The organism is Pseudescherichia sp. L3 (assembly GCF_024656065.1).
Taxonomy (GTDB): Bacteria; Pseudomonadota; Gammaproteobacteria; order Enterobacterales; family Enterobacteriaceae; genus Pseudescherichia.
In genome coordinates this window covers 1952475-2183160 of record NZ_JANKYC010000001.1, presented here as the reverse complement: position 1 = coordinate 2183160, position 230686 = coordinate 1952475, and the positions used below count along the sequence as shown (strand labels likewise).

Annotated in this window: 204 protein-coding genes, 1 tRNA gene and 1 riboswitch (2 of these 206 only partly in view); of the genes, 125 read left to right on the top strand and 80 right to left on the bottom strand. The window is 57.4% G+C overall.

All coding sequences use genetic code 11. The features are described 5' to 3' along the window. A protein-coding gene (mnmC, locus tag NR795_RS10600; RefSeq protein ID WP_257758177.1) for a bifunctional tRNA (5-methylaminomethyl-2-thiouridine)(34)-methyltransferase MnmD/FAD-dependent 5-carboxymethylaminomethyl-2-thiouridine(34) oxidoreductase MnmC crosses the window boundary here: on the bottom strand, nucleotides 1-960 show its 5' portion. It extends 1053 nt beyond the left edge of the window; 960 of the gene's 2013 nt are visible here — the first part of the coding sequence; its start codon is at nucleotides 958-960; the stop codon falls past the left edge of the window. Nucleotides 961-1118: 158 nt separating this feature from the next. On the opposite strand from mnmC, the gene fabB reads away from it, so the two are divergent. Then, on the top strand, nucleotides 1119-2336 hold the full coding sequence (fabB, locus tag NR795_RS10595; protein ID WP_144816900.1) for a beta-ketoacyl-ACP synthase I: 1218 nt from the start codon (nucleotides 1119-1121) through the stop codon (nucleotides 2334-2336). 151 nt (nucleotides 2337-2487) lie between these two features. Beyond that, on the top strand, nucleotides 2488-3918 hold the full coding sequence (locus NR795_RS10590; protein WP_257758176.1) for a 6-phospho-beta-glucosidase: 1431 nt from the start codon (nucleotides 2488-2490) through the stop codon (nucleotides 3916-3918). Between the two features lie 52 nt (nucleotides 3919-3970). Here NR795_RS10590 and NR795_RS10585 read toward each other — a convergent pair whose 3' ends face one another. Together NR795_RS10585 and flk are read right to left on the bottom strand one after the other, a co-directional pair. After that, a complete protein-coding gene (locus tag NR795_RS10585; protein ID WP_257758175.1) occupies nucleotides 3971-5035 on the bottom strand; it encodes an SDR family oxidoreductase in 1065 nt (354 codons plus the stop codon). A gap of 82 nt (nucleotides 5036-5117) precedes the next feature. Then, entirely contained in the window at nucleotides 5118-6125 is a 1008-nt protein-coding gene (flk, locus tag NR795_RS10580; RefSeq protein ID WP_144817399.1) for a flagella biosynthesis regulator Flk, read from the bottom strand. A gap of 125 nt (nucleotides 6126-6250) precedes the next feature. Between flk and pdxB the strand changes: the two genes are divergently transcribed. From pdxB to hisP, 15 genes are all read left to right on the top strand, one after another. Then, a complete protein-coding gene (gene pdxB / locus NR795_RS10575) occupies nucleotides 6251-7387 on the top strand; it encodes a 4-phosphoerythronate dehydrogenase PdxB (protein ID WP_144816906.1) in 1137 nt (378 codons plus the stop codon). Nucleotides 7388-7453: 66 nt separating this feature from the next. Next, nucleotides 7454-8467, top strand: coding sequence for an aspartate-semialdehyde dehydrogenase (locus NR795_RS10570; RefSeq protein WP_144816908.1), 1014 nt, complete (start codon nucleotides 7454-7456; stop codon nucleotides 8465-8467). Then, nucleotides 8467-9279, top strand: coding sequence for a tRNA pseudouridine(38-40) synthase TruA (truA, locus tag NR795_RS10565; protein ID WP_144816911.1), 813 nt, complete (start codon nucleotides 8467-8469; stop codon nucleotides 9277-9279). Before NR795_RS10570 ends, truA begins: the two co-directional genes overlap by 1 nt. Nucleotides 9280-9304: 25 nt before the next feature. Next, on the top strand, nucleotides 9305-9964 hold the full coding sequence (locus NR795_RS10560) for a DedA family protein (protein WP_144816913.1): 660 nt from the start codon (nucleotides 9305-9307) through the stop codon (nucleotides 9962-9964). 103 nt (nucleotides 9965-10067) lie between these two features. Continuing rightward, complete coding sequence (gene accD / locus NR795_RS10555) at nucleotides 10068-10982, top strand: acetyl-CoA carboxylase, carboxyltransferase subunit beta (RefSeq protein WP_144816916.1); 915 nt, start codon at nucleotides 10068-10070, stop codon at nucleotides 10980-10982. Nucleotides 10983-11051: 69 nt separating this feature from the next. After that, nucleotides 11052-12320 (top strand): bifunctional tetrahydrofolate synthase/dihydrofolate synthase, encoded by a 1269-nt coding sequence (gene folC / locus NR795_RS10550; RefSeq protein ID WP_257758174.1) that lies wholly within the window; start codon nucleotides 11052-11054, stop codon nucleotides 12318-12320. Next, complete coding sequence (gene dedD / locus NR795_RS10545) at nucleotides 12310-13014, top strand: cell division protein DedD (protein ID WP_144816920.1); 705 nt, start codon at nucleotides 12310-12312, stop codon at nucleotides 13012-13014. Before folC ends, dedD begins: the two co-directional genes overlap by 11 nt. A gap of 185 nt (nucleotides 13015-13199) precedes the next feature. Next, complete coding sequence (cvpA, locus tag NR795_RS10540) at nucleotides 13200-13688, top strand: colicin V production protein (RefSeq protein ID WP_144816923.1); 489 nt, start codon at nucleotides 13200-13202, stop codon at nucleotides 13686-13688. A 33-nt stretch (nucleotides 13689-13721) separates the two neighbouring features. Continuing rightward, on the top strand, nucleotides 13722-15239 hold the full coding sequence (gene purF, locus NR795_RS10535) for an amidophosphoribosyltransferase (RefSeq protein WP_042389531.1): 1518 nt from the start codon (nucleotides 13722-13724) through the stop codon (nucleotides 15237-15239). Nucleotides 15240-15332: 93 nt separating this feature from the next. Further along, nucleotides 15333-15914: a UbiX family flavin prenyltransferase gene (locus NR795_RS10530; RefSeq protein WP_144816925.1), complete on the top strand. Its 582-nt coding sequence runs from the start codon at nucleotides 15333-15335 to the stop codon at nucleotides 15912-15914. A 285-nt stretch (nucleotides 15915-16199) separates the two neighbouring features. Further along, nucleotides 16200-16982 carry a lysine/arginine/ornithine ABC transporter substrate-binding protein ArgT gene (gene argT / locus NR795_RS10525; protein WP_144816928.1) on the top strand — a complete coding sequence of 261 codons (783 nt, stop codon included), beginning with the start codon at nucleotides 16200-16202 and terminating at the stop codon, nucleotides 16980-16982. A 251-nt stretch (nucleotides 16983-17233) separates the two neighbouring features. Continuing rightward, the gene (gene hisJ / locus NR795_RS10520; RefSeq protein ID WP_144816930.1) at nucleotides 17234-18016 is read left to right on the top strand and encodes a histidine ABC transporter substrate-binding protein HisJ; all 783 of its coding nucleotides are present in this window, start codon (nucleotides 17234-17236) and stop codon (nucleotides 18014-18016) included. 85 nt (nucleotides 18017-18101) lie between these two features. Next, nucleotides 18102-18788 carry a histidine ABC transporter permease HisQ gene (locus tag NR795_RS10515; protein ID WP_144816932.1) on the top strand — a complete coding sequence of 229 codons (687 nt, stop codon included), beginning with the start codon at nucleotides 18102-18104 and terminating at the stop codon, nucleotides 18786-18788. Beyond that, the gene (locus NR795_RS10510) at nucleotides 18785-19501 is read left to right on the top strand and encodes an ABC transporter permease (RefSeq protein WP_144816934.1); all 717 of its coding nucleotides are present in this window, start codon (nucleotides 18785-18787) and stop codon (nucleotides 19499-19501) included. The genes NR795_RS10515 and NR795_RS10510 overlap by 4 nt, the downstream gene beginning before the upstream one ends. 7 nt (nucleotides 19502-19508) lie before the next feature. Further along, nucleotides 19509-20282: a histidine ABC transporter ATP-binding protein HisP gene (gene hisP / locus NR795_RS10505; protein WP_144816936.1), complete on the top strand. Its 774-nt coding sequence runs from the start codon at nucleotides 19509-19511 to the stop codon at nucleotides 20280-20282. A gap of 16 nt (nucleotides 20283-20298) precedes the next feature. On the opposite strand, the gene NR795_RS10500 is transcribed toward hisP, so the two are convergent. The 4 genes from NR795_RS10500 to yfcG form a co-directional block, all read right to left on the bottom strand. Beyond that, complete coding sequence (locus NR795_RS10500) at nucleotides 20299-20826, bottom strand: GNAT family N-acetyltransferase (RefSeq protein WP_257758173.1); 528 nt, start codon at nucleotides 20824-20826, stop codon at nucleotides 20299-20301. A 76-nt stretch (nucleotides 20827-20902) separates the two neighbouring features. Then, entirely contained in the window at nucleotides 20903-21796 is an 894-nt protein-coding gene (locus NR795_RS10495; protein WP_257758172.1) for a TIGR01777 family oxidoreductase, read from the bottom strand. Nucleotides 21797-21815: 19 nt separating this feature from the next. After that, nucleotides 21816-22178: a dihydroneopterin triphosphate 2'-epimerase gene (gene folX, locus NR795_RS10490; RefSeq protein ID WP_042389544.1), complete on the bottom strand. Its 363-nt coding sequence runs from the start codon at nucleotides 22176-22178 to the stop codon at nucleotides 21816-21818. Nucleotides 22179-22252: 74 nt separating this feature from the next. Further along, nucleotides 22253-22882: a GSH-dependent disulfide bond oxidoreductase gene (gene yfcG / locus NR795_RS10485; RefSeq protein ID WP_144816943.1), complete on the bottom strand. Its 630-nt coding sequence runs from the start codon at nucleotides 22880-22882 to the stop codon at nucleotides 22253-22255. A 134-nt stretch (nucleotides 22883-23016) separates the two neighbouring features. Between yfcG and yfcF the strand changes: the two genes are divergently transcribed. The 3 genes from yfcF to yfcD all read left to right on the top strand — a co-directional run bounded on the left by yfcF (nucleotide 23017) and on the right by yfcD (nucleotide 24873). Next, the gene (yfcF, locus tag NR795_RS10480) at nucleotides 23017-23655 is read left to right on the top strand and encodes a glutathione transferase (RefSeq protein ID WP_222888405.1); all 639 of its coding nucleotides are present in this window, start codon (nucleotides 23017-23019) and stop codon (nucleotides 23653-23655) included. Nucleotides 23656-23719: 64 nt separating this feature from the next. Then, nucleotides 23720-24271: a phosphodiesterase gene (gene yfcE / locus NR795_RS10475; RefSeq protein ID WP_144816946.1), complete on the top strand. Its 552-nt coding sequence runs from the start codon at nucleotides 23720-23722 to the stop codon at nucleotides 24269-24271. A 56-nt stretch (nucleotides 24272-24327) separates the two neighbouring features. Beyond that, entirely contained in the window at nucleotides 24328-24873 is a 546-nt protein-coding gene (yfcD, locus tag NR795_RS10470; RefSeq protein WP_042389552.1) for an NUDIX hydrolase YfcD, read from the top strand. Between the two features lie 62 nt (nucleotides 24874-24935). On the opposite strand, the gene NR795_RS10465 is transcribed toward yfcD, so the two are convergent. From NR795_RS10465 to ackA, 3 genes are all read right to left on the bottom strand, one after another. After that, nucleotides 24936-27335 carry a phosphoketolase gene (locus NR795_RS10465; protein ID WP_257758171.1) on the bottom strand — a complete coding sequence of 800 codons (2400 nt, stop codon included), beginning with the start codon at nucleotides 27333-27335 and terminating at the stop codon, nucleotides 24936-24938. Nucleotides 27336-27460: 125 nt separating this feature from the next. After that, nucleotides 27461-29602: a phosphate acetyltransferase gene (gene pta, locus NR795_RS10460; protein ID WP_144816951.1), complete on the bottom strand. Its 2142-nt coding sequence runs from the start codon at nucleotides 29600-29602 to the stop codon at nucleotides 27461-27463. Nucleotides 29603-29682: 80 nt separating this feature from the next. Then, nucleotides 29683-30885, bottom strand: a complete 1203-nt coding sequence (gene ackA / locus NR795_RS10455) for an acetate kinase (RefSeq protein ID WP_042389557.1) — start codon at nucleotides 30883-30885, stop codon at nucleotides 29683-29685. Nucleotides 30886-31224: 339 nt separating this feature from the next. On the opposite strand from ackA, the gene yfbV reads away from it, so the two are divergent. From yfbV to NR795_RS10440, 3 genes are all read left to right on the top strand, one after another. Further along, nucleotides 31225-31680 (top strand): terminus macrodomain insulation protein YfbV, encoded by a 456-nt coding sequence (yfbV, locus tag NR795_RS10450; protein ID WP_144816953.1) that lies wholly within the window; start codon nucleotides 31225-31227, stop codon nucleotides 31678-31680. Nucleotides 31681-31760: 80 nt separating this feature from the next. Further along, nucleotides 31761-32255, top strand: a complete 495-nt coding sequence (locus NR795_RS10445) for a YfbU family protein (RefSeq protein WP_144816956.1) — start codon at nucleotides 31761-31763, stop codon at nucleotides 32253-32255. A 120-nt stretch (nucleotides 32256-32375) separates the two neighbouring features. Beyond that, on the top strand, nucleotides 32376-34208 hold the full coding sequence (locus NR795_RS10440) for an SLC13 family permease (RefSeq protein WP_257758294.1): 1833 nt from the start codon (nucleotides 32376-32378) through the stop codon (nucleotides 34206-34208). A gap of 41 nt (nucleotides 34209-34249) precedes the next feature. On the opposite strand, the gene yfbR is transcribed toward NR795_RS10440, so the two are convergent. Together yfbR and alaA are read right to left on the bottom strand one after the other, a co-directional pair. After that, nucleotides 34250-34855, bottom strand: a complete 606-nt coding sequence (gene yfbR / locus NR795_RS10435) for a 5'-deoxynucleotidase (RefSeq protein WP_144816958.1) — start codon at nucleotides 34853-34855, stop codon at nucleotides 34250-34252. A gap of 81 nt (nucleotides 34856-34936) precedes the next feature. Continuing rightward, the gene (gene alaA / locus NR795_RS10430; RefSeq protein ID WP_257758170.1) at nucleotides 34937-36151 is read right to left on the bottom strand and encodes an alanine transaminase AlaA; all 1215 of its coding nucleotides are present in this window, start codon (nucleotides 36149-36151) and stop codon (nucleotides 34937-34939) included. Between the two features lie 858 nt (nucleotides 36152-37009). On the opposite strand from alaA, the gene lrhA reads away from it, so the two are divergent. The 14 genes from lrhA (at nucleotide 37010) to nuoN (ending at nucleotide 53527) form a co-directional block, all read left to right on the top strand. Further along, entirely contained in the window at nucleotides 37010-37948 is a 939-nt protein-coding gene (lrhA, locus tag NR795_RS10425; protein ID WP_257758169.1) for a transcriptional regulator LrhA, read from the top strand. A 664-nt stretch (nucleotides 37949-38612) separates the two neighbouring features. Further along, nucleotides 38613-39056 carry an NADH-quinone oxidoreductase subunit NuoA gene (gene nuoA / locus NR795_RS10420; RefSeq protein ID WP_042389569.1) on the top strand — a complete coding sequence of 148 codons (444 nt, stop codon included), beginning with the start codon at nucleotides 38613-38615 and terminating at the stop codon, nucleotides 39054-39056. A 15-nt stretch (nucleotides 39057-39071) separates the two neighbouring features. After that, on the top strand, nucleotides 39072-39746 hold the full coding sequence (gene nuoB / locus NR795_RS10415) for an NADH-quinone oxidoreductase subunit NuoB (RefSeq protein WP_042389571.1): 675 nt from the start codon (nucleotides 39072-39074) through the stop codon (nucleotides 39744-39746). Between the two features lie 87 nt (nucleotides 39747-39833). Beyond that, complete coding sequence (gene nuoC / locus NR795_RS10410; RefSeq protein ID WP_257758168.1) at nucleotides 39834-41636, top strand: NADH-quinone oxidoreductase subunit C/D; 1803 nt, start codon at nucleotides 39834-39836, stop codon at nucleotides 41634-41636. 2 nt (nucleotides 41637-41638) lie between these two features. Further along, entirely contained in the window at nucleotides 41639-42139 is a 501-nt protein-coding gene (gene nuoE / locus NR795_RS10405) for an NADH-quinone oxidoreductase subunit NuoE (RefSeq protein ID WP_144816963.1), read from the top strand. Further along, nucleotides 42139-43476, top strand: coding sequence for an NADH-quinone oxidoreductase subunit NuoF (nuoF, locus tag NR795_RS10400; RefSeq protein ID WP_103819005.1), 1338 nt, complete (start codon nucleotides 42139-42141; stop codon nucleotides 43474-43476). Before nuoE ends, nuoF begins: the two co-directional genes overlap by 1 nt. A 32-nt stretch (nucleotides 43477-43508) precedes the next feature. Continuing rightward, the gene (gene nuoG, locus NR795_RS10395) at nucleotides 43509-46235 is read left to right on the top strand and encodes an NADH-quinone oxidoreductase subunit NuoG (RefSeq protein ID WP_257758167.1); all 2727 of its coding nucleotides are present in this window, start codon (nucleotides 43509-43511) and stop codon (nucleotides 46233-46235) included. After that, on the top strand, nucleotides 46232-47209 hold the full coding sequence (nuoH, locus tag NR795_RS10390) for an NADH-quinone oxidoreductase subunit NuoH (protein WP_042389577.1): 978 nt from the start codon (nucleotides 46232-46234) through the stop codon (nucleotides 47207-47209). The genes nuoG and nuoH overlap by 4 nt, the downstream gene beginning before the upstream one ends. Nucleotides 47210-47223: 14 nt before the next feature. Next, a complete protein-coding gene (gene nuoI / locus NR795_RS10385; RefSeq protein WP_042389578.1) occupies nucleotides 47224-47766 on the top strand; it encodes an NADH-quinone oxidoreductase subunit NuoI in 543 nt (180 codons plus the stop codon). 11 nt (nucleotides 47767-47777) lie between these two features. Next, on the top strand, nucleotides 47778-48329 hold the full coding sequence (nuoJ, locus tag NR795_RS10380) for an NADH-quinone oxidoreductase subunit J (RefSeq protein WP_042389580.1): 552 nt from the start codon (nucleotides 47778-47780) through the stop codon (nucleotides 48327-48329). Beyond that, entirely contained in the window at nucleotides 48326-48628 is a 303-nt protein-coding gene (gene nuoK, locus NR795_RS10375) for an NADH-quinone oxidoreductase subunit NuoK (RefSeq protein ID WP_042389582.1), read from the top strand. Before nuoJ ends, nuoK begins: the two co-directional genes overlap by 4 nt. Continuing rightward, nucleotides 48625-50466 (top strand): NADH-quinone oxidoreductase subunit L, encoded by a 1842-nt coding sequence (gene nuoL / locus NR795_RS10370; protein WP_222888394.1) that lies wholly within the window; start codon nucleotides 48625-48627, stop codon nucleotides 50464-50466. The genes nuoK and nuoL overlap by 4 nt, the downstream gene beginning before the upstream one ends. A 66-nt stretch (nucleotides 50467-50532) precedes the next feature. Beyond that, nucleotides 50533-52062: an NADH-quinone oxidoreductase subunit M gene (nuoM, locus tag NR795_RS10365; RefSeq protein ID WP_144816973.1), complete on the top strand. Its 1530-nt coding sequence runs from the start codon at nucleotides 50533-50535 to the stop codon at nucleotides 52060-52062. 7 nt (nucleotides 52063-52069) lie between these two features. Then, complete coding sequence (gene nuoN, locus NR795_RS10360) at nucleotides 52070-53527, top strand: NADH-quinone oxidoreductase subunit NuoN (protein ID WP_257758166.1); 1458 nt, start codon at nucleotides 52070-52072, stop codon at nucleotides 53525-53527. A gap of 93 nt (nucleotides 53528-53620) precedes the next feature. Here the strand turns inward: nuoN and NR795_RS10355 are convergent, their stop codons facing one another. Both NR795_RS10355 and rnz read right to left on the bottom strand, forming a co-directional pair. After that, nucleotides 53621-54625, bottom strand: a complete 1005-nt coding sequence (locus tag NR795_RS10355) for a chemotaxis protein (protein WP_144816977.1) — start codon at nucleotides 54623-54625, stop codon at nucleotides 53621-53623. A 75-nt stretch (nucleotides 54626-54700) separates the two neighbouring features. Beyond that, nucleotides 54701-55618, bottom strand: a complete 918-nt coding sequence (gene rnz / locus NR795_RS10350) for a ribonuclease Z (protein WP_257758165.1) — start codon at nucleotides 55616-55618, stop codon at nucleotides 54701-54703. A gap of 60 nt (nucleotides 55619-55678) precedes the next feature. Between rnz and NR795_RS10345 the strand changes: the two genes are divergently transcribed. The 9 genes from NR795_RS10345 (at nucleotide 55679) to NR795_RS10305 (ending at nucleotide 64253) form a co-directional block, all read left to right on the top strand. Next, a complete protein-coding gene (locus NR795_RS10345; RefSeq protein WP_257758164.1) occupies nucleotides 55679-56152 on the top strand; it encodes a GNAT family N-acetyltransferase in 474 nt (157 codons plus the stop codon). A 53-nt stretch (nucleotides 56153-56205) separates the two neighbouring features. Further along, nucleotides 56206-56508: a stress response protein ElaB gene (gene elaB, locus NR795_RS10340; protein ID WP_042389595.1), complete on the top strand. Its 303-nt coding sequence runs from the start codon at nucleotides 56206-56208 to the stop codon at nucleotides 56506-56508. A gap of 148 nt (nucleotides 56509-56656) precedes the next feature. Next, nucleotides 56657-58327, top strand: a complete 1671-nt coding sequence (gene menD / locus NR795_RS10335; RefSeq protein WP_257758163.1) for a 2-succinyl-5-enolpyruvyl-6-hydroxy-3-cyclohexene-1-carboxylic-acid synthase — start codon at nucleotides 56657-56659, stop codon at nucleotides 58325-58327. Continuing rightward, a complete protein-coding gene (gene menH / locus NR795_RS10330) occupies nucleotides 58324-59082 on the top strand; it encodes a 2-succinyl-6-hydroxy-2,4-cyclohexadiene-1-carboxylate synthase (protein ID WP_257758162.1) in 759 nt (252 codons plus the stop codon). Before menD ends, menH begins: the two co-directional genes overlap by 4 nt. A gap of 13 nt (nucleotides 59083-59095) precedes the next feature. After that, nucleotides 59096-59953, top strand: a complete 858-nt coding sequence (gene menB / locus NR795_RS10325) for a 1,4-dihydroxy-2-naphthoyl-CoA synthase (protein ID WP_144816989.1) — start codon at nucleotides 59096-59098, stop codon at nucleotides 59951-59953. Then, on the top strand, nucleotides 59953-60915 hold the full coding sequence (gene menC / locus NR795_RS10320) for an o-succinylbenzoate synthase (protein WP_257758161.1): 963 nt from the start codon (nucleotides 59953-59955) through the stop codon (nucleotides 60913-60915). Before menB ends, menC begins: the two co-directional genes overlap by 1 nt. Further along, nucleotides 60912-62282 (top strand): o-succinylbenzoate--CoA ligase, encoded by a 1371-nt coding sequence (gene menE / locus NR795_RS10315; protein WP_257758160.1) that lies wholly within the window; start codon nucleotides 60912-60914, stop codon nucleotides 62280-62282. The genes menC and menE overlap by 4 nt, the downstream gene beginning before the upstream one ends. 115 nt (nucleotides 62283-62397) lie before the next feature. Continuing rightward, complete coding sequence (locus NR795_RS10310; protein ID WP_144816996.1) at nucleotides 62398-62940, top strand: YfaZ family outer membrane protein; 543 nt, start codon at nucleotides 62398-62400, stop codon at nucleotides 62938-62940. 113 nt (nucleotides 62941-63053) lie between these two features. Then, complete coding sequence (locus tag NR795_RS10305; RefSeq protein ID WP_257758159.1) at nucleotides 63054-64253, top strand: nicotinamide mononucleotide deamidase-related protein YfaY; 1200 nt, start codon at nucleotides 63054-63056, stop codon at nucleotides 64251-64253. A 12-nt stretch (nucleotides 64254-64265) separates the two neighbouring features. Here the strand turns inward: NR795_RS10305 and glpC are convergent, their stop codons facing one another. Genes glpC through glpA form a run of 3 tightly spaced genes read right to left on the bottom strand, consistent with a single transcriptional unit; the run spans nucleotide 64266 to nucleotide 68324 of the window. Further along, nucleotides 64266-65459, bottom strand: coding sequence for an anaerobic glycerol-3-phosphate dehydrogenase subunit GlpC (gene glpC, locus NR795_RS10300; RefSeq protein ID WP_257758158.1), 1194 nt, complete (start codon nucleotides 65457-65459; stop codon nucleotides 64266-64268). Then, nucleotides 65456-66709: a glycerol-3-phosphate dehydrogenase subunit GlpB gene (gene glpB, locus NR795_RS10295; protein ID WP_257758157.1), complete on the bottom strand. Its 1254-nt coding sequence runs from the start codon at nucleotides 66707-66709 to the stop codon at nucleotides 65456-65458. The genes glpC and glpB overlap by 4 nt, the downstream gene beginning before the upstream one ends. Beyond that, nucleotides 66699-68324 carry an anaerobic glycerol-3-phosphate dehydrogenase subunit A gene (gene glpA / locus NR795_RS10290; RefSeq protein ID WP_257758156.1) on the bottom strand — a complete coding sequence of 542 codons (1626 nt, stop codon included), beginning with the start codon at nucleotides 68322-68324 and terminating at the stop codon, nucleotides 66699-66701. Before glpA ends, glpB begins: the two co-directional genes overlap by 11 nt. Nucleotides 68325-68578: 254 nt before the next feature. Between glpA and glpT the strand changes: the two genes are divergently transcribed. After that, complete coding sequence (gene glpT / locus NR795_RS10285) at nucleotides 68579-69928, top strand: glycerol-3-phosphate transporter (RefSeq protein ID WP_144817007.1); 1350 nt, start codon at nucleotides 68579-68581, stop codon at nucleotides 69926-69928. A 1045-nt stretch (nucleotides 69929-70973) separates the two neighbouring features. After that, nucleotides 70974-71411 (top strand): helix-turn-helix domain-containing protein, encoded by a 438-nt coding sequence (locus NR795_RS10280; protein ID WP_308219175.1) that lies wholly within the window; start codon nucleotides 70974-70976, stop codon nucleotides 71409-71411. 86 nt (nucleotides 71412-71497) lie between these two features. Here NR795_RS10280 and yfaE read toward each other — a convergent pair whose 3' ends face one another. The 4 genes from yfaE to ubiG form a co-directional block, all read right to left on the bottom strand. After that, nucleotides 71498-71752 carry a class I ribonucleotide reductase maintenance protein YfaE gene (gene yfaE / locus NR795_RS10275; protein WP_144817009.1) on the bottom strand — a complete coding sequence of 85 codons (255 nt, stop codon included), beginning with the start codon at nucleotides 71750-71752 and terminating at the stop codon, nucleotides 71498-71500. Then, nucleotides 71752-72882 carry a class Ia ribonucleoside-diphosphate reductase subunit beta gene (nrdB, locus tag NR795_RS10270; protein WP_144817011.1) on the bottom strand — a complete coding sequence of 377 codons (1131 nt, stop codon included), beginning with the start codon at nucleotides 72880-72882 and terminating at the stop codon, nucleotides 71752-71754. Before nrdB ends, yfaE begins: the two co-directional genes overlap by 1 nt. 106 nt (nucleotides 72883-72988) lie before the next feature. Next, nucleotides 72989-75274: a class 1a ribonucleoside-diphosphate reductase subunit alpha gene (gene nrdA, locus NR795_RS10265; RefSeq protein WP_257758155.1), complete on the bottom strand. Its 2286-nt coding sequence runs from the start codon at nucleotides 75272-75274 to the stop codon at nucleotides 72989-72991. A gap of 348 nt (nucleotides 75275-75622) precedes the next feature. Next, nucleotides 75623-76351: a bifunctional 2-polyprenyl-6-hydroxyphenol methylase/3-demethylubiquinol 3-O-methyltransferase UbiG gene (gene ubiG, locus NR795_RS10260; protein ID WP_257758154.1), complete on the bottom strand. Its 729-nt coding sequence runs from the start codon at nucleotides 76349-76351 to the stop codon at nucleotides 75623-75625. Between the two features lie 157 nt (nucleotides 76352-76508). On the opposite strand from ubiG, the gene gyrA reads away from it, so the two are divergent. Next, the gene (gyrA, locus tag NR795_RS10255) at nucleotides 76509-79145 is read left to right on the top strand and encodes a DNA topoisomerase (ATP-hydrolyzing) subunit A (protein ID WP_144817019.1); all 2637 of its coding nucleotides are present in this window, start codon (nucleotides 76509-76511) and stop codon (nucleotides 79143-79145) included. A 127-nt stretch (nucleotides 79146-79272) separates the two neighbouring features. Next, nucleotides 79273-82116, top strand: coding sequence for a two-component system sensor histidine kinase RcsC (rcsC, locus tag NR795_RS10250; RefSeq protein WP_144817021.1), 2844 nt, complete (start codon nucleotides 79273-79275; stop codon nucleotides 82114-82116). 60 nt (nucleotides 82117-82176) lie between these two features. On the opposite strand, the gene rcsB is transcribed toward rcsC, so the two are convergent. Together rcsB and rcsD are read right to left on the bottom strand one after the other, a co-directional pair. Then, nucleotides 82177-82827 (bottom strand): response regulator transcription factor RcsB, encoded by a 651-nt coding sequence (gene rcsB / locus NR795_RS10245; RefSeq protein ID WP_103819029.1) that lies wholly within the window; start codon nucleotides 82825-82827, stop codon nucleotides 82177-82179. 16 nt (nucleotides 82828-82843) lie between these two features. Continuing rightward, a complete protein-coding gene (gene rcsD / locus NR795_RS10240; protein ID WP_257758153.1) occupies nucleotides 82844-85510 on the bottom strand; it encodes a phosphotransferase RcsD in 2667 nt (888 codons plus the stop codon). 755 nt (nucleotides 85511-86265) lie between these two features. On the opposite strand from rcsD, the gene NR795_RS10235 reads away from it, so the two are divergent. The 6 genes from NR795_RS10235 to mgtE all read left to right on the top strand — a co-directional run bounded on the left by NR795_RS10235 (nucleotide 86266) and on the right by mgtE (nucleotide 93524). Further along, the gene (locus NR795_RS10235; protein ID WP_257758152.1) at nucleotides 86266-87384 is read left to right on the top strand and encodes a porin OmpC; all 1119 of its coding nucleotides are present in this window, start codon (nucleotides 86266-86268) and stop codon (nucleotides 87382-87384) included. Between the two features lie 118 nt (nucleotides 87385-87502). Further along, nucleotides 87503-88555 (top strand): FAD:protein FMN transferase ApbE, encoded by a 1053-nt coding sequence (apbE, locus tag NR795_RS10230; protein WP_257758151.1) that lies wholly within the window; start codon nucleotides 87503-87505, stop codon nucleotides 88553-88555. Between the two features lie 72 nt (nucleotides 88556-88627). Next, entirely contained in the window at nucleotides 88628-89692 is a 1065-nt protein-coding gene (gene ada, locus NR795_RS10225) for a bifunctional DNA-binding transcriptional regulator/O6-methylguanine-DNA methyltransferase Ada (protein WP_257758150.1), read from the top strand. Next, complete coding sequence (gene alkB, locus NR795_RS10220; RefSeq protein ID WP_257758149.1) at nucleotides 89692-90336, top strand: DNA oxidative demethylase AlkB; 645 nt, start codon at nucleotides 89692-89694, stop codon at nucleotides 90334-90336. Before ada ends, alkB begins: the two co-directional genes overlap by 1 nt. A gap of 80 nt (nucleotides 90337-90416) precedes the next feature. After that, nucleotides 90417-92060, top strand: coding sequence for a multidrug ABC transporter permease/ATP-binding protein (locus tag NR795_RS10215; protein WP_257758148.1), 1644 nt, complete (start codon nucleotides 90417-90419; stop codon nucleotides 92058-92060). 27 nt (nucleotides 92061-92087) lie between these two features. Then, entirely contained in the window at nucleotides 92088-93524 is a 1437-nt protein-coding gene (mgtE, locus tag NR795_RS10210; RefSeq protein ID WP_257758147.1) for a magnesium transporter, read from the top strand. On the opposite strand, the gene NR795_RS10205 is transcribed toward mgtE, so the two are convergent. Next, nucleotides 93487-94734 carry a SulP family inorganic anion transporter gene (locus NR795_RS10205; protein WP_257758143.1) on the bottom strand — a complete coding sequence of 416 codons (1248 nt, stop codon included), beginning with the start codon at nucleotides 94732-94734 and terminating at the stop codon, nucleotides 93487-93489. The genes mgtE and NR795_RS10205 overlap by 38 nt on opposite strands. 257 nt (nucleotides 94735-94991) lie before the next feature. Here NR795_RS10205 and mqo point away from each other — a divergent pair, with 257 nt between their 5' ends. Further along, on the top strand, nucleotides 94992-96647 hold the full coding sequence (gene mqo / locus NR795_RS10200; RefSeq protein ID WP_257758142.1) for a malate dehydrogenase (quinone): 1656 nt from the start codon (nucleotides 94992-94994) through the stop codon (nucleotides 96645-96647). Nucleotides 96648-96706: 59 nt separating this feature from the next. Here mqo and NR795_RS10195 read toward each other — a convergent pair whose 3' ends face one another. The 5 genes from NR795_RS10195 to NR795_RS10175 all read right to left on the bottom strand — a co-directional run bounded on the left by NR795_RS10195 (nucleotide 96707) and on the right by NR795_RS10175 (nucleotide 101204). After that, nucleotides 96707-97777, bottom strand: coding sequence for a hypothetical protein (locus NR795_RS10195; protein WP_257758139.1), 1071 nt, complete (start codon nucleotides 97775-97777; stop codon nucleotides 96707-96709). 30 nt (nucleotides 97778-97807) lie between these two features. Then, nucleotides 97808-98860, bottom strand: coding sequence for a hypothetical protein (locus NR795_RS10190; RefSeq protein ID WP_257758138.1), 1053 nt, complete (start codon nucleotides 98858-98860; stop codon nucleotides 97808-97810). A gap of 188 nt (nucleotides 98861-99048) precedes the next feature. Beyond that, a tRNA-Pro gene (locus NR795_RS10185) sits at nucleotides 99049-99125 on the bottom strand. A gap of 75 nt (nucleotides 99126-99200) precedes the next feature. Then, nucleotides 99201-100958, bottom strand: coding sequence for an LPS biosynthesis-modulating metalloenzyme YejM (gene yejM / locus NR795_RS10180; RefSeq protein ID WP_257758137.1), 1758 nt, complete (start codon nucleotides 100956-100958; stop codon nucleotides 99201-99203). A gap of 18 nt (nucleotides 100959-100976) precedes the next feature. Continuing rightward, nucleotides 100977-101204 carry a YejL family protein gene (locus tag NR795_RS10175; RefSeq protein WP_042389941.1) on the bottom strand — a complete coding sequence of 76 codons (228 nt, stop codon included), beginning with the start codon at nucleotides 101202-101204 and terminating at the stop codon, nucleotides 100977-100979. 146 nt (nucleotides 101205-101350) lie between these two features. Between NR795_RS10175 and yejK the strand changes: the two genes are divergently transcribed. Next, nucleotides 101351-102355 (top strand): nucleoid-associated protein YejK, encoded by a 1005-nt coding sequence (gene yejK, locus NR795_RS10170; protein WP_257758133.1) that lies wholly within the window; start codon nucleotides 101351-101353, stop codon nucleotides 102353-102355. Nucleotides 102356-102402: 47 nt separating this feature from the next. Here the strand turns inward: yejK and rplY are convergent, their stop codons facing one another. Together rplY and NR795_RS10160 are read right to left on the bottom strand one after the other, a co-directional pair. After that, nucleotides 102403-102687: a 50S ribosomal protein L25 gene (gene rplY / locus NR795_RS10165; RefSeq protein WP_144817050.1), complete on the bottom strand. Its 285-nt coding sequence runs from the start codon at nucleotides 102685-102687 to the stop codon at nucleotides 102403-102405. Nucleotides 102688-102809: 122 nt separating this feature from the next. Beyond that, a complete protein-coding gene (locus NR795_RS10160) occupies nucleotides 102810-104570 on the bottom strand; it encodes a DEAD/DEAH box helicase (protein WP_257758293.1) in 1761 nt (586 codons plus the stop codon). Between the two features lie 152 nt (nucleotides 104571-104722). Between NR795_RS10160 and rsuA the strand changes: the two genes are divergently transcribed. The 3 genes from rsuA (at nucleotide 104723) to NR795_RS10145 (ending at nucleotide 107317) form a co-directional block, all read left to right on the top strand. Then, nucleotides 104723-105430 carry a 16S rRNA pseudouridine(516) synthase RsuA gene (rsuA, locus tag NR795_RS10155; RefSeq protein ID WP_257758131.1) on the top strand — a complete coding sequence of 236 codons (708 nt, stop codon included), beginning with the start codon at nucleotides 104723-104725 and terminating at the stop codon, nucleotides 105428-105430. 16 nt (nucleotides 105431-105446) lie between these two features. Further along, nucleotides 105447-106637, top strand: coding sequence for a Bcr/CflA family multidrug efflux MFS transporter (locus tag NR795_RS10150; protein WP_257758130.1), 1191 nt, complete (start codon nucleotides 105447-105449; stop codon nucleotides 106635-106637). 329 nt (nucleotides 106638-106966) lie between these two features. After that, nucleotides 106967-107317, top strand: a complete 351-nt coding sequence (locus NR795_RS10145) for a YejG family protein (protein ID WP_042389664.1) — start codon at nucleotides 106967-106969, stop codon at nucleotides 107315-107317. A gap of 3 nt (nucleotides 107318-107320) precedes the next feature. Here the strand turns inward: NR795_RS10145 and yejF are convergent, their stop codons facing one another. From yejF to NR795_RS10105, 8 genes are all read right to left on the bottom strand, one after another. Further along, the gene (gene yejF, locus NR795_RS10140; protein ID WP_257758128.1) at nucleotides 107321-108907 is read right to left on the bottom strand and encodes a microcin C ABC transporter ATP-binding protein YejF; all 1587 of its coding nucleotides are present in this window, start codon (nucleotides 108905-108907) and stop codon (nucleotides 107321-107323) included. Between the two features lies 1 nt (nucleotide 108908). Further along, complete coding sequence (locus NR795_RS10135) at nucleotides 108909-109934, bottom strand: microcin C ABC transporter permease (RefSeq protein ID WP_257758124.1); 1026 nt, start codon at nucleotides 109932-109934, stop codon at nucleotides 108909-108911. After that, nucleotides 109934-111028 carry a microcin C ABC transporter permease YejB gene (locus NR795_RS10130; RefSeq protein WP_257758122.1) on the bottom strand — a complete coding sequence of 365 codons (1095 nt, stop codon included), beginning with the start codon at nucleotides 111026-111028 and terminating at the stop codon, nucleotides 109934-109936. Before NR795_RS10130 ends, NR795_RS10135 begins: the two co-directional genes overlap by 1 nt. Before the next feature lie 15 nt (nucleotides 111029-111043). Further along, nucleotides 111044-112852, bottom strand: coding sequence for an extracellular solute-binding protein (locus NR795_RS10125; protein WP_257758120.1), 1809 nt, complete (start codon nucleotides 112850-112852; stop codon nucleotides 111044-111046). A gap of 211 nt (nucleotides 112853-113063) precedes the next feature. After that, entirely contained in the window at nucleotides 113064-113630 is a 567-nt protein-coding gene (gene mepS, locus NR795_RS10120) for a bifunctional murein DD-endopeptidase/murein LD-carboxypeptidase (RefSeq protein ID WP_042389677.1), read from the bottom strand. Between the two features lie 415 nt (nucleotides 113631-114045). Next, nucleotides 114046-114759: a phosphatase PAP2 family protein gene (locus NR795_RS10115; RefSeq protein ID WP_257758119.1), complete on the bottom strand. Its 714-nt coding sequence runs from the start codon at nucleotides 114757-114759 to the stop codon at nucleotides 114046-114048. Nucleotides 114760-114792: 33 nt separating this feature from the next. Continuing rightward, nucleotides 114793-115779: a GTP-binding protein gene (locus NR795_RS10110; protein ID WP_257758113.1), complete on the bottom strand. Its 987-nt coding sequence runs from the start codon at nucleotides 115777-115779 to the stop codon at nucleotides 114793-114795. A 131-nt stretch (nucleotides 115780-115910) separates the two neighbouring features. Further along, nucleotides 115911-117377, bottom strand: coding sequence for a mannitol dehydrogenase family protein (locus NR795_RS10105; RefSeq protein ID WP_257758110.1), 1467 nt, complete (start codon nucleotides 117375-117377; stop codon nucleotides 115911-115913). A gap of 209 nt (nucleotides 117378-117586) precedes the next feature. On the opposite strand from NR795_RS10105, the gene uxuA reads away from it, so the two are divergent. Beyond that, nucleotides 117587-118777, top strand: coding sequence for a mannonate dehydratase (gene uxuA, locus NR795_RS10100; protein WP_257758108.1), 1191 nt, complete (start codon nucleotides 117587-117589; stop codon nucleotides 118775-118777). A gap of 58 nt (nucleotides 118778-118835) precedes the next feature. Here uxuA and yeiP read toward each other — a convergent pair whose 3' ends face one another. Continuing rightward, complete coding sequence (gene yeiP, locus NR795_RS10095) at nucleotides 118836-119408, bottom strand: elongation factor P-like protein YeiP (protein ID WP_042389687.1); 573 nt, start codon at nucleotides 119406-119408, stop codon at nucleotides 118836-118838. Nucleotides 119409-119576: 168 nt separating this feature from the next. Between yeiP and NR795_RS10090 the strand changes: the two genes are divergently transcribed. After that, complete coding sequence (locus NR795_RS10090; protein ID WP_257758103.1) at nucleotides 119577-119831, top strand: YkgJ family cysteine cluster protein; 255 nt, start codon at nucleotides 119577-119579, stop codon at nucleotides 119829-119831. On the opposite strand, the gene setB is transcribed toward NR795_RS10090, so the two are convergent. Then, nucleotides 119828-121009: a sugar efflux transporter SetB gene (setB, locus tag NR795_RS10085; RefSeq protein WP_144817076.1), complete on the bottom strand. Its 1182-nt coding sequence runs from the start codon at nucleotides 121007-121009 to the stop codon at nucleotides 119828-119830. The two genes, NR795_RS10090 and setB, sit on opposite strands and share 4 nt — an antisense overlap. A 369-nt stretch (nucleotides 121010-121378) precedes the next feature. Between setB and fruB the strand changes: the two genes are divergently transcribed. From fruB to fruA, 3 genes are read left to right on the top strand one after another with little or no spacing between them, the layout of a single operon-like run. Continuing rightward, nucleotides 121379-122509, top strand: a complete 1131-nt coding sequence (fruB, locus tag NR795_RS10080; protein ID WP_238085213.1) for a fused PTS fructose transporter subunit IIA/HPr protein — start codon at nucleotides 121379-121381, stop codon at nucleotides 122507-122509. Then, nucleotides 122509-123447 (top strand): 1-phosphofructokinase, encoded by a 939-nt coding sequence (gene fruK, locus NR795_RS10075; protein ID WP_144817081.1) that lies wholly within the window; start codon nucleotides 122509-122511, stop codon nucleotides 123445-123447. The genes fruB and fruK overlap by 1 nt, the downstream gene beginning before the upstream one ends. Before the next feature lie 15 nt (nucleotides 123448-123462). After that, a complete protein-coding gene (fruA, locus tag NR795_RS10070) occupies nucleotides 123463-125160 on the top strand; it encodes a PTS fructose transporter subunit IIBC (RefSeq protein ID WP_257758099.1) in 1698 nt (565 codons plus the stop codon). 72 nt (nucleotides 125161-125232) lie between these two features. On the opposite strand, the gene nfo is transcribed toward fruA, so the two are convergent. After that, the gene (gene nfo / locus NR795_RS10065; RefSeq protein WP_222888350.1) at nucleotides 125233-126093 is read right to left on the bottom strand and encodes a deoxyribonuclease IV; all 861 of its coding nucleotides are present in this window, start codon (nucleotides 126091-126093) and stop codon (nucleotides 125233-125235) included. 76 nt (nucleotides 126094-126169) lie between these two features. Continuing rightward, a complete protein-coding gene (locus NR795_RS10060; protein WP_257758093.1) occupies nucleotides 126170-127216 on the bottom strand; it encodes a YeiH family putative sulfate export transporter in 1047 nt (348 codons plus the stop codon). Nucleotides 127217-127336: 120 nt separating this feature from the next. Here NR795_RS10060 and yieE point away from each other — a divergent pair, with 120 nt between their 5' ends. The 3 genes from yieE to cirA all read left to right on the top strand — a co-directional run bounded on the left by yieE (nucleotide 127337) and on the right by cirA (nucleotide 132001). Continuing rightward, nucleotides 127337-128203, top strand: a complete 867-nt coding sequence (yieE, locus tag NR795_RS10055; protein WP_257758092.1) for a DNA-binding transcriptional regulator YeiE — start codon at nucleotides 127337-127339, stop codon at nucleotides 128201-128203. 130 nt (nucleotides 128204-128333) lie between these two features. Continuing rightward, nucleotides 128334-129803: an amino acid permease gene (locus tag NR795_RS10050; protein ID WP_144817094.1), complete on the top strand. Its 1470-nt coding sequence runs from the start codon at nucleotides 128334-128336 to the stop codon at nucleotides 129801-129803. Between the two features lie 215 nt (nucleotides 129804-130018). Beyond that, nucleotides 130019-132001, top strand: a complete 1983-nt coding sequence (gene cirA, locus NR795_RS10045; protein ID WP_144817095.1) for a catecholate siderophore receptor CirA — start codon at nucleotides 130019-130021, stop codon at nucleotides 131999-132001. 341 nt (nucleotides 132002-132342) lie between these two features. On the opposite strand, the gene NR795_RS10040 is transcribed toward cirA, so the two are convergent. Further along, nucleotides 132343-133227, bottom strand: a complete 885-nt coding sequence (locus NR795_RS10040; protein ID WP_144817100.1) for a LysR family transcriptional regulator — start codon at nucleotides 133225-133227, stop codon at nucleotides 132343-132345. Between the two features lie 437 nt (nucleotides 133228-133664). Further along, the gene (fghA, locus tag NR795_RS10035; protein ID WP_257758085.1) at nucleotides 133665-134504 is read right to left on the bottom strand and encodes an S-formylglutathione hydrolase; all 840 of its coding nucleotides are present in this window, start codon (nucleotides 134502-134504) and stop codon (nucleotides 133665-133667) included. Nucleotides 134505-134646: 142 nt separating this feature from the next. Between fghA and NR795_RS10030 the strand changes: the two genes are divergently transcribed. The 9 genes from NR795_RS10030 (at nucleotide 134647) to NR795_RS09990 (ending at nucleotide 143970) form a co-directional block, all read left to right on the top strand. Next, entirely contained in the window at nucleotides 134647-135780 is a 1134-nt protein-coding gene (locus NR795_RS10030; RefSeq protein ID WP_257758084.1) for an MFS transporter, read from the top strand. A 120-nt stretch (nucleotides 135781-135900) separates the two neighbouring features. After that, nucleotides 135901-136566, top strand: a complete 666-nt coding sequence (folE, locus tag NR795_RS10025) for a GTP cyclohydrolase I FolE (RefSeq protein WP_144817105.1) — start codon at nucleotides 135901-135903, stop codon at nucleotides 136564-136566. Nucleotides 136567-136595: 29 nt separating this feature from the next. After that, nucleotides 136596-137753, top strand: coding sequence for a DUF418 domain-containing protein YeiB (gene yeiB, locus NR795_RS10020; RefSeq protein ID WP_257758083.1), 1158 nt, complete (start codon nucleotides 136596-136598; stop codon nucleotides 137751-137753). A gap of 141 nt (nucleotides 137754-137894) precedes the next feature. After that, entirely contained in the window at nucleotides 137895-138935 is a 1041-nt protein-coding gene (gene galS / locus NR795_RS10015; protein WP_257758292.1) for an HTH-type transcriptional regulator GalS, read from the top strand. A 282-nt stretch (nucleotides 138936-139217) separates the two neighbouring features. After that, nucleotides 139218-140216: a galactose/glucose ABC transporter substrate-binding protein MglB gene (gene mglB, locus NR795_RS10010; RefSeq protein WP_042389726.1), complete on the top strand. Its 999-nt coding sequence runs from the start codon at nucleotides 139218-139220 to the stop codon at nucleotides 140214-140216. 78 nt (nucleotides 140217-140294) lie between these two features. Continuing rightward, complete coding sequence (gene mglA, locus NR795_RS10005) at nucleotides 140295-141815, top strand: galactose/methyl galactoside ABC transporter ATP-binding protein MglA (RefSeq protein ID WP_144817112.1); 1521 nt, start codon at nucleotides 140295-140297, stop codon at nucleotides 141813-141815. Between the two features lie 15 nt (nucleotides 141816-141830). Beyond that, nucleotides 141831-142841 (top strand): galactose/methyl galactoside ABC transporter permease MglC, encoded by a 1011-nt coding sequence (mglC, locus tag NR795_RS10000; RefSeq protein ID WP_144817114.1) that lies wholly within the window; start codon nucleotides 141831-141833, stop codon nucleotides 142839-142841. 324 nt (nucleotides 142842-143165) lie between these two features. Further along, entirely contained in the window at nucleotides 143166-143345 is a 180-nt protein-coding gene (locus NR795_RS09995; protein WP_042389732.1) for a general stress protein, read from the top strand. Nucleotides 143346-143490: 145 nt separating this feature from the next. After that, nucleotides 143491-143970: a ferritin-like domain-containing protein gene (locus NR795_RS09990; RefSeq protein ID WP_042389734.1), complete on the top strand. Its 480-nt coding sequence runs from the start codon at nucleotides 143491-143493 to the stop codon at nucleotides 143968-143970. A gap of 139 nt (nucleotides 143971-144109) precedes the next feature. Here NR795_RS09990 and NR795_RS09980 read toward each other — a convergent pair whose 3' ends face one another. The 4 genes from NR795_RS09980 to NR795_RS09965 are packed head-to-tail and all read right to left on the bottom strand — an operon-like array spanning nucleotide 144110 to nucleotide 146063. Continuing rightward, a complete protein-coding gene (locus NR795_RS09980; RefSeq protein WP_257758082.1) occupies nucleotides 144110-144556 on the bottom strand; it encodes a DUF421 domain-containing protein in 447 nt (148 codons plus the stop codon). A gap of 9 nt (nucleotides 144557-144565) precedes the next feature. Next, complete coding sequence (locus NR795_RS09975) at nucleotides 144566-145078, bottom strand: hypothetical protein (RefSeq protein WP_257758081.1); 513 nt, start codon at nucleotides 145076-145078, stop codon at nucleotides 144566-144568. Nucleotides 145079-145096: 18 nt separating this feature from the next. After that, nucleotides 145097-145864: a hypothetical protein gene (locus NR795_RS09970; protein ID WP_144817121.1), complete on the bottom strand. Its 768-nt coding sequence runs from the start codon at nucleotides 145862-145864 to the stop codon at nucleotides 145097-145099. Nucleotide 145865: 1 nt separating this feature from the next. After that, nucleotides 145866-146063 (bottom strand): hypothetical protein, encoded by a 198-nt coding sequence (locus NR795_RS09965; protein ID WP_042389943.1) that lies wholly within the window; start codon nucleotides 146061-146063, stop codon nucleotides 145866-145868. 113 nt (nucleotides 146064-146176) lie between these two features. Between NR795_RS09965 and NR795_RS09960 the strand changes: the two genes are divergently transcribed. Together NR795_RS09960 and NR795_RS09955 are read left to right on the top strand one after the other, a co-directional pair. Next, entirely contained in the window at nucleotides 146177-146509 is a 333-nt protein-coding gene (locus NR795_RS09960) for an EmrE family multidrug efflux SMR transporter (protein WP_144817123.1), read from the top strand. Nucleotides 146510-146600: 91 nt separating this feature from the next. Then, nucleotides 146601-147827, top strand: coding sequence for an EAL and HDOD domain-containing protein (locus NR795_RS09955; protein WP_257758080.1), 1227 nt, complete (start codon nucleotides 146601-146603; stop codon nucleotides 147825-147827). 3 nt (nucleotides 147828-147830) lie between these two features. Here the strand turns inward: NR795_RS09955 and sanA are convergent, their stop codons facing one another. From sanA to NR795_RS09935, 4 genes are all read right to left on the bottom strand, one after another. Continuing rightward, nucleotides 147831-148550, bottom strand: coding sequence for an outer membrane permeability protein SanA (sanA, locus tag NR795_RS09950; protein ID WP_144817127.1), 720 nt, complete (start codon nucleotides 148548-148550; stop codon nucleotides 147831-147833). 125 nt (nucleotides 148551-148675) lie between these two features. Next, nucleotides 148676-149563, bottom strand: a complete 888-nt coding sequence (cdd, locus tag NR795_RS09945; RefSeq protein WP_144817129.1) for a cytidine deaminase — start codon at nucleotides 149561-149563, stop codon at nucleotides 148676-148678. A gap of 129 nt (nucleotides 149564-149692) precedes the next feature. Beyond that, complete coding sequence (locus NR795_RS09940; protein ID WP_144817131.1) at nucleotides 149693-150388, bottom strand: CidB/LrgB family autolysis modulator; 696 nt, start codon at nucleotides 150386-150388, stop codon at nucleotides 149693-149695. Further along, nucleotides 150385-150780 (bottom strand): CidA/LrgA family protein, encoded by a 396-nt coding sequence (locus NR795_RS09935; protein WP_144817134.1) that lies wholly within the window; start codon nucleotides 150778-150780, stop codon nucleotides 150385-150387. Before NR795_RS09935 ends, NR795_RS09940 begins: the two co-directional genes overlap by 4 nt. Before the next feature lie 208 nt (nucleotides 150781-150988). Between NR795_RS09935 and dusC the strand changes: the two genes are divergently transcribed. Both dusC and mdtQ read left to right on the top strand, forming a co-directional pair. Continuing rightward, nucleotides 150989-151942, top strand: coding sequence for a tRNA dihydrouridine(16) synthase DusC (gene dusC / locus NR795_RS09930; RefSeq protein WP_257758077.1), 954 nt, complete (start codon nucleotides 150989-150991; stop codon nucleotides 151940-151942). A gap of 138 nt (nucleotides 151943-152080) precedes the next feature. After that, nucleotides 152081-153520 carry a multidrug resistance outer membrane protein MdtQ gene (gene mdtQ / locus NR795_RS09925; RefSeq protein ID WP_257758076.1) on the top strand — a complete coding sequence of 480 codons (1440 nt, stop codon included), beginning with the start codon at nucleotides 152081-152083 and terminating at the stop codon, nucleotides 153518-153520. A gap of 72 nt (nucleotides 153521-153592) precedes the next feature. Here the strand turns inward: mdtQ and yohP are convergent, their stop codons facing one another. Continuing rightward, nucleotides 153593-153676 (bottom strand): small membrane protein YohP, encoded by an 84-nt coding sequence (yohP, locus tag NR795_RS09920; protein ID WP_000698460.1) that lies wholly within the window; start codon nucleotides 153674-153676, stop codon nucleotides 153593-153595. A gap of 180 nt (nucleotides 153677-153856) precedes the next feature. On the opposite strand from yohP, the gene NR795_RS09915 reads away from it, so the two are divergent. Then, complete coding sequence (locus tag NR795_RS09915; RefSeq protein ID WP_144817142.1) at nucleotides 153857-154627, top strand: SDR family oxidoreductase; 771 nt, start codon at nucleotides 153857-153859, stop codon at nucleotides 154625-154627. A 17-nt stretch (nucleotides 154628-154644) separates the two neighbouring features. On the opposite strand, the gene NR795_RS09910 is transcribed toward NR795_RS09915, so the two are convergent. Continuing rightward, nucleotides 154645-155223, bottom strand: coding sequence for a DedA family protein (locus tag NR795_RS09910; protein ID WP_257758075.1), 579 nt, complete (start codon nucleotides 155221-155223; stop codon nucleotides 154645-154647). A gap of 163 nt (nucleotides 155224-155386) precedes the next feature. Here NR795_RS09910 and NR795_RS09905 point away from each other — a divergent pair, with 163 nt between their 5' ends. Then, complete coding sequence (locus NR795_RS09905) at nucleotides 155387-155974, top strand: Yip1 family protein (RefSeq protein WP_238085191.1); 588 nt, start codon at nucleotides 155387-155389, stop codon at nucleotides 155972-155974. Between the two features lie 154 nt (nucleotides 155975-156128). Continuing rightward, complete coding sequence (gene pbpG / locus NR795_RS09900) at nucleotides 156129-157088, top strand: D-alanyl-D-alanine endopeptidase (RefSeq protein ID WP_257758073.1); 960 nt, start codon at nucleotides 156129-156131, stop codon at nucleotides 157086-157088. A 16-nt stretch (nucleotides 157089-157104) separates the two neighbouring features. Here pbpG and NR795_RS09895 read toward each other — a convergent pair whose 3' ends face one another. Both NR795_RS09895 and dld read right to left on the bottom strand, forming a co-directional pair. Further along, entirely contained in the window at nucleotides 157105-157659 is a 555-nt protein-coding gene (locus tag NR795_RS09895; protein WP_144817151.1) for a GNAT family N-acetyltransferase, read from the bottom strand. Nucleotides 157660-157673: 14 nt separating this feature from the next. Beyond that, nucleotides 157674-159404, bottom strand: coding sequence for a D-lactate dehydrogenase (dld, locus tag NR795_RS09890; RefSeq protein WP_144817153.1), 1731 nt, complete (start codon nucleotides 159402-159404; stop codon nucleotides 157674-157676). Between the two features lie 185 nt (nucleotides 159405-159589). Between dld and bglX the strand changes: the two genes are divergently transcribed. From bglX to NR795_RS09865, 5 genes are all read left to right on the top strand, one after another. Further along, nucleotides 159590-161887: a beta-glucosidase BglX gene (gene bglX / locus NR795_RS09885; RefSeq protein WP_144817155.1), complete on the top strand. Its 2298-nt coding sequence runs from the start codon at nucleotides 159590-159592 to the stop codon at nucleotides 161885-161887. A gap of 82 nt (nucleotides 161888-161969) precedes the next feature. Beyond that, nucleotides 161970-162887, top strand: a complete 918-nt coding sequence (locus NR795_RS09880; RefSeq protein WP_374544116.1) for an ABC transporter substrate-binding protein — start codon at nucleotides 161970-161972, stop codon at nucleotides 162885-162887. A gap of 21 nt (nucleotides 162888-162908) precedes the next feature. Further along, nucleotides 162909-164063 carry an ABC transporter permease gene (locus tag NR795_RS09875; RefSeq protein ID WP_257758072.1) on the top strand — a complete coding sequence of 385 codons (1155 nt, stop codon included), beginning with the start codon at nucleotides 162909-162911 and terminating at the stop codon, nucleotides 164061-164063. Next, nucleotides 164060-165007, top strand: coding sequence for an ABC transporter ATP-binding protein (locus NR795_RS09870; protein ID WP_257758070.1), 948 nt, complete (start codon nucleotides 164060-164062; stop codon nucleotides 165005-165007). Before NR795_RS09875 ends, NR795_RS09870 begins: the two co-directional genes overlap by 4 nt. Beyond that, a complete protein-coding gene (locus NR795_RS09865) occupies nucleotides 164991-165722 on the top strand; it encodes an ABC transporter permease (protein WP_144817159.1) in 732 nt (243 codons plus the stop codon). The genes NR795_RS09870 and NR795_RS09865 overlap by 17 nt, the downstream gene beginning before the upstream one ends. On the opposite strand, the gene NR795_RS09860 is transcribed toward NR795_RS09865, so the two are convergent. Next, nucleotides 165703-165810, bottom strand: a complete 108-nt coding sequence (locus NR795_RS09860) for a protein YohO (RefSeq protein WP_144817161.1) — start codon at nucleotides 165808-165810, stop codon at nucleotides 165703-165705. The genes NR795_RS09865 and NR795_RS09860 overlap by 20 nt on opposite strands. Before the next feature lie 58 nt (nucleotides 165811-165868). Next, complete coding sequence (gene mlrA, locus NR795_RS09855) at nucleotides 165869-166600, bottom strand: HTH-type transcriptional regulator MlrA (protein WP_144817163.1); 732 nt, start codon at nucleotides 166598-166600, stop codon at nucleotides 165869-165871. A gap of 217 nt (nucleotides 166601-166817) precedes the next feature. On the opposite strand from mlrA, the gene NR795_RS09850 reads away from it, so the two are divergent. The 3 genes from NR795_RS09850 to NR795_RS09840 are packed head-to-tail and all read left to right on the top strand — an operon-like array spanning nucleotide 166818 to nucleotide 169735. After that, nucleotides 166818-168506: a sensor histidine kinase gene (locus NR795_RS09850; RefSeq protein ID WP_144817165.1), complete on the top strand. Its 1689-nt coding sequence runs from the start codon at nucleotides 166818-166820 to the stop codon at nucleotides 168504-168506. After that, on the top strand, nucleotides 168500-169219 hold the full coding sequence (btsR, locus tag NR795_RS09845; RefSeq protein ID WP_144817167.1) for a two-component system response regulator BtsR: 720 nt from the start codon (nucleotides 168500-168502) through the stop codon (nucleotides 169217-169219). The genes NR795_RS09850 and btsR overlap by 7 nt, the downstream gene beginning before the upstream one ends. A 48-nt stretch (nucleotides 169220-169267) precedes the next feature. Continuing rightward, nucleotides 169268-169735: a DUF1456 family protein gene (locus NR795_RS09840; RefSeq protein ID WP_144817169.1), complete on the top strand. Its 468-nt coding sequence runs from the start codon at nucleotides 169268-169270 to the stop codon at nucleotides 169733-169735. A 43-nt stretch (nucleotides 169736-169778) separates the two neighbouring features. Here the strand turns inward: NR795_RS09840 and NR795_RS09835 are convergent, their stop codons facing one another. Further along, on the bottom strand, nucleotides 169779-170237 hold the full coding sequence (locus tag NR795_RS09835) for a YehR family lipoprotein (protein ID WP_144817172.1): 459 nt from the start codon (nucleotides 170235-170237) through the stop codon (nucleotides 169779-169781). A gap of 85 nt (nucleotides 170238-170322) precedes the next feature. Beyond that, a complete protein-coding gene (metG, locus tag NR795_RS09830; RefSeq protein WP_257758291.1) occupies nucleotides 170323-172356 on the bottom strand; it encodes a methionine--tRNA ligase in 2034 nt (677 codons plus the stop codon). A gap of 134 nt (nucleotides 172357-172490) precedes the next feature. Between metG and apbC the strand changes: the two genes are divergently transcribed. Next, nucleotides 172491-173600 (top strand): iron-sulfur cluster carrier protein ApbC, encoded by a 1110-nt coding sequence (apbC, locus tag NR795_RS09825; protein ID WP_144817174.1) that lies wholly within the window; start codon nucleotides 172491-172493, stop codon nucleotides 173598-173600. 119 nt (nucleotides 173601-173719) lie between these two features. Here the strand turns inward: apbC and NR795_RS09820 are convergent, their stop codons facing one another. The 5 genes from NR795_RS09820 to NR795_RS09800 form a co-directional block, all read right to left on the bottom strand. Continuing rightward, nucleotides 173720-174145: a GNAT family N-acetyltransferase gene (locus NR795_RS09820; RefSeq protein ID WP_257758069.1), complete on the bottom strand. Its 426-nt coding sequence runs from the start codon at nucleotides 174143-174145 to the stop codon at nucleotides 173720-173722. Next, nucleotides 174142-174471 (bottom strand): RcnB family protein, encoded by a 330-nt coding sequence (locus NR795_RS09815; protein ID WP_257758068.1) that lies wholly within the window; start codon nucleotides 174469-174471, stop codon nucleotides 174142-174144. The genes NR795_RS09820 and NR795_RS09815 overlap by 4 nt, the downstream gene beginning before the upstream one ends. A 225-nt stretch (nucleotides 174472-174696) precedes the next feature. Further along, the gene (locus NR795_RS09810) at nucleotides 174697-175704 is read right to left on the bottom strand and encodes a zinc-binding alcohol dehydrogenase family protein (protein ID WP_257758067.1); all 1008 of its coding nucleotides are present in this window, start codon (nucleotides 175702-175704) and stop codon (nucleotides 174697-174699) included. A 521-nt stretch (nucleotides 175705-176225) separates the two neighbouring features. Then, the gene (locus NR795_RS09805; RefSeq protein WP_257758066.1) at nucleotides 176226-176750 is read right to left on the bottom strand and encodes an Ail/Lom family outer membrane beta-barrel protein; all 525 of its coding nucleotides are present in this window, start codon (nucleotides 176748-176750) and stop codon (nucleotides 176226-176228) included. Between the two features lie 90 nt (nucleotides 176751-176840). After that, the gene (locus NR795_RS09800; RefSeq protein WP_257758064.1) at nucleotides 176841-178184 is read right to left on the bottom strand and encodes a hypothetical protein; all 1344 of its coding nucleotides are present in this window, start codon (nucleotides 178182-178184) and stop codon (nucleotides 176841-176843) included. Between the two features lie 711 nt (nucleotides 178185-178895). Between NR795_RS09800 and NR795_RS09795 the strand changes: the two genes are divergently transcribed. From NR795_RS09795 to NR795_RS09730, 14 genes are all read left to right on the top strand, one after another. Further along, nucleotides 178896-179387 carry a type VI secretion system tube protein TssD gene (locus NR795_RS09795; protein ID WP_257758062.1) on the top strand — a complete coding sequence of 164 codons (492 nt, stop codon included), beginning with the start codon at nucleotides 178896-178898 and terminating at the stop codon, nucleotides 179385-179387. Further along, the gene (locus NR795_RS09790) at nucleotides 179387-179755 is read left to right on the top strand and encodes a DUF2778 domain-containing protein (protein WP_257758061.1); all 369 of its coding nucleotides are present in this window, start codon (nucleotides 179387-179389) and stop codon (nucleotides 179753-179755) included. The genes NR795_RS09795 and NR795_RS09790 overlap by 1 nt, the downstream gene beginning before the upstream one ends. Nucleotide 179756: 1 nt before the next feature. Continuing rightward, nucleotides 179757-180323, top strand: a complete 567-nt coding sequence (locus tag NR795_RS09785) for a hypothetical protein (protein WP_257758060.1) — start codon at nucleotides 179757-179759, stop codon at nucleotides 180321-180323. Between the two features lie 475 nt (nucleotides 180324-180798). Then, entirely contained in the window at nucleotides 180799-181116 is a 318-nt protein-coding gene (locus tag NR795_RS09780; protein WP_257758059.1) for a DUF1493 family protein, read from the top strand. A 119-nt stretch (nucleotides 181117-181235) separates the two neighbouring features. Further along, nucleotides 181236-181332: riboswitch (TPP riboswitch) on the top strand. A 32-nt stretch (nucleotides 181333-181364) separates the two neighbouring features. Then, nucleotides 181365-182153 (top strand): hydroxyethylthiazole kinase, encoded by a 789-nt coding sequence (gene thiM, locus NR795_RS09775; protein ID WP_257758058.1) that lies wholly within the window; start codon nucleotides 181365-181367, stop codon nucleotides 182151-182153. Next, nucleotides 182150-182950, top strand: coding sequence for a bifunctional hydroxymethylpyrimidine kinase/phosphomethylpyrimidine kinase (gene thiD, locus NR795_RS09770; RefSeq protein ID WP_257758057.1), 801 nt, complete (start codon nucleotides 182150-182152; stop codon nucleotides 182948-182950). The genes thiM and thiD overlap by 4 nt, the downstream gene beginning before the upstream one ends. A 123-nt stretch (nucleotides 182951-183073) precedes the next feature. After that, on the top strand, nucleotides 183074-183439 hold the full coding sequence (locus NR795_RS09765; protein WP_144817206.1) for a hypothetical protein: 366 nt from the start codon (nucleotides 183074-183076) through the stop codon (nucleotides 183437-183439). A 174-nt stretch (nucleotides 183440-183613) separates the two neighbouring features. Further along, entirely contained in the window at nucleotides 183614-184666 is a 1053-nt protein-coding gene (fbaB, locus tag NR795_RS09760) for a class I fructose-bisphosphate aldolase (protein ID WP_238085162.1), read from the top strand. 328 nt (nucleotides 184667-184994) lie between these two features. Beyond that, nucleotides 184995-186149 (top strand): mandelate racemase family protein, encoded by a 1155-nt coding sequence (locus NR795_RS09755; protein ID WP_144817211.1) that lies wholly within the window; start codon nucleotides 184995-184997, stop codon nucleotides 186147-186149. 71 nt (nucleotides 186150-186220) lie between these two features. Beyond that, complete coding sequence (locus NR795_RS09750; RefSeq protein ID WP_257758053.1) at nucleotides 186221-187849, top strand: ABC transporter substrate-binding protein; 1629 nt, start codon at nucleotides 186221-186223, stop codon at nucleotides 187847-187849. Next, nucleotides 187846-188883 carry an ABC transporter permease gene (locus tag NR795_RS09745; RefSeq protein ID WP_144817216.1) on the top strand — a complete coding sequence of 346 codons (1038 nt, stop codon included), beginning with the start codon at nucleotides 187846-187848 and terminating at the stop codon, nucleotides 188881-188883. The genes NR795_RS09750 and NR795_RS09745 overlap by 4 nt, the downstream gene beginning before the upstream one ends. Further along, complete coding sequence (locus NR795_RS09740; protein WP_144817218.1) at nucleotides 188880-189785, top strand: ABC transporter permease; 906 nt, start codon at nucleotides 188880-188882, stop codon at nucleotides 189783-189785. Before NR795_RS09745 ends, NR795_RS09740 begins: the two co-directional genes overlap by 4 nt. Next, nucleotides 189757-190620: an ABC transporter ATP-binding protein gene (locus NR795_RS09735; RefSeq protein WP_144817409.1), complete on the top strand. Its 864-nt coding sequence runs from the start codon at nucleotides 189757-189759 to the stop codon at nucleotides 190618-190620. The genes NR795_RS09740 and NR795_RS09735 overlap by 29 nt, the downstream gene beginning before the upstream one ends. 10 nt (nucleotides 190621-190630) lie before the next feature. Next, complete coding sequence (locus NR795_RS09730; protein ID WP_222888305.1) at nucleotides 190631-191404, top strand: ABC transporter ATP-binding protein; 774 nt, start codon at nucleotides 190631-190633, stop codon at nucleotides 191402-191404. 58 nt (nucleotides 191405-191462) lie between these two features. Here NR795_RS09730 and yegS read toward each other — a convergent pair whose 3' ends face one another. The 12 genes from yegS to yegD form a co-directional block, all read right to left on the bottom strand. Next, nucleotides 191463-192362 carry a lipid kinase YegS gene (gene yegS / locus NR795_RS09725; RefSeq protein WP_144817222.1) on the bottom strand — a complete coding sequence of 300 codons (900 nt, stop codon included), beginning with the start codon at nucleotides 192360-192362 and terminating at the stop codon, nucleotides 191463-191465. Nucleotides 192363-192459: 97 nt separating this feature from the next. Beyond that, nucleotides 192460-192702, bottom strand: a complete 243-nt coding sequence (locus NR795_RS09720; RefSeq protein WP_257758052.1) for a hypothetical protein — start codon at nucleotides 192700-192702, stop codon at nucleotides 192460-192462. A 159-nt stretch (nucleotides 192703-192861) separates the two neighbouring features. Then, nucleotides 192862-193089 (bottom strand): hypothetical protein, encoded by a 228-nt coding sequence (locus NR795_RS09715; RefSeq protein ID WP_144817224.1) that lies wholly within the window; start codon nucleotides 193087-193089, stop codon nucleotides 192862-192864. After that, nucleotides 193086-193601 carry a type VI secretion system amidase effector protein Tae4 gene (locus NR795_RS09710; protein ID WP_257758051.1) on the bottom strand — a complete coding sequence of 172 codons (516 nt, stop codon included), beginning with the start codon at nucleotides 193599-193601 and terminating at the stop codon, nucleotides 193086-193088. Before NR795_RS09710 ends, NR795_RS09715 begins: the two co-directional genes overlap by 4 nt. Before the next feature lie 351 nt (nucleotides 193602-193952). Continuing rightward, nucleotides 193953-195314, bottom strand: a complete 1362-nt coding sequence (gene yegQ / locus NR795_RS09705) for a tRNA 5-hydroxyuridine modification protein YegQ (RefSeq protein WP_257758050.1) — start codon at nucleotides 195312-195314, stop codon at nucleotides 193953-193955. 160 nt (nucleotides 195315-195474) lie between these two features. Beyond that, entirely contained in the window at nucleotides 195475-196197 is a 723-nt protein-coding gene (baeR, locus tag NR795_RS09700) for a two-component system response regulator BaeR (RefSeq protein WP_144817226.1), read from the bottom strand. After that, nucleotides 196194-197597: a two-component system sensor histidine kinase BaeS gene (baeS, locus tag NR795_RS09695; RefSeq protein WP_257758049.1), complete on the bottom strand. Its 1404-nt coding sequence runs from the start codon at nucleotides 197595-197597 to the stop codon at nucleotides 196194-196196. The genes baeR and baeS overlap by 4 nt, the downstream gene beginning before the upstream one ends. After that, nucleotides 197594-199009: an MFS transporter gene (locus NR795_RS09690; protein WP_257758047.1), complete on the bottom strand. Its 1416-nt coding sequence runs from the start codon at nucleotides 199007-199009 to the stop codon at nucleotides 197594-197596. The genes baeS and NR795_RS09690 overlap by 4 nt, the downstream gene beginning before the upstream one ends. 32 nt (nucleotides 199010-199041) lie before the next feature. Next, nucleotides 199042-202119, bottom strand: a complete 3078-nt coding sequence (gene mdtC / locus NR795_RS09685; protein WP_257758046.1) for a multidrug efflux RND transporter permease subunit MdtC — start codon at nucleotides 202117-202119, stop codon at nucleotides 199042-199044. Continuing rightward, nucleotides 202120-205254: an MdtB/MuxB family multidrug efflux RND transporter permease subunit gene (locus tag NR795_RS09680; protein ID WP_257758045.1), complete on the bottom strand. Its 3135-nt coding sequence runs from the start codon at nucleotides 205252-205254 to the stop codon at nucleotides 202120-202122. After that, complete coding sequence (locus NR795_RS09675) at nucleotides 205254-206498, bottom strand: MdtA/MuxA family multidrug efflux RND transporter periplasmic adaptor subunit (protein ID WP_257758044.1); 1245 nt, start codon at nucleotides 206496-206498, stop codon at nucleotides 205254-205256. Before NR795_RS09675 ends, NR795_RS09680 begins: the two co-directional genes overlap by 1 nt. A gap of 198 nt (nucleotides 206499-206696) precedes the next feature. Continuing rightward, on the bottom strand, nucleotides 206697-208046 hold the full coding sequence (gene yegD / locus NR795_RS09670; RefSeq protein WP_257758043.1) for a molecular chaperone: 1350 nt from the start codon (nucleotides 208044-208046) through the stop codon (nucleotides 206697-206699). Nucleotides 208047-208159: 113 nt separating this feature from the next. Between yegD and alkA the strand changes: the two genes are divergently transcribed. Beyond that, nucleotides 208160-209029, top strand: a complete 870-nt coding sequence (gene alkA, locus NR795_RS09665) for a DNA-3-methyladenine glycosylase 2 (RefSeq protein WP_257758042.1) — start codon at nucleotides 208160-208162, stop codon at nucleotides 209027-209029. Here the strand turns inward: alkA and NR795_RS09660 are convergent. Then, entirely contained in the window at nucleotides 209011-212340 is a 3330-nt protein-coding gene (locus NR795_RS09660; protein ID WP_257758041.1) for a diguanylate cyclase, read from the bottom strand. The genes alkA and NR795_RS09660 overlap by 19 nt on opposite strands. 344 nt (nucleotides 212341-212684) lie before the next feature. On the opposite strand from NR795_RS09660, the gene udk reads away from it, so the two are divergent. From udk to asmA, 3 genes are all read left to right on the top strand, one after another. Further along, the gene (udk, locus tag NR795_RS09655; protein WP_144817235.1) at nucleotides 212685-213326 is read left to right on the top strand and encodes a uridine kinase; all 642 of its coding nucleotides are present in this window, start codon (nucleotides 212685-212687) and stop codon (nucleotides 213324-213326) included. A 118-nt stretch (nucleotides 213327-213444) separates the two neighbouring features. Then, a complete protein-coding gene (dcd, locus tag NR795_RS09650; RefSeq protein WP_042389830.1) occupies nucleotides 213445-214026 on the top strand; it encodes a dCTP deaminase in 582 nt (193 codons plus the stop codon). A gap of 41 nt (nucleotides 214027-214067) precedes the next feature. Then, a complete protein-coding gene (gene asmA / locus NR795_RS09645; RefSeq protein ID WP_257758039.1) occupies nucleotides 214068-215918 on the top strand; it encodes an outer membrane assembly protein AsmA in 1851 nt (616 codons plus the stop codon). A 77-nt stretch (nucleotides 215919-215995) separates the two neighbouring features. Here the strand turns inward: asmA and NR795_RS09640 are convergent, their stop codons facing one another. Next, nucleotides 215996-217576: a TerC family protein gene (locus NR795_RS09640; protein ID WP_144817237.1), complete on the bottom strand. Its 1581-nt coding sequence runs from the start codon at nucleotides 217574-217576 to the stop codon at nucleotides 215996-215998. A 477-nt stretch (nucleotides 217577-218053) separates the two neighbouring features. Between NR795_RS09640 and NR795_RS09635 the strand changes: the two genes are divergently transcribed. The 13 genes in view from NR795_RS09635 to wcaI are tightly spaced (at most 28 nt apart) and all read left to right on the top strand, a layout consistent with a single transcriptional unit that may run on beyond the window. Then, nucleotides 218054-219193, top strand: a complete 1140-nt coding sequence (locus NR795_RS09635) for a polysaccharide export protein (RefSeq protein ID WP_222888285.1) — start codon at nucleotides 218054-218056, stop codon at nucleotides 219191-219193. 5 nt (nucleotides 219194-219198) lie between these two features. Further along, on the top strand, nucleotides 219199-219642 hold the full coding sequence (gene wzb, locus NR795_RS09630) for a low molecular weight protein-tyrosine-phosphatase Wzb (RefSeq protein WP_144817239.1): 444 nt from the start codon (nucleotides 219199-219201) through the stop codon (nucleotides 219640-219642). A gap of 2 nt (nucleotides 219643-219644) precedes the next feature. Then, nucleotides 219645-221807, top strand: a complete 2163-nt coding sequence (wzc, locus tag NR795_RS09625; RefSeq protein WP_144817240.1) for a tyrosine-protein kinase Wzc — start codon at nucleotides 219645-219647, stop codon at nucleotides 221805-221807. 28 nt (nucleotides 221808-221835) lie between these two features. Next, entirely contained in the window at nucleotides 221836-222681 is an 846-nt protein-coding gene (gene wcaA, locus NR795_RS09620) for a colanic acid biosynthesis glycosyltransferase WcaA (RefSeq protein ID WP_144817241.1), read from the top strand. Then, nucleotides 222681-223172 (top strand): colanic acid biosynthesis acetyltransferase WcaB, encoded by a 492-nt coding sequence (gene wcaB, locus NR795_RS09615; RefSeq protein ID WP_144817242.1) that lies wholly within the window; start codon nucleotides 222681-222683, stop codon nucleotides 223170-223172. The genes wcaA and wcaB overlap by 1 nt, the downstream gene beginning before the upstream one ends. Beyond that, on the top strand, nucleotides 223169-224386 hold the full coding sequence (gene wcaC, locus NR795_RS09610) for a colanic acid biosynthesis glycosyltransferase WcaC (protein ID WP_257758037.1): 1218 nt from the start codon (nucleotides 223169-223171) through the stop codon (nucleotides 224384-224386). The genes wcaB and wcaC overlap by 4 nt, the downstream gene beginning before the upstream one ends. Further along, entirely contained in the window at nucleotides 224361-225581 is a 1221-nt protein-coding gene (gene wcaD, locus NR795_RS09605; protein WP_144817244.1) for a colanic acid polymerase WcaD, read from the top strand. The genes wcaC and wcaD overlap by 26 nt, the downstream gene beginning before the upstream one ends. 12 nt (nucleotides 225582-225593) lie before the next feature. Beyond that, entirely contained in the window at nucleotides 225594-226340 is a 747-nt protein-coding gene (gene wcaE, locus NR795_RS09600) for a colanic acid biosynthesis glycosyltransferase WcaE (RefSeq protein WP_144817245.1), read from the top strand. 15 nt (nucleotides 226341-226355) lie between these two features. Then, nucleotides 226356-226904, top strand: coding sequence for a colanic acid biosynthesis acetyltransferase WcaF (gene wcaF, locus NR795_RS09595; RefSeq protein WP_144817246.1), 549 nt, complete (start codon nucleotides 226356-226358; stop codon nucleotides 226902-226904). Nucleotides 226905-226931: 27 nt separating this feature from the next. Next, nucleotides 226932-228053: a GDP-mannose 4,6-dehydratase gene (gmd, locus tag NR795_RS09590; protein WP_144817247.1), complete on the top strand. Its 1122-nt coding sequence runs from the start codon at nucleotides 226932-226934 to the stop codon at nucleotides 228051-228053. Between the two features lie 2 nt (nucleotides 228054-228055). After that, complete coding sequence (locus tag NR795_RS09585) at nucleotides 228056-229021, top strand: GDP-L-fucose synthase (RefSeq protein WP_144817248.1); 966 nt, start codon at nucleotides 228056-228058, stop codon at nucleotides 229019-229021. Nucleotides 229022-229023: 2 nt separating this feature from the next. Then, nucleotides 229024-229497 carry a GDP-mannose mannosyl hydrolase gene (locus NR795_RS09580; protein ID WP_144817249.1) on the top strand — a complete coding sequence of 158 codons (474 nt, stop codon included), beginning with the start codon at nucleotides 229024-229026 and terminating at the stop codon, nucleotides 229495-229497. Continuing rightward, on the top strand, nucleotides 229494-230686 hold the 5' portion of the coding sequence (gene wcaI / locus NR795_RS09575) for a colanic acid biosynthesis fucosyltransferase WcaI (RefSeq protein ID WP_144817250.1). It continues 31 nt past the right edge of the window; the window shows 1193 of its 1224 coding nt (coding positions 1-1193); its start codon is at nucleotides 229494-229496; the stop codon falls past the right edge of the window. The genes NR795_RS09580 and wcaI overlap by 4 nt, the downstream gene beginning before the upstream one ends.

Sequence of the window (230686 nt, the reverse complement as noted above, 5' to 3'; positions counted from 1 at the left end):
CGGATCGTGGGCGCTCAGCAGGGGATAGAGCGCTCCCTGGCGATTGCCGGACGCTCCCTGAGCGGGCGTCTCGTCGGCGCAGTAGAGCGTCACCTGCCAGCCCCGGCGCAGCAGAGAGAGTGAGAGCAGAGCGCTGGCAATGCCGCCGCCGACAATCGCTGCCTCCTGACCCGCTGCCGGCGTGCGGGCAAACCATGGCGTGCGCGATACGGGGTTCAGCGTTTGCTGCATCTCACCGGTTAGCATCTCGCGCTTGCGGCCAAATCCTTTTCTTTTTTGCATGGTGAAGCCCGCCTCCTGTAATCCCCGGCGGACAAAACCGGCGGAGGTAAAGGTTGCGAGCGTGCCACCGGGACGCGCCAGACGGGCCATGGCACTAAACAGCGACGGCGTCCACATCTCCGGGTTTTTCGCCGGGGCAAAGCCGTCAAGAAACCAGGCATCAACCTTCTGGTTGAGGGAATCATCCAGCGCATCGGTTAGTGTATTAATATCGCCAAACCAGAGATCGAGCGTAACGCGTCCGCCTGCCAGCAGCAGACGATGGCAGCCCGGCAGGGCGGCAGGCCACTGCGCCTGAAGCTGCTCCGCCCAGGGGGCCAGCTCGGGCCAGTGTCGGTGCGCCTGGGCTAAATCCGTGGCCTTTAGCGGAAATTTTTCAAAACTGATGAAGTGTAATCTTTGCAGCGTAGCCTGCGGGTGTGCGAGCAGAAACGCATCAAACGCCTGCCACAGCGTAAGAAAGTTTAGCCCGGTGCCGAAGCCGCTTTCGGCAACGATAAACAGCGGGCGCGGATGCACGGGAAAACGGGTGGCGAGCTGGTTGCCATCGAGGAAAACATGGCGTGTCTCCTCAAGTCCATTATCATTAGAGAAATAGACGTCGTCGAAATCTCGGGAAACAGGTGTACCCTCAGCGTTGAATTCGAGGTTGGCAGATTGTATAGCGGTTTGTTTCACGTAAGTTACTCGCGTGGCAGGCAGTGGCACGATCTTAACGATGTCGGCCCGCTGGCGCAAATTTCTCCAGAAATTGGCTGATCGGACTTGTTCGGCGTACAACTGTACGCTATCTTGCGAATCGAATCTTATAATAGTGCGAATGACAGAGGTATTGAATGAAACGTGCAGTGATTACTGGCTTGGGCATCGTTTCCAGCATCGGTAATAACCAGCAGGAAGTCCTCGCATCTCTGCGTGAAGGGCGCTCAGGGATCACTTTCTCCCAGGAATTTCACGATTCTGGTATGCGCAGCCACGTATGGGGTAATGTAAAACTGGACACCACGGGCATGATTGACCGCAAAGTGGTCCGTTTCATGAACGATGCCGCCATCTACGCCTTCCTCTCTATGCAGGAGGCCATCGCTGATGCTGGCCTGAGCGAAGAGGTTTACCAGAATAATCCACGCGTTGGCCTGATCGCTGGCTCGGGCGGCTCGTCCAAAGCACAGGTCTTTGGTGCGGACGCCATGCGCAGCCCGCGCGGCCTGAAAGCGGTTGGCCCCTATGTCGTGACCAAAGCGATGGGTTCAGCGGTTTCCGCCTGTCTCGCCACGCCGTTCAAAATCCACGGCGTCAACTACTCTATCAGCTCCGCCTGTGCGACCTCCGCACACTGCATCGGTAACGCGGTTGAGCAGATCCAGCTGGGCAAACAGGACATCGTTTTTGCTGGCGGCGGCGAAGAGCTGGGCTGGGAAATGGCCTGTGAGTTCGACGCGATGGGCGCGCTCTCTACTAAGTACAACGACGATCCGGCGAAAGCCTCCCGTACCTACGACGCTAACCGTGACGGTTTCGTTATTGCAGGCGGCGGCGGTATGGTGGTGGTGGAAGAGCTGGAGCACGCTCTGGCACGCGGCGCGCACATCTATGCGGAGATCGTGGGCTACGGCGCCACCTCCGACGGTGCTGACATGGTTGCTCCATCCGGTGAAGGCGCGGTGCGCTGCATGCAGATGGCGATGCACGGCCTGGACACGCCGATCGACTACCTGAACTCCCACGGCACCTCTACTCCGGTAGGCGACGTGAAAGAGCTGGGTGCGATCCGTGAAGTCTTCGGCAACAACAGCCCGGCTATCTCTGCTACCAAAGCCATGACCGGCCATTCGCTGGGCGCGGCGGGCGTGCAGGAAGCCATCTACTCTCTGCTGATGCTGGAACACGGCTTTATCGCCCCAAGCATCAATATCGATGAGATGGACGAGAAAGCAGAAGGCCTGAATATCGTCACCGAGACGACCGAGCGTGAGCTGAACACCGTAATGTCCAACAGCTTCGGCTTTGGCGGCACCAACGCCACGCTGGTGATGCGCAAGCTGAACAAATAATTGCCTTCCGGCAACATAAAAGGGAGCCTTCTGGCTCCTTTTTTTATGCTCAAGCGATGGCCAAAGCCAGGGGCAATTATGTGACATGCGTCCGGCAATCTGCCGCATCGGTTGCTATCCTCCAGTAGATTCCAACGAAGAGGGGGTACAGATGCCTGGATTTAAAGCAGATTTTCTTTGGGGCGGGGCGGTGGCCGCGCATCAGCTGGAGGGCGGCTGGCAGGAGGGAGGCAAAGGCGTTAGCGTTGCCGACGTGATGACCGCCGGGCGGCATGGCGTGCCGCGAGAAATTACCGAAGGCGTCATCGAGGGGAAATACTATCCCAACCATGAAGGCATCGACTTTTACCATCGCTACCCGCAGGACATTAAGCTGTTTGCGGAGATGGGCTTTAAATGCTTCCGTACCTCTATCGCCTGGACACGCATCTTCCCTCGCGGCGATGAGCTGGAGCCGAACGAAGCCGGGCTGCAGTTCTATGACGATCTCTTCGACGAGTGCCTGAAGTACAACATCGAGCCGGTGATCACCCTTTCACACTTTGAGATGCCCTATTACCTGGTCACCGAATATGGCGGCTGGCGCAACCGGCAGACAATTGAGTTCTTCGTTCGCTTTGCCAAAGCCGTCTTTACCCGTTACCAGAAGAAAGTGAAGTACTGGATGACCTTTAACGAGATCAACAACCAGGCCAACTTCAACGAGGATTTCGCGCCGTTCACCAACTCCGGGCTGCACTATAAGCCGGGTGAGGATCGCGAGCGGATTATGTATCAGGCCGCGCACTACGAGCTGGTGGCCAGCGCGCTGGCGGTGGAGGCCGGGCACGCGATTAACCCGGAGTTCCAGATTGGCTGCATGATCGCCATGTGTCCGGTCTATCCGCTCACCTGCGATCCCAACGACATGATGATGTCGGTCAACGCCATGCATCGCCGCTACTGGTTTGCCGACGTGCACGTTCGGGGCTACTACCCGAAACACACTCTGAACTACTTTGCGCGGAAAGCGTTCAACCTCGATATGACCGATGAGGATCTGCGCATCCTGCAGCGCGGCTGCGTCGACTACATTGGCTTTAGCTACTACATGTCGTTTGCCACCAAAGCCACCGAGGATAATCCTCGCCTTGACTATGACGAAACCAAAAGCCTGGTCACTAACCCGTGGGTAAAAGCCTCCGACTGGGGGTGGCAGATCGATCCGGTGGGGTTACGCTACTCGTTGAACTACTTCTACGATCTCTATCAGCTGCCGCTGTTTATTGTCGAAAACGGCTTTGGCGCTATCGACAAGCTGGAGGCGGACGGCACGGTGGACGACAGCTACCGCATCGCCTACCTGGGCGACCATATTCGCGAAATGAAGAAGGCGGTAGAGGAAGACGGTGTCGATCTGATGGGCTACACCCCATGGGGCTGCATCGACCTGGTCTCGGCGGGAACCGGCGAGATGAAAAAACGCTACGGCTTTATCTATGTCGACAAGGACAATGAAGGTAAAGGCACGCTGGCGCGCAGCAAGAAAAAATCGTTCGACTGGTATAAAGAGGTGATCAGAAGCAACGGCGAGAACCTGTAGCGGGAAAAGCCAGTCAGCGGCGGCGCTGACTGGCTGGCTGGCTGGCACGGCATCAGGGGATAATTCGCTCGCTCTTCAGCCGATCGAACAGCCCGGTAAAAGAGTCCAGCGTGCTGCGATAGCCGATAAACCCGGCCTTGCGGCTTTTACTCATATCGGTAAAGGCCTCCATCGGACGGCCCAGGTCGGCATCGGTATGCCACCATGAGACCAGCTTGTTGATGTCCGCCTCACGCAGCTGATGGTGCGCGGCAATCGTCCGCCAGGCGGCCTCGGCCTCCAGCATTCGACCCTCCAGGGGCATCATCTTCTCAGGGTAGGGCGCGGCCTCAATACCAAAATACGCAGCGAGGCGCGGCCACAGCCACTTCCAGCGGAATACGTCCCCGTTAACGGCGTTGAAGTCCTGGTTGGCTGCCGTCGGGCTGGTGGCTGCCCATTCCAGCTGCTCGGCCAGCAGGCCAGCATCGGTCACGTCCGACACGCCGTTCCACTGCTCAGGGGAGCCTGGGAAGATAAAGGGCCAGCCTTTTTCCCGGCACAGGGTGGCGTACACCGCCAGCGTCTGGCCCATATTCATGGCATTGCCCAGCGCATAGCCGACAATGGTATGCGGACGATGCACGCTCCAGCGATAGCCATACTTCTCGGCTCCCGCGAAAAGCGCATCCTCCTGGGCATAGTAGAAGTTCTCCACCGGCTGTCGACCCTGCTCTTCACGGAAAGGGGTCACCGGTACGGCACCTTTGCCGTAGGCTTCAAAAGGACCAAGATAGTGCTTAAGCCCGGTGACCAGCGCCACGTGCGCGCCGTGCAGACGGTTACCCAGCGCCTCAATGACGTTTTTCACCATCGCGCCGTTCACACGGATATTCTCTTTCTCACTCTCCTGACGCGCCCAGACGCTAAAGAAGAGCGCATCCGGTTTGACCGACTTCAGCGCCTCGTTGACCGCCGCCGCATCGGTCAGATCCGCCGTCAGGCTGGTACAGCCAGCGAGCACGTCGCCGCGTCCGCGTGACAGGCCGGTAACCTCCCAGCCCTCTTCCAACAGCTTCTCTGCCAGGGCGCGTCCAATCACGCCGCTGATACCCACTATCAATGCTTTTTTGCGCATCGCGCTCTCCTCATAACCAGGTCAGATAAAAAGCCTAATAGAGAATTGCGTTCTTATCCCGGTTATCTGCGTCAGGTGCGCGTTAAATCACCAGCCAGATCACTGCCATCACCACCAGCAGCGCGAGGGCAATCAGGCCCGGACGGGCAGAGAGCGACTTGACCGACTCCATCACCGGTGCGAACAGCGGATTGTAGATCGGCTGAATATTACGCGGCTCCAGCAGGGCCTCGTTGCGCTCGGCGCGGCGCAGGAAGATGTGGTTGAGCAGATCCTGCACCTGGGCGGTGGTCAGCACCGTCTGCGGCGTGACCTGATACGTCTGCTGGGCATAATCCTGCATGCTCTGCCATTCGCGCGCGTCCAGCGGCTGCTTCAGGGCCGACTGCACCGTATGCAGGGTCGGCGCCGTCTGGGTGCTCAACGTCTGGCGCGCCTGCAGCCATGTCAGGAGGTGGGCAAACTGCCTGGCCGGGATCGGCTCCCCGGTTTTCGCGCCGGAAAGCTCAATCATCGACTGCCAGATAAGCTTGCTGGACTCACCCGTGGCGGCAGCCAGCTTGGTGACCGCCTGGTTCAGCGTATTGTGCTCGGCAGGCAGCATCGGGCGATCGGTGGCCGGGCGCTGCTGCGGCTGGGGGATCGCCAGCTCGCCTTTCTGCAGCATCACCAGCACGGTCTTAAGCTGCTCGGGAGAGAGTTGGCTAAGCGCCGTCTGGCCAAACTGATGGCGGATAAACGTGCTCACCGCCTGGCGATTGTTGCCCTGGCCCAGCAGCTCCGTCAGCTGTGAGAGCACCTGACGGTTAGCACTATTCTGGACGGCACCCTCCAGGCGCTGGGTCAGACTCTGCTCGGCGGCAGGGAAGTGCCTGGAGAGCAGGGGAGCGTCGTTTTTTAAACCCAGATCGTGCTTCACCCCGGCCCAGACTTCGGCGCTCTGCTGCTGCGTCAGGGCCACCAGACGGGTAATCAGCCTCTCCAGCACCGTGCGCTGCTGGGTGGAGAGGGGCTGGTCGCCTGCGGCTGTGGTGGGGGTGGTCGGCTCTTGCCCGGGAGGGCGCGCCGGCGCACCCTGAATGGGTTGCATCATCTCTGTCCTTCTCTCTTACGTATGCGGCTCGCGTAACGGTCTGCGGCATTGTCGGTATGCCTGGCGGCGAGATTATGGCACACTTGCGCCGTTATCTCCCGTTCTCATACAGGTACCGTAACGTGAAAATCCTCGTTGATGAAAATATGCCTTATGCCCGCGAACTCTTTAGCCGTCTGGGCGAGGTAAAACCCGTTGCAGGCCGCCCGATCCCCGTGGACGAGTTGGCTGACGCGCAGGCATTAATGGTGCGCTCCGTCACCAGGGTCAATGCATCACTGCTCAGCGGGACCGCCGTTAAATTTGTCGGTACGGCTACCGCCGGAACCGATCATGTCGATCAGGCATGGCTGGACGAGGCGGGGATTGGCTTCTCTGCTGCACCGGGCTGCAACGCGATTGCGGTTGTGGAGTATGTCTTCTCCGCCCTGTTGATGCTGGCCGAACGCGACGGCTTTACGCTGAAAGATCGCACCGTGGGCATTGTCGGCGTCGGCAACGTCGGGTCGCGTTTACAAGCGCGGCTGGAGGCGTGGGGCGTGCGCACCCTGCTATGCGATCCACCGCGTGCCGAACGCGGCGATGCGGGGGATTTCCGCCCGCTGGAGGCGCTGGTGCGCGAGGCTGATATTCTCACCTTCCACACGCCGCTGTTCAAAGAGGGGCCGTATAAAACGCTGCACCTTGCTGACGACGCGCTGATTAGCGCCCTGAAGCCGGGCGCGATCCTGATCAATGCCTGCCGGGGCGCGGTGGTGGACAACGCCGCACTGCTCACGCGTCTGGAGGCCGGGCAGGATCTCAGCGTGGTGCTGGACGTGTGGGAGCCGGAGCCGGATCTCAACGTCGAGCTGCTCAAGCGTGTCGATATCGGGACGCCGCACATCGCTGGCTACACCCTGGAGGGCAAGGCGCGCGGCACCACTCAGGTCTTTGAAGCCTTTAGCGCCTTTATCGGCCATCGCCAGCAGGTTGCCCTCGACACCCTGCTGCCCGCGCCGGAATTTGGCCGCATCACTCTGCATGGCCCCCTCGATCAGCCAACGCTGAAAAGAGTGGCCCATTTAGTGTATGATGTGCGCCGCGATGATGCACCCCTGCGTAAAGTGGCGGGCATCCCGGGTGAGTTTGATAAGCTGCGCAAAAACTACCTTGAGCGCCGCGAGTGGTCATCGCTCTATATTCAGTGTGATGACGCCGAGGCCGCAAGCCTGCTGCATAAGCTCGGTTTTACCGCCGTCTATCACCCGACGCACTAAACTTATTCTCTTTCGCTCTCCGCCCTGCTGCGGGGAGCGTACTGCTATTGTCTGGAGTAAACCACCATGTCAGAAGGCTGGAACATTGCCATCCTGGGCGCGACCGGCGCTGTCGGCGAAGCCCTGCTCGAAACGCTTGCTGAGCGTCAGTTCCCGGTGGGCGATCTGTATGCGCTGGCCCGTCACGAGAGCGCTGGTAAAGATCTGCGCTACGTGGGTAAAACAATCTATGTCCAGGACGCCGCCGAGTTTGACTGGACGCAGGCGCAGCTGGCCTTTTTCGTGGCTGGCGCGGAGGCTTCAGCTACCTATATTGAAGAGGCGACCAACGCCGGCTGCCTGGTGATCGACGCCAGCGGCCTGTTTGCGCTGGAGCCGGACGTGCCGCTGGTTGTGCCGGACGTTAACCCGTTTGTGCTGGCCGACTACCGCAACCGCAACGTGATCGCCGTCGCCGACAGCCTCACCAGCCAGCTGCTGACCGCGCTGAAGCCGCTGATTGAGGCGGGTGGCCTGTCACGCATCGCTGTGACCAACCTGCTGTCGGTCTCGGGTCAGGGCAAGGCGGCGGTGGATGCGCTGGCCGGGCAGAGCGCCAAGCTGCTCAACGGCATTCCCGTGGATGAAGAGGACTACTTTGGTCGCCAGCTGGCGTTCAACATGCTGCCGCTGCGCGTTGATGGCGAAGGCAGCGTCCCTGACGAGCGCCGCGTCGTCGACCAGGTGCGCAAGGTGCTGCAGGATGAGGGGCTGATGATCTCCGTCAGCAGCGTCCAGTCGCCGGTCTTCTACGGCCACGCGCAGATGGTTACCTTTGAAGCCCTGCGTCCTCTGGCGGCGGAAGAGGCTCGCGACGCCTTTGCCCATGGCGAAGATATCGTCCTCTCCGAAGCGGGTGAGTTTCCTACCCAGGTGGGAGATGCCTCCGGTAATACTCAGCTCTCCGTCGGCTGCGTGCGTAACGACTACGGCATGCCGGAGCAGATCCAGTTCTGGTCAGTCGCCGACAACGTGCGCTTCGGCGGCGCGCTGATGGCGGTGAAGATCGCTGAGAAGCTGGTCCAGGAGTATCTCTACTGATGTCAGAAGTGCAGGAGAAGCCGGTCTATCGGATCGCGCTGGGCATTGAGTACGACGGCAGCAAATATTATGGCTGGCAGCGGCAGAACGAAGTTCGCAGCGTGCAGGAGAAGCTGGAGAAGGCGCTCTCGCAGGTCGCGAACGAGCCGATCTCGGTCTTCTGCGCGGGCCGCACCGATGCAGGCGTGCACGGCACGGGGCAGGTGGTGCACTTCGAGACCACCGCCCTGCGTAAAGACGCTGCCTGGACGCTGGGCGTAAATGCGAATTTACCTGGTGACATTGCGGTGCGCTGGGTGAAAGATGTGCCCGATGATTTTCATGCCCGATTTAGCGCCACGGCTCGCCGTTACCGCTACGTCATCTACAACCATCGCCTGCGTCCGGCGGTGCTTGGCCAGGGCGTGACGCACTACCATCAGCCGCTGGACGCAGAGCGGATGCACCGCGCGGCCCAGTGTCTGATTGGCGAGAATGACTTTACCTCGTTCCGGGCGGTACAGTGCCAGTCGCGCACGCCGTGGCGTAACGTGATGCACATTAACGTAACCCGTTACGGTGCATATGTGGTGGTCGATATCAAAGCCAATGCCTTTGTACATCATATGGTCAGGAACATTGTCGGCAGCCTGATGGAAGTAGGTAGCCACAACCAGCCGGAGAGCTGGATAGCAGAGCTGCTGGCGGCCAGGGATCGTCGGCTAGCAGCGGCAACGGCAAAAGCGGAAGGGCTGTACCTGGTGGCGGTGGACTATCCCGCCAGGTTCGCGCTGCCGGTATTGCCTATGGGCCCGCTGTTTTTAGCGGACTAGATGCAGACAGACAAAGGCTAATGACATGGATTTTATCTACTTTCTGATCGACTTTATCCTGCACATTGATGTGCACCTGGCGGAGCTGGTGGCCGAATACGGCATCTGGATCTACGCCATCCTGTTCCTGATTTTATTCTGTGAAACCGGGCTGGTGGTCACGCCGTTTCTGCCGGGCGACTCGTTGCTGTTCGTGGCCGGGGCGCTCTCTGCGCTGCCGAGCAACGATCTCAACGTGCATATGATGGTGATGCTGATGATTGTCGCGGCGATCCTCGGCGATGCGGTGAACTACACCATTGGCCGTCTGTTTGGCGATCGGCTCTTCAGTAATCCCAACTCCAAAATCTTCCGTCGCAGCTACCTCGATAAGACCCATGCCTTCTACGACAAGCACGGCGGCAAGACGATCGTTCTGGCGCGATTTGTGCCGATCGTCAGAACCTTCGCGCCTTTTGTGGCGGGAATGGGGCATATGTCCTATCGTCATTTTGCGGCTTATAACGTCATCGGCGCGCTGCTGTGGGTGCTGCTGTTTACCTATGCAGGCTATCTGTTTGGCGATCTGCCGGTTGTGCAGGAGAATTTGAAGCTGATGATCGTCGCGATTATCGTGCTCTCTATCCTGCCAGGCGTAGTCGAAATTATTCGTCATCGACGGGCGGCATCACGACAGGCAAAATAGGAACCCGGCAACGGTTCGACCACTTTTTTGTCCCAAGTTGCCGACTGTTATGTTTTAATGTGCACCATTTATGGGCTACCAGGTTCATGCAGAAAGGTTATCAATGAGCTGGATTGAACGAATTAAGAGCAATATTACTCCCACCCGCAAGGCAAGCATCCCTGAGGGCGTGTGGACCAAATGTGACAGCTGCGGTCAGGTGCTTTACCGTGCCGAACTGGAGCGTAACCTGGAGGTCTGCCCGAAGTGTGACCACCACATGCGTATGTCAGCGCGTAATCGCCTGCATAGCCTGCTGGATGAAGGGTCCATGGTGGAGCTGGGTAGCGAGCTTGAGCCGAAAGATGTGCTGAAGTTCCGCGACTCTAAGAAGTACAAAGATCGTCTGGCCACGGCTCAGAAAGAGACCGGTGAGACAGACGCGCTGGTGGTGATGAAAGGCACCCTGCACGAGATGCCGGTTGTGGCGGCAGCCTTTGAGTTTGCCTTTATGGGCGGCTCCATGGGCTCGGTTGTGGGCGCACGTTTTGTTCGTGCCGTTGAGCAGGCGCTGGAAGACAACTGCCCGCTGATCTGCTTCTCCGCCTCCGGCGGGGCGCGTATGCAGGAAGCGCTGATGTCCCTGATGCAGATGGCGAAAACCTCTGCCGCGCTGGCAAAAATGCAGGAGCGCGGCCTGCCGTATATCTCCGTGCTGACCGACCCGACCATGGGCGGCGTCTCTGCAAGCTTTGCGATGCTGGGCGATCTCAATATCGCTGAGCCGAAGGCGCTTATCGGCTTTGCCGGTCCGCGCGTTATCGAGCAGACCGTGCGTGAGAAACTGCCGCCGGGCTTCCAGCGCAGCGAGTTTCTGATTGAGAAAGGCGCGATCGATATGATCGTGCGTCGTCCAGAGCTGCGCCTGAAGCTGGCGAGCATTCTGGCGAAGCTGATGAACCAGCCTGCACCCAACCCGGATGCCCCGCGTGAAAGCGTAGTGGTACCGCCGGTACCGGATCAGGAAGGCGGAGTCTGATAAATCAGGAGGCAGGGCCAGCCGGCTCTGCCTTTTTTCTTTTCACACTGGCAGCAATCCCCGGGCACTATGGAAATGAAAAGCACTCCTCAAGCCACGTCGCCCCTGGCCACGTGGCTTTCTTATCTGGAAAACCTGCACGGTAAAACCATCGATATGGGTCTTGAGCGCGTCAGCCGGGTGGCCGCGGCGCTGGATGTCTTAAAGCCCGCACCTTTCGTCTTTACCGTGGCAGGCACCAACGGCAAAGGCACCACCTGCCGCACGCTGGAGTCGATTTTGCTGGCGGCAGGCTACCGGGTTGGCGTCTACAGCTCGCCCCATCTGGTGCGCTATACCGAGCGTGTGCGCGTGCAGGGCGGGGAGCTTCCCGAGCTGGAGCATACCCGTTCGTTTGCCGCCATTGAGGCCGCCCGCGGCGAAACCTCGCTCACCTACTTTGAGTACGGCACGCTCTCGGCGCTGTGGCTGTTTAAGCAGGCCGCGCTGGACGTGGTCATTCTTGAAGTCGGGCTGGGCGGACGTCTGGACGCCACCAACATGGTGGATGCCGACGTGGCAGTGGTCACCAGCATCGCCCTCGATCATACCGACTGGCTGGGGCCGGATCGCGAAAGTATTGGCCGGGAAAAAGCCGGGATCTTCCGCGGCGGCAAACCGGCGGTGGTGGGTGAACCCGATATGCCGTATACCATTGCCGAGGTGGCGAGCGAGAAGGGGGCCAGCCTGCTGCGTCGCGGGGTCGACTGGCACTACGCGGTAGCGGATAATAGCTGGACATTTCAGGATACGGCGGGCGAGCTGAGCGCGCTGCCGCTGCCCCACGTTCCACAGCCGAATGCGGCGACCGCCCTGGCGGCGCTGCGCGCCAGTGGGCTAAAGGTGAGCGAGCAGGCAATCCGCGAGGGCATTGCCAGCGCGATCCTGCCGGGGCGTTTTCAGACGGTGAGCGAGTCGCCAAGGGTGATCCTCGACGTGGCGCATAACCCGCACGCGGCGGCTTACCTTGCTGGACGGCTTGCAGCTCTGCCATCTCACGGGCGGGTACTGGCGGTGGTCGGGATGCTGCACGATAAAGACATCGGCGGTACGCTGGCCTGTCTGGAGCAGTGCGTCGATAGCTGGTATTGTGCCCCTCTGGAGGGGCCACGCGGTGCAACAGCAGAGCAGCTGCTGGCCCATCTGAAAGGCGGGGCGGCATTTGCTGACGTCGAGCAGGCGTGGCGCGCGGCAATGGCGGATGCCAGACCTGAAGATACCGTGCTGGTGTGTGGTTCATTCCACACGGTGGCACATGTCATGGAAGCGATGGACGCGGGGAGAGCAGGTGGCAAGTAAGTTTCAGAACCGTTTAATGGGAACCATTGTGCTGGTGGCGCTGGGAGTAATTATCCTGCCAGGGCTGCTGGACGGGCAGAAAAAACACTATCAGGACGAGTTTGCGGCGATCCCGCTGGTGCCGAAACCGGGCGATCGCGACGAGCCGGACATGATGCCAGCGGCAACGCAGGCGCTACCGGCCCAGCCGCCGGAGGGCGCGGCGGAAGAGGTGCGGGCGGGGGATGCCGCCGCGCCGTCGCTGGAAACGTCTCGCCAGGCGCTAGAAGGCAGCGCGCTGGAGGCAGAGCAGTATCCGGTAGAGACGCCGAAAGCGAAGCCGGTGGAAAAGGCGCAGCCTAAGCCACAGCCACAGCCGCAGCGTGACCGAGCCAGCGAGCAGTTAGCCGCCGCGAACGACGCGCCGGTGGCCCCGCCTAAACCGGCAGCGGAGGAGAAACCTGCGCCAACCGGCAAAGCCTGGGTCGTCCAGCTTGGGGCGCTAAAAAATGCCGATAAAGTCACCGAGATCGTCGGCAAGCTGCGCGGAGCAGGGTATCGCGTTTACACTATTCCAAATACGCCGGTACAGGGTAAAATAACCCGCATTCTGGTCGGCCCGGACGCCTCCAGAGACAAGCTAAAAGGATCGCTCGGGGAGTTAAAACAGCTCTCAGGCTTAAGCGGCGTGGTGATGAACTACAGCGCAAACTGATCCTTTGGCGGGTTAAAAAAAGCGCGGCCGGCAGGCCCATAGAGGCAAAAGGTCTGATGGCGTTGAATATTTTTTCAGCGCCATTTTTATTTTCGCGCGGCACGGAAATCGCTACGCAAACGTTTTCTTTTTCTGTTAGAATGCGCCCCGAACTGGACGACAGGGCGTAAAATCATGGGACACATATGGTCTGGATTGATTACGCCATCATCGCGGTAATAGGTTTTTCCTGTCTGGTTAGCCTGATCCGTGGCTTTGTACGTGAAGCGTTATCGCTGGTGACATGGGGTTGTGCTTTCTTTGTTGCCAGTCATTACTACACTTACCTGTCTGTTTGGTTCACGGGCTTTGAAGACGAACTGGTGCGGAACGGGATTGCTATCGCAGTACTGTTTATCGCAACGCTGATTGTCGGCGCTATTGTTAACTACATTTTCGGCGCGCTGGTCGATAAAACCGGTCTGTCGGGAACCGACAGGGTGTTGGGGATTTGCTTCGGTGCGCTACGTGGGGCGCTGATTGTTGCCGCAATCCTGTTCTTTCTCGATACCTTTACCGGGTTCTCGAAAAGCGATGACTGGCAGCGTTCGCAGCTGATCCCACAGTTCAGTGTTATCATCAGGTGGTTCTTTGACTATCTGCAAAGCTCGTCTAGTTTTTTGCCCAGGGCGTAAGCCCTGCGATGTGGCCTAGCGAGGAAAAGACGTATGTGCGGTATTGTCGGTATCGCCGGTGTTATGCCGGTAAACCAGTCGATTTATGACGCGTTAACGGTGCTTCAGCACCGTGGTCAAGATGCCGCAGGCATCATCACTATCGATGAAAACAACTGCTTCCGTTTACGTAAAGCGAACGGGATGGTTAGCGATGTATTTGAAGCCCGCCACATGCAGCGCCTCCAGGGGAATATGGGTATCGGCCATGTGCGTTACCCCACCGCTGGTAGCTCCAGCGCGTCTGAAGCGCAGCCCTTCTACGTTAACTCGCCGTATGGCATCACGCTTGCCCACAACGGCAACCTGACCAACGCCCACGAGCTGCGTAAGAAGCTGTTCCAGGAGAAGCGTCGCCACATCAACACCACCTCCGACTCTGAAATCCTGCTCAATATTTTCGCCAGCGAGCTGGATAACTTCCGCCACTACCCGTTAGAGGCGGATAACATTTTTGCCGCGATCGCCGCGACCAACCGCCAGATCCGCGGCGCGTACGCCTGCATCGCGATGATTATCGGCCACGGCATGGTCGGCTTCCGCGATCCCAACGGCATCCGTCCCCTGGTGCTGGGCAAGCGTGACATCGGCGACGGCCGCACCGAGTATATGATGGCCTCCGAGAGCGTGGCGCTGGATACGCTGGGCTTTGAGTTCCTGCGTGACGTTGCCCCTGGCGAAGCGGTCTACATCACCGAGAAGGGCCAGCTCTCTACCCGCCAGTGCGCCGACAACCCGGTCAGCAACCCGTGCCTGTTTGAGTATGTCTACTTCGCCCGTCCGGACTCCTTTATCGACAAGATCTCCGTCTACAGCGCCCGCGTTAATATGGGTAAAAAACTGGGGGCGAAGATTGCCCGCGAGTGGGAAGATCTCGACATTGACGTGGTGATCCCGATCCCGGAGACCTCCTGCGATATCGCGCTGGAGATTGCCCACATTCTGGATAAACCCTACCGTCAGGGCTTTGTGAAGAACCGCTACGTTGGCCGCACCTTTATCATGCCGGGCCAGCAGCTGCGTCGTAAATCTGTACGCCGTAAGCTGAACGCTAACCGCGCCGAGTTCCGCGACAAGAACGTGCTGCTGGTGGATGACTCCATCGTGCGCGGCACCACCTCGGAGCAGATCATTGAGATGGCACGCGAAGCCGGGGCGAAGAAAGTTTACCTCGCCTCAGCAGCACCGGAGATCCGCTTCCCGAACGTCTACGGCATCGATATGCCAACCGCGAACGAGCTGATCGCCCACGGGCGTGAAGTGGACGAGATCCGCCAGATCATCGGCGCTGACGGCCTGATCTTCCAGGACCTCAACGATCTCATCGACGCGGTACGCGCCGAGAACCCGGATATCCAGCAGTTTGAGTGCTCAGTGTTCAACGGGATCTACGTGACCAAAGACGTGAACCAGCAGTACCTCGACTATCTCGACTCTCTGCGCAATGACGATGTCAAAGCCGTGCAGATGCAAAACGATCTCGAAAGCTTAGAGATGCATAACGAGGGTTAACTCTCGCGCGCCCTGCGTTCGCAGGGCGCTTCAACGTTGCAACGCCCGCTATAATCCGGCAAAGTCCTCTCACGAAAGTAAAAGGACGGGAATATGAAACGACTGATTATTGGCATCTCGGGTGCCAGCGGGGCCATCTATGGCGTGCGTCTGCTGCAGGTGCTGCGCGACGTGGCTGAAGTGGAAACCCATCTGGTCATGAGCAACGCCGCCCGCCAGACGCTGGCGCTGGAGACCGACCTCTCCCTGCGTGACGTACAGGCGCTCGCCGACGTGGTGCATGACTCGCGTGATATCGCCGCCAGCATCTCCTCCGGCTCGTTTAAAACCGCTGGTATGGTGATCCTTCCCTGTTCCATCAAAACCCTCTCCGGCATCGTTCACAGCTATACCGACAGCCTGCTAACGCGTGCGGCGGACGTGGTACTGAAAGAGCGCCGCCCGCTGGTGCTCTGCGTACGGGAAACGCCGCTGCATCTCGGCCATCTGCGGCTGATGACGCAGGCAGCGGAGCTGGGCGCGGCGATCATGCCCCCGGTCCCTGCCTTCTATCATCGCCCACAGACCCTCGATGACATCATCAACCAGACGGTGAATCGCGTTATCGATCAGTTCGACATTGACCTGCCGGAAGATCTCTTTACCCGCTGGCAAGGACCCGCTGCGTCAAAATAGTGCATCTCACCTGGATTGCCCTGTTTCAGGGCAAATCTGCAAGCGCGATCATATCCTCAACATTTAACCGCTGTTTTCAGTTTGTAACGCTGCGGTTCATTTGGCAGACCTGCTATCTTTCACCCTAACGGTAATGCTGCAACCTTTTATTAACATTTCTGACGGCGATTATTATTCGTCATGAGAAAGTGGCATAAGACGTGCAAGCATCAGCGGGTAACACAACACAATGTATACAACAACAACACGCAATAGATAATAAAATCAGAAACTCGAGGGTAATGTATGAAGAAGACGGCTGTAGCTCTCTCTTTACTGCTGGGACTCTCCAGCGCCGCCAGCGTTTACGCTGCGCTTCCTCAGACCGTGCGCATTGGTACGGACGCGACCTATGCGCCATTCTCGTCTAAAGACGCGAAGGGTGAGTTTGTCGGCTTTGATATCGACCTCGGCAACGAGATGTGCAAGCGTATTCAGGTTAAGTGCACCTGGGTGGGCAGCGATTTTGACGCGCTGATCCCCTCCCTGAAAGCCAAGAAAATTGATGCCATCATCTCTTCTCTCTCTATTACTGAAAAGCGCCAGCAGGAGATCGCCTTCTCCGATAAGCTCTACGCCGCCGATTCACGTCTGATTGCCGCCAAAGGCTCGCCGATCCAGCCGACCATTGAGTCGCTGAAGGGCAAGCACGTTGGCGTGTTACAGGGTTCAACTCAGGAAGCCTTTGGCAACGCCAACTGGCGCAGCAAAGGCATTGATGTGGTTGCCTACCAGAACCAGGATCTGATCTACTCTGACCTTGCCGCCGGTCGTCTGGACGCCGCCCTGCAGGATGAGGTTGCCGCCAGCGAAGGCTTCCTTAAACAGCCTGCCGGGAAAGAGTTCGCCTTCGCCGGTCCGTCGGTAAAAGATAAAAACTTCTTCGGTGACGGTACCGGGGTTGGCCTGCGCAAAGACGATACCGAGCTGAAGGCCGCGTTCGACAAAGCGCTGGGGGAAATCCGCAAAGACGGTACCTATGACAAAATGGCGAAAAAATACTTCGACTTTAACGTTTACGGTGACTAAGTGACGGTACGCCTTTGCACCAGGGTGGTGATCCAGCATGGTGCATTGATGCGGTTGATGCCTTACGGCGGTGCGGTAAACGTACTTAAGTCAGGCAACGGGACCTAAAACAGCATAGTTAAGCAGTGGCGCTGCAAAAAAAAGCGCCCGGCAGGGCAGAATATTTTGCCTTGCCGGGCCGAATAATGGCACGATAGCCGTACCGTATTCTGTGCAAAATCCCGTTAAAAGACCGTCAGTTGAGGATGTTTATGAATAAGTTGGTATTATCGCTTTCTCTGGTACTTGCTCTTTCCAGCGCGTCCAGCGCTTTCGCTGCTGTTCCGCAAAAACTGCGTATTGGCACCGATCCTACCTATGCGCCGTTCGAATCGAAGAATGCGCAGGGTGAATTAGTGGGTTTTGATATCGATCTGGCTAAAGAGCTGTGTAAACGCATTAATACCCAGTGTACCTTCATTGAGAACCCGCTGGATGCGCTAATCCCCTCGCTGAAAGCGAAGAAAATCGATGCCATCATGTCGTCGCTCTCGATTACCGAGAAGCGCCAGCAGGAGATCGCGTTTACTGACAAGCTTTATGCAGCAGATTCACGTCTGGTAGTGGCGAAAGCCTCTAATATTCAGCCGGACCTGTCGACCCTGAAAGGCAAACGCGTCGGCGTTCTGCAGGGCACCACCCAGGAGACCTACGGCAACGAACACTGGGCGGCGAAAGGCGTTGAGATCGTCTCCTATCAGGGCCAGGACTCTATCTATGCCGACCTGACCGCAGGCCGTATCGACGCCGCATTCCAGGATGAAGTGGCCGCCAGCGAAGGTTTCCTGAAAACCCAGGCAGGCAAAGAGTACAAATTTGGTGGCCCGTCGATCAAAGATGAGAAGCTGTTTGGCGTGGGTACCGGCATGGGCATTCGCAAAGAGGATAACGAGCTGCGCGAAGCGCTGAACAAAGCCTTTGCCGATATGCGTGCCGACGGCACCTACGAAAAGCTGGCGAAAAAGTATTTCGATTTTGATGTTTACGGTGGCTAATCCCCACCTGTGACAAACGTGCGGCCCCTCCCATCGCGGGAGGGGAAAAGACACGGCAGACACTACACACCACGGGGCAGGCTGCATGCTGTACGGGTTTTCTCAAGTTATATTCCAGGGCGCTGTTGTCACGCTGGAGCTGGCGCTCAGCTCCGTTGTGCTGGCCGTGCTGATCGGCCTGGCGGGGGCAGGGGCCAAGCTCTCTCATAGCCGCCTGCTGGCCGCTATTTTTGAAGGCTACACCACGCTTATCCGTGGCGTGCCCGATCTGGTGCTGATGCTGCTCATCTTCTACGGGCTGCAAATCGCGCTGAACAGCGTCACCGATGCCGTCGGCATGGCACAGATTGATATCGATCCGATGATCGCCGGTATCATCACCCTCGGCTTTATCTACGGAGCCTACTTTACGGAAACCTTTCGCGGAGCGTTTATGGCCGTGCCGAAAGGGCATATCGAGGCGGCGACCGCCTTTGGCTTTACCAGCGGACAGACCTTTCGCCGCATCCTCTTTCCGGCCATGATGCGCTACGCCCTGCCGGGAATTGGTAACAACTGGCAGGTGATCCTCAAGGCCACCGCGCTGGTGTCGCTGCTGGGCCTGGAAGACGTGGTCAAAGCCACCCAGCTTGCCGGGAAAAGCACCTGGGAGCCGTTCTACTTCGCCGTGGTCTGCGGACTTATCTACCTGGTATTTACCACCGTCTCTAATGGGGTGCTGCTTCTGCTCGAACGCCGCTACTCCGTGGGCGTGAAGAGGGCTGACCTGTGATTGAAATTATTCAGGAGTACTGGCGCGCCCTGCTGTGGACCGACGGCTACCGCTTTACCGGCGTGGCAATCACTCTCTGGCTGCTGATCCTGTCGGTGGTGATGGGCGGCATCCTCGCGCTGTTTCTCGCCATCGGGCGCGTCTCCAGCAACAAATTTATCTGCTTTCCTATCTGGCTGTTTACCTACATTTTTCGCGGCACGCCGCTCTACGTCCAGCTGCTGGTCTTCTACTCCGGGATGTACACCCTGGAGATTGTAAAGGGCACGGAGCTGCTGAACGCCTTTTTCCGTAGCGGCCTCAACTGTACGGTGCTGGCGTTAACGCTCAATACCTGCGCCTACACCACCGAGATTTTTGCCGGCGCGATCCGCTCGGTGCCGCACGGCGAGATCGAGGCGGCGCGGGCCTACGGCTTCTCGTCGGTGAAGATGTACCGCTGCATTATTCTGCCGTCGGCGCTGCGCATCGCGCTGCCTGCCTACAGCAACGAAGTGATCCTCATGCTGCACTCGACGGCGCTGGCCTTTACCGCCACCGTCCCGGATCTGCTGAAAATCGCTCGTGATATTAACTCGGCCACCTACCAGCCCTTTACCGCGTTTGGTATTGCCGCCGTGTTGTACCTGATCATCTCCTATGCGCTGATTAGCCTGTTCCGCAAAGCGGAAAAACGCTGGCTGAAGCATATGAAACCTTCTTCGACGCACTGAGAATACGATGTCCGAGAATAAATTAAACGTTACAGATCTGCACAAGCGCTACGGCGAACACGAGGTGCTGAAAGGGGTATCGCTGCAGGCTAACGCAGGCGATGTGATCACCATTATCGGCTCGTCGGGATCCGGCAAGAGTACCTTCCTGCGCTGCATTAACTTTCTTGAGAAACCAAGCGAAGGCACGATTGTGGTGAGCGGGCAGAACATCACCCTGGTGCGGGATAAAGACGGCCAGCTGAAGGTGGCTGATAAGCATCAGCTGCGCCTGCTGCGTACCCGCCTGACCATGGTGTTCCAGCACTTTAACCTCTGGAGCCACATGACGGTGCTGGAGAACGTGATGGAAGCGCCGATTCAGGTGCTGGGGTTAAGCAAGCAGGAGGCGCGGGAGCGGGCGGTAAGGTATCTGGCGAAGGTCGGCATCGACGAGCGTGCCCAGGCGAAATACCCGGTGCACCTCTCCGGGGGCCAGCAGCAGCGCGTCTCGATTGCCCGCGCGCTGGCGATGGAGCCTGAGGTGCTGCTGTTTGACGAGCCGACCTCGGCGCTGGATCCTGAGCTGGTGGGCGAAGTGCTGCGCATCATGCAGAAGCTGGCAGAAGAGGGGAAAACCATGGTGGTCGTGACTCATGAGATGGGCTTTGCCCGCCACGTCTCTTCTCACGTGATCTTCCTGCATCAGGGGAAAATTGAGGAGGAGGGCAAGCCGGAGGCGCTGTTTGACAATCCGCAGAGCCCACGCCTGCAGCAGTTCCTTAAAGGCTCGCTGAAGTAATGCTCCGGCCCTCTTCTTAACCGGGGAGGGCTGAGCTGAACGCCTGGTCAGTCAGACGGTAAACCCAGTCATCGTGAAACACGCCGTTCAGGCGATAAACCTTCTGCAGGATCTCCACCCGGCTAAACCCTAGCTTCTCCAGCACGCGTTGCGAGCCGACGTTCCCTGCCAGCACCCACGCATTGAGCGCCGTGACGCCCGCTTCGTTAAACGCGTAGTGACACAGGGCGCGCAGGGCTTCGCTGGCGTAACCCTGACCCTGAGCCCAGGTGGCAATGCTGTAGCCGACGTCTGCCTCCTGCGGGTTCGCTCCCGACCGGCTCAGACCAATATCCCCCAGCGCGGCTCCAGTGTCCTGCTGGCGAATGACAAACGCCCCGGCGTCGATCAAACGCGCATTAAATACCCGACGAATATCCTGCTGCGAGGCGATATCCGCCATAAAACGCATAATGGCCGGATCGCGGCGCAGGCGCAGGAAAAACGGCCAGTCAGACTCCTGAAAGGGAGAGAGGCTCAGGCGGGGAGTGGTCAGCGTCAGCATTGGAATCATCATTCTGGTGAATATGTCGATTACATTATCACCAGAATGATAAGTTGGTACTATTTATTTTAACGATTCAGCGCAGTACGTCTGCAAGGGCTTCATCCAGATCGTACCAGCGAAAACCAAACCCGGAGGCCTCCAGACGCTTGGGCAGCGCACGCTGGCCGCCGAGCACCAGCACCGACGACTCACCCATCAGCAGACGCACGGCGCTGGCTGGCGCGCGCATAAAGGCGGGACGGTGCAGGGCATGGCCGAGGGCATGGGCGAAGCGTTCGTTATGCACCGGGTAGGGGGAGACCATATTAAACGGGCCGCGCAGATCGTTATCCAGCAGCCAGAGAATGCCGTTGACCATATCATCGATATGGATCCAGGCCAGATACTGTCGTCCGCTGCCGATCGGGCCGCCGAGGCCGAGGCGGAACACCGGCAGCATTTTCGCCAGCACGCCGCCTTTCGGGGCAAAGACCACGCCGGTGCGCAGCAGGCAGACGCGGGTCTGGTCGCTCAGCGCGCCGCAGGCAATTTGCTCCCAGCGAGCGCAGAGCTTATGGGTAAACTCATTGTGCGGCGGCTCCTCTTCGGTCACGACTACCTCACCGAGATCGCCGTAGTAGCCCGTTGCCGATCCGGAGATCAGCACCGAGGGCGGCGTAGCGCTAGCCTTGATCAGATCCACCAGCTTCTGGGTGATCTCCCAGCGGCTGTTGCACAGGCGCACTTTTTGCGCCTCGCTCCAGCGTTTGTCGGCAATCGGCTCGCCCGCCAGATTAATTACCGCGTCGATGTCGTTGAGATCGTGGCGATCGTCAAGTCCTTTGCTGAAGGTCACACCATCCCCCAGCGTGCGGCGTGCCCGCTCTGGGCTGCGGGTAATCACCGTTACTGAATGCCCCAGCGCCAGCAGGCGAGGAACAAGATGGCTGCCAATCAGGCCGGTACCGCCGGTAATTAAAATCCTCATGCAACCTCCAGGGCTGCGCTTAACGTCGCCAGCTCATACTCATCGACACCGAGTCGGCATAACGTAGCGCGTAAAGTTTATCGATCTCCACTTCAGCATAGGTAACCCAGTGATGTTCGCGTGCGATATCAAGCACATCCTGAGTTAATTTTTCCAGCAAAAAGAAGCGATTATTTTCAATATGCTGAATGATGTTTTTAGTGATGGTGCGGTAGTTCAGGGCATCGTTGATATCCTCACTAGCCCGCGCTTTGTCCGCGGGGTAGTGGATAACCACGTTGACCACGATATCCTGGCGGTTTGCTATCTCCTCATCTTTGATGCCGATAAAGGTCCGCAGGCGCAAATTTTTTATTCGTATGACAGCGTCTGGTTGCGACATGATAAATTCCCTCTGTGTAGTGATCGGCAATATCATACACGAGGTTAAACGGCCTGCCCACGCGGGCGAGACGGCTAATTCTGCGCAATTTTTTGCATCGCCCGCAGGGTGGCGGGGCGGGTGCGAATGCGCTCGAACCAGTTGTTTACCGCCGGGTAGCTGCTGAGGTTGATCCGCTGGCGCTCGTGGGCATTGATCCACGGCCAGGCGGCGATGTCGGCGATGCTGTAGTGCTCGCCGCCCAGCCAGGGCACGCGCTCAAGACGCTTGTTCATCACGCCGTAGAGACGCTGGGTTTCAACCTGAAAACGCTCGATAGCGTAGGGCACTGGCTTGGGCGCAAAGTAGTTAAAGTGGTGATTTTGCCCGAGCATCGGCCCCAGACCGCCTACCTGCCAGAAGAGCCACTGTAGCGTCAGATGCCGCTCGCGCAGCTCGCCGCTGAGCAGCATGCCGCTCTTCTCTGCCAAATAGAGCAGGATCTCCCCTGATTCAAACAGGCTAAGCGGCGCACCACCGTCGACAGGGGCATGGTCTACGATGGCGGGAATTTTATTATTCGGCGAGATCTCCAGAAAGTCAGGACGAAACTGATCGCCTTTGCTGATATCGACGCGGATCAGACGGTAATCCAGCTCCGCCTCTTCCAGGAATAGCGTAATTTTGTGACCGTTAGGGGTGGGCGCGTAATAGAGATCGATCATCTCAGCTCCTGTCAGGGAATAAAGTCGCAAACAGGAGTATAGGCGCTGGCGGGCGAGGCGGGATTTTAAGGCAGTGACAGCCCGCACAGGACGCTATATTTTAGATGAAATTCGATAATTTAATGAGGATACCCATGGGCGAGCCAGCAATAACGTTGTGGTCTGATGCAGACTTTTTCTCTCCTTACGTCATGTCGGTGTACGTCACGCTACACGAAAAGGCGCTGCCTTTTACGCTGAAGACCGTCGACCTCAACGATGGCGAACATCTGCGCCCGGAGTGGAAGGGATACCATCTCAGCCGCCGCGTGCCGCTGCTGGAGGTTGACGGCTTTGAGCTGACGGAGTCCTCGGCGATTAGCGAATACCTTGAGGAGCGTTTTGCGCCGCCGGAGTGGGAGCGCGTCTATCCTCACGATCTCCAGAAGCGCGCCAGAGCACGGCAGATTCAGGCATGGCTGCGCAGCGATCTGATGCCGATCCGCGAGGAGCGCTCGACGGATGTGATTTTCGCCGGTGTGAAAAAGCCCCCGCTGAGCGAGGCGGGCCAGCGGAGCGCAGAAAAATTGTTCACTATTGCCGGCGCGCTGCTGGCCCATGCCAACCCCAATCTGTTTGGCGAATGGTGCATTGCCGATGCCGATCTGGCGCTGATGCTGAACCGACTGGTGCTTAACGGCGACGAGGTGCCCGAACGCCTCGCAGACTACGCCGCCTTCCAGTGGCAACGCTCCTCGGTGCAGCGCTATATCGCCCTTTCGGCCGCGCGCTGAAGCTGTTTAGCACTGGCAAATCCGTTATCATGAAGCACATTTTTCAACGATAAGGGTGTAAGCGATGAAGCTGATGTTTGCCTCTGATATTCACGGGTCGCTGCCGGCGACGGAGCGTGTGCTGGCGCGGTTTGCCGAGAGCGGCGCACAGTGGCTGGTGATCCTGGGCGACCTGCTTAACCACGGGCCGCGCAACGCGCTGCCGGAGGGGTACGCGCCCGCGCAGGTAGCCGAGCGGCTGAACACGCAGGCGTCGCGGATCATCGCCGTGCGCGGCAACTGTGACAGCGAAGTGGATCAGATGCTGCTTACGTTTCCCATCACTGCCCCCTGGCAGCAGGTATTATTCGGTCATTACCGGCTGTTTTTGACCCACGGTCACCTCTATAATGCAGAAAATTTACCCCCGCTCAACCCTGGCGATGTATTGATCTCCGGTCATACTCATATTCCGGTGGCGGAAAAGCGCGGCGATATTATCCACTTTAATCCCGGTTCGGTAAGCATCCCGAAAGGGGGCTTCGCCGCCAGCTACGGTATGTTTGACGACGGTATTTTTCGCGTAATCGCACTGAACGATCAACGGATTATTGCAGAAGTCGCCATTAATCCGTAAGTTAGCTCTCAACCAGAAACGCGCCACCAGAGCGCTATGCAGAGAAGGTTTTTCCGATGGTGGAACAGAGTCATTTTACAGGCACGGAATGGGTAGATATCGTCAATGAGGACAACGAGGTGATTGCGCAGGCTAGCCGCGAACAGATGCGCGCGCAGTGTCTGCGTCATCGGGCCACCTTCATTGTCGTGCATGACGGCATGGGGAAAATTTTGGTGCAGCGCCGTACCGAGACAAAAGACTACCTGCCTGGCCTGCTGGACGCGACGGCGGGTGGCGTGGTGCAGGCGGACGAGGGGATGCTGGAGTCCGCACGGCGTGAAGCGGAAGAGGAGCTGGGCATTGCTGGCGTGCCGTTTGCCGAGCATGGCCAGTTCTACTACGAAGACGATCACTGTCGCGTCTGGGGTGGGCTTTTCAGCTGCGTCTCCCACGGGCCTTTTGCCCTGCAGGAGGATGAGGTCAGCGAAGCCATCTGGATGACGCCGGAAGAGATCACCGCCCGCTGCGATGAGTTTACCCCGGACTCCCTTAAGGCGCTCGCGCTGTGGATGAGCCGCAATGCCAACAACGATACGCTTAAGCTGGCTGAAACCGAGTAGGCCTGCCTAAAAGCATCAAGCCGGCCAGGGTGCGCCATAGCCGGCTTTTTTATCGCCTCGATTTACTCCGGCACGTCGCCGCTGCCCTGCTGCGAAGGCCACTTCCAGTTGCGTACCTCAGGCAGATCTTCCCCGTGTTCGCGCACGTAGCGGTGGTGCTCAGCGATCTTCTCCTGCAAATCGTCAAGGATCGCATCGGCCTTGCCCGCCAGCTTCTCTACCCGCAAAATCGCCTCCTGCGCCAGATGGAAACGATCCAGCTCGTTCATCACCGTCATGTCAAACGGTGTGGTGGTAGTGCCTTCCTCCATAAAACCACGCACGTGGAAGTTACGATGGTTATTACGATGGTAGGTCAGGCGATGAATCAGGCTTGGGTAACCATGAAAGGCGAAGATCACCGGCTTATCCGCGGTAAAGATAGCCTCAAACGCCTCGTCGCTCAGCCCGTGCGGATGCTGATCCTCGGTCTGGAGCGCCATCAGGTCGACTACGTTTACCACCCGCACGCTAAGATCCGGCAAATAACCCCGGAGCAGATCCACTGCCGCCAGCGCCTCCATGGTAGGGACATCCCCGGCGCAGGCCATCACTACGTCCGGCGCTTTGCCCGGTATTTCGTTGCCTGCCCAGGGCCAGATGCCCATTCCGACTTCACAGTGCTTCGCCGCCTCTTCCTGGGTGAGCCACTGCGGCTCTGGCTGCTTGCCCGCGACGATGACGTTGATCCTATCCCAGGTCTTCAGGCAGTGATCGGCTACCCACAGCAGGGTGTTGGCATCCGGCGGCAGGTAGATGCGCACGATATCGGCTTTCTTGTTGGCGACGTGATCGATAAAGCCAGGATCCTGATGGCTGTAGCCGTTGTGATCCTGTCGCCAGACGTGGGAGGAGAGCAGATAGTTCAGGGAGGCGACGGGTTCGCGCCACGGCAGCTTGCGCGTCACCTTCAGCCATTTAGCGTGCTGGTTGAACATCGAGTCGATAATGTGAATAAAGGCCTCGTAGCAGTTAAACAGGCCGTGGCGTCCGGTGAGCAGGTAGCCCTCCAGCCAGCCCTGACACTGATGCTCGCTGAGGATCTCCATCACCCGGCCATCGGGAGCAAGCTGCTCATCGTAAGGCTCAATCTCCCCTTCCCAGGTACGGTTAGTCACGTCGAAGACATCCCCCAGCCGGTTGGAGGCGGTCTCATCCGGGCCAAAGAGGCGGAAGTTGTCCGGGTTACGGGTGAAGATGCCGCGCAGATAGCGCCCCAGCACCTCCGTGGACTGCGCCTGGGTTTCGCCAGGAGAGGCAATATCAAGCGCGAATTCCTGTAGCTCGGGCGTCACCAGCTCGCGGCGCAGCCGTCCGCCGTTGGCCCAGGGAGTCGCTCCCATCCGCTTGTCTCCCGCTGGTGCCAACGCCTTTAGCTCAGGCCTAAGCCGCCCCTGCTCGTCGAAGAGATCCTCTGGCTGATAGCTGCGCATCCAGCGCTCAAGGATCTGTCGATGCTCGTCGTTTTCCCGGCAGGAAGAGACCGGCACCTGATGGGCGCGCCAGAAGCCTTCAACCTTTTTGCCGTCGACGGTCTGCGGGCCGGTCCACCCCTTCGGGCTGCGCAGAATAATCATCGGCCAGCGCGGGATGGACTCCGCAGTCTCACCCTGACGGGCGCGCTGCTGGAACGCGCGGATCTTATCCAGGGCGTTATCCAGCGCCTCGGCCATCTGCGGATGCATTTTCTCCGGCTCGTGGCCGCTGACAAAGAGCGGATCGTAGCCGTAGCCGCGAAACAGCTGGGTAAGATCCTCATCGCTGGTGCGGGCCAGCAGCGTCGGGTTCGCGATCTTGTAGCCGTTGAGGTGCAGGATCGGGAGCACGGCTCCGTCGCGGGCGGCGTTGAGAAACTTGATCCCGTGCCAGCTGGCCGCGAGCGGACCGGTCTCGGCTTCGCCGTCGCCGATCACGCAGGCGGCAATCAGGTCGGGAGCATCAAACACGGCCCCGAACGCGTGGGAGAGAGAGTAGCCCAGCTCGCCCCCTTCGTTGATCGAGCCGGGTGTTTCCGGCGCGGCGTGGCTGGGAATACCACCGGGAAACGAAAACTGCTTGAACAGCTTCTGCATCCCCGGCGCGTCTTCGCTGATATCGGGGTAGATCTCGCTATAGCTACCCTCAAGCCAGGTATTCGCGACCATGCCAGGACCACCGTGGCCAGGGCCGCAGACGTAGAGCATATCCAAATCGCGCTGGCGAATGGCGCGGTTAAGGTGCGCATAGATAAAGTTCAGCCCTGGTGTGGTGCCCCAGTGGCCCAGCAGGCGGGGTTTGATATGTTCCCGCTTAAGCGGCTCGCGCAGCAGCGGGTTATCCATCAGATAGATCTGGCCGACGGAGAGGTAGTTTGCGGCGCGCCAGTAGCGATCCAGTAACGTGAAGTCGTCGTCGTTAACGTGCCCGGTTGCAGATTGCGTCATGCTTTCTCCCGTTATCAGGTTAAATCGTACCTGTTAACCCTAATAGAAGAAGCGGAGGAGGGCGAATTTGGCCCACAAAAAAAGGGCCATGGCAGCGCCATGACCCTTTAACGCGTGGTATTCGCTTACTGCTGCTGAGAAGACTGGATCGCCGTCAGCGCGATGGTGTAGACGATATCGTCAACCAGTGCGCCACGGGACAGGTCGTTCACAGGCTTACGCATACCCTGCAGCATCGGCCCGATGGAGATCAGGTCGGCAGAGCGCTGAACCGCTTTGTAGGTGGTGTTACCGGTGTTCAGATCCGGGAAGATGAACACGGTAGCGCGACCGGCAACCGGGGAGTTCGGCGCTTTGGATTTCGCTACGTCAGCCATTACCGCAGCATCGTACTGCAGCGGACCGTCGATCATCAGGTCAGGACGTTTCTCCTGCGCCAGACGAGTCGCTTCACGCACTTTCTCTACGTCGCTACCCGCGCCGGAGTTACCGGTGGAGTAGGAGAGCATCGCCACGCGCGGCTCGATACCAAAGGCAATCGCAGAGTCCGCGGACTGAATAGCGATCTCAGCCAGCTGTTCAGCGGTCGGATCCGGGTTAATCGCGCAGTCGCCGTAAACATATACCTGCTCCGGCAGGAGCATGAAGAATACGGAGGAGACCAGCGAGCTGCCCGGTGCCGTTTTGATCAGCTGCAGCGGCGGACGGATGGTGTTCGCGGTGGTGTGAACCGCACCGGAAACCAGGCCGTCAACTTCGTCCTGCTCCAGCATCAGGGTGCCGAGCACTACGTTGTCTTCCAGCTGTTCGCGGGCAACGGCTTCGGTCATGCCTTTGCTCTTACGCAGCTCAACCAGACGGGCTACGTAGCTTTCACGCACCACGTCCGGGTCAACGATTTCAATGCCTGCGCCCAGCTCAACGCCCTGAGCCGCCGCAACGCGGGTGATCTCTTCCGGGTTACCCAGCAGCACGCAGGTCGCGATGCCGCGCTCGGCACAGATGGCCGCCGCTTTAACGGTACGCGGCTCGTCGCCTTCCGGCAGCACAACGCGTTTACCGGCCTGGCGCGCCAGCTCGGTGAGCTGATAGCGGAACGCAGGCGGAGAGAGACGGCGGCTACGCTCGGAGGTCGCGGTCAGGGATTCGATCCAGTCAGCGTTCACGTAGCCAGCCACGTACTCCTGCACTTTCTCGATACGCTGATGGTCGTCAGCCGGCACTTCCAGGTTGAAGCTTTGCAGGCTCAGGGAGGTCTGCCAGGTATTGGTGTTAACCATGAATACCGGCAGGCCAGTGGCGAAGGCACGCTCGCACAGCTTGGCAACGCGGGCGTCCATCTCATAGGCACCGGTCAGCAGGATTGCACCGATCTCAACGCCGTTCATCGCGGCCAGGCAGGCGGCAACCAGCACGTCAGGACGGTCAGCGGAGGTCACCAGCAGAGAGCCTGGGCGGAAGTGTTCCAGCATGTGCGGAATGCTACGCGCACAGAAGGTCACGGACTTCACGCGGCGGGTGTTGATGTCGCCTTCGTTAACGATGGTGGCATTCAGGTGTTTTGCCATGTCGATTGCGCGGGTGGCAATCAGATCGAAGCTCCACGGAATGGCACCCAGCACTGGCAGCGAGCTGGACGCGCTCAGCTGCGCCGGATCGATGCTGATCACTTTCGCTTTGGAGGAGTCATCGAAGATCTCAGAGAGATCCGGGCGGGTACGGCCCTGATCGTCAACCGGCGCGTTCAGCTTGTTAACGATTACGCCGGTGATATTGGTGTTCTTCACGCCGCCGAAGCTGTTGCGGGTCAGTTCGATACGCTCTTTCAGCTGCTCCTGGGTATCGGTACCCTGAGACATGACGAAGACGATCTCGGCATTCAGCGTTTTAGCGATTTCAAAGTTCAGCGACTGGGCAAACTGGTGTTTGCGCGTCGGCACCAGACCTTCAACCAGCACCACTTCCGCGTCTTTTGCGCTTTCGTGGTAGCGGGCGATGATCTCTTCCATCAGCACGTCTTTCTGGTTGCTGGAGAGCAGAGACTCAACGTGGCTCATCTTCAGCGGTTCAGCGGCAGGCAGATTGGAGTTCGCACGCACGATAGTGGTGGTCTGGTCTGGCGCATCGCCCCCGGCACGTGGCTGGGCAATAGGTTTAAAGACGCTCAGACGAACGCCTTTGCGTTCCATAGCACGGATCACGCCAAGGCTGACGCTGGTCAGGCCGACGCTGGTTCCGGTAGGGATCAGCATAATAATACGGGACACGGTATATCCTCTTTTTCGTTACCGCCAGAAAACTGGCGCGATACAAAACAGCACCGCCAGCGTGGGCTGGCGGTGTGGAATCAGGCAGTCAGACGGCAGGCGTCCTGGGCAATCACCAACTCTTCGTTGGTCGGGATGACCATCGCGAGGGTGGTACCCTCTTTGTTGATGTAGCCGGATTTGCCGAAGCGGGCTGCCAGGTTACGCTCGTGGTCAACCTCGAAGCCCAGCACGCCCAGTTTGCCCAGGGAGAGCTCGCGCACCATCGCCGCGTTTTCACCGATACCGCCGGTGAAGACCACTGCGTCCAGACGACCTTCCATCAGCGCGGTGTAGGAGCCGATGTACTTCGCCAGGCGGTGGCAGTAAACGTCCATGGCACGTTTAGCATCTTCTTTGCTGGTGTAGTTGTCTTCAACGTAGCGGCAGTCGCTGGTGACTTCGGTCAGGCCCAGCAGGCCGGACTCTTTGGTCAGCATCTTGTTGATATCTTCTACGCTCATACCCAGGGTATCGTGCAGGTGGAAGATGATCGCCGGGTCGATATCACCAGAGCGCGTACCCATCACCAGACCTTCCAGCGGGGTCAGACCCATAGAGGTATCAACGCATTTGCCGTTACGGATAGCTGAAACGGAACCGCCGTTGCCCAGGTGGCAGGTGATGATGTTCACCTCTTCTACCGGCTTGTTCAGCATTTTTGCTGCTTCTTGCGTAACGTAGAAGTGGCTGGTGCCGTGTGCGCCATAGCGACGAACGCCGTGCTCTTTATACAGTTTGTATGGCAGAGCGTAGAGGTAGGACTCTTCCGGCATGGTCTGATGGAACGCGGTATCAAATACGGCCACGTTCTTGTCTTTCAGCTGCGGGAAGGATTTCAGTGCTTCAGCGATACCGATCAGGTGAGCCGGGTTATGCAGCGGTGCAAAAGAGGCTGAGTCTTTGATGCCCTGGATAACGGAGTCATCGATCACCACGGAGCTGGTGTATTTTTCGCCACCGTGCACGATGCGGTGACCAATTGCGGTCAGCTGTGCAGACAGTTCTGGTTTTTGTGCCAGAATAGTGTTAACGATAAAGTTCAGTGCTTCACTGTGAGCGGCACCTGCACCTAAAGCAGCTTCTTGTTTACCACCGTCCATTTTCCATTTGATACGCGCTTCAGGAAGATGGAAGCATTCGGCTAAACCAGAGAGGTACTCTTCACCGTTCAGTGCATCGATGATTGCAAATTTCAGTGAGGAGCTACCGCAGTTCAGAACCAGTACTAACTTACTCGACATGGAAGTACCTATTTTTGATACGTGGCTAAAAAAACGTCAGTGAGTCTTTCAGCGTAGCGCATGTTGACGCTGACATTTATGATTAACATCATGCCAGAACGATTTTTTTGGCGCGATGAAAGAGAATACGGTTGAGTTTATGCCATTTTGGCCCCATAAGAGGAATTGGCATACTGGGCGTTACATTGACGACATTGCGTTCATCGTCTAAGGCCCACTCAGGCGGGCACAGAATACCCGATACTGGGTAGCGATGACAAAATATTTTGAACGTTGTCATGAGCAGTTGTTGTTTTGCACAAATTTTTTAATTTTTATATGTGAAGTTGAGGTAACGCCATGAACACACCTGAGAATCGCCCCGTGAGCTTTTTCAGTTTGTTTCGCCTGGGACAGCATTATGCGAAGACCTGGCCTATGGAAAAAAGCCTCGCTCCTGTCTTTATCGATAACCGTGTCATTCGCGCCACCCGCTACGCGATCCGCATTATGCCCCCGGTTGCCGTCTTCACCCTCTGCTGGCAGATCGCCCTTGGCGGCCAGCTGGGTCCTGCGGTAGCCACCGCGCTCTTTGCGCTGAGTTTGCCGCTGCAGGGGCTGTGGTGGTTGGGCAAGCGCTCCGTTACGCCGCTGCCGCCGGGCATTTTACACTGGTTCTATGAAGTACGCGGTAAATTACAGGATGCTGGCCAGACGATGGCCCCTGTTACCGGCAAGCCGGACTACCAGGCCCTGGCTGATACGCTTAAGCGCGCATTTGGTCAGCTCGACAAAACTTTCCTCGATGATTTGTAATTCACCCCCCATTGCGCATATAAAAGAAGGCACATAATTTATGTGCCTCTTTTTTTGCCGACGTGATACGGGAGTGTAAGATGGAAATGACCAATGCCCAACGGCTGATTTTATCGAATCAGTACAAAATGATGACGATGCTCGATCCCACCAACGCCGAGCGCTACCGCCGCCTGCAAACCATCGTCGAGCGCGGCTTTGGCCTGCAAATGCGCGAATTGGACCGCGAGTTTGGCGAACTGCCGGAGGAGACCTGCCGCACCGTTATCGACATCATGGAGATGTATCACGCGCTGCATGTATCCTGGACTAACCTGAAAGATACTCAATCTATTGACGAGCGCCGGGTGACCTTCCTGGGCTTTGATGCCGCCACCGAGGCGCGCTACCTCAGCTATGTGCGCTTTATGGTTAACACCGAAGGGCGTTACACCCACTTTGACGCCGGCACCCACGGCTTTAATGCCCAGACGCCGATGTGGGAAAAATATCAGCGTATGCTGGGAGCGTGGCACGCCTGCCCGCGCCAGTACCATTTGAGCGCTAACGAAATTAACCAGATTGTTAACGCCTGATAGCCGCAGGCAAATACCCAAAAATAGTGAACAACAGCCCATGCTATTGATTTAGCCCCGCCTGAGCGGGGCTTTTTTATGGCAAACTGGCTCTATCCCCGCAATGAACAAGGATACGTTGTGAACGGTGAACTGATTTGGGTGTTGTGTTTACTGGCCATTGCCGTCGTACTCTTCGCCACCGGCAAGGTTCGCATGGATGCCGTGGCGCTACTGGTGATTGTGGCCTTTAGCCTGAGCGGCACCCTGACCCTCAGCGAGGCCTTCTCTGGCTTTAGCGATCCCAACGTTATTCTTATTGCCGCCCTGTTTATTATCGGCGATGGCCTGGTGCGTACCGGGGTCGCTACCAGCATGGGGGCCTGGCTGGTGAACGTGGCGGGCAGCAGCGAAATCAAAATGCTGGTTCTGCTGATGCTTACCGTCGCCGGGCTGGGGGCCTTTATGAGCTCCACCGGGGTGGTCGCCATCTTTATTCCGGTGGTGCTCAGCGTCTCAATGCGGATGCAGATCGCCCCGTCGCGCCTGATGATGCCCCTCAGCTTTGCCGGACTGATTAGCGGTATGATGACGCTGGTGGCTACGCCGCCTAACCTGGTGGTGAATAGCGAGCTGCTGCGCGAGGGGCTGCCAGGCTTTGGCTTTTTTAGCGTAACTCCGCTGGGGATCGTTATTCTGCTGCTGGGCATCGTCTATATGCTGGTGATGCGTTTTGCCCTGAAGAGTGACGGGCAGGCGGGGCAGCATGACGGCTGGAAACGGCGCACCTTTCGCGATCTGATTAAAGAGTATCGTCTGACCGGACGCGCCCGGCGACTGGCTATCCGTCCCGGCTCCCCGATGGTCGGTCAGCGCCTCGACGATCTTAAGCTGCGCGAGCGCTACGGGGCAAATGTGATCGGCGTAGAGCGCTGGCGGCGCTTTCGCCGGGTGATCGTTAACGTCAACGGCGTGTCGGAGTTTCGCGCCGGAGACGTACTGCTGATTGATATGTCCGCCGCCGACATCGACCTGCGCGATTTTTGCAGCGAACAGCTGCTGGAGCCAATGATCCTGCGCGGTGAATACTTCTCCGATCAGGCGCTGGACGTCGGCATGGCGGAGGTGTCGCTGATCCCTGACTCAGAGCTGGTTGGCAAAACCGTACGCGAAATAGGTTTTCGCACCCGCTACGGTCTGAACATGGTCGGCATTAAGCGTGACGGGAGCGCGATTAGCGGGCCGGTGGTGGACGAGCCCTTGCAGCTGGGCGACATTTTTCTGGTGGTCGGCAACTGGAAGCTGATCGGCCAGATGGCGCAGAAGGGGCGCGACTTTGTGGTGCTGAATATGCCCATCGAGGCCGGGGACGCCTCGCCCGCCCACAGCCAGGCGCCTCACGCCATCTTCTGCCTGCTGCTAATGGTTGCCCTGATGCTGACCGATGAGATCCCTAATCCCGTTGCGGCGATTATCGCCTGCCTGCTGATGGGTAAGTTTCGCTGCATTGATGCCGCCAGCGCCTATAAAGCGATCCACTGGCCGAGCATTATTCTTATCGTCGGCATGATGCCGTTTGCTCTGGCACTGCAAAAAACCGGCGGCGTCGACCTGGTGGTGAGGGGGCTGATGGAGTTTGGCGGCGGCTATGGGCCGTATATGATGCTGCTCTGTCTGTTTATCATGTGCGCCACCATTGGGCTGTTTATCTCGAATACCGCCACGGCGGTACTGATGGCACCTATTGCATTAGCAACGGCCAAGTCGATGGGCGTCTCGCCGTATCCTTTTGCCATGATGGTGGCCATGGCCGCCTCGGCCGCCTTTATGACCCCGGTCTCTTCTCCGGTTAATACCCTTGTGCTGGGACCCGGAAACTATACCTTCAGCGATTTCGTCAAGATTGGCGTACCGTTCACGCTGATTGTGATGGTGGTGTGCGTGGTGCTGATCCCGATGCTGTTCCCGTTTTAACTCTCCCCGGCGGCGTTGCGCTTACCGGGGCTACAGCAACACTACAACGGCGAATCCTGGCTTATCTCATCTAATGAGAGATGAAAACTGGGCACAAACACGGCCATAAAGTAGTCCATCTCCGGGCTACGGCGGGCGGCAAGGGTCTTCTCCAGCCGTGACTTAGCCAGCGAAAACTCGTTGTTACCGGCGGATAGCTCCTCCAGGCACTTCAGGTAGGCGCAGAGGGCGTCGGCCTGCTTCACCAGCGACGTCTCCTCCTCGCTGTAGCGATGCTCGTCAATCAGCCCGGCAAAAATATCCCGCAGCTCTTCCGGCACCATATCCACCAGCTTCTGCTGGGCGATCTTCTCGATAGCCTTATACTCCTGGGCGATCTGTGAGTTGAAGTACTTTACCGGGGTCGGCAGATCGCCGGTCAGCACTTCCGAGGCGTCGTGATACATCGCCAGCAGGGCGATGCGTTCCGGGTTAGCCTGGCCGCCAAACTTGCGGTTTTTGATCGCCGCCAGGGCGTGGGCAACCATGGCCACCTGCAGGCTATGTTCGGAGACGTTTTCGGTACGCACGTTGCGCATCAGCGGCCAGCGGTTAATCAGTTTCAGGCGGGAGAGGTGGGCGAAAAAGTGGCTTTGACTCGTACTCATGATGGACCCTGTCAGTAACGGCGCTAAGGATCCATTGTGCGCAGAGAGCAGGGGAAGATGCAAATCTTCCCCTTGATACGCTTACTGATGGTAGCCCGAGAGGAAGCGGCTAAAGCGGTTGATAGACATCTCCAGATCGTCCAGGCGCGGCAGGGTCACAATGCGGACGTGATCCGGCCACGGCCAGTTAAAGGCCGTTCCCTGCACCAGCAGCACCTTCTCCTGCAGCAGGAAATCCAGCACCATCTTCTGGTCGTCATGAATGTTAAAACGCTTGATGTCGATTTTCGGGAACATATAGAGCGCGCCCTTCGGCTTAGTGCAGGTCACGCCGGGGATCTCGTTGATCAGCTCCCAGGCGCGGTTACGCTGCTCGTAGAGGCGCCCGCCGGGCACAATAAATTCACTAATGCTCTGATAGCCACCAAGCGCGGTCTGGATAGCATGCTGAGCCGGAACGTTGGCGCAAAGACGCATCGACGCCAGCATCTCCAGGCCTTCGATATAGCCTTTGGCATGCTTTTTGGGCCCGTTAAGCACCATCCATCCCTGACGGAAACCCGCCACGCGATAGGTTTTAGAGAGGCCGTTAAAGGTAATTGTCAGCAGATCCGGGGCCAGCGCGGCGATGGAGTGGTGCTCCGCCTCGTCGTAGAGGATTTTATCGTAGATCTCATCGGCGAAGATAATCAGGTTATGCTGGCGGGCAATTTCCACGATCTCCAGCAGCAGCGCTTTCGAGTAGACTGCGCCGGTAGGGTTGTTCGGGTTAATGATGACGATCCCCCGGGTGCGCGGGGTGATTTTCGCACGGATATCATCAAGATCCGGGAACCAGTCAGACGACTCATCGCAAAGATAGTGTACCGCTTTACCCCCGGAGAGCGACACGGCCGCCGTCCACAGCGGGTAGTCCGGAGCCGGAACCAGCATCTCATCGCCGCTGTTCAGTAGCGCCTGCATCGACTGCACGATCAGCTCAGAGACGCCGTTACCAATGTAGATATCTTCTACGGTCACGTCGCGCATATCGCGCGCCTGATAGTGTTGCATGATCGCTTTGCGGGCGCTGTAGAGCCCTTTGGAGTCGCAATAGCCCTGCGCCGTAGGCAGATGACGGATAACGTCTACCAGGATCTCATCGGGGGCGTCGAAGCCAAAGGGGGCCGGGTTACCGATATTAAGCTTCAGTACTTTGTTACCTTCTTCTTCTAGGCGTTTCGCCTCTTTCAGAACCGGGCCACGGATGTCATAACAGACATTGTCTAATTTGCTGGATTTTTCGATGGGGGACATGAATCGTTGACCTTTTAGCTGTTGGTGCGACTTCCTGCCGTGGAAGTCAGCACGGAACAATGTACTCCCCCGAATGGCAGTTTAGAAGGGTGCACAGAAGAAGATTTTGCCTCTGGCGCTAGAGAGATACCGGTTTTTTACGCTGAGGTTACAAGCATGGAGCTGATAATAATTTCGACAAAAATATTAATTTTGGATTAATGTGTGGGTAGATCGCAAAACTGCCGCTGTTATCACTGTATTGTAGGGCGAAGGCAGGGCGTTTTTTAGCTAATATACGGAACGGGGGAAGAGAGGATAGGGCCGGACATCAGGCAAAGCAGGCAGGGTGTAAAGGTAATGTTAAGGACTATTAAGACGCGTTTCTATTATCAATAGATAATTATTTAATACGATAGCTTGCGATTACTGACAATTGTTAATATTAATAGCACTCACCTCTCCTGTATAACATCAGAAGGCTTAAGGTCATTCGTAAAGGGTCTTATAACCGATGCGGGTATGAGGTAAGATGATCGGCAGAGACTGTGGCTAAAAGCGATAATCGCGTCCGCATAATTCTCTGGTTGAATATACAATTAATTGATATTAAAAATTTTTTTCCGTCAATCTCTCTGAGATGGATTGGTAAATGATTTGCGATTGCATTCAAAGATGCAGTAATAGCATGTGGCCTGGTAAAATAATTTACAGTTATACACTGTAATTATATATAGCGGATCGCAAGCGTACGCGAATTATTAACTACGATCGGTTTGGTCTCTGCCACACAGATCCCTTCTCAATGAGGATTGCTTAAATCTTTGAACACAGCAAAAGCCGGGGCGCTCGTCAGGAGTACCCTGTAAGTGAAAACATATGATTAATGCAAATCGTCCGATACTCAATCTCGATCTCGATCTACTGAGAACGTTTGTTGCCGTCGCCGATCTCAACACCTTTGCGGCTGCCGCTGTTGCGGTATGCCGAACGCAATCTGCGGTAAGCCAGCAGATGCAGCGCCTGGAGCAGCTGGTAGGCAAAGAGCTGTTTGTTCGCCACGGTCGTAATAAGCTATTAACTGAACACGGTATACAGCTGCTGGGCTATGCGCGAAAAATCCTGCGCTTTAATGATGAGGCCTGTAGCTCATTAATGTTCAACAATTTGCAGGGGGTATTAACGGTCGGTGCTTCCGACGACTCTGCGGATACTATTTTACCGTTTCTGTTAAACCGCATTAGTTCGATCTATCCCAGGCTGGCGCTCGATGTCCGTGTAAAGCGTAATCTCTCTATGGTCGACATGCTGGCGGCCCAGGAGGTCGATCTGCTGGTGACCACGCATCGGCCTCACCAGTTTGAACATCTGACGCTGCGTACCTCCCCGACCCACTGGTACTGCGCGGCAGAGTATGTCTTGCAGAAGGGGGAAACGCTGCCGCTGGTCTTCCTTGACGATCCTAATCCGTTCCGCGACGTTGTGCTTAATACGCTTGATGCCGCCGGGATCCCCTGGCGTATGGCCTACGTGGCCTCAACGCTTTCGGCGGTAAAGTCGGCGGTGAAGGCCGGGCTGGGGATTACCGCAAGGCCGGTAGAGATGATGAGCGCGGATCTCCGCGTGCTGGGACCAAGCGATGGGCTGCCTGCGCTGGCAGAGACCGAATATCTTCTGTGCCATAACCCGCAAAGCCAGAACGAACTGGCCCAGGTCGTTTTTCAGGCCATGACGGAGTACCAGACACCCTGGCACTACGGTGCCGCTACGCCGCAGGGCGGCGACAGTTCGCTAGTTGTTGAAGGGGACTTTGAGTAACGCGGACAGTGGATGTCATACAGGGAATTTACGTAACACAGTTGCCTGGCACAGGTAACATTTTGTCAGGAATCGGGCGAGCCGCTGGTAGCAGAAAATTTGCCAGCGGCGTGCTTCGTGCGCTTTTTCAGCACAAATTATCAAAAATCATTATTTATCGCTTTTGCCATCAGGCAGTTAAGCGCTACCGCCCTCAGTAAACCCTGCTTTGTATGCTACTATGCATAGCGAAAGTTCATGTTAAAAAACAAGTCTGATTGTTGCCGTTTTTTTGTGTGAATTAACAAAAGCGTGTCTCAGATCAAGAAAATACTCCCATAGAGGGGGAGGAATCCTGCCGAAATCCTGTCAAAATAAGAGGGTACTTTTTGTATCACCGCACAACGGACACGATTCAACACCGCTAAACACCCTATAAAAAATGGGTGTTGGTGGAAAAAAAGGCATTTTATGTTAATGAATTGATACCGCTGTAAACTAATGTGAAGGAACTTTTGGTCAAAGTTGACAAAAGGTTATAGAAAGGAGTAAAAAACCCCATCATTTAGCTGTCTAAGCCGTTTCTAACAGTGAGTGTAAGGTTTTTTTTGTTCCTCCCTGAAACTGTGTGGCGTCCATCTGCCGAGAAGAGCAGAGGTAACGGTGCCACTTTTTGAGTTAAGCAATGCGTATGTCAACATCCACTGAAGTTATTGCTCATCACTGGGCATTCGCGATCTTTCTTATTGTTGCCATTGGCTTATGCTGCCTGATGCTGGTCGGCGGCTGGTTACTGGGCGGGCGCGCCCGCGCGCGGCACAAGAACACGCCTTTCGAATCGGGTATCGATTCCGTTGGCACCGCTCGTCTGCGCCTCTCTGCCAAGTTTTATCTGGTCGCCATGTTCTTCGTCATCTTCGACGTCGAAGCGCTTTACCTGTTTGCATGGTCAACCTCCATTCGCGAAAGCGGCTGGGTTGGCTTTGTTGAGGCTGCAATTTTTATTTTAGTGCTGCTGGCTGGTCTGGTTTATCTGGTGCGTATTGGCGCGCTGGACTGGACGCCCGCGCGTTCACGCCGCGAGCGCTTCAACCCTGAGTCAGGCAATATCACTAACCGTCAACGCTAACAGCGAGGCAATAAGATGGATTACACGCTCACCCGCATCGATCCCAACGGTGAGAACGACCGTTACCCCCTGCAAAAACAGGAGATCGTAACCGACCCCCTCGAGCAAGAAGTTAACCGCAGCGTGTTCATGGGCAAGCTGGAAGACGTCATGCACGGCATGGTTAACTGGGGCCGTAAAAACTCTATTTGGCCGTACAACTTCGGTCTCTCCTGCTGCTACGTTGAGATGGTGACCTCCTTTACCGCGGTCCATGACGTGGCACGCTTTGGTGCGGAAGTGCTGCGCGCCTCACCACGCCAGGCTGACCTGATGGTGATCGCCGGTACGCCGTTTACCAAAATGGCCCCGGTTATTCAGCGTCTGTACGATCAGATGCTCGAGCCGAAGTGGGTTATCTCCATGGGTGCCTGTGCCAACTCAGGCGGCATGTACGACATCTACTCCGTGGTGCAGGGCGTTGATAAATTCCTCCCGGTTGATGTTTACATCCCGGGCTGTCCGCCGCGTCCGGAAGCCTACATGCAGGCGCTGATGCTGCTTCAGGAGTCGATTGGCAAAGAGCGTCGTCCGCTCTCATGGGTTGTGGGCGACCAGGGCGTCTATCGCGCCAACATGCAGTCAGAGCGCGAGCGCAAACGCGGCGAACGCATTGCTGTTACTAACCTGCGTACGCCGGACGAGATTTAATTTGCGCCTGCGGGCCGTGGAAAACACCTTCGCATAATAAACTTATAGCGCGAAGCCACGCCCGGCAGTCACCACGGACCCTTTGCAATGGTGAACATTATGACCGACTTAACCGCGCAAGACGCGTTCTGGCAAACCCGGGATCACCTGGACGACCCAGTTATTGGCGAACTGCGCAACCGTTTTGGGCCGGATGCCTTTACCGTTCAGGCGACCCGCACCGGCGTCCCTGTTGTTTGGGTAAAGCGTGAACAGTTACTGGAAGTGGGCGATTTCTTAAAGAAACTGCCGAAGCCTTACGTCATGCTGTACGATCTGCACGGCATGGACGAACGTCTCCGCACGCACCGCGACGGGCTTCCCGCCGCGGATTTTTCCGTTTTCTACCATCTGCTCTCCATTGAGCGTAACCGCGACATTATGCTCAAGGTGGCGCTGTCAGAAAACGATCTCAACGTGCCGACCTTTACCAAACTCTTCCCCAACGCCAACTGGTACGAGCGTGAAACCTGGGAGATGTTTGGCATCAATATCGAAGGCCACCCGCACCTGACGCGCATCATGATGCCGCCGACCTGGACCGGCCACCCGCTGCGTAAAGACTACCCGGCGCGCGCCACCGAGTTCGATCCGTTCGAGCTGACCAAAGCCAAGCAGGATCTGGAGATGGAGGCGTTGACCTTCAAGCCGGAAGACTGGGGCATGCAGCGCGGCACCGCTAACGAAGACTTTATGTTCCTCAACCTCGGGCCTAACCACCCGTCGGCGCACGGTGCGTTCCGTATTGTCCTGCAGCTTGATGGCGAAGAGATTGTCGACTGCGTGCCGGATATCGGCTACCACCACCGTGGTGCAGAGAAGATGGGCGAGCGTCAGTCCTGGCACAGCTACATTCCGTACACCGACCGTATCGAGTACCTCGGCGGCTGCGTGAACGAGATGCCGTACGTGCTGGCGGTTGAGAAGCTGGCAGGCATCAAGGTGCCTGAACGCGTTGATGTTATCCGCGTCATGCTCTCCGAGCTGTTCCGTATCAACAGCCACCTGCTCTATATTTCGACCTTTATCCAGGACGTCGGTGCAATGACGCCGGTGTTCTTCGCCTTCACCGATCGACAGAAAATCTACGATCTGGTTGAGGCCATCACCGGTTTCCGTATGCACCCGGCCTGGTTCCGCATTGGCGGCGTAGCGCACGATCTGCCGCGCGGCTGGGATCGCCTGCTGCGTGAGTTCCTGGAGTGGATGCCGAAGCGTCTGGACTCCTACGAGAAAGCCGCGCTGCGCAACACCATTCTGATTGGCCGTTCGAAGGGCGTTGCCGCCTACGGCGCGAAAGAGGCGCTGGAGTGGGGCACCACCGGGGCTGGTCTGCGCGCCACCGGTATCGACTTCGACGTGCGTAAGGCGCGTCCTTACTCTGGCTACGAAAACTTTGACTTTGAGGTCCCGGTCGGCGGCGGCATCAGCGATGCCTACACCCGTGTGATGCTGAAAGTCGAAGAGCTGCGCCAGAGCCTGCGCATTCTTGAGCAGTGCCTCAACAACATGCCGGAAGGCCCGTTCAAGGCGGATCACCCGCTGACGACGCCGCCGCCGAAAGAGCGCACGCTTCAGCATATCGAAACCCTGATTACCCACTTCCTGCAGGTTTCCTGGGGCCCGGTCATGCCGGCCAACGAATCCTTCCAGATGATTGAGGCAACCAAGGGTATCAACAGCTACTACCTGACCAGCGACGGCAGCACCATGAGCTACCGCACCCGCGTGCGTACGCCAAGCTTCCCGCACCTGCAGCAGATCCCTTCGGCGATCCGCGGCAGCCTGGTGTCCGACCTGATTGTCTATCTGGGTAGTATCGATTTTGTTATGTCAGACGTGGACCGCTAATTATGCACGAAAATCAACAACCACAAACCGAGGCTTTTGAGCTGAGTGCGGCAGAGCGTGATGCTATCGAGCACGAGAAGCACCACTACGAAGACCCGCGTGCGGCGTCCATCGAAGCGCTGAAAATTGTTCAGAAGCAGCGTGGCTGGGTGCCGGACGGGGCGATCTACGCCATCGCCGAGGTGCTGGATATTCCAGCCAGCGACGTAGAGGGTGTCGCCACTTTCTACAGCCAGATCTTCCGCCAGCCGGTGGGTCGCCACGTTATCCGCTACTGCGATAGCGTGGTGTGCCACATCACCGGTTACCAGGGCATCCAGGCCGCGATTGAGAAAAAACTCGATATCAAGCCGGGACAGACCACCTTTGATGGCCGTTTCACCCTGCTGCCGACCTGCTGCCTGGGTAACTGCGACAAAGGGCCAACGATGATGATCGACGAAGATACGCACAGCTATCTGACGCCGGAAGCCATCCCCGACCTTCTGGAGCAGTATAAATAATGAAAAACATTATCCTGACTCCTGAAACCCATCCTCTGACCTGGCGTCTGCGTGCTGACAAGCAGCCGGTCTGGCTGGATGAGTACCAGAGCAAAAACGGCTACGCCGGGGCGCGTAAGGCGCTCACCGGCATGGCGCCGGATGAGATCGTTAATGCGGTTAAAGATTCGGGCCTGAAAGGGCGCGGCGGTGCGGGCTTCTCCACCGGTTTGAAGTGGAGCCTGATGCCGAAAGATGAATCCATGAACATCCGTTACCTGCTGTGTAACGCCGATGAGATGGAGCCGGGCACCTATAAAGACCGCCTGCTGATGGAGCAGCTGCCGCACCTGCTGGTAGAGGGGATGCTGATCTCCGCCTTCGCGCTGAAAGCGTACCGGGGCTACATTTTCCTGCGCGGCGAGTACATCGAGGCCGCCGAGCGCCTGCGTCGTGCCATCGCCGAAGCGACCGAAGCGGGGCTGCTGGGTAAAAACATTCTTGGCACCGGCTTTGACTTCGAGCTGTTTGTCCATACCGGGGCAGGGCGCTACATCTGCGGTGAAGAGACGGCGCTGATCAACTCCCTGGAAGGCCGCCGCGCGAACCCGCGCTCTAAGCCACCGTTCCCGGCAAGCTCCGGGGTGTGGGGCAAGCCGACCTGCGTCAATAACGTTGAAACCCTGTGCAACGTCCCGGCGATCCTCGCCAACGGCGTCGAATGGTATCAGGGTATCTCGAAAAGCGAAGACAACGGCACCAAGCTGATGGGCTTCTCTGGCCGCGTGAAAAATCCCGGCGTCTGGGAGCTGCCGTTTGGCACCACCGCACGTGAGATCCTGGAAGAGTACGCGGGCGGCATGCGCGATGGCCTGAAGTTCAAGGCCTGGCAGCCGGGCGGCGCGGGAACCGACTTCCTCACCGATGCGCACCTTGACCTGCCGATGGAGTTTGCCAGCATTGGCAAAGCCGGCAGCCGTCTGGGTACTGCGCTGGCGATGGCGGTGGACCACGAAATCAACATGGTGTCGCTGGTGCGTAACCTGGAAGAGTTTTTTGCCCGCGAATCCTGCGGCTGGTGTACGCCTTGTCGCGACGGCCTGCCGTGGAGCGTGAAGATCCTGCGCGCCCTTGAGCGCGGCGAAGGTCAGCCTGGCGATATCGAGACGCTTGAGCAGCTGTGTCGATTCCTCGGGCCAGGTAAAACCTTCTGTGCCCATGCGCCAGGCGCGGTAGAGCCTCTGCAGAGTGCAATAAAATATTTCCGCGATGAATTCGAAGCCGGCATCAAGCAGCAGTTTAGCAATACCCATCTGATTAACGGTATTCAGCCTAACCTGCTTAAGACGCGCTGGTAATCTAAAGGTTTATTTATTTTGGAAGCATGCTAATGGCTACGATTCATGTAGACGGCAAAGATTACGAGGTCAACGGGGCGGACAACCTGCTACAGGCATGTCTCTCGTTAGGTCTTGATATTCCGTATTTTTGCTGGCATCCGGCGCTGGGCAGCGTTGGCGCTTGCCGCCAGTGTGCGGTGAAGCAGTACCAGAACGCGGAAGATACGCGCGGTCGCCTGGTGATGTCCTGTATGACACCGGCGACGGACAACACCTTTATCTCTATCGATGACGAAGAGGCAAAACAGTTCCGTGAGAGCGTCGTGGAGTGGCTGATGACCAACCACCCGCACGACTGCCCGGTCTGTGAAGAGGGGGGCAACTGCCACCTGCAGGATATGACCGTCATGACCGGTCATAGCTTCCGTCGTTATCGCTTTACAAAACGTACCCACCGCAACCAGGATCTGGGGCCATTCATCTCCCATGAGATGAACCGCTGCATCGCCTGCTACCGCTGCGTGCGCTACTACAAAGACTACGCCGACGGCACCGATCTCGGCGTCTACGGTGCTCATGACAACGTCTACTTCGGTCGTCCGGAAGATGGTGTGCTGGAGAGCGAGTTCTCCGGCAACCTGGTAGAGATCTGCCCGACCGGCGTCTTTACCGACAAAACGCACTCCGAACGCTACAACCGTAAGTGGGACATGCAGTTTGCCCCGAGCATCTGCCAGCAGTGCTCTCTGGGCTGTAACACCAGCCCAGGCGAACGCTACGGCGAACTGCGTCGTATTGAAAACCGCTATAACGGCACCGTGAACCACTACTTCCTCTGCGACCGCGGCCGCTTTGGCTACGGCTACGTGAATCTGAAGGATCGTCCGCGCCAGCCGGTTCAGCGTCGCGGCGACGATCTGATCGCCCTCAACGCCGAGCAGGCGATGCAGGGTGCGGCAGATATTCTGCGCCAGTCGAAGAAAGTGATCGGTATCGGCTCCCCGCGCGCCAGCGTTGAGAGCAACTTTGCCCTGCGTGAGCTGGTGGGTGCCGAGAACTTCTATACCGGCATCGCCAAAGGTGAGCAGGAGCGTCTTGAGCTGGCCCTGAAGGTGCTGCGCGAAGGGGGCATTCATACTCCTGCGCTGCGCGAAATCGAAAGCTACGACGCGGTACTGATCCTCGGTGAAGATCTCACCCAGACCGGTGCGCGTGCCGCGCTGGCGGTGCGTCAGGCGGTGAAAGGCAAAGCGCGCGAGATGGCGGCGGCCCAGAAAGTGGCCGACTGGCAGATTGCCGCAATTCAGAACATCGGCCAGCGTGCCAAGCATCCGCTGTTTATGACCAACGTCGACAGCACTCGTCTGGACGATATCGCGGCATGGACCTACCGTGCCCCGGTTGAGGATCAGGCGCGCTTAGGCTTTGCCATCGCCCATGCGCTGGACGGCACCGCCCCGGCGGTAGACGGTATCAATCGCGATCTGCAAAACAAAATTGATGTGATCGTCCAGGCGCTGGCCGGGGCGAAGAAACCACTGATTATTTCCGGCACCAACGCTGGCAGCGTTGAGATCATTCAAGCGGCAGCGAACGTGGCGAAGGCCCTGAAAGGGCGCGGCGCGGACGTGGGCGTGACCATGATTGCCCGGGCGGTGAACAGCGTTGGCCTGGGTCTGATCGGCGGCGGCTCTCTGGATGACGCCCTGAGCGAACTGGAGACCGGCGCAGCGGATGCCGTGGTGGTGCTGGAGAACGATCTGCATCGCCACGCCTCTGCGGCACGCGTTGACGCGGCCCTCTCTAAAGCGCCGCTGGTGTTGGTGATTGACCACCAGCGCACGGCGATTATGGAGAAAGCGCACCTGGTGCTGTCGGCGGCAAGCTTCGCCGAAAGCGACGGAACGGTGATCAACAATGAAGGCCGCGCCCAGCGCTTCTTCCAGGTTTACGACCCGGCCTACTACGACAGCAGCGCTGTGATGCTGGAGAGCTGGCGCTGGCTGCACTCCCTGCACAGCACCGTGCTGAGTCGCGAAGTAGACTGGACCCAGCTCGATCACGTGATCGACGCCGCGATTGTCCAGCTGCCGCAGCTGGCCGGTATTAAAGATGCCGCGCCGGATGCCAGCTTCCGCATTCGTGGTCAGAAGCTGGCCCGTGAACCGCACCGCTACAGCGGTCGGACGGCAATGCGCGCCAATATCAGCGTGCACGAGCCGCGTCAGCCGCAGGATAAAGACACCATGTTCGCCTTCTCTATGGAAGGGAACAACCAGCCGTCCGCTCCGCGCTCGCAAATTCCGTTTGCCTGGGCTCCGGGCTGGAACTCACCGCAGGCATGGAACAAGTTCCAGGCCGAAGTGGGGGGCAAACTGCGTCATGGCGATCCGGGCGTGCGCCTGATTGAAGCGTCCGCCAACGGTCTGGAATACTTTGACCGCGTACCGGCAGGCTTCCGGGCGGAAGAGGGGAAATGGCGCGTGGCGCCGTACTATCACCTCTTCGGCAGCGATGAGCTGTCCCAGCGCTCTCCGGTGTTCCAGACCCGGATGCCGCAGCCGTACATCAAGCTCAACCCGGCAGATGCCGCGAAGCTTGGCGTCAATGCGGGTGCGCAGGTTGCATTCAGCTACGAGGGCCAGACGGTCACTCTGCCGCTGGTGATTGCAGAAGGTTTGACAGCAGGGCAGGTGGGCTTGCCGATGGGTATGCCGGGCATCGCACCGGTGCTGGCAGGCGCGCGTCTTGAGAACTTGCAGGAGGCACAGCAATGAGTTGGTTAACACCGGAGCTGATTGATATCCTGATCGGCATTCTTAAGGCGTTGGCGATCCTGCTGGTGGTGGTCATCTGCGGGGCGTTTATGAGCTTTGCCGAGCGTCGTCTGCTCGGCCTGTTCCAGAACCGCTATGGACCGAACCGCGTAGGCTGGGGTGGCTCACTCCAGCTGGTGGCGGACATGATCAAGATGTTCTTTAAAGAGGACTGGATCCCGCGCTTCTCGGACCGCATGATCTATACCCTCGCACCGATGATCGCGTTTACCTCGCTGCTGCTGGCCTTTGCTATTGTGCCGGTCAGCCCGACGTGGGTCGTGGCGGATCTCAACATCGGCATCCTGTTCTTCCTGATGATGGCGGGGCTGACGGTTTACGCGGTGCTGTTTGCCGGCTGGTCGAGTAACAACAAATACTCGCTGCTGGGGGCGATGCGCGCCTCGGCCCAGACGCTGAGCTACGAGGTCTTCCTCGGGCTGTCGCTGATGGGCGTTGTGGCGCAGGCCGGTTCATTCAACATGACCGACATCGTGAACAACCAGGCGCACCTGTGGAACATCATTCCCCAGTTCTTTGGTTTCATCACCTTTGCGATTGCAGGCGTTGCGGTCTGTCACCGACATCCTTTTGACCAGCCAGAGGCTGAGCAGGAGCTGGCGGACGGTTACCACATCGAATACTCCGGCATGAAGTTCGGTCTGTTCTTCGTGGGCGAATATGTCGCTATCGTTACCGTGTCCGCGCTGATCGTCACCCTGTTCTTCGGTGGCTGGCACGGTCCGTTCTTACCTCCGTTCGTCTGGTTTGCCCTGAAAACAGCATTCTTCATGATGATGTTCATTTTGATTCGCGCAGCATTACCCCGTCCGCGTTATGACCAGGTGATGTCCTTCGGCTGGAAAGTGTGCCTGCCGCTTACGCTAATCAACCTGCTGGTAACGGCGGCTGTCATTCTGTGGCAGGCGCAATAAGGGATGAAAAGACCATGACCTTAAAAGAGTTAATCGTAGGTTTCGGCACCCAGGTACGCAGTATCTGGATGATCGGCCTGCACGCGTTTGCCAAACGCGAAACCCGTATGTATCCGGAAGAGCCGGTATACCTGCCGCCGCGCTACCGTGGCCGCATTGTATTAACCCGCGATCCGGACGGCGCAGAGCGCTGCGTTGCCTGTAACCTGTGTGCGGTAGCCTGCCCGGTAGGCTGTATTTCGCTGCAAAAAGCGGAAACCGTCGACGGCCGCTGGTATCCAGAGTTTTTCCGTATCAACTTCTCACGCTGCATCTTCTGCGGCATGTGTGAAGAGGCCTGTCCGACTACCGCCATCCAGCTTACGCCAGACTTCGAGCTGGGCGAGTTCAAGCGTCAGGACCTGGTTTACGAAAAAGAGGATCTGCTGATCTCCGGTCCGGGTAAATATCCGGAATATAACTTCTACCGGATGGCAGGTATGGCAATCGACGGCAAGGATAAGGGCGAGGCAGAGAACGAAGCCAAACCTATCGACGTCAAGGGCCTGTTACCGTAAGGAGAGGGGCAATGGAGTTCGCTTTTTATATCTGTGGCCTTGTTGCCATCGTGACCACGCTACGCGTGATCACGCATACCAATCCGGTGCATGCGCTGCTGTACCTGATTGTCTCCCTGCTGGCGATTTCAGGGGTCTTCTTCTCCCTTGGCGCCTACTTTGCCGGTGCGCTGGAGATCATCGTCTACGCCGGGGCCATCATGGTGCTGTTCGTGTTTGTGGTGATGATGCTTAACCTTGGCGGAGCCGAAATCGAGCAGGAGCGCCAGTGGCTGAAGCCGCAGGTGTGGATCGGCCCGGGGCTGGTCTCTGCCGTACTGCTGGCGGTGATGGTTTACGCTATCCTCACCGTTAACGACCAGGGCATTGACGGTACCGCGATTAGCGCGAAAGCGGTCGGTATCACTCTGTTCGGGCCATACGTTCTGGCGGTTGAGCTGGCGTCGATGCTGCTGCTGGCGGGTCTGGTGGTGGCCTTCCACGTTGGCCGTGAAGAGCGTCCGGGCGAAGTGCTGAGCAACCGTCCGGCGGATGCGAAAAGAAAAACGGAGGAGCACGTATGATCCCCTTACAACACGGACTGATCCTCGCCGCCGTTCTGTTTGTGCTCGGGCTGACGGGGCTTATCATCCGCCGCAACCTGCTGTTCATGCTGATTGGCCTGGAAATTATGATTAACGCCGCCGCGCTGGCTTTTGTCGTCGCGGGCAGCTACTGGGGCCAGAGTGACGGCCAGGTGATGTATATCCTCGCGATTAGCCTCGCGGCTGCGGAAGCCAGTATTGGTCTGGCGCTGCTGCTCCAGCTGCATCGCCGTCGCCAGAACCTGAATATCGATTCAGTAAGTGAGTTGCGTGGATGAACATGCTTGCCTTAACCATTATTTTGCCATTGATTGGCTTCCTGCTTCTGTCGTTCTCCCGTGGCCGCTGGTCGGAAAACCTCTCCGCTGCGGTGGGGATGGGCTCCGTCGGGCTGGCGGCGCTGGTAACGGCGATTGCTGGCGTTGACTTCTTTAACAACGGACGCGAGGCTTTCAGCCAGCCGCTGTGGACCTGGATGGCAGTGGGCGATTTCAACATCGGCTTCAACCTGGTGCTGGACGGCCTGTCGCTGACCATGCTCTCGGTGGTAACCGGGGTTGGCTTCCTGATCCATATGTTTGCCTCCTGGTACATGCGTGGGGAAGAGGGCTACTCCCGCTTCTTCGCCTACACCAACCTGTTCATCGCGAGCATGGTAGTGCTGGTGCTGGCGGACAACCTGCTGCTGATGTACCTCGGCTGGGAAGGCGTGGGCCTCTGCTCCTATCTGCTGATCGGCTTCTACTACACCGATCCGAAGAACGGTGCGGCGGCAATGAAAGCGTTTATCGTGACCCGCGTGGGTGACGTCTTCCTCGCGTTTGCGCTGTTCATTCTCTACACCGAGCTGGGCACGCTGAACTTCCGTGAGATGGTCGAGCTGGCACCTGCGCACTTCGAAGCAGGCAACAACATGCTGACGTGGGCGACGCTGATGCTGCTGGGCGGTGCGGTCGGTAAATCGGCACAGCTGCCGTTGCAGACCTGGCTTGCGGACGCGATGGCTGGCCCGACGCCGGTCTCTGCGCTGATCCACGCCGCTACGATGGTTACCGCCGGTGTCTACCTGATCGCCCGTACCCACGGCCTGTTCCTGATGACCCCGGAGATCCTGCATCTGGTGGGGATCGTTGGCGCGGTCACCCTGGTACTGGCCGGTTTTGCGGCGCTGGTGCAGACCGACATCAAACGCGTTCTCGCGTATTCCACCATGAGCCAGATCGGCTACATGTTCCTCGCGCTGGGCGTGCAGGCATGGGATGCGGCGATTTTCCACCTGATGACCCATGCGTTCTTCAAAGCGCTGCTGTTCCTCTCGTCTGGCTCGGTGATCCTTGCCTGCCACCACGAGCAGAACATCTTTAAAATGGGCGGGCTGCGTAAGTCTATCCCGCTGGTCTACGTCTGCTTCCTGGTGGGCGGCGCGGCGCTGGCGGCACTGCCGCTGATTACCGCAGGCTTCTTCAGTAAGGATGAGATCCTCGCCGGGGCGATGGCAAACGGCCATATCAACCTGATGGTAGCGGGCCTGGTCGGGGCGTTCATGACCTCGCTCTACACTTTCCGGATGATCTTTATCGTCTTCCATGGCAAAGAGCAGATCCATGCCCACGCAGGGAAGGGGATCACCCATCACCTGCCGCTGATTGTGCTGCTGGTACTCTCCACCTTCGTTGGGGCGATGATCGTGCCGCCGCTGCAGGGCGTGCTGCCGGATACTACCGAGCTTGAACATGGTCGCGTGCTGACGCTGGAAATCACCTCGGGCGTGGTCGCTATCGCCGGGATCCTGATTGCCGCATGGCTGTGGCTGGGCAAGCGTACGCTGGTCACCTCTATTGCTAACAGCGCACCGGGCCGCCTGCTGGGTACCTGGTGGTACAACGCCTGGGGCTTCGACTGGCTGTACGACAAAATTTTCGTGAAACCTTTCCTCGGCATTGCGTGGTTAATTAAGCGCGATCCGTTGAATGCGGTGATGAACACGCCGGCTATTCTCTCCCGCTTTGCCGGGAAGGGCCTGCTGTTCAGCGAGAACGGACAGCTGCGCTGGTATGTGGCATCCATGAGCGTTGGTGCGGTCGTGGTGCTTGCCCTGCTGGTGGTATTGCGTTAATCGGTAAGCCCGGTAAGCGCTAGCGCCACCGGGCAATTTAGACTTTAACAAGGAACAAATATCGCCATGTTATTACCCTGGCTAATACTGATTCCCTTTATTGGCGGCTTCCTCTGCTGGCAAACTGAACGCTTTGGCGTGAAGATGCCGCGCTGGATCGCGCTGATTACGATGGGATTGACGCTCGCGCTTGGCCTGCAACTGTGGTTACAGGGCGGCTACTCTCTCACGCAGTCTACAGGCCTGCCGCAGTGGCAGTCGGAGTACGTCCGGCAGTGGATCCCACGCTTTGGTATCACTATTCACCTGGCGCTGGATGGCCTGTCGCTGCTGATGGTTGTCCTGACCGGCTTCCTTGGCGTGCTTGCAGTGCTCTGCTCATGGCGTGAGATTGAAAAGTACCAGGGCTTCTTCCACCTCAACCTGATGTGGATCCTGGGCGGCGTGATCGGCGTGTTCCTTGCCATCGACATGTTCCTGTTCTTCTTCTTCTGGGAGATGATGCTGGTGCCGATGTACTTCCTGATCGCGCTCTGGGGCCACAAGGCCTCCGATGGTAAAACGCGTATCACGGCGGCCACCAAGTTCTTCATCTACACCCAGGCGAGCGGGCTGGTGATGCTGATTGCGATCCTCGGACTGGTGTTTGTCCACTACAACGCCACTGGCGTCTGGACCTTCAACTACGAGCAGCTGCTGAAAACCCCGATGTCCCACGGCGTGGAATATCTGCTGATGCTGGGCTTCTTCATCGCCTTTGCGGTGAAAATGCCGGTGGTGCCGCTGCACGGCTGGCTGCCGGACGCGCACTCTCAGGCACCGACCGCCGGTTCCGTTGACCTCGCGGGGATCCTGCTGAAAACCGCTGCCTATGGTCTGCTGCGTTTTGCGCTGCCGCTGTTCCCGAACGCCTCTGCGGAGTTCGCGCCGATTGCCATGTGGCTGGGCGTGATCGGTATCTTCTACGGCGCGTGGATGGCCTTTGCCCAGACCGATATCAAACGTCTGATTGCTTACACCTCCGTGTCCCACATGGGCTTCGTGCTGATCGCCATCTACACCGGTAACCAGCTCGCCTACCAGGGTGCGGTGATCCAGATGATTGCCCACGGCCTCTCTGCGGCCGGTCTGTTCATCATCTGCGGCCAGATCTACGAGCGTCTGCACACCCGTGATATGCGCATGATGGGCGGCCTGTGGAACAAGATTAAGTGGCTGCCAGCGCTGTCGATGTTCTTTGCCGTCGCCACCCTGGGGATGCCGGGCACCGGTAACTTCGTGGGCGAGTTTATGATCCTCTTCGGCAGCTACGGCGTCGTACCGGTCATCACCGTGGTCTCGACCTTTGGTCTGGTTTTCGCCTCGGTTTACTCGCTGGCGATGCTGCACCGTACCTACTTTGGTAAGGCGAAGAGTGAAATTGCCGCTAAAGAACTGCCAGGGATGTCGCTGCGTGAGCTGTTTATCATCCTGCTGCTGGTAGTACTTCTGGTACTGCTTGGCTTCTATCCGCAGCCGATTCTGGATACCTCGCACTCTGCGATGAGCAATATCCAGCAGTGGTTTGTTAATTCCGTTACTACTACAAGGCCGTAAAGCGCATATGACTCTTACTCCACAACACCTGATCGCGCTGCTACCGCTGCTGATCGTCGGATTGACGGTGGTGGTTGTGATGCTCTCCATTGCGTGGCGACGCAACCATTTCCTGAACGCCACGATTGCCGTTATCGGTCTGAACGCCGCTCTGGTCTCGCTCTGGCTGGTTGGCCAGGCGGGAGCAATGGACGTCACGCCGTTGATGCGCGTTGACGGCTTCTCCATGTTCTATACCGGCCTGGTCCTACTGGCGAGCCTTGCGACCTGTACCTTTGCCTACCCGTGGCTGGAAGGGTACAACGATAACCAGGAAGAGTTCTACCTGCTGGTGCTGATTGCCGCCCTCGGTGGCATTCTGCTGGCCAATGCTAATCACCTGGCTGCGCTGTTCCTCGGCATCGAGCTGATCTCGCTGCCGCTGTTCGGCCTGATCGGCTATGCGTTCCGTCAGAAGCGCTCGCTGGAAGCCAGCATCAAGTACACCATTCTCTCTGCCGCAGCCTCGTCGTTCCTGCTGTTTGGTATGGCGCTGGTGTATGCCAACTCCGGCAACCTGTCGTTCCTGGCTATCGGTAAGAGCCTCGGCGACGGCATGCTGCACGAGCCGCTGCTGCTGATTGGTCTCGGCCTGATGATCGTTGGTCTCGGCTTTAAGCTGTCTCTGGTGCCGTTCCATCTCTGGACGCCAGATGTGTATCAGGGTGCGCCTGCGCCGGTCTCTACCTTCCTGGCGACCGCCAGCAAGATTGCGATCTTTGGCGTGGTGATGCGTCTGTTCCTCTACGCGCCGGTAGGTGAGAGCGAAGCGGTACGCGTGGTGCTGGGCATTATTGCCTTCGCCTCGATCATCTTCGGTAACCTGATGGCCCTGAGCCAGACCAACATCAAACGTCTGCTCGGCTACTCCTCTATCTCTCACCTCGGCTATCTGCTGGTGGCGCTGATCGCCCTGCAGAGCGGTGAGATGTCGATGGAGACCGTGGGCGTTTACCTGGCAGGCTATTTGTTTAGCAGCCTCGGCGCGTTCGGCGTGGTGAGCCTGATGTCCAGCCCATACCGTGGCCCGGATGCCGACTCGCTCTACTCCTACCGCGGCCTGTTCTGGCACCGTCCGATCCTTTCGGCGGTAATGACGGTGATGATGCTGTCGCTGGCGGGCATCCCGATGACCCTCGGCTTTATCGGTAAGTTCTACGTGCTGGCGGTGGGTGTGAATGCCCACCTGTGGTGGCTGACGGCGGCGGTAGTGATCGGCTCCGCAATTGGCCTCTACTACTACCTGCGCGTAGCGGTGAGCCTCTACCTCAGCGCGCCGCAGCAGCTTAACCGCGATGCGCCGTCCGACTGGGCCTACAGCGCGGGCGGGATTGTGGTTCTGATCTCTGCACTGCTGGTGCTGCTGCTGGGTGTTTATCCGCAGCCGCTGATCAGCCTGGTACAGATGGCCCAGCCGCTGATGTAAGGCTTTAGAGCAAAATAAAAACCGCCGAAGATTCGGCGGTTTTTTTTCGTCTGGGGTAGGCCTGATAAGCGCAGCGCCATTAGGCGTTATCGATTACACCGCCTGCTTGTGGCTAATCAGCGGGCCGTTAGCCTTGCTTGCCGCACGATCCAGCACCTCTTTGAGCACCGCCGACAGCTCGGTCACTTCAAACTTGGCGACGTAGCCGTCGGCCTGCACCTTGCGAACGTGATCTTCGTTGGCGCTGCCGGAGAGCGAGGAGTGGATCACCACGGGAATATGCTTCAGGCGCGGATCGGTTTTGATTTTACGCGTCAGGGTAAAACCGTCCATCTCCGGCATCTCCAGATCCGTGAGCACCATGGCGATCTTATCGCTCACCGGTACGCCCTCGGCTTCCGCCTGCTCGGCCAGTCGCTGGATTTTCTCCCACGCGTCTTTGCCAGTTACGTGCATCTGGTTGGGGATCTGCATCGCCTCCAGCCCCTTCTCCAGCATTGCCCGCGCGACTTTGGAGTCCTCGGCAACTATCGCCACCGCACCCGGCTTAATATTGAATTTCTGTACTGCGGCATTGTTGGCGTGAACGTCATGATCGGACGGCACAATGTCATAGAGGATCTGCTCAACGTCCAGCACCAGCGCTAAATTGTTGGTGTCTTTATCGTCGTCGAGGCAGGCGATACTGGTAATGTAGCGGCCGTTGATCGCCTTTTCCGCCGTGTGCACCTGCTTCCAGTCCAGACGGGTAATGTTCTCCACCGACTCGACGGCAAAGGCCTGCACGCTGCGGGCATACTCGGTGATCAGCAGGATATTCAGACCGGTGCTGGGTTTGCAGCCTGCCACGGCAGCGAGATCGATAACCGGGATCACCTGGTCGCGAATATTCACCATCCCCAGCAGGGGCGATTTCATCCCGGCAGGGCGAGTAAACGCAGGCATGGGCACAATTTCACGCAGCTTAAATACGTTAATGCCATAGAGTTCTGATTTCTGTTCGTGTTGTGACGTACCAAGGCGAAACAGTAACAGCTCGAAGCGGTTGGACAGGGTGAGATTAGCCCTGTCATCAATATCTTTCTGGAAACTATCCATTATGCCCTCAGAGTGAAGTACCTGCGTTTACACAGTTATCGGCACGCGGAGGAAAAAGTGGAGGCGCGATTTACATCAAATCTCTACAACAGCAAAATCCTCTGCCAGCAAGGTGTCAGGGAAGATAGCCCGGCACTCGGCCAGCAGTCGCTGACCGCCCTCGTCATCGTAGCGTGAGCTGATGTGCGTCATCACCAGCTTGCCGACGCCCGCTTCCTGTGCCAGCTGTGCTGCCTGGCGCGTCGAGCTGTGACCCCGGCTATTGGCTTTCTCCTCCATCTCCGCCTCCAGCGTTGTCTCATGCACCATCACGTCTGCACCACGGGCCAGCGCCAGCGCGCCGGGGCAGGGGGCGGTGTCGCCAAACAGAGCCAGCTTTTTGCCTGGCACAGCAGGGGCGAGAAAATCTTTACCGTCGATGCGCCTGCCATCGTCGAGGGTAACGCTTTCTCCGGCTTTCAAACGCTGAAAGAGCGGGCCGGGTTTAACGCCCTGGGCCATCAGCGCGGCAGCGTCGAGTGCGCCGGGCTTGTCGTGCTCCTCGATGCGGTAGCCGTAGCACTCAACCGGATGGTTAAGCGCAACGGCGGTGACGTGACGCAGGCCGTCATCCATCACCGGGCCTTCCTCAATCTCCACCACCGTCAACGGATAGTCGGTCCAGGAGCCGCTCAGGCGTAGGGCGGTATCAATAAACTCCCGCAGCCCTTTAGGGCCGTAGATAGTCAGCGGCTGGACGTTGCCAGCCATCGAACGGCTGCACAGCAGGCCCGGCAGGCCAAAGAGATGATCCCCGTGCAGATGGGTAATAAAAATCCGATCCAACTTGCCGGGATGCCAGGCGGTGCGCTGCATCTGCTGCTGAGTGCCCTCGCCGCAGTCAATTAGCCACAGGGCGGGCCGCGTTGGGTGGCGTAGATTCAGCAGCGCCGCGCTGACGTTACGCGTGCGCGTGGGGACGCCTGCTGAGGTGCCTAAAAATATCAGTTCCATATGCGCTCTGGGTCGATAAAAGCCTTATTATAGCGAGCAACGCATAAAAAGGAGCGCACCATGATCCGTTGGCAAGACCTGCACCACGCTGAATTAACCGTTTCTGAAATCTACGCGCTGCTGAAGCTACGCTGCGAAGTTTTTGTGGTTGAGCAGAAATGCGTCTATCTCGACGTTGATGGTGATGACCTGATCGGTGAAAACCGACACCTGCTTGGCTGGCGTGATAACGAGCTGGTGGCGTATGCGAGGATTCTGAAAAGCGAGGATGATTTTGCGCCGGTGGTCATTGGTCGCGTCATTGTTAGCGCCGCGGTGCGGGGCGAAAAACTGGGTTACCAGCTGATGGAAAGGGCCGTTGCCAGCTGTAGCAAAAACTGGCCGCAAAGCCCGATATATCTGGGCGCGCAGGCGCATCTCCAGGACTTCTATCGCCACTTTGGCTTTGTGCCGGTGACCGAGGTTTATGACGAGGATGGTATTCCGCATATCGGTATGGCACGTGAAATCATCCCTCACGTTGACCAGGCGTAACCGCAAGTCATTGTCTATAGTTAGCTGACAGGTGCAAAACATGGAGAAACCTAATGTCTAACCAATTTACGAGTACCCGTATCGATGACGACCTGAACCTGCTAAGCGACACGCTGGAAGAAGTGCTACGCTCCTCCGGCGATCCGGCCGACCAGAAATATGTCGAGCTGAAAGCACGCGCCGAGCAGGCTCTGCATGATGTAAAAGACCGCGTTAGCCAGGCATCTGACACGTATTACGTGCGTGCTAAGCAGGTGGCTTACCGTGCGGACGATTACGTGCGTGAAAAACCATGGCAGGGCGTGGGCATCGGTGCCGCCGCTGGCCTGGTATTAGGGCTGCTGCTGCGTCGCTAATGTTGTGACGTGCCTCCCTACGCGGGCGCTGTCTTAAGGGCAGCGCCCGCTGTTTTTTCTCTCTTCTTCACGCCTTACCGATTTACATCAAAAATCCCGTCTCTGCATCTCCGTATACTTGTCCGTATTCTTGATACCGGACAAACTCATGTCAGCAAGCTCATTCAACCGGCGCTGGGCGGAGGTTATCCTCGAAACGCTGGCGCGCCACGGCATCCGACACGTTTGCATCGCGCCCGGCTCCCGCTCGACGCCGCTCACCCTGGCGGCTGCGCAGAATAAAGCGTTTATTCACCATACCCATTTCGACGAGCGCGGGCTGGGACATCTGGCGCTCGGGTTGGCGAAAGCCAGCCAGCAGCCGGTCGCGGTAATTGTCACCTCCGGAACGGCGGTGGCGAACCTCTATCCGGCGCTGATTGAGGCCGGGCTGACCGGTGAAAAGCTGATCCTGCTTACCGCCGATCGTCCTCCGGAGCTTATCGACTGCGGGGCCAATCAGGCGATCCGCCAGCCGGGCATGTTTGCCTCGCATCCGGCACAGACGGTTTCGCTGCCACGTCCTGCCCAGGAGATCCCGGCCCGCTGGCTGGTCTCCACGCTGGATAACGCGCTGGGATCGCTGCACGGTGGGGCGGTACATATCAACTGTCCCTTTGCCGAGCCGCTCTACGGCGAGCTGGATGATTCTGGCCTTGAGTGGCAGAACGCATTGGGCAGCTGGTGGCAGAGCGATCGTCCCTGGCTGCGGGAGGATATTCGTCGCGAGAGCGAGAAGCAGCGCGACTGGTTCTTCTGGCGACAGAAGCGCGGCGTTGTGGTGGCCGGGCGGATGAGCGCCGCCGAGGGCAAGCGGGTGGCAGAGTGGGCGCAGATGCTGGGCTGGCCCCTGATTAGCGACGTGCTCTCCCAGACCGGGCAGCCGCTGCCCTGTGCCGATCTGTGGCTGGGCAACGCCAGCGCGGTGAGCGAGCTGGCTCAGGCGCAGATTGTCATCCAGTTGGGCAGCAGCCTGACCGGAAAACGGCTGTTGCAGTGGCAGGCAACCTGCACACCGGATGAGTATTGGCTGGTGGATAACATTGCAGGACGTCTTGATCCAGCGCACCATCGCGGGCGGCGGCTGATATCCGGCGTAGTCGAGTGGCTGGCGCTGCATCCGGCCGAGAAGCGTCATCCGTGGTATACAGCGATCCCCTCCCTGGCGGATCGGGCGTGGCAGGCCGCTGCGGCCCGGCGTGAAACCTTTGGCGAAGCGCAGCTGGCACACCGTCTGGCGGAGTTTCTGCCGGAGCAGGGGCAGCTGTTTCTGGGCAACAGCCTGGTCGTCCGCCTGGTGGATGCCCTTGCGCAGCTGCCAGCGGGCTATCCGGTGTACAGCAATCGCGGTGCCAGCGGCATTGACGGTTTGCTTTCTACTGCTGCCGGGGTACAGCGGGCTACCGCGAGGCCGACCCTGGCGCTGGTGGGCGATCTCTCTGCACTCTACGATCTCAACGCGCTGGCGCTGCTGCGCCAGGTCTCCGCGCCCTTTGTGCTGATTGTGGTGAACAACAACGGCGGGCAGATCTTCTCCCTGCTGCCGACTCCGCAGGCCGAGCGGGAGCAGTTCTACTTGATGCCGCAGAACGTCCACTTTGACCATGCGGCAGCGATGTTCGACCTGGCTTACGATCGCCCTGAAAGCTGGGCCGAGCTGGAGGCGGCGCTGACGGGAGCCTGGCGTACACCGCAGGCAACCCTTATCGAGCTGGTGGTCGATCCGCAGGCGGGGGCGCAAACCTTACAGCAGCTCCTTGCCGAGGTCAGTCAGCTATGATCCTGCACGCGGTGGCGAAAGCCGGCGAGGCGCAGCGGCCCTGGCTGGTGTTCCTGCACGGTTTCGCCGGCGATAGCCGGGAGTGGATGGAAGTAGGGGAGCGCTTTTCCCGCCACCCTCGACTCTATATCGATCTCCCCGGTCACGGCGGTTCATCGGCTCTCTACGCCCGTAACCTGGATGAGGTTTGCTTACAGCTGCGTGCTACGCTAGTTAGTTACAACATACTAAACTATTGGCTGGTGGGGTACTCCCTCGGCGGCCGCATCGCTATGTACTCCTGTTGTCAAAACCCTGTTGGACTAAAGGGGGTGGTCGTAGAAGGCGGCCATCCCGGGCTTACCGCCGCCGCCGCACGGGAGGCGCGCTGGCTCACCGATGCCCGCTGGGCACAGCGCTTTCGCCATGAACCGCTGACTGACGTTTTTAACCACTGGTATCGACAGCCGGTCTTTGCCGGGCTGAGCGCTGCACAGCGGCGTGAGCTGGTGGCAATAAGATGCGACAACAGCGGCGAGGCGCTGGCCGCCATGCTGGAAGCCACCTCTCTGGCGGGGCAGCCCAATCTTCGTCCGGCGCTGCGCCGGTGCGACATTCCCTTTTACTACCTGTGCGGCGAACACGACCACAAATTCCGCGCCCTTGGTGCAGAGCTTGCGGCACCTTGCCTGTTAATTAACGACGCCGGGCACAATGCCCACCGGGAGAATCCCAACGGGACGGCTGCCTGTCTGGCGCACATTTTGCGCTACTGATTAAGGAACTCTGATGATCTATCCCGATGAATCCATGCTTTACGCGCCGGTTGAGTGGCAGGACTGCTCTGAAGGCTACAGCGACATTCGCTACCAAAAATCTACGGACGGCATCGCCAAAATCACCATCAACCGTCCGCAGGTGCGCAATGCGTTTCGTCCCCTGACGGTAAAAGAGATGCTCCAGGCGCTGGCGGATGCCCGCTACGATGATGCGGTTGGGGTAATTATCCTCACCGGCGAAGGTGAGAAGGCCTTCTGCGCCGGGGGGGACCAGAAGGTGCGCGGCGACTACGGCGGCTATCAGGATGACTCTGGCGTGCATCATCTTAACGTGCTCGACTTCCAGCGGCAGATCCGTACCTGCCCGAAACCGGTGGTGGCGATGGTGGCGGGCTACGCCATTGGCGGCGGCCACGTCCTGCATATGATGTGCGATCTGACCGTTGCGGCAGAGAACGCGGTATTCGGCCAGACTGGTCCTAAGGTCGGCTCTTTCGACGGCGGCTGGGGCGCGGCCTATATGGCCCGCATCGTCGGACAGAAAAAAGCGCGTGAAATCTGGTTCCTTTGCCGTCAGTACGACGCGCAGCAGGCATTGGATATGGGGCTGGTCAACACCGTGGTGCCGATTGCCGAGCTGGAAAAAGAGACCGTGCGCTGGTGTCGCGAGATGCTGCAAAACAGCCCGATGGCATTGCGCTGTCTGAAGGCGGCGCTCAACGCCGACTGTGACGGCCAGGCGGGCCTGCAGGAGCTGGCGGGCAACGCTACGATGCTCTTCTACATGACAGAAGAGGGGCAGGAGGGGCGCAACGCCTTCAACGAGAAGCGTCAGCCGGACTTCAGTAAATTTAAACGGAACCCGTAATGCGTCGGGCACACGTTTACCGCTGGCAGATCCCGATGGACGCGGGGGTTGTGCTGCGCGAGCGGCGGCTGAAAACCCGCGAAGGACTCTATCTCTGCCTGCATGACGGCAGCCGGGAAGGGTGGGGCGAGATTGCTCCGCTGCCGGGCTTCAGCCATGAAACATGCGATGAGGCGCAGGCTGTGCTAATGGCCTGGGTCGACCGCTGGCTACAGGGTGCAGAAACACTCCCGGAGATGCCGTCGGTGGCTTTTGGCATAAGCTGTGCGCAGGCAGAGCTGGCCGGAACCTTACCTGAGGCAGCGGACTATCGCGCCGCGCCGCTCTGCACCGGCGATCCTGACGAACTGATGCTGCAGCTGGCCGCCATGCCCGGCGAGAAAGTCGCAAAGGTGAAAGTGGGCCTCTATGAAGCGGTACGTGACGGCATGGTGGTCAATCTCCTGCTGGAGGCGGTGCCCGATCTCCAGCTGCGGCTGGACGCCAATCGCGCCTGGACTCCGCAGAAGGCGCAGCAGTTTGCGAAGTATGTCCATCCTGACTATCGCTCGCGCATCGCCTTTCTTGAGGAGCCGTGCCGAACCCGTGCCGACTCGCTGGATTTTGCCCGTGATACCGGGATTGCCATCGCATGGGATGAGAGCCTGCGCGACGCTGATTTTACCCTGGCCGCCGAAGCGGGCGTAAAAGCGGTGGTGATCAAACCTACGCTCACCGGCGCGCTGGAGAGGGTTCGTGAGCAGGTGCAGGCTGCTCATGCGCTGGGTATCACGGCGGTGATCAGCTCCTCTATCGAATCCAGCCTTGGTCTGACCCAGCTGGCGCGGATTGCCGCCTGGCTGACGCCACATACCCTGCCGGGCCTCGACACGCTGGGCCTGATGCAGGCGCAGCAGGTTCGCCGCTGGCCGGGCAGCACCCTGCCGTGCATTGATATTACCGCTCTGGAGCCGTTGCGATGACCTTTGCCGACTGGCCCTGGCGTCATTGGCGTGAGCAGCGGGGCGACGACGCCGCCGTGCGTTTGAACAGTGAAACCCTCAGCTGGCGCGTGCTCTGTGCGCGCATTGATGCCCTGGCGGCAGGCTTTTCCCGGCAAAACGTTCGGCAGGGGGATGGCGTGCTGCTCCGCGCCGGCAATTCACCACAAACGCTGCTGGCCTGGCTGGCGCTGCTCCAGTGCGGAGCGCGGGTGCTGCATATTAACCCCCAGCTGCCTGATTCGCTGCTGGCGGTGCTGCTGCCGCCGCTTTCGTTACAACATACAGTGAGCGTTGATAACGGCTGGCGCGGCATCGGGCTTCCGACGCTGGCAATGCGAGAAGCAGAGGGCGATTGTGCTGCCTGCTGGCAGCCGCAGCGGCTGACTTCCATGACGCTTACCTCTGGTTCAACCGGCGTGCCCAAGGCGGCAGTACACACCGCTGCTGCGCACCTGGCCAGCGCACATGGCGTGCTCTCCCTGCTGCCTTATGGCCCGGAAGAGGACTGGCTGCTCTCCCTGCCGCTGTTTCACGTCTCTGGTCAGGGTATTTTATGGCGCTGGCTGCTGGCGGGCGGGCGGCTAACGGTTCGCGATAAACAGCCCCTGGCGCAGGCGCTCGCCGGGTGTACTCACGCCTCGCTGGTGCCGACCCAGCTCTGGCGGCTGCTTAGTGAGGATGCCTGCGTAAGCCTGAAGGCGGTATTACTGGGAGGGGCGGCCATTCCTGTTGAGCTGACCACCCGTGCCAGTGAACGGGGGATCCGTACCTGGTGCGGCTACGGGCTGACAGAGTTTGCTTCCACGGTGTGTGCAAAAAAAGCCGACGGCGAGCCGGACGTCGGTCTGCCGCTGCCGGGGCGTGAGGTACGGATCGTCAACGGCGAAGTGTGGCTGCGCGGCGAGAGTATGGCCGCAGGCTACTGGCGTCACGGTGAGCTTATCCCGCTGGTCAATGATGAAGGCTGGTTTGCTACCCGCGATCGGGGCGTGCTGAACAACGGACGGCTAAGCGTGCTCGGGCGGATGGATAATCTCTTCTTCAGCGGCGGGGAGGGGATCCAGCCAGAAGAGGTGGAGCGGGTGATTGTGGCCCATCCCCGCGTGCAGCAGGCTTTTGTGGTCCCGCTGGACGACCGTGAATTTGGCCAACGTCCGGTTGCCGTGGTGGCGTGCGACAGCGGTTTTGCTATCGACTCGCTGGGGGAGTGGGTCAAGGGCAGGCTGGCCCGTTTTCAGCAGCCGATACATTGGCTGGCCCTGCCCGAGAGCCTCAATCCGGGCGGAATTAAGATCTCCCGCCGGTCGCTGATCGACTGGGTTCAGCAGACCCTGCGCGGCGGATAGCGCTTCCCCTGCGCCGCTAAACCGTGTAAAACACTTTTCGCCCATCGGCCGGCCTGAAAGGCTTGTACACTGTGCCGGTTTTGGGCGTATTACATTTTTTGTATGGAAAAGGGCAATGGATAAAAGAATTTTGTGGGGAGTAGCCAGCCTGATGCTGGTATCGGCATCGGCCAGCGCGCTGAGCCTCAGCGGTCAGGCAGGGGAGCACTATACCAACCTGGCGGCCGGATTTGGCACGGAAACCAGCGGCCTGGCGCTGAGCGGCAACTGGACGCACAGCGATGATGACGGCGACGCCGCCGGTCTGGGGCTGGGCCTTAACCTGCCGCTCGGGCCGCTGCTGGCGACCGTTGGCGGTAAAGGTATCTATACCAATCCGAACGATGGTGACGAGGGCTATGCCGCAGCGGTAGGCGGCGGCCTGCAGTGGCCGATCGGCGACAGCTTCCGCCTGTTTGGCGAGTACTACTACTCTCCGGACTCGCTCTCCAGCGGTATCGACAGCTATCAGGAAGCCAACGCCGGTGCGCGCTGGACCATCATGCGTCCGCTGAGTATTGAAGCGGGCTATCGTTACCTGAACCTGGCGGGTAAAGACGGCAATCGCGACAATGCGCTGGCCGATGGCCCCTACGTTGGGGTGAACGCCAGCTTCTAATCCTCCGGCGCGGCGGTCTGTCGCGCCTTTTCTCCTGCTGGATCCTGCCGCTATTTGCTTCTCCATGCGTTATAGTACTCCCACAACAGGTAAGGGAGAGTACGGAGATACCAATGATAAATGTGGAAATGCTGTCTACCGGGGATGAAGTCCTGCACGGCCAGATTGTGGATACTAACGCTGCATGGCTTGCCGATCTGTTTTTCACCGAAGGGCTGCCGCTGACGCGCCGCAATACCGTGGGCGACAGCCTTAACGATCTGGTTGCTATTCTGCGCGAGCGTAGCGAGCACGCTGATATCTTAATTGTTAACGGTGGCCTGGGCCCGACCAGCGACGATCTCAGTGCGCTGGCGGCGGCTACCGCTGCGGGCGAAGGGCTGGTGCTGCATGAGGCGTGGCTGAGCCACATGGAACGCTTCTTCACCGAGCGCGGACGTGTAATGGCGCCCAGCAACCGCAAGCAGGCGGAGATCCCGGCCAGCGCGGAGCTGATTGATAATCCGGTGGGCACTGCCTGCGGCTTTGCCATCAAGCTCAACCGCTGCCTGATGTTCTTTACGCCGGGTGTCCCCTCTGAGTTCAAGGTGATGGTGCAGCAGGAGATCCTGCCGCGCCTGCGGGAGCGCTTTAGCCTGCCGTCACCGCCAGTCTGCTTACGCCTGACTACCTTTGGCCGCTCTGAGAGCGATCTGGCCCAGAGCCTCGATCATCTCCAGCTGCCGGAGGGGGTGGTGATGGGCTACCGCTCATCCATGCCGATCATCGAACTGAAGCTGACCGGCCCGGCGGAGCAGCGTGAAGCCATGGAGGCGCTGTGGCCAGAGGTGCAACGCGTCGCTGGCGAGAGCCTGATCTTTGAAGGTACCCAGGGGCTACCGGCGCTGCTGGCGGAGAAGATGCGTGAGCAGCAGCTGAGCCTGACCGTTAGCGAGCAGTTTACCAGCGGCCTGCTGGCGCTACAGCTCTCCCGCGCTTCCGCCCCGCTGCTGGCGAGCGAGGTGCTGCCGTTCCAGGCCGACACGCTGGAGCAGACCGCGCGCTGGGCAGCCGAGCTACGTAACCGTCATCTGGCCGGGCTGGCCTTGACCGTCGGTGGGCTGGACGAGGAGCATATTAACTTTGCCCTCGCCACGCCGCAGGGCGCCCACGCGCTGCGAGTGAAGTTTGCTACCGGACGCCACGGTGTGGCGCTGCGCCAGGAAGTCTGTGCGATGATGGCCCTGAACATGCTGCGCCGCTGGCTCAGCGGTAAAGATGTCGCCAGTGAGCACGGCTGGGTCAACGTCGTCGACTCGCTGTTTGTTGAGTAATCTGGCTTTTGGCTACTCTGCCAGCGCCTGCGCCAGCAGAGTAATGGGATGTTCACAGCGTTTGGAGGTGGACGTCTCTATCTGCCATTTGCAGGTTTCGCAGTCGGTCACCACGATGTCTGCGCCGCTCGCTTCAATCTGCTGAAACAGCGGCGCACCAATTGCCTGCGAGGTGGGGTAGTTCTCGGCTTTAAAACCGTAGGTTCCGGCAATGCCGCAGCACTGAGAATCCAGCACGATGACGTTCACCCCCGGGATTTTCCGCAGCAGCTCCAGGCTGTAGAGCGTCCAGCCCATCTTCTCCATATGGCATGGGGTATGGTAGGCCACCGTCAACGGTAGCGTTCGCAGCGGCAGGGTGCGTCCCTCGTCTAGCCTGCGCCACAGCCAGCGCGTAGCAAGGTCGATATGCGACCGCAGTTGGGCGTTGGGCAGATCCAGCAGGTGCGGATACTCATCGCGCAGCGTGAGGGTACAAGTTGATGAGGTCGCTATCGTTGTCAGACCGTTATCGACAATGGCCTGCTCCAGGGCGCGCAGGTTCACCCTCGCCTGCTTTTTAGCTTTATCATAGAAGCCGTTTGCCATCAGCGGGACGCCGCAGCATCGCTCCCTATCCAGCAATTGCACGCCGATCCCCAGCGCGTTAGCCACCTTCACGACATCTTTCCCTAACTGGGGGTGGTTGTAGTTCACATAGCAGCCGTGAAAAAAGGCCACCTGCTCAGGGTAGGCCGCCTGACACTTGGCCTGCCGGCGATACCACTGGCGAAAGGTGCCCCGGGCATATTTGGGCAGCGTCCGGCGGTGATCAATATGAAGTACCTTGTCGAGCAGCTGGCGCACCGGTTTGAGTCCCGTGGTGGCATTCACCAGCGGTGCAATCGGGGAAGAGAGCGTGCCGAGCAGATCGGTGTGGCTGAGCAGGGTATTGCGCAGCCCGTTTTTAGGTTGGGCATACTGCGCGCGGGCGCGCTGAATAATATCGCCAATGTTGACCCCGGAAGGGCAGGCGGTTTCACAGCGTTTGCAGTTAGTACAGTAGCTTAGCGACTCATCAAACAGGGCCGGATCCTTTAGCCGCAGGCGCTCCCCGTCTGGGCCAGCCTGTTTGGGGCCGCTGTAGGCCGGGTTCACCTGGCTTACCGGACAGGCGGTGGTGCAGACAGTGCACTTTATACAGCTCTCAAATTGCGTCATGCTCATTGCAGATCCTCCCTGGCGCAGATCTGCCGCGCCGTGTGTAATGCTGTTACGGCGCAGACACCGCCGCCGCATCCCTGGGTAATGGCATCGAAACCGCCCAGCACCGAACCGGCAACGTAGAGATTTTCAAGCCGTTCGCCGTTTTGCCAGCCGCGCAGCGTATTGTCGGTACGTACGCCAGTATGCTGCCACGGTTGGGCAGCAAACAGATCGTCGCGAGTCCAGTTGCCTCTCTCAGGCTGCTGGACCTCTAACCCCAGCACCGCCTCGCGAATGCCTTGGCGTTCAGCAATCAAGCCGTTGCTGAAGAAGCTGCCGCTGGCCAGCACCACATGACGTGGACGCAGAGGAATATCCTCATGCCTGCGCGTCCACAATGCGTTGACCCGACCCGCGCTAACGGTGGTGTTCAGCACCTCATCGCCCGGCAGCCAGATGCCGCCGTTTTTAATAAACTGCCGCTGGAGCAGCGTCTGCATCCGCATGCCGAATACCGACGGCGGAAGCGTAGGCAGAAGCTGCACCTTGCCGGGTAATGCTTCATTCAGGCGAGTCCAGACGCGGTTATCCGTCAGGCCAAAGCAGGCAGGCAGCCAGAGCACATCATGCTCCTGGCTTAAAGCGTGCAGCGCGTCGCAGAGCGGGGCAAACTGCGCCTCATCGTCGAGCACCCGGGCGATAGTGACGGCACGGAACTCGCTCGGGTTGTCACGCAGAATGTCGAGGGCAGGGAGGCTCATTTCGTGGGCAGTGGCGGTAACGCCCAGCCTGCGCAGCCCGGCAGCGGCAAGTGCTGGCTGAAAGTCGAGGAAGCCTTCAATACCGATGATGCCAACATGCACGCCCGGCGATGGCGCAACCGGTACCTCCTGCGGACTAAGCCACGCGGGGCGCACTCTGCCCAGCGGCGTTACGCGAAAATGGGGCTTTTCTATGTGGCCCTGCATCACCAGGCCACTGTTGGCCAGCAGGCGCTGGGCTTCCCGCGCATACTCGATCACCCGCTCAGGCCCCAGCAGAGCATAGGGGTGCATCGGGGCCAGATCCGCCAGCCTCGCCAGGCCGGTATGGAGATCCGTTACTGCCTCGCCGTTGGGCAGGTGGGAGAGCAGATCCAACGAGCCAGAGGAGAAGCTGAGCGCGCTCCTTCCCCGACTGACGATAGCAACGCGCTGGCCGTGTGCCGTGAGCGTTATGCCGCACAGTAAGCCTGCCAGCCCGCCGCCGATAATTACCGTATCAAAGTTCATCTGGCTCCTCCTTTTCCAGCCCGCATAGTCCCATGTAGACCCAGCGGGTAAATTCGCTCTCCCGCAGCGCATCACCCCAGGCCACGGGATGGATGCCTTTCCAGCGCTCGTTAAGAAACTGCGACAGCTGGCTCAGGGTCTGCATCTCATTGGTAACGCTGAGACGGTTGAGCAGCCCCGCGGCACGGCAGGCGCACAGCTCACCCTGGCAGGTCCCCATTCCGATGCGGGTTCGGCGGCGCAGATCGAGCAGAGAGCGCACGTTAAGATGTTCAACTGCATACTGCACCTCCCCGGCGGTGACGGCCTCGCACTCGCACACCAGGCTGCGGCTGTGGCGCGTCTCCTCAGGCCAGGCGGAAACGCGATCGCCGTGGCGATAGAGGGCCGAGCCGCGCAGCGGAGCGGGGAGTGAGAGAGTCTTCCGTGTCGCGTCGATCGGCTCCCGTGAGCCAGGCAGCGGATCGCGGGCGGTGGTGCAGGGGGCGCTATGGTTAAGCTTGCGGCACACGGCGTCGGTCGCCCACTCGGCCATCAGGCGATAGGTCATCAGCTTCCCGCCGGTAATGGTGATAAACCCCTCCAGCCCGTCGCGTTGGGCATGGTCGAGCAGCACAATGCCGCGGCTGACGCTGCGCCCGGTCGGATCATCATCGCTTGCCACCAGCGGGCGCACCCCGGCATAGGCGCGCAAGATGCGCGTTCTGCCCATTATGGGAGCCAGTTTCTCACCCTCGCGCAGCAGAATATCGACCTCTTCAGGCGTGACCCGGTTGGCGTCGATCTCGCTATAGTCAATGCGGGTTGAGGTGGTGCCAATTAACGAAATGGTATCACCGGGCACCAGAATGTCGGCGTCGGCAGGTTTACGGCAGCGGTTGATCACATGGTGATTAATGCGATGATCGAGGATCAGCAGCGATCCTTTAGCCGGGAACATCCGAATAGCGAGATCGGCATAGTCGGCAATGCGCTGCCCCCAGATACCCGCCGCGTTAACCACGACGCTGGCATACCGTTCGCTGTGCTCACGATAGTGCGTATTAAAGAGCCGCACGCCGCACACGCGATCTCCCTGACGAATCAGGCCGGTGACCTCATGGCCCGTCAAGATACGCGCCCCATGCTCCTGGGCATCCAGCATATTAGCCGCCGTGAGTCGAAAGGGATCGACGGTGCCGTCCGGGACCTTAACCGCGCCAATCAGTGCCGGGTTGACGGCAGGCTCCAGCCGACGAGCGAGAAGAGGATCGATGGCTTCGGCATCAATACCCGCCGAGATGCAGGCGGTAATAAAGGTGTGCTGAAACGCGAGATCGTCTTCGGGAAGGGTAATGAACAGCCCGTCGGTGGGTTCTACACAGTGGCGGGCGATGCGTTTGAGGATCTGGTTTTCGGCAATGCACTCGCGGGCGGATTCATTATCGGTAACCGCATAGCGTGCGCCGCTGTGCAGCAGGCCGTGATTGCGCCCGGTGGCGCCGGTAGCAATGTCATGGCGCTCGACCAGCACAACGTTTAGCCCGCGCAGAGCACAGTCGCGTGCTATGCCCGCCCCGGTCGCGCCGCCGCCAATGACAATCACATCGCTATAGTGAGGATCGTGAACACTCATTCTCTGCCCTCATGTTCGTTTTTTATCATTTAGCCATGAAGAATCAGATTTTTGTTTGATTTCGAGCACTAACGAGCGTGATTCGAAAGCTAATTTGTGGGTTAATGCGCTTTTTTGCGCATCCTGTCATATTTCTGTAACAATCTGTGCGTGAATTCACAGTAACAATGACCGATATTCCTTAACATCGCCGCCTCGCTGGAGTGGTGAGACACTTAAACCCTACAAATTTAATCGTTGGCCACGGAGGCTACATGCTCAGTATCTTTAAACCAGCGCCACATCAGGCGCGCCTGGGAAAAGCAGAAATTGATCCCCTCTACCGCCGTTTGCGCTGGCAAATCTTTATCGGCATCTTCTTTGGCTACGCGGCGTACTATCTGGTGCGTAAAAACTTCGCCCTCGCCATGCCCTATCTGGTGGAGCAGGGGTTCTCACGCGGCGATCTCGGATTCGCGCTGTCGGGCATCTCCATTGCCTACGGTTTCTCCAAGTTCATTATGGGCTCAGTATCGGATCGCTCTAATCCACGCGTTTTCCTCCCTGCCGGTCTGATTCTGGCGGCGGCGGTGATGCTGTTTATGGGCTTCGTGCCCTGGGCGACGTCGAGCATTGCCGTGATGTTTGTCCTGCTTTTCCTCTGCGGTTGGTTCCAGGGAATGGGATGGCCGCCGTGCGGACGTACTATGGTTCACTGGTGGTCGCAGAAAGAGCGTGGCGGCATTGTCTCGGTGTGGAACTGCGCGCATAACGTGGGCGGCGGTATCCCGCCTCTGCTGTTCCTGCTAGGGATGGCCTGGTTCAACGACTGGAAAGCCGCGCTCTATATGCCGGCGTTCGGTGCGATTGTGGTGGCAATCATTGCCTTTGCGCTGATGCGTGATACGCCGCAGTCTCAGGGGCTGCCGCCTATTGAAGAGTACAAAAACGACTATCCTGATGACTACAGCGAACAGCACGAAGAGGAGCTGACCGCTAAACAGATCTTCATGAAGTATGTCCTGCCTAACAAGCTGCTGTGGTACATCGCGATAGCCAACGTCTTTGTCTATCTGCTGCGTTACGGCATCCTCGACTGGTCGCCGACCTACCTGCGTGAGGTGAAGCATTTTGCGCTGGATAAATCCTCCTGGGCCTACTTCCTCTATGAATATGCGGGGATCCCCGGCACCCTGCTGTGTGGCTGGATGTCGGATAAGGTGTTCAAAGGTAACCGTGGTGCAACGGGCGTGTTCTTTATGACGCTGGTAACTATTGCGACCGTGGTGTACTGGCTTAACCCAGCGGGCAACCCAGGCGTGGATATGGCCTGCATGATTGTTATCGGCTTCCTTATCTATGGCCCGGTGATGCTGATTGGTCTGCATGCCCTGGAGCTGGCCCCGAAAAAAGCGGCAGGCACAGCGGCTGGCTTTACCGGCCTGTTTGGTTACCTGGGCGGTTCGGTAGCGGCGAGCGCCATCGTAGGTTATACGGTTGACTTCTTCGGCTGGGATGGTGGCTTTATGGTGATGATCGGCGGAAGCGTGCTGGCAGTATTGCTGCTGATTGTGGTGATGTTCGGTGAAAAACGGCACCATGCGGAGATGCTGGCGCGTCGTTAATAAGTACTAAACAGAGATCATAATGATTATCATGTAATGCATTGTTTATAAATAAATATGTGGCTTTTGCGTATGTGTTCCGCTCACCTCATGTAGGGAAGAACATATAACGAGTGTCACACGTGAACGGGATAAGGGGGCCACCGCGGCCCCCTTATCGATCCCCGCGGCCCCGCGGGGAAACCGGTGCTACGCACTGCGCTCACCTCCCGCCCGGCTGACCGACGGCCGGCTCGACTCGACGTCGTGTCTCGTTTCGCCTCTGGCCGCCCTCCCTGGCGTCCAGTCCTTGTCAACCGGTCTCCGGTTCGCCGGTTTCAGCGGGGGACTCAACACCCGTGCTGTTAGACTGCACTCCACAGCAACAACGAAATCGCTGTAGGCTCTGTATCAAAGCGAGGTATTGGGTCCGGCTGAAAATCGCCGAGGCGTTCACTTCAGGCCGGGGCAGCCCGCATGGATGCGGGCTGAGGGCGTGCTTTACAGGGAAGTTACCTCACGCCCGACCCGAAAGCCGGAAGGGATAAGCCGAGGCACCCGCGCAGCGGCGATTTTCCCTGCCGGGAGCCCGGGTCGCCAGGGTGGTGGCGGCGAGCCACCCTGGCACGTTCACGTGTACGGTATTTTCAGATAAGCAGAGTGTTCAAAGTGAACGGAAACAAGGTTAGATCCACATATTCTATCTACTCTTTTGATAAAAAGAACCAAGCGGGCCGCAAGGCCCTTTTTTTATATCCAGGAAACAGGTAAGGTTGCGGTAGCATTTAGTTCTTATTAATCATGTAAAATCAATAGATTATGTTGATGATCCGCGCGACGATCCTGGATGACCCAGTGCGACTCTCTGTTTACCTTTTTTCACTATTTAACGCTAAATATTGCTGTTAACGTCGAACAATAATTTATTTACATGCATCTCGGCGTGTAAAAATAAGCGCCGGGCTGTATGTTGAAAGTATTCACTATCGCCATATAATCGTTCTTATTATCAGTGCGGCTTATGAAATAAGGATCGAACGGCACTCTACGGACAGTTTTAAGAGATATGAGTAAAGATACGATGGGATATCGGCTATACGGTTACGTAATAGGCAAAGAAATTCACTTCGAGATTGAAAACCGAAGGCTTTATCGCCTGCCGCAGGGAAGCGCCGATAAATCATTTATCTTTGGCTCGGTATTATTTAACCATACGATGCTGCATCTGTTTGTCTATCTTTTACAGCATGGTCGTCATGCGACGGTGCCGCGCGAGGAGCTGCTGCGCGTGGTGTGGGAAGAGAACGATCTGGTGCCATCGAGCCAGCGCCTGTGGCAGGTATTAAGAAACCTCAATCGTCGGCTCAGCCTGCTGGGATTACCTGATGATTTCATCGCCAACGTCAGGGGAAGCGGCTATATCATTAACTATGTTGATATTACGCCAATCTATTACAGAGTCAGTGAACTCCAGCGCTGCCCTGAGAAAATAACGGAGAGTTAGCTATTCCGGCGTGAGTGATGTCAACCCGGAAATTTATCCCTGAACATGTGTGTGCTCAGGGATTTTTTATATTTGCCGGTCGCCACCTACAGGTCGAGTTCAATATCGCCCATGGCGCGACAGCAGCAGGGGAGGATCTCCCCGGCCTGGATAAAGGCCAGCGGCTCGGTGAGCCACTCAACCTGACCAGCAATCAGCCGGGTGCGGCAGGAGCCGCAGTAGCCCTGCCGGCACTGATACTCTACGTTAACCTTGTGGAACTCTAACGCCGCCAGCAGCGACGGATGTTCATCCTGGCACAGCAGCTGTGCGCCAGTGATGCGCAGCGTCACCGCACCCATTAGAGCTGGAAGTCGCTGAGATCGTCGGTGTTAACTTCCGAATCGATCTGCCCGACCAGGTAAGAGCTCACCTCAACCTCCTGCGGTGCCACCTGCACGTTGTCAGAGACCAGCCAGGTGTTGATCCACGGGATCGGGTTGGAGCGGGTTTGGAACGGCAGATCCAAGCCCACCGCCTGCATGCGGATATTGGTGATGTACTCTACGTACTGGCAGAGAATATCCTTGTTCAGGCCGATCATCGAGCCGCCCTGGAAGAGATACTCCGCCCACTCTTTCTCCTGCACTGCCGCCTGCACGAAGAGATCGTACGAGGCCTGCTTGCACTCTTCTGCAATTTCCGCCATCTCCGGATCGTCCACGCCGCTGCGCAGCAGGTTCAGCATATGCTGGGTGCCGGTCAGGTGCAGGGCTTCGTCACGGGCGATCAGGCGAATGATCTTGGCGTTGCCCTCCATCAGCTCGCGCTCGGCGAAGGCGAAGGAGCAGGCGAAGCTGACGTAGAAGCGGATCGCTTCCAGCGCGTTCACGCTCATCAGGCAGAGGTAGAGTTTCTTTTTCAGCTCGCGCAGGTTCACGGTCACGGTCTGGCCGTTGACGGTATGCGTCCCTTCGCCCAGCAGGTGCCAGTAGCTGGTTAGCTGGATCAGATCGTCATAGAAGTGAGAGATACCTTCCGCTCGCTTGAGGATCTGCTCGTTGGTGACGATATCGTCGAAGACGATTGCCGGATCGTTAACGATATTACGAATGATATGGGTGTAGGAGCGAGAGTGGATGGTCTCGGAAAACGCCCAGGTTTCGACCCATGTCTCCAGCTCAGGGATAGAGATCAGCGGCAGCAGGGCCACGTTTGGGCTACGGCCCTGAATGGAGTCCAGCAGCGTCTGATATTTCAGGTTGCTGAGGAAAATGTGCTTTTCATGCTCCGGCAGCGCCTGGAAGTCGATGCGATCCCGCGAGACGTCAACCTCTTCCGGACGCCAGAAGAAGGAGAGCTGTTTCTCAATCAGCTTTTCAAAGATGTCATATTTTTGCTGATCGTAGCGGGCGACGTTGACCGACTGGCCAAAAAACATCGGCTCTTTCAGCTGATCGTTCTTCGTCTGTGAAAAGGTGGTGTATGCCATGCGAATGTTTCCTGTCCTGCCGTTATACGCCGGGTGGCGCTTCGCTTACCCGGCCTACAAAACCTAATCCGTAGGCCCGGCAAGCTTTGCGCCGCCGGGCAATTTATTAAATCTTACATGCGCCGCTTTCGCAGCCGTCGTCCTGAATAGAAGGCACCATATCGTCCTGCGCATCTTCCGCACCGTCGCGGGTGTTCTGATAGTACAGGGTCTTGACGCCAAACTTATAGGCAGTGAGCAGATCCTTCAGCAGCTGCTGCATCGGCACTTTGCCAGACGGGAAGCGGGACGGATCGTAGTTGGTGTTAGCAGAGATCGACTGGTCGATAAACTTCTGCATGATGCCCACCAGCTGGAGGTAACCGTCGTTGTTCGGCATCTCCCACAGCAGCTCATAGTTGTTTTTCAGGTGCTCATAGTCCGGCACCACCTGGCGCAGGATCCCATCTTTCGACGCTTTGATGCTCACGTGGCCGCGCGGCGGCTCAATGCCGTTGGTGGCGTTAGAGATCTGCGACGAGGTCTCAGACGGCATCAGCGCGGAGAGCGTGGAGTTACGCAGGCCGTGGGTCTTAATGGACTGACGCAGCGCTTCCCAGTTGTAGTGCAGCGCCTCATTGGTAATGCTGTCGAGATCCTTTTTATAGGTGTCGATCGGCAGGATACCCTGGGCATAGGTGGTTTCGTTGAACCACGGGCACGCGCCTTGCTCTTTCGCCAGCTCGTTAGACGCTTTCAGCAGGAAGTACTGAATGGCTTCAAAGGTCTGGTGGGTCAGATTGTTGGCGCTGCCGTCGGAGTAGCGCTTGCCGTTTTTCGCCAGCCAGTAGGCGTAGTTGATCACGCCAATACCCAGCGTACGGCGGCCCATTGCCCCGCGTTTTGCGGCCGGGATCGGGTAGTCCTGATAGTCCAGCAGCGCATCCAGAGCACGTACCGCCAGCACCGCCAGCTCTTCCAGCTCGTCCAGGCTGTTGATTGCGCCGAGGTTGAACGCCGACAGCGTGCAGAGCGCGATTTCGCCGTTCTCGTCGTTGACGTCCATCAGCGGTTTGGTCGGCAGGGCGATCTCCAGGCACAGGTTGGACTGGCGCACCGGCGCAACAGCCGGATCGAACGGGCTGTGGGTGTTGCAGTGGTCCACGTTCTGAATGTAGATACGGCCGGTAGAGGCACGCTCCTGCATCATCAGCGAGAAGAGCTCAACGGCCTTCACGCGCTGCTTACGGATGCTCTCATCCTGCTCATACTGCACGTACAGGCGCTCAAACTCGTCCTGATCGGCAAAGAAGGCATCGTACAGCCCTGGCACATCGGACGGGCTGAAGAGGGTGATATCCTGGCCCTTCAGCAGACGGGTGTACATCAGCTTGTTGATCTGTACGCCGTAGTCCATGTGACGAACGCGGTTGCCCTCGACGCCGCGGTTGTTTTTCAGCACCAGCAGGCTCTCAACTTCCAGATGCCACATCGGGTAGAAGAGGGTAGCCGCACCGCCGCGCACGCCGCCCTGGGAGCAGGACTTCACCGCGGTCTGGAAGTGCTTGTAGAACGGAATACAGCCGGTGTGGAACGCTTCACCGCCGCGGATCGGGCTGCCGAGCGCGCGGATGCGGCCAGCATTGATGCCGATACCGGCGCGCTGGGAGACATACTTCACAATCGCGCTGGAGGTGGCGTTGATGGAGTCCAGGCTGTCGCCGCACTCGATCAGCACGCAGGAGCTGAACTGGCGAGTTGGGGTACGCACGCCGGACATGATCGGCGTTGGCAGCGAGATCTTAAAGGTTGAGACCGCGTCATAGAAACGTTTTACGTAGTCCAGACGGGTGTCGCGCGGATAGTTAGAGAACAGGCACGCGGCAACCAGAATGTAGAGGAACTGGGCGCTCTCGTAGATTTCGCCGGTCACGCGGTTCTGAACCAGGTATTTACCTTCCAGCTGCTTCACTGCCGCATAGGAGAAGGTCAGGTCGCGGTCGTGCTGGATGAAACCGTCCATCTGCTGGAACTCTTCTTCCGTGTAGTCTTCCAGCAGATGACTATCGTATTTGCCCAGCTCAATCATTTTGCGTACGTGGTCGATCAGCACCGGCGGCTCAAACTGGCCGTAGGCTTTTTTACGCAGGTGGAAGATGGCAAGGCGGGCAGCCAGATATTGATAATCCGGCGCGTCGCGGGAGATGAGATCCGCAGCGGCTTTGATAATGGTTTCGTGGATGTCGGACGTTTTAATGCCGTCGTAGAACTGAATGTGGGAACGCAGTTCAACCTGAGAGATCGATACGTTATTCAGCCCTTCTGCCGCCCAATCCAGCACCCGGTGGATTTTATCCAGATTGATGCGTTCAGTACGACCATCACGCTTCGTCACCAGCAGACTCTGATTCATGTACCTGTCCTTAAGAAAAAAGTATCCCCCGCTTATCCACATTTTCACACTGTGGTTAAACCTGTGGATAAATACTATATGTAGGGGGTGTTTGATAAAAACGTCACAATATGGTGAGTATTCTAGTCTGGATTCTTTTCAGTACAAGAGTTGATTTTGAGGTTAAATTGCGGTTGCGGAAAGGTAATAAACGCTAAGTCCGCGAACGATAAGGGCTACAGGAAAGTCAACGCATGTGAAAAAAAAAACTCAATGTGATCGAACGCTGAAATCTTCATCGCGGAACTGGCGGAAGTGAATTACGCAGCTTATGAGGCTGCGTAATTGTCATCACATTTTCAGATATCGTTAGCTGTTTTTTGCCTGGGTGTGCAGCATGTAGTTCACGTCAACGCCAGGCGCCAGCTTAAAGCGATCGCTAAGCGGATTGTAGTGCAGGCCAATCATATGCCGCTCCTGCAGCGGAGTAGGATCGATCCAGCTAATCAGTTCGGCGGGTTTAATAAACTTCTTCACGTCATGTGTCCCTTTCGGCACCATGCGCAACACGTACTCTGCGCCAACAATCGCCAGCAGCCAGGCTTTGCCGCTGCGGTTAAGCGTCGAGAAGAAGACGTGGCCGCCTGGCTTAACAAGGCGGGCGCAGGCGTGAACCACCGACTGCGGATCGGGGACGTGCTCCAGCATCTCCATGCAGGTGACGACGTCATACTCTCCTGCATGCTTAGCCGCATGTTCCTCTACCGTCTCCTGAACGTAGTCGACATGAATGCCGGACTCGAGGGCGTGCAGGCGTGCGACCTGCAGCGGCTCAAAGCCCATATCGAGGCCGCTGACGTTAGCGCCTTCCCGGGCCATGCTCTCGGCCAGGATGCCGCCGCCGCAGCCGACGTCCAGCACTTTTTTGCCGAACAGGCCGCCGACGCGCTCGGCGATATAGCCCAGGCGCAGGGGGTTGATACGATGCAGCGGTTTAAACTCGCCTTCGGTATCCCACCAGCGTGACGCCACGGCTTCAAATTTGGCGATCTCTTCATAGTCAACGTTTTGAGCCACCGGCGGTTTTTCAGCATTCATGGGCGCTTTTACTCCTTAATCAATCAGTGCATTGAGTATATCAGGAGAGAAGTATCAATAAAGCATTGGCGGGGGTGTTTACTTTACCGGAATCACGTCGGCTGTGTTATAATTTGCGACCTTTGAATCCGGGATACAGTAGAGGGATAGCGGTTAGATGAGCGACCTTGCGAGAGAAATTACACCGGTTAACATCGAGGAAGAGCTGAAGAGCTCCTATCTGGACTATGCGATGTCGGTCATTGTTGGCCGTGCGCTGCCAGACGTCCGCGATGGCCTGAAACCGGTACACCGTCGCGTACTTTACGCCATGAACGTATTGGGCAATGACTGGAATAAAGCCTACAAAAAATCTGCCCGTGTCGTTGGTGACGTAATCGGTAAATACCATCCCCATGGGGATACGGCGGTGTATGACACCATCGTTCGTATGGCGCAGCCGTTTTCGCTGCGTTATATGCTGGTCGATGGCCAGGGTAACTTCGGCTCAGTAGACGGCGACTCCGCCGCAGCGATGCGTTATACGGAAATCCGTATGTCGAAAATCGCCCACGAGCTGATGGCCGATCTGGAAAAAGAGACGGTCGATTTCGTTGATAACTACGACGGAACCGAACGCATTCCAGACGTTATGCCAACCAAAATCCCGAACCTGCTGGTCAACGGCGCGTCCGGTATCGCAGTAGGGATGGCCACCAACATTCCGCCACACAACCTGACGGAAGTGATCAACGGCTGCCTGGCCTACATCGACGATGAGAACATCAGCGTTGAAGGGCTGATGGAACACATTCCAGGGCCAGACTTCCCGACGGCGGCGATCATCAACGGTCGTCGCGGTATCGAAGAGGCCTATCGCACCGGCCGCGGCAAAATCTACATTCGCGCACGCGCGGAAGTGGAAGCCGACGCGAAAACCGGTCGTGAAACCATTATCGTGCACGAAATTCCGTACCAGGTGAACAAAGCGCGCCTGATCGAGAAGATTGCCGAGCTGGTGAAAGACAAGCGCGTCGAGGGCATCAGCGCCCTGCGCGACGAGTCCGATAAAGACGGCATGCGCATCGTGATTGAGATCAAACGCGACGCGGTGGGCGAGGTGGTGCTAAACAACCTCTACTCCCAGACGCAGCTGCAGGTCTCCTTCGGTATCAACATGGTGGCACTGCACCACGGCCAGCCGAAGATCATGAACCTGAAAGATATTCTTTCCGCGTTTGTGCGTCACCGTCGTGAAGTTGTGACCCGTCGTACCATTTTCGAACTGCGTAAAGCCCGCGATCGCGCACACATCCTCGAAGCGCTGGCCATTGCGCTGGCGAACATCGACCCGATTATCGAGCTGATCCGCCATGCGCCGACCCCGGCTGAAGCAAAAGCAGGCCTGGTAGCCCGTCCATGGGCGCTGGGTAATGTCTCTGCCATGCTCGAACGTGCGGGCGATGACGCTGCGCGTCCGGAGTGGCTGGAGCCGGAATTTGGCGTGCGTGACGGTCAATACTACCTGACGGAACAGCAGGCACAGGCGATTCTGGATCTGCGTTTGCAGAAGCTGACCGGCCTTGAGCATGAAAAACTGCTCGACGAATACAAAGAGCTGCTGGAGCAGATCGCCGAACTGCTGCGCATTCTGGGCAGCGCCGATCGCCTGATGGAAGTGATCCGCGAAGAGCTGGAGCTGGTTCGTGAACAGTTTGGCGATGCGCGTCGCACCGAAATCACTGCGAACAGCGCCGATATCAACATCGAAGATCTGATCAGCCAGGAAGACGTAGTCGTCACCCTGTCGCATCAGGGCTACGTGAAGTATCAGCCGCTGACGGATTACGAAGCGCAACGTCGCGGTGGTAAAGGCAAATCGGCCGCCCGTATTAAAGAAGAGGACTTTATCGATCGTCTGCTGGTGGCCAACACCCACGACACGATCCTCTGCTTCTCCAGCCGGGGTCGTCTCTACTGGATGAAGGTCTATCAGCTGCCGGAAGCGAGCCGTGGGGCGCGCGGTCGTCCGATCGTCAACCTGCTGCCGCTGGAAGCCAACGAACGTATCACCGCCATTCTGCCGGTGCGCGAGTATGAAGAGGGCGTCAACGTCTTCATGGCAACCGCCAGCGGTACGGTGAAGAAAACGGCGCTGACCGAGTTCAGCCGTCCGCGTTCGGCCGGGATCATCGCGGTGAACCTGAACGAAGGCGATGAGCTGATTGGCGTTGACCTGACCTCCGGCGACGACGAAGTGATGCTCTTCTCTGCTGCCGGTAAAGTGGTACGCTTCAAAGATAATGCGGTGCGTGCAATGGGCCGTACGGCCACCGGCGTGCGCGGTATCAAGCTGGCAGGCGTTGATAAGGTTGTCTCTCTGATTGTGCCTCGTGGGGAAGGTGCCATCCTGACCGTGACCCAGAACGGCTACGGTAAACGTACGGCGCAGGAAGAGTACCCTACCAAGTCACGCGGTACCCAGGGCGTTATCTCCATCAAGGTCACCGAGCGCAACGGTTCCGTTGTTGGCGCGGTGCAGGTCGACGATTGCGACCAGATCATGATGATCACCGATGCCGGTACGCTGGTGCGTACCCGCGTCTCGGAGATCAGCGTGGTTGGGCGTAACACCCAGGGCGTGATCCTCATCCGCACGGCGGAAGATGAGAACGTAGTGGGTCTGCAACGCGTGGCCGAGCCGGTAGATGACGAAGAGCTGGACGCAATCGACGGTACGGTAGCCGAGGGCGATGACGATATCGCGCCGGAAACCGAAGCTGACGATGAAGCAGCGGACGATAGCGAAGAGTAATTCTACGCCGTCACTCTGAGCATTGATGAAAGGGCCGGCAATCCGGCCCTTTTTCTTTGCGGTCTGCCCGTTTTACCGCTACCTTATCGACATCCTTTTGTGACCCTGACGGCGGAGCATCGCCACGTTGAAATACCTCGTCTCTTTTCGTACTACACTCAAAGTTTCACGCTATCTGTTTCGGGCGCTGGCGCTGCTGCTTTGGCTGCTGATTATTCTCTGTTCGGTGTTCTACATCGTAAACGCCCTGCACCAGAAAGAGTCTGAAATCCGCAAGGAGTTCAACCTCAGCTCCGATCAGGCCCAGCGCTATATTCAGCGCACCTCAGACGTGATGAAAGAGCTTAAGTACATCGCGGAAAACCGCCTGACGGCAGAGAACGGCATTATGGCCTCTCGCGCCCCGAATTCGCAGAACGACGTTCCCGATTTTCAACCGCTGTTTCCAGACTCTGACTGCGCAGCAATGAGCACCGCATGGCGCGGCTCGCTGGAGTCGCTGGCGTGGTTTATGCGCTACTGGCGGGACAACTTCTCCGCTGCCTACGATCTCAATCGAGTATTTTTAATCGGCAGCGCCAACCTCTGCATGGCCGACTTTGGCCTGCGCGACGTGCCGCTGGAGCGGGAAAGCGCTCTGAAAAACCTGCACGAGCGCATCATGAAGTACCGCAATGCCCCGCAGGAAGAGCGCGGCAACAACATCTTCTGGATAAGCCAGGGCGCGCGTCCGGGCATCGGTTACTTCTACGCCCTGACGCCGGTCTATCTGGCCAACCGCCTGCAGGCGCTGCTGGGCGTTGAGCAGTCTATCCGCATGGATAACTTCTTTACCCCGGGTACGCTGCCGATAAGCGTGACCATTCTTGATGAGAACGGCCATGCGCTGATCTCTCTGACCGGGCCGGACAACCGGCCGGAGATCGACCCGCGTTGGATGCAGGAGCGATCCTGGTTTGGCTACACCTCTGGCTTCCGCGATCTGGTGCTGAAGAAGAGCCTGCAACCCTCATCGCTGAGCGTGGTTTACTCGGTGCCGGTAGATTTGGTGCTGGAGCATATCCGCATGCTGATCCTCAACGCGGTCCTGCTTAACGTGCTGGTGGGGATCGCCCTCTTTACCCTGGCGCGGATGTACGAGCGACGCATCTTTATTCCGGCGGAGGTGGACGCCCAGCGTCTTGAAGAGCATGAGCAGTTCAACCGCAAGATTGTGGCCTCCGCGCCGGTGGGGATCTGTATTTTACGTACCCAGGATGGCACAAACATTCTGAGTAACGAGCTGGCGCACAACTACCTTAATATGCTGACCCACGAGGATCGGCAGCGGCTGACGCAGATCATCTGCGGTCAGCAGGTCAACTTTGTTGACGTGCTCACCAGCAACAACACCAACCTACAGATTAGCTTTGTCCATTCGCGCTACCGCAATGAGAACGTGGCTATTTGCGTGCTGGTGGATGTCTCCTCACGCGTAAAAATGGAGGAGTCGCTGCAGGATATGGCCCAGGCGGCAGAGCAGGCGAGCCAGTCGAAATCGATGTTCCTGGCGACCGTTAGCCATGAGCTGCGCACGCCGCTCTACGGCATTATCGGTAACCTCGATCTGCTGCAAACCAAGGCCCTGCCGAAAGGCGTGGATCGGCTGGTGACGGCGATGAACAACTCCTCCAGCCTGCTGCTGAAGATCATCAGCGATATTCTCGACTTCTCAAAAATCGAGTCGGAGCAGCTGAAGATCGAGCCGCGAGAGTTCTCCCCGCGCGAGGTGATGAACCACATTACCGCGAACTACCTGCCGCTGGTGGTGCGTAAGCAGCTTGGGCTGTACTGCTTTATCGAGCCGGACGTGCCGGTGATGATGGAGGGCGATCCGATGCGCCTGCAGCAGGTGATCTCCAACCTGCTGAGCAACGCCATCAAATTTACCGACGTGGGCTGCATCGTGCTGCACGTGCAGCGCTCAGGGGAGTATCTCTCTATTCAGGTCCGTGATACCGGCGTTGGTATTCCGGCCAAAGAGGTGGTTCGCCTGTTCGATCCCTTCTTCCAGGTGGGAACTGGAGTGCAGCGCAACTTCCAGGGCACCGGGCTGGGGCTGGCTATCTGTGAGAAGCTGATCAGCATGATGGACGGTGATATCTCCGTGGATACCGAGCCGGGAATGGGCAGCCAGTTTACGGTGCGTATCCCGCTCTACTCCGTCCAGTCTCCGCAGGCGATTGACGTTGACGGCCTGGCCAACACCCGCTGCTGGCTGGCGATCCGCAACGCTTTCCTGTGCAGCTTTGTGGAGTCGCTGCTGGCGCGCAACGGCATTCGCACCGAGCGCTACGAGGGCCAGATCCCGGACGCGGATGATACGCTACTGACCGATGACGCCCTCGACCAGCCCTGGCAGGGCAGGGCGGCGGTGATCTTCTGCCGTCGGCATATCGGCATTCCGCAGGAGCGCAAGCCCGGCGAGTGGACGCACAGCGTGGCGTCACCGCACGAGCTGCTGGCTCTGCTGGCGCGTATCTACAGCGTTAAGGTGGACACCAGCGAAACCGCGCCGGTGCTCTCTGCCGAGACGCAGGATGCCTACAATGACGACATGATGATTCTGGTGGTGGACGATCATCCCATTAACCGACGTCTGCTTGCCGACCAGCTGGGTTCCCTGGGCTACCAGTGCAAAACCGCCAATGACGGGGTGGATGCCCTGAACGTGCTGAGCAAAAACCACATCGACATTATTCTCAGCGACGTCAACATGCCAAATATGGATGGCTACCGCCTGACGCAGCGCATTCGCCAGCTGGGGCTGACCCTGCCGGTGGTGGGCGTGACGGCTAACGCGCTGGCGGAAGAGAAGCAGCGTTGTCTGGAGTCGGGCATGGACAGCTGCCTGTCGAAACCGGTGACGCTGGACGTACTGCAGCAGACGCTGGCGATCTATGCGGAGCGGGTGAGAAAAGCAAGAACGTAGGGTAGGAAACGGTAGGCCGGGCAAGCGCAACGCGCCGCCCGGCTTAACGGTCAGACAGAATTAATCTTTGTCCGCCGGGCTCAGGGTCACGGAGGAGAGGTAGTTCAGCAGGGCGATATCGTTATCCACACCCAGCTTCATCATCGCTGATTTCTTTTGGCTGCTGATAGTTTTAATGCTGCGGTTCAGCTTCTTGGCAATCTCAGTGACGAGGAAACCTTCGGCAAACAGACGCAGCACTTCGCTCTCTTTCGGAGACAGGCGCTTGTCGCCATAGCCGCCGGCGCTGATCTTCTCCAGCAGGCGGGAGACGCTCTCCGGGGTAAACTTCTTCCCTTTCTGCAGCGAGGCCAGCGCTTTCGGCAGGTCGGTCGGCGCACCCTGTTTCAGCACAATCCCTTCGATATCCAGCTCCAGCACTGCGCTGAGGATGGCCGGGTTGTTGTTCATGGTCAGCACGATCACCGACAGGTTCGGGAAGTGGCGCTTGATGTATTTAATCAGGGTAATGCCGTCGCCATATTTATCACCGGGCATGGAGAGGTCGGTGATCAGGACGTGAGCATCCAGTTTTGGCAGATTATTGATAAGCTGTGTTGAGTCTTCAAATTCACCGACTACATTCACCCACTCGATCTGTTCAAGTGACTTGCGAATACCGAACAGTACAATCGGATGGTCATCGGCAATAATTACGTTCATATTGTTCATGTATAAGGCTACCTTGCTACAGCAAGCTTTTGACGTAGGCGTCAATGTCGCTGATGTATTTTTCTATGCCTGAAACATCTTTCTCTCGAATTAAATGTTCCAGCGTTTCACATAATTGCTTGCCGGGAACCAAATTTAGCATGGCAAACACCCCTTTGAGGCGGTGCGCTGTCTGTGCCAGCGCCGCGAAATCGCTTACAGCCGCTTCAGTATACAACCTCTTAACATCATCGGGTACTGTATCGACAAACAGGGCATAATATCCGCTGGCATGCAGTTCGGCATTTTCATTTCCGCCCATCGGTGAGGGAGCTACCTCATCCTGCGCCAGCTGCTCTTCGATAAGCTGCAGTATGGCTTCCTGCATGGCAGTACTGATATTAAAGTTCACCCGCAGCTGGCCTGGGCCAATTTTCCGCACGGCGGCCTCATCATCGCTTAAAAGCAAGCCCGAGGCTGTAAGATTAGACGGATTATCTGTCAGGAAGAGATCGTATTCTTGACTTATTAGCCTTTCATCAGGCGTGATGCAGCTTGCCCCCCAGTTTTCCAGCTGGCGAACCACGATATGGCGAATTTCGTTGGAGGTAATGTCGATCATCGCCACCACGTCGTCCAGCAGCTTCTCTTCGGATTCAGCTTCCTGTGCCTGCGCCGCCATCTTCACATGCAGCGTATAGCGGGTGCCCAGGCTTTCGCGTGCTTTAATGTTCAGATGTCCGCCGAGCTTGCGCGCCAGCTGATCGCACAGCCAGAAGGTGAGGGCGTTGGCTTTGCCGTAGCGATCGCTCTGAGTATCGTTGAGGAATGGGAAGTGCAGGTTGTCCACCTCGCTGGCCGTGACCCCCTCGCCGGTATCGAGAATACGGAAGGTCAGACGATCGTTTGCCGACTCGTCGGTATCAACCTCAAGGGTAATTTTGCCGATCTGCGTAGTGGTCACCGCATACTGGATCAGCATCAGCAGGATGCGCCTCAGCGCCTCGCGATCGCCGTGCCGCTCTTCGTTAGCGGGCAGGTTATTGTTGATCAGCAGCTGCAGGCCTTTACGCTTGATGGTCGGCAGCACCTCGGGGACCACTTCATCAATCAGATCCTGAATCGAGAACTGGGTCAGCGTTCCTCTCCAGCTGTCGGTCTCCAGCAGGTTTGCCAGCTGAATATCCTCTACCAGCTGCACCAGCGTCTGGGCATGCTGGGCCAGATGACGGCTCTCTTCGCTGTCGATCGCTGCGGCTTCTCCGGCAAGCGTCTGTACCGGCAGGCGGAGCGCATCGCCGATATGATGCATAAACGCCGAGCGGCCCTGCTGGTTTTTCTCATACAGACGCTGGGCCTGCTTGAGCTTTTTATTCACCAGCACCTCACGGTCCTGATCGCGAATAATAAAGATCTGCGTTCTCGGCACCACCTGGCTGCGGAACTGGCGGATCTCATACAGCTCGTTGTTGACCGTCGCCTGGATCACCCCCTGATGCTGATCCGCCATGCTGGTGATGTTTTGCAGGTTCAGATGCGGCAGCAGATGGTCAGCAATCTTGTTGCTGATGACCGTGCGGTTGGCCTCCTGGTCGTGCACCAGCAGCCCCAGCGGCAGCACGGAGACGATCTCCTCGTTTAGCGCGCGCAGCAGGCGCAGCTCGTTATTGGCCCCCGGCGAGGGCTGACCGTCAAGCTGGCGGCCCGGCTGATGGCGAAAGGTGGTAAAGCCAAACAATGCCAGCGCCAGCAGGCCGACGTTGAGCAGCAGCGGCAGAACGATATTCTGTAGCGTCTCCAGCAGCAGGGTGCCGAAAGGTACCTGCCACACCAGACGCATATCCGTCGAGTTCAGCGCGGAGGAGATCTCAATCTTCGCGCCGCTAAAGTTGATCGAAACGCTGTCTGCCGTCTCCTTGTCTGAGGTACGCAGGGGAGTAGGACCGTTGTCTGCTTCGAGGCGGAAGCTGTCCATCGGCATGCCGGGAGGAATGAGGTCGTTAATCGGCAGATCGAACGCCACCACCGTCGCCAGATGGCCCGGCTGATTAAAGGTGGTGCGCAGGGTAAAGTAGTAACCGTTTTGCCAGCTCAGGCTGCGCAGCGGAGAGAAGCTCTCCCGCTCGTCAAGGGCGTTGGCCTGCTGGAGCATCTCTGCCCGGCGAGAGTCGACAATATTGTCGATGGAGGACTCCTTGAAGCCCGAAGAGAGATCCTTCAGCGGCAGGGTCGACACCAGGATCATGCTGTTATCCTGGCCGTTGAGATAGTACATCGACCAGGGCACGGTCTCCGCGCCCCACAGCGTATCGAGATAGGTGGAGATGCGCTGCGTCATCTCAAGGGTGGAGCTGTCGTGTGAGCCAAAGATCAGCGCTTCGGTTTTACGCCGCGGCTTCTCAAGGTAGTAGACGTCCTGCTTTAAACGCGTCTCCTGAAGACCGTCTGCGGGTGCGGCAGGGGCGGCAGCGATATTGTCGTAAATCTGCCACGTCGCGTAGCGCCAGGTATCGACCCGCTTGTGCAACGCATGGGTGATGTCGACGACTTGATAGCTCTTATCCTTCAGCCATGCATTGACGGCGCTTTGCACCATGACGCCCAGGGTGACCAACAGAACGATAATCAGTAATAGAAAAAAACGGGTAATGTTGCCTGGTATCAGGGAAAACTTGCCAGGGATCATGCTGTCGGATCGACTCATCAGTGTGTCATCAGGCTGGTAAAAGTTAAGCTACTGGGTGGCGTACAGCAGGCAGTATAAAGGGTAATGCATGAATTTCCAGACTCTCTTCACCTCTGAAGAGGAACTAAACGCCAAAAATGCTATTTCAGCATAGCGAAACGGCAAACCTGTACAGGCTTTAAACAATGGTATAAATATTCAGCAAGATGTGTGGGCAAATTGCACGAAATAACAAGATATTGTCCGGGCTCTACCCTTGGCAAATTTTGTTTACTTTCCACTGTCATTAGTTAATAGTCGTTATGATTTCGGGACGGTAGCACATAATTGCATGGGCAACGTAAAGAAAGGTAAAAAAAAGCCGAATGCAGAGCATTCGGCGAGAATTGGGGGTAAACGGACATTCAGAGTCGAATGACGGTAATAAATAAAAGTTAATGATGATAGCGAGAGTTATTTTAGTAGCCCATCCGCGATTTGTTTTGTCTTTCAGTGCTATGCTTGAAAAATCATACAGTCTCATGATTTATAAGTAAAAATATTATTTTTTGATTATTAGTGCGTTATTTTTTAACCATTGATGCTGAAAAAAGTTCCCCAAAATTTACAAAATGAAACACCTATCACCCTCTCTGAAACATATTAAAAGTTTTAGTAGCATTTTCTTGTTGGATTATTCTGTATTTTTTAGGAGAATGGCTGTGCCGACTGATTTGACGCTCAATCAGTAAGCAGTGGCAACTATAAAAAGCATATAAATGAGGGTTAATAACATGAAAGTTAAAGTACTGTCCCTCCTGGTACCGGCTCTGCTGGTAGCAGGCGCAGCGAATGCGGCTGAAATTTACAACAAAGACGGCAACAAATTAGACCTCTACGGTAAAGTTGATGGCCTGCACTATTTCTCTGATGACGACGGTAGCGATGGCGACCAGACCTACATGCGTCTCGGCTTCAAAGGCGAAACCCAGGTTAACGATCAGATCACCGGCTACGGCCAGTGGGAATACCAGGTGCAGGGCAACACTGCTGAAAGCGAAAACCAGTCCTGGACTCGTCTGGCATTTGCTGGTCTGAAATTCGGCGACGCGGGCTCTTTCGACTACGGTCGTAACTACGGCGTAACCTATGACGTTACTGCCTGGACCGACGTTCTGCCTGAGTTCGGCGGCGACACCTACGGTGCCGATAACTTCCTGCAGTCCCGCGCTAACGGCGTGGCGACCTACCGCAGCACCGACTTCTTCGGCCTGGTTGACGGCCTGAACTTTGCTCTGCAGTACCAGGGCAAAAACGGCAGCGCCAGCGGCGAAAACGACACCGGTCGTAGCACCCTGCGCCAGAACGGCGACGGCTACGGCGGCTCTCTGACCTATGACATGGGCGAAGGCTTCAGCGTCGGTGGTGCGATCACTACCTCTAAGCGTACTGCTGACCAGAATGCTCTCGGCGTCTATGGCAGCGGCGACCGTGCTACCGTTTACACCGGCGGTCTGAAATACGACGCGAACAACCTCTACCTGGCAGCACAGTACTCCCAGACCTACAATGCAACCCGTTTCGGTAACTCGCAGAACGACTCCACCGTATACGGTTTTGCTAACAAAGCGCAGAACTTCGAAGTGGTTGCTCAGTACCAGTTCGACTTCGGCCTGCGTCCGTCTATCGCTTACCTGAAGTCTGAAGGCAAAGACGTAGACAACGGTTTCGTTAACTACGGCAACCAGGATCTGCTGGAGTACGTCGACGTTGGCGCGACTTACTACTTCAACAAAAACATGTCTACCTACGTTGACTACAAAATCAACCTGCTGGATGACAACGACTTCACCCGTCAGGCCGGTGTTAGCACCGATGATATCGTAGCCCTGGGTCTGGTTTACCAGTTCTAAGTCGTTACATACATACATGCATGAGGGGGCCGCGCTGGCCCCTTTTTTTATCGATTCTTTTCTGGACAGACACACTTTTGGTGTACGCTTGCGCGCATTGCGTAAGGGAATCATTGCTATGGATACCACTCTTTTTCGCGCTGCCCTGCTGGCGCTTACCCTGATCCTCACCGGCTGCGATCCGACGCCGCCCGCGCCGCAGCCTGCCGCTGCCGTTACCGTGCTGGAAGGCAAAACCATGGGCACCTCCTGGCGCGTCAGCGTTGTGGATAGGGATAAAGCCGAGACCGATGCACTGCGGGAAAAAATTACCGCCCAGCTCGACGCTGATGACATGCTGCTCTCGACCTGGAAGAGCGACTCAGCCCTGAGCCGCTTTAACGCCTCCACCAGCACCACGCCGTGGCCGGTTGACGCCGCGATGGCAGACATTATTACTCTTGCTTTGCGTATCGGCATCAAAACTGACAGTGCAATGGACATCACCATTGGCCCGCTGGTTAACCTGTGGGGCTTTGGCCCGGATCACCAGCCCGCTACGACGCCGACGCCAGCGCAGATTGAGGCGGCAAAAAGGCGCGTTGGCCTGCAACATCTGGCGGTCTCTTACCAGGCCGGGCAGCAGTTTTTGCAGAAGGATATTCCTGATCTCTATGTCGATCTCTCTACGGTCGGCGAGGGCTACGCAGCCGATCACCTGGCACGGCTAATGGAGCAGGAGGGGATCCCCCGCTATCTGGTCTCGGTAGGCGGCGCGCTGGTGAGCCGGGGTATGAACGGCGAAGGTAAACCCTGGCGGGTGGCGATCCAGAAGCCGACCGATCGCGAGAACGCGGTACAGGCGGTGGTGGATATTAACGGACACGGTATCAGCACCTCCGGCAGCTACCGTAACTACTATGAGCTGGACGGCAAACGTCTGTCGCACGTTATCGATCCGCATACCGGGCATCCTGTCGATCATAACCTGGTGTCGGTCACGGTGATCGCCCCGACGGCGCTGGAGGCCGACACATGGGATACCGGTCTGATGGTGCTGGGCCCGCAGAAGGCCCGCGAGGTGGCGATGCGCGAAGGGCTGGCAATCTATATGATCACCAAGGAGGGCGATACCTTTACCCCCTGGATGTCGCCGCAGTTTGCTGCCTTTTTGCAGAGCAAAAAGAATTAAAGCGCAAGATTTCAGGTGAAGGTAGTCTGGCCCCAGGGCATAGTCGGGCTAAGCTAAAGAGAGGAGCCTGATATGAGCGTAACGACCTTTATTGAAGACGAGCAGCGCTGGCAGGCGGTGCTTGAGCGGCGTGCGGACGCGGACGATCTTTTCGTCTTTGCCGTCATGACCACCGGCATCTTTTGCCGCCCCTCGTGCCGGGCGCGCCACGCTCTGCGCGAAAACGTGCGCTTCTTTGCCGATCCACAGACGGCGGCGCAGGCGGGGTTTCGTCCCTGCAAGCGCTGCCAGCCTGACAGACCCGCAGACAAGCGCAGCCTGGCGCAAAAAATTACCGCTGCCTGCCGTCTGCTGGAGCAGGAGACGCCGATAACCCTGGCGGCGCTGGCGCAACGGGTGGGTCTCAGCCCCTACCATCTTCACCGCCAGTTTAAAGCCGTTACCGGCATGACGCCGAAAGCCTGGCAGCAGGCCGCGCGAGCGAAGCGCCTGCGCAATGTGCTTGCTCACAGTACAACCATTACCGATGCGGTGCTGGCCGCTGGCTTCCCGGACAGCGGCAGCTACTACCGCAAGGCGGATGCGTCGCTGGGTATGACGGCTCGCCAGTATCGTCAGGGCGGGGAGGGGGCAGCGATCCGCTACGCGTTAACGCACTCTACGCTAGGCCGCTGTCTGGTGGCCGAGAGCGAGCGCGGTATCTGCGCGATCCTGCTGGCTGACTGTGACTCGCTGCTCACCGCCGAGCTGCACACGATGTTTCCTCAGGCTCAGCTTATGCAGGATGATGCCGACTTCAGCGCCCGGGTTGCCGAGGTAGTAGCGACAATTGAAAGTCCTGGCCGCCCGCTGGCCCTGCCGCTGGATCTACGCGGCACCGCCTTTCAGATGCAGGTCTGGCAGGCACTGCAGGCGATCCCGGCAGGGGAAACCGCCAGCTATCGCGCCGTTGCCAGCGCCATCGGCAAGCCGCAGGCGATCCGCGCCGTAGCCAGCGCCTGTGCGGCCAACCGCCTGGCGATCGTGATCCCTTGCCATCGTGTGGTTCGTGGGGATGGCATGCTCTCGGGCTACCGCTGGGGCCCGGCGCGCAAGGCCCAGCTGCTGGCGCGCGAATCGTTAAAAGAGGAGTCATAATGCTCGATCTGTTTGCCGATGCTGAACCGTGGCAGGAGCCGCTGGCACCGGGGGCCACTATCCTGCGTCGCTTTGCCCTTGCCGATGCCGATGCGCTGCTGGCCGACATCAATGCGGTCGCCAGCCAGTCGCCGTTTCGCCAGATGATCACCCCCGGCGGCTATACCATGTCGGTGGCGATGACCAACTGTGGCCGCCTGGGCTGGACGACCGACGCGCGCGGCTACCGCTATGCCCCTGGCGATCCGCTCACCGGCCAGCCGTGGCCTGCTATGCCGCCCGCCTTTGCCGCGCTATGCCAGCAGGCTTCAACGGCGGCAGGCTACAGCGATTTTCAGCCGGACGCCTGCCTGATCAACCGCTACCTGCCGGGCGCCAAACTCTCTCTGCATCAGGATAAAGACGAGCCGGATCTGCGGGCACCCATCGTTTCGGTCTCGCTGGGCCTGCCTGCTGTTTTCCAGTTTGGTGGCAGCCGACGCAGCGATCCGCTCAAGCGCCTGCTGCTGGAGCATGGCGACGTGGTAGTGTGGGGCGGCCCGTCGCGGCTCTTCTATCACGGCGTGCAGCCGCTTAAGCCAGGCCAGCATCCGGCGACCGGCGAATGCCGCTACAACTTAACCTTTCGCCGGGCAGGTAATTAAGAATATAAATCAGAATTATTCTTGATCCGTTACAGCAGCAGTTTACACTGCGGGCTGATTTTTCTTGCCGGATCGCTCTCATGGAACTTCTTCTTCTTGTCTGGCGGCAGTACCGCTGGCCCTTTATTGCCGTCATCCTCTTGACCCTGCTCAGCGCGGCGCTTGGCATTGGCCTCATTGCCTTTATTAACGCGCGGCTCATCGAGAACGTCGATATCTCCCTGACGGTGCTGCCGGAGTTTCTCGGCCTGCTGCTGCTGCTGATGGCGGTGACCCTTGGCTCGCAGCTGGCGTTGACCGCCCTCGGCCATCACTTTGTCTACCGTCTGCGGGGAGAGTTCATTAAGCGCATCCTCGACACCCAGGTGGAGCGCGTGGAGCAGTTAGGCAACGCCGCGCTGCTGGCCGCGTTGACCAGCGACGTGCGTAACATCACCATCGCCTTTGTGCGCCTGCCGGAGCTGGTGCAGGGGATCATCCTGACCGCCGGATCGGCGGCTTACCTGGGCTGGCTCTCTGGCAAAATGCTGCTGGTCACCGCCCTGTGGATGGCGATCACCATCTGGGGCGGTTTTGTGCTGGTGTCGCGGGTCTATAAGCATTTAGCGAGACTGCGTGAAACCGAAGACAAGCTGCACCATGACTATCAGACGGTGCTGGAGGGGCGTAAAGAGCTGACCCTCAACCGCGAGCGTGCCGAGGCGATCTTTAACAACGCTTACCTGCCGGATGCGCAAGAGTATCGCCACCATATTATTCGCGCCGACACTTTCCACCTCAGCGCGGTTAACTGGTCAAACATCATGATGCTGGGGGCGATTGGCCTGGTATTCTGGATGGCTAACGGCCTTGGCTGGGCGGATACCAACGTCGCGGCGACCTTCTCCCTGACCGTGCTATTCCTGCGCACGCCGCTGCTGTCGGCGGTAGGGGCGCTGCCGACCCTGCTCAGCGCCCAGGTGGCGTTTAACAAACTTAAGCAGTTCTCTCTTGCGCCCTATAACCCTGAGTTCCCGCGCCCGACCGCCTTTACCGGCTGGCAGACGCTGGAGCTGCGTGACGTGACCTTTACCTACCAGGAGGGCGCTTTCTCCGTTGGGCCGATTAACCTGACTCTGAAGCGCGGCGAACTGGTATTTCTGATCGGTGGCAACGGCAGCGGCAAGTCGACTCTGGCGATGCTGCTGACCGGTCTCTATCAGCCGGTGTCGGGCACCATTCTCATCGACGGCCAGCCGCTGGCTGCCGGGCGTGAAGAGGACTATCGCAAGCTCTTCTCGGCGGTATTTACCGACGTCTGGCTGTTTGACCAGCTCATTGGCCCGGAAGGGAAGCAGGCCGATCCGGCTATCGTCGACAGATGGTTAGCGCAGCTGAAGATGACCCACAAGCTGGAGCTGGATAACGGCAAGATCCTGAACCTCAAGCTGTCGAAAGGGCAGAAGAAGCGCGTGGCCCTGCTGCTGGCGCTGGCGGAGGAGCGCGATATCATCCTGCTGGATGAGTGGGCAGCCGATCAGGATCCGCACTTCCGCCGCGAGTTTTACCAGACGATCCTGCCGCTGATGCAGGCCGAAGGGAAAACCATTTTTGCTATTAGTCACGACGACCACTACTTTATACATGCCGATCGCCTGCTGGAGATGCGCAGTGGCGTACTCTCAGAGCTGACAGGAGAAGAACGAACGCTCGCGTCCCGCGACGCCGTTTCACGCACCGCATAGGAATAAATAAAGGATAAGGAGTCGTTAATGTCCGCCACCCCTAAAAATAGCGCCCGCCTTCGCGACGAGGAGCGGGCGCGCCTCATCTGGCTGCTGAATACCAACAGCGCCATTACCTCCCAGATCCTCGGCAAGCTGACCCTGGTCGAGCAGTTCGACGGCAGCGCGCTAAACGATGATATTGCCGAAGTTGGCGTGCTGGTCTCCCATCTCCCGGCCCCGGACCTGGCGGATACGTTGGAGGCGCTGCCCACCGAGGAGCGGCGAGCGCTGTGGCGTCTGGTTGACGATCTCAAACGCGGGGACATCCTGCTTGAGGCCACGGACAGCGTGCGCGAGGATCTGATTGAGGAGATGAGCGATCAGGCGCTGCTGGAGGCGCTGCGCGGGCTGGATATCGACGAGCAGATCTATCTGGTTAAGCGTCTGCCGCGTAACCTCACCGGGCGGCTGGAGGCTTCGCTGCCCCCGGACGATCGCGCCCGCGTGCATCAGGTGATGAGCTACGAGCAGAACAGCGTGGGTGCGCTGATGGAGTTTGAGGTGATCACCGTCCGTCCGGAGGTGACCCTGGAGACGGTGCAGCGCTATCTGCATCGCCTCGGCAGCATGCCGCAGAACACCGATAAGCTTTTTGTGACCGATCGCGAAGGGCTGCTGCTCGGCGAGCTGCCGCTGCAAACGATTTTACTTAATGATACCCAGACGCGGGTCAGCGAAGTGATGCAGGACGATCCTGTGACCTTCTCGCCTCATGACGATGCGGAGAAGACCGCCCGTACCTTCGAGCGTGACAACCTGGTGAGTGCGCCGGTGGTCAACCCCGACGGCAAGCTGCTGGGACGGGTGACCATCGATGAGATTGTTAACGTGGTCTATGAGGAGAGCGATAACGACATGCGGCTGATGGGCGGTCTTAGCCCAGAGGAGGATGTCTTTGCCCCGGTCGGCAAAGCGGTCAAGAACCGCTGGGCGTGGCTGGCGATCAACCTCTGTACCGCCTTTATCGCCTCGCGGGTGATTGATGGCTTCGAGCATACCATCTCCCAGCTGGTGGCCCTGGCCTCGCTGATGCCTATCGTCGCCGGGATCGGCGGCAATACCGGCAACCAGACCATCACCATGATCGTGCGCGCGCTGGCGCTACAGAATATTCAGCCGGGGAACTACCGCTTTCTCATCTTCCGCGAATTGGGCGTGGCGCTGATCAACGGCCTGGTGTGGGGCGGAATTATGGGCGGCGTGACCTGGTGGCTCTATGACGATATGGCCCTCGGCGGGGTGATGACCCTGGCGATGGTGCTAAACCTGCTGCTGGCCGCCACTATGGGGGTGCTGATCCCGATGATTATGGTCCGGCTGGGGCGCGACCCGGCGGTCGGCTCCAGCGTGATGATCACCGCCCTGACGGACACCGGCGGCTTCTTTATTTTTCTCGGTCTGGCGACGATTTTTCTGCTGTAGCGCGTTTTTTACGGCTAAAGACCGGAGGCAGAAGGAACATCAGCGCGACGCCAGCCACTACGCCAATCGCCAGGTTCCCGGTGGTGACGGTGGCAATCACCGTCACCAGCATTACCAGCGTCTCGGCTACCGGGGCGCGTTTTAACTGCGCAGGCTGAATGCTGTGCCAGTTGAAGGTCTTCACCGCCACAATCACCATGATCCCGGCCAGCACCGCCATCGGGATCTTCGCCATCACGTTGCTCAGCGCGGTCACCAACAGCAGCAGGACCAGCCCCGCGGCGATGGTCGAGACGCGGCTGCGCCCTTTACCCATCTCCACGTTGACAATGGTCTGGCCGATCATTGCGCAGCCTGCAATCCCGCCGTAAAAACCCGCCAGAATATTAGCGATGCCAAGACCCGCGCTCTCGCGGCCCTTGTTTGACGGCGTTTCGGTGAGATCGTCCACCAGCTTCGCCGTCAGCAGCGACTCCATCAGGCCGACAAAGGCGATGCTCAGGGCACAGGGCCAGACGATGCTCAGCGTGGTCAGGTTAAACGGCACCAGCCACTGAGTCAGGCCGGGGAGGCCACCCTGCATCGGGCCTTCGTCGCCCACTACCGGCAGGATCTGCCCGGAGAAGACGGTAAACAGAGTCAGCACTACGATAGCGACCAGCGGGGAGGGGACGCTCTTCAGCACCTTCGGTAGCCAGAGCACAATCAGGATCGTCAGGACAAACAGCCCGAGGATCAGCGGATCGCGGGTCCAGAAGTGCGGCACCTGCGCAAAGAAGATCAGGATCCCCAGTGCGTTAACAAAGCCGGTCATCACCGTGTGCGGAATAAAGCGCATCAGGCGCGCCATTCCCGTCAGGCCAAAGACGATCTGAATCAGCCCCGCCAGTAAAACGGCAGGCAGGATGTACTCCACGCCGTGCTGGTGCACCATCGGGCCGATCACCAGCGCCACAGAGCCCGCGGCGGCCGTAACCATGGCCGGGCGGCCGCCAAGGAAGGACATCCCAAGGCAGAGTACCACGGAGGCGATCAGGCTCACGGTGGGATCGACGCCGGCGATCACCGAGAAGGAGATCACTTCCGGGATCAGGGCCAGCGCGGTCATCACCCCCGCCAGGGTTTCACGCATCAGCAGAGACGGCGAGCGCAGCACCGTGGCGACGTTTCCCGCTTGTACAGGAGTTAAAGCTTTTTGAGCATCAGACATAGAGTTTCACAGAGTCAAAGCGGACGGAAAGTGTGCAGTGTAGCAAAGCGAAGAATAGTAGCGGCGCAGCGCAGGAGATACCAGTTTTTTTGTCATAGACGTTATAAAAATCTAACTTTTTGTTAACATCTATCAACTTGCTGTGTACTATCTCAACAATATTTAAATTCTCGGATGAGGGTGGTAGGTTAGTTGTCCGGGTAATTTCACTCCAATAAATTCCAATAAAGCAGTACTAATTGTAGGGCATTATCATTATGAAAAAAATGCGTGCCGTGCTCTCTTCTGTGGCTACGGGTAGTCGCGCTGCCTCACGGACAGGGAAGGCAACTGCGGCGAAGAAGCGAGAAACTGATGTACTCCTCCTGGGTGGTGGCATTATGAGCGCCACGCTGGGAACCTATCTGCAGGCGCTGGAACCAACGTGGTCGATGACCATGATTGAGCGCCTGGATGAAGTCGCAAAGGAGAGCTCCGAGGGCTGGAACAACGCCGGCACCGGGCACGCTGCATTAATGGAACTGAACTACACGCCGCAAAAGGCCGATGGCAGCGTGAGCATCGACAAAGCCATCGAAATCAACGAGGCGTTTCATCTCTCCCGCCAGTTCTGGGCTCACCAGGTGAAAGCGGGCGTGCTGAATAATCCCCGCTCCTTTATTAACACCGTACCGCACATGAGCTTTGTGTGGGGGGAAGAGAACGTCAACTTCCTGCGCGCCCGCTACGCTGCGCTCCAGCAGAGCAATCTCTTCAGCGGCATTCGCTACAGTGAAGACCACGCGCAGATCAAACGCTGGGCACCACTGGTGATGGAGGGGCGCGATGCAAAACAGAAAATTGCCGCCACCCGCACCGAGCTGGGGACGGACGTCAACTTCGGCGAGATCGCCCGCCAGCTGGTGGCCTCTCTGCAAAAGCACGAGAACTTTTCACTAAACCTGAGCACCGAGGTGCGCGCCATCAAGCGCAACGCCGACGGCCGCTGGGCGGTGACCGTTGCCGACGTCAATCATCCTCGCAGCACGCGCACTATCATCGCGAAGTTTGTCTTTATCGGCGCGGGCGGCGCGGCGCTGAAACTATTGCAGGAGTCCGGCATTCCGGAAGCGCGGGACTTTGCCGGTTTCCCGGTGGGCGGACAGTTCCTTGTGTCCGACAATCCGGACGTGGTGAACCGCCATCTGGCGAAGGTTTACGGCCAGGCGTCGGTCGGCGCACCGCCGATGTCGGTCCCGCATATTGATACCCGCATCCTTAACGGCAAGCGCGTACTGCTCTTCGGACCGTTCGCCACCTTCTCGACTAAATTTCTCAAGAACGGCTCCCTGTGGGATCTGCCGCGCTCAACCACCCCGTCTAACCTGATGCCAATGGTGAAGGTGGGGCTGACTAACTTCAGCCTGGTGAAATATCTGGTAGGGCAGGTGCTACAGAACGACGATGCACGCTTTGCCGCCCTGCGCGAATACTATCCGCAGGCGAAAAAAGAGGAGTGGCGTCTGTGGCAGGCGGGGCAGCGGGTGCAGATCATCAAGCGCGATCCGCTGCTGGGTGGCGTTCTGCGCCTCGGAACCGAGGTGGTAAGCGACCAGCAGGGCACCATTGCCGCGCTGCTCGGCGCGTCGCCGGGGGCCTCTACCGCAGCGCCAATCATGCTGGAGCTGATGAAGAAGGTCTTTAAGGCCCAGTTCGCGTCGCCCGCATGGCAGGCGAAGCTGAAGGAGATCATCCCGAGCTTTGGTATGCAGCTTAACGGCAACGTCGAAGCGACCCAGCGGGTCCTGCAGCAGACAAGCCAGGTGCTGGACCTGACCTATGAGCCGCAGCCGGTGGTGGATGTGGTTCCTGTGGTGAAAGCGGCACAGAAGCAGGTACAGGTTGAGGTTGACGCGGTAACGGATCTGGCGTGATGAAAAAAATGCACTGGCCGTAGAGCCAGTGCATTACCTTTATAAAATCGGCAACTCATTCAGCTTACGCTACTCAGTTTTAAATACCCATTACCATCTTTAACTACATCGACAGATGCTGAATTACCAAATTGATCAAAAACGGTAAAGTTAGCTTGCCCGCCCGAGTCGGCGATGGGGCCCACATGCACATTAACATTATCATATTGTATGCCGGTCTGAATACGAACAAACATTATTTGGCCGCATTGTTGATGAACACTAACGCCATATTGTAATAAAAAGTAATTTTGGTTAGTAACAAAGCTACATTTGGCAGTGTAATTAGTGCCGGTGGTGGTTGGATTATTTTCTGAAAGAAGAAAGCTGTGTGCGACGTTAAAGAAATATTGATTTGAACTCGATTGATCATTTATTTGATATTGCAAAAACGCTGTAGGTGATTCAGGGGTGCTCACAGGCTCAAACTGAGTTAGCCTGAAATAGGGATCATCAATTCTCAGTCCATAGACAGTCATTTCCTGAGGATAATAATCTATTACAACCGTGTTTTCACTTAATAATTGAAAGTTTGGCTGATCGTCTACGATATTAAAGATGATTGGCATTGTGTTTCCGTCGGACATACCATAGCGCTTAGGCGGATAAACCGTTACTGCCACAGAGCTTTGCGATTTGTTGCCGCTTGCCGTACTGTACTTTACTTTTGTACCGCTGCTGTCAGTGTAAGACAGTAACAGCGCTACTTTTTCAGAGCCATAGCTAGGGTTAATGGTGCTGTCGCTGGAAAGGTAGTAGTCAAACTCATACTGATAGGCGATATCGCTGCTGGCCGTGACAGCGTTGTTTGCCATCGGCAAGTTGGGCAGGTAAACAGAGCCATAGCTTCCCTTAGAGCCGGTTTTTAGGTACGAGAGGGAGGCACCGGTTTCATAATCAATCAGGCTCAGCGCGGCTTTGACTTCATCTGCGGTTGGCCCCCCCTGTGATATATTGGTAAGGGTCAGACTCAGGCCAACGGTGACTTTAACCTGATGATTACCGTTGGCAAAAAGATACGCTTGACTCAGATTCGGGTTGTCCGTCCAGATTTTAGCGGAGCTCACCCCTTTAACATTATCCCATGACATAATATTACCTCAGGTTTATCTAATTAATATTTAACTAATGCTAAGAGGCAGTGCATCCGCACCGTTTGAGTAAGCTACGATGTAGGTGCTGTTGCCAAACTGATCATACGCCTGGATACGCACACGATTACTCATATCGGTTGCATGGTTCAAACTCTCCACGGAGGTGTGTGCCCCCAGAAACGTTATCTGATTTTGTTGCTGGTGAACTTCAATATGTTCAGTAAGGAGGGTAGTGTGAGAGTCATCCATATCAGAACGGAGGACAATTTGTACACCGTAGTCAAACGCTCCGCATTTTACATTTGGGAAGAAGGCATTATAAACGATATCCCATTTCGGTTTGGATTGCGCTTTGTAGATATAATAGGGATTATGTGCATTGTTTTCATCCGGGTCGCTGCAACCATCAAAGTAAAAAAGCTGAAAGTAGGGATCGTCAATATAAAACCAGATTACTGTAAAACTATCGCCAGAGTGATTAAAATGACCGCTGTAGTCCCAGCAATCTGCCTCGGCAACGGCTTTGCTGCTGTAGGTAATATTGGTGCGGTTTTCCCCTTTCATACCATATAACTTAGCGGGGTAGCAGGTTATATAGACACAGGTTTTCGTATTGTAATTTCCGGTGGCGGACGTCTCCTGTACTACCCTGTTTCCCGACGTATCAGTGTAGTCCAGCTTAAGCGCAACCCCTTCAGCATGGGCCTCCGCGTTCATGCTCGTTGGGCTATACACATAGTAAGTTAACTGATAGTCATAGGTCCCCGACTCTGCACTCGCTGCGTCACTATCAGCGGCTGACAGGGCAAGGGAGGGGTCGTAAATCGCAATAAATTTTCCTTTGTCAGAAAGAGTTAAGTATTTTAAAGGTCCGCTGTCCTGATTGTTAATCAATGACAGCGCACTCGATACCTCTTGTTGGGTTGGGCCTGCCGTAGTACCGCTTTTTAGATTGAAAGAGATCCCGACGTTCAGCAGCAGCTGATGGTTATTGTTGATAAACAGATGCCCCTGCGTCGAGTCAGAATAGTTTGTCCAGATTTTGATATTTTTAATACTTGAAACATTATCCCATGACATAGTGTATGACCTCATGTTGATGACGCTTGTGAGTGATACCAACGATCTTCAACTCAGCTACAGCATGAGGGATATTCAGCGATTAGAAAATGCACTATAAATAGTCGGTGAAGAGAGGTTTTTTATACGTAGGCAAAAAGCAGGCATAAAAAAACCAGCCGTAAGAGGCTGGTTCTTCTGGGATTTTTTGGTCGGCACGAGAGGATTTGAACCTCCGACCCCCGACACCCCATGACGGTGCGCTACCAGGCTGCGCTACGTGCCGATCTGTGGCGCTAATAGTACCCTTTTTACCATCGAATGCAAGAGGCAACCCGCCGACTGATTCATAATTAATCAATCAGTTAGCGATAAAGCGCTTTTCATCCGTCAGCACCTGCAACAGCAGGCTGAGCTGCGGCTTCTGATCGCCGATCTTCTTACCTTTCAGGTCATAGGTCTGATAGGTGCCGTTGTGCTTTAGCACCAGCGTCATCGCCGGCGTGGTGACCGCCAGCGTATCGCTATTGGCGGCGGTGACCCAGTTATGACGACGCGTGGCGTTAAACAGATCCTGCCCCTGAGAGTACTCGTTCGCCGGGGTGCTGACGTGCAGCAGGCGCTGCATCAGGGTGGTCATCACATCTTTATGGTCGGTCAGCTTGCTGATGCGCTGGGCAGGCGTGCCCGGCCAGTGGATCACCAGCGGTACATGCAGATCGCCCCGCGACCAGCCCTCGTCCATGTCACTGCTCTCAGCGGAGACGCCGTGGCCCGCCGTAATGATAACCACCGTTTTATCCAGCTTGCCCGCGTCGCGCAGGGCGGTCAGCACGCGTTCAATCTGTGCATCGACGTTACCTGCGGCCCGCGCATAGCGACGTTCGAAGTCCTGCTGCTCTGCGTCCAGCGACGTGCCGTTCAACGCAATCCATGAGAACCAACGGTTATCTTCCTGCGCATAGCGATCCAGCCAGTTAATCCACTGGTCGGCGGTCTGCTTATCAGACTGCGCCTTCGCTACAGGCAGGGAGAAGTCAGAGAGCAGCGCCTGGCGATAGAGCGAACTGCTAAAGCCGTCCGAAGAGAAGAGGCCCAGCTGGTAACCCTGCTGGTTAAGCGCGGTCACCAGCGCCGCCGGAATACGCGCCGACAGCACACCGTCCATGTAGGAGGGCGAGATACCGTAGAACAGGCCAAACAGGCCGTTGTCAGTATCGTTACCGGCGCTCATGTGCTGGGTAAAGGTGATGTTCTCTGCGGCAAACCCTGCCAGCGACGGCATCTCTTTTTCGTAACGCGCATAGTTCAACGCGTCGACGGTGATCAGCAGCACGTTCTGACCTGGCCCCATATCGCGATAGCGCAGATCGCTCAGCGGATACTGCACCGACACCGCCTCCGGGTTCCCCTGTTCAACCAGCCGACGCTGATACTCCTGGGCATCCAGCAGGCCATGCTTCTCCAGGAAGCGGCGCGCGGTCATCGGGTAGGAGAGCGGCAGGTTGGCGCGCTGCATGGTGATTGGCCGGTAGAAGTTGGCATCAGCCCAGATATAGCTCAGGTGCGAGGCGATAAAGGCGGTAAAGAACAGGGCGGCCACCGGCTTGGCATAGCGGCGACGGCGCGTCAGGCTGCGCAGCTTCTGCCAGCTCCAGTTGGCAAACAGCAGCTCTACCAGCAGGATCACCGGCACGCTGATAAACATCAGCTGCCAATCGCGGGCCATCTCGTTCTGGTCCGGGTTGATCACCAGCTCCCAGACGATAGGGTTAAGGTGCAGGTGGAAGCGGGTAAAGACTTCGCTATCGATCAGCAGCAGCGTCATGCCGATGGTAGCCAGCACGGCGGAGAACCCGCGCATCAGCCGCTGCGACATCACCACAAAGGTGAGCGGAAAGAGGATCAGCAGATAGGTGGCAAACACCAGAAAGCTGAAGTGGCCGATGACGCTCAGCCAGGAGTAGATCCTGCCGCCAAGCGTGGTCGGCCAGTCGGCGACGAACAGGTAACGGCTGCCAAGAACCATGGCCAACAGAATGTTGAACAGGGCAAACCAGTGCCCCCAGCTAACCATCTGGGAGACTTTTTCTCGGTAGCGTTGACGATGAGTCACCATAAAATGCCGTCGTTGTCCTTAATGCGCTTTATCGTCAGCCACGGAGGACTGCAACGCCTGGGCGAAGGATTTCGCAATAGCCTGCCGCTGTGCCGGGGCAACGCTGGTGTTGATCAGGTTGGTGACCATGTTTCCCAGCACCATCAGGGAGAGATCGGTCGGAACCTTGTGTTTTTCCAGCACGTTCGCCAGCTCGCTCAGCAGTTGTTCAACGTGTTCATCACTATAACGGGAAATCTGTGGCATAAAATCAGAATCAGTCTCTTTATGAAAGGGCAACATATTACCGTAGCAACAGCTTTTTTTCTGCTTTTTTATCTCTGGTTTGATCTCTGGTTGCGCTGTTACCTCTGCGGTGGTTGAATACCGCCGGTCTAACAGGAGAGTTTATCATGAGTCTGGATATCAACCAGATTGCCCTGCACCAGCTTATCAAGCGTGATGAGCAAACCCTTGAGCTGGTGCTGCGCGATTCATTACTGGAGCCGACGGCCACCGTTGTAGAGATGATGGCCGAGCTGCACCGGGTCTACAGTGCAAAAAATAAAGCCTACGGTCTGTTTAACGAAGAGAGCGAGCTGGCAGACGCGCTGCGCCAGCAGCGCCAGGGCAACGACGATTTCCTCGCCTTCAGCCGGGCGGCGACCGGACGCCTGCGCGACGAGCTGGCGAAATACCCCTTTGCCGACGGCGGGATTGTGCTGTTCTGTCATTATCGCTACCTGGCGGTGGAGTATCTGCTGGTCGCGGTGCTGAACAATCTCAGCAGCATGCGCGTCAACGAGCAGCTCGATATCAGCTCCACCCACTATCTCGACATTAACCATGCCGATATCGTGGCGCGGATCGATCTCACCGAGTGGGAGACCAACCCGGAGTCCACCCGCTACCTGACTTTCCTGAAGGGAAGGGTAGGGCGCAAGGTCGCCGACTTCTTTATGGATTTCCTCGGCGCCAGCGAAGGGCTGAACGCCAAAGCGCAGAACCGCGGCCTGCTGCAGGCGGTGGATGACTTTACCGCCGAGGCACAGCTGGACAAAGCCGAGCGCCAGAGCGTGCGTCAGCAGGTCTACAGCTACTGCAATGAGCAGCTACAGGCCGGGGAGGAGATCGAGCTGGCGTCGCTGTCGAAAGAGCTGGGGGGCGTCAGCGAGGTAAGCTTCCAGGCGTTTACGGCGGATAAAGGCTATGAGCTGGAAGAGAGCTTCCCGGCGGATCGCAGCACGCTGCGTCAGCTGACCAAGTACGCCGGTAGCGGCGGCGGGTTAACCATCAACTTTGATGCGATGCTGCTCGGCGAGCGTATTTTTTGGGATCCGGCCACCGACACCCTGACCATCAAGGGTACGCCGCCCAACCTGCGCGATCAGCTGCAGCGCAGAACCTCTGGTAAGTAGCAATAAAAAACCCCGCCGAAGCGGGGTTTTTTTCAACACGTCAGCGATTAAGCGCGAACGAAGTCGATGTGAGCCAGTTTAGGTTTGTACGGGTGACGCTGTACAGCCTGAACTTTAACTTTTACTTCGGTACCGTCAACAACCAGGGTCAGAACTTCGCCGTAAAAACCTTCTTTGGCCTGCATGTTCATGACTTTGTCGTGATCCAGTTCGATAGCGATCGGGGCTTCAGTGCCACCGTAAACGATCGCCGGGAACTTGTTCGCGGTACGCAGGCGGCGGCTCGCACCCTTACCCTGCTCTTTACGTGCTTGTGCTTCGATAGTGAACATATCAATTTCTCTTTAATAATTCCTGCTACAGGCGACCCAGCAGCAGGCAGATTTCTGGCTTTACGGATGTAAAGCGGGCGATATAGTAGCCCTGAATCGCTTTTTCTTCAACGAAAAGTACGCTAACCACGTAATTCGTTTGCCCGGCGGAAGCGGCCTTCATAATCAAAGACCTTCTCCCGCACCTGCCAGTACTGGCCCTTCAGGCGCGCCACGACAAAATCGGGGTGACGTAGCAGCGCCTGCTGGGCCACGATATCGGCGGCCACGATCCAGCGCAGCGGCACCCCGGGCGTGCGGGTGTGCGGGCGGATAAAGAGCTGCTCAAAGGCGGTGCGCTGGGCAGGGGTATGCAGACGGAAGCGCTCGCTAACGTCGGCCCCATCCTCGTCGTAATAGGTGATCTTCAGCCACTCGCCCTTGTCGTCCGCGCCGTGCTGCAAGTCCATGCCGCCGCAGCGCAGCACAAGGGCGTCCTTCAGCTTCAGAGCTGCCTTCAGCATATCGTCCGGATCCACCAGAACTGTGTTGCACTCCCGGCAGCGGCGGGCGGCAATATCGTTTTCAGCATTGCACTGGGGGCAATTTTTAAAGCGGAAGCGATAGCTGCACTGCTCCCGGTGGCCCTCGTCATCCTCAAAAAAGCCCTGGCAGCGGCGGCCAAAGTGCTCGATTAACGTACCGTCGGCGGCCATCTTTCCCCAGAAGGTATTAGCAAAACCGCAGTCGGGGCAGAAGACCTGCACCGGCACGTTGTCACTTTTCCCTTTTGGCTCGCCGACTTCCGGGGCATAGAGATCGTGCGGGTTACCGGCGTAGTCGAGGATCAGACAGTCAGTTTTACCCGGCGCAAGACGCAGGCCGCGACCGACGATCTGCTGATAGAGGCTCACAGACTCCGTCGGACGCAGAATGGCGATCAGATCGACGTGCGGCGCATCGAAGCCGGTGGTCAGTACCGAGACGTTCACCAGATAGCGAAAACGCTTACATTTAAACTCCTCAATCAGTGCATCGCGCTCGGGGCCCGGCGTCTCGCCGGTGATCAGCGCCGCCTCGCCAGCGGGCAGCAGGCCGGTGACCTCCCGGGCATGCTCCACGGTGGCGGCAAAAATCATTACTCCCTGGCGCTCGGCGGCAAACTCGACGATCTGGCTGACGATGTGCGGGGTAATACGCTGCTGCTTTTTCAGCTCGCGGTTGAGATCCGCCTCGCTGAACAGGCCGCTGCTCTGGGCGTGCAACCGGCTGAAATCATACTGCACGATGGGCATATCCAGCCGCTCGGGGGGCGTCAGGTAGCCGTGCTTGATCATATAGCGTAGCGGCAGCTCGTAGATGCAGTCACGAAACAGCGCCTTCTCGTTGCCGCGCACCATGCCGTGGTAGTGGAACTGGTAGATCCACCCCTTGCCGAGGCGAAACGGCGTGGCGGTCAGGCCCAGCAGACGCAGGCGGGGATTGACCTGTGAGAGGTGGGTGAGGATCTGCTGATACTGGCTCTCATCGTCATCGCTGATGCGGTGGCACTCATCGACGATCAGCAGGGAGAACTCGCCCTGGAAGTGATCGAGGTTACGGGCTACCGACTGCACGCTGCCAAATACCACCTTGCCGTGGCTCTCTTTACGCTTCAGCCCGGCGGCGTAGATATCCGCCTCCAGCCCCAGCGCCAGATATTTGGCATGGTTCTGCGCCACCAGCTCTTTAACATGGGCGAGGACCAGCACGCGGCCACGGGCCACGCGGGCAAGCTCGGCGATCACCAGACTTTTGCCTGCGCCGGTAGGCAGAACGATGACTGCGGGCTCATGGCGATGGCGAAAGTGGGTGAGGGTGGCGTTTACCGCATCTCGTTGGTAGGGGCGTAGCGTAAAGGTCATTGTCTCTCGGCGTTCATTAGTCTGGTAATAGTATGCCACGATTTTTTCTCTTGAGCGCTGCTGCCAGGCCGTTATACTGAGAGATTCACAATTGCTTCTTTTTTTCGGACTTTTGTCCGACTCCGGCACTCTTTACAGGCAAATAAGACTTCATGCGACTTGATAAGTTTATCGCTCAGCAACTCGGCGTCAGCCGGGCTATTGCCGGGCGTGAAATCCGCGGCAGCCGCGTAACCGTGGATGGCGATATTGTTAGAAACGCCGCCTTCAAACTTCTGCCCGAGCACGAGGTAGAGTATGACGGCAGTACCCTCGTGCAGCAGACCGGCCCGCGCTACTTCATGCTGCATAAGCCGCAGGGGTACGTCTGCTCCACTGACGATCCCGATCATCCGACGGTGCTCTACTTCCTTGACGAGCCGGTCGCACATAAGCTGCACGCCGCCGGACGGCTGGATATCGACACTACCGGTCTGGTGCTGATGACCGACGACGGCCAGTGGTCACACCGCATCACCTCGCCGCGTCACCACTGCGAGAAAACCTATCTGGTGACGCTGGAGTCCCCGGTTAGCGACGATACCGCGGCGCAGTTCGCGAAAGGCGTTCAGCTGCATAACGAACCCGATCTCACCAGGCCCGCCGTGCTGGAGGTGCTCGCCCCCACCGAGGTGCGTCTGACCATCAGCGAGGGGCGCTACCATCAGGTTAAGCGCATGTTTGCTGCGGTAGGTAACCATGTTGTGGGGCTGCACCGCGAGCGCATCGGGGAGATTGTTCTCGACGCTGACCTGGCCCCTGGCGAGTATCGTCCGTTAACCGAAGAAGAGATCGCCAGCGTTAGCTTAACGTCCCGCTAAATCCCAGGAGCCCGTAGTGACCACCAGGCAGCACTCTTCCCTGCGCATTGTCTTTATTCTTGGCCTGCTGGCCATGCTGATGCCGCTCTCGATCGATATGTATCTGCCTGCGCTGCCGGTGATTGCCCAGCAGTTTGGCGTTCCGGCCGGTAGCGCTCAGATGACCCTGAGCACCTATATTCTCGGCTTTGCGCTGGGTCAGCTGCTCTATGGTCCAATGGCGGACAGCCTTGGCCGCAAGCCGGTGATCCTCGGTGGCACGCTGATCTTCGCCGTCGCCGCGGGTGCCTGTGCACTGGCGCAGAGCATCGATCAGCTTATCACCCTGCGTTTCTTCCACGGCCTGGCAGCGGCGGCGGCAAGCGTGGTGATCAATGCCCTGATGCGCGATATCTATCCGAAAGAGGAGTTCTCGCGGATGATGTCGTTTGTCATGCTGGTGACCACCGTTGCGCCGCTGCTGGCCCCGATGATCGGCGGTGCGGTGCTGGTCTGGTTAAGCTGGCACGCCATCTTCTGGATCCTGGCCATCGCTGCGCTGCTGGCCTCGCTGATGATCTTTTTCTTTATCAGCGAGACGCTGCCGGTCGAGCGGCGGCAGCCGTTTCGCATTCGCACCACCCTCGGCAACTTCGCAACGCTGTTTCGCCACAAGCGCGTGCTGAGCTATATGCTTGCAAGCGGTTTCAGCTTCGCGGGCATGTTCTCGTTCTTAAGCGCCGGGCCCTTTGTTTACATTGAGCTGAACCACGTTCTACCGCAAAACTTTGGCTACTACTTCGCGCTGAACATCGTCTTCCTGTTTATGATGACCATCATCAATGGCCGATTTGTGCGGCGGGTGGGGGCGCTAAGGATGTTCCGCGCCGGGCTGTGGATCCAGTTCGTTATGGCGCTGTGGATGGTGGTGAGCGCCGCGTTTGACGTGGGCTTCTGGGCATTGGTCGTGGGCGTCGCCGCCTTTGTTGGCTGCGTCTCGCTGGTGGCATCAAACGCGATGGCGGTGATCCTGGATGAGTTTCCACACATGGCGGGAACCGCTTCGTCGCTGGCAGGAACGTTCCGCTTTGGCATCGGTGCCATCGTTGGCGCGCTGCTCTCGCTGGCGACCTTTAACAGCGCCTGGCCGATGATCTGGTCTATTGCCTTCTGCGCAACCAGCTCCATTCTCTTCTATCTCTACGCCAGCCGTCCTAAGCGCCGCTAGCGCCTCTCTTCAGGGGGCTTAACTGCCCCTTCATTGATACACATCATCACAATCTATTGTGAGATTGCTATCATTTGTTTCTTTTATGTAAAATCCATTTGTGTAAATGTCACACTCTTGTAGTTAAAAAGGTTGAGTTAGATCGCAGAAACGGGTACATATACCCCCAAAAGGTGAGGTAAGCCATCATCCACCCACCCTAATAATGAGGCTGCTAATCTTGTAAATTCAAGGATGTAAGCGGTTACTGCGTCGTGACAGGCAGAAATGTCAATGATGTGTTAATATAGATGTAAATGAATTGTGAAGTGATTGCTTCGGGGAAGAACATGAATAGCTTAAATCTCTCTATTGTGCATCGGTTACCCCAAAGTTACCGCTGGCTGGCAGGCGCTGCCGGCTCGCAAGTTGAACCGATCCCCTCTAACGGCCAGAGCGGTGATAACTGCCTGGTGGCGTTAAAACTGCTGAGCCCGGACGGCGATAAAGCCTGGCCGGTGATGCACAAGCTTAGCCAGGCGCTGAACGATATCGAAGTCGACTGCTCCGTGCTGGAGTGTGAAGGTGAGCCGTGCCTGTTTGTGAATCGGCAGGATGAATTTGCTGCCACCTGTCGCCTGAAAAACTTTGGCGTGGCGATTGCCGAGCCGTTTGCCAGCACTGCCACTGCGCCTTTTTAAATGCTAGCTCAATGCTAGCAGCTGGCGCGTATAGTCGTTCTGCGGATCGGCAAACACGCGCTGGCACTCTCCCTGCTCAACCACCTCACCCTGCCGCAGGATAATCACCTGGTGGCACAGCGACCGCACCACCTGCAAATCGTGACTGATAAATAGATAGGCTAACCCATGCTTCTCCTGCAACGACTTCAGCAGCGCGATTATCTGCGCCTGCACGGTGCGATCCAGCGACGACGTGGGCTCATCCAGCACGATCAGCTCCGGCTGTAAAATGAGCGCCCGGGCGATGGCGATCCGCTGGCGCTGGCCGCCTGAGAACTCTGCCGGGTAGCGGTGGCGGGTTTCAGGATCGAGACCCACCTCCTGCATCACTGCAATCACCTGCGCCTCGCGCGCCTGCGGAGTCAGCGCGGGCTGATGCACGCGCAGCCCCTCCTCAATAATCTGCTGCACGTCGAGGCGGGGGTTAAGCGAGGAGTTGGGATCCTGAAAAACCACCTGCATCCGGTGACGCACCGGCAGCATCTGCTTCCGCGCCCACTGATGCAGCGGCTGACCGGCAAAGTTAATCGTCCCCTGCGAGGCGATCAGGCGCAGCAGCGCCAGCCCGGTGGTGCTTTTGCCCGAGCCGGACTCGCCCACCAGGCCTAAGGTTTCCCCTGCCCGCAGGGTAAAGCTCAGATCCTTGACCACTGGCTTCTGGCCGACGACGCGCTTAAAAATTCCCTTACGCAGCGGGAAGGTGACCCCGAGGCGATCCACCTCCAGCAGCGGCGGGGCATCGGACGGCAGCGGAACCGGTGCGCCCGCGGGCTCACTATTCAGCAGGCGCTGGGTATAGGCGTGCTGTGGGGCGCTAAACAGCGCTGCCGCCCGGTTCTGCTCAACGCAGCGGCCGTTATGCATCACCGCTACGCTGTCCGCCAGCCTGCGTACAATATTGAGGTTATGGGTGATAAACAGCAGGCCCATGTTTAGCTCGTCACGCAGCTCGCGCAGCAGCTGTAAAATTTGTGCCTGTACCGCCACGTCCAGCGCGGTGGTGGGTTCATCGGCGATAAGCAGCTCTGGGCGAGTGAGCAGCGCCATGGCAATCATCACCCGCTGGCGCTCGCCGCCGGAGAGCTGATGGGGGAAATCCCCCAGCCGCGCACGGGCGTTACGAATGCCGACCCGATCGAGACAGGTGAGGATCTCAGCGCGCGCCGCCTCCCGTCGCATACCGCGATGCAGGGAGAGGACTTCATAGAGCTGCTTCTCCAGGCTGTGCAGCGGGTTAAGCGATACCATCGGCTCCTGGAAAATCATGGCGATCTTATTCCCGCGCACGCCGCGCAGGGTCTGCTCGCTGGCGTAGAGCAGCGATTCGCCATGAAAGCGGATATCGCCGCTGGGGTAGACCACCGGCGGGGAGGGGAGCAGGCGCAGGATCGACAGGGCGCTAACGCTTTTGCCGGAGCCGGACTCGCCGACCAGCGCCAGGGTCTCCCCGGCCTCGACCTGCAGCGACAGATCGCTGACCACGGTGCGCAGCTGGTCCTGATGGCGGAAGGCGACAGAAAGCGAATCAATGGTGAGGAGGGGAGTCATATCAGAACGCCTTGTTGGGATCAAACGCGTCGCGCACCGCTTCGCCAATAAAGATCAGCAGCGAGAGCAGCACCGCCACCGACAGGAAGGCAGCAATACCCAGCCACGGGGCCTGCAAATTATTTTTACCCTGTAAGAGCAGCTCGCCGAGCGAAGGCGATCCCAGCGGCAGGCCAAAGCCGAGAAAGTCGAGCGAGGTCAGGGTCGTGATAGAGCCGCAGAGGATAAAAGGCAGGAAGGTGAGGGTAGCGACCATGGCGTTCGGCAGCATATGACGGAAAATAATGCCGCGATCGCCCACCCCTAGCGCCTGCGCCGCGCGGATATAGTCAAAGTTGCGGGTGCGCAGGAATTCCGCCCGCACCACGCCCACCAGGCTCATCCAGCCGAAGATCACCGTGATCGCCAGCAGCCACCAGAAATTTGGCTGGATCACGCTGGAGAGCAGGATGATCAGAAACAGCGTCGGCATCCCCGACCACACTTCAATAAAACGCTGGCCCCAGAGATCGATTTTACCCCCGTAATAGCCCTGTAGCGCCCCGGCCAGCACGCCAACCACGCTGGAGCAGAGGGTCAGCATCAGGCCAAACAGCACCGAGATCCGCGTTCCGTAGAGGATGCGCGCCAGTACGTCGCTGCCGTTGGCATCGGTTCCTAGCCAGTTTTGCGCCGAAGGAGGAGAAGGGAAAGGCGTGTCGGTAGCAAAGTTAATACTGGTGGCCCCAAAGCGGATCGGAGCCCATAGCGCCCAGCCGTGAGTCGCAATCTGCTGTTGCAGCCACGGATCCTGATAATCGGCCGGGGTGGCAAACTCGCCGCCAAACGCGGTCTCGCTGTAATCCCTGAGCACCGGCGCATACCAACGATCCTGATAGTGCACCAGCAGCGGCTTATCGTTAGCGATCAGCTCTGAGCCGAGGCTGAGGATAAAAATCACCGCGAAGATCCACAGCGACCAGTAGCCGCGGCGGTTATGGCGAAAGCGCGCCCAGCGGGCCTGGTTAACGTGGCTTAATCGACGCATCAGCGACCCTCAAAATCGATACGCGGATCGACCAGCGTGTAGCTGATATCGCTCAGGATATTCAGCAGCAGGCCAATCAGCGTGAAAATATAGAGCGTACCAAACATCACCGGATAGTCTCGCGACACGGTGGCCTCATAGCCCAGCAGGCCAAGACCGTTAAGGGAGAACATCACCTCAATCAGCAGCGATCCGGTGAAAAACATGCTGATAAAGGTGGCCGGGAAACCGGCGATCACCAGCAGCATAGCGTTACGGAAGACGTGGTTACGCAGAATAGCCCGCTCGCTCACCCCTTTCGCCCTGGCGGTAACCACATACTGCTTGCGGATCTCATCAAGAAACGAATTTTTAGTCAGCATGGTCAGCGCCGCGAAGCCGCCGATCACCGTCGCCAGCACCGGCAGGGTAATATGCCACAGGTAGTCGGTAATTTTTTGATACCAGGGCAGGGCGTCAAAGTTAGCCGACACCAGCCCGCGCAACGGGAAGATATCGTAGTAGCTGCCGCCGGCGAACAGCACAATCAGCAGGATAGCGAACAGAAAGGCGGGAATGGCGTAGCCGATGATAATAAACGCGCTGCTCCAGATATCGAAGCGGCTACCGTTGTAGACCGCTTTGCGGATCCCCAGCGGGATCGACACCAGATAGATAATCAGCGTTCCCCACAGCCCAAGGGTAATCGAGACCGGCATGCTGTCTTTGATCAGCTGTAGCACGGAGGCGCTGCGAAACAGGCTGTCGCCAAAGTCAAAGCGCACGTAGTTCCACAGCATGGTGAAGTAGCGTTCATACAGCGGCTTATCAAAGCCGTAGCGTTTGGTGATCTCGGCGATCACCTCTGGATCCAGCCCGCGTGCGCCGCGATACTGGCCTTCGCCCACGTTACCGACCCCGGTGCGGGCGTGGGTAGCGCCCATGTTTTCACCGCCGCCGCCCGGCATTCCGCCCTGTTGTCCGAACTCAATGGCGGCAATCGCCTGGTCCACCGGCCCGCCGGGCGCGATCTGGACAATAAAAAAGTTGATGGTGATGATCGCCCACAGGGTAGGGATCACCAGCAGCAGGCGGCGGATAAGATAGGCACCCATCGTCTTATGTACTCCTTAGCGCCTGTCGGCAGGCAGTTTTGCCGCTCTATTTACGTCGTACCACCAGGTATCAAACCCGAAGGAGTAGATAGGGCGCACCTCGGGCATTGAGAACTTATCCCAGTACGCAACGCGATCGGCCGCCATAAACCACATCGGCAGCATGTAGTAGTTCCAGGTCAGGACGCGATCAAGGGCGCGCCCGAGGGGAACAAGCTTCTCCTTATTCCCCTGGTTGGCAACGATCTGCCCCAGCAGGGCGTCGATCGCCGGGCTGCTAACGCCTGGCGTATTATAGGTGGAGTCAAGGTACTGCGACCCCCAGGAGATCTGCAGGTCGGTACCGGGCCACGGCGTTGCGCGCACGGTGCGCGGCATCATATCAAAGTCGCGGCTGCGCAGACGATTATTAAGCTGGGAGTTATCCACCTGGCGAATGTTCATGACAATCCCAAGACGCTGTAAGCTGTGCTGAAACGGCATTACCCACAGATTGTTGGCTCCGGCGGGCAGCAGCAGTTCAAAGCTAAAGGGCTTACCGGTTTTAGCGTTGACTCGCTTCTGATTTTTTAGCACCCAGCCCGCGTCCTCCAGCAGCTTGCTGGCCTTCAGCAAATTAGCGCGGTCGAAGCCATTACCTTTTGATACGGGCGGCTGATAGATCTGAGTAAATACCTCCGGCGGCAGGTCGGCCTTCATTGGGGCGAGCAGGGTAAGCTCTGCCGCATCCGGATAACCGCGCGCGGCGTACTCGGTATTCTGGAAATAGCTGTTGGTGCGGCTGTAGGCGTTATAGAACAGCGCCTTGTTCATCCACTCGAAGTCAAAGGCGAGAGTGAGCGCCTCACGCACGCGGCGGTCGCTAAACAGCGGGCGCTGGTTATTAAACGCCAGCCAGCGCGTATCCTGTGCCGATTCGTTTTTCAGCTCTCGTTTAATAATCTGGTGATTGCTGAAGTTTTTGCCGCTGTAGCGGGTGGCCCAGTTCTTGGCATCGCCCTCGGTACGCATGTCAAATGCGCCCGCCTTAAAGGCTTCAAAGGCGACGTTATCGTCGAGATAGTAGTCGTAGCGGATCGAATCGAAATTCCAGCGACCGCGGTTAACCGGCAGATTAGCGCCCCAGTAATCTTTCACCCGGCTGTAGACGATATACTGGCCCATACGCCACCGGGTGATGCGGTACGGCCCGCTGCCCAGCGGGGGCGTGGCAAGCGGATCGCTGAGCTTGTGATCTTTCCAGAACTTCTCCGGCATGACCGGCAGGGTAAGCAGGCTGAGCATATCCTCTTTGCCCGGTTTCGCAAGCTTGATGCGCACCGTGAGCGGGGCGATGGCTTCCATCGTTGTGCCCTTGTAGATCAGGCGAAACTGCGGCACCCCTTCAGTCATAAATTTATGGAAGGTAAAGACGACGTCGCGGGCGGTGATGGGCGAGCCGTCGTGAAAGGTCGCGCGGGGATTGAGCGCGATCTCCATCCACGAATAGTCATCGGCATAGCGTGCTACCTCGGCAATCAGCGGATAATAGCTGCCGGGTTCATCGTCGGAGGTGGTGTAAAGCGAGTCATAGAGTGACTCGGTACGCACGCCGGCATTGCCGCGCAGGGCAAAACGGTTGAAGTTATCGAACGTGCCAATCACCGATAGCGTAACGCTGCCGCCTTTGGGGGCTGCGGGGTTCACATAGTCAAAATGGGTAAAGTCGATAGCGTATTTCGGTTCGCCAATAACGGCGAAGGCATAGTTCTCTTTAATCGTCTGTGCCTGGCAGGTAAAGCAGATCAGGGCCAACAGCAGAGCAGAGAGGCGCGCAAACGTCATCAGGCAGTGTCCTTTTACCGAGCGCTGAGATTCAGTGAATGATAGGTGACCTTGAGGATATTGTGAATATCATTCGCGCGCTACCACACTGGGTAGAATTTGCCTGGCAACAGACCAAAAAAAAGCGCTGCCGTAGCAACGCTTTCTTTTATTATCTTTTCGCGATACCGGCCAAGGGAAAACCGATCCCGGAAAAAGTGCCGCGGACTCATTAGCTGCGAGCTAAAACGCGGCGCGCTTCATTGTAGCGCTTCTTCCAGTATGGCTCGTCCATATTGGAGATCATCACACCGCTGCTGGTGGACGCATGCACAAACTGGTTGTTACCGATATAGATGCCAACGTGGCGGCCGGTAGAGCCAGCGCGGAAGAGAACCAGGTCGCCGGTACGCAGGCTAGTGCGTGAAACCGATTTACCCATCTCCTGCTGTTCGTAGGTCGAACGCGGCAGCTCTAAGCCAAACTGTTCACGGAAGGTGCGCTGTACGAAACCAGAGCAGTCAATACCACGTTTGGTATCACCGCCAAGACGGTAACGCACGCCTTTCCAGCTGGCGTATTGATCCATAATTCGCGATTTGACGTCGAGATTACGAACCATACTTTCAAATTCATCCTGAGAGGCTTGCAGTGAAGAGGCATCTTCCATGCCCACAACATGCGTCTCAGGGTGCATATTCTTTGCGGTATTTGTCGAACAAGCTGAAAGCAGTGCCGCTACTGCAATCGCGGGGATAGCCCGCCAGAGATATCTCAGGAACGGTTGAGATTTGACCATGTTGCTTATTTTCCCTTGAAGTCCTTAACGATAAATAATCGTTATAAAATGCCAAACGTGACGAGACTAATTACTTGCGCACTGAGAGACAATTCCTCTTGGTCAAATCTGTGGAGAAACGCACAAATTAATTTACAGCGGGAATATTTATCTCTGTAAGGCGAAACGTCATCGAGATTACCCGATCGTATCCCCCATTGCGAGTAGTTTTATAGGATTTTTTATAAGAAATTATGATAGACAAAGTGAAAAAAATGATTTGGGTAAAAAGTGTTCAATTTCCCTTAAAAACCATTCAACTTACTAATTTGTAAACAAAATTAAATGACAGTTTGATGACAAATTGCGGCGAGAAGTAAAAATTTGTGTCAGGGATCCTAATGAATCCCTGATGTCTGGTGTTAATAATATTTTTTTAAATGTTATTAAATTGTATGTTTTTATTAGGCAGATAATGGTTAAAGCGTGAAATGACTTTGTCACTTAACGGTGTAAGCACGATCCACGGCAGGCCAATAAGCGCCGCAGAAAGGGAGCCAACGGCGATATCGCTAAACCAGTGCGCACCAATCATTACCCGTGGAAAGGCAAAAACCACAAAAATAATCAGGGCAACGATGAAGGTTTTGCAGCCAAAATAGCGCCACATAAATGTGGAAAAAATAAGCAGCATCATGCCGTGATCGCCAGGGAAACTGTCTTTAGAGGCATCTTTGGTGGAGAGGTTTGACAGTTCGCTGACGCGCCAGATATCGCTGAAATAGAGGGTAGGGCTGGCGCGTTTAACCGGATAGAGGTGCTGCGCCAGCTGGTTCACGATCAGCGCCGCCAGCAGCATCGTCAGGCCGATAGCCACAATACGTTGACGGCCTACGCTGTCGGCTTTTAGCCAGAACGCGAGCATGACGCAGCCCATGGCCAGCAGCGAGCAGGCGTCAAAGGCCCGGTTGTTGGTGATGGCCACTAGCCACAGAAAGGCGCGGCTCTCCACCAGCAGATGGTTGAAAAAATGAAAAATTGCAGAGTCCAGCGTAAACCACGCGCCATGATTAGCGGGCAGGTACCAGGATAAGAACAGGGCCAGCCCGGCAATGTTAAGCAATACTATAAGTGGCAGTCGATTTTTCATTATTCCATCACGGCAGATTCTAAAGCCGCAACGTTAATCGCTTTCCGCTAAACGAAGCTTCAACAGAGCGGACTGAAGCGCATTCCAGTCCACATCACCTTCTGCAATCAGCTCAATACGGCTGTCCGGCGGCGCAACGCTTTGCGTCTCGATATGAAAATCGTCCCCCTGGCGATTGATACGCACCAGACCTTCGGCAATGCGCATCACGCCTTTAACCCGTCCAACCGGGGCCAGGCGCGCCCACTCCAGAATGCCCACGGTATCAAACTGCGTTTCGGCATCAAAAATCCACCCGCAGGCCTGATGGCCCTGACCACTATTGAGACTGCGACGCCAGCGCTGGTGGGCGGGCAGGTTCAGCGCCGCCAACCCCTTTTTCTCCGCGTGGCTATGGTTGTGCCCGGCGCTGGTGGGCAGCGCGCGACGGTTACGGCGAGGCAGATCCAGCAGCGCCGGGTCGATTTCGCCCTGGGTCGCGTTCAGCAGCTGGCGGTCGCCGCCGAACTGCTGCCACCACTGGGCCAGCGCCGCTTCGCTCTCAGGGGTCGCACGATCGCTTTTATTCGCCACGATGATATCTGCCGCTGCCAGCTGATCGCGGAAGTTCTCATTGCTGACCGCTTTTTCATTCAGCAGCTGGCGCGGGTCAAGCAGGCAGAGGGTGGCGCGCAGGTCGATCCACGGCTCATATACTTCAGCCGTCAGGATATCAAGGATCTGCTTCGGATGGCCGAGGCCGGTGGGCTCAATCAGCAGGCGATCGGGTTTGCCCTGGCGCAGCAGCGTATTCAGCCCCACCTGCATCGGCAGACCGTTGACGCAGCACATGCAGCCGCCAGGGATCTCTTTGAGCAAGGCGCCGCTTTCTGCCATCAGCGCGCCGTCAATGCCGACCTCACCAAATTCATTGACCAGCACGGCCCACTTTTCGCCCTCGGGCTTATTCGCCAGCAGATGCAATATAGAGGTGGTTTTGCCGGTGCCCAGGAAGCCGGTAATTAAATTGGTCTTAGTCACATTCACTCCAGAAATAGTCCCGCCCGATAAGGGGCGTCAAAACGATGCCATCATCCTGGCGAAAAAAGAGTGAAAAGAGAAGGGTGAACGCGGACGGCAGCATTTTCCGTCCGCGGTAAACGCAGGAAAGGTTAACTCTGTAGCGTGGAGATCACCGCCTGATGCGCGCCCTGGGTGGCAATGCGCTGCCAGGCGGCTTCAATGCCGGAGACAAAAGCCGGGTTTTGCGGCAGGTCGTTGCCAAAGATTTCGCTAAGAGAGAGCAGGGCGGCAACGCGCTCGTGCTCGCTGCTCTGAGCGACTTTCTCACGGAAGGTGTCCGCCAGCGGATCGCGCACATCAATCGCATTGCCCGCGTCATCAACGCCGCTGACGTAGCGCATCCAGCCTGCGACGCCCAGGGCCAGCAGCGGCCATGGGGTTCCACGCGTCAGATGGAGGCGAATACTCTCCAGCATGCGCTGGGGGAGCTTTTGGCTACCGTCCATTGCAATCTGCCAGGTGCGGTGCTGCAGCGCCGGGTTGGCAAAGCGCGCCAGCAGGCTCTCGGCATAGTCAGTGAGATCGACGCCGGTAATGCGCAGCGTGGGTGCCTGCTCGTCCAGCATCAGACGTCGGGCGGCGGCACGGAAATGCGCGTCGGCCATACAGTCGTTGATGTGGGCAAAGCCAGCCAGGTAGCCGAGGTAAGCTAAAAAGGAGTGGCTGCCGTTGAGCATCCGCAGCTTCATCTGCTCCCAGGGCAGAACATCCTCTACCATCTGCACCCCTGCGGCTTCCCACTCAGGACGCCCGGCGACGAAGTTATCTTCAATCACCCACTGGATAAACGGCTCACAGCTGATGGCGCAGGGATCTTCTACCCCCAGCACCTCGGCAATCTCGGCCAGCGAGGCGTCGGTGGCCGCCGGCACAATGCGATCGACCATCGTGCCCGGGAAGCTCACCTGCTCGCCAATCCACTCTGCCAGCTCGGCGGATCGCTGCTGCGCCATCCCCAGCACGGCGTTTTTGACTACGTGGCCATTGTCGGGAATGTTGTCGCAGGAGAGAACGCTAAAGGGCGGCAGGCCCCGCTCACGGCGGCGGGAGAGGGCTTCAACCAGAATGCCCGGCGCAGAGTGCGGCGCCTGTGGGTTCTGCAGATCGTGCATGATGCGCTCGTTGCGGGTATCCAGTTTGCCGGTAGCCGGATCGATGCAGTAGCCTTTCTCGGTGATGGTCAGGGAGACAATGGCGACCTGCGGCTCGCAAAATTTCTCAATAATGGCTGCCAGCGAATCGAGTTTAGCGTTAAGGCACTCTTTTACCGCGCCAACAATAATGGCCTGGTTGCCTTCTGCACCTTTCTCCAGCACGGTAAACAAATGATCCTGCTCACGAAGCTGGGTCATTAAGGCGTCACCGCTAAACAGGCTGATCTCACAGATCCCCCAGTCGCCGCCCCGGGCGTTCAGCACCCGATCGGTTAGCAGTGCCTGGTGGGCGCGGTGAAAAGCGCCAAATCCAAAATGGACAATACGCGAGCGCAGCGCCTGACGATCGTACCCTGGCCGTTGAACGCTGTCCGCGAGGGCAACTGAGGCAATATTTTTCATGACCAACACACCTGATTAACTAATAATTAACAAGATGCAGTGTAAAGTTATATGACAGCAAATTAAATTGGTGTGCCTCAAATATCTGCGGAACGTGAGCTGGATCAATCAAAGCAGGGGCACCAATTGACCCTGGTTGGGAAACATGTATGGTAGTCGTCATCTGTATGAGCCATATTGGTATAACAACTTTATTTGAGGGTTAGGCGATGGAACACACCTGGCGTTGGTACGGTCCGAACGATCCGGTTTCTCTTGATGATGTGCGTCAGGCAGGCGCAACGGGCGTAGTCACTGCGCTGCACCATATTCCCAACGGTCAGGTCTGGCCGGTGGAAGAGATCAAACAGCGCCAGGCGCTGCTGGCCGAAAAAGGGTTAACCTGGTCGGTGGTTGAGAGCATCCCGGTGCATGAAGAGATCAAAACCCACAGCGGTCAGGTTGATACCTGGATTGCCAACTATCAGCAGAGCATCCGTAACCTTGCGGCCTGCGGTATCGATACCGTTTGCTACAACTTTATGCCGATCCTCGACTGGACGCGTACCGATCTGGAGTATGAGCTGCCGGACGGCTCCAAAGCCCTGCGTTTCGACCAGATCGCCTTTGCCGCCTTTGAGCTGCACGTGCTGAAGCGCAACGGTGCGGAAGCGGACTACAGCGACGAGGAGCAGCGCCAGGCTAAAGCCTGGTTCGATAACGCCAGCGAGGCGGAGATCGACAAACTGACCCGCAATATCATTGCCGGCCTGCCGGGAGCGGAAGAGGGCTACACCCTCGATCAGTTCCGCGCTCGCCTGGCGGAGTATGACGGCATCAATAAAGCGCAGCTGCGGGAAAACATGGCCGTCTTTCTGCGGGCCATTGTTCCAGTGGCAGAAGAAGCTGGCGTGCGCCTGGCGGTACACCCGGACGATCCGCCGCGCCCGATCCTCGGTCTGCCGCGCATTGTTTCTACCATTGAAGATATGCAGTGGCTGAAAGAGACCGTCGACAGCATTAATAACGGCTTCACCATGTGCACCGGCTCCTATGGCGTCCGCGCCGATAACGATCTGGTGAAGATGGTAGAAACCTTCGGCGATCGCATTCACTTCACCCACCTGCGTTCAACCTGTCGGGAAGAGAACCCAAAAACCTTCCACGAGGCGGCGCATCTGCAGGGCGACGTGGATATGGTGTCGGTAGTGAAAGCAATTTTGACCGAAGAGCAGCGCCGCAAACAGGCGGGCGACCTGCGTCCGATCCCGTTCCGTCCGGATCACGGTCATCAGATGCTTGACGATCTGCGTAAGAAAACCAACCCGGGCTATTCGGCGATTGGTCGCTTGAAGGGAATGGCGGAAGTGCGCGGCGTAGAGCTGGCGCTGAAGCAGGTGATGTTCCGCGATTTATTATAAGTCTGACGTAGGCCGGGTAAGCGTAGCGCTACCCGGCTTTTATAATGCTTATGGAGCTTTAATCTGCACGGCCCATGTAGCGGCTCTCTTCGATATGAATGCGGATCTTCTCGCCGGTGGTCAGGTATTCAGGTACCTGGATCACCAGACCGGTGCTCAGGGTCGCCGGCTTGGTGCGTGAGCTGGCCGATGCGCCTTTGATGCCCGGTGCGGTCTCCACAATCTCCAGATCCACCGTCTGCGGCAGCTCCAGTGCCAGCAGCTGACCATCCCACGTCAGAACCTGCATATCCGGCATACCGCCTTCTGGAATAAACTGCAGCTCTTCTTCAATCTGCTCTTTGGTGAAGATATACGGGGTGTAATCCTCTTTATCCATAAAGACGTACTCATTGCCGTCCACGTAGGAGAAGTCAACGAAGCGACGGGTCAGGGTCACGGTATCCACGATATCATCGCCCTTGAAGCGCTCTTCCACTTTCATCCCGGTACGGACGTCGGCGAAGCGCATTTTATAGAGGGTGGCTGCACCGCGGGCGCTGGGGGATTGAATATCGATATTTTTAACAATCAGCAGCTTGCCGTTGTAATTTAATACCATACCTTTTTTAATTTCGTTCGCTCTTGCCATGATGGATCCTGTGCGGGAAAAGTGGAAAAAATATCGCGACAAAGTACTCGCGAGGGGCGCAGTTGGCAAGCCTCTTCGCCAGGTTTTGCATCTTGACTACAAAAAGTGTTAGCGTGCGGCAAAAGGTCGGCATTTGCTGCGCGATCGTTCGCTAAAAGAGAGCCGTTTATGGAGTGTCGCCCGGACTGCGGAGCCTGCTGTACCGCCCCGTCAATCAGTAGTCCTATTCCTGGGATGCCCAACGGCAAACCGGCCAACACGCGCTGCGTTCAGCTCTCAGCGGATAACCTCTGCAACATCTTTGGCTCGCCCCTGCGCCCGAAGGTCTGCTCCGGCCTGCAGCCGTCCCAGGAGATGTGCCTTACCAGCCGCGACGCGGCGATAACCTGGCTGCTTCAGCTCGAAGCGGCAACCGCGCCCTAAACGTCCTTGATCCGCGCCAGGCAGACGGCGGCGATCAGCACCATGACCAGCGCGAACCAGAATACGGCGTGGTAGTTCCAGAGCTCTGCCACCACCCCTGCCAGCGAACCGGCGATGATCCAGCCTACGCGCGTGGTATTGGTATAGAGCGTGGTGGCTGCCCCCGCCTGGCCCGGCATCAGATCCTGGAAGTAGAGCATGCCAATCCCCGCCAGAATGCCGATATAGATGGCGTTCAGCAGCTGGAAGGCCAGCAGCAGGGCAGGGGTATGCACCGTCAGCATCCCGATATAGAACAGCAGGCCGCCCGCCACCGCAATGCGCATCAGAAAACGTTTACCGAAGCGTTTTGCGTAATAGCCCGCAATCAGCATCGTTGGGATCTCCAACCCGGCGGCGGTGCCCATCATCACCCCAGCAAGCTTCTCCGGCAGGTGCAGCTCATCAATGATAAACAGCGGCATATTGATAATGTACAGGCTGTTGGTGCCCCACATCAGGGTGCAGATAGTAAACAGCAGCAGAGCATCGCGACGGTTGGTTCGCGGCGCTTCTACCACGCCGGTGGCGAGGCGCGGCTCTTTGCGCATGGTAGGCAGAAAGAGCCAGACCATCACGCCGCAGACGATGAAAGCGACCCCTGCACTGAGGTACATGGCGGTAAAGCCAAACCCCATTGCCAGGGCGTAGGCCAGCGGTGGGCCGATGACCCATGCGAGTGACACCTGAGCGCGCAGTATTGAGCTGAACATCACCGCTTCCCGACCGGTTTGGTCAGCGTGCTCGCGGGCGAGGGCGAACATCTGCGGGTTGGCGGTAGAGCCGAAGCTGCTTAGAAAGACCCCGATAAACAGCAGAATAAAGTAGTTGCGGTTCCAGGCAAACAGCACGCAGGCCAGCATGCCGAGCAGGCAGCAAAAGACGATCAGGTTTTTCCGGCTGCCTTTGCGGTCGGATCGCCCGGCCAGGAACTGGCTCACCAGGATGCCGATCACCGCGCTGCCGGTGAAGAAGAAGCCCACCATCGCCGGGCGAGCGTGAACCTCATTAGTTAAAAACAGGCTCAGGGTCGGGGTCTGTAACGCTCCGGCGATACCGGTTAAAAAGGCAACGATCAGGAACGCGGCAGAGGTGAAATCAACGGGTCTGTGGGCAGCGTCAGCAGGGGAAGTTTGCATCTTTTACTATTGTTTAGAGTAGAGAGACGCGGAGTTTACGCCGCTGGAGCAAAAATAGACAGCCATCGAGCTGGGTTTTGCCACAAAAAATCAAAACGCTATTTTGAAATAATTATCATTAAAGCTGACGTTGCTGAAACACAGCGTCGAAAGCAGCTTTGAGTTCAGCAGCGCGTCGGCAGGCGTTAAAGAAATGTGCATTGGTTCTAAATTTTTGCACCTCGATTAAGAGTTTCCTTGATCCCTGAAGCGGTGTGAGCAAGACTTCGTGAAACGTTTCAGCGTCATCGCGGCGATCGTTCTCGCCTCGGTGACGCTCCATTTCACCAGCTAGCTGAAACGATTCAAGTTCAGCAGGAGTGGAGATTCATGTTCCAGTTATCCGTTCAGGACATCCATCCGGGCCAGCAGGCCGGTAATAAAGAAGAGGCGATTCGCCAGATCGCGGGCGCGCTGGTGCAGGCGGGCAACGTGGCTGACGGCTACGTGGCCGGCATGCTCGCCCGTGAGCAGCAGACGTCGACCTTTCTCGGCAACGGCATCGCTATTCCGCACGGTACCACCGACACCCGTGACCAGGTGCTGAAAACCGGCGTGCAGGTCTACCAGTTCCCGCAGGGTGTTCTGTGGGGTGAAGGGCAGGTGGCCTATGTTGCTATCGGCATCGCTGCCAGCTCAGACGAACATTTGGGCCTGCTGCGCCAGCTGACCCACGTTCTGAGCGACGATGACGTCGCAGCCCAGCTGCAATCTGCTACCACCGCTGAAGAGCTGCGCGCCCTGCTGATGGGTGAAAAGCAAAGCGCTGGCATGAAGCTGGACAATGAAACACTGACTCTCGACGTCGCGGCCAGCGATCTGGTGACGCTCCAGGCGCTGAACGCCGGACGTCTGAAAGAGGCCGGGGCGGTTGATGTAAACTTCGTGACCCGCGCCATCAGCGAACAGCCGCTGAACCTCGGCCAGGGGATCTGGCTGAACGACAGCGCCGAAGGCAACCTGCAAAGCGCTATCGCCGTCAGCCGGGCGGCAAACGCCTTTGACGTGAACGGCGAGCGCGCGGCGCTGCTGGTCAGCGTCGCCATGACCGACAGCGGCCCGGAAGCGGTGCTGAAGCGTCTGGCTGACATGCTGCTGGCCAATAAAGCTGACCGTCTGCTGACAGCTGACGCAGCGACGCTGCTGGCGCTGCTGACCAGCGATGACGCGCTGAAGGATGACGTGCTGAACGCCGAGTTTGTGGTACGCAATGAGCATGGCCTGCACGCCCGTCCGGGAACGATGCTGGTCAACACCATTAAACAGTTTAACAGCGACGTCACCGTCACCAACCTGGACGGCAGCGGCAAACCTGCCAACGGTCGCAGCCTGATGAAGGTTGTGGCGCTGGGCGTCAAGAAAGGCCACCGCCTGCGCTTTACCGCTCAGGGGGAAGATGCTGAACAGGCGCTGAAGGCGATTGGCGACGCCATCGCAGCCGGTCTGGGGGAGGGCGCATAATGAGCAGACGTGTAGCCACCATCACCCTTAACCCTGCCTACGACCTGGTTGGGTTTACCCCGGAAATTGAACGCGGTGAAGTCAACCTCGTGCGCACCACCGGCCTGCACGCCGCAGGTAAGGGGATCAACGTCGCCAAAGTGCTTAAAGACTTAGGTATTGATGTTACCGTCGGCGGTTTCCTCGGCAAAGATAACCAGGATGGCTTCCAGCAGCTGTTCAGCGAGCTGGGGATCGCCAACCGTTTCCAGGTGGTGCAGGGCCGTACCCGCATCAACGTTAAGCTGACCGAAAAAGACAGCGAAGTCACCGATTTCAACTTCTCCGGTTTTGAAGTGACCCCGGCTGACTGGGAACGCTTTGTCGCCGACTCCCTGAGCTGGCTGGGCCAGTTCGACATGGTCTGCGTCAGCGGCAGCCTGCCGGCGGGCGTTAGCCCGGAAGCGTTCACCGACTGGATGACGCGTCTGCGCAGCCAGTGTCCGTGCATCATCTTTGACAGCAGCCGCGAGGCGCTGGTCGCCGGGCTGAAGGCCGCGCCGTGGCTGGTAAAACCGAACCGCCGCGAGCTGGAGATCTGGGCCGGGCGTAAGCTGCCCGACCTGAAAGATGTGATTGAAGCCGCTCATGCCCTTCGCGAGCAGGGAATTGCCCACGTGGTGATCTCGCTGGGCGCAGAAGGGGCGCTGTGGGTTAACGCTTCAGGCGAATGGATCGCCAAACCGCCGTCAATGGAGGTGGTAAGCACCGTTGGCGCCGGGGATTCGATGGTTGGGGGGCTGATCTACGGCCTGCTGATGCGTGAGTCCAGCGAGCATACGTTACGCCTTGCGACCGCTGTCGCGGCGCTGGCCGTGAGCCAGAGTAACGTCGGCATTACCGATCGTACCCAGTTAGCCGCGATGATGGCGCGCGTTGACTTAAAACCTTTTAACTAACAGCAGGAGAGCATAATGAAAACGCTGCTGATTATTGACTCCGCTCTTGGACAGGCTCGCGCTTACATGGCGAAAACCCTGCTGGGTGCGGCGGCACAAAAAGCAAATCTGCAATTTATCGATAACCCGAATGAAGCAGAGCTGGCGATCGTGCTCGGCTCCAGCGTGCCAAACGACAGCGCGCTGACCGGCAAGAAAGTGTGGCTCGGCGACGTGAACCGCGCTGTTGCGCACCCGGAGCTGTTCCTCAGCGAGGCGAAAAGCCATGCTGCGGTCTACAGCGCACCGGTTGCCACTGCGGCAGCTGCCGCTCCGGCAGCAAGCGGCGGCGTGAAGCGCATCGTGGCGGTGACCGCCTGCCCGACCGGGGTGGCACACACCTTTATGGCAGCTGAAGCGATCGAAACCGAGGCCAAAAAACGCGGCTGGCAGGTGAAGGTTGAAACCCGCGGCTCCGTGGGGGCTGGCAACGCCATCACTCCGGAAGAGGTGGCCGAGGCGGATCTGGTGATCGTGGCGGCAGATATCGAAGTGGATCTGGCGAAATTTGCCGGTAAGCCGATGTACCGCACCACCACCGGGCTGGCGCTGAAGAAAACCGCGCAGGAGCTGGATAAAGCCCAGGCGGAGGCCAGGCCTTATCAGCCCTCTGGCAAAGCCCAGGCGGCAACGGAAGGGAAGAAAGAGGGTGCGGGCGCATACCGTCACCTGCTGACTGGCGTCTCCTATATGCTGCCGATGGTGGTGGCGGGCGGTCTCTGTATCGCTCTGTCGTTTGCCTTTGGTATCGAAGCGTTTAAAACCCCTGATACCCTGGCCGCTGCGCTGATGCAGATCGGCGGCGGTTCAGCATTCGCCCTGATGGTGCCGGTGCTGGCAGGTTACATTGCGTTCTCGATTGCTGACCGTCCGGGTCTGACCCCGGGCCTGATTGGCGGTATGCTGGCCGTCAGCACCGGCTCTGGCTTTATCGGCGGTATCATTGCGGGCTTCCTCGCAGGCTACGTGGCGAAGGCGATCAGCCAGAAGCTGAAGCTGCCGCCGAGCATGGAAGCGCTGAAGCCTATCCTGATCATTCCGCTCTTCTCCAGCCTGGTGGTTGGCCTGGCGATGATCTACCTGATCGGTAAACCGGTTGCGGGCATCCTGACCGGCCTGACCCACTGGCTGCAAACCATGGGTACGGCCAATGCGGTCCTGCTGGGGGCGATCCTCGGTGGCATGATGTGTACCGACATGGGCGGTCCGGTGAACAAAGCGGCCTATGCCTTTGGCGTTGGCCTGCTGAGTACCCAGACCTACGCCCCGATGGCCGCTATTATGGCTGCGGGCATGGTGCCGCCGCTGGCGATGGGTATCGCAACCCTGGTTGCGCGTAAAAAGTTCGACAAAGGGCAGCAGGAGGGTGGCAAAGCCGCGCTGGTGCTGGGCCTGTGCTTCATCTCTGAAGGGGCGATTCCGTTTGCCGCACGCGATCCTATGCGGGTGATCCCCTGCTGTATCGTGGGTGGTGCGGTGACCGGGGCGATCTCCATGGCGATTGGCGCGAAGCTGATGGCCCCGCACGGCGGCCTGTTTGTCCTGCTGATCCCGGGTGCTATCACGCCGGTGCTGGGCTACCTGGTGGCAATCGTTGCCGGTACGCTACTGGCAGGTCTGGCCTACGCCTTCCTGAAGCGTCCAGAAGCGGAGATGGCGGTGAAAACCGCGTAACGCGAGCTGGATCAAAAAGGGCAGCCCACGGGCTGCCCTTTTTTTTGGCCGGTGGCGCTACGCTTACCGGGCCTACGCGATCGTAGCTGTCTGCACCTGCTGCGCCTTCAGCCACGCAATCTCTTCACCCCAGATATCGGAGTTAATGGTCTCAAGGATCAGCGGAATACCGTCGAAGCGGGCATCCTGCATGATCCAGCTAAAAGCCGCGTGGCCAATATTGCCTTCGCCCAGGCTGTGATGGCGGTCAACGCGGCTGGCGAAGGCGCTTTTGGCGTCGTTGAGGTGCATTCCCCGAAGATACTGGAAACCGACGATGCGCTCAAACTCGGCAAAGGTTTTTTCACAGGCTTCGCTGCCGCGCAGATCGTAGCCTGCCGCAAAGGCGTGACAGGTATCGATGCAGACGCCGACGCGGGATTTATCCTCCACGCCGTCGATAATCGCCGCCAGATGCTCAAACTTAAAGCCGAGGTTGCTGCCCTGGCCAGCGGTGTTTTCAATCACCGCCGTGACGCCCTCGGTTTTATCCAGCGCAATGTTGATCGACTCGGCGATGCGCGCCAGGCACGCATCCTCCGGGATCTGCATCAGGTGGCTACCGGGGTGGAAGTTCAGCAGGGTCAGCCCCAACTGCTCGCAGCGCTGCATCTCATCAATAAAGGCTTCTCGCGACTTCTCCAGCGCCTCGGCTACCGGGTGCCCGAGGTTAATTAAATAGCTATCGTGAGGCAGGATCTGGCCCGGACCAAAGCGGTGTTTCTCACAGGCCGCTTTAAACTCATCGATGGTCGCGCCAGTGAGCGCCGCTGCCCGCCACTGGCGCTGGTTTTTGGTAAACAGGGCAAAGGCGGTGGCCCCGATCTCTGCCGCACGTACGGCGGCATTTGCCACGCCGCCCGCCGCGCTCACGTGCGCGCCAATAAATTTCATGTACCACTCCTGTAAAAACCCGCAGGTAAAAGCCAGGGCATATGATAGCGGGTTAACAGCCGCAGTTTGTATTGATTTATGCCATCAGATGATGAACCGCCAGGTTGATGACGCCGCCGCCGACGATCAGCCAGATAAAGAGCAGCAGCGCCATCAGCAGCGGCCGCGCCCCCGCTTTGCGAATCGCGCTAACGTGGGTCGTGATACCCAGAGCCGCCATCGCCATGGCCAGCAGCAGGGTATCCAGCGTCACCAGCATATCAACAGCGGCCTTCGGCAGCAGGCCAAAGGAGTTAAACACCGCCACCGCAATAAACAGGATCGCAAACCACGGGATCGTAATCTTACTGCGTTGGCCGCCGTTAGCAGGAGCCAGCTGCTTCACGCGGGCAGCAAGCAGGATGAGAAAGGGCGCCAGCATCATCACGCGCAGCATTTTAGCAATCACCGCCGCGCTCTCGGTCTCCGGGCTAACGGCGTGGCCTGCGGCAACCACCTGAGCAACCTCGTGCATCGTCGACCCTATATAGATGCCGTAGCTTTCCGGGGTGAACCAGTGAGCCAGCAGCGGGTAGATTGCTGGGTAGATGAAAATAGCCAGCGTGCCGAAAATCATTACCGTGGCAATCGCCACCGTTACCTTGCTGGCTTCGGCTTTCACAACCGGCTCGGTAGCCAGCACCGCCGCCGCGCCGCAGATGCTGCTGCCCGCGCCAATCAGCCAGCTGGTGTGCTTGTCGAGGCCGAATACCTTCTGGCCCAGCAGGCACGCCAGCAAAAAGGTGCTGGAGAGTGTCAGCAGGTCTATCACGATACCGCTGACGCCAACGTCAGCAATCTGAGAGAACGTCAGGCGAAAGCCGTACAGAATAATCCCCAGCCGCAATAGGTGCTGTTTAGCAAACACAATCCCGCTCTCGCACGGTCGCCCAATCTGCGGATAGAGGGTGTTACCGAGCACCATTCCGATTAAAATAGCCAGCGAAAGGGCGCTAAAACCGGCACCGGCAACGGCCGGGACCGTACCGCTCCACAGCGCCACGCCCGCTACGGCAGCGCTTAGCGCCAGGCCCGGCACAAGATGCCCCACGCTACGATGATGTTTTAATGTCAGTTCAGCCATAACCTTCTCCTCTGTTGGGATAAAGGTTACGTTGGGCTAGCTTAAAAATAAAATTGATTATATATTTATAATTAATCTATATAAGTGGTAAGCGTGACGCTTGCCTCCAGGATCGTGACCATGCATATCACTCTGCGCCAGCTGGCCGTTTTTGCTGAAGTGCTGAAAAGCGGCTCAACCACCCAGGCCTCCCAGATGCTCGCGCTCTCTCAATCGGCGGTCAGCGCGGCCCTGACCGATCTGGAAGGGCAGCTGGGCGTGCAGCTTTTTGACCGGGTTGGTAAGCGGCTGGTGGTGAACGAGCACGGGCGATTGCTCTATCCCCGCGCACTGGCGCTGCTGGAGCAGGCTACGGAAATAGAGCAGCTCTTCCGGGAAGATAACGGGGCGATCCGCGTCTACGCCAGTAGCACCATCGGTAACTATATCCTGCCAGAGGTTATTGCCCGCTACCGGCGCGACTTCCCAGGACTGCCGCTGGAGATAAGCGTGGGCAACAGTCAGGACGTAATTAATGCGGTAGCGGATTTCCGCGTGGATATTGGCCTGATTGAGGGGCCATGCCATACCGCCGAGATCGTCTCTGAGCCCTGGCTGGAGGATGAGCTGGTGGTGTTTGCCTCCCCGGCTTCGCCGCTGTTGCAGGGGGAGGTCACGCTGGAGCGTCTCGCCAGCGCGCCGTGGATCCTGCGCGAGCGCGGTTCCGGTACCCGGGAGCTGGTGGATTATCTGCTGCTTTCCCACCTGCCGCAGTTTCATCTTGGTATGGAGCTGGGCAACTCAGAGGCCATCAAGCATGCGGTACGTCATGGGCTGGGGATCAGCTGTTTGTCGCGGCGGGTGATTGCCGAGCAGCTTGAGACCGGCACGCTCAAGGAGATCGCTCTCCCGCTACCGCGGCTGGTGCGCACCCTGTGGCGCATTCACCACCGGCAGAAGCATCTCTCCAACGCCCTGAAGCGCTTTTTACGCTACTGTGAAATATAGGGATTTGTATGCTTTACTTATAATCCATTAGCGATCATGAAGCTCTCTTATAACCGCATATTTGAGCCAGAAGGATGTGGTGACGTCTGCTACAATCCCGCCTCATTTTTTGGATGGATAGCATTTTCATATGGTTTCCGAAACTAAAACCACACAAGCGCCCACGCTTCGCCGTGAACTCAAGGCGCGTCATCTGACCATGATCGCCATTGGCGGATCGATTGGGACAGGTCTCTTTGTTGCCAGTGGCGCAACTATCTCCCAGGCGGGCCCCGGCGGCGCGCTGCTCTCTTATATCCTGATTGGCCTGATGGTTTACTTCCTGATGACCAGTCTCGGCGAGCTGGCGGCCTATATGCCGGTATCCGGCTCGTTTGCGACCTACGGGCAGAAGTACGTAGAAGAGGGCTTTGGCTTCGCGCTGGGCTGGAACTACTGGTACAACTGGGCGGTGACCATCGCCGTTGACCTCGTGGCCGCGCAGCTGGTCATGAGCTGGTGGTTCCCGGACACGCCGGGCTGGATCTGGAGCGCACTGTTCTTAACCGTCATCGTGCTGCTGAACTGGATCTCCGTGAAGGGCTTTGGCGAGGCGGAGTACTGGTTCTCGTTAATTAAGGTCGCTACCGTCATTATCTTTATCATCGTCGGCGTGATGATGATCCTGGGTATCTTCCACGGCGCAAAACCGGCTGGCTGGAGCAACTGGGGGATCGGCGACGCGCCGTTTGCTGGCGGTTTTGCCGCCATGATTGGCGTGGCGATGATCGTGGGCTTCTCTTTCCAGGGCACTGAGCTTATCGGCATTGCCGCAGGTGAGTCGGAAGAGCCAGAGAAAAATATTCCGCGCGCGGTGCGTCAGGTGTTCTGGCGTATCCTGCTGTTCTATGTCTTCGCGATTCTGATTATCAGCCTGATCATTCCGTATACCGATCCGAGCCTGCTGCGTAACGATGTAAAAGACATCAGCGTCAGCCCGTTCACCCTGGTGTTCCAACACGCGGGCCTGCTCTCTGCGGCGGCGATTATGAATGCGGTGATCCTGACGGCGGTGCTCTCAGCGGGTAACTCCGGCATGTACGCCTCTACGCGTATGCTCTATACCCTGGCCTGTGACGGCAAAGCGCCGCGCGTCTTCTCCCGTCTCTCAAAGGGCGGCGTACCGCGCAACGCTCTGTATGCGACCACGGTCATTGCCGGGCTCTGCTTCCTGACTTCGATGTTTGGCAATCAGACGGTTTACCTGTGGCTGCTGAACACCTCGGGCATGACCGGCTTCATCGCATGGCTGGGAATTGCCATCAGCCACTACCGTTTCCGTCGCGGCTACGTTATGCAGGGCCATAACCTGAACGACCTGCCGTACCGCTCCGGTTTCTTCCCGCTGGGGCCGATCTTCGCCTTTGTACTGTGTCTGATTATCACCTTAGGTCAGAACTATCAGGCCTTCCTGGAGGACGCCATTGATTGGGGCGGGGTGGCTGCGACCTATATTGGTATTCCACTGTTCTTGATTATCTGGTTCGGCTACAAGCTGACCCGTGGAACGAAATTTGTCAGCTACAAGGACATGGAGTTCCCGGACAGATTCAACAAATAAACGCTTTCACTATCAGGCCCTTTCATTTTGAAAGGGCCTTTTTTTGCCTGCTATTTCCCCCTAAACCGCCATCTTGACATAACTTTTAACAATTTAATTGATAATCATTATTATTTGCTTTATCGTTACGATCGCTCCGCCAGCGTAGCGGGGGTAAATAAAATGTGTGAGCAAAACTTCTTAGATTTGTTGTAGTTATCTCATGGAGAAATGGAATGTTTAGGTTGAATCCCATCGTGCGGGGAGGGCTTTGTGCGTCCGCAATGGTGCTGGCGCTGCCCGCTTTTGCCGTCGACAGCGAGTCCGATACGCTGGTCGTCACCGCCGCCGCCACGGAGCAGAATCTGAAAGATGCCCCGGCCAGTATTAGCGTTGTGACGCAGCAGGATCTGCAGCGTCGGCCGGTCAATAATCTCAAGGATGTGCTGCAGGACGTGCCGGGCGTACAGCTCACCAACGAGGGGGATAACCGTAAAGGCATTAGCATCCGTGGTCTCAGCAGCAGCTACACGCTGATCCTGATCGACGGCAAGCGCGTTAACTCCCGCAACGCGGTATTCCGCCATAACGATTTTGACCTGAACTGGATCCCGGTGGATGCCATCGAGCGCATTGAGGTGGTACGCGGCCCGATGTCCTCACTCTACGGCTCCGACGCCCTGGGCGGCGTGGTCAACATTATTACCAAAAAGGTCGGCCAGCAGTGGACCGGCACGCTCTCTGCGGATACCACGATCCAGGAGAAGCGCGATCGCGGCGATACCTACAACGGCCAGTTCTACACCAGCGGCCCGCTGGTGGATGGTGAGCTTGGTATGAAGGCCTTCGGCAGCGTGGCGAAGCGTGAGAAAGATAAGCAGGCGCCGTCCGACACCGCTGCGACCGGTGAAACCCCGCGCATCGAAGGATTTACCAGCCGCGATGCTAACGTTGAATTTGCCTGGACGCCAACCGAAAACCACGACTTTACCGCCGGGTATGGCTTTGACCGCCAGGACCGCAATTCCGACTCCCTCGATCGTAACCGCCTTGAACGCCAAAACTACTCCCTGAGCCACAACGGCCGCTGGGACGTCGGCACCAGCGAGCTGAAGGTCTACGGCGAGAAGGTAGATAATAAAGATCCGGGTAGCAAAGGCATCACCTCAGAAAATAACACCGTGGATGGCAAATATGTTCTGCCGCTGGAGATGATTAACCAGTTCGTGACCGTCGGCGGCGAGTGGCGTCACGACAAGCTCAAGGATCCGGTTAACCTTACCGGGGGGAGCAGCAGCAACACCTCTGCCAGCCAGTATGCGCTGTTTATTGAAGATGAGTGGCGCATTTTCGAGCCGCTGGCGCTGACCACCGGTATTCGTATGGACGATCACGAAACCTATGGAGATCACTACAGCCCGCGCGCCTACCTGGTCTATAACGCCACCGATACCGTCACCGTGAAAGGCGGCTGGGCCACGGCGTTCAAAGCGCCCTCTCTCTTACAGCTTAGCCCCGACTGGGCCACTAACTCCTGCCGCGGCAGCTGCCGAATTGTAGGTAGCCCGGATCTGAAGCCGGAGACCAGCGAAAGCGTTGAGTTGGGGCTCTACTACAGCGGAGAAGAGGGCTGGCTGGAGGGAGTGGAAGGCAGTATTACCACTTTCCAGAACGACGTGGACGATATGATCAGCATCAATCGTACGGCTGATGCCGCCGCCGCGCCGTCCTACTCCAACTTTGTCGGTTTCTATACCAATGCCAACGGTCGCCGCGTCCCCACGTTCCGCTACTTCAACGTGAACAAAGCGCGCATTCGCGGCGTAGAAACCGAGCTGAAGGTGCCGTTTGACGAGGCGTGGAAACTGACGCTGAACTACACCTACAACGACGGGCGCGATCTCAGCGACGGCGGCGATAAACCGCTGCAGGAGCTGCCGTTCCATACCGCCAACGGGACCCTGGACTGGCAGGCGATGCAGGAGTGGTCATTCTATGTTTCCGGTAACTATACCGGCGAGAAGCGTGACGTAAGCAACACCGGTAAAACGCCGGGCGGCTATGTGATCTGGAACGCGGGCGGCGCATGGCAGGCAACAAAAAACGTCAAGCTGCGCGCGGGGGTGCTCAATCTCACGGATAAAGATCTGAGTCGGGATGACTATAGCTATAACGAAGATGGCCGACGCTATTTCATGGCGGTAGATTATCGTTTTTAGCAGACAATAAAAAGAGGGGGGTGCCAGCCCCCCTAAAAACGACAACTTATTTCTTATTCTCAGAAGTGAAGTAAAACTTAATGACGCCAATAATAAGGGCTCTAATCTTAAAAGGCCCAATAAAACCGGTAATAATCCCTATTAAAGGGAATAGAAGTTGATAGTGACTGCCGCGAAATAACACATCTAAAAAGGCCAGCGCGCTAACGACGCAGACCAAACTGCTTATTATAATGTTCCCCGGTGAGGCTTTCTCTATGTACCCGGACCAGCAGGAGACGATAAAGGCGCTCAGACCGCAAAAGGTGGCCAGTGGATGATTCACTAAAAAAAAAGCAAGGCTAGCGAGATAGTGCATCGCTGCTATGGCCCGATCGTTTTAAATCGGCAAATACGGCGGAGATCACCTGCGCCGTCTCTTTATTGTTTTTTGCTTTCCACTGCGAGTAGAACCACAACGTTTTGTTTATCACGCTTCTTTTTAATACCGTGACGCCTTCAACCTTAAAAATACTTAACAGAGGTTCGGTTGAGATGATCACCGCCTCATGATTGCTGACCTTATGCATCATATCAATAAGATCGCTATCAGAAATTTTTTTGATATTCCTGAAGTTTATTTTATCCGTCATAAACAGATCGGTTACGCCGCTGTCTGTATTAAAGTCATGGTAAACATCAACGTCACCGCCGCCAATCATTTTTGCACAGGCGGAGGGCGTTGAGTTAATAGAGATCTCAAAGGATACCGGCTCTGCCCGGCTGTACTGGCCTGCGTAATTTTCATCAGCGATTACAATGTCATAGAAGTGAAGCTCCGAGCAGAGATCCTCCTGTTTTATCTCATCGGCGATGGAAAACTCATGATTGATATTATGCTTTGCAAGCGCAACGCTTAGGTGGCTTATGATTGAATTAGGTATACTTTTACTGAACATTATACGGGTAACAGGTAGCCCATCATCAGTATACACACAGTGTTCGATCTTAACCAAATCATTGTAGTAGGGCACAATTTTGTTATAGAGGATTGTGCCGAATTTACTGGGCGTCATGCCCTCTTTGGTTCTGATAAAAAGTGGGATCCCCAGCGCCTGCTCAATATCGGAAATCGCCTTGCTCATTGGCGTTCTGGATATGTGCATTCGATGACAGGCCTTACTTACGCTGCCTTCCTCCATTACCGCTATAAAATATTTAAGCTTATTAGAGATAAACAGGTTCATTACTCCCTCCGACAGTGTGAGAACTGCTTCATAGGTAAGTTAACATCAAACTACATACAGTGGATGTGCATTTTCCGTCGGCGTATGCCTGAGAAAGATGCGGTTATTCTATCGTGTTACAAATTTTTAACTTCAAAAAATAAAGATCGATACGATTGATATTATTTATCAATGATTTTCAGCTATTCATTTGCAAAATCAATAAATTGTGTACCATCAGCTTTAATGCCTGTCGGGGGAGGAGTAACGTGTGCAGAAAAACGAAAAGATCCGGGGAAAACAGCGCGGTATCTATCTGGAATACTGTTTTGATTTTGCTAAGACGATCACACTCCTATTAAAATAGTTTCGCAAATATTATTAAGCAACGTTGTCAGACCAGTTAAGCCTTAATTAACTATCCCGGAGCATCCGGGATAGTTATTTTAACAGGCTATTTAATTAGCCTGCAAATGCTGAGCATGAAAACGCAGGTGGTCTTCAATAAAGCTGGCGATAAAAAAGTAGCTGTGATCGTAACCCGGCTGTACGCGCAGGGTCAGTGGCCAGTCGGTTTGACGTGCGGCCTCGGCGAGGCGGGCAGGCTGGAGCTGCTCGGCCAGGAATGCGTCGCTGTCACCCTGATCGATTAGCATTGGAATAGCGTCTTCCGGCTGGCTGGACTGCATCAGCGCGCAGCTGTCCCATGCCTGCCAGTCGCTGCGGTTATCGCCCAGGTAGGCGCTAAACGCTTTCTCTCCCCACGGAACCTGTGCCGGGTTAACGATAGGCGCAAAGGCCGATACGCTGGTAAATCTGCCCGGGTTTTTTAGCGCCATGATCAGCGCGCCGTGACCGCCCATCGAGTGGCCGCTGATAGCGCAGCGATCGCTGACGTTAAAGTGCGCTTTCACCAGGGCCGGCAGCTCGTCACGGAGGTAGTCATACATCCGGTAGTGGGCGGCCCAGGGCTGCTGGGTGGCATTGAGATAGAAACCCGCGCCTTTACCCAGATCGTAACCGGCATCGTCAGCCACGTTGTCGCCACGCGGACTGGTGTCCGGCATGACCAGTACGATCCCGAGCTCCGCCGCTATACGCTGCGCCCCTGCCTTTGTCGTGAAGTTTTCATCGTTACAGGTCAGGCCGGAGAGCCAGTAGAGCACCGGCAGCGGCGCATCGTTTGCCGACGGCGGTACAAAAACGCTGAAGGTCATCGTACAGTTCAGTACGGCGGAGTGGTGCTGCCAGCGCTGTTGCCAGCCTTCATAGCAGCGGTGCTGTTCGAGCATGTCCATGCTTGTCTCCTCGGATCGTCATACTTTCGTCTGTTTTATTAATCATACAGATAATTCCCCGCCTCGGGAGTAACTTTCACTTCCGCAGCAAGACATTATCAAGCATCATAAACGCAACTTTTTGTTAACATTTGAGGCGGTTATGGCGGTACGTATTGCGCTGGCCGGGTTTGTGATGCTGATTGTAGCGATGGGGATTGGACGCTTTGCTTTCACGCCCCAGGTGCCGCTGATGATCCGCGACGGCCAGCTCAGCCTGACCAGTACGGGCCTGGTGGCGGCGATGAACTACCTTGGCTATCTCATCGGCGCGTGGGATGCCATGCGTGCCCGCCAGCGCGTTGAACAGAGGCTGTATGTCGGCATCGGCGGGGCGGTGCTGCTGACCCTTCTCTCAGCGCTGGCGGTGGATCCGCTGCTCCATGGCATACTGCGGCTGATTATTGGCGTAATGAGCGGCTGGGCGATGGTGCTGACCGCGGCCTGGGTCGGCGATCGGCTGGCACATACCGGCAGAACGGGCCTCAACGCAGCGGTCTTTGCCGGGCCAGGAGCCGGCATTGCCCTCAGCGGATTGCTGGCGGTGGCGATCCAGGCCCAGGGGCTGTCGGCGGCGGCGGGCTGGCTGGTGTATGGCGTGCTGGCGCTGGTGCTGATTATGCTGATTGCGCGCGATCTTCCCCGTCCAGGTGCCCTGCACCGTAGCGGCGAACAGCCGCAGCCGCTTCACCTGACGAGAGATATTAAACGGCTGGCGTGGAGCTACAGCCTCGCCGGATTTGGCTACATCCTGCCCGCCACCTTTTTGTCGCAGATGGCGGCGCTGCGCTTTCCCGGTAGCCTGTTTGCCCAGTTCGTCTGGCCGGTATTTGGCCTGGCCGCGATGGTTGGTATTGCCCTCAGCGTGGCGCTGCGTCATAAAGGAGAGAGCCACCAGCGTCTCGCCGTGGTGCTCTGGCTACAAGGGGTAGGGGTGATTGCTGCCTGGCTGCTGCCGGGCATGGCGGGGCTGGTTTGCGGCGCGCTGCTGGTGGGCGGCGGTTTCCTCTCTGCGGTCCAGCTGTCGCTGCTTTATGGCCGCGAGCTGGCGGCAGGGCATGCGCGCTATATGGCCGGGCTGCTTACTACCGGTTATGCGGTTGGCCAGCTGATCGGACCGATGACGTCGGCGCTGTCAACCTGGCTGACCCATTGCCTGGAGCCTGCGCTGGGTCTGGCAGGGGCAGCGCTTTTTATCGCCGGAGCGCTGGTTTGGCGACGTCATGATGAAAGGTAATAACAATTTCACCAATTATCATGACGCAATACTAGATTCTGCCTGCATCCTAACGCACAATGATTGCGCACTTTGCCCCGTTAGCGGCAAAGGAGAGCATCACCTGCTGGAGAATAAATAATGCCATCACTCAGTAAAGAAGCGGCCCTTGTCCATGAGGCGCTGGTCGCGCACGGGTTGGAAACGCCGCTGCGTCCACCTGTCGACCTCGACAAAGAAACCCGTAAACGTCTTATTGCCGGACACATGACCGAGATCATGCAACTGTTAAATCTCGATCTGAGCGATGACAGTCTGATGGAAACGCCGCAGCGTATCGCCAAAATGTACGTTGACGAGATCTTTTCCGGCCTCGACTACGCTAACTTCCCGAAGATCACCGTCATTGAAAACAAAATGAAGGTAGATGAGATGGTCACGGTGCGCGACATTACGCTGACCAGCACCTGCGAGCACCATTTCGTCACTATCGACGGCAAGGCAACGGTGGCCTATATCCCGAAAGATGCGGTCATCGGTCTCTCGAAGATCAACCGTATCGTGCAGTTCTTCGCCCAGCGCCCGCAGGTGCAGGAGCGTCTGACGCAGCAGATCCTCACCGCGCTGCAAACGCTGCTGGGAACCAATAACGTGGCCGTCTCTATTGATGCGGTGCACTACTGTGTGAAAGCGCGCGGCATTCGTGATGCCACCAGCGCCACCACCACTACCTCGCTGGGTGGGCTGTTTAAATCGAGTCAGAATACGCGTCAAGAGTTTCTGCGCGCCGTGCGTCATCATAACTGATCCCGTCAATGACGCGCAGAGGCGACGCCATGGAACGAAACATTACGCTGGATTTCATTCGTGGCGTCGCCATCCTCGGTATTCTACTGCTTAATATCAACGCCTTTGGTCTACCGAAGGCGGCCTATATCAACCCCGCCTGGTATGGTGACATCACGCTGCGCGATGCCTGGACCTGGGCCGCGCTTGACCTCTTCGCCCAGGTGAAATTCCTGACGCTGTTTGCACTACTGTTTGGTGCGGGGCTTCAGCTACTGCTCTCCCGGGGCAAGCGCTGGATCCAGTCGCGTCTTACCCTGCTGGTGCTGCTGGGCTTTATTCATGGTCTGCTGTTCTGGGATGGCGATATTCTCCTGGCCTACGGGCTGATGGGCTTAATCAGCTGGCGGCTGGTGCGCGACGCACCGGGCGTCAAGAGCCTGTTCAATACCGGCATTATGCTTTATCTCGTGGGCATCGCCGTGCTGCTGCTGCTGGGCTTTATCTCCGGTAACCAGACCAGCCGCTCGTGGCTGCCTGACGCGGCCAACCTCCAGTATGAGCAGTGGTGGAAGACCAACGGCGGCTATGAAGCCATCAGCAACCGCGCGGATATGCTCTCTAATAGCCTGATTGCGCTGGGCGCGCAGTATGGCTGGCAGCTGGCGGGTATGATGCTGATGGGGGCGGCGCTGATGCGCAGCGGCTGGTTAAAAGGGCAGTTTAGCCTCCGTCACTACCGTAAAACCGGCGTGCTGCTGATCCTTGCTGGCATGGCGATCAACCTGCCAGCGATTGTTGCTCAGTGGCAACTGGGATGGTCGTACCGCTGGTGCGCCTTTTTCTTACAGGCCCCGCGCGAGCTTAGCGCACCGCTGCAAACCATCGGCTATGCAGCGCTGGCCTATGGCTTCTGGCCACAGATTTGCCGCTGGCGTATGGTACTGGCGGTGGCCTGCGTCGGGCGGATGGCGCTGAGCAACTATCTGTTACAGACCCTGCTCTGCACCACGCTCTTCTATCACCTCGGCCTGTTTATGCGCTTTGACCGCTTACAGCTGCTGGCCTTTGTTCCACCTATTTGGGCCGTGAATATACTCTTCTCCATTCTTTGGCTACGGCATTTCCGCCAGGGGCCGCTGGAGTGGCTGTGGCGTAAGCTAACCGCCCGTGCGGCAGGCGTTACACTCTCCCACACATCCAGATAACGATCTGGATCACAATCATTAACAAAACGGATGTAACCGTTTTCAGTGGTGTGACCTTCCTCACGTAGCGCCGCCGCGCCCCCTGCCAGAATAGCGCTCTTGCTAAATCCAGGGGGGAAACTGTGTGCTGCTGCAATCTCAATCAGGAGACCGGTCATGATTACCATTCGTGACGTCGCGCGTCGCGCAGGCGTCTCCGTGGCGACGGTATCCCGCGTACTCAACAACAGCGCAATGGTCAGCCCTGACACCCGTGAAGCGGTGATGAAGGCCGTGGCGCAGCTGGGGTATCGGCCTAACGCCAACGCTCAGGCGCTGGCGACCCAGATCAGCGATACCATTGGCGTGGTGGTGATGGACGTCTCCGACGCCTTCTTCGGCGCGCTGGTCAAGGCAGTCGACACTGTCGCCCAGCAGCATCAGAAATATCTCCTGATCGGCAACAGCTACCATGAGGCAGAAAAAGAGCGCCACGCCATTGAGATCCTGATCCGCCAGCGCTGTAACGCCCTGATTGTTCACTCTAAAGCATTAAGTGACGAGGAGCTGGCCGGTTTTATGGAGCAGATCCCCGGCATGGTGCTGATCAACCGCGTCGTGCCCGGATACGCCCACCGCTGCGTTGCGTTGGATAACGTCAGCGGAGCGGTGATGGCCACCCGAATGCTGCTCGCGCAGGGGCATCAGCGCGTGGGCTACCTTGGCTCCAGTCATCAGATAGAAGATAACGATCTGCGCCAGCAGGGCTGGCGGCAGGCGCTGGCGGAGCGGGACATCCACGCCCCGGAGGGGTGGGTGGGCGTCGGTGCGCCGGATATGCAGGGCGGGGAGGCAGCCATGGTTGAGTTGCTGGGCCGTAATCTGCACCTCACCGCCGTCTTTGCCTACAACGACAGCATGGCTGCAGGTGCGCTGACGGCGCTTAAAGATAACGGCATTGCCGTACCGCAGCATCTGTCGCTCATTGGTTTCGATGATATCCCTATCGCCCGTTATACCGATCCGCAGCTGACCACGGTGCGTTACCCCATTGCGTCAATGGCCCGACTGGCGACGGAGCTGGCGCTACAGGGGGCCGCAGGGGCGCAGGATCTGGCCGCAACCCACTGCTTTATGCCGACCCTGGTACGCCGCCATTCGGTGGCGCAGCGGCAAACTGTGGCTCCGATCACTAACTTATAACATTGATGTATGTAACCGTTTTCAATCTGTGAGTAAATTCACAGTATCTTAACAATGCGCTGACTATGATGTCAGCGTTCCAGAGCCTGAAACATTATGTAATACAGGCCGTTCGGTCAGGCATGATGCTTCGCAAGGGACAATCAATAAAGCTTTTCTGGAGCGTTACCGTACACGGAAGACCCAATTTTTAGAGTGACCTTCGGCGACAGTAACGTTTCATTATTCTGCTGCCCGCCGATCTTTATTCACAAGAACTACCCTGCATAAACCGGAGATACCATGAATAAGAAGGTTTTAACTCTGTCTGCCGTAATGGCAAGCATGCTTTTTGGCGCGGCAGCACATGCGGCAGATACCCGTATTGGCGTGACCATTTATAAATATGACGACAACTTTATGTCGGTTGTGCGTAAAGCAATTGAGAAAGATGCGAAAGAGACGCCGGACGTTCAGCTGCTGATGAACGACTCGCAGAACGACCAGTCAAAACAGAATGACCAGATCGACGTTCTGCTGGCGAAAGGCGTTAAAGCGCTGGCGATTAACCTGGTTGACCCGGCAGCCGCAGGTACGGTTATCGAAAAAGCGCGCGGCCAGAACGTGCCGATTGTCTTCTTCAACAAAGAGCCTTCCCGCAAAGCGCTGGACAGCTACGACAAAGCCTATTATGTCGGTACCGACTCAAAAGAGTCTGGCATTATCCAGGGCGATCTGATCGCCAAACACTGGGCGGCGAACCCGACCTGGGACCTGAACAAAGATGGCCAGATCCAGTTCGTGCTGCTGAAAGGCGAGCCGGGCCACCCGGATGCTGAAGCGCGTACCACCTACGTGATCAAAGAGCTGAACGACAAGGGTGTGAAAACCCAGCAGCTGCAGCTGGATACCGCCATGTGGGATACCGCCATGGCGAAAGATAAGATGGATGCATGGCTCTCTGGCCCGAACGCCAACAAAATCGAAGTGGTTATTGCCAACAACGATGCGATGGCAATGGGTGCGGTAGAAGCGCTGAAAGCGCACAACAAATCCTCTATTCCGGTATTCGGCGTTGACGCCCTGCCAGAAGCGCTGGCGCTGGTTAAATCTGGTGCGCTGGCCGGTACCGTTCTGAACGATGCCAACAACCAGGCGAAAGCCACCTTTGATCTGGCGAAGAACCTCGCCGACGGTAAAGGCGCGGCTGACGGTACTAACTGGAAGCTGGAACAGAAAATCGTCCGTATCCCATACGTTGGCGTGGATAAAGAGAACCTCTCTGAGTTCAGCAATAAATAATTCATTGTTCTGCTTTCACTGGGCGCATCTTGATGCGCCCTTTTATAACGCGATGTGCGAGGCCAACAAGGTATAATTATGGTCAGCGATACTACTCAGTCGTCAGGTGAATTCTTGTTGGAAATGAGCGGCATCAACAAGTCATTTCCCGGCGTTAAGGCACTCGATAACGTTAATTTAAAAGTGCGTCCGCACTCTATTCACGCCCTGATGGGTGAGAACGGCGCAGGAAAATCAACGTTATTAAAATGCCTTTTTGGGATCTATCAAAAAGATTCCGGCAGCATTCTATTCCAGGGTAAAGAGATCGATTTTCATTCGACCAAAGAGGCGTTGGAAAACGGGATATCTATGGTGCATCAGGAGCTTAACCTGGTGCTGCAGCGGTCGGTGATGGACAACATGTGGCTGGGGCGTTACCCCACCAAAGGCGTGTTTGTCGATCAGGATAAAATGTACCGCGATACGAAGGCTATTTTTGACGAGCTGGATATCGATATCGATCCGCGCGCCCGCGTAGGAACCCTCTCTGTTTCGCAAATGCAGATGATCGAAATTGCGAAGGCGTTCTCCTACGATGCCAAAATCGTCATTATGGATGAACCGACCTCCTCGCTGACCGAAAAAGAGGTCAATCATCTGTTTAAAATTATCCGCAAGCTGAAAGAGCGCGGCTGCGGTATCGTCTATATCTCGCACAAGATGGAAGAGATCTTCCAGCTTTGCGACGAAATTACCATCCTGCGCGACGGACAGTGGATCGCCACTCAGCCGCTGGAAGGGCTGGATATGGACAAAATCATTGCCATGATGGTTGGTCGCTCGCTGAACCAGCGCTTCCCGGACAAGCAGAACAAACCGGGTGAGACGATCATGCAGGTGCGCAATCTGACCTCCCTGCGTCAGCCTTCGATTCGCGACGTCTCCTTCGACCTGCACAAGGGTGAGATCCTCGGCATCGCCGGGCTGGTTGGGGCGAAGCGTACCGATATCGTGGAGACGCTGTTTGGTATCCGCGAAAAATCAGGCGGCACCATCACCCTGCACGGTAAAACCATTAACAACCACACCGCCCACGAAGCGATCAACAACGGCTTTGCGCTGGTGACCGAAGAGCGGCGCTCGACGGGGATCTACGCCTATCTGGATATCGGTTTTAACTCGCTTATCTCCAACATCCAGAACTACAAAAACAAAGTCGGCCTGCTGGATAACAGCCGGATGAAAAGCGACACCCAGTGGGTCATCGACTCGATGCGCGTGAAAACCCCGGGCCACCGCACGCAGATCGGCTCCCTCTCTGGTGGTAACCAGCAGAAGGTGATTATCGGCCGCTGGCTGCTGACCCAGCCGGAGATCCTGATGCTGGATGAGCCTACGCGCGGTATCGACGTGGGGGCAAAATTTGAGATCTACCAGCTGATTGCAGAGCTGGCGAAGAAAGAGAAGGGGATCATTATTATCTCCTCTGAAATGCCGGAGCTGCTTGGCATTACCGACCGTATTTTGGTTATGAGCAATGGCCTCGTTGCCGGAATTGTTGACACTAAAACGACAACGCAAAACGAAATTTTACGTCTTGCGTCTTTGCACCTTTAAGATCAGGGGCTTCACATGAGTGCGTTAGATAAAAAGAGTTTTCTCACTTACCTGAAAGAGGGCGGTCTGTACGTCGTTCTTTTGGTGTTGCTGGCCATTATTATTTTCCAGGATCCAACGTTCCTGAGTCTGCTTAACCTCAGTAACATTCTGACCCAGTCTTCGGTGCGTATTATTATCGCGCTGGGCGTGGCGGGGCTGATTGTCACCCAGGGGACCGACCTCTCTGCCGGACGTCAGGTTGGCCTGGCAGCGGTTGTCGCGGCAACGCTGCTCCAGTCAATGGAGAACGCCAACAAGGTGTTCCCGGAGATGGCAACCATGCCGATTATCGCGGTTATCGGTATCGTCTGTGTGATTGGCGCGGTCATTGGCCTGGTGAACGGGATTATCATTGCCTACCTGAACGTGACGCCGTTTATCACCACCCTGGGCACGATGATCATCGTCTACGGTATCAACTCTCTCTACTATGATTTCGTGGGCGCGTCGCCAATCTCTGGCTTTGACAGCGGCTTCTCAACCTTTACCCAAGGGTTCGTGGCGCTGGGCAGCTTCCGTCTCTCATATATTACCTTCTACGCGCTGATCGCCGTGGCCTTTGTCTGGATCCTCTGGAACAAGACGCGCTTCGGTAAAAATATCTTCGCTATCGGCGGCAACCCGGAAGCGGCCAAGGTCTCGGGCGTAAACGTGGCGCTGAACCTGCTGATGATCTATGCCCTGTCCGGCGTCTTCTACGCCTTTGGCGGGATGCTGGAAGCGGGCCGTATCGGCTCTGCAACCAACAACCTTGGCTTTATGTACGAGCTGGACGCCATCGCCGCCTGCGTAGTGGGTGGAGTCTCCTTCAGCGGCGGCGTGGGTACGGTACTGGGCGTAGTGACCGGGGTCATCATCTTTACCGTTATCAACTACGGTCTGACCTATATCGGCGTTAACCCGTACTGGCAGTACATCATCAAGGGCGGCATCATTATCTTCGCTGTAGCGCTGGACTCGCTGAAGTACGCACGCAAAAAATAACCTTACTGTTTCAGTTGGTTATCAAAGCCCGCCGCTTCGGTGGGCTTTTTTATTCGCGTTTCTTTATGCAAAGACATATTTTGCAATATTTAGCGGCAAAGATATATTTGCCGCTTCGCTTACTTTATATATTTCCTATCTGCTTGATTTCACATTATAAGGAAAAAATATTGCTCTCGGAATGCTCCTGGTATGCTTCGCTGTTGATATTTCCTTGAGTTTTTGACTTGAAGGCGGGGGAATTATGGCTACAGTTAAACATGCCTGACGGGGGAATACTTCCCTCTATTTTTAAACCAAAACTGTATGTGGAAGGAGTATATTATGGCCCAACAACATCGTGGCGGTTCAGGAAACTTCGCAGAAGATAAACAGCGTGCATCTGAAGCAGGCCGTAAAGGCGGGCAGCAGAGCGGCGGGAACTTTAAAAACGACCCGCAGCGCGCATCTGAAGCAGGTAAGAAAGGCGGACAAAACAGTCACAGCGGCGGTCGTTCCTCCTGACCGTAGTACACATATATCTTATTTAATTCATTAACCCTGATTAAAGAGATATATATTGACTGTCGGTGGCAATCCTGTAATTACCTTTACAGGATTGCCACACTTAATTAAGGATCCATTTCGGCGACCTAAAGAGGAATTAATTATGCCAGCGGTAAAAACACTTGAAGATCTTTTTATTCATGAACTGTCAGACATATACAGCGCCGAGAAACAAATAGCGCGTGCACTGCCAAAAATGGCCCGTGCAGCGACCTCAGAACAATTGGTTACCGCGTTTGAAACCCATCTCGAAGAGACCCGCGGCCAGATTGAACGAATCGACCAGATTGTTGAAGTAACTGAAGGCCTGCGTATTCGCCGTATGAAATGCCACGCCCTTGAGGGTCTGGTGGAAGAGGCGCAGGAGATCATTGATTCTGTCCAAGCAGGTGAACTGCGCGACGAGGGTCTGATTGGTGCTGCACAAAAAGTTGAGCACTATGAGATCGCCTCTTACGGTACGCTGCGTACTCTTGCCCTGAAGCTGGGCTACAAAGAAGCGGCTAAGCTGCTGGAAGAGACGCTGAACGAAGAGAAACAGACCGATGTGAAACTCACCGGTATTGCCGAAGGCAAAAAATAAGGAGGCGCTATGCGTATTAACTACTCCCTGAACGTTGAAAAAGACGATCCTTCCGAATCACCGGAGTCTGGCGATAAAAAGCCTGAGAAAAAGTAGCTCAGGCTTGAAGAGAACCGGTCAGCCATGCTGGCCGGTTTTTTTATTTATTCGTCGGGATGATAGAGATATGGCCGTTCTGCTCCAGAATGGCGTACTTGATATCGGCTAGCTTGTCGATTCCCTGACCGTTACGGGCAAAAGCCATAATATCGTCATAGGAGATATCGGCCTGCTTCATTCTCTTCTCAAGCAGTCGACCATTTTCAACGAGGATCACCGGCGTGCCGTCAATAGCCGCTTCGACCCCAGGAAGATACCGCTTCAGATAGCCAAACAGCATATCCACCACCACCAGGGTAATAATCGTCAGCGCTGCACCGGTAACGGAAAAGTCATTGCCCAGCAGCGCCTGCTGTGTCGCCTCACTGATAATCAGCAGCAGGATCAGGTCAAACGACGTCATCTGCATCAGCGCCCGCCGTCCGGCAATCTTAAATACCACCATTAACACCAGATAGATAGCCAACGCTCTGAGTACCATTTCCATATTGTGCTCCTAGGGGTAAGTAAACTGCCAGAAAGAGAGCGGCGGGCCGTTGTTAAGGGTAACGGTACTTGTACTGCTGCCGGGCTGCTGTGGAAGCAGTCCCAGCCAGAGCGTCCCCCCGGAGAGCAGCCTGCTGTGCCCATACTCCAGTACCAGATTTTCGCCCTGGCTCCAGGTTCGGTCCGGTTGCGGCTGAAGGGTATCGATCTTAAACGCCCGCATAAAGTCCCCGCCCAGCGTAACGGTGAGCGTCTCGTCACCGGCTGCTTTAGCGAAGATTTTCATATCCACATCGCTCTGGTGACGGTTAAAGCGCTCGTAGCTTAGCGTTAGCGTATGGTCGGCGCTGCTGCGCTCGACGTGGCTAAAGTGACCCCGGGAAAACAGGCCGCCCAATGCCGCCAGCACGATAAACAGCAGCACAAAGAAGCCAATTCGTCGCGCGTTGGCTTCAAAGCTTAACCAGAGCTGCTTCTCCCGCACCGGAGGCGGGTTCTGATCGGGTGGAGACGTTTTATGCATCGCGCTTTCCTGTTGAGGTTATGCCTGCGGCTCTTCTTTGATGCCCATCGCCATAACCTGCGCCGGATCGAACAGCGACAGGCTCTCCACCTCATCAAGCAGGATCACCTTGCGGAAATCCAGGGCCGACTGCGGCTCGGTATCGAGGTTGATATCGTGCTTGGCATACCAGGCGCTGTAGTTATTCTCAATATTGAGCTGGTGGGAGTGACGATCCCGGTGGCCGCTGAGCATGGGGATCAGTTCGATATTTCTCACCTCGGTATCATCAAGCGTTGCGCCGTGGATCATGCCGATATAGACCCGCTGCGATTTCAGAGTGATCCATGCCAGCTGGCCTGTCTCCATACATTGGTAGAGCAGCCCCTCCACGCCGTTGCCCCGCGTGAGAAATTTATACAGCTGGCGGCGACCGTTGCCGTCGAGACGAGCGCTGCCTGCCCAGTTCGAGCGATAGAGGCAGAACAGGGTCGCAAAGGCGAGCATGATCACCACTGGAGCCTGAATGCCGAGGAAGCTCCAGTTCATAAAGGTCACCTGGAGACGGTGCTCTTCTGAGCCAAACCACTGCGGCAGCGCATCCATGCCCATAGATGAAAACAGCAGCAGCAGCCACACCAGGGCGGTAGCAATGATCCCCTGTAGCATAAAGATGCAGCCGTAAAGGGCTACCAGAAAGTAGACGTCCCAGCCAAAGGAGCGCCGCAGTTTAAAGCGGGTAGAGAGATCGCGGCTGGTGTACCAGTAGCCGGAAACCATCAACACCATAAATATTGCTGTCGCCATTTTATGCCCTCTTTAGTGCATCAACATGGCGGATAAAATCCTCCTTCACGGCCTGGCTGCGGACGTTAACCCGCGCTCTGCCGTCCTCATCAATAATGATCCGCTCGCCGTCGTCGATAGATTCCTGAACGTCACGATGATCGGTTACCTGGAGTAGCTTTTCCGGACTGGTGAATAGATAGCGTAGAATTCTCACAATGAACAACCTCCTGTGTCAGTAACAGTATAGATGCCCTGTGGCAGAGGTTATAAAGTAGCGATATGTAACGGCAGATGGCATATTTTACAAAATGATTTAAAACAGGAGGATTCATGCACGCTTATGTTCATCTGGGGATCGCCATTGTGGCAGAAGTGATCGGTACAACGCTGATGCGCTACTCCGAGGGGTTTACAAAACTGTGGCCGACGGTGGCCGCGTTGGGCTGCTATGCCGTGGCGTTCTGGTTTCTCTCCCAAACCCTACAGTACATTCCTACCGGCATTGCCTACGCCATCTGGTCCGGGGTGGGTATCGTACTGATTAGCGCTGCGGGATGGATCTTTAGCGGTCAGAAGCTGGACCTGCCAGCCATCGGTGGAATGGCACTGATTTGTGCGGGCGTACTGGTGATCAACCTCTTTTCTAAAAGCGTTGTGCATTAAAGTGTGAGCTAGCGCGGGCTGAGCACTCGATCTCAGAGGGGATTTAGCTATAGTTAAATTTTGCCGCTAGCATATGCCATGGAGAGGAGATATGTACTCTTTTGTTGCGAGACAACCCATTTTTGACAAAAACATGGCGACCGTTGGCTGGGAGCTGCTGTTCCGTGACGGGTTAACCAACCGGTTTCCAGACGTCTCGTCTGAGTATGCGACAAAACAAATTATCTCCGATCTCTTCTTCTCTACGCCGCTCCCATCGCTGGTGGGCAAGCACGCCTGCTATATCAACTTTCCCGGCGAGATGATCGTTCAGGGCTTTGCCGATGCGCTTCCCCACGACAAGGTGGTGATTGAGATCCTTGAGACAGCCACGCCTGATAACGAGCTGCTGGCCGCCGTGCGTCGTCTCTACGCCAGTGGATTTCAAATTGCCCTCGATGACTTTGCCCTTAAAAATGAGTGGGAGCGCTTTTTTCCCTATATCAGCATTATCAAATTCGATATTCAGGCCCAGACCTTCGATGAGATCTCAGGCTATATTACGCAAAACCGTAACCGGCTAGGCAAGGTTACGCTGCTGGCTGAAAAGGTCGAAACGCAAGAGGAGTTCGATCGGTATCGCGCGTTCGGCTTCGATCTCTTTCAGGGCTACTTCTACAGCAAGCCCGAGGTATTGCAAAACAAGCGGCTATCGCAAAACAAGGTGTTGCAGATCCAGCTGATTGCCGAGGTTAACGCTCAGAATCCGGATCTGGCGAAAATTGAAAACTATCTCAAGAGCGATATCAGTCTCTCCTATACTCTGATGCGTTATACCCGCAACGTAGTCTACAACACGCGCGGCATTGAGATAGTGAAAAACAGCACCCTCAAGGACACGCTGCTCTATCTTGGCTTTAACGAGCTGCGCCGCTTTGTTTCGATCTCCTGCCTGACCAGTATCGCCAACGTTAAGACGACCGAGCTGTACCACATGAGTCTGGTGCGAGGGATGTTCTGCGAGCTGCTTGCCAAAGCGGCAGGGCGGGAATCGCTCTCTCATGACGCCTTCTTCTGCGGCCTGTTTTCGCTGCTGGACGTTATTCTTGGCATCGCGCTGGAGGATCTGGTTAAGCAGATCGCGCTATCGGAGCGGGTTACGCAGGCGCTTACCGATCAGGAGGGCGTGCTTTATCCCTTCCTGGAAGTGGCCCGCCTCTATGAACAGCAGCGCTGGGAGGAGGTTAACGCGGCGGCAAAAAGCCTTGGGCTCTCTCCTGAGGCGGTGATAGAGATCATGAAACGCGCCACTACCTGGGCAGACAATATCGCCTTCTGAGCACTACTTTTTCGCTTTTGGCTGCAGATCCATCAGCTGCTCCGGCGTGACGGCGGGGTAGCCCTGCGCATCGTCCGGCACCTCCTGGAGTGAAGAGATGGGCAGCAGCGGGCCGAGGAAGCGTGGCTCGCGCTTGAAGATATAGAGATCCGCCAGCGCGCCAAGACGCGCGCCAAATTCGCGCACCCGCACGGTGAGCATATCTTTCGGCGAAGGCACGGCGTAGCACTGGGCCTGAATGCCCCGGTGCAGGGCGATAAACAGCGCGCGCTCGCAGTGGAAGCGCTGGGTAATAATAATAAAGTCGTTGGCGTCGAAGACCTTACGCGTGCGCACGATGGAGTCCAGGGTGCGGAAACCCGCGTAATCAAGCACGATATCCTGCGGGTCTACCCCGGCGGCAATCAGATCCTTGCGCATGGTGACCGGCTCGTTGTAGCTCTGTTGGGCATTGTCGCCGCTCAACAGCAGGTAGTTCACCTTGCCGCTGTTGTAGGCGTTCAGCGCGCCCTGAATGCGGTAGCGATAGTACTGATTAATGACTCCGGTGCGGTAATACTTGGCCGTACCCAGCACGACCCCAACCTGGCGATAGGGCAGATCTTGCAAATCGTCGTAGATCCACGGAGAGGTTTTCCAGCTTATCCAGCGGTCAAGAACAAGCGCAGTTAACAGCAGCAAGCCGATGATGACTAACAGGCTGTATAACAAACGCTTTAACATGCAGATAGCTCGATGCGGAGATGAAATTTCATTCAGGCTACTTTACCCGCAGAGGAAGCGCAAGAATCAGCGATTCAACTGCGGGGATTTTCATCACAATCTTTTCATTGTGTTAGCACCGCGGCTCAGGCCGGCAGTGCCACACGCTCAACGTAGCGGCATCCCAGCGCTCTCAGCGTGGCGGAAGTGGCATCCCACTGGGTGAGCGGCGCGTCCGGGCGTTCGGCCAGTACGGCACGGCGCATATCCGGATAGTCATAGCCGTTCAGGCTCAGTAGATTGAGCGCACCCTGTAACGGCGGCAGGGATGGGTTGAAAGCCGCATTTTCCGCATAGCGCCCGGCGAAAATTTGCCCGTTGCTCAGCTCGATGGCGACGCCGGAGGGGGCGTTGCTGTAAGGCGCATGGCTCTGGTTGGCGGCGGTGATGGCCGCTTTGACCAGCGCCTCCCCCTCAGACGTGAAACCGTGATCCTCGTCATCCATCAGCAGAGTATTAATTTCAAGATCTTTGGGACCAAAGGCGTCGGGCAGGTAATCCGCCAGAGTATGGGGATCGCGGCCTGGGAGAGCAATACGCAGATCGAGACCGCTGTTCAGCTCGTTCATAAACTGACGGCAGTGCCCACAGGGGGTGTAGTTAACGGTGATAGCCACCAGCGATTTCTCCCCCCGCAGCCAGGCGTGGCTGATGGCGCTCTGCTCGGCGTGAACGGTCTGCTGCATGCTGGAGCCAAGAAACTCCATATTACCGCCGAAGTACCACGTGCCGCTCACCCCGCGGGCGATGGCACCCACGTTAAAATGCGAGAGATCGGCCCGGGCGCAGGCGGCGGCCAGCGGCAGGAGCGCAAAGGCCAGCGCGTCTTCATCCAGTCCGGTGGCGCTCACCAGCGCCTTCACCTGCTCCGCGCTCAGCATGGCGGGAAAATGGTCATCCGCAAGAAGGGGGGCTAAAGCGGATTGCAGATCCTTCGCAAGATTAGCGAAAGCCGAGTGAAAACGTGAATGCATGGCGTTGCCTCATAGCAGTGTAATGGGAGCCTAGTGTAAAGAGCGTAAGGCGCTTTATATGTGATTCAAATCACACTCTATATGCAACTTATGAAATTCAAATGAAAAATGCGCGACGCATCGCAAATTTTAACCCACCAGCGTCAGGATCAGTGGGAAGATCAGGGGAGCCATCAGCGAGGTGATAATCCCGCAGAGCACCAGCGCCAGTGAACTGAATGCGCCCTCCTGATAATCCAGCTCCGCACAGCGTGCTGTGCCCAGGGCGTGGGAGGCGGTACCCATTGCCAGACCTCGGGCCGCTTTAGTTCGAATACGCATCAGGTTCAGCAGGGTATGGCCAAACACCGCCCCAAGGATGCCTACAAAGATCACGCACACCGCGCTAATGGCCGGGATCCCACCGATGCTGCCCCCAACCGCCATGGCAATCGGCGTGGTAACCGATTTTGGCAGGATCGAGGCGGCGATCTCCGGTGAGGCGCCCATTAGCAGGGCAACGGTAGTGCCGGTGACCATTGCGACCACGCTGCCGATAAAGCAGATGGAGATAATCGATTTCCAACGAGCGCGGATCTGATGCAGCTGCTCATACAGCGGGTAGGCCAGCGCCACTACGGCGGGCTGGAGCAGATCGTTAAGAATTTTGCTCCCGGCGAAGTAGCGCTCATAGGGGATGCCGGTCAGCAGCAGGAATGGGATCAGCACCACCATCGCCACCAGCAGCGGATTGAGCAGGGGCATCTTAAAACGCGCCGCCAGCTTGCGGGCCGCAAAGAAGACCGCCAGCGTCAGCGGCAGCGACCACCAGATATTTTCCATCACGATTTTGCTCCTTTCTCACCCACCTTGCGCTCGCCGTGCACCAGGTGCGAGCTCCAGCTCACGACAAGGAAGACAACAAGCGTGCTGATCGCGCAGGAGACCACCACCGGCCCGAACTGCGCCCGCAGCACGTCGTAGTACTGCATCACGCCCACGCCGATGGGTACAAACAGCAGCGCCATATAGCGGATCAGCACGTAGCAGCCGGGGTTCACCCATTTTGCCGGCAGGATTTGCAGCGCCAGCAGAAAGAACATGATCAGCATGCCGATAATGCTGCCGGGAATGGTAATGGGCAGCAGGGAAGAGATAGCGATTCCGGCATACAGGCAGGCATAAATCAGCACAAAAGCGCGAAGATACTGCCAGACAACGGTCAATGATTTGGACATGGTTCAAGCCTCTGATGAAACGTATTCATCATACAATTGATTCGATAACTGTGCTATCGATCACATCATGAATTGTGAGCATACCAAATATTCCTAAATGGAACGTCAGGCATTCACACAAGATTAGGCGTAAACCGGGCGATAAAGCCCCTTTCACCCGTGGGCCAGAGGCGCTACCATACGCGCCTCTTTTCTGACGGGTAACGTTATGCGTGTATTACTGGCACCGATGGAAGGCGTGCTCGATTCGCTGGTGCGCGAGCTGCTGACCGGGGTAAATGATTACGATCTCTGTATGACCGAATTTTTACGCGTGGTCGATCAGCTGCTGCCGGTAAAATCGTTCTATAAGATCTGCCCCGAACTGCATCGCCAGAGCCGGACGTTGAACGGCACCCCGGTGCGGATCCAGCTGCTGGGTCAGTATCCGCAGTGGCTGGCGGAGAACGCCGCGCGCGCCGTAGAGCTCGGCTCGTACGGGGTCGATCTCAACTGCGGCTGTCCGTCAAAACTGGTGAACGGCAGCGGCGGCGGAGCGACCCTGCTCAAAGATCCCGAGCTGATCTACCGCGGTGCCAAAGCGATGCGTGAAGCCGTGCCGGCCTCGCTGCCTGTTACCGTTAAGATACGCCTCGGCTGGGACAGCGGCGCACGGCAGTTTGAGATCGCCGATGCGGTGCAGCAGGCGGGAGCCACCGAGCTGGTGGTCCACGGTCGCACGAAAGAGGATGGCTATAAAGCGGAGCGCATCAACTGGCAGGCGATTGGCGAGATCCGTAAGCGGCTGACCATCCCGGTGATTGCGAACGGTGAGATCTGGGACTGGCAGAGCGCGCAGGATTGCCTGGCGGTGACCGGCTGCGATGCGGTGATGATTGGCCGCGGCGCGCTGAACGTGCCTAATCTCAGCCGAGTGATCAAAGATAACGCACCGCGCATGCCCTGGCCGGAGGTGGTCGGCCTGCTCCAGCAGTACAGCCAGCTTGAGAAGCAGGGCGATACGGGGATGTACCATGTGGCGCGTATCAAGCAGTGGCTGGGCTATTTACGCAAAGAGTATGCCGAAGCCGACGGCCTGTTCAGCGAGATCCGTACCCTGAAGCAGTCGGCGGCGATTGCCACCGCCATTGAGGCTGCGGCTAAACATATTCGGGAAGAATAGTTTTATTTATATCATTGATAAGGTGAATATTTTTCCAGCTGTGTTTTTTTATGACCGGCTGTGTTTTGCCACGCTTACCTAAAAAACGGGATAGAAGTATGTGTACTCTGCAACGCCCTGGTTTAGCAGAGCGTATCTATGAGTCGTCCTTTTATTCTCGCCGCTGCGGCGTGCTTCCCGCTGGTATCCCTTCTTAGCGGATGCGCGCCGATGCATGACAGCGTCGTCCCCCTGAAAGAGCAGGCCCCGGCAGCGGCGGCTACCCCGCGCTTACCTCCGGCGCTGGCCGCTGGCTGGCCGCAGAGCCAGTGGTGGCAGGCGTATCACGATCCGCAGCTAAACTCCCTGATTGAGCGCGCCCTGGCGCATGCGCCGGATATGCAGGTGGCAGAGCAGCGTATTCACCTTGCCGAAGCGCAGGCGCAGCGCGTCGCCGCCAACGGTGGCCCGGAGGTTGATTTTTCCGCCGACGTCGAGCGGCAGCGCATGTCCGCCGAGGGGTTAATGGGGCCCTTTGCCATAACCGATCCCGCTGCCGGAACCACCGGACCCTGGTATACCAACGGCACCTTCGGCCTTACCGCCGGTTGGGACCTGGATCTGTGGGGGAAAAACCGTGACGAGGTAGCCGCCCGCATTGGCAACGTGCGCGCTCATGAAGCGGAGCGTCAGCAGACGCGTCAGCTGCTGGCGACCAGCGTGGCACGCCTCTACTGGCAGTGGCAGACCGAGGCCGCCATCAGTCAGGTGCTGGACGAGATCGAACGTAACCAGCAGACGATTGTTGCCGCCGACCGCCAGCTTCATCAGGCGGGCATCACCTCTTCGGTGGCGGACGCGGAAAACAGCATCGACGAAGAGAAAACCCGCCAGCAGCAGAGCGAGGCTCGGGGTAAAATGCGGGTGATTGAAGCCCGCCTGATGGCGCTGACGGACAGCAGCGCTGCCACGCTGCATCTGCAGCCGGTCAGGTTGCCGAAGGTTGAAGGTAAAATGCCTGCGCAGCTCGGCTACGATCTGCTGGCTCGTCGTCCGGATCTGCAGGCGGCGCACTGGTACATTGAGTCCTCTCTCAGCAGCGTAGAGGCGGCAAAAGCCGCTTTCTACCCGGATCTTAACCTGATGGCGTTTCTCCAGCAGGACGCCCTGCACCTGAGCGATCTCTTTCGCCACTCAGCCCAGCAGATGGGCGTCACCGGCGGGCTGACGCTGCCTGTCTTTGACAGCGGGCGGCTTAACGCCAGCCTTAATATTGCCGAAGAGGAGCATAACCTCTCTATTGCCAACTATAACAAGGCGGTCGTGGACGCGGTCAACGAGGTCGAGAAGGCGGCGGTACAGGTAGAAACGCTGGCGGACGAGAATCAACGTCAGCAGCAGATTGAGCAGGATACGGGACGCATTGTCGCGTTAGCCGAAGCGCGCTTTAAGGTAGGGATTATTCCCGGCATGCGGGTTAGCCAGAGCCGACTGCCGCTGCTCCAGGAGCAGATTAACGGCATCACCCTGCACGGCCAGTGGCTGGACGCCACGTTGCAACTCACCTCTACGCTAGGTGGGGGGTATCATCAGGTTTAATCGCGATAGTAGGATGGTGGGGTCGGTTAACGCATTTTGCCCCCTTGCGGGGGCCATGTTCAGGCGAACATCTTAGAAAATCATCTTAAACACGCCGGTTACCACCAACAGCCCAATCAGAAAAATAATCAAAATAGCCCAAAGTAAAATTTTCATCGTCCTGTCCTTTTATCGTGACGTTTGGCTGATACCTCTGAAAGCATAGACAATTATCTGCCGTTTTGCCTGGCCGGAGCAGAAAATGGCCCGTGTCCTTGCGATAGCCGGGAACTCTCTATACTTACTGTTCAGCTTTTTCGCGTTCTCCCCTTATCACTTCTTTTTGCGGAGGTTCTTATGGGCACGACAAATAAGGTTGCCATCGTCACGGCATCAGATTCAGGTATCGGCAAGCAGTGCGCGCTGGTATTGGCAAAGCAGGGGTACGACATTGGCATCACCTGGCACTCGGACGACGAGGGGGCAAAAGAGGTGGCGGAAGCCGTTGCCTCGTTTGGCCGCCGGGCCGAAACCGTGCAGCTCGACCTGAGTAATCTGCCCGAGGGGGCGCAGGCTATTCAGACCCTGATCGACAGGTTCGGACGCATCGACGTGCTGGTCAACAACGCCGGGGCGATGAGCAAGGCGCCGTTTTTGGAGATGGCGTTTGAGGAGTGGCGCACCGTCTTTACCGTTGACGTTGACGGCGCGTTCCTGTGCGCGCAGATCGCGGCCAGAAAGATGGTGGAGCAGGGCGAGGGCGGACGCATTATCAATATTACCTCCGTGCATGAGCACACCCCGCTGCCGGAGGCCAGCGCCTACACCGCGGCCAAGCACGCTCTCGGCGGGCTGACCAAGTCGATGGCGATGGAGCTGGTGCAGCACAAAATCCTGGTGAACTCGGTAGCGCCGGGGGCCATCGCCACCCCGATGAACGACATGAAGGATGAGGATGTGGAAGAGGGCTCTATGCCGAATATTCCGCTGGCCCGGCCAGGCCACACCCAGGAGATTGCCAGCCTGGTGGGCTGGCTCAGCTCTGAGGATGCCACTTATACCACCGGCCAGTCGTTTATCGTAGACGGCGGCTTTATGCTGGCCAACCCGCAGTACAAACCCCAGTAGGCCACAGGCGGGAGGGATTACTCTCCCGTCTCTTTGTCTTTTGCCAGCCAGCGTTTGAGCACCGCCCGCAGTATAAAGACGACAACGACCGCCACAATCAGCCATATCCAGTGCTTCAGGTGCTGATCCAGGGTATGCAGCCATGGGCCTACTACCTCGCCGCCCACGTAGCCGAGGGTAGTAAAGATCAGCGCCCAGACGATAGCGCCCACGATATTGAGCGGAATAAAAACCCGCGGTGAGAGGCCGCTGGAGCCAATCAGCAGCGGGCCGATGATGCGAAAGCCATACATAAAGCGGGTGCCGATCACGAAGAGCCACGGCCGTTTTTTGATCAGCCGCTGGGCGCGATCGATTTTCTTCTGATGGCGCGAAAAGTGACCCAATACGCGATCCCCCAGGCGGCGGCCAAGCAGAAAGAGCAGCTGATCGCCAATCATGCCTCCCAGCGCCACCGCCGCGACCACCAGCCAGAAGCGCAGCAGGCCCTGATGCGCTGCCACGCCGCCGAGCAGGGTAATGGTTTCACCTTCTGCCACGCTGCCTACCACCAGCGCGGCGTAACCGTAGTGCGCAATCAGGTTGTTGATATCCATGCGAGTTAGGCTTCCTCCAGACTAAAAAGATTGTATAAGCATAGCGTCTGAAGAGAGTGAGCAGCGGGCCATCGCGGCAGAGCGCGCCTCTTTGCACAAAAAATAATCAGCATTTGCATTATACTAAAGGCGTTATCATCAGGGCTGACAGCAAGGGGGCGTTATGAACCATGTCTGGGGACTCCTGTCCCATCCCGATCGTGAAATGAAAGTGATCAGAGGCGAAAACGAAACGGTTTCGCACCACTATACCCACCACGTTCTACTGATGGCGGCAATTCCAGTTGTCTGTGCATTTATTGGTACCACCCAGCTCGGCTGGCACTTTGGCGAAGGTGTCTTCTCAAGGCTGTCACTCTCTACGGCACTGTTACTCGGTATTCTCTTCTACGGCCTGATGCTGGCCGGCGTGGCGGTAATGGGACGGGTTATCTACTGGATGGCGCGCAATATACCCCAGCGGCCGTCGCTGGCCCGCTGCATGGTCTTTGCTGGCTACGTCGCAACGCCGCTCTTCTTGAGCGGCCTGGTGGCGCTCTACCCGCTGGTCTGGCTCTGCGCGCTGGTCGGCACCGTGGCGCTGTTCTATACCGGTTATCTGCTCTACGTCGGCATTCCGACCTTCCTGAACATTAATCAGGAGGAGGGGCTGAGCTTCTCCAGCTCGACGCTGGCGATTGGCGTGCTGGTGTTGGAGGTGCTGCTGGCGCTGACGGTGGTGCTGTGGGGTTACGGCTATCGTCTGTTCTGAACCGGGCGCAAAGGGTGCGTTACGTTCAGCAAAGAATCTTCTCTGGCGACAACGCATGATGGCAGCTATCATGCGTTGGCCAGCTTTTGCCATTTTCTGCCTGCAAAAGCGGTGTGCGTCATCACGCGCGTGAATAATCACCAGAAGTCTCACCATGCTGAAATTTCGAGTTTCCCTGTTAAGCCTTGCCCTGCTGCTGGCCGTTCCCGTCGCCCCCCAGGCGCTGGCAAAAACCGCTGCTGCTACCACCTCTGCCACCACCGCTGCGCAACCTGAGATCGCCTCCGGCAGCGCGATGATTGTCGATCTGCAAACCAATAAAGTGATCTACGCCAGCCATCCGGATCTGGTGCGGCCGATTGCCTCTATCACCAAGCTGATGACGGCGATGGTGGTGCTGGATGCGCACCTGCCGCTGGACGAGCGTTTGAAAGTGGATATCAGCCAGACGCCAGAGATGCGTGGCATCTACTCCCGCGTGCGTCTGAACAGTGAAATTAGCCGTAAGAACATGCTGCTGCTGGCGCTGATGTCCTCAGAGAACCGCGCTGCGGCGAGCTTAGCCCACCACTATCCGGGTGGCTACGGTGCGTTTATTCGGGCGATGAATGCGAAGGCAAAATCTCTGGGCATGGTGAATACCCGCTTTGTGGAGCCGACCGGCCTGTCGATCCATAACGTCTCTACCGCGCGTGATTTGACCCGGCTGCTGATTGCCAGCAAGCAGTATCCGCTGATCGGCCAGCTCAGCACCACCCGAGAGGAGATGGCGACCTTCTCCACTCCGGCTTACACCCTGCCGTTTCGCAATACCAACCACCTGGTCTATCGCGACAACTGGAATATTCAGCTGACTAAAACCGGCTTCACCAACGCCGCCGGGCACTGCCTGGTGATGCGGACGATGATCAATAACAAACCGGTGGCGCTGGTGGTGATGGACGCCTTTGGCAAATACACCCACTTCGCCGACGCCAGCCGTCTGCGGACCTGGATTGAGACCGGTAAGGTGCAGCCTGTGCCAGCGTCGGCGCTGAGCTATAAGCGCCAGAAGGCAGCCCAGATGGCAATCAACGCCACCGGCAGCGCGGCGCAAACCGCGCAAAATGATTAATCAGCTAAATCAGTCACTACTCAGGCAGCGTCCAGTCTCCATCGTTGAGCGGGCGCTGCATGATTAGCGTATCCCGCCAGTCACCCTTTTTGTAGCCGACGCTGCGCAGCTGTCCCACCACCTCAAAGCCGTGGCTTTTATGCAGGCGCAGAGAGCCTTCATTTTGATGGCCGTCGCCAATAACCGCCACCATCTGCCGCCACGGACCCGCTTCACAGCGGTCGAGCAAGGCCTGCATCAGCGTGCTGCCGATCTGCCGCCCGGTCAGGGTGGACTCAATGTAGATAGAGCATTCAAGGGTATAGCGATAGGCGTGGCGCGGGCGGTAAGGCCCCGCGTAGCAGTAACCGACGATGATGCCGCGATAGAGCGCCACCAGCCAGGGCAGACCCTCGCTGGTAATTTTTGCGATCCGCTGACGCATCTCGTCGATGGTGGGGGGCACCTCCTCAAAAGAGGCGCGGCCATGCAGAACATGCCAGGCGTAGATCGCTGAGATAGCGTGTACGTCGTCCGGCCGGGCATCGCGGACTTCAACGTCATTTATGGCTAAAACATCAACAGCAGACATCGCGCTGTACTCCTTTACGACCGGGGCTGGTCAGCGCCTTCGCCCCAGTACTTCCGCTTACTGGTTTTGCCAATGCCGGGATTCATGCTGTTAGTGGGATCGAGCTCGCGATAGTTGCGTTTCAGGCTCTCAGCCGCCTCATACAGATGCCCGACGTTATGTTCAGCCGGATACTGCGCGCCACGCTCGTGCAGCAGCGCCAGCATCTGTGCTTTAAGCTCATGGACATCAACGCCTCGCTTGACGATGTAGTCCTGATGGAAAACGTGACAGAAAAAGTGGCCATAGTAAAGCTTATGCGTCAGTTTGCTGGCAATGTCGTCCGGCAGCGTTTCAAACCACTCGGTGTCGTTGCGCCGCAGGGCGATATCCAGGGCCAGAATCTCCTCGACCTCATCGGCATGCACGGCCTGGTAACGGATAGCGGCCCCCGCCGCGGCGAAGCGGTGCAGGAAGGCTTTGTTTCCCTCCTCGGTGGTACAGGCGAAGAAGCCGCCTTCGGCCTCGGTAAAGTACTCTTTCAACCAGCTCTGCGCTTCGGCAATACCGTCCCCGGCCATTTTCAACAGCAGGTGGTGCTCATACTTGTTGCGCCAACTTTTCATGCGCGGCGGCAGGTGTCCTGGGAAGACGCTGCCTACGCGCTGCATCAGGCGATCGGTGAAGTGGGGCTTAAACAGCGTCACCTTCTCCAGCATGGCGTCGGCGCGCCCTTTCAGGGTGAAGAGCAGCGGCATCTTATCGGTACCGAGCTTGTCGATCATCAGGAAGGTATCTTTGCCGTAGCGCTCGGCAATATCGTAGATATCCCGATGCATATACTCTGCCGCTACCGGCAGGTTAGTAAAGTTCGCCAGCATATGGCGGCGGATCTCCGTCAGCACCGTCGGCTGGTTGGTGCCGATATAGAACACCTGCTGGCGCTTGGCGGCGGCAAAGGTATCGAGGCGCACGGCGAAGACCGCCAGCTTGCCCGCGCAGCCGGAGGATTCAAACAGACGATCCGGATCGGCATTGTAGCGCGCAGGGGTATCGGCCTCGATATCACGCACCCGCTCTACGTAGTCGCTGTCATGGGCATGGCGGCCATCGTGACGCACGTCAGCATCGGTGACGCGCTGATCGTCGAGCTTGCTGAGGATCTGCTCCGGCGTCTCGCCGAGGTCAATCCCCAGGTGATTCACCAGCCGCAGCTGGCCCCGCTCGTCAATGCGGGCAAAAAGCGACATCTCGGTATAGGCCGGACCGCGCTGCACCAGCGAGCCGCCGGAGTTGTTGCATACCCCGCCGATCACCGACGCCCCGATGCACGAGGAGCCAATTACCGAGTGCGGCTCCCGGCCCAGCGGCTTCAGCGCTTTTTCCAGGGAGTAGAGGGTGGTGCCAGGCCAGGCCAGCACCTGCTTGCCCTCATCGATCAGCTGGAGCCGATCGAGGCGCAGGGTGCTGATAATCACGATGTCGCGATCGTAGTCGTTGCCGCTCGGCGTTGAGCCTTCGGTAAGGCCGGTATTCGCCGCCTGCATCAAAATGATCTTATCGTTACGCACGCAAAGATTGAGCACGTGCCAGAGCTGCAGCAGCGTCTCGGGGAAGACCACTGCCAGCGCCTTGCCCTCGCCGGAGCGGAAGCCTTTGCGGTAGCGGGCGGTCTTGGCCGGATCGGTAAGCAGCTGCGCATGGCCCACCAGTCGGGCAAGTTCGCTGAGAAAGAGGGGGTTATTTTGTAGGGGCACAGCAGACATTTTCCACTCCTTGTGGCAAGGCCAGAATCATCTGATAAAGCATAGCGCGGGAAAATCTATCCCGGCGGACTAATTGCCAGAAAAATAAGAGAATAACCCTGCAAGGCGCGCTACGATTATGGCACACTGCATTTTTTGCACGGTCAGGCCGCTGAGTCGGCTGTTAATACAAGAGAGTGAACGACATGAAATGGCTATGTTCAGTAGGTGTCGCCGTAGGGCTGGCGCTGCAACCCGCGTTGGCAGAGGATACGTCCGCTAACCATCCCCTGACGCCGCAGGCGCGGGATGCATACGTCACGGATTTACTCAAAAAGATGACGGTCGACGAAAAAATTGGCCAGCTACGCCTGATTAGCGTCGGACCGGATAACCCGAAAGAGGCGATCCGCGACATGATCAAAGCCAGCCAGGTGGGGGCGATTTTTAACACCGTGACCCGCCAGGATATCCGTGCGATGCAGGATCAGGCGATGCAGCTTAGCCGCCTGAAGATCCCTCTCTTTTTCGCCTTCGACGTGGTGCACGGTCAGCGTACCGTTTTCCCAATTAGCCTCGGCCTGGCCTCCTCCTTCGATCTTGACGCGGTCAAAACCGTCGGCCGCATCTCCGCCTATGAAGCGGCGGACGACGGTCTGAACATGACCTGGGCTCCGATGGTCGACGTCACGCGCGATCCGCGCTGGGGCCGTGGCTCCGAGGGCTTTGGGGAGGATACCTACCTTACCGCGATGATGGGTAAAACCATGGTCGAAGCGATGCAGGGCAAAAGCCCGGCGGATCGCTACTCGGTGATGACCAGCGTGAAACACTTCGCCGCCTACGGTGCCGTGGAGGGCGGGAAAGAGTACAACACCGTCGACATGAGCCCGCAGCGCCTGTTTAACGACTACATGCCGCCCTATAAAGCGGCGCTGGACGCCGGCAGCGGCGGGGTGATGATTGCCCTGAACTCGCTCAACGGCACCCCGGCCTCCTCTGATTCGTGGCTGCTGAAGGATCTCCTGCGCGATGACTGGAAATTTAAAGGCATCACTATCTCCGACCACGGGGCGATTAAAGAGCTGATCAAACACGGTACGGCCGCGGATCCAGAGGATGCGGTGCGTGTGGCGATCAAGTCTGGCGTCGATATGAGCATGGCCGATGAGTACTACAGCAAGTACCTGCCGGGGCTGATCAAGAGCGGCAAAGTCACCATGGACGAGCTGGATGACGCCACGCGCCACGTGCTCAACGTCAAATACGATATGGGGCTGTTCAACGATCCCTACAGCCACCTCGGCCCGAAAGAGAGCGATCCGCAGGACACCAACGCCGAGAGCCGCCTGCACCGCAAAGAGGCGCGGGAAGTGGCGCGCGAAAGCATGGTGCTGCTGAAAAACCGCCTGGAGACGCTGCCGCTGAAAAAATCGGCCACCGTTGCCGTGGTGGGGCCGCTGGCCGACAGCAAGCGTGACGTGATGGGCAGCTGGTCCGCCGCTGGGGTGAGTGACCAGTCCGTGACCGTACTGACCGGGATCAAAAATGCCGTCGGCAGCGAAGGGAAAGTCATCTTTGCGAAAGGCGCAAACGTCACCAACGACAAAGATATTATTACGTTCCTTAACCAGTACGAGCCGGCTATTCAGGTTGACGAGCGCACGCCGCAGGCAATGATTGACGAAGCGGTCAAGGCAGCGAATGACGCTGACGTGGTGGTCGCCGTGGTGGGCGAGTCTCAGGGCATGGCGCACGAGGCCTCCAGCCGGACCGACATCACCATTCCTCAGAGCCAGCAGGATCTGATCGCTGCCCTGAAAGCCACCGGCAAGCCGCTGGTGCTGGTGTTGATGAACGGCCGTCCGCTGGCCATGGTCAAGCAGGACCAGCAGGCAGATGCCATTCTGGAAACCTGGTTCGCCGGTACCGAGGGCGGCAACGCCGTAGCCGACGTGCTGTTTGGCGACTACAACCCGTCCGGCAAGCTGCCGATCTCCTTCCCGCGTTCGGTAGGGCAGATCCCGGTCTACTACAGCCACCTGAACACCGGTCGTCCGTACAACGCCGAGCACCCCAATAAGTACACCTCGCGCTACTTTGACGAGGCTAACGGGCCGCTTTACCCGTTCGGCTACGGCCTGAGCTACACTACCTTCAGCGTCTCTGACGTTAAGCTCTCCGCTCCGACGCTCTCGCGTGACGGTACGGTCACCGCCAGCGTTGACGTGACCAACACCGGCAAGCGGGAAGGGGCCACGGTAATGCAGATGTACATTCAGGATGTTACCGCCTCCCAGAGCCGTCCGGTGAAGGAGCTAAAGGGCTTTGATAAGGTCAACCTCAAGCCGGGCGAGACCCAGACCGTCAGCTTCCCGATCGACATTAATGCCCTGAAGTTCTGGAATCAGAAGATGAAATACGATGCTGAACCAGGCAAGTTTAATGTCTTTATCGGCACCGACTCCGCCCGGGTAAAACAGGCGCAGTTCGCGTTGCAATAAGCAAAAGGGCCAGTTTACTGGCCCTTGTTTTTATGAGATGAGTAAGAGCAACCGCAATTTCAACAAGAATGAGGAAAGTGCAATGGCAATGATAAAAACAACGCTGAGCTCACTGGTATTGATGGCTGCCGTGAGCCTGCCTGCGCTGGCGGCTGAGCCGGTCAAAGTCGGCTCGAAAATTGATACCGAAGGGGCGCTGCTCGGCAATATTATTCTGCAAGTGCTGGAAAGCCACGGCGTAAAAACCGTCAATAAAGTTCAGCTGGGAACCACGCCGGTAGTACGCGGGGCGATCACCTCCGGCGAGCTGGACATCTATCCAGAGTACACCGGCAACGGCGCGTTCTTCTTTAAAGATGAGAACGATGCGGCATGGAAAAACGCCCAGCAGGGCTACGAGAAGGTCAAAAAGCTCGACTTTGAGCAGAACAAGCTGGTGTGGCTGACGCCGGCTCCGGCCAACAACACCTGGACCATCGCCGTACGCAAAGAGATGGCGGAGAAGAACAAGCTCACCTCGCTGGCCGATCTCAGCGGCTACCTGAAGAAGGGCGGGGCGTTTAAGCTGGCGGCGTCGGCAGAGTTTATCGAGCGCGCCGATGCCCTCCCGGCGTTTGAAAAAGCCTACGACTTCAAGCTGGATCAGAAGCAGCTCCTCTCCCTGGCCGGAGGCGATACGGCGGTTACCATTAAAGCGGCGGCTCAGCAGACCTCTGGCGTGAACGCGGCGATGGCCTACGGTACCGACGGCCCGGTTGCGGCTCTTGGCCTGCAAACCCTGAGCGATCCAAAAGGCGTTCAGCCGATCTATGCCCCGACGCCGGTAGTGCGTGAGGCGGTGCTGAAGGCCTATCCGCAGCTGGAAGAGTGGCTGAAGCCGGTATTTGCCAGCCTGGATGAGAAAACGCTCCAGCAGCTTAATGCCAGCATCGCCGTTGAAGGGCTGGATGCCAAAAAAGTCGCCGCCGATTATCTGAAACAGAAAGGGCTGGTGAAGTAATCCGCCCGACAGGACAGGAACGTGTCTATACGCTGTCATAATCGCGTCTTGCTGCTGCTGGTGGCGCTTGCTCTGGCGGCAGCGCTGCTGCCTTTTGTCAACTATGCGCCAAATCGGCTGATGTCCGGCGAGAGCCGGGCGCTGTGGCAGATTTGGCCGCACTCGCCCGCGCTGTGGCTTCCCGTACCGCTGCTCTTTTTCGCGCTCTGCTTTTTGCCCCGGCGCTGGCCGCTGGTGGCGACGCTGGCGCTGGCTGAGCTGTGCTTTATTGTGCTGGTATGGGGGGCGGGTAAAGCCGCTACCGATCTGGCGCAGTCGGGCAGTGCCCTGGCGCGCACCTCCATCGGCAGCGGTCTCTGGCTCTGGCTGGCTCTGGCGCTGCTTGCCTGCAGCGACGCCATCCGCCGCCTTACCGTTAATCCCCTCTGGCGCTGGCTGTTACAGGCCCAGATCTGGCTGGTACCGCTGCTGCTTCTGCACCTGGGGGCGCTGAATCATCTCTCGCTGATGAAAGAGTATGCCAACCGCCAGGACGTGTTTAACGACGCCCTGGCCCAGCACCTGGTTCTGCTGCTGGGGACGCTACTTCCGGCGCTGCTGCTGGGCGGTGCGCTGGGGCTGTGGTGCTACCGCCATCCGGCGCGGCAGGCACCGGTATTTACCGTGCTGAACGTTATCCAGACCGTACCCTCCGTGGCGCTGTTTGGTCTGCTGATCGCCCCGCTGGCCGGCCTGGTGGCGCACTTTCCCGCGCTTAGCCGCGTCGGTATTGCCGGAACGGGACTGACGCCCGCGCTGATCGCGCTGGTGCTTTACGCCCTCTTGCCGCTGGTGCGCGGGGTCGTAGCCGGCCTGAACCAGGTACCCAGAGACGTGCTGGAGAGCGCGGCCGGCATGGGGATGAGCGCCCGTCAGCGCTTCTTCCAGGTGCGCCTGCCGCTGGCGCTGCCAGTGCTGCTGCGCAGCCTGCGGGTGGTGACGGTGCAGACGGTGGGTATGGCGGTGATCGCCGCCCTGATTGGCGCGGGCGGCTTTGGGGCACTGGTCTTTCAGGGGCTGCTCAGCAGCGCCCTGGATCTGGTGCTGCTGGGGGTGATCCCAACGATTGCCCTGGCGGTGGTCGTCGACGCACTTTTTGGCTTATGGATAGCGCTGCTGAAGGTAAAAGAGCCATGATCGAGTTCACGCAGGTTAGCAAAATGTTTAACGGGCAGAGCGCGGTCAGCGATCTCAATCTGCACTTCAAAACCGGGGCTTTTTCGGTGCTGATCGGCACCTCAGGCTCCGGGAAATCCACTACCCTGAAGATGATCAACCGGCTGGTGGAGCACGACGCGGGTACTATCCGCTTTGCCGGGGAGGAGATCCGCAGTTTGCCGCTGCTGGCTCTGCGGCGGCGCATGGGGTACGCCATTCAGTCTATCGGCCTTTTTCCCCACTGGACGGTGGCGCAAAATATCGCCACCGTGCCGCAGCTGCTGAAGTGGCCCCGGGCGAAAATCGATGCCCGCATTGATGAGCTGATGGCTCTGCTGGGGCTGGATCCGCAGCTGCGCGGTCGCTATCCGCACCAGCTTTCAGGTGGGCAACAGCAGCGCGTCGGCGTGGCTCGGGCGCTGGCGGCCGACCCGGAAGTGCTGCTGATGGATGAGCCTTTCGGCGCGCTGGATCCGGTGACCCGTGGCACGCTCCAGCAGGAGATGAAGCGTATCCACCGCCTGCTGGGACGCACGATTGTGCTGGTCACCCACGATATCGACGAGGCGCTGCAGCTGGCGGACAACCTGGTGCTGATGGATGAGGGCAGGGTGGTGCAGCAGGGGACGCCGCTGGAGATGCTGACCCGTCCCGCGAGTGCGTTTGTCCGCACCTTTTTTGGCCGCAGTGAACTGGGCGTCCGTCTGCTCTCCCTGCGCAGCGTGGGTGACTATGTCCGGCCCGGCGAGCAGGTAGCCGGAGAGCCGCTGGATGCGGCTATGACCCTGCGCGACGCGCTCTCCGCGTTTGTTGCCCGGCGCTGCGAGGTGCTGCCGGTGGCCAACGCCGAGGGGGCACCCTACGGCGCGATCCACTTCCAGGATCTGCTTCGCGCGGAGGCCAGCCGTGAAAGTCATTCGTGATCCGCTTCTGTGGCTTATTGCGCTGTTTATCGCGCTGCTGGTGGCGCTGCCCTACAGCGGCGGCCTGTTTAGCGCGCTCTTTCCAGAGCTCTCACGGCCGCTCTATCAGCAGGAGAGCTTTATCTCCCTGACGCTGGCCCACTTCTGGCTGGTGGGTGTCTCCAGCGCGATAGCCGTGGTGCTGGGCGTTGGCGCGGGCATCGCCGTAACCCGTCCGGCGGGACTGGAGTTTCGCTCGCTGGTAGAGACCATTGCTGCGGTTGGACAGACCTTTCCGCCGGTAGCGGTGCTGGCAATCGCCGTGCCGGTGATGGGCTTTGGCAAAGAGCCGGCCATCATCGCGCTTACCCTCTACGGGATACTGCCTGTTTTGCAGGGGACGCTGGCGGGGTTCGCGGCGCTGCCTGGCGGCGTGGTGAGCGTGGCGGAGGGGATGGGGCTGAGCGGATGGCAGCGCCTGTTCAAGGTAGAGCTGCCGCTGGCCGCGCCGGTGATCCTGGCCGGGGTACGGACCTCGGTGATTATCAATATCGGTACGGCGGCAATTGCCTCAACGGTGGGGGCAAATACGCTGGGGACGCCGATTATTATCGGCCTGAGCGGATTCAACACCGCCTACGTTCTGCAGGGCGCGCTACTGGTGGCCCTGGCGGCAATTATTGTCGACCGCTGCTTTGAACGGCTGGCACGACGTCTTAGCCAGCATGCAAAATAAAGGTGTAGCCCGCCAGCATCACGCCGCCGATGCCGCCCACGGCCATCAGAAAGAAAAGGGTAACGATAGAAATTTTGGCTGCGTTCATGATGTGCTCCTTATTTAAGCGCATAAGTATAACGTGAAGCGCAGCTGTTAATAAAACATTAAATGCCGAGCGGATAGATGGCATGCCCGGCGGCCTGCCACGTTGCCAACTGCTGCCGCTGGGCCAGGGTAGGGGCATCACCGCACCACACCATCAGGGTGTGGCCCTCAAACAGATCGGGGCGCAGATGATTAAGCGAGTTTGCCAGCACCTCCACGCGCCAGCCCTGCTCGCTAATCCGCCAACCCTCCAGCCATAGCCGGGTGGTATCGTGAATATTCCAGCCGACGACCAGCGCATCCTTGTTGTACTTCTTTCGAGACGCGGCAAGGGAGGCAGAGATGTGGTTGATCAAGATGCCGTCAAGCAGGCTGAGCATCGCCAGTAGCGTGGGCTGCTGGCAGCGCAGACGGCGACGAAGCGGACTCAGCAGATGCAGGGTAAGCGTTTCGGCGGGGTAGTCGCGGGTGCGCTCCTTTAGCCACTGGCGCAGGCGGGGAATGTTGCCGTTTTGCAGCAGCTGTAGCAGCGCCTCCTGCTGGTCGCGCCAGCCGTTTGAGCCATCCAGCGACTCGTTAAGCAGCAGCGCCTGGACTTTACTCACCGGCACGCCGGTGTCGATCCAGCGCTTTATTTCACGGATCAGGTCGATATCCGCATCGTTAAATAGCCGATGTCCGCCATCCGTGCGCTGCGGCTTCAGTAGTCCGTACCGTCGCTGCCAGGCGCGCAGCGTAACGGGATTGATATCACAGAGCAAAGCCACTTCACCGATCGTGTAAAGCGCCATGATTCCACCTTTGCCAGCAGACTCCATTTCCCGAGGATCGATCCCCAGCCTATCAGAAGGGACCGATGATTTTATGATCGCTTTGTAACAATTTCGTCAAATAACCGGGTCTGTTTTGTGATAGTGAGCACGATTTGTCGATTTATTGCAATGCTTAAAAGAAAGTTACACCCACTCACTGTATGTTACGCGTTTTTACCGGGATGGACGCACGCGCATGTATGAATTTAATCTGGTTTTACTGCTTTTGCAGCAGATGTGCGTTTTTCTGGTTATCGCCTGGCTAATGAGTAAAACCCGGCTCTTTATCCCCCTGATGCAGGTCACCGTCCGGCTGCCGCACAAGCTGCTCTGCTACGTGACCTTCTCGATTTTCTGCATTCTCGGGACCTACTTTGGCCTGCATATCGAAGACTCTATCGCCAATACGCGGGCCATCGGCGCGGTGATGGGGGGCCTGCTGGGCGGTCCAGTGGTAGGCGCGCTGGTGGGATTCACCGGCGGCCTGCACCGCTACTCAATGGGCGGGATGACCGCCCTGAGCTGCATGCTCTCCACGATGGTTGAAGGATTGCTCGGCGGACTGGTGCACAGCATCATGATCAAGCGTGGCCGCACCGACTACGTCTTTAACCCTCTGACCGCGGGGGCAATCACCCTGGTGGCGGAGCTGGTGCAGATGATGATCATTCTGCTCATCGCCCGGCCCTTTGCCGACGCTCTGCATCTGGTGAGCAGCATCGCTGCGCCGATGATGGTGACCAATACCGTGGGCGCGGCGCTGTTTATGCGCATCCTGCTGGACAAGCGTGCCATGTTCGAAAAGTACACCTCAGCCTTCTCCGCCACCGCGTTGAAAGTAGCGGCCTCCACGGAGGGGATTTTACGCCAGGGGTTTAACGAAGAGAACAGCATGAAGGTGGCCCAGGTGCTCTATCAGGAGCTGGATATTGGCGCGGTCGCCATCACCGACCGGGAGAAGCTGCTGGCGTTTAAGGGCATCGGTGACGATCACCATCTGCCGGGGCGGCCCATCTCCTCCGCCTGGACCAAAAAGACGCTTGAGACCGGCGAAGTCGTCTACGCAGACGGTAATGAGGTGCCGTACCGCTGCTCGCTGCACCCCCAGTGCAAGCTCGGCTCGACGCTGGTGATCCCGCTGCGCGGTGAAAATCAGCGGGTGATGGGCACCATTAAGCTCTACGAAGCGAAAAACCGGCTGTTCAGCTCTATCAACCGCACGCTGGGAGAGGGGATTGCCCAGCTGCTGTCGGCGCAGATTCTGGCCGGACAGTACGAGCGGCAGAAGGCGCTCCTGACCCAGTCAGAGATCAAGCTGCTCCATGCCCAGGTCAATCCACATTTTCTGTTTAACGCGCTCAACACGCTGAAGGCGGTGATCCGCCGCGACAGTGACCAGGCGGGCCAGCTGGTACAGTATCTCTCCACCTTCTTCCGTAAAAACCTGAAGCGTCCGTCGGAGGTGGTCACCCTGGCGGATGAGATTGAGCATGTGAATGCCTATCTGCAAATCGAGAAGGCGCGCTTCCAGGCTAACTTGCAGGTGACGCTGTACGTGCCCGATGCGCTGGCCCATCAGCAGCTCCCGGCTTTTACCCTACAACCAATTGTAGAAAACGCGATTAAGCACGGCACGTCGCAGCTGCTTGGCGTAGGGGAGATCACCATTCAGGCCAGCCAGGATCAACATCACCTGGTGCTGGATATTGAAGATAACGCGGGTCTCTACCAGCCGAAAACCGATGCCAGCGGGCTGGGGATGAGCCTTGTGGACAAGCGCCTGCGGGCGCGGTTTGGCGATACCTGCGGCATTACCGTCCAGTGCGAGCCGGATCGTTTTACCCGTATTACCCTGCGACTGCCTCTGGAGGAGAACGCATGTTAAAAGTGTTGATTGTCGATGACGAGCCGCTGGCGCGGGAGAACCTGCGCGTTCTGCTGGAAGATGAGAGTGAGATTGAGATTGTCGGCGAATGTGCCAACGCCATAGAGGCGCTGGGGGCGGTGCACAAGCTGCGTCCAGACGTGCTGTTTCTGGATATCCAGATGCCACGCATCAGCGGGCTGGAGATGGTCGGCATGCTCGACCCGGATCAGCGTCCTTACGTGGTGTTTCTTACCGCCTTTGATGAGTATGCGGTGAAGGCCTTTGAAGAGCACGCCTTTGACTATCTGCTTAAGCCCATCGAGGCGGCACGGCTGGAGAAGACGCTCCAGCGCCTGCGCCACGCCCGGGGCGTGCAGGACATCTCCCTGCTGCCGGAGAACCAGCAGGCGCTGAAGTTCATCCCCTGCACTGGCCACAGCCGTATCTGGCTGCTGCAAATGGATGACGTGGCCTTTGTCAGCAGCCGGATGAGCGGCGTCTATGTCACCAACCACGAAGGCAAAGAGGGCTTTACCGAGCTCACGCTGCGCACTCTGGAGCAGCGTACGCCGCTGATGCGCTGCCATCGTCAGTATCTGGTGAATATGGCCCATCTGCAGGAGATCCGCTTTGAGGATAATGGCCAGGCCGAGCTGCTGCTGCGCGACGGCCACACCGTGCCGGTCAGCCGCCGCTACCTCAAAAATCTAAAAGAGGCGCTGGGGTTGTAACGTTCGGTGGTACACTGTGCGTTTGCGAAAATCACCGCTGAAGAGACTATGCTGAACAACGATATTTTACGTAGCCTGCGCTACACCCTGAAAGCCAACAACACCGAGCTGCAACGGATCTTTACCCTTGGCGGCGCAGAGGCCAGCGAGCAGCAGATTGCTGTCTGGCTGCGTAAAGAGGAGGAGGCGGGTTTCCAGGCCTGTCCGGACATCGTAATGTCGACCTTTCTCAACGGGCTGATCTATGCCCGCCGTGGCAAAGACGACTCAGCCCCCGATCTGAAGACCGAGCGCAAGCTGAATAATAATATTGTGCTGAAAAAGCTGCGCATCGCCTTTGCGTTAAAAACCGACGATATTCTGGCTATTCTGACTGAGCAGCAGTTCCGCGTATCGATGCCGGAAATTACTGCGATGATGCGTGCCCCGGATCATAAAAACTATCGCGAGTGTGGGGATCAATTCTTCCGCTATTTCCTGCGGGGTCTGGCCGTTCGTCTGCACGCGGCTAAATAAGGTAGGACTGCCCGGCAACTGGCGCTGCCGGGCATAAAGCAGATTATTTCACTTCTTTAAAGCCGCGAGACTCCAGCAGCTGCTCAGATTTTTTCATGCTGATACCTTCTTTGATTTCACCGGTAAACGCTGTGCCCTGCACTTTCTGCAGCGCATCGCGATCAACTTTGGTGTAATCAACGGTTAAGGTCTCAGTGGCATAGGTATCCTGGTAGTCCAGGCTCTCATCCACGCCTTTAATCTCTTTATACTGCTCGCTGATTGGCCCCAGGCGCTGCATGGCCACCTCTTTATTTGGGATCCCCAGCGCATCATAGTGCAGGGTATTTTTCGCCGTCTGGCGCAGCACGACGTCGTTTTTGTAGTAATAGGTCAGCTCAACGTTGGTTTTACCGTCTGACCAGGTAAAGGTCTTACTCTCCTCTTTGTCGCCGCAGCCGCTTAAGGTAATTACCAGCAGTGCAGTAAACGCAGTAGCAATGATTTTTTTCACAATATTCATACTTTTCCCTTATTTAAAATAACCCTGTCCCTAGAATCATAGCGCAATAAAAAAAGGGTGCTGTATTTACAGCACCCTTTGCGGATTATTTAACCTGTTGTCCCGGCTGCGCACCGCTGTCCGGGCTAAGCAGGAAGATATCCTTCCCGCCAGGACCGGCAGCCATCACCATGCCTTCCGAGACGCCAAAGCGCATCTTGCGCGGCGCAAGGTTGGCGACCATCACCGTCAGGCGGCCCACCAGCGCGGCCGGATCCGGATAGGCAGAGCGAATGCCGGAGAAGACGTTACGCTTCTCGCCGCCGAGATCCAGGGTCAGACGCAGCAGCTTGTCGGAGCCGTCAACGAACTCGGCGTTCTCAATCAATGCCACACGCATATCGACTTTAGCGAAGTCGTCAAAGCTGATGGTCTCCTGAATCGGATCGTCTGCCAGCGGGCCGGTGACCGGCGCAGCGGCGGCTTTCACCTCTTCTTTAGAGGCTTCCACCAGGCCGTCTACCTGCTTCATCTCGATGCGGTTATAGAGTGCCTTAAAGGTATTTACCTTGTGGCTCAGCAGCGGCTGCTGGATAGCATCCCACGTCAGTTCGGTGTTCAGGAACGCTTCGGCACGCGCGGCCAGCTGCGGCAGCACCGGCTTCAGCCAGGTCATCAGAACACGGAACAGGTTAAGACCCATGGTGCAGATAGCCTGCAGATCGGCGTCGCGGCCCTCCTGCTTCGCCACCACCCACGGTGCCTGCTCGTCAACGTAGCGGTTTGCCACGTCGGCCAGGGCCATGATCTCACGCACCGCTTTACCAAACTCGCGGCTCTCCCAGGCTTCGCCAATGCTGGCTGCCGCATCGGTGAAGGTTTTATACAGCGCCGGATCCGGCAGCTCGGCCGCCAGCACGCCGTCAAAGCGCTTGGCGATAAAGCCCGCGTTACGGGAGGCGAGGTTCACCACCTTGTTAACGATGTCGGCATTCACGCGCTGGACGAAATCTTCCAGATTCAGGTCGATATCATCGATGCGCGAAGAGAGCTTGGCAGTGTAGTAGTAGCGCAGGCTGTCGGCGTCAAAATGGTTCAGCCAGGTGCTGGCCTTGATAAAGGTTCCGCGCGATTTAGACATCTTCGCGCCGTTCACCGTCACGTAGCCGTGCACGAACAGGTTGGTCGGCTTGCGGAAGTTGCTGCCTTCCAGCATCGCTGGCCAGAACAGGCTGTGGAAGTAGACGATATCCTTGCCGATAAAGTGATACAGCTCGGCGTCGGAATCTTTCTTCCAGTATTCGTCGAAGCTGGTGGTGTCGCCACGCTTGTCGCACAGGTTCTTGAACGAGCCCATATAGCCGATCGGCGCATCCAGCCAGACGTAGAAGTATTTGCCCGGTGCGTTCGGAATTTCAAAGCCGAAGTAGGGCGCATCGCGGGAGATATCCCACTGCTGCAGGCCAGATTCAAACCACTCCTGCATTTTGTTAGCAACCTGCTCCTGCAGCGCGCCAGAGCGGGTCCAGGCCTGCAACATCTCGCTGAACGACGGCAGGTCAAAGAAGAAGTGCTCAGAGTCACGCATCACCGGCGTCGCGCCAGACACCACCGACTTCGGCTCAATCAGCTCGGTCGGGCTGTAGGTCGCGCCGCAGACTTCGCAGTTATCGCCATACTGATCCGGTGACTTACATTTCGGGCAGGTGCCTTTCACAAAACGGTCCGGCAGGAACATGCCTTTCTCTGGATCGTAGAGCTGAGAGATGGTGCGGTTCTTAATAAAACCGTTCTCTTTCAGGCGACCGTAGATCAGCTCGGACAGCTCGCGGTTCTCTTCGCTGTGCGTAGAGTGGTAGTTGTCATAGCTGATATCAAAGCCAGCGAAATCGGTCTGGTGCTCCTGGCTCATCTCACCGATCATCTGCTCCGGGGTAATGCCAAGCTGCTGAGCTTTCAGCATGATTGGCGTGCCGTGGGCATCGTCGGCGCAGATGAAGTTGACGTCGTGGCCGCGCATTCGCTGGTAACGGACCCAGACATCAGCCTGGATGTGCTCCAGCATATGGCCGAGGTGGATGGAGCCGTTTGCGTACGGCAGCGCGCACGTTACCAGAATTTTTTTCGCGACTTGAGTCATAGTGAGCATTACGTCTTCTGTAAAAAAGGGGTTTTGATATTACCAAATGGGGCACTATTAAGTAAGCACAAACCTTTTTCTTTCAGGTAAACTTGCTACACGAGCTTTTCACCTACAAGAACAGAGGAGTCGGGATGAACTCTCAATCCCAGGCCAAATCACCGGAAGCCCTGCGAGCAATGGTAGCCGGAACGCTGGCGAATTTTCAGCACCCCACCCTGAAGCATAATCTCACCGCATTAAAAGCCGTGCACCACGTTGCCTGGCTGGATGATACTGTGCACATCGAACTGCTGATGCCGTTTGCCTGGCGCAGCGCGTTTGAGGAGCTGAAGGAGCAGTGCAGCGCCGAGCTGCTGCGCATCACTGGCGCAAAAGCCATCGACTGGAAGCTGTCCCACACCATCGCCACGCTGAAGCGTGTTAAAAACCAGCCGGGCATTAACGGCGTGAAGAACATTATTGCCGTTAGCTCTGGCAAGGGCGGGGTAGGGAAATCCTCTACCGCGGTCAACCTGGCGCTGGCGCTGGCTGCCGAAGGGGCGAAGGTCGGTATTCTTGATGCCGATATCTACGGTCCGTCAATTCCGGCGATGCTGGGCACCGAAGGCAACCGCCCGACCTCCCCGGACGGCACCCACATGGCGCCGATTATGGCCCACGGCCTGGCGACCAACTCTATCGGCTATCTGGTTACCGATGATAACGCCATGGTATGGCGCGGCCCGATGGCCAGCAAAGCGCTGCTGCAGCTGCTGCAGGAGTCAATGTGGCCGGATCTGGACTATCTGGTACTGGATATGCCGCCGGGTACCGGGGATATTCAGCTAACGCTGGCGCAAAATATCCCGGTGACCGGGGCGCTGGTGGTGACCACCCCGCAGGATATCGCCCTGATCGACGCCAAAAAAGGCATCGTGATGTTTGAGAAGGTGGAAGTGCCGGTGCTCGGCATCGTCGAGAACATGAGCATGCATATTTGCAGCAACTGCGGTCATCACGAAGCCATCTTTGGCACCGGTGGTGCCGAGAAGCTGGCCGAGCAGTATCACACTGAACTGCTGGGACAGATGCCGCTGCACATTACGCTGCGTGAGGATCTCGATAACGGCACGCCGACGGTGATCCACCGTCCTGATAGCGAGTTCACCGCCCTCTACCGCCGTCTGGCCGGGCGCGTTGCCGCTCAGCTCTACTGGCAGGGTGATGTGATCCCGTCAGAGATCGCGTTCCGCGCGGTGTAATTGTTATTGCCGGGCCTACATCCTGCGCCAACGTAGGCTGGGCAAACGCAGTGCCGCCCGGCATGGCAGCATTAGCCTGGAAATGCCCGGTGGCGCTACCGCTTACCGGGCCTACCTTGCTACGGCAACCGATAGTGTAAGAGGTAGTAATCCCCTTCCGGCGCCTCGCCTCGCGCCTCGATATGCCAGCCGTGGCGGCGATAAAACGCCAGCGCGGCTTTGTTCTCAGTAAGGCACTTCAGCGATCCCGAACTGGTAAAATTCGACTGCACCTTCTTCAGCAGCGCGCTACCGACGCCCTGACCCTGATACGCCGGGTCAACAAACAGGTTGTGGACGAAATTATCGTTCAGCGTGACCGATGCGAAGCCCAGGCGGTGCCCATCTTCATCGGCCACCCAGATACGCTCTCCGAGCGTCGCAGCATCAAAATCTTCCAGCTGCCAGTCGCTACCGTCTATCCAGGTCCAGCAGGTGCGGCGGGCATGCAGATAAAGCGTGCGCAGGAAGGGGCGATCGCTCTCTTGCCAGGGGCGAATAATCATCGGCGGTAGAAAATCTCACCGTCATAAACTTTAAGGATCTTACCTTCGGGTTCGGTGATCAGCACGTAGTTGCCGCCCATATAGGTCCAGTGGCTGCCGGCATCGGGCGCAGGCAGGTTACGCTGCTGCCACGCTTTAATATTGTACTCGTCAGTGAGGTACATCGGCGGAACGGTGTCGCCGATTTTGAATTTGGTAAAGTCAGCAGCAAATTCCTGCAGTTCGTATTTCGATATGCCCGTGGCAGCAGCAGTCTGTGGCGCTGCAAAAGCGGCGCTCGCTGATACCAGCAGTGCACCAAGAAGCATCAGTTTGGTCTTACCCATGGTCTCTCCATATTTTGCCGGGCGGGCTGTTCTCATCTGGCCCTTTAGTATTACGTGCGCGCTATCATCGCTGTGATTTCTCACTGAAAGCAATAGCAAAAGCTATCATGCTCGCGCGTGCTTTGGAAAAAAGTGTAAGCAAATGCAGGAGAAAGCAGAAGCAGCGGATCGCTAAAAAAGCCATCCGCTTGAGAAGGGCGATCCCTTTTGGGATGATTCCTGGCGTTAAAAACCTTCCAGCACGATCTTGCCCACTGCCCTGTGGGATTCCAACAGACGGTGGGCTTTACGCAGGTTCTCAGCGTTGATTGCGCCAAAGTGTTCGCCCAGGGTGGTCTTAATCACGCCGTCGTCGATAAGCGAGGCGACGCGGGTCAGCAGGCGGTGCTGCTCAATGATGTCCTGGGTTTCGAACATCGAGCGGGTGAACATAAACTCCCAGTGCAGAGAGATGCTCTTTGCCTTGAGCGGGCGCGCATCCAGCGTCTCGGGATCGTCAATCAGCGCCAGCTTGCCCTGTGGGATCAGCGCCTCAATCAGCTGCTGATAGTGCTCCTCGGTATTGTTGAGGCTGGCGACGTGGGTGACGTGCTGAATGCCAATACGAGCCAGCTCTTCGGTGAGCGGCTTGCTGTGATCGATAACGTGATGTGCCCCGAGGTCGGTAACCCACTGCTGGCTTTCCGGGCGTGACGCCGTGCCGATCACCGTCATTTTGGTGAGCTTACGGGCAAGCTGGGTCATGATGGAACCGACCCCGCCCGCTGCCCCGACAATCAGCAGCACGTCGCCTTCGTTGCCGTCTTCATTAACGCCCAGGCGATCGAACAGCATCTCCCAGGCCGTAATAGCAGTAAGCGGCAGCGCGGCGGCGGAGGCATTGTCCAGGGAAGCAGGCTTCAGCGCCACGATGCGTTCATCTACCAGCTGATACTCACTATTGCTGCCTGGGCGGGTCAGCGCCCCGGCGTACCACACGGTGTCGCCGGGCTTAAACAGCGTCACCGCGTCGCCGACGTCGGCCACGACGCCGACTGCATCCCAGCCGAGAATACGCGGCGTGTCGGCGTTAAAGCCCGCGCGCACTTTGGTATCTACCGGGTTGACAGAGATGGCGCTTATTTGTACCAGCAGGTCGTGGCCGTGCGCGACCGGTTTTTCAATCTCAATGTCCTGTAGGGCATCAATGTTGCCGTTGGCCTGCGCCGCAGCGGTAATAGCGATAGCTTTCATAAATACTCCATAGCATGAGTGGCTTCAGATGAATAAGTTTAGGGTAACCAGCACCGGACGCGGGAAACAGCCTTTGATAACAGCAGCACTTATCCTCCGCGAGTGAAAATCGCCTCTGTTTGCGCTACTGTTGAGTCTTACTCATAAGTCGTAAGACGCTGTTGATTCTCAACGAGAATTTTAACGATCTCTACTATCTAACCGTGGTGGCGCAGGCGCGCAGGCAGAGGGAAACCAGGGGACAATTAAAAAAGAGAAAATATAGAGCGGGTAAATAGTCTTAACAGCTCACCCCCTATTTTGTTAATAGGGTTGTCATAAATATAACAATCGAAAGTATCACGAAAGTATATAAGATATTTTTCACATAACCATACATTACAGTGTGGGGCTTATGAATATAAAGATAGCTCGTGAGGGATATGATTGCGATATAGCTACATAAATACGCTATCTCGCAATAGGTTAGATCAAACATGTTTCACCTTATAAACCCCTGGGCTAAACCAGGGGTGGAGGTATTAAAACGAGTAGCCAGCGCCGATAGAGAATGTATTAACCTGCGTATCGAACACTTTGCTACCTTCATAATTAGCATCAAGGAAGATAGACGGTGTTACATGCACCTTAACGCCAGCAGAGTAAGCAAAGCCGTTTTCTCTCTCTGTATCTTCCCATTTCTCACCGTAACCTCTAATTTTTACTTTTACCGCACCACGCCCTACACCTGCCATAACGTAAGGTGTGAAGTATTCGTTAAGCTGGTATTGAGCACCTACCAGCGCTGATCCGTATGCATAATCAGCTTCACCTTTAAAACCTGCTTCCTCTGCTGTCTCTTTCTTTCCCGTGAGAGTAATAGAAGAGATAAAGCCGAGGTTAGAACCTTCTGGCGTATAGCTATATTTAGCGTTTAGGCCGTTCAGATTTGTTCCAGCAGCGCGGCTATTGGCATAACCAACAGATACATCACTGGCAGCGTTAGCAACGCCAACAGATGCTAATACAGCCAGTACAATTAAACCTTTATTTACATTAACAAACACTATTTATTACCTTGCCGTTGATATAATAATTAAGATGCGATGTTATTTGCAGGTTTTTTTGTTATTAAAATTTTTTAGAAAACGCCATTATTAATGGAAATGTGAATGACCACCAAAGCCTTCAGATTTAGAGTTATCATGACCATAGCCATGACCGCCGAAAGCATGGGAATGTGCATTCTCAGCACCCCGACCCTTATCTCCACTAGCATGCGAGTTATGGGTCTGAACGTTATGGTTACTACGCACAGGAACATCAAAGACGCTTTCCATGGGCACAGAAATTTGCGCAGTAGGATTAGTAGCCGCAATTGCTCCAGCAGTGGTCATAGCGTCCCCCACCTGTACAACAGTATCAGGCATCAATTGGTTAGCATTAACGTTAATAGAGCTATTAGCTGGCTTAGTAGCAACAGTAACAGGACTATCTACCGGATTATTAACAACCTCGTTAACCCTGTTAATTGGAGAGCCAACAGGTTCTACGGTAGTGTTTACTGTAAGTTGGTCAACAGGCATACCAGTGGGATTAGTTTCAACCCCTGCCACCATCGAAACAGGCGTACCGGTAGGGTCATTCTTCACTCCGGCCACCATCGAAACAGGCGTACCGGTAGGGTCGTTCTTCACTCCGGCCACCATTGAAACAGGCGTACCGGTAGGGTCATTCTTCACTCCGGCCACCATCGAGACAGGCGTACCGGTAGGGTCATTCTTCACTCCGGCCACCATTGAAACAGGCGTACCGGTAGGGTCATTCTTCACTCCGGCCACCATCGAAACAGGCGTACCGGTAGGGTCATTCTTCACTCCGGCCACCATCGAAACAGGCGTACCGGTAGGGTCGTTCTTCACTCCGGCCACCATCGAAACAGGCGTGCCGGTAGGGTCATTCTTCACTCCGGCCACCATCGAAACAGGCGTACCGGTAGGGTCATTCTTCACTCCGGCCACCATCGAAACAGGCGTACCGGTAGGGTCGTTCTTAACCCCTGATACCATGCTTACAGGATTCCCCGTCGGATCTACCTTAAGACTTTGCATCGTTGTGTCGTGTACTACGGTGCTGGTTGATGTTTCGTTTTTTGCATCGATATATGTTTGGCCGAAAGCATTATTTATCTTATCAGTTTGCGCATTAGTCAGATTAGTAACGCTTAAGGATGTATGCGGATCGGTGGTACTCGTAGAAGGAGCAGAAGCGAGAGCATTGCTATTATCCATTGGGCCACCTATCGCACCTTTAGCGTCATTATAAGCCTTGCTGACACGCGTTTGTGTAGACGCATTGTTATTGTTTGCATTGTCTTGTAGTGCAGAGGAGAGGCGATCGTTCATGATGCTGAAGCTTTCATTAGCGAAAGCAGAGCTAGTGAACAAGATACCTAAAGTAACAACAGACAGTGCTTTTTTTACACATGCGATAGCCGGCATTTTAATTTCTCACATTACAAATAATGAAAAGGTATGCGTATATCTTTTTTAGTAACGCGAATGAACTATCCCGGACCGTGCCTTTTTCGATGTTGATTTAGATCACAAAAAGCATCAATAGCTAAAAAATATTGCTTATGGACGGTAAGTTTTTTGTGGTTATTACTTCGAGTGAAAGAAGTATTTACTCAAGATGAAAGAGGGTTAAGCCTGAGCCAGACTGCCTTGAACGCAACAGCAGGCCGCAAAATAAGCATGTTTTTACGACGTGAGGCTGGCTTTTGAGCTAAAAGATACGAGCAAAGGCCTCCAGGTTAGAGAAATCTTAAGGCAGTGCTTGAGCATGGTGTAAGCCTTTTAAAGGGGATTATGTTTGCTCTCAGCCGCAACAGGCCTTTGCCATACTGAGAGAGGTACTTTTAAACGTTAGCAAAGTTATTAGCTTATGTAGTAAAAGAAATCCACTTGAATATGTTCCGCTTAGCCATTCAATCAATATTTAATTAAGTATATATTTATTGTGTCAATATATTCAGAAGGTGAATGCCTAGGGTTAGTTTTTAGCTTTGTTACCTGTTAATCGATTAAATTTTGTTACGATTGATTTATTGATCTTCTTTGCGATAGGAATAGGCTTTCATAAAATCCTATTAATGTTAGTGTCAATAATGAGGTCGGTTTTTCATTGAAAATATTAAATAAGGAAATAAGATGGCGCTCCCGGTATATTTATGGTTGAAAGATAACGGCGGCAATGCCGTTAGAGGATCTGTCGATGTAAAAGATCGTGAAGGTTCAATTGAGATCGTAGAGCTTATGCACACGGTAGACTTACCTATAGATGACCGTACAGGTAAAATTGTCAGTAAACGTCTACACGGTGATTACTTCTTAATTAAGGAACTGGATAGTTCATCACCTTATCTGTATCAGGGTGTATCATCAGGTAGGAAGTTCAAAGAGGCTGTTTTAAAGTTCTATCGAATCAACTACAACGGGCAGGAAGAAGAGTACTTCCGGGTTACAATGGAGAACGTAAGGGTAACCGAAGTTGAACCTTTTATGATGGATATAAAGAATCCCCGCTACGAGAAACACAACCACCTTGAGGCTTTCTACCTGGCCTATGAAAAGATTACGTGGCACTACCTGGACGGGAATATTATTCATTCCGACTCATGGAACCGCAAGGAGGTCGCATAATGCCGTGGGTATATAAAGTTAGTGCACGCGCATTCTACCTAAATGGTACTTATAAATTTAATGCTGAATACTCAGGTAGGCCGGGATATTGGAATGATTCCGCAAATGAGTGTGTAAGTGGTAAAGGTCCTTTGCCGAGAGGTACTTACACTATAGGAAAGGCTTTTGCACATTATAAAGCAGGGGCATATACAATGAGGCTTACTCCATATGTTGAAAACCCAATGTGCGGACGAGATGGTTTCATGATACATGGTAATAGTACGGCGCATCCAACACAAGCATCGGACGGATGTATCATCCTAAATTTACCCCAACGTAAACAACTCAATGATAGCAGTGATAAGATATTAGTAGTGGAAGACTGATATGAAATACAGCTTAGTTTTTTTATGTTTGGTAGCTGGTACGTGTGGGGCAAATCAAATGAAAGGTTTTGGTGCAAGGTACTATGATGATATTACAGAAACCTATTCGGATAATCATGCAACAAATAAGGATCTAGAACCCATTATTACTGTAGGAAATGAGAAATATAAGTTTGAAGTAAATACGGTAGAAGCTATTGCTAAACAAGCAGGTGTGGATGTAAATAAAGATAGCCAAGCTTCTTGGATTTGTCTGAAATCAAAAGATATTAATTACTGGTTTATCTCCGATAATGAGATGGGAGGAGGGTATTTAACTACGGTAGCTATGGCAAAAGACGCATCTCCATGTACATCTTACCAAGGTTTTCTACGAGTAGCCGTTAAGGCCCCTATGTTGGCTTCTAAAGATGATATATCCTCTTACTTTGTTATGCCAAAGAAAGATATTGTCATGTTCTACAAGGAAGTTGAGAGTTTAAATTATATTCAGAGTAACAGCATTATGTATTATCTGAGAGGTAAAGAGGTGCAAGGGTTATTCATTAGTCAGGTTACTACTACTTAATATGTGTAAAATAAAATACTATTATGTAATGGTTGGCGGGTGTTTAATTGGTTCCTGACCCTGTTCGCTTATATTGGATGAATTGGAGAGGTTGCGTGAAATAAGATGATATGATAAACATCCCCTGTATGAAATCTCTTTTAGCTCGTGGCTGGATTGAGGTTGTTGCAAATGGTTAGGACAATCGCCCTTAAAATTGCGAAAATGATTTTTTTTATCGTGATTTTTCTTTTGATAGGTAAGTGTATGCCAGATCCTTACATTTATATAAATCATGATATCGCAAAGAGTCTGGCCCAGTTTTTTAGCGGTGATGTAAACGCTGAGTCACTCTATGATGCTTATTTCTATCTTGATGTGGCCTCGGTAATAGTTATAACTATATCTATTTACGCAATTTGTTTGTCCGTTGTTCGTAAATTATTTTTTATGATATAGTTAAATCTGAGGATAGTGCTATGTGGAACTATTACTAATGAGCATAGAACAAGAGATCATTGATTATATATATACTAATCATAGCCACAAGAAATATGGATTTTTTGGGCGTCGTCCAGAAGTAACATTAGATACTGAGTTAACTAAAGGCGGTCTGGATGTTATTTGGGAAGATGCAGAGGATACATTAGATTACTATTTCAGGAATTGGAATGTAAAGCCAAACGGTTTTGAGATAATCTACTATTTTGAACCGAATTTTTTAGGTTCAAAACCTCCAGAAAAGCCGCTAAAACCGCTAACGGTACGAATGCTGGTAGAATCTGCAAAAGCAGGCGAATGGTTGTACGATTAATATTTCCCTTACTATCTGTACTGTCGTGTAAAAGCAGGGTGGAGAAGCGATAACTCCTGAAGCACGCTTGCATCAGCAAGCCACTTCCCCTAATCTGGCAAAAAGTTCAAAGATGTACTCAACATGACTCGGGGTGCCCTTCTGCGTGAAGGCTGAGAAATACCCGTACCACCTGATCTGGATAATGCCAGCGTAGGGAAGTCAGATGCCTGCCGGCGTCCCTTCTTCGCGCCGGGCAGGAGCTAACTATGCAACCTGACCTGCTGAGCCACGCGCACGTCGCGTCTGTTTTACAGCACTTTCGTACCCGTTCCCCTCTTGTTCACTGCATGACCAACGACGTTGTGCAGACCTTTACCGCGAATGTTCTGCTGGCCATCGGCGCTTCCCCTGCCATGGTGATTGAGCGTGAAGAGGCCGCGCAGTTCAGCGCTATTGCCGACGCACTGCTGATTAACGTTGGCACGCTTACGGTTGACCGCGCGGATGCCATGCGCGCTGCGATCCACAATGCGAACGACGCGAACAAACCCTGGACCCTTGACCCGGTTGCCGTGGGTGCGCTCGATTTTCGTACCCGCTTCTGCCGGGAGATCCTCTCCCTGAGGCCAGCGGCGATTCGCGGCAACGCCTCGGAAATAATGGCCCTGAAGGGCTTGAGCGCAGGGGGGCGCGGGGTGGATACCACCGACTCGGCCAGCGCGGCGCGGCCAGCCGCTGAGCGGCTGGCGCAGGAAACCGGCGCAGTGGTCGCCGTCACGGGGGAGGTGGACTACATTACCGACGGCAGCCGCACGCTGAAGGTCGTCGGCGGTGCGCCGATCATGACTCGGGTAGTGGGCACCGGCTGCGCGCTGTCGGCGGTTGTGGCGGCAGGCTGTGCGCTGCCTGGCGAGCGTCTCGTTAGCGTTGCGGCAGCCTGCGGCCTGTTCGCCGTTGCAGGAGGCGAGGCGGCGGCAGAGAGCCGTGGCCCCGGCTCCTTTGTTGTAGCGTTTCTTGATGCCCTTTATCACCTGGATGGAGGCGCGTCAGCATGAAAAGAATCAATGCATTAACTATCGCCGGAACCGATCCAAGCGGAGGGGCGGGCATCCAGGCGGATCTGAAAACCTTCTCGGCTCTCGGAGCCTATGGCTGCTCAGTCATTACCGCCCTGGTGGCGCAAAATACCCTTGGCGTGCAGTCGGTCTATCGCATCACGCCGGAGTTTGTCGCTGCGCAGCTGGATTCAGTATTAAGCGACGTGCGTATCGATACAACCAAGATCGGCATGCTGGCCGATACCGATATTATCGAGGCGGTGGCCGAGCGGCTGGCACACTATCGGGTAGAGAATATCGTGCTGGATACGGTGATGCTGGCAAAAAGTGGCGATCCGCTTTTAACGCCCTCGGCGGTTGCCACCCTGCGCACCCGGCTGCTGCCGCAGGTCTCACTGATCACGCCTAACCTGCCGGAGGCGGCGGCGCTGCTCGATGCCGATCACGCCCGCAACGAGCAGGATATGCATGAGCAGGGGCGGGCACTGCTGGCGCTCGGTTGTGAAGCGGTGCTGATGAAAGGTGGCCATCTCACTGACGGCGAAAGCCCGGACTGGCTCTTTACCCGCGAGGGGGCAACACGGTTCACCGCCCCGCGCATCGCCACGAAAAATACCCACGGCACCGGCTGCACGCTCTCGGCGGCGCTGGCGGCGCTGCGCCCGCGTCACGCTAACTGGGCCGATACTCTGGGCGAAGCCAAAATCTGGCTCACCAATGCCCTGGCGCAGGCGGACTCATTGGAGGTGGGGCAGGGCATCGGGCCGGTGCATCATTTCCACGCCTGGTGGTAAACGCAAAACATAAATAACCCTTCCGGCTTACGGAGGGGTAGTTAATATTTACTTTAATTAACTATTCTCAAATAGTGTCGCAGGTTCGCGGAAGCATCAACGCGTGATAACGGAGTCGATGATATGAAACAGCACGCTTTGCTATTACCGTTCATCTCTCTCTTACTGAGCGCCTGCGGGAGCAACGGTCCGTCGCCCTATACGGGCCATATCTCCACCAGGCACTATGAACACTATATCTGTTTAACCGCGCCTGAGGATGGAGAGATAGAGGCCTACAACCTGACCTCATCGAAGGATAACTTTAAGTCTACCTACTCTCCCGTAGGTGAAGAGGAGATTACCGTCCATGCGCCGGGCATCTGTTTTTTAGCGCGTTTTGATAAGGGCTATATCTACTCGTTTAATTATCAGGTAGACGGCGACTGGTATCACTTCCGATTTCTCAGCGATCAAAATGGCCGGATAACAATCCTAAACGCCTCTTAAATAACCCACTATCGATTCCCGTACGCTTAGAGATAAATTTTCATTAAACCAAAAGTATCAAAATTTCCTGCGAGCTGGAAAAATCCGCCGCCCGGTACCAGGCTTACTCTGCCTGCGAACTCAGGGCAGGACTAACCACGTTCGCCTGCGGGCGAATCTTACGGGAGCCTCATCATGACTGATATTTCACAGCTGCTTGGCAAAGATGCCGACAGCCTGTTGCAGCATCGTTGTATGACCATTCCAGCCGACCAGCTCTACCTGCCAGGACACGACTATGTCGATCGCGTGATGGTCGATAACAACCGTCCTCCTGCCGTACTCCGTAATATGCAGACGCTCTACAATACTGGCCGTCTGGCGGGAACCGGCTATCTGTCGATTCTGCCGGTTGACCAGGGGGTAGAGCACTCGGCGGGCGCATCCTTCGCCGCTAACCCACACTATTTCGATCCGAAAAACATCGTTGAGCTGGCCATTGAGGCGGGCTGTAACTGCGTGGCCTCTACCTATGGCGTGCTGGCCTCGGTATCGCGCCGCTACGCGCACCGCATTCCGTTTCTGGTAAAGCTTAACCATAACGAAACCCTAAGCTATCCCAACACTTTTGACCAAACGCTCTATGCCAGCGTCGAGCAGGCGTTCAATATGGGCGCGGTTGCCGTGGGGGCGACAATCTACTTTGGCTCTGAGCAGTCGCGCCGCCAGATCGAGGAGGTCGCCAGCGCCTTTGAGCGTGCCCACGAGCTGGGGCTGGTAACCGTACTGTGGGCCTACCTGCGCAACGCCGACTTCAAAAAGGATGGCGTGGACTACCACGTCTCTGCGGATCTCACCGGGCAGGCTAACCACCTGGCGGCTACCATCGGGGCGGATATCGTCAAGCAGAAGATGGCGGAGAACAACGGCGGCTATAACGCGGTGAAATATGGCTATACCGACGAGCGCGTCTACAGCAAACTCACCACCGATAACCCTATCGATCTGGTGCGCTATCAGCTGGCTAACTGCTACATGGGCCGTGCAGGCCTGATCAACTCCGGCGGCGCGTCGGGAGGCGAGGCTGACCTCACCGAGGCGGTGCGCACGGCAGTGATCAACAAGCGCGCGGGCGGGATGGGGCTAATCCTTGGCCGGAAAGCGTTTAAGAAAACGATGGCCGATGGCGTGAAGCTGATTAACGCCGTGCAGGATGTCTACCTGGATAATAAAGTGACCATTGCCTAATTAGTTACAACATGCTTTAAGTGAGTTTGTAGGCCCGGTAAGCGCAGCGCCACCGGGCGTTACTGTGCATAAGCTGCAATGCCGGGCGGCGCTAACGCTTGCCCGGCCTACGCAACAACCCCCTTTCATTGTGAGGTTAATGCTTCTCCCGATCTGCATCACATTTCCCCTCTCTTTTGTGAAAAGTGTCACTCAGCCCTGTGCTATTGCCCAAAAATCACCCGTCGCTTAGCGGAAATTGTCTGAGGTATTGGCTAAAAATTCTGCATACATTTACATCTGAAACAGCTTTTCAAAATGAAGCAGGCACCTGAGACAAGGATCCGTAATGAAAATTGAATCTGTAAACGTCACCGTTTTTCAGTATCCCACCCGTCGTGTTTCCGATAGCGCTGGTCACTCCCATCCGGGCCCGGAGAGCATGGCAAAAATGGCGATGCTGACCATTACCGCTGATGATGGCAGCCAGGGGTTCTCGTTTGCGCCGCCGGAAGTGGTACGTCCCTTTGTCGTGAACACCTTCTTCCGCAAGGTGATGGTGGGTCAGGATCCCTTTAACCGCGAGCGCATCTGGCAGGACCTGGCTCACTGGCAGCGCGGTAGCGCTCATCAGCTCACCGAGCGCGCACTCTCCTTTGTGGAGCAGGCGCTGTGGGATCTGATTGGCCGCAAGCTCAACGTGCCGGTCTATAAGCTGCTCGGCGGCTTTCGGGACAAAGTTCCGGCCTACGGCAGCACCATGTGTGGGGACGATCTGCCGGGTGGGCTCTCCACGCCGGAAGAGTACGCCGCCTTTGCCGAAACCCTGGTCGCCCGCGGCTATAAGGCGATCAAGCTCCACACCTGGATGCCACCGGTCTCGTTTGCACCTAATCCGAAGATGGATATTAAGGCCTGCGCCGCCGTGCGCGAAGCCGTGGGGCCGGATATCGACCTGATGATCGACGGCTACCACTGGTACAGCCGCACCGAGGCGCTCTATATCGGCAAGGCGCTGGAGAAGCTCGACTTTGCCTGGTTTGAAGAGCCGATGGAGGAGGAGAGCATGTCCTCTTACGCCTGGCTGGCTGAGAACCTCTCTATTCCGATTATCGGGCCTGAGAGCCTCGGCGGTAAGCACCACAGTCGTGCCGACTGGGTGAAAGCCGGGGCCTGCGACATTCTGCGCGCCGGGTCCAACGGCGTAGGCGGTATCTCACCGACGCTGAAGGTCGCAAGCCTCGCCGAAGCCTTTGGCATGGACTGCGAAGTGCACGGCAACGGCGCGGCCAGCCTGGCGGTGGTCGGGGCGATCCGCAACTGCCGCTGGTATGAGCGCGGCCTGCTGCACCCGTTCCTCGACTACGACGAACCCGCTGCCTATCTCAACAGCATCGTCGATCCGATGGATGAAGAGGGCTTTGTCCACCTGCCGCAGCGCCCTGGCCTCGGCGAAGACATCAATTTTGCCTATATCGAAGCCAATACCGTCAGTCACGACTAATAAAAAAAGCCAACGCCCGGTGGCGCTGCGCTAGCCGGGCCTACGTCTTACTCTACAAACGGTATACAGAGATGAAAAAAAACGCGTTGAGGGCTAGCCTGCTGGCGCTCTCGCTGATGATGGGGAGCGGGGCGACGCTGGCGGCCACGCCGCCGGATCAGCTCATCATCGGCATGAACATGAATAATCTCTTAAGTCTCGATCCGGCGGCGATGACCGGTAACGAAGTGGTCGGCATTGTCGTCAATCTTTACGACTCGCTGGTAGAGCTCGATCCCGACCAGCTTACCAACGTCCGCCCGGCGCTGGCCGAATCCTGGGCCATCAGCCCGGATGGCAAAACCCTGACCTTTCACCTGCGCAAGGACGTGAAGTTTCACTCCGGCAATCCCCTGACCGCTCAGGACGTGGTGTGGTCGATGCGCCGCCTGCTGCACCTCAACCTTGCCCAGGCCTCGGTGTGGAAATCCTATGGTTTTAGCAAAAAGAACATTGACGCTCAGGTGAGCGCCCCGGATGACTATACCGTGCAGATTGTCCTGCCGAAGGCCAACGATCCGCAGCTGGTGATCTACTCCCTCGGCGCGCTGGGCAATCTTGGCGTGCTCGACAGCAAAACGGTGCAGAGCCACGAGGTGAACAATGACTGGGGCAACCGCTGGCTGACCACCAACGAAGCTGGCTCTGGCCCCTTTATGCTGGAGACCTGGCAGGCAAAAGACGTGCTGCGCATGAAGCGTAACCCGGACTACTGGCGGGAAGAGCCGAAGATGAGCCGCATCGTGCTGCGCCATTTCCAGGAGTCGCAGACGCTGCGCCTGATGATTGCCAAGGGCGATCTCGATATCGCTAACAGCATGGCGGTATCGGACATCAACGCCCTGCGTAAGGATCCCGACGTTACCGTGGAAGCGGTGCAGCGCGGAACCGTCTACTACGTAGCGATGAGCATGAAGGAGCCGCACTTTGCTAATCCCAGGGTGCGTGAGGCGGTGCGTTACCTGATTGACTACCAGGGGATCAACAAGGCGCTGATGCCCGGCTATGGCGTGCTGCACCAGCGGCCGATCAAGGCTGGAATGCCCTCGACATTGCCGGACCCAGGCTACCGGCTGGACATCGCGAAAGCGAAAAAGCTGCTGGCCGAGGCGGGCTACCCGAATGGCTTTGATACCACCCTGCGGGTGCTGGCGGATCAGCCGTTCCTCAACATCGCCATCGCCGTGCAGTCCACCCTGATGCAGGCGGGCATTAACGCCAAAATCATCACCGGCACCGGGAACCAGATCTACGGTGCAATGCGCGAGCGTAAGTTTGACATGCTGGTCGGGCGCGGCGGCAGCGGCGTGGAGCCGCATCCGCACTCCAGCCTGCGCGCGCTGGTCTACAACCCGGACAACAGCGACGAGGCGCGGCTGACCAACTTCCAGGGCTGGCGCACCGGTTTTTACGATAAGCCGCTCAACGAGATGATCGATAAAGCGTTGCTGGAGCGCGATCCGCAGAAGCAGATTGCTGACTATCAGCAGATCCAGACCCGCTACGACCAGCTGATCCCCGCCCTGGTGCCGCTCTCCCAGATGGTGGACTCGGTGGTGGTCCGCAACGAGGTGAAGAACTTCCAGTCTCACCCCTCCGCCACCACCTTCCTGCGTGAGGTTTACAAAGAGCCGATTCATACCGGAGGAACCAAAGGATGAGTGTAGCAATCTTAGCGCCCGGCTCCCGCGCCAGGCGGTTCTCTAACCGGCTTGGTCAGGTGCTGATCACCCTGTTTGGCCTGCTGCTGCTGACCTTTTTTATCGGCCGGGTGATGCCCGTCGATCCGGTGCTGGCTATCGTCGGCCCGGACGCCGACCAGAGCACCTATCAGCAGGTTTACCAGCAGCTGGGGTTCGATAAATCTCTGCTGACTCAGTTCGGTATCTACTTCAACAACCTGCTGCACGGCGATCTCGGTAACGCGCTGCTGACCGGTAAGCCGGTAACGGACGATATCCTGCGCGTCTTCCCGGCGACGCTGGAGCTGGCGACGATGGCCATTATTGTCGGTGCAGGCCTCGGCATTCCGCTGGGGGTGCTGGCCGCCGCGCGCCGCAACTCGGTCTCTGACTACGTAGTGCGCATCATCAGCCTGGCGGGCTACTCCACGCCTATCTTCTGGGTAGGGATGATGGGCCTGCTGCTGTTTTACGCCTGGCTGGGCTGGGTCGGCGGGGCCGGGCGGCTGGATATGGGTCTTGAGGGGCTGGTTCCGCGCCGCACCGGGCTGTTTACCATTGACGCCCTGCTGGCGGGGAATTGGGCGGTGTTCTGGAATGCCGTCAACCACCTGGTGCTGCCCGCGTCGCTGCTCGGCTTCCACTCCCTGGCCTACATCAGCCGGATGACCCGCAGCTTTATGCTGGCCCAGCTCTCTCAGGAGTTCATCATCACCGCCCGGGTTAAAGGCTTAACCGAGCGGCAGGTGATCTGGAACCATGCGTTTCGCAACATCCTCGTACAGCTTCTGACGGTAGTGGCGCTGGCCTACGGCTCGCTGCTGGAAGGAGCGGTGCTGATTGAAACCGTCTTCTCCTGGCCGGGCTTTGGCTCCTATCTCACCGGTAGCCTGCTGCTGGGGGATATGAATGCGGTCATGGGCTGCGTGCTGCTGGTGGGGGTGATCTTCGTGATGCTCAACCTGCTCTCCGACATGCTCTACCAACTCTTTGACCCGAGGACGAAATCATGACGGTCTCTCTGGATACGCCAGTAACCGGCGGCGGAAATGAAAGCCGCCTGCGCCTGAAGCGCGCCCTGGTCCGCACCGGCGGTTTTATTGGCAAGATGGCCCGCAACCCGCTGACCGCCATCGGCGGCGGGATTATTCTCCTGCTGCTGGTCGTGGCCGCCTTTGCGCCGTGGATCGCACCCTATAACCCGCTGGTGCAGGATCTTAACGCCGCGCTGCAATCTCCGAACGCCCAGCACTGGTTTGGCACCGACGAGTTTGGTCGGGACATCTTTAGCCGCCTGGTCTACGGGGCGCGCATTACGCTCTACATCGTGCTGCTGGTCTCGGTCACCGTCGGGCCTCTGGGCCTGCTGCTGGGGGTGTGCGCGGGCTACTTCGGCGGCAAGGTTGATATGGTGCTGATGCGCGTCACCGATATCTTTATCTCTTTCCCAAGCCTGGTGCTGGCTCTGGCTTTCGTGGCCGCTCTTGGTCCAGGTCTTGAGCACGTGGTGATCGCCATTACCCTGACCGCCTGGCCGCCGATTGCCCGCCTGGCGCGGGCCGAAACCCTCTCGCTGCGCCAGGCCGACTTCATCTCGGCGGTACGCCTGCAGGGGGCGTCACCGGTACGCGTGCTGTGGCGTCACATTGTGCCGCTCTGCCTGCCGTCGGTGATTATCCGCATCACCATGAACATGGCGGGGATCATCCTGACCGCCGCCGGGCTGGGCTTCCTCGGTCTTGGCGCGCAGCCGCCAGAGCCGGAGTGGGGGGCGATGATCTCCAGCGGCCGCACCTACATGATGGAGTGCTGGTGGGTAGTGACTATTCCGGGGCTGGCGATCCTGATCAACAGCCTGGCGTTCAACTTCTTAGGAGATGGCCTACGTGACATCCTCGATCCTCGCAGCGAATAACGCGCCCCTGCTCGACGTGCGCGATCTCCATGTCGACTTTATCAACGGACGCGCGGTCACTAACGCAGTACGCGGCGTCTCCTTTCAGCTGGGCCGGGAGAAGTTGGCCATCGTTGGCGAATCCGGCTCCGGTAAATCCACTGTCGGGCGCGCTTTGATGCGCCTGCATCCGGCTAAGGCCCGCATTACCGCCGAACGGATGCACTTCGGCGATATCGATCTGCGCACCGCCAGCGAGGCGCAGATGCGCACCGTGCGCGGGAAGCGGATCTCCATGATCATGCAGGACCCGAAATACTCCCTCAACCCGGTAGTCTGCGTTGGAGATCAGATCGCCGAGGCCTGGCTGACCCATCATCCAGGGCGCAAGGCCGAAGCGAAGGCCAAAGTGCTGGAGATGCTGGACGTGGTGCGTATCCGTCAGCCCGAGCGCGTCTATAACCTCTATCCGCATGAGATCTCCGGCGGACAGGGGCAGCGCATTATGATCGCCATGATGCTGATCACCGATCCCGAACTGGTGATCGCTGACGAGCCAACCTCCGCGCTGGACGTTTCGGTGCGTTTACAGGTGCTGGGGCTGCTGGACGATCTGGTCCAGTCTCGCGGGCTGGGGCTGATCTTCATCAGTCACGATATCAACCTGGTACGCAGCTTCTGCGACCGGGTGTTGGTGATGTACGCCGGGCGGGTGGTGGAGTCGATTGCCGCCTGCGATCTGCATAATGCCCAGCACCCCTATACCCAGGGGCTAATCAGCGCCCTGCCGGAGATCCACCATCGTCGTCCCGTGCTGCCGGTACTGCAGCGTCAGGCCAGCTGGCTTAACGAGTGAGGAGCACACTATGATCGATGTGAAGAACCTGAACCTGTCCTTTGGCGAAGGGGAGAAGCGTAACCAGGTGCTGTACGACGTGAGCTTTAACGTGCAGCCAGGAGAGATTTACGGTCTGGTGGGCGAGTCCGGCTCGGGTAAAACCACGGTGCTGAAGTGCCTGGCGGGGCTGTTTACCCACTGGGATGGCGAGCTGGCGATCAACCGTCAGCCGCTGGAGCACCGGCTTAATCCACAGCGCTGCCGGCTGGTGCAGATGGTGTTTCAGGATCCCTACGGCTCGCTGCATCCGCGCCATACCATCGGTGATATTCTGGAGGAGCCGCTGCATATTCACGGTATCGGCGACCGGGATCGACGGGTAAACCGCCTGCTGGATCGCGTCGGGCTCAATCGCGCCTTTCGCGATCGCTTCCCGCATCAGCTCTCCGGCGGTCAGCGACAGCGCGTGGCGATTGCCCGGGCGCTGATCCTGGAGCCACAGGTGCTGCTGCTGGATGAACCCACCTCGGCGCTGGACGTGTCGGTGCAGGCGGAGATCCTCAATCTGCTGGCGGAGCTGCATCAGGAGTCAAAGCTGACCTATCTGATGGTGACGCACGATCTGGGCGTCATTGCCCACCTGTGCCAGAAGATTGCCGTGATGCAGTACGGCAAGATCCTTGAGACGCTGACGGTAGACGATCTGGTGAGCGGTCAGGCAAAAACCGACTATACGCGGATGCTGGTCAATGCCAGCCAGCAGTACAGCCGGGAGATGGCGCGAGCAGTGGCGGCGTATTAACGCCGATGGTTATGCCGAACTTGCAGGCCGGGTAAGCGTAGCGCCACCCGGCAAATCGTTACCGCAGCAGTGGGCAGTCCGGCGGCAGGCGACATTTAAGCGCGCCGGGCAGGATCTCCATTCGGAAGTGCTGCCCGCTCAGCGGCTCGCCGTCAAGGTTAAAGGTGATCTCATGAGGGGAGGTCACCTCAAACCAGGCCGATTCGCCGTCCACGATATTCGGGCTATCTTCCGGTTGGGTGAGGGTGGTAAAGAGCGCGGGAAGAAGCTCCTCCCCGGTAAAAATGCGTATCTGCAGCAGACCGTCGTTGATCAGCGCGCCCGGGCAGAGCTGTTGTCCGCCGCCCGCCTGGCGGCCGTTACCAATGCCGATCACCAGCGCGTCGCCCTGCCAGGAGAAGTTTTCGCCACGGATCTCAACGCTGTCGGCTTTCAGGGTATCCATGCGCATCAGGCCGTGAATGACATAAGATACGCCCCCCAGCGCGGCCTTCATCCGCTCTGGCGTTTCAGTCGTGATGCGTGTGCCAAACCCGCCGGTGGCCATGTTGATAAAACAGGTCTGGTCGTTAACCCGGGCAACATCTATCGGCACGGCCTTGCCGACAATCGCCAGCTGTAGGGCTTTATCCAGCGTTTCCGGGACGCCTGTGCTGGTGGCAAAATCGTTGGCGGTGCCGAGAGGGATGATCCCCATTGCTGGGACGTTCTCACCCGTCGTGTTGACCAGCGCCGTCGCCACTTCATTGATCGTGCCATCGCCGCCGCCAGCGATCACCGTAGCAACGCCAAGCTCTACGGCTTCCGCGACGTAGCGGGCAGCGTCACCTTTTTCCCACGTGACCCTGACGTGCAGCTCGATACCTTCGTTACGCAGCAGAGTGACCGCCTCGCGCAGGGTGTCATCGCCTGCACTTTTGCCATTCAGAATAAGTAAACTCGACGGATCGCTAGTCATCCTAAAACCCTGAAAAAGAGAGAGTGAAGAGAGTGTATCTTAGCTGGAACGGGAACGTGTAAGAAGTGGCTGAAAGACGCTAAAAAATAGGCCTGGCTTAACAAGCCCGATCCGCTGGACGTTTGGTGTACTTCCACCCCAGGAACCACCCAACGACTGCGCCAATCAGAAACATCACCGGCGTGCCGATAAAAAAGATAGATGCATTCGCCGACATCTGATCGTCGCCATAAATGGGACCAACGAAGTAGCCACATATCGCTGGCAATAGCAGGTACATCAAAAGAGCACCGCAGAAGGCACCGACGACCGTACAAATGAAAATTTTTAGCTTTCTCATATCCCACCACACACTCTCTTTTAAAACATTAAAGCTAAATCATCGGCATTCTCTGAGGGAAGGGGTTCCTGATTGAGCTAGCCAAAAAGCCGCCAAAGTGTTGTAAAGTAATTACACGAGTTCAATCAAGTACAAGTTTCATCGCAAATCAAATATATGCTAATGTTTTTTAATGATTTTTCTTCCTAGTAACCAACCTGCTATAGCCCCTAATAGAGCGAGTAGAGGAGTACCAACAAGGAAAATAGTAAAGTTCTGCGACATTTGATCGTCGCCATAAATAGGACCCACGAAGTAGCCGCAAACAGCAGGCAGAATGAGGTACATAATCACAGCCCCGCATATCGCTCCTGTTAATGTACATAAGCACAATTTCAAGAATTTCATATCATTCTCCAGAACCATACTTCTTTTGCGTGTGAGTAGCTGCTCCAAATACCATCGATATTCATACCCCAGTGAATGCGTAGATAACTATTGCGAGCGGTAAGTCTGCTTCCATTCCAAAGATCAATATGATCCCCACTACGGTTTCGAAAGCTTTCATCTCCACGCCGCCAGTAATCCTTAAAAAAGATGATACCGGTTCGGTTTTTTAGCACATCTTCAAAATTATCTGCGTGTACTTTTATAACAGGAAAAGTACCAGGTATTGGTGTACGTTTGAGCGCATCGGCCAGTTCTTCTGCACGTAAAATATGCCCCGCACTTTTAGGATGCAACCAGCAAAAGTGAACATGAAGTTTTGTTACATCGTAACCGCATCGGGCAAGGGCGGTTCCAAGCCTAATGGCACATTGATCACCAAACGCTTTATGTCCATCACGCCGCCGACAGGGATTATCATCCCCATGAACTTCAGGATGCGCATTCCAAAGCGCTGAAAAAGTCATACTCATCGGTACTCTCCTGTTACTAAAACATCTAATAGATACAATCACTTGTTGTCATCTACTATAAGTAAAAGCGATACAGGAGTTTGAACAAAAAACCACAAATAAGTTAAGGTTATCTTATCGGGCAGACGCTGATGAGTCGGGTGAGTAAGGGGTTAGAGGCATGGCAGGCAAAAAAATAGGCCTGCGTAAGGGAGATTACACAGGCCAAGGAGGTGGTTCCTGGTAGAGCTAGCATTTATGGGTTATGTTTTTCAGCGCAGAGATAATACCCTTATCAAGCGAAACGGTATGTGATCCGATTCTAAGATTCATATCACTTGAAAAAATAACCCAACTGTACTACTTCGCCTATCAGGCAGCGTGCGGGTTGCGCGTCGTCTGGCCGTTGAAATTGCGCATCAGCAGACCATACTCCAGCTGCATATCCGAAGGCACCGGCAGCCAGACGGTGTAGCCATCGCCCGGTGCAACCGGCATTGCTTCGCCTTTGGCATTCTCCATATGCTCCAGAGTGAAATTGACGTTGCCGTGCGGGGTCATCAGCTCCAGGCTGTCGCCCACGGAGAACTTATTCTTCACCTTCACCGCCGCCAGCGCGCCGTTGCGCTCGCCGGTGAACTCGCCGACAAACTGCTGGCGATCGGAGATCGAGTAGCCCTGCTCGTAGTTCTGGTAGTCGTCATGGGTATGGCGGCGCAGGAAGCCTTCGGTATAGCCCCGGTGTGCCAGCCCTTCTAATGTCTCCATCAGGCTGGTGTCGAACGGTTTACCGGCGGCAGCGTCATCAATGGCCTTGCGGTAAACCTGCGCAGTACGGGCGCAGTAGTAGAACGATTTGGTGCGGCCCTCGATCTTCAGCGAGTGCACGCCCATCTGCGTCAGGCGCTCAACGTGGGCGATGGCGCGCAGATCTTTCGAGTTCATGATGTAGGTGCCGTGCTCATCTTCGAACGCGGTCATGTACTCGCCGGGGCGCTGGGCCTCTTCAATCATAAATACCTTGTCGGTCGGCGCGCCAATCCCCAGCGTCGGCTCGACGTTTTTCACCGGGATCGGCTCGTGGACGTGGACGATATTACCCACGGCGTCCTCTTTGCCCTCCTGGACGTTGTACTCCCAGCGGCAGGCGTTGGTGCAGGTGCCCTGGTTCGGATCGCGCTTGTTGATATAGCCCGAGAGCAGGCAGCGGCCAGAGTAGGCCATACACAGCGCACCGTGCACGAAAATCTCAAGCTCCATCTCCGGCACCTGCTGGCGGATCTCGGCGATCTCATCCAGCGACAGCTCGCGGGAGAGGATCACCCGGGTCAGGCCCATCTGCTGCCAGAACTTCACCGTCGCCCAGTTGACGGCGTTAGCCTGCACCGAGAGGTGAATATCCATCTGTGGGAAGTGCTCGCGCACCAGCATGATTAAACCAGGATCGGACATGATCAGCGCATCCGGCCCCATCGCCACCACCGGCGCTAAATCGCGGATAAAGGTCTTCAGCTTGGCGTTGTGCGGCGCAATATTCACCACCACGTAGAACTTTTTACCCAGCGCATGGGCTTCGTTGATCCCCAGCTGGAGATTCTCGTGGTTGAATTCATTATTGCGCACGCGCAGGGAGTAGCGAGGCTGGCCCGCGTAGACGGCATCCGCGCCATAGGCGAAGGCGTAACGCATATTTTTCAGCGTTCCCGCCGGGGAGAGGAGTTCCGGTTTAAACATGATGTTCTCGTTCTGATGACAGGTCAGATCCGCCGCAGTTCGGTGGGCGGGCAGGGGGTAATCCCCTGTTTTAAGGGCGGGAATTATAGCGCTGCACAGAGAACAGGTAAAGCACCGTCATCCGTAGGCCCGGCCAGCGGCGCGCCGCCGGGCGTAAATGTCAGGCCAATCGACCCGCGTCCGCTTCCCAGCGGTATCCGACGCCGTACACCGCCCGGATAAACGACTGCTCCTCATCCAGCGCTTCCAGCTTGCGACGCAGGTTTTTGATGTGGCTGTCGATGGTGCGGTCGGTGACGACCCGGTAATCATCATAGAGATGATTCAGGAGCTGCTCGCGGGAGAAGACCTTTCCCGGCTCGCTGGAAAGCGTCTTCAGCAGGCGAAACTCGGCGGGCGTCAGATCCAGCGCCTTGCTGTGCCAGCTGGCCTGGAAGCGGCCTTCGTCGATCACCAGCGGGCTGACCGCATCCAGCGCTTTCAGCTCGCGCTGGGGCTTGCAGCGACGCAGAATGGTTTTTACCCGCGCTACGACTTCCCGAGGACTATAGGGCTTGCAGATGTAGTCATCGGCACCGATCTCCAGCCCTAGCAGGCGGTCAATCTCTTCGATTCGGGCGGTGACCATCACAATCGGCAGATCGGAGAAGCGGCGGATCTCCCGGCACAGGGTCAGGCCGTCGATGCCGGGAAGCATCAGATCCAGCAGCATCAGATCCGGCGGCGTCTGGCGCACGTAGGGCAGCACTTTATCGCCGTGGTTTATTAGCGTCGGGGCATAGCCCGCCGCCCGCAGATAGTCCACTAGCAGCTGTCCCAGCTTCGGCTCATCTTCCACGATTAAAATGCGCGGCGTGTTTTCGTCAATCGGTAACTCAGTCATACATCTCTCGGTAAATCACGTTCCAGCGGTAGCTCAACTGTAATGCTAACCCCGCCAAAAGGCGAATGGGCTGCGGCAATGTTCCCGCCGTGGGCTTCAACAATGTTCACACAGATAGGCAATCCGAGCCCTGAGCCGCCGCTGGCCCGGTTGCGCGAGCCTTCGGTGCGGTAGAAGCGTTCAAACAGACGGCTGAGCTGCTCATCGCTGACGCCCGGGCCGCTGTCGGCAAAGGTCATCGCCAGGATATCAGGCTTGACGCTCGCGCTAATCAACAGCTGACCCCCGGCGTCGGTATAGCGCAGGCTGTTCTCCAACAGATTGTTAAACAGCTGCATCAGACGGTCGCGATCGCCGAAGACGATAGCGCTCTCCGGCAGCGAGACGCTAAGGGTTAACCCCCGGCTGGCGAAGCGCTCCCGGAACGCCCCGGCAGCGATCTCCAGCAGGGTGATCACGTCCATGGGGGCTTTCTGATAGGCCAGCGCCCCCTCGTCGGACATCGAGAGCTGATGCAGATCGTCAACCAGCTTGGTCAGCGTGCCCACCTCAGCCTGCAAGGAGGCCACCGACTCGGGGGTAAACTGGCGCACGCCGTCCTGAATCGCCTCCAGTTCCCCGCGCAGCACCGCCAGCGGGGTGCGCAGCTCGTGGGAGATATCGGCCATAAAGTCACGGCGCATCTGCTGGTTCTTCTCCAGCGTGCTGGCGAGCTGGTTAAAGTCCTGGGCCAGTTTACCCAGCTCATCCGGACTGGACGTCGCCACACGAGTAGTAAAGTCCCCGGCTGCCAGCCGGTGCGTTCCTTCCACCAGCCGTTTTACCGGGGCCAGCAGGCCGCGCGCCAGCGGAAAGGTCGCCAGCGCCGCCAGCAGCGTGGCGAGGCCGACAATCAGCCAGCTAGTGCGCCGCTGCTGGCGGTCAAAGTTGATATCGGTGTTGCGGGTCAGCCGCTCTACCGGGGAGGCGATAACCGAGCCCACCACCGCACCGTTGACCGTTATCGCTCGCCGGGTTCCCTCTTTTGGGATCGGCGAGCGCGGGCCAACCAGCACGTCGCCGCTCTGGTCGGTCACCCAGAACTGCGTTCGCCAGCCGTGGGGCGGCATGCCGGGGCCAGGCCGATCGCTGTCGCCGTCATGCTCAAAAGAGCGCAGGATCTGAAAGACAAAGCGGTCGTTGTTGCGCAGAAAACGCCAGTCGCCGTGGAGCTCGTACTGCTCTCCCAGCGCGTCGCCAAGCATCTGTAGCCGCTGCTCGTTGCCGTGCTTGATGTAGTCAATAAAGCCGCGCTCAAAGCTGATCCGCACCGCCCAGTGCATGGTGATCAGCAGCACAATGCAGGTAGCCAGGATCGCCAAAAAAAGCTTGCCGGTGATCCCCGGTCGCCAGAATTTCATCGTTCACTCCTTTTGCGCCGGGCAATCACGGTATTGGTGCTGGCGTCATTCGGCACGCGGGCAAAGACCAGCGCGGGCAGGGCGATAATCACCGCCATGCACAGATAGGTGGAAAAGAATACGTGGTGCACCAGGGTGCTGTCGGTCGCCAGATGCTGCTGACCAAACAGGCCCAGCAGCAGCCCGGCCACGGTGACGCCGACGCTCATTGAGAGCTGCATGATCATCGACAGCAGGCTGTTGCCGCTGCTGGCCTGGGCATCCGGCAGATCCTTCAGCGTCAGGGTGTTCATGGTCGAGAAGCGCATCGAGTTGATCATCCCCTGCACGAACAGCACCACCGGCAGCAGGTAGTAGAGGCCCGCCAGCGCCGTAGCCATAAACAGCAAACTCACCAGCGCCAGCCCCAGCGTACTGGCCACCAGCACCCGGCGGTAGCCTGCGCGGTTAACTACCTGTACCACGATCCGTTTCATGCCCATGCTGCCCAGCACCATTGGGATCATCATCAGACCGGCGTGGAACGGCGAGAAGCCCAGCCCGATCTGTAAAAATACCGGCGTAATAAAGGGCAGCATGCCGCTGCCGATGCGTCCGGCAAAGCTGCCGGCCAGGCCGAGGGAGAAAGAGCGAGTGCTAAACAGGCCGAGGGGGAAAAGCGCCGCCTCGTTGCGTCTGGCATGCCACAGGTAGAGGCCCAGCGCGATCGCGCCCGCAACCACCAGCGCCACAAGCGTAAGGGTAGAGATACCTAACCCCTTCTGGCCGTCGAGGGCGAGGGTCAGCGCCGCCATGCCGAAGGCCAGCAGCAGGAAGCCGGGCATATCGAAGCGGCGGGTTTGCAGAGTGTAGTTGGGCATTAGCCAGAGGGTGGCAATCGCCCCGACGATACCCACCGGCAGGTTAATCAGGAAGATCCAGTGCCAGGAGGCATACTCCACCAGAATCCCTCCCAAGGCCGGGCCGAGCAGGGGGCCAATCTGTCCCGGCAGCGTGACGAAGGTCATCGCCGCCATATACTGTGACCGGGGAACGATCTTCAGCACCGTCAGCCTGCCCACCGGCACCATCATTGCGCCGCCGACGCCCTGCAGCACGCGCGCCATCACCAGCCCGTCTAGGGTGCTGGCCTGGGCGCAGAACAGCGATCCCAACGTAAACAGCACAATCGCCGAGAAGAAGACGTTGCGCACGCCAACCTTATCCGCCAGCCAGCCGCTGGCGGGAAGCATCACCGCCACCGTCAGTACGTAGGCCACGACGACCATATGCATATGCAGCGGGCTTTCGCCGAGGCTCTGCGCCATTGAGGGCAGGGCGGTGTTAACGATGGTGGTATCCAGCGCCTGCATGAAAAAGCCGAAGGCCACTATCCATAGCTGCCAGCGGACCTGGTTCGGAAGATCGGTCATTTCACCTGCCTCTTTACCCTTTACTCACTCAATTACTCACTCAACAGCGGCTGGCGCCTGCGGGCAAAACGCAGCCGCAGCCGGTCAAAGAAGAGATAGACCACCGGCGTGGTGTAGAGCGTCAGCAGCTGGCTCATCACCAGGCCGCCGACGATGGTAATCCCGAGCGGCTGGCGCAGCTCGGAACCGTCGCCGGAGGTCAGCACCAGCGGCAGGGCGCCAAACAGCGCCGCCAGGGTGGTCATCATGATCGGCCTGAAACGCAGCAGGCAGGCCTGGAAGATGGCCTCCTGCGGCGTCAGGTTGCCGGTGCGCTGCGCCTCCAGGGCGAAGTCGACCATCATGATGGCGTTCTTCTTGACGATACCTATCAATAACATAATTCCGATCAGGGCGATGAGGCTAAATGGGGCATCGAACAGCTCCAGCGCCAGCAGCGCCCCCACACCCGCCGACGGCAGGGTAGAGAGAATAGTCAGCGGGTGCACGTAGCTCTCATAGAGAATGCCGAGCACGATGTAAACCGTGGCGATGGCCGCGAGGATCAGGATCAGCTGGGAGCGCATGGTCTCCTGGAAGACCTGCGCCGTCCCGGCAAAGCTGCCGCGCACGCTGGAGGGCACCCCTAGCTGGGTCATCGTCCGGTCAATGGCCGCGCTGGCCTCGGAGAGCGAGACGCCGGTCGGCAGGTTAAAGGCGATGGTCGAGGCGGCGGAAAGCCCCTGGTGGTTCACCGACAGCGGTGCGTTAGCGGGCTGCCACTTCGCAAAGTAAGAGAGGGGGATCGGCTTGCCCTCGCTGTTGATCACAAACATCTTGTCCAGGGCGCTGATATCCTGGGTGTAGCGCGGATCGACCTCCATCACCACCTTGTACTGGTTGAGTGCCTCGTAGATGGTTGATATCTGCCGCTGGCCGAAGGCGTTGTTAAGCAGGCCGTTAGCATCCTGCACGCTGATGCCCAGCCGGGACATCGTCTCCCGGTCATAGATCAGGTTCATCTCCGCGCCGTTATCCTGCTGATCGGAGTTAACATCTGCCAGCTGGGGCAGGGCCGCCAGCGCCTTGCGGATCTTCGGCTCCCACTCGCGCAGGTCGCCGAGATCGTCCGACAGCAGAGCGTACTGGTAGCTGGCGTTCGACTGACGGCCGCCGACGCGGATATCCTGGACTGCCATCAGGAACAGATTAGCCCCCGGCTCTTTCGCCAGTTTCACCCGCAGGCGGTCGATAACCTGCTGGGCGGTATCGCTGCGCTGGTCACGAGATTTCAGGGTGATAAACATCATCCCGCTGTTGACCCGTGAGCCGCCGGTAAAGCCGGTAACGTTATCCACCGCCGGATCGTCGCGAATAATCTTCATAAAGTCCGCCAGCTTGCCGCGCATCGCCTGGAAAGAGATGCTCTGGTCCGCCTGAATGCCGCCCATCAGCACGCCGGTGTCCTGCTCCGGGAAGAAGGTTTTCGGGATGGCGATATAGAGCCAGACGTTGAGCGCAATGGTGCCAAGCAGCACCACGCCCACTATCCGGGTATGGTTCAGCACCCACTTCAGCGATTTAGCGTAGCCCTGCTGAAGGGCGAGCAGCAGGCGGCCAAAGCCCCGCACCTTAGCTTGCGCTTTCGGTTTGCCGCTCTTCAGCAGCCAGCCGCACATCATCGGTGTCAGGGTCAGGGAGACCACCAGCGAGATGCCGATCGCCACCGACAGGGTGACGGCGAACTCCCGCAGCAGGCGGCCCGGCAGGCCGTCCATCAGCAGCAGCGGCAGGAAAACTGCTACCAGCGACAGGCTCATGGAGAGCACGGTAAAGCCCACCTCCCGCGTGCCCTGCAGTGCCGCCTGGAGCGGTTTCATTCCGGCCTCCAGATGGCGGGAAATATTTTCCAGCACCACGATGGCGTCATCTACCACAAAGCCGGTGGCGATGGTCAGCGCCATCAGGGAGAGGTTGTTGAGGCTAAAGCCGCACAGATACATGGCGGCAAAGGTGCCGATCAGCGACACCGGCACCGCCACCGCCGGGATCAGCGTCGCCCGACCCGAGCGCAGGAAGAGAAAGACCACCAGGATCACCAGCGCCACGGAGATGATCAGGCTATGCTCGACCTCATCCAGCGAGGCGCGGATGGTAGGAGAGCGATCCTGGGCGATCTGTAAGTCGATGGCCGCCGGGATGGTCTCCTGCAGCTCCGGCAGCCGGGCGCGAATGCTGTCCACCGTCTGGATAATATTGGCTTCCGGCAGCTTGCGGATCATCAGCAGGATGGCGGGCTTAGCGTTGGTCATCCCCGCGTTGCGCACGTCCTGCACCGAATCGGTGACGCTGGCGACGTCGCTGAGGCGTACCGCCGCCCCGTTGCTGTAGTGAACGATCAGCGGCTGGTAGGCCTCGGCGGTTTTGATCTCGTCGTTGGTTTGCAGCTGCCAGCGGTGGGTGCCGTCCTCGATAGCGCCCTGCGGTCTGCGCACGTTGGCGTTGTTAATCGCGCTGCGCACAGCGTCCAGCGACACGCCCTGGTTAAACAGCGCCTGCGGGTTGAGCGACACCCGCACGGCAGGCAGGGAGCTGCCGCCGACGTCAACGTCACCTACGCCGTCTATTTGCGAGATGGTCTGCGCCAGCTGCGTCGAGGCAAAGTCATACAGCTGCCCCTGGGAGTAGGTGTCCGAGGTTAACGTCAGGATCATGATCGGCGCATCGGACGGGTTCGCTTTCCGATAGGTCGGACGGCTCGGCATTCCGCTCGGCAGCAGGCTCTGCGCGGCATTGATCGCCGCCTGCACGTCTCGCGCGGCACCGTTGATGTCGCGATTGAAATTGAACTCCAGAATGATGCGCGTGCTGCCCAGCGAGCTGGAGGAGGTCATCTCATTGACCCCGGCGATGCGCCCGAGGGCGCGCTCCAGCGGCGTCGCCACCGAGGAGGCCATGGTTTCCGGCGACGCCCCCGGCAGAGAGGCGCTGACCATGATCACCGGGTAGTCCACCTGCGGCAGCGGGGCTACCGGCAGCAGGCGGAAGCCAAGAATGCCGCAGAGGGTAATCGCCAGCGAAATCAGGATGGTGGCGACCGGGCGGTGAATGAAGAGGGCAAAAAACTTCACTTACATCTCCTCCCCTTCACGCTCTGCGCGGCGGGGAAAGCGGTGGCGAACCCGCAGGGCCAGGCGGTCAAACAGCAGGTAGATCACCGGCGTAGTAAACAGGGTTAGCACCTGGCTCACCAGCAGGCCGCCGACCATGCCGATCCCCAGCGGACGGCGCAGCTCTGCGCCCACCCCGGTGCTGAGCATCAGCGGCAGGGCACCCAGCAGCGCCGCAAGGGTCGTCATTAAAATCGGCCTGAAACGCAGCAGGCAAGCCTGGAAGATCGCCTCCCTGGGCGACATGCCCTGTTCCCGCTCGGCGGCGAGGGCAAAGTCGATCATCATGATGGCGTTCTTCTTGACGATACCGATCAGCAGAATGATACCGATAATGGCAATCACATCCAGCTCGCTGCCCGCCAGCATCAGGGCCAGCAGCGCACCCACCCCGGCGGTGGGCAGGGTAGAGAGGATGGTAATGGGGTGAATAAAGCTCTCGTAGAGCACGCCGAGCACGATATACATCGCCACCACCGCGGCAACGATCAGCCACACGGTGCTGCCCAGCGCATCCTGGAACGCCAGCGAGCTGCCCTGGAACTGGGTGGTAATATCCCCCGGCAGGCTGAGGTTCTTCTCGCTATCCAGGATGGCCTGCACCGCATCCCCCAGCGCGTAGCCGTCCGGGACGTTAAACGAGATGGTAGTGGACGGGAACTGGTCAAGGTGGTTAATCGCCAGCGGGGTATAGCGCTCTTCCACTTTGGCAATGGTGCTGAGCGGCACCACGCCGCCGTCGCTGCTGGTCAGGCGGATGGAGTCCAGCGCGGCCAGACCCGGCGTTGCGGCGGTATTATGCTCCAGCACGACCCGATACTGATTAGCCTGGGTATAGATGGTAGAGATCAGCCGCTGGCCGAAGGCGTTGTAGAGGGCGTTATCCACGTCCGCCATCGTAATGCCCAGCCGGCTGGCGCTGTCCCGGTCAACGTTAACGTACGCGGCCAGCCCTTTGTCCTGCCAGTCGCTGCTGACGTCCGCCAGCTGCGGCAGGGTCTGTAGCTCATTCATCAGCTGCGGTACCCAGGTGCTCAGCGCCTCAAGGGTGGTGGCCTGCAGCGTAAACTGGTACTGGGTGCGGCTGACGGTGGTGTCGATGGTCAGATCCTGGGTCGGCTGAAGATAGAGCGCCACACCGGGGACTTTCGCCACCGCCTGCTGAAGCCGGGCGATCACCGTCTGGACGCGATCGTCCCGGTCATCCAGCGGCTTGAGGTTGATTTGCAGCCGGGCACTGTTCAGCGACGGGTTGGTACCGTCAACGCCGACAAAGGCCGTCAGGCTCTCTACTGCCGGATCCTTCAGTACGATATCGCTCACCTGACGCTGGCGCTCCGCCATGCTGGCAAACGATGCCGACTGCGGGGCCTGCAAGGTGCCCTGAATAATGCCATTATCCTGGATCGGGAAGAAGCCTTTCGGGATGGTCACCCACAGCAGCACCGACAGCAGCAGCGCGCCCAACGCCACGCTGAGGGTCAGCCACGGATGGTTCAGCACCCTCGTCAGCCCCCGGCCGTAGGCGGCAATCACCCGGTCGAAAAAGCGCTCCGAGGCGCGGGAGAAGCGGTTCTGCTTGCGCAGGGAGTCATGGCTGAGCATCCGGGCGCACATCATCGGCGTCAGAGTCAGGGAGACCACGGCGGAGATCAGGATTGCCACCGCCAAGGTGACGGCAAACTCGCGGAACAGGCGGCCCACGATATCGCCCATAAACAGCAGCGGGATCAGCACCGCAATCAGCGAGAAGGTGAGGGAGATAATGGTAAAGCCAATCTCTCCCGCGCCCTTCAGCGCCGCCGCCAGCGGCTTCTCGCCTTTTTCGATATAGCGGGAGATGTTCTCAATCACCACGATGGCGTCATCGACCACGAAGCCGGTGGCAATGGTCAGGGCCATCAGCGTCAGGTTGTTGATCGAGAAGTCGAGGAACACCATCACCGCAAAGGTGCCCACCAGCGACAGCGGTACCGCCACGGCGGGAATAATGGTCGCCGGGACATTACGCAGGAACAGGTAGATGATCATCACCACCAGGGCGATGGCCAGCATCAGCTCGAACTGGGTATCGTGCACCGAGGCGCGAATGTTGGTGGTACGATCCGACAGGACCTTCACCGTGACCGACTTCGGCAGGCTCTCGGTAAGCTGAGGCAGCAGGGTGCGGATGCTGTCGGCAGTGGAGAGAATGTTGGCGCCCGGCTGGCGCTGAACGTTCATCACGATCGCCTGCTGCTTGTTGGCCCACGCTCCCAGCCAGCTGTTCTCCGCGCCCTGCTCAATGGTTGCCACGTCGCCGAGGCGGATCGGTGCCCCATTCTGGTAGGCGATAATCAGGCGGCGGTAGTCTTCGGCGGACTGCATCTGGTCGTTCGCAGAGAGGGTCACCGCCCGCGTCGGGCCGTCGAGGCTACCCTTCGCCGAGTTCACGTTGTTGTTGTTAATCGCGGTGCGCACGGTTTCGCTGGTCAGCCCGAGGGCGGCAATGGCCTGGGCGTTAAGCTTCACCCGTACCGCCGGACGCTGGCCGCCGGAAAGCGTCACCAGGCCGACGCCAGCCACCTGAGAGATCTTCTGCGCCACCCGGGTCTCGACCATATCCTCAACCTGGGTCATCGGCATCGCAGTCGAGGTCACCGCCAGCGACATGATCGGCGGATCCGCCGGGTTGACCTTGCTGTAGACCGGCGGGTTAGGCAGATCGGAGGGCAGTAAATTGGTGGCGGCGTTAATTGCGGCCTGCACCTCCTGCTCGGCAACGTCCAGTCCCAGGGTGAGTTGGAACTGGAGCGTCACTACCGACGCGCCGCCGGAACTTTGGGAAGACATCTGCTTTAAGCCGGACATCTGGCCGAACTGGCGCTCAAGGGGCGCGGTGACGGCAGAGGTCATCACGTCCGGGCTGGCGCCGGGATAGAGGGTCACTACCTGAATCGTCGGATAGTCCACCTCGGGCAGGGCGGAGACCGGCAGAAAACGGTAGCCGATGATCCCCGCCAGCAGGATCGCCACCATAAAGAGGGTGGTGGCGACCGGACGGAGAATAAACAGGCGGGACGGGCCGCCGGTGGCGCTGGGAGGTAACACCTGCATCAGGAACCGGCTCCCTGTGCGGCGCGCGTGCCATGGGTTTTCGCCTGCGCGGCAGGGGCGGCGTCGGCGCTCTGGGCCGTCACCACCTCAACCTGGGCACCTTCGGTTAAGCGGTCAATGCCGTCGGTGACCACCCGGTCGCCTGCCGACAGCCCGGCGCTGATCGCTACCTGCTGGCTGTTCTGAATGCCAGGCGTCACGGTGTGCTTGCTCACTTTGTTCTGCTCGTTCAGCACCCAAACAAAGTGGCCGTCGTTGCCCATCTGCAGTGCGGCGGTCGGGATCAGCACCGCATTTTGCTCGGTAGAGACCAGCATTCGGGCGTTAACGAACTGATTAGGGAAGAGGGCGTCGTCCTGGTTGGTAAAGCGGGCTTTCAGCTTAATGGTGCCAGTGGTGGTGTCGATCTGGTTGTCGAGGCTCAGCAGGGTGCCGTCGCTCAGCTTCTGCTTGTTAGTGCGGTCCCAGGCTTCAACGCTGAGGGTCTGCCCGGCCTTTTGCGCCTGCACCACCGTGGCGATATCGCTCTCCGGCAGGGTAAACACCAGATCGATAGGGTGGGTCTGGGTAATGACCACAATGCCGGTGGTGTCGCCGCTGGAGATCTGGTTGCCGATATCGACCTGTTTCAGGCCCACGCGGCCATCAATCGGGGCGGTGATGCGGCCCCAGTCCAGCTGCAGCTGGGCGCTGGCAACCGAGGCTTCATCAGCTTTGATCGTGCCCTGAGATTCGCTCACCAGCGCCTGCTGGGCATCCAGCTCCTGGCGGGAAACCAGATTGGTTTTGACCAGCTGCTGATAGCGGGCCAGATCGCGCTGGGCGTTGGCCAGCGTGGCTCTGTCTTTCGCCAGCTGGCCCTGGGCCTGGGCGAGCGCCACTTTAAACTGGCTGGGATCGATCTCTGCTAAAAGGTCTCCGGCCTTGACCTGCTGGCCCTCCTGGAAGTGCAGGGCCATCAGCTGGCCGTCAACGCGGCTGCGTACGGTTACGGTATTGGCGGCGGTGATGGTGCCAAGGCCGGTCAAATAGCGGGGCACTTCGCCTTCTACGGCAGTAGCGGCCTGCACCGGTGCCAGCGGCATACCGCGACGGCCACCCGCAGCGCCACGTCCCGCCTGCGGGGCATGAGCGCCTGCCGCAGTTTGGGTGCTGTTGTGGCTATGCCAGTACCAAAGTGCGGCAATAGCGACAAGCGCCACGCCGATGACCATCGCCCAGCGGGCATTAACACGACCTTTCATTGTTATCCGTATCTCTTCCTGAAACATTTCACAGAATGATACTAGTTTAGTAATGCAACGCCGCAGAAAAATGGAGGAAATATGAAAGACCGTAGGGAATCGTCTGAATGCGGCGGGCGTTGCAGCGTGGGGGCATGAAAGTGCCGGGTGGCGGCTACGCCTTACCCGGCCTGGGGATGTGGAACGCGCTGGACGTTTTTAAAACACTACCTGCGCCCAGCGGGCGAGGCCTGCGGTGACCGAGCCAAAATCGTCGCCGCCGGCAATCGGAATGCCGGGTAGGGCGTCGGCAAGCGCCTTTTTGATCAGCGGTGAGCGGGCGCTGCCCCCGGTCAGGTAGATAATATCCGGCGTCTCGTTGCTGCTTGCCAGCGCCAGCTGCACCTGCTCAAGGATCCGTGTCAGAGGCTGGTTGAGGGCGGTCTCCAGCCCCTCCTGGGTTATCGCCGTTGCCAGCTCGTCGCTGATAAACGGCAAACGGGCCTCGGTTTGCAGGTTGTCGGAGAGGGCAATCTTGCTCTCTTCCGCACTGCGCACCAGGCGGTAGCTGAGGCGCTGACGCCACACCTTCACCAGCCGCGCCACCTTATCCCCTTCCCGGGCATCGCGCACCAGGTCGTTGAGCAAGCGACCATTAGCGCTGCTATAGAAGTCACTCTGGGCTGGGACGTCATTAATGGCTACCGCGTTCCACCACGGCAGGATCGGCAGGGCGATACCCTTTTCGGTCTGTCCGCCCATGCCCAGCAGCGGCATCAGATGCTTAAAGGCCAGCGCAATATCGAGATCGTTACCGCCGACGCGGCAGCCGCTGTGCCCCAGCAGGCTGGTATCGCGATCCTGGCGCTGGTGCCACTGGGGCCCCATCAGCAGCAGCGAGCAGTCGGTGGTCCCGCCGCCGATATCCACCACCAGCACGCGCTTCTCTGACTGCAACGTGGCTTCAAAATCCAGCCCGGCCGCGACCGGCTCGTACTGGAATACGACCTCGTTAAAGCCTGCGCGCCTGGCGGCACGCTCCAGGATCCCCTGCGCCTGGGCGTTGGCGTCATCGCCGCCTAGCCCCTGAAAGTTGATGGGACGGCCAATCACCGCGCGATCGATGGCCTCCGGCAGCTGGCTCTCGGCCTGCTGGCGAATATGCAGCATCATGGCGCAGACCAGGTCCTCAAACAGCGCGATCTGCTGCGGCTTCAGGCCGCTGGCACCGAGGAAGGATTTTGGCGATTTAACGAAGTAGACCTCTTCCGGATCCTGCACGTACTGCTGCAGCGACTGAAGCCCAAACTGCACGCTGCCTGGCAGCACCTCGATATCTTCTTCGCGGTTGAAGCTTACTGCCCGACGCAGCAGCGCCTGGGTTTCGCTCCCGGTGGCGGGGACGTCATGGTGGCGGTAGAGCCACTCGCTGACCGCTTCCCGCGTCGGGGCGCAGAGCATCGACGGCAGTAGCGTGCTGTCGTTTTCCATTTTTAAGAGCTGCGGGATGCCGTCGCGCATTACCGCAACGGAGCAGTTTGCCGTGCCGTAGTCAAAACCAATAAACATGAAAGTTCCCCATGCCGGTGAAGAAGGGGGGCGACTTTAGCCGAAAGGATTATGAAAGCAAAGCAAAAAAGTGGCGGGGCGCTTAAGCTGAAATAAGAGTGAGAGGAGTAACCATGTATACACTGAGCTGGAAGCCGCCCTACGACTGGGCGTGGATGTTGGGTTTTTTACAGGCGCGTGCGGTGACTGGCGTAGAGGTGGTCAGCGAAGGCCGCTACGTGCGCAGTTTTGCGATAGGTGAGCACCGGGGGATCGTCACCGCCGAGCCGGACGAGGCTAATCATACGCTGCGGGTTACCCTTAGCGATGGGCTGTTGCCGGTCGCCGAGGCGTGTCTGGCCCGGCTGGGGCGTCTGTTTGATCTCGCCTGCGATCCGCAGGAGATTATTCACGCCCTTGGCTCGGTAGGAGAGCAGAGACCGGGCCTGCGGCTGCCGGGATCGATGGATACCTTTGAGCAGGGCGTGCGCGCGATCCTTGGCCAGCTGGTCAGCGTGGCGATGGCGGCTAAGCTGACCGGCAAGGTCGTGGAGAGTCTGGGAAAGCCGCTGGCAGAGGTCCCGGGTTTCATCTGCTTCCCGACGGCAGAGGCGCTGGTCCAGGCCGATCCCGCGGCGTTAAAGGCGCTCGGGATGCCGCTTAAGCGCGCCGAGGCGCTGATCAATTTGGCCCGCGCCACCCTCGACGGTGAGTTTCCAGTGCAGGCTCCGGCGGATATCGAGCAGGGGGTGAAGCTGTTGCAGGGGTTTCCTGGCATAGGGCGCTGGACGGCAAACTATCTGGCGATGCGCGGCTGGCAGGCGAAAGATATCTTTTTGGCCGACGACTACGCTATCAAGCAGCGCTTCGCGGGCATGACGCCGGCGCAGATCCGCCGCTATGCCCAACGCTGGCAGCCCTGGCGCTCCTATGCGCTGCTGCATATCTGGTACACCCCGGACTGGCAGCCGTCAGCTGATGAGGATCAGTTGATGGCAAAATAGCTGGTGTTGAGCATGAGATCCAGCGGCTGGGCCTGGGAGATGGTGTCCCCGAAGATGTAGTCAATGCCAATGCCAGAGAGGGTATCCATCATCATTGGCTGGTTAGTCGGCCCGGCAATGCTCTTCATCCCCAGACGGTGAGCATGGCCCTGCACGATGGTGACCATCATCTCGTCCATCAGATTACCGTGCACATTGTTAACCAGCTCCGGCTCCAGCAGCACGTAGTCCGCCATCTGCGGCATGAGATGGTTGAAGATCTCCAGGTCGCGCCCAATATGGCTGATAATGAGTCGGCAGCCCGCCTGACGAAGTTTGGCGAGACCGTCGCCGATGCTGCTCTCTTCGCGCATCAGGGCATCGGCATCGATCACAAAGTGCAGCAGGCGGCCAGGCATTCCGCTCTGCGTGAGCTTCTCAATGATTTCAGTTATGACTGTCCGGCTGGCCAGCCCGGCGCTGGAGAGCGGCAGGGCAACGCTGACCCCTTTACGTACTACCCCGGCGGCGCTGTTGGTGAAGAACTCGTGGAGCACCCGGCGATCGAGGGCGCGGATAAGCTCCGGCTCGGCGAGGCCGGAACGGAAGGCGCGCTCCTCCATGGCTTCCCCTTCACTGGTCCACAGGCGCAGTGAGAGCAGCCAGAAGTTGCAGGACTCCGGCACCCGCGGGGAGGCGACACCGCGCGCCACCAGCAGGAGGTGGTTGTCACGGATCATCCGCGACTGCTCCTCAAGGGAGATCAGGCTGCGGTTGTGATGCATATGATCCTGCTGCGGCTCGTACACCGTGACCACGCCACGACCGTTGTTTTTCGAGGCGTAGCAGGCGATATCCGCCTGGGACATCACTTCTGAGGCCTGACAGTTGCTCTCATCAATCAGGGTGATCCCAGCGCTCGCGCCGATGCGGTGCAGGCGGCCCTCCCACATAAAGCGGTAGTCATTGATGGCATGGATAATGCGCCCAGAGATATAGCGGGCGCTCTCAATATTGCAGTCCGGCAGCAGCAGGCCAAACTCATCTCCGCCGAGACGGGCCAGGATATCGGTAGAGCGCAGCATGCTAAGCATCAGGGAGGAGAGCTCCCGCAGCAGGGCATCACCTGCCGCATGACCTGCGGTGTCGTTCACCGCCTTAAAGCGGTCGAGATCGATATAGACCAGCGCATGGCGCTGATGCGTCTCCTGCACGGTGTGCAGCAGGCGTTTAAGATGGTTCTCGAAGCTGACACGATTCGCCAGATGGGTCAGCGCATCATGGGAGGCGCTATAGCTCAGCTGGCGCAGCATCTTCCGGGACTCGGTAACATCTTGGATCACCAGCACGAAGCCGATGTTGTGCCCGTCAAGGGTGCTAAGTGGCGTCACGCTGTAGTGAATATCGTAGGTCCCGCCGTTGCGACAGTGCAGCACCACGTCCTGCTCGATAGCTGAACGTGATATATCACCGCTATGAATGTTTTCCAGCGCGGGGCCGTTGTCGCCAAAGGTAATGCGCAGCACATTCAGCAACGCCTGACCGATGGCGTGCTCCTGCTGCCAGCCGCTCATTTTTTCCGCCACCGGGTTCATAAAGGTGACGTTCATCTCCACGTCGGTACAGAGCACCGCTTCGCCGATAGAGTCGAGGGTAATGTGCAGGCGCTCTTTCTCCTGGAACAGGGCCTCGTTGAGCTGTTTCACCTCGGTCATGTCCATATTGATGCCGAGCAGCCGTTCAACCTCGCCGTTTTTATTCAGCACCCGGTTCGCCAGGGTGCGGATATGGCGAATTCCCTCTTTTACATGGATACGAAACTCAAGCTTAAACGGCGCTCTCGCGACCAGTGAGTCGCGGATAATGCGCTCGGCCTCCTCGCGATCTTCCGGTACCACACACTCATACCAGAGCTTCCAGGTGGGCTTCACGTGCGGCGGCAGCTCGTAGAGCTCAAACATGCGCTTATCCCAGCTGATGATGTCCGGCTCCAGATCCCACTCCCAGATCCCGATACCCCCGGCCTCGTTGGCCAGCGTAATGCGCTCCATCAGCCGTTTATTGACCCACTCGGTGTGCTTCAGATCGTTGATATCCTCTACCTGGGAGATGAAGTAGAGCGGCGTGCCGTCCGGGTGGCGTACCAGCGACACCGCCAGCAGCGCCCAGACGACATCCCCTGTGCGGGTGTAGTAGCGCTTCTCCATGGAGTAGCTGTCAATGTCACCGCGCACCAGCGCCTCAAGCTGCTCCAGGTCGTTCTTGAGATCCTCAGGCCAGGTGAGCTGCTGGAAGGTCAGCAGGCGTAGCTCATCCTGGGAGTAGCCAAGAAAACTACACAGCGCTTTATTGACCTGTAGCCACTGACCGTCCGTGCCCACCAGCGCCATGCCGATGGCGGAGTACTCCATCGCATTACGAAAACGGGCCTCGCTTTCAGTAATGTGCTTACGCTCGGCGCGGAAAGAGTACATCACCATGGTCATGACGTTGGCCGGCAGCAGGATCATCAAGAACGGCAGCCAGGGCGCGTTCAGCATGGCGCTGCTGTTGAAATTGGTAAACTCGATGGGGCTATGGGTCATTATCAGCGACACCACCATGATGGTGATGAGGAAGATAAGAAAGGCCTCCAGGCGTGGCAGGCGAACGGCGGTCCACATCAGCAGAACGATAACGGCAGTAAAGGGCCACGGCAGATAGGTCATCGAGAGCCAGCTGAGAAAGAGCGTCACGGCCAGCGTCACCAGGGTTTCCAGCAGCAACTGCGGCTTGCGGTGGCGCAGCAGGTAGTGCAGCTTGAACATCAGCCCGAGCGGGACCAGGGCCAGTGCGCCGATGGATTCTGAAAGCACCCATATCATAAAGGTGCGCAGCAGGTTTTCGCTGCCGGACACCAGGCAAATCAGCACTCCGCCGAGCAGGGGAGGGATCACAGCGCTGCCGATGGTCAGGCGGATCCAGTCGCTCAGGTTTTGCAGCGGGTTATACCACGGCAGCATCTTACGCAGCAGCACCGCGCCCGTCAGCGCCTCAATGATATTGATTCCCGGATACCAGAGGTTGATTTCTCTTGCGGGGAAGAGCACAAACGACCCGGCCAGGCTGCCCAGCGTACAGGCGATGGCGATGCCCGGCCACATGCGTCCGGCGTGGCGGTAGAAGGCCACCATCATAATAGATGTCGTAAACCACAGCGGCGCAAGAACGGTACCGAAACGGGTCAGCTCAAGGGAAAACAGGGTAAAGATAAAGGTCACCAGTCCTAAACTGAGCAACCTCAGTAGGGGATTTGGGGTAGTAACCAAAACGCGCTGGTATTGTTTATTCATTACCGCTTTATCCGCAGTCCCTGTGCCGCCAGGTTCATAACGCCCGGACGGGTAAAATTGAAATTTGGATTATGCTAGTACAAACAATTTACAATTCCTATGGTGACCGCTCATAATTTGACATCATAGTGTTATTAATCACTTAGTCTGCCAAAAAAGGCAACTGAACGCTGTAAAATTAAACGTTTTAATTTGCGAAAAGGGTAATATGCCAGATTAGCACCGTTGTGACAGACGTTTGCGCATTCGACTGGTATCACGACCGCGAAATCCCTATAATTGCCGCGTTTGACGCTATAGCGTCTCCCTTCTTTACTTCCAGGTTAATCAGGTCGCAAAAATTTATGACTGATAAGTCCCATCAGTGCGTCATTATCGGCATCGCCGGCGCATCCGCTTCAGGTAAAAGTCTCATTGCCAGTACGCTTTACCGCGAGTTGCGCGAACAGGTTGGTGATGAACATATTGGCGTTATCCCAGAAGATAGCTACTACAAGGATCAAAGTCACCTGTTGATGGAAGAGCGTGTTAAAACGAACTACGACCATCCCAGCGCCATGGATCACAGTTTGCTGTTCGAACATTTGCAGACCCTGAAAGGCGGAAACCCCATCGAACTGCCGGTGTACAGCTACGTTGAGCACACCCGTACCAGTGAGACCATTCACATTGAACCCAAGAAAGTGATCATTCTTGAGGGGATCCTGCTGCTGACCGATGCGCGCCTGCGCGAGTCGATGAACTTTTCGATCTTTGTCGACACCCCACTGGATATCTGCCTGATGCGCCGTATCAAGCGTGACGTCAACGAACGTGGCCGCTCCATGGACTCGGTGATGGCACAATATCAGAAGACAGTGCGTCCGATGTTCCTGCAGTTTATTGAGCCATCCAAACAGTACGCCGATATTATCGTGCCGCGCGGGGGTAAAAACCGCATTGCTATCGATATCCTGAAGGCCAAAATCAGCCAGTTTTTTGAATAACCGGGCTTTTTAAACCGTCTGGTTTTGAATAAACGGCGCGAATTGTGTACCGTTCAGAGATAACTTGCCTGCCCAGACCGAACTTAGTCGGACGGGCAGCACCTAAGGAGAAAGTGCTATGCGTTTGTGTGATCGCGATATTGAAGCCTGGCTGGACGATGGCCGCCTGTCGATTACCCCGCGCCCGCCGGTAGAACGCATTAACGGTGCGACGGTGGACGTGCGTCTGGGCAACAAGTTTCGCACCTTCCGGGGCCACACCGCTGCCTTTATCGATCTGAGTGGTCCCAAGGATGAGGTGAGCGCCGCGCTGGATCGGGTGATGAGCGATGAGATTGTGCTGGCAGAAGGCGATGCCTTCTTCCTGCACCCGGGGGAACTGGCGCTGGCGGTGACCTTTGAGTCCGTGACCCTACCAGCGGACCTGGTGGGCTGGCTGGACGGCCGCTCCTCGCTGGCGCGGCTGGGCCTGATGGTGCACGTTACCGCCCACCGTATCGATCCGGGCTGGTCCGGCTGCATCGTGCTGGAGTTCTACAACTCCGGTAAGCTGCCGCTGGCGCTACGTCCGGGTATGCTTATCGGCGCGCTGAGCTTTGAGCCGCTCTCCGGCCCGGCCGCGCGGCCCTATAACCGTCGCCAGGACGCGAAGTATCGCGACCAGCAGGGCGCGGTGGCTAGCCGAATTGATAAAGACTGAGCGCCTGTTGCGCGATGTAATAGCTGCTCGTTGAGGATGCCATGAGAAGAGTGTTAACCACGCTGATGATTTTACTGGTCGTGCTGGTCGCCGGCCTCTCTGCGTTGGTGCTGCTGGTGAACCCGAACGACTTTCGGGATTACATGGTGCGACACGTTGAGTCGCGCAGCGGTTATCAGCTGAAGCTTGACGAGCCGCTGCGCTGGCACGTCTGGCCCCGGCTGAGCATTCTCTCTGGCCGCATGTCGCTGACGGCGCCTGGCGCACCGCAGCCGCTGGTCACGGCGGACAACATGCGGCTGGACGTAGAGCTGCTGCCGCTGCTCTCCCACCAGCTGCACGTTAAGCAGGTGATGCTGAAGGGCGCGGTTGTTCAGCTTACGCCGCAAACCGAGGCGTCAGAGCCAAAAGACGCGCCGGTTGCGCCGCAGGAGAACGCCCTGCCGCAGGTAGAGAGCGATCGCGGCTGGTCATGGGCTGTCTCCCATCTGCAAATTGCCGACAGCGTGCTGGTTTTCCAGCACAAGGACGACGAGCAGGTAACGGTGCGTAATATCCATCTGAAGATGGACCAGGACGAAAACTATCACGCCAACGTCGACTTCTCGGGGCGGATCAACCGCAACCAGCGCGACCTGACCCTGGCGCTGAAGGCGAGCGTGAACGCCGCTGACTACCCCTATAATTTAACCGCCGTCGTTGAGCAGCTTAACTGGCAGCTCCAGGGCGGCGACGTCCCTGCTCAGGGCATTACCGGGCAGGGTAGCTTCCAGGCCCAGTGGCGCGAAGCGAAAAAGCAGCTCACCTTTAGCCAGCTGAATATGACCGCCAACGACAGCGCGGTGACCGGCAGCGGCAGCGTGACGCTAGGGGACAAACCCGACTGGGTGCTGGATCTGGCGTTTGACACGCTAAACCTGGAGAATTTGCTGGGGGCGGTGACCAACCCGGCCACTAACGCCACCGCAGCGCAGCAGGGGCAGGGCACGATCGCGCCGCCGCGTCCGGTTATCGCCCGGGACATGGACGGCGATGATTACAGCAGCCTGCGCGGCTTTACGGCAAATCTGTCGCTGGCGGCGAAAAAAGTGCGCTGGCGCGGTATGGATTTTACTAACGTGAGCAGCCATATCACCAATAACACCGGCCTGCTGACGCTCTCGACCCTGACCGGAAAATTAGGCGAGGGCATGCTCTCGCTGCCGGGAAGCCTCGACGTTCGGGGCAAAATGCCAAAAAGCGCCTTCCAGCCGCAGCTTGATAACGTTGAGATCGGCACGGTGCTGAAAGCCTTTAACTATCCGCTGTCACTGACCGGTAAGCTGTCGCTGGCGGGGGATTTTAAAGGCGACAGGATAGATGCCGAGGCGTTTCGCCGCAGCTGGCAGGGGAGCGCCCACGTTGAGATGGCCAACACGCGCATGGAGGGGCTGAACTTCCAGCAGCTTATCCAGCAGGCGGTGGCCCGCAGCAGCGATGTGCAGGCTGAGCAGAACTACGATAGCGCGACAAAACTCGATAGCTTCAGCACGGATTTGACCCTCGATCGCGGTCAGATGGCCCTCAACGATATGCAGGGGAAATCAGCGATGCTCAATCTCTCCGGTGAGGGCTCGCTCGACCTGGTGAAACAGCTCTGCGATACGCGCTTCAGCGTGCAGGTCACCGAGGGGTGGAAGGGCGATGGCAAGCTGATCGAGTTCCTGCGCAATACGCCGATCCCGCTGCGCGTCTATGGCAAATGGCAGGCGCTCAGTTACAGCTTGCAAGTAGATCAGGTTCTGCGTAAGCATCTGCAGGATGAAGCGAAACGCCGTCTTAGCGACTGGGCGGATCGCAACAAAGATAGCCAGCGCAGCAAAGATATTAAAAAGCTGATCGACAAGCTTTAATATCAGGCGGGTAATGGTTTGTGGTTTGTAGGCCCGGTAAGCGTAGCGCCACCGGGCATTGACCACTCTGCGCGGCGTTACACCTCGTAGTCCGCGTCTTCTGTCTCCAGCGGCACAATCTGTACCTTCTGTACGCGATGGCTCTCTACCTGAAGCGTTTTCAGCAGATAATCACCCACCTGCACCTCCTCCCCGACTTTAGGAATACGCTGCAGGTACTCCATCAGCAGGCCTGCGATGGTGTGATACTCCCGCTTCTCGTCCAGCGGTAGCGGCACATAGTGCACCAGATCTTCCAGCGGCATATGACCGTTTGCCGTCCAGCTGCCGTCGGCGTTTTTCTGGATATCGTGGCGGGCGTCAATCTCCTCTACCTCGTTCGGCAGGTTGCCAGCGATGGTCTCCATCACGTCGCTAAGGGTCACGATCCCCTCGATGGAGCCGAACTCATCGACCACAAAGGCAAAGTGCGTGCGCGCGTTACGAAACTGCTCCAGAGCCTGCAACAGCGGCAGCCCCTCGGGAAAGACCAGCGGCTGGCGGATCAGCACGTTGATGTTGAGCGGATCGCCGCGCAGCGACTGGTGAAGCAGATCGAGAATGTGCACCACGCCCAGCAGATCCTCATGCTCGTCGCCGCCGGTGACCACCATGCGGGTATGCTGGTTTTTGTCCAGCAGGGCACGGATCTCCTCTTCCGGGGCGCTGAGATCGATATACTCGATGTCATGGCGCGAGGTCATGATGCTGCTGACGCTGCGCTGGTTAAGGTTCAACACCCGCTCGATCATCAGGCGCTCCTGGGTGTTGAAGATCTGGCTATCGTCGTGATCCACCAGCAGAGACGAGGTCTCCACGTCCAGCTCGGCATCCTCTTTCTTATTGCTCAGCAGGCGCATTACCGCATCGGTGGTGCGCTGGCGCAGCGTCTGGTTAGCAGAGAGAAAACGGCGGCGGTTGAAGATCGCCAGCTGGTTAAGGGCCTCAATGATCACCGAGAAGCCAATGGCCGCATACAGATAGCCTTTCGGAATGTGGAACCCGAAGCCGTCGGCAATCAGGCTAAAGCCGATCATCAGCAGGAAGCTGAGGCAGAGGATCACGATAGTAGGGTGGCTGTTCACAAAGCGCGTCAGGGCCTTGCTGGCCAGCAGCATCAGCGCAATGGCAATCACTACCGCCGCCATCATCACGGGCAGATGATCGACCATCCCTACGGCGGTGATCACCGAGTCCAGCGAGAAGACCGCATCCAGCACGACAATCTGCGCCACCACCGGCCAGAATTTCGCCCCGCGCTGTTGGGTCGGGTTGTCGCTGTCTTTACCCTCTAACCGCTCGTTGAGTTCGACCGTGGCCTTAAAGAGCAGGAACAGGCCACCAAACAGCATGATCAGATCTCGCGCGCTAAAGCTGAAGCCGCGCAGTGAGAAAAGGGGGGTGGTGAGCGTTACCAGCCAGGAGATAGAGGCCAGCAGCAGCAGGCGCATCAGCATCGCCAGCACAAGACCGGTGACCCGCGCCCGGTCGCGCTGTGCAGGGGGCAGCTTCTCGGCCAGGATGGCGATAAACACCAGGTTATCAATGCCTAAGACCAGCTCAAGCACGACCAGCGTCAGCAGCCCGGCCCAGATTGATGGATCGGCAATCCATTCCATAATACGTTTTTCATCCTCCAGAAAAAATAACTACCCGACTCAGCGGGAATGGAATTTAGGATATATCGCAGATGTAAATGTGTCTATTTTTTTTGTCAATATGAAGTAATTCCTAAAAGCGCAAAAATAGCGACTTAATCTTATTCTTAAAAACTGGCATCAGACAAAGTGGAGCCTTGCCTGTAATTCCTTTAGCTGCAACAATTCTTCCAGCGTTAACGCGCTACTTTACTAAACTATTTTGCCGATGTCCTGCCCGGCGTTGTCCGCCCGTGGTTAAACGTTATGTCTCTGGATCATAAGGGGTATTAATCACCTTCGCTCATGCTATCAATCGGCTGCATTTGACCAGGCGCTTTTTAGGACTGATGCCAGTTATATTTAACAGTAATTAAATGCATTCTGTTAAATGTGCGGCGAAAGCAGCGCTAATTAAATTGCACAGGATAATTACTCTGCCAAAGTGATAAATAATCAATGATGAAATCCAAAATGAAATTGATGCCATTATTGGTATCTGTGGCCTTGATGAGTGGTTGCACGGTGTTCCCCGGAAGCAATATGACCACAATGGGTAAGGATGTGATTAAACAGCAAGATGCTGACTTCGATCTTGACCGCATGGTAAATGTTTATCCTTTGACTCCCCGACTGGTAGAACAGCTTCGACCCCGTCCCACCGTTGCGCAGCCCAATATGTCGCTGGACCAGGAGATCTCCAGCTACCAGTATCGCGTAGGACCGGGTGACGTCCTCAGCGTCACCGTCTGGGATCACCCGGAGCTCACCACCCCTGCCGGGCAGTACCGCAGCTCCAGCGACGCCGGTAACTGGGTGCAGCCCGACGGCACCATGTTCTACCCCTATATTGGCAAAGTCCACGTAGTGGGCAAAACCCTTGCTGAAATTCGCAGTGATATTACCGGCCGTTTAGCGCAGTACATCGCCGACCCGCAGGTGGACGTTAATATCGCCGCTTTCCGCTCGCAGAAAGCCTATATCTCCGGCCAGGTTAATAAATCGGGCCAGCAGGCCATTACTAACGTGCCGCTCACCGTGCTGGATGCGATTAACGCCGCCGGTGGCCTGACCGATACCGCCGACTGGCGCAACGTGGTGCTTACCCATGATGGCCGCGAGCAGCGCATCTCTCTGCAGGCGCTGATGCAGAACGGCGACCTCAGCCAGAACCGACTGCTCTATCCAGGGGACATTCTGTTTGTACCGCGCAATGACGATCTGAAAGTGTTCGTGATGGGCGAAGTGAAAAAACAGAGCACCCTCAAGATGGACTTCAGCGGTATGACCCTGACCGAAGCGCTGGGCCAGGCCGAAGGTCTGGATCTCACAGCCTCCGATGCCAGCGGTATCTTTGTGATCCGTCCGCTGAAAGGCGAGGGCGGTCGCAGCGGCAAGATGGCCAATATCTACCAGCTCGATATGTCCGATGCTACCTCGCTGGTGATGGCGACGGAGTTCCGGCTTCAGCCTTACGACGTGGTTTACGTCACCACCGCGCCGGTTACCCGTTGGAACCGTCTTATCAACCAGTTGCTGCCGACGATCAGTGGCGTTCGCTACATGACCGACACCGCCAGCGACGTTCACAACTGGTAACGCTCATGTTTAACAAAATTTTAGTGGTATGCGTGGGCAATATCTGCCGCTCTCCAACGGGTGAGCGGCTGCTGAAACACTATCAGCCTGCTCTGACGGTGGAGTCTGCCGGGCTCGGGGCGCTGGTAGGAAAAGGTGCGGACGCCACCGCGACCAGCGTGGCGCAGGATAACCAGCTGTCGCTGGCCGGACACAGCGCGCGCCAGCTCACCGGGCAGATGTGCCGGGAGTATGACCTGATCCTGGTGATGGAGAAGCGCCATATCGCCGCGCTGTGCGAAATCGCACCGGAGATGCGCGGCAAGGTGATGCTGTTCGGTCACTGGGACGGCGAGCGTGAGATCCCCGATCCCTACCGCAAAAGCCGGGAGGCCTTTGAGGCCGTCTACACCTTACTCGATCGCTCGGCCCGCCAGTGGGCGCAGGCGTTGCACGTTCAGCAGGGATAACCATGACAGAAAAATTACACCATGCTGCTGCCCCACAGACGGGCAGTGATGAGATCGATATTGGCCGCCTTGTGGGAACTGTTATCGAGGCGCGCTGGTGGGTGCTGGGCATTACGGCCCTGTTCGCGCTGGCGGCGACGATCTATACCCTGTTTGCCACCCCGATCTACAGCGCTGATGCGCTGGTGCAGATTGAGCAGGATACCGGCGGCTCACTGGTGCAGAACCTCAACAGCGCGCTCTCTAACAAGCCTCCCGCCTCGGATGCCGAGATCCAGCTGATTAAGTCGCGGATGGTGCTGGGCAAGACGGTTGACGATCTCGATCTGGATATCGGCGTGACCAAAAACACCTTTCCCATTTTTGGCGCAGGCTGGGATCGCCTTCAGGGCCGCCAGAACGAAACCGTTAAGGTCACTACCTTTACGCTGCCCAAGGGCGCAGGCGGAGAGGTCTTTACCCTCAGCGTGCTGGGGCCGAAGCAGTATCAGCTAACCAGCGACGCCGGGTTTAGCGCCCGCGGTGAGGTAGGCAAACTGCTGCAAAAGGAGGGCGTCACCTTTGAAGTCAGCGCTATCCAGGCAGCGGAGGGCAGCGAATTCACGGTATCTAAATTCTCCACGCTGGGCGTTATCAATAATCTGCAAAACAACCTGTCAGTGACGGAGAACGGTAAAGATACCGGAGTACTCAGCCTGAGCTACACCGGTGAGGATCGCAACCAGATCCGCGCCATTCTCAACAGCATTACTCGTAACTATCTGGCGCAAAACATTGAGCGTAAGTCGGAAGAGGCGGCTAAAAGCCTGGCCTTCCTTGCGAAACAGCTCCCGGAAGTGCGGGCGAATCTCGATGCGGCGGAGAACAAGCTCAATGCCTTCCGTCAGGACAAGGATTCGGTAGACCTGCCGCTGGAGGCCAAGGCGGTGCTGGACTCCATGGTCAACATCGATGCCCAGCTCAACGAGCTGACGTTCAAAGAGGCCGAGATCTCCAAGCTCTATACCAAAGCGCACCCGGCCTACCGCACGCTGCTGGAGAAACGCCGCGCGTTAGAAGATGAGAAGGATCGCCTCAGCGGTCGCGTCTCCGCGATGCCAAAAACCCAGCAGGAAATTGTGCGCCTGACCCGTGACGTTGAGTCCGGTCAGCAGGTCTATATGCAGCTGCTGAATAAGCAGCAGGAGCTGAAGATCACCGAGGCGAGTACGGTAGGGGATGTTCGCATTGTCGATCCGGCTATCGATCAGCCTGGCGTGCTGAAGCCGAAAAAGGCGCTGATTATCCTTGGCAGCATTATCCTTGGCCTGATGCTCTCTATTGTTGGCGTGCTGCTGCGCTCGCTGTTCAATCGCGGTATCGAAAGCCCGCAGGTGCTGGAGGAGAACGGCATCAGCGTCTACGCCAGCATTCCGCTCTCCGAGTGGCAAAAAGCGCGTGACAGCGTCAACACCCATAAAGGTACCAAGCGCTTCAAACAGAGCCAGCTGCTGGCCGTGGGCAACCCCACCGACCTTGCCATCGAAGCGATCCGCAGCCTGCGTACCAGCCTGCACTTCGCCATGATGCAGGCCAGCAATAACGTGCTGATGATGACCGGGGTCAGCCCGTCAATCGGTAAAACCTTTGTCTGTGCCAACCTGGCGGCGGTGATCAGCCAGACCAACAAGCGCGTGCTGATGATCGACTGTGACATGCGCAAGGGCTACACCCACGAGCTGCTCGGCACCGATAACGTCAACGGTCTGTCGGACATTCTGGCCGGGAAGGGGGATTTCTCTACCTGCGTTAAGCCGACCGCCATTACCCATTTCGATCTGGTGCCGCGTGGCCAGGTGCCGCCTAACCCTTCCGAGCTGCTGATGAGCGAACGCTTTGCTCAGCTGATCGCATGGGCCAGCAGCCACTATGACCTGGTGCTGATCGATACTCCGCCAATTCTCGCCGTGACCGATGCGGCGGTGGTCGGACGGCATGCAGGCACCACCCTGATGGTGGCGCGCTATGCCGTTAACACCCTGAAAGAGGTGGAGACCAGCCTGAGCCGCTTTGCGCAGAACGGCATTCAGGTGAAAGGCGTGATCCTTAACTCTATCTTCCGGCGGGCGACGGGATATCAGGATTACGGCTACTACGAGTACGAATACAAATCGGACGCCAAATAAGCATCTTAGGCAACCTCGGGGACAAGAAATGACAACCGCTAATTACCCAACGATCTCGATTTATATGCCGACATGGAATCGTCAGCAGCTGGCGATCCGCGCTATCAAATCGGTTTTACGCCAGGACTATCCGCACTGGGAGATGATCGTCGTCGACGACTGCTCATCGAATTTTGAACAGCTTGAGCAGTATGTTGCTGACCTGAACGATCCGCGCGTGACCTACGTCCGTAACGCGTTCAACTCCGGTGCCTGTGCGGTACGTAACCAGGCGATTTTACAGGCGCGTGGCCACTACATCACCGGTATCGACGATGACGACGAGTGGACGCCGGACCGCCTGTCGGTTTTCCTTGCGCACAAGCACCAGCTGGTGACCCATGCTTTCCTCTACGCCAACGACTACGTTTGCGAAGGGGAGGTCTACGCCCAGCCGGCCAGCCTGCCGCTCTACCCGAAGTCGCCCTATTCGCGCACGCTGTTCTACAAGCGCAACATTATTGGCAACCAGGTCTTTACCCTGGCCTCGCGCTTCAAGGCCTGCCTGTTTGACGTCGATCTGAAGGCGGCTCAGGACTACGACATCTTCCTGCGCATGGTGGTCGAGTATGGCGAGCCGTGGAAGGTCGACGAGGCCACGCAGATCCTGCATATCAACCACGGCGAGATGCAGATCACCACCTCGCCGAAGAAGTTCTCCGGCTACTTCCACTTCTATCGCAAGCATAAAGATAAGTTCGATCGTGCCAGCAAGAAGTACCAGCTCTTTACGCTCTATCAGATCCGCAACAAGCGGATGACCCTGCGCACGCTGCTGACCCTGTTCTCCCTGCGCAACGGCAAGCGCCTGGCTTATGGGTTACGGAGTAAATAATGCGCCTGGAAGATTTTCGCGCAAACCACTGGAGCCTGCGCCCCTGCTGCATGGTCATGGCCTACCGTATCGCGCATTTTTGCTCGGTGTGGCGCAAAAAAAACGTCATTAACAACATCTGGGCCGCGCCGGTGCTGCTGCTCTACCGCTTTATCACCGAGTGCCTGTTTGGCTATGAGATCCAGGCCGCAGCCACCATTGGACGGCGCTTTACCATTCATCACGGCTATGCCGTGGTGATCAATAAAAACGTTGTGGCCGGGGATGACTTCACCATTCGTCACGGCGTCACCATTGGCAACCGAGGCGGTGACAGTCTGGCCTGCCCGGTGATTGGTAACGGCGTGGAGCTGGGAGCAAACGTGGTCATCATTGGTGATATCACCATTGGCAACGGCGTCACCATCGGGGCAGGTAGCGTGGTGCTGGACAGCATCCCGGACAACGCGCTGGTGACAGGAGAGAAAGCCCGGGTGAAGGTGAGACAATGAATATCTTACAGTTTAACGTGCGCCTCGCCGAAGGGGGCGCAGCAGGCGTGGCCCTTGACCTGCATCAGCGCGCTTTACAGCAGGGTATGCGTTCGCGCTTTGTCTACGGCTACGGCAAAGGCGGCAGGAAGAGCGTCAGCCATGACAGCTATCCAGAGGTGATCCAGCACACGCCGCGCCTGACCTCGATTGCTAACCTGGCGCTGTTCCGTCTCTTTAACCGCGATCTGTTTGGCGATCTCAACAGCCTCTATCTCGATGTGATCCGCACTGAGGGGCCGGTAGTGCTGCACTTTCACGTGATGCACAGCTACTGGCTGAAGCTGGAGGCGGTGGTGGCATTTTGTCAGCGGGTAACCGCCAGCCGTCGTGATGTGACCCTGGTCTGGACGCTGCACGATCACTGGAGCGTGACCGGCCGCTGTGCATTTACCGACGGCTGCGAAGGGTGGAAAAACCACTGTCAGGCCTGTCCAACGCTGGATAACTATCCGCCGGTGAAAATCGATCGTGCCCATAGCCTGGTGGCAGGCAAACGTCGCCTGTTTAACGAGATGATCGCCCTCGGGTGTCACTTTATCTCTCCCAGCCAGCACGTGGCCGACGCGTTCAACAGCATCTACGGCGCGGATCGCTGCAAGATTGTTAACAACGGTATCGATGTCGCCACCGAGGCGATCCTCGCCGAGCTGCCGTTGGTAGAGCCCAGCCAGGGCGCACCTAAAATAGCCGTTGTCGCCCACGACCTGCGCTATGACGGTAAAACTAATCAGGCGCTGGTACAAAAAATGATGGCCCTTGGCAGCGGCATTGAGCTGCACACCTTCGGCAAGTTCTCTCCCTTTGCTGGCGAGAACGTCATCAACCACGGTTTTTTAACCAACAAGCGCCAGCTGATGAGCGAGCTTAACCAGATGGATGCCCTGGTGTTTAGCTCCCGGGTCGATAACTATCCGTTGATCCTGTGCGAGGCGCTGTCGATTGGCGTGCCGGTAATTGCGACCCACAGCGACGCGGCGCACGAGGTGCTGCGCAAATCCGGCGGCACCACCTTTAGCGAGAGTGAGGTGCTGGATCTGGTCCAGCGGCCAAAAGCGGAGATTGCCGAGGCGGTGTTTGGCACCTCGCTGGCGGCGTTTAGGGCGCGCAGCCGTCAGGCCTATAGCGGAGAGCAGATGCTGGAGGAGTATGTCGCGTTCTATCAGAGTCTGTAGCTATCTGCTGCTGCCGCTGACCTATCTGCTGGTCAACGTTAAAATCGCTCAGCTGGGGGAGAGCTTCCCCATTACTATCGTCACCTTTTTACCGGTGCTGCTGCTGCTCTTCGTCGATAAGATCAGCGTTAAGAAGCTGCTGATCGCGCTGGGGATAGGTGCCGGTCTGACCGTCTTTAACTACCTGTTCGGACGGTCGTTTAACGCCAGCAAGTACGCGACCTCTACGCTGCTGTTTATCAACATCGTCATTATTATCGGGATGGTGTGGAGCATTCGCTTTAAGGTCGTCTCGCCCCACAACTACCGCAAGATCCTGCGCTTCTTCTACATGGTAGTGGGGCTGATCGTGACCCTGGCGGCGATGGAGATGGCGCAGATTATTCTCTCCGGCGGCAGCAGCCTGATGGAAACCATATCGAAATATTTGATCTACTCCAACAGCTACGTTTTGAATTTTATCAAGTTCGGCGGAAAGCGAACCACGGCGCTCTATTTTGAACCGGCCTTCTTCGCTCTGGCATTAATCTCAATTTGGCTCAGCATCAAACAGTTTGGTATCAAGACCCCTAAAACTGATGGTATGATTCTGGCAGGGATAGTTCTCTCAGGATCTTTCTCTGGCGTAATGACCTTTATTCTCTTTTATTTGCTGGAGTGGGCGTTTCAGTATCTGAATAAAGAGGCGATTAAGAAAAAACTGCCGTTGGCAATAATATCGTTAGCCGTTTTTATGGTCGGTATCGTGTTTGCATTTCCGTATATTTCCGAACGACTCGGCGATCTCGGTACGGAAGGCTCCTCTTCCTATTATCGAATCATCGGTCCGCTGGCGATGGTCGGCAGCGCATTAACCAATATCGATGGCGCGGTACGTTTTGGATCGCTTTATGAATATGTTGCATCATTCGGAATCTTTAACGGTGCGGACGTCGGAAAAACAATAGACAATGGCCTGTATCTGTTGATTATTTATTTTTCCTGGTGCGCTGTAGTGCTGACCCTTTGGTACATGAGTAAAGTCTTAAAAATGATGGTCAACGCATTTGGTAATAATCAGAATTATCGTGTTCAGCTTTATCTATTTATGCCGGTGTCACTCTTTTTTACCGGTTCGATTTTTAGCCCGGAATACGCATTTTTGATCGTTTGCCCGTTTATTTTGCGCAAGGCGCTTAATATTACTCAATCCTGATGAGGTGAAAACATGCTGCTCAGTGTCATTACCGTTGCCTTCCGTAACTATGCGGGCGTGGTGAAAACGCATGCCTCACTGGCCCACCTGGCACGGGCAAAGGACATTACCTTTGAGTGGATTGTGGTGGACGGCGGCTCTAACGACGGCACCCGTGAGTTTTTAGAAAATCTCAACGGTGAATACAACTTACGCTTCGTTAGCGAGAAAGATAACGGCATCTATGACGCCATGAACAAGGGCGTTGCGCTGGCTGAAGGGCGCTTTGCCCTGTTCCTTAACTCGGGCGATATTTTCCATGAGGACGTTGCCGACGTGGTTCGCCAGCTGGCGGACGAGCGCGAAAAGGCGATGTACATTGGCGACGCGCTGCTGGATTTCGGCGACGGCACCAAGATACGCCGCAGCGCCAAGCACGGCTGGTATATTTATCACAGCCTGCCGGCGAGCCATCAGGCGATCTTTTTCCCGGTGAGCGGGTTAAAAACCTATCCCTACGATCTGCAATATAAAGTGTCATCGGATTATGCGTTGGCCGCCAGAATGTTTAAAGCGGGCTACCCCTTTAAACGCATTAAGGGCCTGGTATCAGAGTTTTCTATGGGCGGCGTCTCAACCTCGAATAATCTTGAGCTCTGCGACGATGCGCGAAAAGTCCAGCGTAAAATATTGCGCGTGCCCGGCTTCTGGGCGCAGCTCTCTTATTTCTTACGCGTGCGTACCACCGGAAAGACAAAAGCCTTATATCACAAAGCCTAAATATAAGGGATAACCATGCAGGATCTAAAAGGATTCTCGGTACCGAAAGGGTTCCGAGGGGCGAGTGCGATTAAAGTTCAGCTGTGGTGGGCGGTGCAGGCAACCTTATTTGCCTGGTCACCGCAGGTTATGTATCGCTGGCGTGCTTTTTTATTGCGTCTGTTTGGCGCAAAAATCGGAAAAAACGTAGTGATCCGACCATCGGTAAAAATTACCTATCCGTGGAAATTAACCCTCGGAGACCATAGCTGGGTAGGGGACGAGGCCGTTTTATATACGCTGGGCGAGATTACCCTCGGCGCGAATTCGGTAGTGTCACAAAAGTGTTATTTGTGTACCGGCAGTCACGACTATTTAAGCGCGCATTTTGATATTAACGCGTCGCCTATCGTGATTGGCGAGAAGTGCTGGCTGGCAACGGATGTCTTCGTTGCCCCAGGGGTCACGATTGGCAGCGGCACGGTGGTAGGGGCGCGGAGCAGCGTTTTTAAATCGCTACCGGCCAACGCCATCTGCCGTGGCAATCCCGCAGTGGTGATACGCGAACGCGTAGAAACTGAATAATTTCTGATAAGTCTGGAGAATAAAATTATGTCTAAAGTCGCTCTCATCACCGGCGTTACCGGGCAGGATGGCTCTTATCTGGCAGAGCTGCTGCTGGAGAAAGGCTATGAGGTTCACGGCATCAAGCGTCGCGCCTCCTCGTTTAACACTGAACGCGTGGATCACATCTACCAGGATCCGCACGCCACCAACCCGAAATTCCATCTGCACTATGGCGATCTGACCGACAGCTCCAACCTGACCCGTATCCTGCAGGAAGTGCAGCCGGACGAAGTCTACAACCTGGGGGCGATGAGCCACGTAGCAGTCTCCTTTGAGTCGCCGGAATATACCGCCGACGTTGACGGCATGGGCACCCTGCGTCTGCTGGAGGCGATCCGCTTCCTCGGCCTTGAGAAGAAGACCCGCTTCTACCAGGCGTCCACCTCTGAGCTGTATGGTCTGGTGCAGGAAACCCCGCAGAAAGAGACCACGCCGTTCTACCCGCGCTCACCGTATGCGGTTGCCAAACTGTACGCCTACTGGATCACCGTTAACTACCGTGAATCCTACGGCATGTACGCCTGCAACGGCATTCTGTTCAACCACGAATCCCCGCGCCGCGGCGAGACCTTCGTGACCCGTAAAATCACCCGCGGCATTGCCAACATTGCCCAGGGCCTCGAATCCTGCCTCTATCTCGGCAACATGGACTCCCTGCGTGACTGGGGCCATGCCAAAGACTACGTGAAAATGCAGTGGATGATGCTGCAGCAGGATCACCCGGAAGATTTCGTTATCGCTACCGGCGTGCAGTACTCGGTTCGCCAGTTCGTTGAGATGGCGGCAGCACAGCTGGGCATCAAGCTGCGCTTTGAAGGCACCGGCGTAGACGAGAAGGGCATTGTTGTTTCGGTCACCGGCCATGACGCGCCGGGCGTGAAGGCGGGCGATGTGATTGTTGCCGTCGATCCGCGCTACTTCCGTCCGGCAGAAGTTGAAACCCTGCTCGGCGATCCGACCAAGGCGCACGAGAAGCTGGGCTGGAAACCGGAAACCACCCTGCAGGAGATGGTCTCTGAGATGGTCGCCAAGGATCTGGAAGCCGCTAAGAAGCACTCGCTGCTGAAGTCCCACGGCTACGAGGTTGCCATCGCGCTGGAGTCCTGAGCATGAGTAAACAACGTATCTTTGTAGCTGGCCATCGCGGCATGGTGGGGTCAGCTATCGTGCGCCAGCTGGAGCAGCGCGGTAACGTGGAGCTGATCCTGCGCACCCGTGATGAGCTGAACCTGCTGGATGCGGCTGCCGTCGACGCCTTTTTTGCCGACCAGCGGATCGATCAGGTCTACCTGGCGGCGGCGAAGGTGGGCGGTATTGTGGCGAACAATACGTATCCGGCTGACTTCATCTACGAAAACATGATGATCGAGAGCAACATCATTCACGCTGCGCACACGCACGGCGTGAACAAGCTGCTGTTCCTCGGCTCCTCCTGTATCTATCCGAAGATGGCCACCCAGCCGATCGCCGAGAGCGAGCTGCTGCAGGGGACGCTGGAAGCCACTAACGAGCCGTACGCTATTGCTAAAATTGCCGGGATCAAGCTGTGTGAATCCTACAACCGTCAGCATGGCCGAGACTACCGCTCGGTGATGCCGACCAACCTGTATGGTCCGCACGACAACTTCCACCCGAGCAACTCCCACGTCATCCCGGCGCTGCTGCGACGCTTTCATGAGGCGGCCGAGCAGAACGCCACTGACGTGGTGGTGTGGGGCAGCGGCACGCCGATGCGCGAGTTCCTGCACGTCGATGATATGGCTGCGGCCAGCATCCACGTGATGGAGCTGGATCGCGAGGTGTGGCTGGAGAACACCGAGCCGATGCTGTCACACATCAACGTCGGTACTGGGGTTGACTGCACCATTCGCGAGCTGGCGCAGACCCTTGCTCAGGTCACGGGCTTCAAGGGGCGGGTGGTGTTTGACGCCACCAAACCCGACGGCACGCCGCGCAAGCTGCTGGACGTGTCGCGCCTGCACGCCCTGGGCTGGCGTCATGAGATCTCGCTGGAGCAGGGGCTGGCAAGCACCTACCAGTGGTTCCTTGAAAACCAGCACCGGTTCCGGGGGTAGGCATGTTTTTAAGTCAGGAAGATTTTGCCACCGTGGTGCGTTCCACGCCGTTAATCTCCATCGATCTGATCGTGGAGAACGCGCGCGGCGAGTTTCTGCTCGGCAAGCGCACTAACCGTCCTGCGCAGGGCTTCTGGTTTGTGCCCGGCGGGCGCGTGCAGAAAGATGAGCCGCTGGCCCAGGCGTTTGAGCGCCTGACCCTGGCCGAGCTTGGCGTGCGTCTGCCGCTGACGGCGGGGGAGTTTTACGGCGTCTGGCAGCACTTCTATGACGACAACTTCTCCGGGAGCGACTTCAGCACCCACTACATCGTGCTCGGCTTCCGCCTGAAGGTCAATCAGGCGGATCTGGCCCTGCCGGATGCGCAGCATGAAGCGTACCGCTGGCTGACGCCAGAGGCGCTGATCGCCGACGAGAACGTGCACGACAACAGCCGGGCATACTTTATGGATAAGGGTCAGGCGGTTGGCATATGAAGATCCTTGTGTACGGCATTAACTACTCGCCGGAGCTTACCGGCATCGGCAAGTACACCGGTGAGATGGTGGAGTGGATGGCCCGTCAGGGCCATGACGTGCGGGTCATCACCGCACCGCCTTACTACCCAGAGTGGAAGGTGGGCGAACGCTACTCGGCCTGGCGCTATCGTCGGGAAGAGGGGGCGGCGACCGTCTGGCGCTGTCCGCTGTATGTGCCAAAGCAGCCTTCGACCCTGAAGCGGCTGGTTCACCTCGGCAGCTTTGCTCTCAGCAGCTTTTTCCCGCTGCTGGCCCAGCGCCGCTGGAAGCCGGATCGCATCATCGGCGTCGTGCCGACCCTGTTCTGTACGCCGGGGATGCGCCTGCTGGCGAAGCTCTCCGGGGCACGCACGCTGCTGCACATTCAGGACTATGAGGTAGACGCCATGCTCGGCCTCGGAATGGCGGGCAACGGCAAGGGCGGTAAGGTCGCGAAGCTGGCCAGCGCCTTTGAGCGCAGCGGTCTGCTTGGGGTAGATAACGTCTCCACTATCTCCCGTTCGATGATGAACAAAGCCCGGGAGAAGGGCGTGGCCGAAGAGCGGGTTATCTTCTTCCCGAACTGGTCAGAAGTGGCGCGCTTTCGCGATGTCAGCGAGAGCGAGGTTGCTCAGCTGCGTGCCTCGCTCGGCCTGCCGGACGACAAACGCATCATTCTCTACTCCGGCAACATCGGCGAGAAGCAGGGTCTGGAGAGCGTTATTGAGGCGGCAGCGCGCCTGCGCGCCGAGCCGTGGCTGTTTGTGATTGTCGGCCAGGGCGGCGGCAAGGCCCGGCTGGAAAAACTGGCCGCCGAGCGCGGGCTGGACAACGTCAAATTCTTCCCGCTGCAGCCCTACGAGGCGCTGCCGGCGCTGTTGAAAATGGGCGACTGCCATCTGGTGATCCAGAAGCGCGGCGCGGCGGATGCGGTACTGCCCTCCAAGCTCACTAACATTCTGGCGGTGGGCGGGAACGCGGTGATCACCGCGGAAGCGGATACCGAGCTGGGCCAGCTCTGCACCGCCTTTCCCGGCATTGCCGTGTGCGTCGAGCCGGAGTCGGTGGATGCGCTGGTGAGCGGGATCGCGCAGGCGTTAGCCCTGCCTAAAAACAACACGGTGGCACGTGAATATGCCGAACGCACGCTCGAAAAAGAGAGCGTGTT

Excerpts from the sequence above, each read along its gene's own strand:
- fabB (WP_144816900.1), top strand. The coding sequence starts at position 1,119 with ATGAAACGTGCAGTGATTACTGGCTTGGGCATCGTTTCCAGCATCGGT.
- NR795_RS10590 (WP_257758176.1), top strand. The coding sequence starts at position 2,488 with ATGCCTGGATTTAAAGCAGATTTTCTTTGGGGCGGGGCGGTGGCCGCG.
- NR795_RS10585 (WP_257758175.1), bottom strand. The coding sequence starts at position 5,035 with ATGCGCAAAAAAGCATTGATAGTGGGTATCAGCGGCGTGATTGGACGC.
- flk (WP_144817399.1), bottom strand. The coding sequence starts at position 6,125 with ATGCAACCCATTCAGGGTGCGCCGGCGCGCCCTCCCGGGCAAGAGCCG.
- NR795_RS10570 (WP_144816908.1), top strand. The coding sequence starts at position 7,454 with ATGTCAGAAGGCTGGAACATTGCCATCCTGGGCGCGACCGGCGCTGTC.
- truA (WP_144816911.1), top strand. The coding sequence starts at position 8,467 with ATGTCAGAAGTGCAGGAGAAGCCGGTCTATCGGATCGCGCTGGGCATT.
- NR795_RS10560 (WP_144816913.1), top strand. The coding sequence starts at position 9,305 with ATGGATTTTATCTACTTTCTGATCGACTTTATCCTGCACATTGATGTG.
- accD (WP_144816916.1), top strand. The coding sequence starts at position 10,068 with ATGAGCTGGATTGAACGAATTAAGAGCAATATTACTCCCACCCGCAAG.
- folC (WP_257758174.1), top strand. The coding sequence starts at position 11,052 with ATGGAAATGAAAAGCACTCCTCAAGCCACGTCGCCCCTGGCCACGTGG.
- cvpA (WP_144816923.1), top strand. The coding sequence starts at position 13,200 with ATGGTCTGGATTGATTACGCCATCATCGCGGTAATAGGTTTTTCCTGT.
- purF (WP_042389531.1), top strand. The coding sequence starts at position 13,722 with ATGTGCGGTATTGTCGGTATCGCCGGTGTTATGCCGGTAAACCAGTCG.
- NR795_RS10530 (WP_144816925.1), top strand. The coding sequence starts at position 15,333 with ATGAAACGACTGATTATTGGCATCTCGGGTGCCAGCGGGGCCATCTAT.
- argT (WP_144816928.1), top strand. The coding sequence starts at position 16,200 with ATGAAGAAGACGGCTGTAGCTCTCTCTTTACTGCTGGGACTCTCCAGC.
- hisJ (WP_144816930.1), top strand. The coding sequence starts at position 17,234 with ATGAATAAGTTGGTATTATCGCTTTCTCTGGTACTTGCTCTTTCCAGC.
- NR795_RS10515 (WP_144816932.1), top strand. The coding sequence starts at position 18,102 with ATGCTGTACGGGTTTTCTCAAGTTATATTCCAGGGCGCTGTTGTCACG.
- hisP (WP_144816936.1), top strand. The coding sequence starts at position 19,509 with ATGTCCGAGAATAAATTAAACGTTACAGATCTGCACAAGCGCTACGGC.
- NR795_RS10500 (WP_257758173.1), bottom strand. The coding sequence starts at position 20,826 with ATGCTGACGCTGACCACTCCCCGCCTGAGCCTCTCTCCCTTTCAGGAG.
- NR795_RS10495 (WP_257758172.1), bottom strand. The coding sequence starts at position 21,796 with ATGAGGATTTTAATTACCGGCGGTACCGGCCTGATTGGCAGCCATCTT.
- folX (WP_042389544.1), bottom strand. The coding sequence starts at position 22,178 with ATGTCGCAACCAGACGCTGTCATACGAATAAAAAATTTGCGCCTGCGG.
- yfcG (WP_144816943.1), bottom strand. The coding sequence starts at position 22,882 with ATGATCGATCTCTATTACGCGCCCACCCCTAACGGTCACAAAATTACG.
- yfcF (WP_222888405.1), top strand. The coding sequence starts at position 23,017 with ATGGGCGAGCCAGCAATAACGTTGTGGTCTGATGCAGACTTTTTCTCT.
- yfcE (WP_144816946.1), top strand. The coding sequence starts at position 23,720 with ATGAAGCTGATGTTTGCCTCTGATATTCACGGGTCGCTGCCGGCGACG.
- yfcD (WP_042389552.1), top strand. The coding sequence starts at position 24,328 with ATGGTGGAACAGAGTCATTTTACAGGCACGGAATGGGTAGATATCGTC.
- NR795_RS10465 (WP_257758171.1), bottom strand. The coding sequence starts at position 27,335 with ATGACGCAATCTGCAACCGGGCACGTTAACGACGACGACTTCACGTTA.
- ackA (WP_042389557.1), bottom strand. The coding sequence starts at position 30,885 with ATGTCGAGTAAGTTAGTACTGGTTCTGAACTGCGGTAGCTCCTCACTG.
- yfbV (WP_144816953.1), top strand. The coding sequence starts at position 31,225 with ATGAACACACCTGAGAATCGCCCCGTGAGCTTTTTCAGTTTGTTTCGC.
- NR795_RS10445 (WP_144816956.1), top strand. The coding sequence starts at position 31,761 with ATGGAAATGACCAATGCCCAACGGCTGATTTTATCGAATCAGTACAAA.
- yfbR (WP_144816958.1), bottom strand. The coding sequence starts at position 34,855 with ATGAGTACGAGTCAAAGCCACTTTTTCGCCCACCTCTCCCGCCTGAAA.
- alaA (WP_257758170.1), bottom strand. The coding sequence starts at position 36,151 with ATGTCCCCCATCGAAAAATCCAGCAAATTAGACAATGTCTGTTATGAC.
- lrhA (WP_257758169.1), top strand. The coding sequence starts at position 37,010 with ATGATTAATGCAAATCGTCCGATACTCAATCTCGATCTCGATCTACTG.
- nuoA (WP_042389569.1), top strand. The coding sequence starts at position 38,613 with ATGCGTATGTCAACATCCACTGAAGTTATTGCTCATCACTGGGCATTC.
- nuoB (WP_042389571.1), top strand. The coding sequence starts at position 39,072 with ATGGATTACACGCTCACCCGCATCGATCCCAACGGTGAGAACGACCGT.
- nuoC (WP_257758168.1), top strand. The coding sequence starts at position 39,834 with ATGGTGAACATTATGACCGACTTAACCGCGCAAGACGCGTTCTGGCAA.
- nuoE (WP_144816963.1), top strand. The coding sequence starts at position 41,639 with ATGCACGAAAATCAACAACCACAAACCGAGGCTTTTGAGCTGAGTGCG.
- nuoF (WP_103819005.1), top strand. The coding sequence starts at position 42,139 with ATGAAAAACATTATCCTGACTCCTGAAACCCATCCTCTGACCTGGCGT.
- nuoG (WP_257758167.1), top strand. The coding sequence starts at position 43,509 with ATGGCTACGATTCATGTAGACGGCAAAGATTACGAGGTCAACGGGGCG.
- nuoH (WP_042389577.1), top strand. The coding sequence starts at position 46,232 with ATGAGTTGGTTAACACCGGAGCTGATTGATATCCTGATCGGCATTCTT.
- nuoI (WP_042389578.1), top strand. The coding sequence starts at position 47,224 with ATGACCTTAAAAGAGTTAATCGTAGGTTTCGGCACCCAGGTACGCAGT.
- nuoJ (WP_042389580.1), top strand. The coding sequence starts at position 47,778 with ATGGAGTTCGCTTTTTATATCTGTGGCCTTGTTGCCATCGTGACCACG.
- nuoK (WP_042389582.1), top strand. The coding sequence starts at position 48,326 with ATGATCCCCTTACAACACGGACTGATCCTCGCCGCCGTTCTGTTTGTG.
- nuoL (WP_222888394.1), top strand. The coding sequence starts at position 48,625 with ATGAACATGCTTGCCTTAACCATTATTTTGCCATTGATTGGCTTCCTG.
- nuoM (WP_144816973.1), top strand. The coding sequence starts at position 50,533 with ATGTTATTACCCTGGCTAATACTGATTCCCTTTATTGGCGGCTTCCTC.
- nuoN (WP_257758166.1), top strand. The coding sequence starts at position 52,070 with ATGACTCTTACTCCACAACACCTGATCGCGCTGCTACCGCTGCTGATC.
- NR795_RS10355 (WP_144816977.1), bottom strand. The coding sequence starts at position 54,625 with ATGGATAGTTTCCAGAAAGATATTGATGACAGGGCTAATCTCACCCTG.
- rnz (WP_257758165.1), bottom strand. The coding sequence starts at position 55,618 with ATGGAACTGATATTTTTAGGCACCTCAGCAGGCGTCCCCACGCGCACG.
- NR795_RS10345 (WP_257758164.1), top strand. The coding sequence starts at position 55,679 with ATGATCCGTTGGCAAGACCTGCACCACGCTGAATTAACCGTTTCTGAA.
- elaB (WP_042389595.1), top strand. The coding sequence starts at position 56,206 with ATGTCTAACCAATTTACGAGTACCCGTATCGATGACGACCTGAACCTG.
- menD (WP_257758163.1), top strand. The coding sequence starts at position 56,657 with ATGTCAGCAAGCTCATTCAACCGGCGCTGGGCGGAGGTTATCCTCGAA.
- menH (WP_257758162.1), top strand. The coding sequence starts at position 58,324 with ATGATCCTGCACGCGGTGGCGAAAGCCGGCGAGGCGCAGCGGCCCTGG.
- menB (WP_144816989.1), top strand. The coding sequence starts at position 59,096 with ATGATCTATCCCGATGAATCCATGCTTTACGCGCCGGTTGAGTGGCAG.
- menC (WP_257758161.1), top strand. The coding sequence starts at position 59,953 with ATGCGTCGGGCACACGTTTACCGCTGGCAGATCCCGATGGACGCGGGG.
- menE (WP_257758160.1), top strand. The coding sequence starts at position 60,912 with ATGACCTTTGCCGACTGGCCCTGGCGTCATTGGCGTGAGCAGCGGGGC.
- NR795_RS10310 (WP_144816996.1), top strand. The coding sequence starts at position 62,398 with ATGGATAAAAGAATTTTGTGGGGAGTAGCCAGCCTGATGCTGGTATCG.
- NR795_RS10305 (WP_257758159.1), top strand. The coding sequence starts at position 63,054 with ATGATAAATGTGGAAATGCTGTCTACCGGGGATGAAGTCCTGCACGGC.
- glpC (WP_257758158.1), bottom strand. The coding sequence starts at position 65,459 with ATGAGCATGACGCAATTTGAGAGCTGTATAAAGTGCACTGTCTGCACC.
- glpB (WP_257758157.1), bottom strand. The coding sequence starts at position 66,709 with ATGAACTTTGATACGGTAATTATCGGCGGCGGGCTGGCAGGCTTACTG.
- glpA (WP_257758156.1), bottom strand. The coding sequence starts at position 68,324 with ATGAGTGTTCACGATCCTCACTATAGCGATGTGATTGTCATTGGCGGC.
- glpT (WP_144817007.1), top strand. The coding sequence starts at position 68,579 with ATGCTCAGTATCTTTAAACCAGCGCCACATCAGGCGCGCCTGGGAAAA.
- NR795_RS10280 (WP_308219175.1), top strand. The coding sequence starts at position 70,974 with ATGAGTAAAGATACGATGGGATATCGGCTATACGGTTACGTAATAGGC.
- yfaE (WP_144817009.1), bottom strand. The coding sequence starts at position 71,752 with ATGGGTGCGGTGACGCTGCGCATCACTGGCGCACAGCTGCTGTGCCAG.
- nrdB (WP_144817011.1), bottom strand. The coding sequence starts at position 72,882 with ATGGCATACACCACCTTTTCACAGACGAAGAACGATCAGCTGAAAGAG.
- nrdA (WP_257758155.1), bottom strand. The coding sequence starts at position 75,274 with ATGAATCAGAGTCTGCTGGTGACGAAGCGTGATGGTCGTACTGAACGC.
- ubiG (WP_257758154.1), bottom strand. The coding sequence starts at position 76,351 with ATGAATGCTGAAAAACCGCCGGTGGCTCAAAACGTTGACTATGAAGAG.
- gyrA (WP_144817019.1), top strand. The coding sequence starts at position 76,509 with ATGAGCGACCTTGCGAGAGAAATTACACCGGTTAACATCGAGGAAGAG.
- rcsB (WP_103819029.1), bottom strand. The coding sequence starts at position 82,827 with ATGAACAATATGAACGTAATTATTGCCGATGACCATCCGATTGTACTG.
- rcsD (WP_257758153.1), bottom strand. The coding sequence starts at position 85,510 with ATGAGTCGATCCGACAGCATGATCCCTGGCAAGTTTTCCCTGATACCA.
- NR795_RS10235 (WP_257758152.1), top strand. The coding sequence starts at position 86,266 with ATGAAAGTTAAAGTACTGTCCCTCCTGGTACCGGCTCTGCTGGTAGCA.
- apbE (WP_257758151.1), top strand. The coding sequence starts at position 87,503 with ATGGATACCACTCTTTTTCGCGCTGCCCTGCTGGCGCTTACCCTGATC.
- ada (WP_257758150.1), top strand. The coding sequence starts at position 88,628 with ATGAGCGTAACGACCTTTATTGAAGACGAGCAGCGCTGGCAGGCGGTG.
- alkB (WP_257758149.1), top strand. The coding sequence starts at position 89,692 with ATGCTCGATCTGTTTGCCGATGCTGAACCGTGGCAGGAGCCGCTGGCA.
- NR795_RS10215 (WP_257758148.1), top strand. The coding sequence starts at position 90,417 with ATGGAACTTCTTCTTCTTGTCTGGCGGCAGTACCGCTGGCCCTTTATT.
- mgtE (WP_257758147.1), top strand. The coding sequence starts at position 92,088 with ATGTCCGCCACCCCTAAAAATAGCGCCCGCCTTCGCGACGAGGAGCGG.
- NR795_RS10205 (WP_257758143.1), bottom strand. The coding sequence starts at position 94,734 with ATGTCTGATGCTCAAAAAGCTTTAACTCCTGTACAAGCGGGAAACGTC.
- mqo (WP_257758142.1), top strand. The coding sequence starts at position 94,992 with ATGAAAAAAATGCGTGCCGTGCTCTCTTCTGTGGCTACGGGTAGTCGC.
- NR795_RS10195 (WP_257758139.1), bottom strand. The coding sequence starts at position 97,777 with ATGTCATGGGATAATGTTAAAGGGGTGAGCTCCGCTAAAATCTGGACG.
- NR795_RS10190 (WP_257758138.1), bottom strand. The coding sequence starts at position 98,860 with ATGTCATGGGATAATGTTTCAAGTATTAAAAATATCAAAATCTGGACA.
- yejM (WP_257758137.1), bottom strand. The coding sequence starts at position 100,958 with ATGGTGACTCATCGTCAACGCTACCGAGAAAAAGTCTCCCAGATGGTT.
- NR795_RS10175 (WP_042389941.1), bottom strand. The coding sequence starts at position 101,204 with ATGCCACAGATTTCCCGTTATAGTGATGAACACGTTGAACAACTGCTG.
- yejK (WP_257758133.1), top strand. The coding sequence starts at position 101,351 with ATGAGTCTGGATATCAACCAGATTGCCCTGCACCAGCTTATCAAGCGT.
- rplY (WP_144817050.1), bottom strand. The coding sequence starts at position 102,687 with ATGTTCACTATCGAAGCACAAGCACGTAAAGAGCAGGGTAAGGGTGCG.
- NR795_RS10160 (WP_257758293.1), bottom strand. The coding sequence starts at position 104,570 with ATGACCTTTACGCTACGCCCCTACCAACGAGATGCGGTAAACGCCACC.
- rsuA (WP_257758131.1), top strand. The coding sequence starts at position 104,723 with ATGCGACTTGATAAGTTTATCGCTCAGCAACTCGGCGTCAGCCGGGCT.
- NR795_RS10145 (WP_042389664.1), top strand. The coding sequence starts at position 106,967 with ATGAATAGCTTAAATCTCTCTATTGTGCATCGGTTACCCCAAAGTTAC.
- yejF (WP_257758128.1), bottom strand. The coding sequence starts at position 108,907 with ATGACTCCCCTCCTCACCATTGATTCGCTTTCTGTCGCCTTCCGCCAT.
- NR795_RS10135 (WP_257758124.1), bottom strand. The coding sequence starts at position 109,934 with ATGCGTCGATTAAGCCACGTTAACCAGGCCCGCTGGGCGCGCTTTCGC.
- NR795_RS10130 (WP_257758122.1), bottom strand. The coding sequence starts at position 111,028 with ATGGGTGCCTATCTTATCCGCCGCCTGCTGCTGGTGATCCCTACCCTG.
- NR795_RS10125 (WP_257758120.1), bottom strand. The coding sequence starts at position 112,852 with ATGACGTTTGCGCGCCTCTCTGCTCTGCTGTTGGCCCTGATCTGCTTT.
- mepS (WP_042389677.1), bottom strand. The coding sequence starts at position 113,630 with ATGGTCAAATCTCAACCGTTCCTGAGATATCTCTGGCGGGCTATCCCC.
- NR795_RS10115 (WP_257758119.1), bottom strand. The coding sequence starts at position 114,759 with ATGAAAAATCGACTGCCACTTATAGTATTGCTTAACATTGCCGGGCTG.
- NR795_RS10105 (WP_257758110.1), bottom strand. The coding sequence starts at position 117,377 with ATGAAAAATATTGCCTCAGTTGCCCTCGCGGACAGCGTTCAACGGCCA.
- uxuA (WP_257758108.1), top strand. The coding sequence starts at position 117,587 with ATGGAACACACCTGGCGTTGGTACGGTCCGAACGATCCGGTTTCTCTT.
- yeiP (WP_042389687.1), bottom strand. The coding sequence starts at position 119,408 with ATGGCAAGAGCGAACGAAATTAAAAAAGGTATGGTATTAAATTACAAC.
- NR795_RS10090 (WP_257758103.1), top strand. The coding sequence starts at position 119,577 with ATGGAGTGTCGCCCGGACTGCGGAGCCTGCTGTACCGCCCCGTCAATC.
- setB (WP_144817076.1), bottom strand. The coding sequence starts at position 121,009 with ATGCAAACTTCCCCTGCTGACGCTGCCCACAGACCCGTTGATTTCACC.
- fruB (WP_238085213.1), top strand. The coding sequence starts at position 121,379 with ATGTTCCAGTTATCCGTTCAGGACATCCATCCGGGCCAGCAGGCCGGT.
- fruK (WP_144817081.1), top strand. The coding sequence starts at position 122,509 with ATGAGCAGACGTGTAGCCACCATCACCCTTAACCCTGCCTACGACCTG.
- fruA (WP_257758099.1), top strand. The coding sequence starts at position 123,463 with ATGAAAACGCTGCTGATTATTGACTCCGCTCTTGGACAGGCTCGCGCT.
- nfo (WP_222888350.1), bottom strand. The coding sequence starts at position 126,093 with ATGAAATTTATTGGCGCGCACGTGAGCGCGGCGGGCGGCGTGGCAAAT.
- NR795_RS10060 (WP_257758093.1), bottom strand. The coding sequence starts at position 127,216 with ATGGCTGAACTGACATTAAAACATCATCGTAGCGTGGGGCATCTTGTG.
- yieE (WP_257758092.1), top strand. The coding sequence starts at position 127,337 with ATGCATATCACTCTGCGCCAGCTGGCCGTTTTTGCTGAAGTGCTGAAA.
- NR795_RS10050 (WP_144817094.1), top strand. The coding sequence starts at position 128,334 with ATGGTTTCCGAAACTAAAACCACACAAGCGCCCACGCTTCGCCGTGAA.
- cirA (WP_144817095.1), top strand. The coding sequence starts at position 130,019 with ATGTTTAGGTTGAATCCCATCGTGCGGGGAGGGCTTTGTGCGTCCGCA.
- NR795_RS10040 (WP_144817100.1), bottom strand. The coding sequence starts at position 133,227 with ATGAACCTGTTTATCTCTAATAAGCTTAAATATTTTATAGCGGTAATG.
- fghA (WP_257758085.1), bottom strand. The coding sequence starts at position 134,504 with ATGGACATGCTCGAACAGCACCGCTGCTATGAAGGCTGGCAACAGCGC.
- NR795_RS10030 (WP_257758084.1), top strand. The coding sequence starts at position 134,647 with ATGGCGGTACGTATTGCGCTGGCCGGGTTTGTGATGCTGATTGTAGCG.
- folE (WP_144817105.1), top strand. The coding sequence starts at position 135,901 with ATGCCATCACTCAGTAAAGAAGCGGCCCTTGTCCATGAGGCGCTGGTC.
- yeiB (WP_257758083.1), top strand. The coding sequence starts at position 136,596 with ATGGAACGAAACATTACGCTGGATTTCATTCGTGGCGTCGCCATCCTC.
- mglB (WP_042389726.1), top strand. The coding sequence starts at position 139,218 with ATGAATAAGAAGGTTTTAACTCTGTCTGCCGTAATGGCAAGCATGCTT.
- mglA (WP_144817112.1), top strand. The coding sequence starts at position 140,295 with ATGGTCAGCGATACTACTCAGTCGTCAGGTGAATTCTTGTTGGAAATG.
- mglC (WP_144817114.1), top strand. The coding sequence starts at position 141,831 with ATGAGTGCGTTAGATAAAAAGAGTTTTCTCACTTACCTGAAAGAGGGC.
- NR795_RS09995 (WP_042389732.1), top strand. The coding sequence starts at position 143,166 with ATGGCCCAACAACATCGTGGCGGTTCAGGAAACTTCGCAGAAGATAAA.
- NR795_RS09990 (WP_042389734.1), top strand. The coding sequence starts at position 143,491 with ATGCCAGCGGTAAAAACACTTGAAGATCTTTTTATTCATGAACTGTCA.
- NR795_RS09980 (WP_257758082.1), bottom strand. The coding sequence starts at position 144,556 with ATGGAAATGGTACTCAGAGCGTTGGCTATCTATCTGGTGTTAATGGTG.
- NR795_RS09975 (WP_257758081.1), bottom strand. The coding sequence starts at position 145,078 with ATGCATAAAACGTCTCCACCCGATCAGAACCCGCCTCCGGTGCGGGAG.
- NR795_RS09970 (WP_144817121.1), bottom strand. The coding sequence starts at position 145,864 with ATGGCGACAGCAATATTTATGGTGTTGATGGTTTCCGGCTACTGGTAC.
- NR795_RS09960 (WP_144817123.1), top strand. The coding sequence starts at position 146,177 with ATGCACGCTTATGTTCATCTGGGGATCGCCATTGTGGCAGAAGTGATC.
- NR795_RS09955 (WP_257758080.1), top strand. The coding sequence starts at position 146,601 with ATGTACTCTTTTGTTGCGAGACAACCCATTTTTGACAAAAACATGGCG.
- sanA (WP_144817127.1), bottom strand. The coding sequence starts at position 148,550 with ATGTTAAAGCGTTTGTTATACAGCCTGTTAGTCATCATCGGCTTGCTG.
- cdd (WP_144817129.1), bottom strand. The coding sequence starts at position 149,563 with ATGCATTCACGTTTTCACTCGGCTTTCGCTAATCTTGCGAAGGATCTG.
- NR795_RS09935 (WP_144817134.1), bottom strand. The coding sequence starts at position 150,780 with ATGTCCAAATCATTGACCGTTGTCTGGCAGTATCTTCGCGCTTTTGTG.
- dusC (WP_257758077.1), top strand. The coding sequence starts at position 150,989 with ATGCGTGTATTACTGGCACCGATGGAAGGCGTGCTCGATTCGCTGGTG.
- mdtQ (WP_257758076.1), top strand. The coding sequence starts at position 152,081 with ATGAGTCGTCCTTTTATTCTCGCCGCTGCGGCGTGCTTCCCGCTGGTA.
- yohP (WP_000698460.1), bottom strand. The coding sequence starts at position 153,676 with ATGAAAATTTTACTTTGGGCTATTTTGATTATTTTTCTGATTGGGCTG.
- NR795_RS09915 (WP_144817142.1), top strand. The coding sequence starts at position 153,857 with ATGGGCACGACAAATAAGGTTGCCATCGTCACGGCATCAGATTCAGGT.
- NR795_RS09910 (WP_257758075.1), bottom strand. The coding sequence starts at position 155,223 with ATGGATATCAACAACCTGATTGCGCACTACGGTTACGCCGCGCTGGTG.
- NR795_RS09905 (WP_238085191.1), top strand. The coding sequence starts at position 155,387 with ATGAACCATGTCTGGGGACTCCTGTCCCATCCCGATCGTGAAATGAAA.
- pbpG (WP_257758073.1), top strand. The coding sequence starts at position 156,129 with ATGCTGAAATTTCGAGTTTCCCTGTTAAGCCTTGCCCTGCTGCTGGCC.
- NR795_RS09895 (WP_144817151.1), bottom strand. The coding sequence starts at position 157,659 with ATGTCTGCTGTTGATGTTTTAGCCATAAATGACGTTGAAGTCCGCGAT.
- dld (WP_144817153.1), bottom strand. The coding sequence starts at position 159,404 with ATGTCTGCTGTGCCCCTACAAAATAACCCCCTCTTTCTCAGCGAACTT.
- bglX (WP_144817155.1), top strand. The coding sequence starts at position 159,590 with ATGAAATGGCTATGTTCAGTAGGTGTCGCCGTAGGGCTGGCGCTGCAA.
- NR795_RS09880 (WP_374544116.1), top strand. The coding sequence starts at position 161,970 with ATGGCAATGATAAAAACAACGCTGAGCTCACTGGTATTGATGGCTGCC.
- NR795_RS09870 (WP_257758070.1), top strand. The coding sequence starts at position 164,060 with ATGATCGAGTTCACGCAGGTTAGCAAAATGTTTAACGGGCAGAGCGCG.
- NR795_RS09860 (WP_144817161.1), bottom strand. The coding sequence starts at position 165,810 with ATGAACGCAGCCAAAATTTCTATCGTTACCCTTTTCTTTCTGATGGCC.
- mlrA (WP_144817163.1), bottom strand. The coding sequence starts at position 166,600 with ATGGCGCTTTACACGATCGGTGAAGTGGCTTTGCTCTGTGATATCAAT.
- NR795_RS09850 (WP_144817165.1), top strand. The coding sequence starts at position 166,818 with ATGTATGAATTTAATCTGGTTTTACTGCTTTTGCAGCAGATGTGCGTT.
- btsR (WP_144817167.1), top strand. The coding sequence starts at position 168,500 with ATGTTAAAAGTGTTGATTGTCGATGACGAGCCGCTGGCGCGGGAGAAC.
- NR795_RS09840 (WP_144817169.1), top strand. The coding sequence starts at position 169,268 with ATGCTGAACAACGATATTTTACGTAGCCTGCGCTACACCCTGAAAGCC.
- NR795_RS09835 (WP_144817172.1), bottom strand. The coding sequence starts at position 170,237 with ATGAATATTGTGAAAAAAATCATTGCTACTGCGTTTACTGCACTGCTG.
- metG (WP_257758291.1), bottom strand. The coding sequence starts at position 172,356 with ATGACTCAAGTCGCGAAAAAAATTCTGGTAACGTGCGCGCTGCCGTAC.
- apbC (WP_144817174.1), top strand. The coding sequence starts at position 172,491 with ATGAACTCTCAATCCCAGGCCAAATCACCGGAAGCCCTGCGAGCAATG.
- NR795_RS09820 (WP_257758069.1), bottom strand. The coding sequence starts at position 174,145 with ATGATTATTCGCCCCTGGCAAGAGAGCGATCGCCCCTTCCTGCGCACG.
- NR795_RS09815 (WP_257758068.1), bottom strand. The coding sequence starts at position 174,471 with ATGGGTAAGACCAAACTGATGCTTCTTGGTGCACTGCTGGTATCAGCG.
- NR795_RS09810 (WP_257758067.1), bottom strand. The coding sequence starts at position 175,704 with ATGAAAGCTATCGCTATTACCGCTGCGGCGCAGGCCAACGGCAACATT.
- NR795_RS09800 (WP_257758064.1), bottom strand. The coding sequence starts at position 178,184 with ATGCCGGCTATCGCATGTGTAAAAAAAGCACTGTCTGTTGTTACTTTA.
- NR795_RS09795 (WP_257758062.1), top strand. The coding sequence starts at position 178,896 with ATGGCGCTCCCGGTATATTTATGGTTGAAAGATAACGGCGGCAATGCC.
- NR795_RS09790 (WP_257758061.1), top strand. The coding sequence starts at position 179,387 with ATGCCGTGGGTATATAAAGTTAGTGCACGCGCATTCTACCTAAATGGT.
- NR795_RS09785 (WP_257758060.1), top strand. The coding sequence starts at position 179,757 with ATGAAATACAGCTTAGTTTTTTTATGTTTGGTAGCTGGTACGTGTGGG.
- NR795_RS09780 (WP_257758059.1), top strand. The coding sequence starts at position 180,799 with ATGAGCATAGAACAAGAGATCATTGATTATATATATACTAATCATAGC.
- thiM (WP_257758058.1), top strand. The coding sequence starts at position 181,365 with ATGCAACCTGACCTGCTGAGCCACGCGCACGTCGCGTCTGTTTTACAG.
- thiD (WP_257758057.1), top strand. The coding sequence starts at position 182,150 with ATGAAAAGAATCAATGCATTAACTATCGCCGGAACCGATCCAAGCGGA.
- NR795_RS09765 (WP_144817206.1), top strand. The coding sequence starts at position 183,074 with ATGAAACAGCACGCTTTGCTATTACCGTTCATCTCTCTCTTACTGAGC.
- fbaB (WP_238085162.1), top strand. The coding sequence starts at position 183,614 with ATGACTGATATTTCACAGCTGCTTGGCAAAGATGCCGACAGCCTGTTG.
- NR795_RS09755 (WP_144817211.1), top strand. The coding sequence starts at position 184,995 with ATGAAAATTGAATCTGTAAACGTCACCGTTTTTCAGTATCCCACCCGT.
- NR795_RS09750 (WP_257758053.1), top strand. The coding sequence starts at position 186,221 with ATGAAAAAAAACGCGTTGAGGGCTAGCCTGCTGGCGCTCTCGCTGATG.
- NR795_RS09745 (WP_144817216.1), top strand. The coding sequence starts at position 187,846 with ATGAGTGTAGCAATCTTAGCGCCCGGCTCCCGCGCCAGGCGGTTCTCT.
- NR795_RS09740 (WP_144817218.1), top strand. The coding sequence starts at position 188,880 with ATGACGGTCTCTCTGGATACGCCAGTAACCGGCGGCGGAAATGAAAGC.
- NR795_RS09730 (WP_222888305.1), top strand. The coding sequence starts at position 190,631 with ATGATCGATGTGAAGAACCTGAACCTGTCCTTTGGCGAAGGGGAGAAG.
- yegS (WP_144817222.1), bottom strand. The coding sequence starts at position 192,362 with ATGACTAGCGATCCGTCGAGTTTACTTATTCTGAATGGCAAAAGTGCA.
- NR795_RS09720 (WP_257758052.1), bottom strand. The coding sequence starts at position 192,702 with ATGAGAAAGCTAAAAATTTTCATTTGTACGGTCGTCGGTGCCTTCTGC.
- NR795_RS09715 (WP_144817224.1), bottom strand. The coding sequence starts at position 193,089 with ATGAAATTCTTGAAATTGTGCTTATGTACATTAACAGGAGCGATATGC.
- NR795_RS09710 (WP_257758051.1), bottom strand. The coding sequence starts at position 193,601 with ATGAGTATGACTTTTTCAGCGCTTTGGAATGCGCATCCTGAAGTTCAT.
- yegQ (WP_257758050.1), bottom strand. The coding sequence starts at position 195,314 with ATGTTTAAACCGGAACTCCTCTCCCCGGCGGGAACGCTGAAAAATATG.
- baeR (WP_144817226.1), bottom strand. The coding sequence starts at position 196,197 with ATGACTGAGTTACCGATTGACGAAAACACGCCGCGCATTTTAATCGTG.
- baeS (WP_257758049.1), bottom strand. The coding sequence starts at position 197,597 with ATGAAATTCTGGCGACCGGGGATCACCGGCAAGCTTTTTTTGGCGATC.
- NR795_RS09690 (WP_257758047.1), bottom strand. The coding sequence starts at position 199,009 with ATGACCGATCTTCCGAACCAGGTCCGCTGGCAGCTATGGATAGTGGCC.
- NR795_RS09680 (WP_257758045.1), bottom strand. The coding sequence starts at position 205,254 with ATGCAGGTGTTACCTCCCAGCGCCACCGGCGGCCCGTCCCGCCTGTTT.
- NR795_RS09675 (WP_257758044.1), bottom strand. The coding sequence starts at position 206,498 with ATGAAAGGTCGTGTTAATGCCCGCTGGGCGATGGTCATCGGCGTGGCG.
- yegD (WP_257758043.1), bottom strand. The coding sequence starts at position 208,046 with ATGTTTATTGGTTTTGACTACGGCACGGCAAACTGCTCCGTTGCGGTA.
- alkA (WP_257758042.1), top strand. The coding sequence starts at position 208,160 with ATGTATACACTGAGCTGGAAGCCGCCCTACGACTGGGCGTGGATGTTG.
- NR795_RS09660 (WP_257758041.1), bottom strand. The coding sequence starts at position 212,340 with ATGAATAAACAATACCAGCGCGTTTTGGTTACTACCCCAAATCCCCTA.
- udk (WP_144817235.1), top strand. The coding sequence starts at position 212,685 with ATGACTGATAAGTCCCATCAGTGCGTCATTATCGGCATCGCCGGCGCA.
- dcd (WP_042389830.1), top strand. The coding sequence starts at position 213,445 with ATGCGTTTGTGTGATCGCGATATTGAAGCCTGGCTGGACGATGGCCGC.
- asmA (WP_257758039.1), top strand. The coding sequence starts at position 214,068 with ATGAGAAGAGTGTTAACCACGCTGATGATTTTACTGGTCGTGCTGGTC.
- NR795_RS09640 (WP_144817237.1), bottom strand. The coding sequence starts at position 217,576 with ATGGAATGGATTGCCGATCCATCAATCTGGGCCGGGCTGCTGACGCTG.
- NR795_RS09635 (WP_222888285.1), top strand. The coding sequence starts at position 218,054 with ATGATGAAATCCAAAATGAAATTGATGCCATTATTGGTATCTGTGGCC.
- wzb (WP_144817239.1), top strand. The coding sequence starts at position 219,199 with ATGTTTAACAAAATTTTAGTGGTATGCGTGGGCAATATCTGCCGCTCT.
- wzc (WP_144817240.1), top strand. The coding sequence starts at position 219,645 with ATGACAGAAAAATTACACCATGCTGCTGCCCCACAGACGGGCAGTGAT.
- wcaA (WP_144817241.1), top strand. The coding sequence starts at position 221,836 with ATGACAACCGCTAATTACCCAACGATCTCGATTTATATGCCGACATGG.
- wcaB (WP_144817242.1), top strand. The coding sequence starts at position 222,681 with ATGCGCCTGGAAGATTTTCGCGCAAACCACTGGAGCCTGCGCCCCTGC.
- wcaC (WP_257758037.1), top strand. The coding sequence starts at position 223,169 with ATGAATATCTTACAGTTTAACGTGCGCCTCGCCGAAGGGGGCGCAGCA.
- wcaD (WP_144817244.1), top strand. The coding sequence starts at position 224,361 with ATGTCGCGTTCTATCAGAGTCTGTAGCTATCTGCTGCTGCCGCTGACC.
- wcaE (WP_144817245.1), top strand. The coding sequence starts at position 225,594 with ATGCTGCTCAGTGTCATTACCGTTGCCTTCCGTAACTATGCGGGCGTG.
- wcaF (WP_144817246.1), top strand. The coding sequence starts at position 226,356 with ATGCAGGATCTAAAAGGATTCTCGGTACCGAAAGGGTTCCGAGGGGCG.
- gmd (WP_144817247.1), top strand. The coding sequence starts at position 226,932 with ATGTCTAAAGTCGCTCTCATCACCGGCGTTACCGGGCAGGATGGCTCT.
- NR795_RS09585 (WP_144817248.1), top strand. The coding sequence starts at position 228,056 with ATGAGTAAACAACGTATCTTTGTAGCTGGCCATCGCGGCATGGTGGGG.
- NR795_RS09580 (WP_144817249.1), top strand. The coding sequence starts at position 229,024 with ATGTTTTTAAGTCAGGAAGATTTTGCCACCGTGGTGCGTTCCACGCCG.